This window comes from Paenibacillus sp. FA6 (genome assembly GCF_051550225.1).
Taxonomy (GTDB): Bacteria; Bacillota; Bacilli; order Paenibacillales; family Paenibacillaceae; genus Paenibacillus_AQ.
Genome location: NZ_CP188820.1, coordinates 2,249,184 through 2,479,869, shown reverse-complemented (window position 1 = coordinate 2,479,869; position 230,686 = coordinate 2,249,184). Strand labels below are relative to the sequence as shown.

General features: G+C 41.6%; 212 protein-coding genes, 9 pseudogenes and 2 riboswitches (2 of these 223 only partly in view). Of the genes and pseudogenes, 167 read left to right on the top strand and 54 right to left on the bottom strand.

Annotation, left to right across the window (positions count from 1 at the left end; genetic code table 11):
- The 9 genes from asnS to ACP8HI_RS11550 all read left to right on the top strand — a co-directional run.
- Positions 1 to 377: the 3' end of an asparagine--tRNA ligase gene (asnS, locus tag ACP8HI_RS11590; RefSeq protein ID WP_438351221.1), read on the top strand. Its footprint begins 919 nt before the window's first position; only the last 377 of its 1,296 coding nucleotides appear in the window; the start codon falls outside the window, past its left edge; it ends in the stop codon at positions 375 to 377.
- 20 nt (positions 378 to 397) lie between these two features.
- Positions 398 to 1,099 carry a DnaD domain-containing protein gene (locus ACP8HI_RS11585; RefSeq protein ID WP_438351220.1) on the top strand — a complete coding sequence of 234 codons (702 nt, stop codon included), beginning with the start codon at positions 398 to 400 and terminating at the stop codon, positions 1,097 to 1,099.
- A 275-nt stretch (positions 1,100 to 1,374) separates the two neighbouring features.
- Positions 1,375 to 2,463, top strand: coding sequence for a Gfo/Idh/MocA family protein (locus tag ACP8HI_RS11580; RefSeq protein ID WP_438351219.1), 1,089 nt, complete (start codon positions 1,375 to 1,377; stop codon positions 2,461 to 2,463).
- Positions 2,464 to 2,473: 10 nt separating this feature from the next.
- The gene (locus ACP8HI_RS11575) at positions 2,474 to 2,734 is read left to right on the top strand and encodes a hypothetical protein (RefSeq protein WP_438351218.1); all 261 of its coding nucleotides are present in this window, start codon (positions 2,474 to 2,476) and stop codon (positions 2,732 to 2,734) included.
- A 76-nt stretch (positions 2,735 to 2,810) separates the two neighbouring features.
- Positions 2,811 to 3,353, top strand: coding sequence for a hypothetical protein (locus ACP8HI_RS11570; protein WP_438351217.1), 543 nt, complete (start codon positions 2,811 to 2,813; stop codon positions 3,351 to 3,353).
- A gap of 105 nt (positions 3,354 to 3,458) precedes the next feature.
- On the top strand, positions 3,459 to 3,935 hold the full coding sequence (locus tag ACP8HI_RS11565; RefSeq protein ID WP_438351216.1) for a nucleotidyltransferase family protein: 477 nt from the start codon (positions 3,459 to 3,461) through the stop codon (positions 3,933 to 3,935).
- Positions 3,936 to 3,977: 42 nt separating this feature from the next.
- On the top strand, positions 3,978 to 4,367 hold the full coding sequence (locus ACP8HI_RS11560) for a tautomerase family protein (protein ID WP_438351215.1): 390 nt from the start codon (positions 3,978 to 3,980) through the stop codon (positions 4,365 to 4,367).
- A gap of 62 nt (positions 4,368 to 4,429) precedes the next feature.
- Positions 4,430 to 4,852 carry a DUF1801 domain-containing protein gene (locus ACP8HI_RS11555; RefSeq protein ID WP_438351214.1) on the top strand — a complete coding sequence of 141 codons (423 nt, stop codon included), beginning with the start codon at positions 4,430 to 4,432 and terminating at the stop codon, positions 4,850 to 4,852.
- A gap of 21 nt (positions 4,853 to 4,873) precedes the next feature.
- Positions 4,874 to 5,440: a DUF1697 domain-containing protein gene (locus tag ACP8HI_RS11550; RefSeq protein ID WP_438351213.1), complete on the top strand. Its 567-nt coding sequence runs from the start codon at positions 4,874 to 4,876 to the stop codon at positions 5,438 to 5,440.
- Positions 5,441 to 5,805: 365 nt separating this feature from the next.
- Here the strand turns inward: ACP8HI_RS11550 and ACP8HI_RS11545 are convergent, their stop codons facing one another.
- On the bottom strand, positions 5,806 to 6,150 hold the full coding sequence (locus tag ACP8HI_RS11545; RefSeq protein WP_438351212.1) for a hypothetical protein: 345 nt from the start codon (positions 6,148 to 6,150) through the stop codon (positions 5,806 to 5,808).
- A gap of 190 nt (positions 6,151 to 6,340) precedes the next feature.
- Here ACP8HI_RS11545 and ACP8HI_RS11540 point away from each other — a divergent pair, with 190 nt between their 5' ends.
- The 7 genes from ACP8HI_RS11540 to deoD all read left to right on the top strand — a co-directional run bounded on the left by ACP8HI_RS11540 (position 6,341) and on the right by deoD (position 12,271).
- Positions 6,341 to 7,039 (top strand): SAM-dependent methyltransferase, encoded by a 699-nt coding sequence (locus tag ACP8HI_RS11540; RefSeq protein WP_438351211.1) that lies wholly within the window; start codon positions 6,341 to 6,343, stop codon positions 7,037 to 7,039.
- A 33-nt stretch (positions 7,040 to 7,072) separates the two neighbouring features.
- On the top strand, positions 7,073 to 7,645 hold the full coding sequence (locus ACP8HI_RS11535; RefSeq protein WP_438351210.1) for a hypothetical protein: 573 nt from the start codon (positions 7,073 to 7,075) through the stop codon (positions 7,643 to 7,645).
- 162 nt (positions 7,646 to 7,807) lie between these two features.
- Entirely contained in the window at positions 7,808 to 8,287 is a 480-nt protein-coding gene (locus ACP8HI_RS11530; protein WP_438351209.1) for a GNAT family N-acetyltransferase, read from the top strand.
- Positions 8,288 to 8,357: 70 nt separating this feature from the next.
- Positions 8,358 to 8,876 (top strand): sigma-70 family RNA polymerase sigma factor, encoded by a 519-nt coding sequence (locus ACP8HI_RS11525; protein WP_438351208.1) that lies wholly within the window; start codon positions 8,358 to 8,360, stop codon positions 8,874 to 8,876.
- Positions 8,869 to 10,290, top strand: a complete 1,422-nt coding sequence (locus ACP8HI_RS11520) for a DUF4179 domain-containing protein (RefSeq protein WP_438351207.1) — start codon at positions 8,869 to 8,871, stop codon at positions 10,288 to 10,290. Before ACP8HI_RS11525 ends, ACP8HI_RS11520 begins: the two co-directional genes overlap by 8 nt.
- A gap of 199 nt (positions 10,291 to 10,489) precedes the next feature.
- A complete protein-coding gene (locus tag ACP8HI_RS11515) occupies positions 10,490 to 11,410 on the top strand; it encodes an EamA family transporter (protein ID WP_438351206.1) in 921 nt (306 codons plus the stop codon).
- Between the two features lie 153 nt (positions 11,411 to 11,563).
- Positions 11,564 to 12,271: a purine-nucleoside phosphorylase gene (deoD, locus tag ACP8HI_RS11510; RefSeq protein WP_438351205.1), complete on the top strand. Its 708-nt coding sequence runs from the start codon at positions 11,564 to 11,566 to the stop codon at positions 12,269 to 12,271.
- Positions 12,272 to 12,567: 296 nt separating this feature from the next.
- Here the strand turns inward: deoD and ACP8HI_RS11505 are convergent, their stop codons facing one another.
- Together ACP8HI_RS11505 and ACP8HI_RS11500 are read right to left on the bottom strand one after the other, a co-directional pair.
- Entirely contained in the window at positions 12,568 to 12,774 is a 207-nt protein-coding gene (locus ACP8HI_RS11505) for a hypothetical protein (protein WP_438351204.1), read from the bottom strand.
- 218 nt (positions 12,775 to 12,992) lie between these two features.
- The gene (locus ACP8HI_RS11500; RefSeq protein ID WP_438351203.1) at positions 12,993 to 13,334 is read right to left on the bottom strand and encodes a hypothetical protein; all 342 of its coding nucleotides are present in this window, start codon (positions 13,332 to 13,334) and stop codon (positions 12,993 to 12,995) included.
- 248 nt (positions 13,335 to 13,582) lie between these two features.
- On the opposite strand from ACP8HI_RS11500, the gene ACP8HI_RS11495 reads away from it, so the two are divergent.
- The 4 genes from ACP8HI_RS11495 to ACP8HI_RS11480 are packed head-to-tail and all read left to right on the top strand — an operon-like array spanning position 13,583 to position 16,669.
- Complete coding sequence (locus ACP8HI_RS11495) at positions 13,583 to 14,152, top strand: RNA polymerase sigma factor (protein WP_438351202.1); 570 nt, start codon at positions 13,583 to 13,585, stop codon at positions 14,150 to 14,152.
- The gene (locus tag ACP8HI_RS11490; RefSeq protein ID WP_438351201.1) at positions 14,149 to 14,598 is read left to right on the top strand and encodes a hypothetical protein; all 450 of its coding nucleotides are present in this window, start codon (positions 14,149 to 14,151) and stop codon (positions 14,596 to 14,598) included. Before ACP8HI_RS11495 ends, ACP8HI_RS11490 begins: the two co-directional genes overlap by 4 nt.
- Positions 14,574 to 15,755 (top strand): hypothetical protein, encoded by a 1,182-nt coding sequence (locus ACP8HI_RS11485; RefSeq protein ID WP_438351200.1) that lies wholly within the window; start codon positions 14,574 to 14,576, stop codon positions 15,753 to 15,755. Before ACP8HI_RS11490 ends, ACP8HI_RS11485 begins: the two co-directional genes overlap by 25 nt.
- 26 nt (positions 15,756 to 15,781) lie before the next feature.
- Positions 15,782 to 16,669, top strand: a complete 888-nt coding sequence (locus ACP8HI_RS11480) for an NAD-dependent epimerase/dehydratase family protein (RefSeq protein WP_438351199.1) — start codon at positions 15,782 to 15,784, stop codon at positions 16,667 to 16,669.
- A 374-nt stretch (positions 16,670 to 17,043) separates the two neighbouring features.
- Here the strand turns inward: ACP8HI_RS11480 and proC are convergent, their stop codons facing one another.
- From proC to proB, 3 genes are all read right to left on the bottom strand, one after another.
- On the bottom strand, positions 17,044 to 17,904 hold the full coding sequence (gene proC / locus ACP8HI_RS11475; RefSeq protein WP_438351198.1) for a pyrroline-5-carboxylate reductase: 861 nt from the start codon (positions 17,902 to 17,904) through the stop codon (positions 17,044 to 17,046).
- Positions 17,905 to 17,926: 22 nt separating this feature from the next.
- Positions 17,927 to 19,180 (bottom strand): glutamate-5-semialdehyde dehydrogenase, encoded by a 1,254-nt coding sequence (locus ACP8HI_RS11470; RefSeq protein ID WP_438351197.1) that lies wholly within the window; start codon positions 19,178 to 19,180, stop codon positions 17,927 to 17,929.
- Between the two features lie 198 nt (positions 19,181 to 19,378).
- Positions 19,379 to 20,482, bottom strand: coding sequence for a glutamate 5-kinase (gene proB, locus ACP8HI_RS11465; protein ID WP_438351790.1), 1,104 nt, complete (start codon positions 20,480 to 20,482; stop codon positions 19,379 to 19,381).
- A gap of 447 nt (positions 20,483 to 20,929) precedes the next feature.
- On the opposite strand from proB, the gene ACP8HI_RS11460 reads away from it, so the two are divergent.
- The gene (locus ACP8HI_RS11460) at positions 20,930 to 21,745 is read left to right on the top strand and encodes a carbon-nitrogen family hydrolase (RefSeq protein ID WP_438351196.1); all 816 of its coding nucleotides are present in this window, start codon (positions 20,930 to 20,932) and stop codon (positions 21,743 to 21,745) included.
- A gap of 29 nt (positions 21,746 to 21,774) precedes the next feature.
- Here ACP8HI_RS11460 and ACP8HI_RS11455 read toward each other — a convergent pair whose 3' ends face one another.
- Positions 21,775 to 22,689 carry a LysR family transcriptional regulator gene (locus tag ACP8HI_RS11455; RefSeq protein ID WP_438351195.1) on the bottom strand — a complete coding sequence of 305 codons (915 nt, stop codon included), beginning with the start codon at positions 22,687 to 22,689 and terminating at the stop codon, positions 21,775 to 21,777.
- Positions 22,690 to 23,460: 771 nt separating this feature from the next.
- Here ACP8HI_RS11455 and ACP8HI_RS11450 point away from each other — a divergent pair.
- Together ACP8HI_RS11450 and ACP8HI_RS11445 are read left to right on the top strand one after the other, a co-directional pair.
- A complete protein-coding gene (locus tag ACP8HI_RS11450; RefSeq protein WP_438351194.1) occupies positions 23,461 to 24,174 on the top strand; it encodes a hypothetical protein in 714 nt (237 codons plus the stop codon).
- Between the two features lie 238 nt (positions 24,175 to 24,412).
- Positions 24,413 to 24,514 (top strand): annotated as a pseudogene (locus ACP8HI_RS11445) (tRNA pseudouridine(38-40) synthase TruA); the annotation flags it as partial.
- A 58-nt stretch (positions 24,515 to 24,572) separates the two neighbouring features.
- Here ACP8HI_RS11445 and tnpB read toward each other — a convergent pair.
- Positions 24,573 to 24,812 (bottom strand): annotated as a pseudogene (tnpB, locus tag ACP8HI_RS11440) (IS66 family insertion sequence element accessory protein TnpB); the annotation flags it as partial.
- Between the two features lie 762 nt (positions 24,813 to 25,574).
- On the opposite strand from tnpB, the gene ACP8HI_RS11435 reads away from it, so the two are divergent.
- The 19 genes and pseudogenes from ACP8HI_RS11435 (at position 25,575) to ACP8HI_RS11345 (ending at position 47,134) form a co-directional block, all read left to right on the top strand.
- The gene (locus ACP8HI_RS11435) at positions 25,575 to 27,125 is read left to right on the top strand and encodes a response regulator transcription factor (protein WP_438351193.1); all 1,551 of its coding nucleotides are present in this window, start codon (positions 25,575 to 25,577) and stop codon (positions 27,123 to 27,125) included.
- A 203-nt stretch (positions 27,126 to 27,328) separates the two neighbouring features.
- Positions 27,329 to 28,291 carry an ABC transporter permease gene (locus tag ACP8HI_RS11430; protein WP_438351192.1) on the top strand — a complete coding sequence of 321 codons (963 nt, stop codon included), beginning with the start codon at positions 27,329 to 27,331 and terminating at the stop codon, positions 28,289 to 28,291.
- A 13-nt stretch (positions 28,292 to 28,304) separates the two neighbouring features.
- The gene (locus ACP8HI_RS11425) at positions 28,305 to 29,174 is read left to right on the top strand and encodes a carbohydrate ABC transporter permease (RefSeq protein ID WP_438351191.1); all 870 of its coding nucleotides are present in this window, start codon (positions 28,305 to 28,307) and stop codon (positions 29,172 to 29,174) included.
- Between the two features lie 32 nt (positions 29,175 to 29,206).
- Positions 29,207 to 30,886, top strand: a complete 1,680-nt coding sequence (locus tag ACP8HI_RS11420; protein WP_438351190.1) for an ABC transporter substrate-binding protein — start codon at positions 29,207 to 29,209, stop codon at positions 30,884 to 30,886.
- A gap of 164 nt (positions 30,887 to 31,050) precedes the next feature.
- The gene (locus ACP8HI_RS11415; protein WP_438351189.1) at positions 31,051 to 32,799 is read left to right on the top strand and encodes a sensor histidine kinase; all 1,749 of its coding nucleotides are present in this window, start codon (positions 31,051 to 31,053) and stop codon (positions 32,797 to 32,799) included.
- Entirely contained in the window at positions 32,796 to 34,100 is a 1,305-nt protein-coding gene (locus ACP8HI_RS11410; protein WP_438351188.1) for an ABC transporter substrate-binding protein, read from the top strand. Before ACP8HI_RS11415 ends, ACP8HI_RS11410 begins: the two co-directional genes overlap by 4 nt.
- A 177-nt stretch (positions 34,101 to 34,277) precedes the next feature.
- Positions 34,278 to 35,135, top strand: a complete 858-nt coding sequence (locus ACP8HI_RS11405) for a glycoside hydrolase family 88/105 protein (RefSeq protein ID WP_438351187.1) — start codon at positions 34,278 to 34,280, stop codon at positions 35,133 to 35,135.
- A gap of 257 nt (positions 35,136 to 35,392) precedes the next feature.
- Positions 35,393 to 36,101 (top strand): annotated as a pseudogene (locus ACP8HI_RS11400) (transposase); the annotation flags it as partial.
- Positions 36,102 to 37,191: 1,090 nt separating this feature from the next.
- Complete coding sequence (locus ACP8HI_RS11395; protein ID WP_438351186.1) at positions 37,192 to 38,238, top strand: LacI family DNA-binding transcriptional regulator; 1,047 nt, start codon at positions 37,192 to 37,194, stop codon at positions 38,236 to 38,238.
- Positions 38,239 to 38,240: 2 nt separating this feature from the next.
- Entirely contained in the window at positions 38,241 to 39,665 is a 1,425-nt protein-coding gene (locus ACP8HI_RS11390) for an extracellular solute-binding protein (RefSeq protein WP_438351789.1), read from the top strand.
- 94 nt (positions 39,666 to 39,759) lie between these two features.
- The gene (locus tag ACP8HI_RS11385) at positions 39,760 to 40,635 is read left to right on the top strand and encodes an ABC transporter permease subunit (protein ID WP_438351185.1); all 876 of its coding nucleotides are present in this window, start codon (positions 39,760 to 39,762) and stop codon (positions 40,633 to 40,635) included.
- Between the two features lie 3 nt (positions 40,636 to 40,638).
- The gene (locus tag ACP8HI_RS11380; RefSeq protein ID WP_438351184.1) at positions 40,639 to 41,511 is read left to right on the top strand and encodes a carbohydrate ABC transporter permease; all 873 of its coding nucleotides are present in this window, start codon (positions 40,639 to 40,641) and stop codon (positions 41,509 to 41,511) included.
- Between the two features lie 16 nt (positions 41,512 to 41,527).
- Complete coding sequence (locus tag ACP8HI_RS11375; protein ID WP_438351183.1) at positions 41,528 to 42,829, top strand: CehA/McbA family metallohydrolase; 1,302 nt, start codon at positions 41,528 to 41,530, stop codon at positions 42,827 to 42,829.
- Positions 42,775 to 44,052, top strand: coding sequence for an MFS transporter (locus tag ACP8HI_RS11370; RefSeq protein WP_438351182.1), 1,278 nt, complete (start codon positions 42,775 to 42,777; stop codon positions 44,050 to 44,052). The genes ACP8HI_RS11375 and ACP8HI_RS11370 overlap by 55 nt, the downstream gene beginning before the upstream one ends.
- A riboswitch (cyclic di-GMP riboswitch) is annotated at positions 44,047 to 44,127 on the top strand. Its footprint overlaps the gene before it by 6 nt.
- 69 nt (positions 44,128 to 44,196) lie before the next feature.
- Positions 44,197 to 44,460, top strand: coding sequence for a response regulator (locus ACP8HI_RS11365; RefSeq protein ID WP_438351181.1), 264 nt, complete (start codon positions 44,197 to 44,199; stop codon positions 44,458 to 44,460).
- A gap of 27 nt (positions 44,461 to 44,487) precedes the next feature.
- Positions 44,488 to 45,267 carry a flagellar assembly protein A gene (locus ACP8HI_RS11360; RefSeq protein WP_438351180.1) on the top strand — a complete coding sequence of 260 codons (780 nt, stop codon included), beginning with the start codon at positions 44,488 to 44,490 and terminating at the stop codon, positions 45,265 to 45,267.
- Between the two features lie 3 nt (positions 45,268 to 45,270).
- A complete protein-coding gene (locus ACP8HI_RS11355) occupies positions 45,271 to 46,350 on the top strand; it encodes a FapA family protein (RefSeq protein ID WP_438351179.1) in 1,080 nt (359 codons plus the stop codon).
- A 374-nt stretch (positions 46,351 to 46,724) separates the two neighbouring features.
- A pseudogene (locus ACP8HI_RS11350) lies at positions 46,725 to 47,042 on the top strand (PilZ domain-containing protein); the annotation flags it as partial.
- The gene (locus ACP8HI_RS11345) at positions 47,033 to 47,134 is read left to right on the top strand and encodes a winged helix-turn-helix transcriptional regulator (RefSeq protein ID WP_438351788.1); all 102 of its coding nucleotides are present in this window, start codon (positions 47,033 to 47,035) and stop codon (positions 47,132 to 47,134) included. The pseudogene ACP8HI_RS11350 and the gene ACP8HI_RS11345, both read left to right, overlap by 10 nt.
- A 46-nt stretch (positions 47,135 to 47,180) precedes the next feature.
- On the opposite strand, the pseudogene ACP8HI_RS11340 reads toward ACP8HI_RS11345, so the two are convergent.
- A pseudogene (locus tag ACP8HI_RS11340) lies at positions 47,181 to 47,317 on the bottom strand (winged helix-turn-helix transcriptional regulator); the annotation flags it as partial.
- A 243-nt stretch (positions 47,318 to 47,560) separates the two neighbouring features.
- On the opposite strand from ACP8HI_RS11340, the gene ACP8HI_RS11335 reads away from it, so the two are divergent.
- Positions 47,561 to 48,139, top strand: coding sequence for an NAD(P)H oxidoreductase (locus ACP8HI_RS11335; RefSeq protein WP_438351787.1), 579 nt, complete (start codon positions 47,561 to 47,563; stop codon positions 48,137 to 48,139).
- Positions 48,140 to 48,862: 723 nt separating this feature from the next.
- Entirely contained in the window at positions 48,863 to 49,861 is a 999-nt protein-coding gene (locus ACP8HI_RS11330; protein WP_438351178.1) for a VanZ family protein, read from the top strand.
- A gap of 143 nt (positions 49,862 to 50,004) precedes the next feature.
- Here ACP8HI_RS11330 and ACP8HI_RS11325 read toward each other — a convergent pair whose 3' ends face one another.
- Positions 50,005 to 50,844, bottom strand: coding sequence for a malate synthase (locus tag ACP8HI_RS11325; protein WP_438351177.1), 840 nt, complete (start codon positions 50,842 to 50,844; stop codon positions 50,005 to 50,007).
- Between the two features lie 339 nt (positions 50,845 to 51,183).
- Here ACP8HI_RS11325 and ACP8HI_RS11320 point away from each other — a divergent pair, with 339 nt between their 5' ends.
- The 6 genes from ACP8HI_RS11320 to ACP8HI_RS11295 all read left to right on the top strand — a co-directional run bounded on the left by ACP8HI_RS11320 (position 51,184) and on the right by ACP8HI_RS11295 (position 54,535).
- The gene (locus tag ACP8HI_RS11320; protein ID WP_438351176.1) at positions 51,184 to 51,354 is read left to right on the top strand and encodes a putative holin-like toxin; all 171 of its coding nucleotides are present in this window, start codon (positions 51,184 to 51,186) and stop codon (positions 51,352 to 51,354) included.
- Positions 51,323 to 51,673, top strand: a complete 351-nt coding sequence (locus ACP8HI_RS11315) for a DNA/RNA helicase domain-containing protein (protein WP_438351175.1) — start codon at positions 51,323 to 51,325, stop codon at positions 51,671 to 51,673. The genes ACP8HI_RS11320 and ACP8HI_RS11315 overlap by 32 nt, the downstream gene beginning before the upstream one ends.
- 368 nt (positions 51,674 to 52,041) lie before the next feature.
- Positions 52,042 to 52,809 (top strand): formylglycine-generating enzyme family protein, encoded by a 768-nt coding sequence (locus ACP8HI_RS11310; RefSeq protein ID WP_438351174.1) that lies wholly within the window; start codon positions 52,042 to 52,044, stop codon positions 52,807 to 52,809.
- Positions 52,810 to 53,002: 193 nt separating this feature from the next.
- Positions 53,003 to 53,260 (top strand): hypothetical protein, encoded by a 258-nt coding sequence (locus tag ACP8HI_RS11305; RefSeq protein ID WP_438351173.1) that lies wholly within the window; start codon positions 53,003 to 53,005, stop codon positions 53,258 to 53,260.
- Positions 53,261 to 53,681: 421 nt separating this feature from the next.
- Positions 53,682 to 54,248 (top strand): SF0329 family protein, encoded by a 567-nt coding sequence (locus ACP8HI_RS11300; protein WP_438351172.1) that lies wholly within the window; start codon positions 53,682 to 53,684, stop codon positions 54,246 to 54,248.
- Positions 54,249 to 54,415: 167 nt separating this feature from the next.
- Positions 54,416 to 54,535, top strand: a complete 120-nt coding sequence (locus ACP8HI_RS11295) for a winged helix-turn-helix transcriptional regulator (protein WP_438351171.1) — start codon at positions 54,416 to 54,418, stop codon at positions 54,533 to 54,535.
- Positions 54,536 to 54,916: 381 nt separating this feature from the next.
- On the opposite strand, the gene ACP8HI_RS11290 is transcribed toward ACP8HI_RS11295, so the two are convergent.
- On the bottom strand, positions 54,917 to 55,858 hold the full coding sequence (locus ACP8HI_RS11290) for an aldo/keto reductase (RefSeq protein ID WP_438351170.1): 942 nt from the start codon (positions 55,856 to 55,858) through the stop codon (positions 54,917 to 54,919).
- Positions 55,859 to 55,869: 11 nt separating this feature from the next.
- Positions 55,870 to 56,877: a Gfo/Idh/MocA family oxidoreductase gene (locus ACP8HI_RS11285; protein WP_438351169.1), complete on the bottom strand. Its 1,008-nt coding sequence runs from the start codon at positions 56,875 to 56,877 to the stop codon at positions 55,870 to 55,872.
- 113 nt (positions 56,878 to 56,990) lie between these two features.
- Here ACP8HI_RS11285 and ACP8HI_RS11280 point away from each other — a divergent pair, with 113 nt between their 5' ends.
- Together ACP8HI_RS11280 and ACP8HI_RS11275 are read left to right on the top strand one after the other, a co-directional pair.
- Positions 56,991 to 57,839: a helix-turn-helix domain-containing protein gene (locus tag ACP8HI_RS11280; RefSeq protein WP_438351168.1), complete on the top strand. Its 849-nt coding sequence runs from the start codon at positions 56,991 to 56,993 to the stop codon at positions 57,837 to 57,839.
- A 181-nt stretch (positions 57,840 to 58,020) separates the two neighbouring features.
- Positions 58,021 to 58,587 (top strand): DUF4256 domain-containing protein, encoded by a 567-nt coding sequence (locus ACP8HI_RS11275; RefSeq protein ID WP_438351167.1) that lies wholly within the window; start codon positions 58,021 to 58,023, stop codon positions 58,585 to 58,587.
- A gap of 224 nt (positions 58,588 to 58,811) precedes the next feature.
- On the opposite strand, the gene ACP8HI_RS11270 is transcribed toward ACP8HI_RS11275, so the two are convergent.
- Positions 58,812 to 59,273: a hypothetical protein gene (locus tag ACP8HI_RS11270; protein WP_438351166.1), complete on the bottom strand. Its 462-nt coding sequence runs from the start codon at positions 59,271 to 59,273 to the stop codon at positions 58,812 to 58,814.
- Between the two features lie 435 nt (positions 59,274 to 59,708).
- On the opposite strand from ACP8HI_RS11270, the gene ACP8HI_RS11265 reads away from it, so the two are divergent.
- The 37 genes and pseudogenes from ACP8HI_RS11265 to ACP8HI_RS11085 all read left to right on the top strand — a co-directional run.
- Positions 59,709 to 65,912: a fibronectin type III domain-containing protein gene (locus ACP8HI_RS11265; RefSeq protein WP_438351165.1), complete on the top strand. Its 6,204-nt coding sequence runs from the start codon at positions 59,709 to 59,711 to the stop codon at positions 65,910 to 65,912.
- A gap of 282 nt (positions 65,913 to 66,194) precedes the next feature.
- Positions 66,195 to 66,650: a helix-turn-helix transcriptional regulator gene (locus ACP8HI_RS11260; protein WP_438351164.1), complete on the top strand. Its 456-nt coding sequence runs from the start codon at positions 66,195 to 66,197 to the stop codon at positions 66,648 to 66,650.
- Between the two features lie 410 nt (positions 66,651 to 67,060).
- Positions 67,061 to 67,465 (top strand): hypothetical protein, encoded by a 405-nt coding sequence (locus ACP8HI_RS11255; RefSeq protein ID WP_438351163.1) that lies wholly within the window; start codon positions 67,061 to 67,063, stop codon positions 67,463 to 67,465.
- A gap of 218 nt (positions 67,466 to 67,683) precedes the next feature.
- Entirely contained in the window at positions 67,684 to 67,836 is a 153-nt protein-coding gene (locus ACP8HI_RS11250) for a hypothetical protein (RefSeq protein WP_438352013.1), read from the top strand.
- 113 nt (positions 67,837 to 67,949) lie between these two features.
- The gene (locus ACP8HI_RS11245) at positions 67,950 to 68,705 is read left to right on the top strand and encodes a YheC/YheD family protein (protein WP_438351162.1); all 756 of its coding nucleotides are present in this window, start codon (positions 67,950 to 67,952) and stop codon (positions 68,703 to 68,705) included.
- 134 nt (positions 68,706 to 68,839) lie between these two features.
- Complete coding sequence (locus tag ACP8HI_RS11240) at positions 68,840 to 69,826, top strand: cation diffusion facilitator family transporter (RefSeq protein WP_438351161.1); 987 nt, start codon at positions 68,840 to 68,842, stop codon at positions 69,824 to 69,826.
- Between the two features lie 323 nt (positions 69,827 to 70,149).
- The gene (leuC, locus tag ACP8HI_RS11235; protein ID WP_438351786.1) at positions 70,150 to 71,571 is read left to right on the top strand and encodes a 3-isopropylmalate dehydratase large subunit; all 1,422 of its coding nucleotides are present in this window, start codon (positions 70,150 to 70,152) and stop codon (positions 71,569 to 71,571) included.
- Positions 71,572 to 71,597: 26 nt separating this feature from the next.
- A complete protein-coding gene (leuD, locus tag ACP8HI_RS11230) occupies positions 71,598 to 72,200 on the top strand; it encodes a 3-isopropylmalate dehydratase small subunit (protein WP_438351785.1) in 603 nt (200 codons plus the stop codon).
- A 22-nt stretch (positions 72,201 to 72,222) separates the two neighbouring features.
- Positions 72,223 to 72,318, top strand: a riboswitch (guanidine-I (ykkC/yxkD leader).
- Between the two features lie 73 nt (positions 72,319 to 72,391).
- Entirely contained in the window at positions 72,392 to 72,733 is a 342-nt protein-coding gene (locus ACP8HI_RS11225) for a DMT family transporter (protein ID WP_438351160.1), read from the top strand.
- Complete coding sequence (locus ACP8HI_RS11220) at positions 72,733 to 73,047, top strand: DMT family transporter (RefSeq protein ID WP_438351159.1); 315 nt, start codon at positions 72,733 to 72,735, stop codon at positions 73,045 to 73,047. The genes ACP8HI_RS11225 and ACP8HI_RS11220 overlap by 1 nt, the downstream gene beginning before the upstream one ends.
- Before the next feature lie 215 nt (positions 73,048 to 73,262).
- Positions 73,263 to 74,780: an N-acetylmuramoyl-L-alanine amidase gene (locus ACP8HI_RS11215; RefSeq protein ID WP_438351158.1), complete on the top strand. Its 1,518-nt coding sequence runs from the start codon at positions 73,263 to 73,265 to the stop codon at positions 74,778 to 74,780.
- A 24-nt stretch (positions 74,781 to 74,804) separates the two neighbouring features.
- Entirely contained in the window at positions 74,805 to 75,470 is a 666-nt protein-coding gene (locus ACP8HI_RS11210) for a GerMN domain-containing protein (RefSeq protein ID WP_438351157.1), read from the top strand.
- Positions 75,471 to 75,668: 198 nt separating this feature from the next.
- The gene (locus ACP8HI_RS11205; protein WP_438351784.1) at positions 75,669 to 77,063 is read left to right on the top strand and encodes an N-acetylmuramoyl-L-alanine amidase; all 1,395 of its coding nucleotides are present in this window, start codon (positions 75,669 to 75,671) and stop codon (positions 77,061 to 77,063) included.
- 94 nt (positions 77,064 to 77,157) lie between these two features.
- On the top strand, positions 77,158 to 77,778 hold the full coding sequence (locus ACP8HI_RS11200; RefSeq protein ID WP_438351156.1) for a GerMN domain-containing protein: 621 nt from the start codon (positions 77,158 to 77,160) through the stop codon (positions 77,776 to 77,778).
- Positions 77,779 to 77,804: 26 nt separating this feature from the next.
- Positions 77,805 to 80,594, top strand: a complete 2,790-nt coding sequence (locus tag ACP8HI_RS11195) for an S-layer homology domain-containing protein (RefSeq protein WP_438351155.1) — start codon at positions 77,805 to 77,807, stop codon at positions 80,592 to 80,594.
- A 191-nt stretch (positions 80,595 to 80,785) separates the two neighbouring features.
- Positions 80,786 to 81,460: an endonuclease III gene (gene nth, locus ACP8HI_RS11190; protein ID WP_438351154.1), complete on the top strand. Its 675-nt coding sequence runs from the start codon at positions 80,786 to 80,788 to the stop codon at positions 81,458 to 81,460.
- Positions 81,461 to 81,494: 34 nt separating this feature from the next.
- On the top strand, positions 81,495 to 81,767 hold the full coding sequence (locus tag ACP8HI_RS11185) for an NAD/NADP transhydrogenase alpha subunit (protein ID WP_438351153.1): 273 nt from the start codon (positions 81,495 to 81,497) through the stop codon (positions 81,765 to 81,767).
- Between the two features lie 404 nt (positions 81,768 to 82,171).
- A complete protein-coding gene (locus ACP8HI_RS11180) occupies positions 82,172 to 85,855 on the top strand; it encodes a dynamin family protein (RefSeq protein ID WP_438351152.1) in 3,684 nt (1,227 codons plus the stop codon).
- A 264-nt stretch (positions 85,856 to 86,119) separates the two neighbouring features.
- Positions 86,120 to 87,892 (top strand): ABC transporter ATP-binding protein, encoded by a 1,773-nt coding sequence (locus ACP8HI_RS11175; RefSeq protein ID WP_438351151.1) that lies wholly within the window; start codon positions 86,120 to 86,122, stop codon positions 87,890 to 87,892.
- Positions 87,889 to 89,745, top strand: a complete 1,857-nt coding sequence (locus ACP8HI_RS11170; protein ID WP_438351150.1) for an ABC transporter ATP-binding protein — start codon at positions 87,889 to 87,891, stop codon at positions 89,743 to 89,745. The genes ACP8HI_RS11175 and ACP8HI_RS11170 overlap by 4 nt, the downstream gene beginning before the upstream one ends.
- A 168-nt stretch (positions 89,746 to 89,913) precedes the next feature.
- Positions 89,914 to 90,069: a hypothetical protein gene (locus tag ACP8HI_RS11165; protein WP_438351149.1), complete on the top strand. Its 156-nt coding sequence runs from the start codon at positions 89,914 to 89,916 to the stop codon at positions 90,067 to 90,069.
- A complete protein-coding gene (locus ACP8HI_RS11160) occupies positions 90,059 to 90,514 on the top strand; it encodes a GNAT family N-acetyltransferase (protein ID WP_438351148.1) in 456 nt (151 codons plus the stop codon). Before ACP8HI_RS11165 ends, ACP8HI_RS11160 begins: the two co-directional genes overlap by 11 nt.
- Positions 90,515 to 90,730: 216 nt before the next feature.
- Positions 90,731 to 92,416, top strand: coding sequence for a response regulator (locus tag ACP8HI_RS11155; RefSeq protein WP_438351147.1), 1,686 nt, complete (start codon positions 90,731 to 90,733; stop codon positions 92,414 to 92,416).
- 100 nt (positions 92,417 to 92,516) lie between these two features.
- Entirely contained in the window at positions 92,517 to 94,223 is a 1,707-nt protein-coding gene (locus tag ACP8HI_RS11150) for a sensor histidine kinase (protein ID WP_438351783.1), read from the top strand.
- Between the two features lie 8 nt (positions 94,224 to 94,231).
- Complete coding sequence (locus ACP8HI_RS11145) at positions 94,232 to 95,197, top strand: substrate-binding domain-containing protein (RefSeq protein WP_438351146.1); 966 nt, start codon at positions 94,232 to 94,234, stop codon at positions 95,195 to 95,197.
- A 144-nt stretch (positions 95,198 to 95,341) separates the two neighbouring features.
- A complete protein-coding gene (locus tag ACP8HI_RS11140; RefSeq protein WP_438351782.1) occupies positions 95,342 to 96,358 on the top strand; it encodes a galactose ABC transporter substrate-binding protein in 1,017 nt (338 codons plus the stop codon).
- Positions 96,359 to 96,493: 135 nt separating this feature from the next.
- The gene (locus tag ACP8HI_RS11135) at positions 96,494 to 98,005 is read left to right on the top strand and encodes a sugar ABC transporter ATP-binding protein (RefSeq protein ID WP_438351145.1); all 1,512 of its coding nucleotides are present in this window, start codon (positions 96,494 to 96,496) and stop codon (positions 98,003 to 98,005) included.
- 24 nt (positions 98,006 to 98,029) lie between these two features.
- The gene (mglC, locus tag ACP8HI_RS11130; RefSeq protein ID WP_438351144.1) at positions 98,030 to 99,037 is read left to right on the top strand and encodes a galactose/methyl galactoside ABC transporter permease MglC; all 1,008 of its coding nucleotides are present in this window, start codon (positions 98,030 to 98,032) and stop codon (positions 99,035 to 99,037) included.
- A gap of 264 nt (positions 99,038 to 99,301) precedes the next feature.
- Positions 99,302 to 100,078: a CAP domain-containing protein gene (locus ACP8HI_RS11125; RefSeq protein ID WP_438351143.1), complete on the top strand. Its 777-nt coding sequence runs from the start codon at positions 99,302 to 99,304 to the stop codon at positions 100,076 to 100,078.
- Between the two features lie 632 nt (positions 100,079 to 100,710).
- On the top strand, positions 100,711 to 101,565 hold the full coding sequence (locus tag ACP8HI_RS11120) for a GDSL-type esterase/lipase family protein (protein WP_438351142.1): 855 nt from the start codon (positions 100,711 to 100,713) through the stop codon (positions 101,563 to 101,565).
- A gap of 27 nt (positions 101,566 to 101,592) precedes the next feature.
- The gene (locus tag ACP8HI_RS11115; RefSeq protein WP_438351141.1) at positions 101,593 to 102,582 is read left to right on the top strand and encodes an ABC transporter ATP-binding protein; all 990 of its coding nucleotides are present in this window, start codon (positions 101,593 to 101,595) and stop codon (positions 102,580 to 102,582) included.
- On the top strand, positions 102,575 to 103,564 hold the full coding sequence (locus tag ACP8HI_RS11110) for an ABC transporter permease (RefSeq protein WP_438351140.1): 990 nt from the start codon (positions 102,575 to 102,577) through the stop codon (positions 103,562 to 103,564). The genes ACP8HI_RS11115 and ACP8HI_RS11110 overlap by 8 nt, the downstream gene beginning before the upstream one ends.
- A gap of 79 nt (positions 103,565 to 103,643) precedes the next feature.
- Positions 103,644 to 105,626: a DNA topoisomerase IV subunit B gene (gene parE, locus ACP8HI_RS11105; protein WP_438351139.1), complete on the top strand. Its 1,983-nt coding sequence runs from the start codon at positions 103,644 to 103,646 to the stop codon at positions 105,624 to 105,626.
- Positions 105,627 to 105,637: 11 nt separating this feature from the next.
- Entirely contained in the window at positions 105,638 to 108,070 is a 2,433-nt protein-coding gene (gene gyrA / locus ACP8HI_RS11100; protein ID WP_438351138.1) for a DNA gyrase subunit A, read from the top strand.
- A gap of 177 nt (positions 108,071 to 108,247) precedes the next feature.
- On the top strand, positions 108,248 to 108,661 hold the full coding sequence (locus ACP8HI_RS11095) for a MarR family winged helix-turn-helix transcriptional regulator (protein ID WP_438351137.1): 414 nt from the start codon (positions 108,248 to 108,250) through the stop codon (positions 108,659 to 108,661).
- A 42-nt stretch (positions 108,662 to 108,703) separates the two neighbouring features.
- Complete coding sequence (locus ACP8HI_RS11090) at positions 108,704 to 109,924, top strand: MFS transporter (RefSeq protein WP_438351136.1); 1,221 nt, start codon at positions 108,704 to 108,706, stop codon at positions 109,922 to 109,924.
- A gap of 69 nt (positions 109,925 to 109,993) precedes the next feature.
- A pseudogene (locus ACP8HI_RS11085) lies at positions 109,994 to 110,465 on the top strand (hypothetical protein); the annotation flags it as partial.
- Between the two features lie 33 nt (positions 110,466 to 110,498).
- Here ACP8HI_RS11085 and ACP8HI_RS11080 read toward each other — a convergent pair.
- Entirely contained in the window at positions 110,499 to 110,714 is a 216-nt protein-coding gene (locus ACP8HI_RS11080) for a hypothetical protein (RefSeq protein ID WP_438351135.1), read from the bottom strand.
- A gap of 186 nt (positions 110,715 to 110,900) precedes the next feature.
- Positions 110,901 to 111,107: a hypothetical protein gene (locus ACP8HI_RS11075; RefSeq protein WP_438351134.1), complete on the bottom strand. Its 207-nt coding sequence runs from the start codon at positions 111,105 to 111,107 to the stop codon at positions 110,901 to 110,903.
- A 233-nt stretch (positions 111,108 to 111,340) separates the two neighbouring features.
- Between ACP8HI_RS11075 and ACP8HI_RS11070 the strand changes: the two genes are divergently transcribed.
- The 3 genes from ACP8HI_RS11070 (at position 111,341) to ACP8HI_RS11060 (ending at position 113,260) form a co-directional block, all read left to right on the top strand.
- A complete protein-coding gene (locus ACP8HI_RS11070; protein WP_438351133.1) occupies positions 111,341 to 111,586 on the top strand; it encodes a hypothetical protein in 246 nt (81 codons plus the stop codon).
- A 100-nt stretch (positions 111,587 to 111,686) separates the two neighbouring features.
- Complete coding sequence (locus tag ACP8HI_RS11065; RefSeq protein ID WP_438351132.1) at positions 111,687 to 112,415, top strand: hypothetical protein; 729 nt, start codon at positions 111,687 to 111,689, stop codon at positions 112,413 to 112,415.
- Positions 112,416 to 112,438: 23 nt separating this feature from the next.
- Complete coding sequence (locus ACP8HI_RS11060) at positions 112,439 to 113,260, top strand: class I SAM-dependent methyltransferase (RefSeq protein ID WP_438351131.1); 822 nt, start codon at positions 112,439 to 112,441, stop codon at positions 113,258 to 113,260.
- A 104-nt stretch (positions 113,261 to 113,364) separates the two neighbouring features.
- Here ACP8HI_RS11060 and ACP8HI_RS11055 read toward each other — a convergent pair whose 3' ends face one another.
- The 3 genes from ACP8HI_RS11055 to ACP8HI_RS11045 form a co-directional block, all read right to left on the bottom strand.
- The gene (locus ACP8HI_RS11055; RefSeq protein ID WP_438351130.1) at positions 113,365 to 114,282 is read right to left on the bottom strand and encodes an aldo/keto reductase; all 918 of its coding nucleotides are present in this window, start codon (positions 114,280 to 114,282) and stop codon (positions 113,365 to 113,367) included.
- A gap of 182 nt (positions 114,283 to 114,464) precedes the next feature.
- Positions 114,465 to 115,178, bottom strand: coding sequence for an RluA family pseudouridine synthase (locus ACP8HI_RS11050; RefSeq protein ID WP_438351129.1), 714 nt, complete (start codon positions 115,176 to 115,178; stop codon positions 114,465 to 114,467).
- 4 nt (positions 115,179 to 115,182) lie between these two features.
- Positions 115,183 to 116,046 carry a class I SAM-dependent methyltransferase gene (locus tag ACP8HI_RS11045; RefSeq protein ID WP_438351781.1) on the bottom strand — a complete coding sequence of 288 codons (864 nt, stop codon included), beginning with the start codon at positions 116,044 to 116,046 and terminating at the stop codon, positions 115,183 to 115,185.
- A 288-nt stretch (positions 116,047 to 116,334) separates the two neighbouring features.
- On the opposite strand from ACP8HI_RS11045, the gene araA reads away from it, so the two are divergent.
- On the top strand, positions 116,335 to 117,828 hold the full coding sequence (gene araA / locus ACP8HI_RS11040; protein WP_438351128.1) for an L-arabinose isomerase: 1,494 nt from the start codon (positions 116,335 to 116,337) through the stop codon (positions 117,826 to 117,828).
- 254 nt (positions 117,829 to 118,082) lie between these two features.
- Here araA and ACP8HI_RS11035 read toward each other — a convergent pair whose 3' ends face one another.
- On the bottom strand, positions 118,083 to 119,102 hold the full coding sequence (locus tag ACP8HI_RS11035) for a LacI family DNA-binding transcriptional regulator (protein WP_438351127.1): 1,020 nt from the start codon (positions 119,100 to 119,102) through the stop codon (positions 118,083 to 118,085).
- A 260-nt stretch (positions 119,103 to 119,362) separates the two neighbouring features.
- On the opposite strand from ACP8HI_RS11035, the gene ACP8HI_RS11030 reads away from it, so the two are divergent.
- The 8 genes from ACP8HI_RS11030 (at position 119,363) to ACP8HI_RS10995 (ending at position 129,995) form a co-directional block, all read left to right on the top strand.
- On the top strand, positions 119,363 to 120,433 hold the full coding sequence (locus tag ACP8HI_RS11030) for a glycoside hydrolase family 130 protein (RefSeq protein WP_438351126.1): 1,071 nt from the start codon (positions 119,363 to 119,365) through the stop codon (positions 120,431 to 120,433).
- A 24-nt stretch (positions 120,434 to 120,457) separates the two neighbouring features.
- The gene (locus ACP8HI_RS11025; protein WP_438351125.1) at positions 120,458 to 121,393 is read left to right on the top strand and encodes an ABC transporter permease; all 936 of its coding nucleotides are present in this window, start codon (positions 120,458 to 120,460) and stop codon (positions 121,391 to 121,393) included.
- A 20-nt stretch (positions 121,394 to 121,413) separates the two neighbouring features.
- On the top strand, positions 121,414 to 122,298 hold the full coding sequence (locus ACP8HI_RS11020; RefSeq protein WP_438351124.1) for a carbohydrate ABC transporter permease: 885 nt from the start codon (positions 121,414 to 121,416) through the stop codon (positions 122,296 to 122,298).
- Positions 122,299 to 122,350: 52 nt separating this feature from the next.
- Positions 122,351 to 124,030, top strand: coding sequence for an extracellular solute-binding protein (locus ACP8HI_RS11015; protein ID WP_438351123.1), 1,680 nt, complete (start codon positions 122,351 to 122,353; stop codon positions 124,028 to 124,030).
- A 79-nt stretch (positions 124,031 to 124,109) separates the two neighbouring features.
- The gene (locus tag ACP8HI_RS11010) at positions 124,110 to 125,753 is read left to right on the top strand and encodes a hypothetical protein (RefSeq protein ID WP_438351122.1); all 1,644 of its coding nucleotides are present in this window, start codon (positions 124,110 to 124,112) and stop codon (positions 125,751 to 125,753) included.
- A gap of 22 nt (positions 125,754 to 125,775) precedes the next feature.
- On the top strand, positions 125,776 to 126,720 hold the full coding sequence (locus ACP8HI_RS11005; protein WP_438351121.1) for an MTP-1 family protein: 945 nt from the start codon (positions 125,776 to 125,778) through the stop codon (positions 126,718 to 126,720).
- 12 nt (positions 126,721 to 126,732) lie between these two features.
- Positions 126,733 to 129,003 carry a hypothetical protein gene (locus ACP8HI_RS11000; RefSeq protein WP_438351120.1) on the top strand — a complete coding sequence of 757 codons (2,271 nt, stop codon included), beginning with the start codon at positions 126,733 to 126,735 and terminating at the stop codon, positions 129,001 to 129,003.
- 29 nt (positions 129,004 to 129,032) lie between these two features.
- The gene (locus ACP8HI_RS10995; RefSeq protein WP_438351119.1) at positions 129,033 to 129,995 is read left to right on the top strand and encodes a GNAT family N-acetyltransferase; all 963 of its coding nucleotides are present in this window, start codon (positions 129,033 to 129,035) and stop codon (positions 129,993 to 129,995) included.
- 29 nt (positions 129,996 to 130,024) lie between these two features.
- Here ACP8HI_RS10995 and ACP8HI_RS10990 read toward each other — a convergent pair whose 3' ends face one another.
- Positions 130,025 to 130,879, bottom strand: coding sequence for a GNAT family N-acetyltransferase (locus ACP8HI_RS10990; protein WP_438351118.1), 855 nt, complete (start codon positions 130,877 to 130,879; stop codon positions 130,025 to 130,027).
- Positions 130,880 to 131,070: 191 nt separating this feature from the next.
- On the opposite strand from ACP8HI_RS10990, the gene hpaB reads away from it, so the two are divergent.
- On the top strand, positions 131,071 to 132,522 hold the full coding sequence (gene hpaB / locus ACP8HI_RS10985) for a 4-hydroxyphenylacetate 3-monooxygenase, oxygenase component (RefSeq protein WP_438351117.1): 1,452 nt from the start codon (positions 131,071 to 131,073) through the stop codon (positions 132,520 to 132,522).
- Positions 132,523 to 132,584: 62 nt separating this feature from the next.
- The gene (locus ACP8HI_RS10980; protein ID WP_438351116.1) at positions 132,585 to 132,722 is read left to right on the top strand and encodes a hypothetical protein; all 138 of its coding nucleotides are present in this window, start codon (positions 132,585 to 132,587) and stop codon (positions 132,720 to 132,722) included.
- A 79-nt stretch (positions 132,723 to 132,801) separates the two neighbouring features.
- Here ACP8HI_RS10980 and ACP8HI_RS10975 read toward each other — a convergent pair whose 3' ends face one another.
- Genes ACP8HI_RS10975 through ACP8HI_RS10965 form a run of 3 tightly spaced genes read right to left on the bottom strand, consistent with a single transcriptional unit; the run spans position 132,802 to position 135,655 of the window.
- Positions 132,802 to 133,608, bottom strand: a complete 807-nt coding sequence (locus ACP8HI_RS10975) for an ABC transporter ATP-binding protein (RefSeq protein WP_438351115.1) — start codon at positions 133,606 to 133,608, stop codon at positions 132,802 to 132,804.
- Between the two features lie 20 nt (positions 133,609 to 133,628).
- A complete protein-coding gene (locus tag ACP8HI_RS10970) occupies positions 133,629 to 134,672 on the bottom strand; it encodes a FecCD family ABC transporter permease (protein WP_438351114.1) in 1,044 nt (347 codons plus the stop codon).
- Entirely contained in the window at positions 134,669 to 135,655 is a 987-nt protein-coding gene (locus ACP8HI_RS10965; protein ID WP_438351113.1) for a FecCD family ABC transporter permease, read from the bottom strand. The genes ACP8HI_RS10970 and ACP8HI_RS10965 overlap by 4 nt, the downstream gene beginning before the upstream one ends.
- A gap of 163 nt (positions 135,656 to 135,818) precedes the next feature.
- On the opposite strand from ACP8HI_RS10965, the gene ACP8HI_RS10960 reads away from it, so the two are divergent.
- Complete coding sequence (locus tag ACP8HI_RS10960; protein ID WP_438351112.1) at positions 135,819 to 136,832, top strand: ABC transporter substrate-binding protein; 1,014 nt, start codon at positions 135,819 to 135,821, stop codon at positions 136,830 to 136,832.
- Positions 136,833 to 136,897: 65 nt separating this feature from the next.
- Here the strand turns inward: ACP8HI_RS10960 and ACP8HI_RS10955 are convergent, their stop codons facing one another.
- From ACP8HI_RS10955 to ACP8HI_RS10945, 3 genes are read right to left on the bottom strand one after another with little or no spacing between them, the layout of a single operon-like run.
- Complete coding sequence (locus tag ACP8HI_RS10955) at positions 136,898 to 137,530, bottom strand: hypothetical protein (protein ID WP_438351111.1); 633 nt, start codon at positions 137,528 to 137,530, stop codon at positions 136,898 to 136,900.
- 14 nt (positions 137,531 to 137,544) lie between these two features.
- Positions 137,545 to 137,943 (bottom strand): permease prefix domain 1-containing protein, encoded by a 399-nt coding sequence (locus ACP8HI_RS10950; RefSeq protein ID WP_438351110.1) that lies wholly within the window; start codon positions 137,941 to 137,943, stop codon positions 137,545 to 137,547.
- A complete protein-coding gene (locus tag ACP8HI_RS10945) occupies positions 137,944 to 138,270 on the bottom strand; it encodes a PadR family transcriptional regulator (protein WP_438351109.1) in 327 nt (108 codons plus the stop codon).
- A 192-nt stretch (positions 138,271 to 138,462) separates the two neighbouring features.
- On the opposite strand from ACP8HI_RS10945, the gene ACP8HI_RS10940 reads away from it, so the two are divergent.
- From ACP8HI_RS10940 to ACP8HI_RS10890, 11 genes are all read left to right on the top strand, one after another.
- A complete protein-coding gene (locus ACP8HI_RS10940; protein WP_438351108.1) occupies positions 138,463 to 139,470 on the top strand; it encodes a ketoacyl-ACP synthase III in 1,008 nt (335 codons plus the stop codon).
- A gap of 217 nt (positions 139,471 to 139,687) precedes the next feature.
- Positions 139,688 to 140,095 carry a DUF1761 domain-containing protein gene (locus tag ACP8HI_RS10935; RefSeq protein ID WP_438351107.1) on the top strand — a complete coding sequence of 136 codons (408 nt, stop codon included), beginning with the start codon at positions 139,688 to 139,690 and terminating at the stop codon, positions 140,093 to 140,095.
- Positions 140,096 to 140,282: 187 nt separating this feature from the next.
- Positions 140,283 to 140,903, top strand: coding sequence for a TrkA C-terminal domain-containing protein (locus tag ACP8HI_RS10930; protein ID WP_438351106.1), 621 nt, complete (start codon positions 140,283 to 140,285; stop codon positions 140,901 to 140,903).
- A gap of 227 nt (positions 140,904 to 141,130) precedes the next feature.
- On the top strand, positions 141,131 to 142,261 hold the full coding sequence (locus tag ACP8HI_RS10925) for a betaine/proline/choline family ABC transporter ATP-binding protein (protein WP_438351105.1): 1,131 nt from the start codon (positions 141,131 to 141,133) through the stop codon (positions 142,259 to 142,261).
- The gene (locus ACP8HI_RS10920; protein ID WP_438351104.1) at positions 142,258 to 142,911 is read left to right on the top strand and encodes an ABC transporter permease; all 654 of its coding nucleotides are present in this window, start codon (positions 142,258 to 142,260) and stop codon (positions 142,909 to 142,911) included. Before ACP8HI_RS10925 ends, ACP8HI_RS10920 begins: the two co-directional genes overlap by 4 nt.
- 42 nt (positions 142,912 to 142,953) lie before the next feature.
- Positions 142,954 to 143,844 (top strand): glycine betaine ABC transporter substrate-binding protein, encoded by an 891-nt coding sequence (locus ACP8HI_RS10915; protein ID WP_438351103.1) that lies wholly within the window; start codon positions 142,954 to 142,956, stop codon positions 143,842 to 143,844.
- A gap of 207 nt (positions 143,845 to 144,051) precedes the next feature.
- Entirely contained in the window at positions 144,052 to 144,846 is a 795-nt protein-coding gene (locus ACP8HI_RS10910) for a CPBP family intramembrane glutamic endopeptidase (protein ID WP_438351102.1), read from the top strand.
- Between the two features lie 305 nt (positions 144,847 to 145,151).
- The gene (locus ACP8HI_RS10905) at positions 145,152 to 147,119 is read left to right on the top strand and encodes an ATP-binding cassette domain-containing protein (protein WP_438351101.1); all 1,968 of its coding nucleotides are present in this window, start codon (positions 145,152 to 145,154) and stop codon (positions 147,117 to 147,119) included.
- Between the two features lie 15 nt (positions 147,120 to 147,134).
- Positions 147,135 to 147,800: a response regulator transcription factor gene (locus ACP8HI_RS10900; protein WP_438351100.1), complete on the top strand. Its 666-nt coding sequence runs from the start codon at positions 147,135 to 147,137 to the stop codon at positions 147,798 to 147,800.
- Between the two features lie 4 nt (positions 147,801 to 147,804).
- Positions 147,805 to 149,133 carry a sensor histidine kinase gene (locus ACP8HI_RS10895; protein ID WP_438351099.1) on the top strand — a complete coding sequence of 443 codons (1,329 nt, stop codon included), beginning with the start codon at positions 147,805 to 147,807 and terminating at the stop codon, positions 149,131 to 149,133.
- A 390-nt stretch (positions 149,134 to 149,523) separates the two neighbouring features.
- Positions 149,524 to 150,108 carry a cupin domain-containing protein gene (locus ACP8HI_RS10890; RefSeq protein ID WP_438351780.1) on the top strand — a complete coding sequence of 195 codons (585 nt, stop codon included), beginning with the start codon at positions 149,524 to 149,526 and terminating at the stop codon, positions 150,106 to 150,108.
- 31 nt (positions 150,109 to 150,139) lie between these two features.
- On the opposite strand, the gene ACP8HI_RS10885 is transcribed toward ACP8HI_RS10890, so the two are convergent.
- Positions 150,140 to 150,949: a lipase family protein gene (locus ACP8HI_RS10885; protein WP_438351098.1), complete on the bottom strand. Its 810-nt coding sequence runs from the start codon at positions 150,947 to 150,949 to the stop codon at positions 150,140 to 150,142.
- 302 nt (positions 150,950 to 151,251) lie between these two features.
- Between ACP8HI_RS10885 and ACP8HI_RS10880 the strand changes: the two genes are divergently transcribed.
- Positions 151,252 to 151,731, top strand: a complete 480-nt coding sequence (locus ACP8HI_RS10880; RefSeq protein ID WP_438351097.1) for a DinB family protein — start codon at positions 151,252 to 151,254, stop codon at positions 151,729 to 151,731.
- 102 nt (positions 151,732 to 151,833) lie between these two features.
- Here the strand turns inward: ACP8HI_RS10880 and ACP8HI_RS10875 are convergent, their stop codons facing one another.
- Positions 151,834 to 152,265, bottom strand: coding sequence for a VOC family protein (locus tag ACP8HI_RS10875; protein ID WP_438351096.1), 432 nt, complete (start codon positions 152,263 to 152,265; stop codon positions 151,834 to 151,836).
- A gap of 384 nt (positions 152,266 to 152,649) precedes the next feature.
- Between ACP8HI_RS10875 and ACP8HI_RS10870 the strand changes: the two genes are divergently transcribed.
- Positions 152,650 to 153,591: a hypothetical protein gene (locus ACP8HI_RS10870; protein WP_438351095.1), complete on the top strand. Its 942-nt coding sequence runs from the start codon at positions 152,650 to 152,652 to the stop codon at positions 153,589 to 153,591.
- Between the two features lie 469 nt (positions 153,592 to 154,060).
- A complete protein-coding gene (locus ACP8HI_RS10865) occupies positions 154,061 to 154,561 on the top strand; it encodes an S-Ena type endospore appendage (RefSeq protein WP_438351094.1) in 501 nt (166 codons plus the stop codon).
- A 55-nt stretch (positions 154,562 to 154,616) separates the two neighbouring features.
- Here ACP8HI_RS10865 and ACP8HI_RS10860 read toward each other — a convergent pair whose 3' ends face one another.
- Together ACP8HI_RS10860 and ACP8HI_RS10855 are read right to left on the bottom strand one after the other, a co-directional pair.
- A complete protein-coding gene (locus ACP8HI_RS10860; protein ID WP_438351093.1) occupies positions 154,617 to 154,952 on the bottom strand; it encodes a DUF3992 domain-containing protein in 336 nt (111 codons plus the stop codon).
- Between the two features lie 63 nt (positions 154,953 to 155,015).
- Positions 155,016 to 155,387, bottom strand: a complete 372-nt coding sequence (locus tag ACP8HI_RS10855) for a DUF3992 domain-containing protein (RefSeq protein WP_438351092.1) — start codon at positions 155,385 to 155,387, stop codon at positions 155,016 to 155,018.
- Positions 155,388 to 155,689: 302 nt separating this feature from the next.
- On the opposite strand from ACP8HI_RS10855, the gene ACP8HI_RS10850 reads away from it, so the two are divergent.
- Complete coding sequence (locus ACP8HI_RS10850; RefSeq protein ID WP_438351091.1) at positions 155,690 to 156,379, top strand: Crp/Fnr family transcriptional regulator; 690 nt, start codon at positions 155,690 to 155,692, stop codon at positions 156,377 to 156,379.
- Positions 156,380 to 156,546: 167 nt separating this feature from the next.
- Here the strand turns inward: ACP8HI_RS10850 and ACP8HI_RS10845 are convergent, their stop codons facing one another.
- Positions 156,547 to 157,254, bottom strand: coding sequence for a zf-HC2 domain-containing protein (locus tag ACP8HI_RS10845; RefSeq protein ID WP_438351090.1), 708 nt, complete (start codon positions 157,252 to 157,254; stop codon positions 156,547 to 156,549).
- 4 nt (positions 157,255 to 157,258) lie between these two features.
- Positions 157,259 to 157,660 (bottom strand): RNA polymerase sigma factor, encoded by a 402-nt coding sequence (locus ACP8HI_RS10840; protein WP_438351089.1) that lies wholly within the window; start codon positions 157,658 to 157,660, stop codon positions 157,259 to 157,261.
- Between the two features lie 234 nt (positions 157,661 to 157,894).
- On the opposite strand from ACP8HI_RS10840, the gene ACP8HI_RS10835 reads away from it, so the two are divergent.
- Entirely contained in the window at positions 157,895 to 158,872 is a 978-nt protein-coding gene (locus ACP8HI_RS10835) for a ring-cleaving dioxygenase (protein WP_438351779.1), read from the top strand.
- 96 nt (positions 158,873 to 158,968) lie between these two features.
- Here the strand turns inward: ACP8HI_RS10835 and ACP8HI_RS10830 are convergent, their stop codons facing one another.
- From ACP8HI_RS10830 to ACP8HI_RS10820, 3 genes are all read right to left on the bottom strand, one after another.
- Entirely contained in the window at positions 158,969 to 159,799 is an 831-nt protein-coding gene (locus tag ACP8HI_RS10830; RefSeq protein WP_438351088.1) for a carbohydrate ABC transporter permease, read from the bottom strand.
- Positions 159,799 to 160,671, bottom strand: coding sequence for a carbohydrate ABC transporter permease (locus tag ACP8HI_RS10825; protein WP_438351087.1), 873 nt, complete (start codon positions 160,669 to 160,671; stop codon positions 159,799 to 159,801). The genes ACP8HI_RS10830 and ACP8HI_RS10825 overlap by 1 nt, the downstream gene beginning before the upstream one ends.
- 75 nt (positions 160,672 to 160,746) lie before the next feature.
- Positions 160,747 to 162,063, bottom strand: a complete 1,317-nt coding sequence (locus ACP8HI_RS10820) for an ABC transporter substrate-binding protein (RefSeq protein WP_438351086.1) — start codon at positions 162,061 to 162,063, stop codon at positions 160,747 to 160,749.
- 192 nt (positions 162,064 to 162,255) lie between these two features.
- On the opposite strand from ACP8HI_RS10820, the gene ACP8HI_RS10815 reads away from it, so the two are divergent.
- Both ACP8HI_RS10815 and ACP8HI_RS10810 read left to right on the top strand, forming a co-directional pair.
- Positions 162,256 to 164,040, top strand: a complete 1,785-nt coding sequence (locus ACP8HI_RS10815) for a cache domain-containing sensor histidine kinase (protein WP_438351085.1) — start codon at positions 162,256 to 162,258, stop codon at positions 164,038 to 164,040.
- A 16-nt stretch (positions 164,041 to 164,056) separates the two neighbouring features.
- A complete protein-coding gene (locus ACP8HI_RS10810; RefSeq protein WP_438351084.1) occupies positions 164,057 to 165,598 on the top strand; it encodes a response regulator transcription factor in 1,542 nt (513 codons plus the stop codon).
- A gap of 263 nt (positions 165,599 to 165,861) precedes the next feature.
- Here ACP8HI_RS10810 and ACP8HI_RS10805 read toward each other — a convergent pair whose 3' ends face one another.
- Positions 165,862 to 167,211, bottom strand: coding sequence for a lytic polysaccharide monooxygenase (locus ACP8HI_RS10805; RefSeq protein ID WP_438351083.1), 1,350 nt, complete (start codon positions 167,209 to 167,211; stop codon positions 165,862 to 165,864).
- A 398-nt stretch (positions 167,212 to 167,609) separates the two neighbouring features.
- Entirely contained in the window at positions 167,610 to 168,005 is a 396-nt protein-coding gene (locus ACP8HI_RS10800) for a DUF2871 domain-containing protein (protein ID WP_438351082.1), read from the bottom strand.
- 162 nt (positions 168,006 to 168,167) lie between these two features.
- Here ACP8HI_RS10800 and ACP8HI_RS10795 point away from each other — a divergent pair, with 162 nt between their 5' ends.
- Positions 168,168 to 168,356: a PepSY domain-containing protein gene (locus ACP8HI_RS10795; RefSeq protein ID WP_438351081.1), complete on the top strand. Its 189-nt coding sequence runs from the start codon at positions 168,168 to 168,170 to the stop codon at positions 168,354 to 168,356.
- Between the two features lie 114 nt (positions 168,357 to 168,470).
- Here ACP8HI_RS10795 and ACP8HI_RS10790 read toward each other — a convergent pair whose 3' ends face one another.
- Positions 168,471 to 169,658, bottom strand: coding sequence for an MFS transporter (locus tag ACP8HI_RS10790; RefSeq protein WP_438351080.1), 1,188 nt, complete (start codon positions 169,656 to 169,658; stop codon positions 168,471 to 168,473).
- 421 nt (positions 169,659 to 170,079) lie between these two features.
- Here ACP8HI_RS10790 and ACP8HI_RS10785 point away from each other — a divergent pair, with 421 nt between their 5' ends.
- The 5 genes from ACP8HI_RS10785 (at position 170,080) to thpR (ending at position 173,340) form a co-directional block, all read left to right on the top strand.
- The gene (locus ACP8HI_RS10785) at positions 170,080 to 170,613 is read left to right on the top strand and encodes a dihydrofolate reductase family protein (protein ID WP_438351079.1); all 534 of its coding nucleotides are present in this window, start codon (positions 170,080 to 170,082) and stop codon (positions 170,611 to 170,613) included.
- Positions 170,614 to 170,694: 81 nt separating this feature from the next.
- Positions 170,695 to 170,994, top strand: a complete 300-nt coding sequence (locus tag ACP8HI_RS10780) for a stalk domain-containing protein (protein ID WP_438351078.1) — start codon at positions 170,695 to 170,697, stop codon at positions 170,992 to 170,994.
- Entirely contained in the window at positions 170,973 to 171,167 is a 195-nt protein-coding gene (locus ACP8HI_RS10775) for a hypothetical protein (protein ID WP_438352012.1), read from the top strand. The genes ACP8HI_RS10780 and ACP8HI_RS10775 overlap by 22 nt, the downstream gene beginning before the upstream one ends.
- A gap of 266 nt (positions 171,168 to 171,433) precedes the next feature.
- The gene (locus ACP8HI_RS10770) at positions 171,434 to 172,693 is read left to right on the top strand and encodes an erythromycin esterase family protein (protein WP_438351077.1); all 1,260 of its coding nucleotides are present in this window, start codon (positions 171,434 to 171,436) and stop codon (positions 172,691 to 172,693) included.
- An 86-nt stretch (positions 172,694 to 172,779) separates the two neighbouring features.
- Positions 172,780 to 173,340 carry an RNA 2',3'-cyclic phosphodiesterase gene (gene thpR / locus ACP8HI_RS10765; RefSeq protein ID WP_438351076.1) on the top strand — a complete coding sequence of 187 codons (561 nt, stop codon included), beginning with the start codon at positions 172,780 to 172,782 and terminating at the stop codon, positions 173,338 to 173,340.
- A 128-nt stretch (positions 173,341 to 173,468) separates the two neighbouring features.
- On the opposite strand, the gene ACP8HI_RS10760 is transcribed toward thpR, so the two are convergent.
- The 5 genes and pseudogenes from ACP8HI_RS10760 to ACP8HI_RS10740 all read right to left on the bottom strand — a co-directional run bounded on the left by ACP8HI_RS10760 (position 173,469) and on the right by ACP8HI_RS10740 (position 177,814).
- The gene (locus ACP8HI_RS10760; RefSeq protein WP_438351075.1) at positions 173,469 to 174,065 is read right to left on the bottom strand and encodes a YjgB family protein; all 597 of its coding nucleotides are present in this window, start codon (positions 174,063 to 174,065) and stop codon (positions 173,469 to 173,471) included.
- A 366-nt stretch (positions 174,066 to 174,431) separates the two neighbouring features.
- A pseudogene (locus tag ACP8HI_RS10755) lies at positions 174,432 to 174,572 on the bottom strand (transposase); the annotation flags it as partial.
- A gap of 92 nt (positions 174,573 to 174,664) precedes the next feature.
- Positions 174,665 to 175,450, bottom strand: coding sequence for an SDR family NAD(P)-dependent oxidoreductase (locus ACP8HI_RS10750; protein ID WP_438351074.1), 786 nt, complete (start codon positions 175,448 to 175,450; stop codon positions 174,665 to 174,667).
- Positions 175,451 to 175,467: 17 nt separating this feature from the next.
- A complete protein-coding gene (locus tag ACP8HI_RS10745) occupies positions 175,468 to 176,670 on the bottom strand; it encodes an enolase C-terminal domain-like protein (RefSeq protein ID WP_438351073.1) in 1,203 nt (400 codons plus the stop codon).
- A 25-nt stretch (positions 176,671 to 176,695) separates the two neighbouring features.
- On the bottom strand, positions 176,696 to 177,814 hold the full coding sequence (locus ACP8HI_RS10740) for a substrate-binding domain-containing protein (RefSeq protein ID WP_438351072.1): 1,119 nt from the start codon (positions 177,812 to 177,814) through the stop codon (positions 176,696 to 176,698).
- Between the two features lie 231 nt (positions 177,815 to 178,045).
- On the opposite strand from ACP8HI_RS10740, the gene ACP8HI_RS10735 reads away from it, so the two are divergent.
- From ACP8HI_RS10735 to ACP8HI_RS10710, 6 genes are all read left to right on the top strand, one after another.
- The gene (locus ACP8HI_RS10735) at positions 178,046 to 179,434 is read left to right on the top strand and encodes an ABC transporter substrate-binding protein (RefSeq protein ID WP_438351071.1); all 1,389 of its coding nucleotides are present in this window, start codon (positions 178,046 to 178,048) and stop codon (positions 179,432 to 179,434) included.
- 173 nt (positions 179,435 to 179,607) lie between these two features.
- The gene (locus ACP8HI_RS10730) at positions 179,608 to 180,465 is read left to right on the top strand and encodes a carbohydrate ABC transporter permease (protein ID WP_438351070.1); all 858 of its coding nucleotides are present in this window, start codon (positions 179,608 to 179,610) and stop codon (positions 180,463 to 180,465) included.
- A gap of 11 nt (positions 180,466 to 180,476) precedes the next feature.
- The gene (locus tag ACP8HI_RS10725) at positions 180,477 to 181,322 is read left to right on the top strand and encodes a carbohydrate ABC transporter permease (protein WP_438351069.1); all 846 of its coding nucleotides are present in this window, start codon (positions 180,477 to 180,479) and stop codon (positions 181,320 to 181,322) included.
- A 45-nt stretch (positions 181,323 to 181,367) separates the two neighbouring features.
- Entirely contained in the window at positions 181,368 to 184,478 is a 3,111-nt protein-coding gene (locus ACP8HI_RS10720; protein WP_438351068.1) for an alpha-mannosidase, read from the top strand.
- Positions 184,479 to 184,509: 31 nt separating this feature from the next.
- Complete coding sequence (locus ACP8HI_RS10715) at positions 184,510 to 185,316, top strand: SDR family NAD(P)-dependent oxidoreductase (protein WP_438351067.1); 807 nt, start codon at positions 184,510 to 184,512, stop codon at positions 185,314 to 185,316.
- 185 nt (positions 185,317 to 185,501) lie between these two features.
- Entirely contained in the window at positions 185,502 to 187,055 is a 1,554-nt protein-coding gene (locus ACP8HI_RS10710) for a sensor domain-containing diguanylate cyclase (RefSeq protein ID WP_438351066.1), read from the top strand.
- 123 nt (positions 187,056 to 187,178) lie between these two features.
- On the opposite strand, the gene ACP8HI_RS10705 is transcribed toward ACP8HI_RS10710, so the two are convergent.
- Both ACP8HI_RS10705 and ACP8HI_RS10700 read right to left on the bottom strand, forming a co-directional pair.
- A complete protein-coding gene (locus ACP8HI_RS10705) occupies positions 187,179 to 188,165 on the bottom strand; it encodes an anti sigma factor C-terminal domain-containing protein (RefSeq protein ID WP_438351065.1) in 987 nt (328 codons plus the stop codon).
- A 1-nt stretch (position 188,166) separates the two neighbouring features.
- The gene (locus ACP8HI_RS10700; protein ID WP_438351064.1) at positions 188,167 to 188,661 is read right to left on the bottom strand and encodes an RNA polymerase sigma factor; all 495 of its coding nucleotides are present in this window, start codon (positions 188,659 to 188,661) and stop codon (positions 188,167 to 188,169) included.
- Between the two features lie 316 nt (positions 188,662 to 188,977).
- Between ACP8HI_RS10700 and ACP8HI_RS10695 the strand changes: the two genes are divergently transcribed.
- Genes ACP8HI_RS10695 through ACP8HI_RS10685 form a run of 3 tightly spaced genes read left to right on the top strand, consistent with a single transcriptional unit; the run spans position 188,978 to position 190,801 of the window.
- The gene (locus ACP8HI_RS10695) at positions 188,978 to 190,246 is read left to right on the top strand and encodes an MFS transporter (protein ID WP_438351063.1); all 1,269 of its coding nucleotides are present in this window, start codon (positions 188,978 to 188,980) and stop codon (positions 190,244 to 190,246) included.
- 23 nt (positions 190,247 to 190,269) lie between these two features.
- Positions 190,270 to 190,599 carry a hypothetical protein gene (locus ACP8HI_RS10690; protein ID WP_438351062.1) on the top strand — a complete coding sequence of 110 codons (330 nt, stop codon included), beginning with the start codon at positions 190,270 to 190,272 and terminating at the stop codon, positions 190,597 to 190,599.
- Positions 190,586 to 190,801 (top strand): hypothetical protein, encoded by a 216-nt coding sequence (locus tag ACP8HI_RS10685; protein ID WP_438351061.1) that lies wholly within the window; start codon positions 190,586 to 190,588, stop codon positions 190,799 to 190,801. Before ACP8HI_RS10690 ends, ACP8HI_RS10685 begins: the two co-directional genes overlap by 14 nt.
- Positions 190,802 to 191,106: 305 nt before the next feature.
- Here ACP8HI_RS10685 and ACP8HI_RS10680 read toward each other — a convergent pair whose 3' ends face one another.
- Entirely contained in the window at positions 191,107 to 191,787 is a 681-nt protein-coding gene (locus tag ACP8HI_RS10680) for an Ltp family lipoprotein (protein WP_438351060.1), read from the bottom strand.
- A 503-nt stretch (positions 191,788 to 192,290) separates the two neighbouring features.
- Here ACP8HI_RS10680 and ACP8HI_RS10675 point away from each other — a divergent pair.
- Both ACP8HI_RS10675 and ACP8HI_RS10670 read left to right on the top strand, forming a co-directional pair.
- Entirely contained in the window at positions 192,291 to 192,773 is a 483-nt protein-coding gene (locus tag ACP8HI_RS10675; protein ID WP_438351059.1) for a hypothetical protein, read from the top strand.
- A gap of 406 nt (positions 192,774 to 193,179) precedes the next feature.
- Positions 193,180 to 193,311 carry a hypothetical protein gene (locus ACP8HI_RS10670; RefSeq protein WP_438351058.1) on the top strand — a complete coding sequence of 44 codons (132 nt, stop codon included), beginning with the start codon at positions 193,180 to 193,182 and terminating at the stop codon, positions 193,309 to 193,311.
- Between the two features lie 46 nt (positions 193,312 to 193,357).
- Here ACP8HI_RS10670 and ACP8HI_RS10665 read toward each other — a convergent pair whose 3' ends face one another.
- From ACP8HI_RS10665 to ACP8HI_RS10650, 4 genes are all read right to left on the bottom strand, one after another.
- Entirely contained in the window at positions 193,358 to 193,570 is a 213-nt protein-coding gene (locus ACP8HI_RS10665) for a DUF6199 family natural product biosynthesis protein (RefSeq protein ID WP_438351057.1), read from the bottom strand.
- 208 nt (positions 193,571 to 193,778) lie between these two features.
- Positions 193,779 to 194,453, bottom strand: coding sequence for a hypothetical protein (locus ACP8HI_RS10660; RefSeq protein ID WP_438351056.1), 675 nt, complete (start codon positions 194,451 to 194,453; stop codon positions 193,779 to 193,781).
- 29 nt (positions 194,454 to 194,482) lie between these two features.
- Entirely contained in the window at positions 194,483 to 195,346 is an 864-nt protein-coding gene (locus ACP8HI_RS10655; protein WP_438351055.1) for an ABC transporter ATP-binding protein, read from the bottom strand.
- Between the two features lie 12 nt (positions 195,347 to 195,358).
- Positions 195,359 to 195,766, bottom strand: a complete 408-nt coding sequence (locus ACP8HI_RS10650) for a hypothetical protein (RefSeq protein WP_438351054.1) — start codon at positions 195,764 to 195,766, stop codon at positions 195,359 to 195,361.
- A 210-nt stretch (positions 195,767 to 195,976) separates the two neighbouring features.
- Between ACP8HI_RS10650 and ACP8HI_RS10645 the strand changes: the two genes are divergently transcribed.
- The 9 genes and pseudogenes from ACP8HI_RS10645 to ACP8HI_RS10605 all read left to right on the top strand — a co-directional run.
- Positions 195,977 to 198,007 (top strand): sensor histidine kinase, encoded by a 2,031-nt coding sequence (locus tag ACP8HI_RS10645; protein WP_438351053.1) that lies wholly within the window; start codon positions 195,977 to 195,979, stop codon positions 198,005 to 198,007.
- Between the two features lie 56 nt (positions 198,008 to 198,063).
- A complete protein-coding gene (locus tag ACP8HI_RS10640) occupies positions 198,064 to 198,207 on the top strand; it encodes a hypothetical protein (protein WP_438351052.1) in 144 nt (47 codons plus the stop codon).
- Complete coding sequence (locus ACP8HI_RS10635; RefSeq protein ID WP_438351051.1) at positions 198,200 to 198,823, top strand: response regulator; 624 nt, start codon at positions 198,200 to 198,202, stop codon at positions 198,821 to 198,823. Before ACP8HI_RS10640 ends, ACP8HI_RS10635 begins: the two co-directional genes overlap by 8 nt.
- A gap of 100 nt (positions 198,824 to 198,923) precedes the next feature.
- Positions 198,924 to 199,928 (top strand): AraC family transcriptional regulator ligand-binding domain-containing protein, encoded by a 1,005-nt coding sequence (locus tag ACP8HI_RS10630; RefSeq protein ID WP_438351050.1) that lies wholly within the window; start codon positions 198,924 to 198,926, stop codon positions 199,926 to 199,928.
- 76 nt (positions 199,929 to 200,004) lie between these two features.
- The gene (locus ACP8HI_RS10625) at positions 200,005 to 200,799 is read left to right on the top strand and encodes an SDR family NAD(P)-dependent oxidoreductase (protein ID WP_438351049.1); all 795 of its coding nucleotides are present in this window, start codon (positions 200,005 to 200,007) and stop codon (positions 200,797 to 200,799) included.
- Between the two features lie 651 nt (positions 200,800 to 201,450).
- A complete protein-coding gene (locus tag ACP8HI_RS10620) occupies positions 201,451 to 203,421 on the top strand; it encodes a serine hydrolase domain-containing protein (protein ID WP_438351048.1) in 1,971 nt (656 codons plus the stop codon).
- 56 nt (positions 203,422 to 203,477) lie between these two features.
- The gene (locus ACP8HI_RS10615) at positions 203,478 to 204,152 is read left to right on the top strand and encodes a response regulator transcription factor (protein ID WP_438351047.1); all 675 of its coding nucleotides are present in this window, start codon (positions 203,478 to 203,480) and stop codon (positions 204,150 to 204,152) included.
- Positions 204,149 to 205,501 (top strand): HAMP domain-containing sensor histidine kinase, encoded by a 1,353-nt coding sequence (locus ACP8HI_RS10610; RefSeq protein WP_438351046.1) that lies wholly within the window; start codon positions 204,149 to 204,151, stop codon positions 205,499 to 205,501. Before ACP8HI_RS10615 ends, ACP8HI_RS10610 begins: the two co-directional genes overlap by 4 nt.
- Before the next feature lie 189 nt (positions 205,502 to 205,690).
- Positions 205,691 to 205,843, top strand: a pseudogene (locus ACP8HI_RS10605) (FAD-dependent oxidoreductase); the annotation flags it as partial.
- Between the two features lie 505 nt (positions 205,844 to 206,348).
- Here ACP8HI_RS10605 and ACP8HI_RS10600 read toward each other — a convergent pair.
- Positions 206,349 to 206,774, bottom strand: coding sequence for an exosporium protein C (locus ACP8HI_RS10600; RefSeq protein WP_438351045.1), 426 nt, complete (start codon positions 206,772 to 206,774; stop codon positions 206,349 to 206,351).
- Between the two features lie 466 nt (positions 206,775 to 207,240).
- On the opposite strand from ACP8HI_RS10600, the gene ACP8HI_RS10595 reads away from it, so the two are divergent.
- From ACP8HI_RS10595 to ACP8HI_RS10540, 12 genes and pseudogenes are all read left to right on the top strand, one after another.
- Positions 207,241 to 208,455 carry an S-layer homology domain-containing protein gene (locus ACP8HI_RS10595; protein ID WP_438351044.1) on the top strand — a complete coding sequence of 405 codons (1,215 nt, stop codon included), beginning with the start codon at positions 207,241 to 207,243 and terminating at the stop codon, positions 208,453 to 208,455.
- Between the two features lie 352 nt (positions 208,456 to 208,807).
- Positions 208,808 to 209,359, top strand: a complete 552-nt coding sequence (locus tag ACP8HI_RS10590; protein WP_438351043.1) for a hypothetical protein — start codon at positions 208,808 to 208,810, stop codon at positions 209,357 to 209,359.
- 483 nt (positions 209,360 to 209,842) lie between these two features.
- Positions 209,843 to 211,636: an alanine--tRNA ligase gene (locus ACP8HI_RS10585; protein WP_438351042.1), complete on the top strand. Its 1,794-nt coding sequence runs from the start codon at positions 209,843 to 209,845 to the stop codon at positions 211,634 to 211,636.
- Between the two features lie 208 nt (positions 211,637 to 211,844).
- A complete protein-coding gene (locus ACP8HI_RS10580; protein ID WP_438351041.1) occupies positions 211,845 to 212,327 on the top strand; it encodes a hypothetical protein in 483 nt (160 codons plus the stop codon).
- A 316-nt stretch (positions 212,328 to 212,643) separates the two neighbouring features.
- Complete coding sequence (locus tag ACP8HI_RS10575; RefSeq protein WP_438351040.1) at positions 212,644 to 213,003, top strand: MerR family transcriptional regulator; 360 nt, start codon at positions 212,644 to 212,646, stop codon at positions 213,001 to 213,003.
- A gap of 154 nt (positions 213,004 to 213,157) precedes the next feature.
- Positions 213,158 to 213,922, top strand: a complete 765-nt coding sequence (locus tag ACP8HI_RS10570; protein ID WP_438351039.1) for an SDR family oxidoreductase — start codon at positions 213,158 to 213,160, stop codon at positions 213,920 to 213,922.
- Between the two features lie 132 nt (positions 213,923 to 214,054).
- On the top strand, positions 214,055 to 214,711 hold the full coding sequence (locus tag ACP8HI_RS10565) for an alpha/beta hydrolase (RefSeq protein WP_438351038.1): 657 nt from the start codon (positions 214,055 to 214,057) through the stop codon (positions 214,709 to 214,711).
- A gap of 523 nt (positions 214,712 to 215,234) precedes the next feature.
- Positions 215,235 to 216,053 carry a methyltransferase domain-containing protein gene (locus tag ACP8HI_RS10560; RefSeq protein ID WP_438351037.1) on the top strand — a complete coding sequence of 273 codons (819 nt, stop codon included), beginning with the start codon at positions 215,235 to 215,237 and terminating at the stop codon, positions 216,051 to 216,053.
- Between the two features lie 291 nt (positions 216,054 to 216,344).
- Positions 216,345 to 216,434: pseudogene (locus ACP8HI_RS10555) on the top strand (transposase); the annotation flags it as partial.
- A 145-nt stretch (positions 216,435 to 216,579) separates the two neighbouring features.
- Positions 216,580 to 218,121, top strand: a complete 1,542-nt coding sequence (locus ACP8HI_RS10550; RefSeq protein ID WP_438351778.1) for a hypothetical protein — start codon at positions 216,580 to 216,582, stop codon at positions 218,119 to 218,121.
- Positions 218,118 to 220,052 (top strand): TOMM precursor leader peptide-binding protein, encoded by a 1,935-nt coding sequence (locus tag ACP8HI_RS10545; RefSeq protein WP_438351036.1) that lies wholly within the window; start codon positions 218,118 to 218,120, stop codon positions 220,050 to 220,052. Before ACP8HI_RS10550 ends, ACP8HI_RS10545 begins: the two co-directional genes overlap by 4 nt.
- Positions 220,053 to 220,164: 112 nt before the next feature.
- The gene (locus ACP8HI_RS10540) at positions 220,165 to 220,287 is read left to right on the top strand and encodes a YjcZ family sporulation protein (protein ID WP_438351035.1); all 123 of its coding nucleotides are present in this window, start codon (positions 220,165 to 220,167) and stop codon (positions 220,285 to 220,287) included.
- A gap of 595 nt (positions 220,288 to 220,882) precedes the next feature.
- Here ACP8HI_RS10540 and ACP8HI_RS10535 read toward each other — a convergent pair.
- Entirely contained in the window at positions 220,883 to 221,236 is a 354-nt protein-coding gene (locus ACP8HI_RS10535) for a winged helix-turn-helix transcriptional regulator (RefSeq protein ID WP_438351777.1), read from the bottom strand.
- Between the two features lie 163 nt (positions 221,237 to 221,399).
- Here ACP8HI_RS10535 and ACP8HI_RS10530 point away from each other — a divergent pair, with 163 nt between their 5' ends.
- The 5 genes from ACP8HI_RS10530 (at position 221,400) to ACP8HI_RS10510 (ending at position 225,568) form a co-directional block, all read left to right on the top strand.
- Positions 221,400 to 222,122, top strand: a complete 723-nt coding sequence (locus tag ACP8HI_RS10530; protein ID WP_438351034.1) for an NADPH-dependent F420 reductase — start codon at positions 221,400 to 221,402, stop codon at positions 222,120 to 222,122.
- A 284-nt stretch (positions 222,123 to 222,406) separates the two neighbouring features.
- Positions 222,407 to 223,024 (top strand): hypothetical protein, encoded by a 618-nt coding sequence (locus ACP8HI_RS10525; RefSeq protein WP_438351033.1) that lies wholly within the window; start codon positions 222,407 to 222,409, stop codon positions 223,022 to 223,024.
- A gap of 249 nt (positions 223,025 to 223,273) precedes the next feature.
- Positions 223,274 to 223,627: a hypothetical protein gene (locus tag ACP8HI_RS10520; RefSeq protein WP_438351032.1), complete on the top strand. Its 354-nt coding sequence runs from the start codon at positions 223,274 to 223,276 to the stop codon at positions 223,625 to 223,627.
- 148 nt (positions 223,628 to 223,775) lie between these two features.
- Positions 223,776 to 224,771: a phosphotransferase gene (locus tag ACP8HI_RS10515; protein ID WP_438351031.1), complete on the top strand. Its 996-nt coding sequence runs from the start codon at positions 223,776 to 223,778 to the stop codon at positions 224,769 to 224,771.
- Between the two features lie 206 nt (positions 224,772 to 224,977).
- Complete coding sequence (locus tag ACP8HI_RS10510) at positions 224,978 to 225,568, top strand: chloramphenicol phosphotransferase CPT family protein (protein ID WP_068597101.1); 591 nt, start codon at positions 224,978 to 224,980, stop codon at positions 225,566 to 225,568.
- Positions 225,569 to 225,785: 217 nt separating this feature from the next.
- On the opposite strand, the gene ACP8HI_RS10505 is transcribed toward ACP8HI_RS10510, so the two are convergent.
- Entirely contained in the window at positions 225,786 to 226,445 is a 660-nt protein-coding gene (locus ACP8HI_RS10505; RefSeq protein WP_438351030.1) for a cysteine hydrolase, read from the bottom strand.
- Positions 226,446 to 226,715: 270 nt separating this feature from the next.
- A complete protein-coding gene (locus tag ACP8HI_RS10500) occupies positions 226,716 to 227,918 on the bottom strand; it encodes an IS110 family transposase (RefSeq protein WP_438351776.1) in 1,203 nt (400 codons plus the stop codon).
- Between the two features lie 1,160 nt (positions 227,919 to 229,078).
- On the opposite strand from ACP8HI_RS10500, the gene rsgA reads away from it, so the two are divergent.
- Together rsgA and ACP8HI_RS10490 are read left to right on the top strand one after the other, a co-directional pair.
- A complete protein-coding gene (rsgA, locus tag ACP8HI_RS10495) occupies positions 229,079 to 230,146 on the top strand; it encodes a ribosome small subunit-dependent GTPase A (protein WP_438351029.1) in 1,068 nt (355 codons plus the stop codon).
- Positions 230,143 to 230,686: the 5' portion of an aminoglycoside phosphotransferase family protein gene (locus tag ACP8HI_RS10490; protein WP_438351028.1), read on the top strand. Its footprint extends 473 nt past the window's final position; 544 of the gene's 1,017 nt are visible here — the first part of the coding sequence; it begins with the start codon at positions 230,143 to 230,145; its stop codon lies off the right edge, out of view. The genes rsgA and ACP8HI_RS10490 overlap by 4 nt, the downstream gene beginning before the upstream one ends.

Genomic DNA, 230,686 nt, shown 5'->3' with positions numbered 1-230,686 from the left:
CTGCTATTGCCGAAAGTTATGATAAGCCTGTATTTATAACACATTATCCTGTAGGGATCAAATCTTTCTATATGAAGCCAGATCCAAACCGACCTGAAGTGGTGTTATGTGCCGATATGATTGCACCTGAAGGATACGGTGAGATTATCGGTGGGTCGCAGCGTATTGATGATCAGGCATTACTTGAAGAGCGTTTTAAAGAACATAATTTATCACTAGAGACATACCAGTGGTATATGGATTTGCGTAAATATGGATCCGTACCTCATTCTGGTTTCGGTCTTGGTCTGGAGCGTACGGTGGCATGGATTTGCGGGCTGGATCATGTCCGGGAGACGATTGCCTTCCCACGTACGTTGTATCGTCTGTATCCTTAAATGAAGAGGTGGTGAAGCTCGTGGATAGTTCAGGGTGGAGAACATGGGCTGAGGGAGCTTCATCGGGAATGGGAGCGGGCGTAGCTGTGCTCCCATATGCTATATTCCGTTACTACCGCAGATTAAAGTTAAATGACAATGAACTATTATTGTTAATGCATCTGATGACTTTTAAGCAGGTGGAGCATAAGGAATTCCCGACGTTAGAAGATATGCAGGAGTTAACAGGGGGAACAACGGCAGAGATCTCTCTTACTTTGCAGAAGCTGATGAAGGATGGATTTCTCAGTATTGATGAAGAAGTCGACGAAGATAGTGGCATACAATACGAACGTTATAACGTATCTGGATTGTATGACAAATTAAGCATATGTATGGCGAATGATGCGAAGAATAAGGCGAAACTAGCTGCTGCACAGCGTGAAGAAGCGTTAGCAGGCGCAAAGGATCCTGAAGGTGAGCGTAATATGTTCACGATCTTCGAGAAAGAGTTCGGTCGTCCGCTATCACCCATGGAATGTGAGACGATAGCAGGATGGCTCGATCAGGATAAATATCTAGATGAACTCATACTAATGGCCTTGAAAGAAGCAGTATTTGCCGGTAAAGTTCACTTCCGTTATATCGACCGAATCTTACTGGAGTGGAGCCGCAACCGCGTCAAGAATGTGAATGACGCCAAAGCGTATACACAGAAATTCCGTAGTGGTGGTAGAAGTTAAACATATGGATTTCAAGAAGGGATGTCCCGAGCTGGCTTTGGGGCGTCTCTTTTTTTGTTTTGTTATGGATATCCATTAGCCAATGATTGGACTGCATCTAGCGGTTATCTCTGTGTAGTAAAGCTAGTGTATCACTTGCCGATGTGCTGGTAGAATAGTAATATTAAACACAAGGTACAGATTGTTATCTTCAAACTATCATTTTTCATAACAGTAATGGTAATCTAAATCAATATTAAATTTTGTACATATAACAGAAAAAGGCGGTGTACTACATGGGGAAACCTATTACTTTCAGTATCATAGGCGGCGGGGGATTTCGCGCACAATATTATTTGAGAATTGCGCAAGCGCTTCCAGAGTGGTTTCGTGTGAGTGGAATGGTTGTCCGTGACGAAGCTAAGGGAAAAGCGCTAGAAGAATTATGGCATGTGGCTACTTATAGGTCACTGGAAGAGCTCTTGGTAAATGAACAGCTAGATTTCGTCGTTCTATCGGTCAACCCTGCTTCAGCTATCGATTATATGCAACAACTGGCGGAGCAGGATATTCCTGTCCTTGCGGAAACACCACCCGCACCTGATCTTGAGGGGCTTCTGAATCTACACGACAAGCTTACCCTTCAAGGCGCACGTATTCAAATCGCCGAACAATATCAGTTTCACCCTATACAAGAAGCCCGGGAAACTATCATTAAGTCAGGGCAACTAGGTAAAGTGAATCAAGTGACAGTATCCATATCTCAATTTTATCACGCTGTCAGCTTAATCCGTAAAATGCTGGGAGTACAATTTGAGGAAGTGAGCATTCGAGGAATGAGATTTGAATCCGAATGGGTTGCAGGGCCTAATCGAAGCGGTCCTCCTACAGAAGATAAATTAATTAAGTCGGAGAGGGATTTGGCTTGGTTGGATTTTGGCGGGAAGTTGGGCATTTACGATTTCACCAAGGATCAGCATCGTTCATGGACTCGTTCAAACCATTTAAGTATCAGGGGCGAACGTGGAGAAATATTCGATCATCGAATCAGCATACAAGATCCTTCTTGCACACAAATACAAATGGAATTAAAGCGTATCAATAAAGGTGAATATGAGAATGCAGAAGGTTACTTCCTTAAAGGTATTATGGCGGGTGAGCGCTGGGTATATGAAAATCCATTTATGCCTGCGAGGCTGTATGATGATGAAATTGCTATTGCAGCCTGTTTACAGAAGATGGCGGATTATGTTGCTGGTGGACCTGAATTCTATGGTCTTCCCGAAGCGTCCCAAGATCACTATATCGGAATGCTAATTGAGCAGGCTATTAAATCTGGTGAGACCGTAATGTCGGTTCGACAACCATGGGCCGTGAATAAATAAAGTGGAGGTTTTGGAAATCGAACGAAGATTAGTGAAAGGATCTATTTATGGTTTTATAGTTGGTTTGGCTCTGGCAATTATATTCATATCAGATTCTCAAGGTGGGATTACAGGTTATCCAATTCCAATGCGGGAATATATACTTAAATTACTTAGGTTTTCTGTGAAAATTAGTTTAGCTACTACAGTATTTCTTTGGCTAAAAGGAATGTATTGGGACCCACGAAAAATGGGAAAGTCATCTTTTATAACTGATTTTGTTCAACGTTAAGAAAGGGTAGCATGATGTCGGTAGTTTTTCAGTTAACTGAATAATGAATGTATTTTCATGTGGAGGATTATTTAGCATGCTCAAAGAAAAATGGTATTGGGTTTCGATCTTATTTTGTTTATTATTAGTTGGTTGTACAGGTAATAACTCTCCAACAACAAATTTGGAGCAATTAGATATATCAGCCCTTGATATGGAAGATCAACTTCGTAAAGAAAATGCTATTCTCGAGGATCAAGTGAAGCAGCTTCAACGTAGACCAACTGAAACATTTATGATGGATCTTAGAGAGAACATGAATATTTCCTTCAAGATCTTACATGCGATGGAGAACAATGACTATGCCTATTTGGAGTCTGTATCAGCATCTGGACTATCGATAGACAAAGTAGAAAATCAAGTGGTATATATGTATGGTAGTCAAGAAGTCAGATTGGACTTTCTTAAAGGGATTCAATTGGATAATCTAGAATATTGGGGTTCTGGATACCTTGAAGATGAGGCAGGCTTTCAATTGATATTTGCTCATTACTTCGAAGAAACCCATGGTACAATCTATATCGATTTTATTCGGGAAGATGGTCGCTGGGTGTGTAATGGTATTATTACAAATGCTTAGAGCAATAAAGTGAATACGAAGGAGTCGATACGGCTGTCGAAATATACCAATACATTAATAAAGTTAATTAGTAATAATGATGAGATTATGAAAGATCTAAAAATAATGAGAGCGTTAAACCTGCCTAATTGGGTTGTTGCGGCGGGTTATGTGCGTAACTATATTTGGGATACGCTACATGGATATTCGACTAGAACACCATTAAATGATATTGATATCATTTATTATAATACGGAGGAACTGGATGAAGATATAGAGAAGGAATATGAGCGGATATTAGAACAGCAAACGGGTAGTTCGATATGGTCAGTTAAGAATCAAGCGAGAATGCACATCCGTAATGGGGATGAACCGTATCAATCAATAGAAGATGCCATGAGTCATTGGCCGGAGACAGTCACCGCGGTAGGAATTAGATTAGAAGATGATAATAGTATTTCATTAGTAAGCCCATATGGGCTTGAGGATTTGTTTGAATTCAGAGTAAGAAGAAGTCCTTTGTTCAAGGATGATTCTTATTATAAGTGCAGAGTGACCAAGAAGGATTGGAAAGAAATATGGCCGAAATTAGAGATAGATTGAGATGAACCTAGGATCTCTTGAACTTAAAGGTGGAGATAATGAATGACGCAGATTAAAATTTATGGGTATAAAGAAACGATAAATCCAATCAAAATGAAATTATCTGATGTGATTCATTCATGTGTGGTAGATGCGCTAAATTACCCTGTTGACAAGCGTATTCATCGTTTTTTTCCTCTTGATGAAGATAATTTTATTTTCAAAATCGACCGTTCGGAGAAATATATCATTATTGAGATCAGCATGTTTGAAGGTAGGACAGTCGAAGCGAAGAAAAGTCTAATACGGTTGTTGTTCCAACGAATAGAAGAAAGTTGTGGGATCGTACCTAACGATGTCGAAATTACAATTTTTGAAACTCCTCGCTGTAACTGGGGAATTCGTGGCTCAGCAGGGGATGAACTTCAATATGATTATAAGGTTGACGTCTAGTGTAGTATGATAAGCTAAGATTATTTACTAAATTATACTCAAAAATAGGAGAGATCCCTTACATGTATATACCAAAAACAAAAGAAACCGATAACAGTGTCATTGAGTTTATTGAGAATGTCGAAAATGTTAAGAAACGTGAAGATGCCTATCGATTATTAGATATTTTCACTGAAACGACCGGCTTTCAAGCAAAGATGTGGGGACCAAGCATTATTGGATTTGGTACCTATCATTATAAATATGATTCGGGTCATGAAGGGGATGCGGCGTTAGTAGGTTTTTCACCTCGGAAGGCCAAAATCAGTTTGTACTTTGCGACAGGCGATGCTAAACGAGATGAGTTATTAACAGACTTCGGTAAACATACGGCAGGAAAAGCTTGTGTGTATATTAATAAGGTGGCTGATATCGACGTAAAGGTATTGGAAGAGTTAATAAACCAATCCATACGTTTTTTGAAAGAGTTGTATCCCGATGACTGAATCCATTGAATAAAGAGGCGGGTGAGTTGGTTGACGATCTATATTGCGCTGTTACGAGGAATTAACGTAGGTGGAAAGAATATGATCAAAATGGCTGAATTGAAGGAAATGTTTGTAGCGATTGGACTGTTTCGAGTTCAAATGTATATTCAGAGCGGCAATGTTCTTTTTGAATCGAATGAGGAAGAAGAACCGCTACGGAAACGGATCGAAGATCAGATTGAGTTGGTATTTGGGTTTTCGGTCATTGTTGTGTTAAGAACAACGGAGGCGTTGAACAGAATTGTTGCGAACTGCCCATTCTCTGAGCAGGCTATATCCGAAGCGGAAGCATCGGCTGTTGGGGAGAGTCTTTACGTCTCTTTGTTACTTGAAGAACCTTCGCAGGAAGGGATTGAACGACTACGTGGTTACAAAAGTGAAAATGAGGAGTATCGAATGGAAGGTCGAGAGGTCTACCTTTTATTCCATCATAGTATTAGAAACTCCAAGCTTGCGAACAATCTTCAGAAGTTGGATGTACCTTCGACCGTTCGTAACTGGAAAACAATGAATAAGCTCGTTGCATTAGCAAATGACATGGTATGAGGACAATACAATCTAAATTTATTGAATGGAGGTCGTTAGGTGGCTAAATTTATAGAAGTAATAATAAGTATCGTACTGGGTTTCTTCACTGGAATATTGTTGAGTGGAGATGGTATAGACATACAAGAAAGTTCAATTCAAATATTACTTGGTTGTATTCTGTGGATCATGATATTTTCTTATTTTAAAAAGAAATAAACTCACTATTCAGGGAGTAATACATAAATTCGCCACAACCTAAGTCCTGGAATGGATTTAGGTTGTGGCGAAATACGCAATGTTATTTACTTGGCCAAACAGAATTAGTGCAATATTTACTTCCACATCGAAAACTCCTATATTAAGAGCTATGGATACGTGATTGATCAATCCTCCGGTTCTTCATTATGATATCCATTTAATAGATCTGTGCCATGTACAACTATAATTGGAGGTGTGGCTGGATCAATAGGGCTGTCCCTTTGGATAACATCAGCATCTGGAACATCTTCGAGAGCCGTCTCATTGACATCCTCGCTTGAATAATATTCAACGTCACTCTTTAGAGGAAGTTCACTAATACTTTGTGTAGTGATGGTATTTACGTCACGCAAATCATCTGTAGGGATGACTGATTCTGGATTTATAGAACGTGATTTTTCATATTGTTCATAGGTCAAATCTGCTGTTGTTTTTGGCTTATTTACGATGAAAAACATCTCCTTTTGCATGTCATTGTTTTTATCCTTTACAATATACCCTACTTCCAAAGTTAATAGTCCTATCCTGCTGGATCAATTCACTTTCTAAATGTTGTTAATTATGATAATTACAAAAACTATATTGTGGTATAATTTTCCTTGTAGCACAATTGTATTGTGAAGAGCTGAGAATAGTTGAGAAGAGGAATGGTGAGCCGAGATGAGTAAAGCAGAGATGAAATTGGATTTAAGTCGTATTGTGCTTATTGGGAGAACTTTTGATGAATACATGGCGATGTTCAACCTTTCTAAGGAGGATTTATTAGGTTGTAGAGTACTTGATTGTCCTGCTGGAGGATGTTCCTTCACAGCGATAGCTAGTCAGCTTGGGGCTGATGTAACTGCAACTGATATTGCATATTACCACGACTTTTCACAACTTGAAGAAAAGGGATTTCAGGATATAGAACATGTTATTGAGCATATGGAGAATGCAAAGGGTAACTTCTTATGGGATTATTTCAAATCAAGTGATGAGCTTAAAAAACATAGAATTCAGGCATTAACGGATTGTGCAGCGGATATGAAAAGTTCTCCCAACCGTTATGTTCCGGCAGAACTACCAACGTTACCTTTTCACGATAATCAATTTGATTTGACGCTCTCTGCACACTTCCTATTCATGTATGCAGATCGGTTGGATTATAACTTTCATTTAGACACAATCCGGGAACTGCTGCGAGTGACAACGCAAGAAATCCGTATATTCCCTTTAATTGATCTATCTTGCAAGAGGTATGAACATTTGGACAGGTTAATTGAAGATCTTCATAGACAAGGTTGCAGCACTGAAGAAATAATAGTTCCTTATGAGTTTCAAAAGGGTGCTAACAGTATGTTGAGAATATGTAAAAATTAGTTGAGAGATAGAACATCGAGGTGAAGTGAAGAAATGGACCGGATCAGGGGATTGTTACGAACGATGACTGGGCTTATAACAATCCTGTTTGTTATAGGGCTGCAAATGGGTTGTAGTGCAGATGTGGACGGAAATGGAAATCAGGTCGTGGATGAAAAGACGGAAACGATAGTGCAAGTTGATGGAAAAGTGAAGAGTATTCCTTATAAACAACTTTTATACTCGAAGAGTTCTCTAAATTTTGCTTGGGAGCGGGATAACTCTGATGGTCTGTCACAAGAAATAGTAGATAGATATGGAGAGTTTAAAACTTCAGTACCTGGCGGATTTATTGTAAAAGAAACGGACACAGAGTATTTCATATGTGTAAGCATTGGAGAAAAGGAATCCGTCACAAAGGGATTTGAAATTATATCGCTAACGTTGCCGGAAGAGAATACAGAGAAAGATCCAATTCTGAAAATTGATGTAATACCTGTAATGAATGAGAATAATTCGGATAAAAAAATGAAAGGGAAAGTCTTTATAAGATCCCTAATTAGTGTATCTAAGGAAGATTTACCTGACGGTATCGTTATCAATTCAATCATCATGAGTGGCAGTTAGGATCAGAAGGTTGACGTAGTTTTTATGGTGAATAATTTGGTCGTATTATCGATATCCATCATTAGAAAAAGTCAATCCTTTATTGGGATGGCTTTTTTGTTGTGCTATTGTGTAGTAAAATATGGGCGGAAGTGCCACCATTAATGAGAAGGAGGATACCCAATGGAAATTAGAAAATTCCAGTTATCAGATTTGAGTCAGATAGTTTCATTATTTTACGAAACAGTACATTCGGTCAACAAACAAGATTATTCGCAAGAGCAACTTGATGCTTGGGCTCCAAAGGATGAAGAGACGCTCAAGAAGACCACTTGGAGGGACTCATTGAGTCATAATGTTACCTATGTTGCGGAAAACAACGGTACAATCGTTGGGTTTGCTGACATGACTCAAAAGGGTTACTTAGATCGGCTTTATATACATAAAGATTTTCAAAGACAAGGAATAGCTTCAGCTTTAGTGAACTGTCTTGAATCCGAAGCAATCAGACTAGGCCTTATTGAAATGTATACAGATGCAAGTATTACGGCTAAGCCTTTTTTTGAATATCAGGGGTATCGCATAACTGAATCACAGGTTGTTGAGCGCAGAGGAGTTAAGTTAGTAAATTTCAAGATGATTAAAAATTTGGTGAACCATTAACAATATTTTATTTTACTAAAACCGTTTCGCCAGCTCGGCAGTCTAATAGGGGAAGGGACGGGGTGAGGGAGTGTCAACAGAAGAACTGGTGAAGGCAGCACAACTCGGGGACCATGTGGCATTTCACCAATTGGTTAGTGCTAATAATAAGAAACTGTACTCCATAGCCGTTGCGTATCTGAAGGACGAGAATGATGCGCTGGAGGCTATTCAAGAAGCGACATGCAAAGCCTATATTAAGCTTGTAAAGCTTAAGGAACCGAGATATTTCCAAACTTGGTTTATTCGCATCCTTATCCGATGTTGTATCGACGAACAAAAAAGGAAAAAGAAAAGGATGCCGTTGTTTCAGGTAACCGAACCGCTTGCAGCAGATCTCAAGCTGGATGATAAAATCAGGATGGAAATGGCTATCGATCTACTTGCTCCAAAACTACGCCATATCATCATCCTCAAATATTATGAGGATATGACGCTGAGTGAGATCGCCAATCTGTTGGAGAAGCCGGAAGGTACAGTGAAGACTTGGTTGAATAAAGCGTTAAAGGAATTACGAATCGCTTTTCGGAAGGAGGAAGAATATGCATAATCCAACTGAACAAGAAATGGACGATAAATTAGTGGACCGGATTGAGGTTGCCATTACGGAGGGGATTCGTCAAGGACAAACGAAGATGGCGTACCGTAAAAAACAAAGACGAAGACGATTTGCAGGGGCCATCGCAGCATCCATTCTGCTCTTCTCTTGTCTGTTCACCATTAAGGTGTCTCCGGTTTTTGCGGCTATCGTCGGTGATATTCCTGGACTTCAAAAGTTCGTTGATATGATCAACAACACGTCAGATAAAGGAATTAAACTAGCCTTAGATCATGATTTCATTCAACCAGTCGGCGTATCCGATGAGCATGAGGGTATGAAGTTCACGGTTCAAGGGATCATCGCAGATGACTCTCGGATGATTGTGTTCTACGACATTCAGTTGCCCGAGAATGATTATCCCGTCCGATTAGATCGATTCTCCCTTACTGATATCTCAGGTGAGAAGCTACAAGCTTCCATCAGTTACAATGATTCGAGGGAAGCGGATCAGGATTTCCAAGAAGCTGGGATTCAGCGCGGAACAGCAGAATTTGAGCTCCCACAAGGTGTATCATTGCCTAGTGAAGTGGTACTGAAGGTACTACTCACAAATTTGGAATCAACAAATACGTCAAATGTAACAAAGGATATGATCGTAGGTAATGAGGAAATTCCTGTTACCGGACTTGGGGACGTGGGCGGAACGGAGTTCAACGTGAACATACCAATTGATCAAGAGAAGTTCGCCGCACTTCGTCATGAGTATATACTCGGAGAAACCATCCAGATCGAAGGGCAGAAGGTCACCTTTTCCAAAGCGGTTGTTTCTCCATTACGTGTTTCATTGTATATGGACTATGACGATCATAATTCCAAACAAATTTTCGGTCCCGGTGATATTCAATTAGTAGATGACGAAGGTACTGTCTGGCGGAATATATCAGGGAGTATGGGTGTGGGGAGGAATCATCCAGTGTATCATTTCGAGAGTCCTTATTTCAAGGAGCCTAAGTGGTTGACCATTGAAGGAAGTTGGTTCCGTGCGCTCGATAGAAATCAGATGTCTGTCATAGTGGATACAGAAAAAGGTGAAATTCTTCAGGCGCCAGATGAGAAACTGAATCTCTATAAGATGACGAATCTCGAGAAAGCTTTGAAACTGGATTTCAGCCTTAGCATTCTCGATCCAGAAGACAATATGATGTATAATCTGTTTGATAGTGAATTTACCGATGCGAATGGCAAGCGGTACCCAACGGCAGATCTCGAGGAGATTATCAGTGGATATTTTGAAGGAAGAAGTATGAGAGAGCAACATTCACTGTATTATATAGAGAAAGACTCCTATGCACAGCCACTCACGTTAACGGTATACGACTATCCTGCCTACATCCGTGAGGCATATAAAATTCGTATAAAGTAAAATAATGCTATCTAATTATTTGGTATCTCACATTGACAGTAGCTCCAATTTACATTATAATATTAAAGGTTGCATAAGAGTATTCACAAACTCAGTTATATCTGAGAGACGAAATTTTTAAAAGGGAAACCTTTTTTTTCAGTCGTCACCTGTCCTTTGGACGGGTGGCGATTTTATTTTTTTAAAGGAGTGGTTTAGCTTGAACTTATTAAAATATTCAATTTTTGTCATATTGGGAGCCATCTCATATGGTACATTGTCGACGATGATTAAGCTTGGATTTGAAGACGGTTTTACTTCAGGGGAATTAGTGGGTAGCCAATACTTCGTCGGCTGGGTAATCATTGCTGCTATTTATCTGTTCTCATTTAACTACAAGATTTCATGGAAAAATGCGGGCCAACTGTTGATTACGGGTACGCTGACCGCCTTGGTGGGCATCACCTACGCGGTTTCTGTATCTGAACTGCCAGCCTCGATAGCGGTTGTATTCCTGTTCCAATTCACTTGGATAGGCGTTGTTATTGAAAGTGTACTAACTAGAACATGGCCAAGTAAGAGTAAATTAGTAGCCATCCTGTTATTAGTAATAGGTACATTGTTGGCGGGTGCTATCTTTGGCCAATCCTTAGCTTCATTGAGTATGAAAGGCGTGTTGTTTGGACTTCTTGCGGCCTTATTTTTTGCGATGTACTTGGTACTTACTTCAAGAGTAGCAACGCATGAAGCGGCTCCAAAAAGGTTGTTCTTTATTAGTACTGGAGCGCTCCTCGTGATATCTCTTTCAATAAATCCAATACATCTGGTTAGCCAACTGACAGAGACAAGCCTATGGAGCTATGGTTTACTGCTTGGGGTGTTTGGTGTAGTCGTTCCGTTCTTGTTATTTGCTATTAGTATGCCTAAAATTGGAGCAGGTTTAGGAACGATTCTGTGTGCTGCTGAATTGCCATCAGCTATGGTAGTTTCCGTCATCATTTTAGGAGAATTAGTTACGCCTCTACAATGGATTGGAATGATCTTGATTGTACTAGGAATTATGGCTCCAGAAATAATGGGAAGAATATCATTTGGACGCAAATCCGACAAAAGGTTGACTCCCTCCGAAAGGCATAGTTGATGTTCATTTCGTGTCATGAAAAGAGAGCGTCAGACTGAAAAGCACATGCCAATTATGATATGATAGCTTTAGACTAACTATTGAATTTGTCATGATGGGATAAAGCTAATTGTAGATGTGAATCAACCAATCTAACTTTCAGGGGGAACACGAATGAGCACTCATATTGGGGCGAAACCTGGCGATGTTGCGGAAACGATACTGTTACCGGGAGACCCACTGCGCGCGAAGTTTATTGCGCAAACGTATTTGGAGAATGTGATCTGTTACAACGAAGTTAGAGGGATGCTCGGATTCACGGGTACTTATAAAGGGCAACGTATTTCCGTTCAAGGAACGGGAATGGGGATTCCATCAACTAGCATATATGTGAATGAACTAATTAGTGAGTATGGTGTCAAAAACCTAATCCGTGTAGGTACGTGCGGTAGTATGCAAGCAGATGTTCATGTTCGTGACGTTATTCTTGCGCAGGCTTCTTGTACGGATTCCAGTGTCAATCATCACAATTTTGGAGGGTATGATTTCTCGCCCATCGCGGATTTTAGCATGCTCAAAACAGCTTATGAACTAGGAATAGCTAAAGGTCTTCAGTTACATGTAGGAAATGTATTTAGCTCTGACATGTTCTATCGCGACGATCCTTCTGTTGTGCAGAAACTGATGAAGTATGGTGTTCTAGGTGTGGAAATGGAAACAACGGCGATCTATACGCTGGCAGCGAAGTTTGGCGTTCACGCCTTAACTATCTTGACAGTGAGCGATCATTTATTGACTGGTGAAGAGACAAGCTCAGAAGAGCGCCAGACGACGTTTAATGACATGATGGAAGTGGCACTCGATACTGCGATAACTTTGTAAAACATTCGTAGGTGGCTGCTAGCAGGCTATGAGCAAGCATTATATAGAAACTGGGAATGAGACTGAGCGGGGGAGAGCCTCGTTCAGTCTTTTTGACATATAAGGAACCTGGAAAAAGGACGGCGAAGCCGTTTTCACTTAACTTTGGGCAAATTCCTGCGAAAGTGCAGGCTTTTTTCTTCGAAATGTACTTTCTAGCAAAATACCGCCGATTGTGCAGGAATTTAAACCATTAGTCGCTAAATTGGCCGGTAGACAGGTTAAAAGATGTATATTGCAGGTATTTTACCAGTATATCAGCGAATCAGTGCTCCAGGCTGAAGTTCATATCGTACAACATGTTTACCCTCCGCCCCGGTTACAGCGGCAAACAAACCCTTGATGCAGAGCGATTGTAGTGTTCGAACAGCGGTGCGGTGATTGATGTTTAAATGAGTTTCCACATCGATTGGGCGCAGAGGGCGAGTAAGTAAACAGGCAAGACGAATGATCTCTCGTTCCATGACATTGATCATGCTGTTAGGAGTAGATTCTGATTGGTAGCGGCTAAGCACCATGCGTAGTAGCGTAATGCACAGCTCGGGTCGGTGTGCGACGTCATCATAAGCAAATGAAATAACCTGAAATCCCATACCAGACAAGCAGAAACGGCTATGCCGTCCTTTTTCAAGGACGGTATCCGTCTCTGCCGAAATATAAGAAATAGAGTATCAAGTGAAACTTATGCTTTCTTATATTTTAAAAAGGTTTCCCGATTTAACTCATTGCAATATTTTTTTCTATCCATGTCCCGTACATGTGGACCGAAACCTTTGATCTCGATAACAAGTTTTACACCTTGTGTAAGCCAGACGAAATCGCAGAAATAGGATAGACCCCGCCAATCGAGGATTTCGAATTCTGGATGTAAATGATCGAAATTTCCAAGTAATGGCCACCAAATGTTGTGGCAGAACAACTTCTCTGCTTCGCGGTGACCTCGCTTTAGACGGCCGCGACGTTCTCCCATTCTTTTGTCTAAATGGTACTGAATATATACAGCATGTGCTTTGTCAAAATTCATCTCGATATCCCCCCTGAATAAAAAGAAAACGTCCCGTTTCCATTCGCGGGGGAATGGAAGCGGGACGTTCTTCGTCTCTTGAAGACCATTATAATAGAGAAATTTGATTTTGTCACTTGCAGAATAGCTTGCTCATCTTTCATCAATAACAAGAGAATATCTTTGTTCACTCTATCGTTTTATGGTACTAGTTCAAAACTTTTTTCGAAAGAAGTGCAGGGGCAATGATAAAATGAACGTCTAAGATTATGGGGAAGGAGAGGAGAACTATTGACGAGGATAAAATCATAGAAGAAGTGCTTCAGGGTAACTCTGATGCTTTTCGACTCATTGTAGATGAGTACAGTAAACATATATTTTATACGACATACTCGGTATTGCGTGATGTGAAGGATGCGGAAGATGTTGCCCAAGAGACATTTATCCAGATCTATAAGTCTCTTTCTCAATACCGGTCCCAAGGATTTAAATCGTGGATTACTCGAATTGCTACGAACAAGGCTATTGATTTGAAGCGAAAGAAGACACGGCGAGGTGAGGATAATCTATATCCAGTGGTCGACATGGAATTGATCCCCTCGGATGAAGAAGATCCATTAACTCTGAGCATCCGTCAGGAGAAGAAGGAACTATTCAAGAAAAAGTTACAAATGATACCAGATAATCATCGCGTTGTGCTTACAGCATTTTATTTAGAGGAGAAAAATTACGACCAAATCGCTCAAGAGCTCGAAGTGAAGCCAAAGACGGTAGAATCTAAGTTATATCGGGCAAGAGATTGGATTCGGAAGAAATGGAAGGAGGAAGAATGGAAATGAATCATTTAAGTATGGACGATAAGCGAAAGCTCGCACAGCGTTATTTAGATGGAACTTGCACGATGGAACAAGAGCAGACTTGGGAGTCTCTACTACTTGAAGATAATGAAGCAATGCAACTACATATCCAACTCCTATCTTCCATGGAACTGAGGATGCCAGATATGGTGGATGCAATGCAATTTACGGATGATGTCATGAATAGACTCCCTAATCATTTTTATGAGAAAGATATGTGCTTCGTTGAACAACGACGACGGTGGTTTGAACATCCGGTCTTCCATTATACAGTGGCTGCTTGCTTGACCTTGTTGTTCTTGTCTACCGGGCTTTTTGATAAGTTGGTACCTGGTGACTTGAATGTGATAACTAAGGAACATACAACGTCTTACAGTGATCAGATCATGGATATAACAGTAACTTGGCTGGACCAATTGAAACGATAAATGAATTGAGAGGATGGATCTATGTGCATAATGAGCGAAGTGGATTTTTTGCTTTTATATTAAATGTGTTTCCTGGTTTAGGGCATTATTTCTTGGGAAGAAAAACGAGAGGTTTGCTATATCCGTTATTGTTTTTTGGAAGTATTGGTGTGAGCATATTATTATTGATAGCTAGCAATGAGGAATTTTTTATGGGTGTTGGAATTGTAAGTGGACTATTCATCTGGTGTGTCAGCATGCTTGATTTAATCATCTTCTTATTGAAAGCACCATCTCCATCTTCATCCCAGATGAGAAATGACCTAGGCCATGCTGTGAATGAATATGGGCAGTTGATCAGTGAGCCACGTACGCAAAGCGAGCATAGTGAACGTTTTTATACGATTCTACTATCTTTTATTCCTGGATTAGGCCATCTACAATTGGGGTTGATGCAGCGTGGATTATCTTTTCTAGTATCATTCTTCGGGTTAGTAACGATCATGGTGTTCGTTACGGGGATTACAAGTTCATCGGTATTCCTGTTGTTCCTAGGTGTACTTCCGATTATTTGGTTGTATTGTATGTTTGATGCCGTACAACAAATCAATCGGAAACAGGCTGGGGAGATGTTAGTGGATCGTACGTTGTTTGAGGAATTTGAAGAAGGACGTGCAGATGGTAAACGCAGTAAAATATTAGTGACGTTGTTGTCTGCTTTTCCTGGAGCGGGACATATGTATCTCGGCTTGCAAAAGAGAGGGTTACAACTGATGGTATTGTTCTTGGGTTCCATCTATGTGCTAGATATTCTCAGACTATCATTGTTCATGTTCCTCATCCCGGTTATTTGGTTCTATAGTTTCTTTGATGGACTACAACAAGCCTCTCGTTATGGCAAAGAACCGCTGATTGATCGGCCGCTAGTTGAGGGACTCGATAATCATCGTGGATTGATAGGAATAGGGTTACTTGTGCTTGGGTTGTATTACTTAGGTACTCAATTCATTATTCCTGTATTGGAAAGACAGTTCCCTGAGTATCGTATTGATTATAGGTTACGTACGTATATTCAAACTTTCATTGTTTCTGTACTACTCATTGGTGGCGGACTGAAGTTGGCGCTCGGAAATAAGAAAATGAAGAAAAATCCAGAACAAGTCCGAGGTCGTCGATAATCAACTGGATGAGTAGGGGGAATTTCATGAAAACAGCATTAGTATTAGGCGGAACGCGTTTCTTCGGCAAGAGGCTAGTAGAGTTGCTTTTGGAAGAAGGAATGGAGGTAACGATTGCTACAAGAGGGATCACTTCAGATTCATTTGGAGATCGAGTGGGGCGACTGGTTGTAGATCGTGAGAACTATAGCTCCTTATTAAAAGCTACAGCAGGTTATGAATGGGACGTCATTTATGATAACATCTGTTATTCACCTCAAGACGCATGGAATGCTTGTAAAGTATTTGCGGGCAAAGTGAAAAGATATATTAACACATCAAGTATGTCCGTTTATGAGCAAGCACCATATGAACATACAGAGGCAGAATTGGATCCACATACGTATCCAATCAAAATGGGTTGTCGCTCCGATTTCGATTATGGTACAGGTAAAGCTTTAGCTGAAGCTATATTTGCGCAACATGCTACATTTCCTGTCTGTAGTGTTCGCTTTTCATTCGTCGTGGGGAAAGATGATTATACACGACGGCTCGAATTTCACATCGATCGGATTATGAAAGGGACCGTTATAGGTATTCCTTCGGTTGATGCTAAGATTAACTTTATTTCTTCGGATGAGGCTGCGACATTGTTATGCTGGCTTAAGGATCAATCTATTACGGGACCTCTTAATGCTTGTGCAACGGGCGAGATATCATTAGCGGAGATGATTACTTTGATGGAACAGGAAGTAGGTAAGACAGCGATGATTGAACATCATTCGCCAGAATCGGATAAATCACCTTATGGTGTGGAACAATCATTCTTCATTAGTAATTCCAAGGGGAATGAAGCGGGATTCCCTTTCACACATTTGGATTCATGGTTCCCAGATCTAATCAGTGATTTGGCACGAACGAGAATAACATTATAAAAAGCAACCCATCCCTGTGGTATACAGGATGGGTTGCTTTTGGTTGGTATATGTCTCAATTAAGAAGCACATTACTACCGGTCTAAAGTGCCAACACTAACGTGGTTGGATATAAAGCCTGCAATGGTACATCTTTTTTCTGCGTTATCTATCGATTCACTCCATATTCCAGCGATAATACATCTTTTAGCCTACTTAAGGGACAAACCCTCCTACTTATGATTAAATACCTGCATGATTGCAGGTATCTTCACGATATCATTGGTTTCGAAAGAAAAGCCTGCGCTTTCGCAGGAATATGATACTCATCTAAACAACTAGATAAGACGAATGTCTCATTCTGATTTCCTAATAAGTGGGATTGAGCCATTAAATCAACTATTATCACTCTCTAGTTGAGCACCCATTTCCCGTGAGCGTTCGGCACAGCGATGGACAGCGGCAATAACATCTTCGAAGAAGTTCCCCTCATCAAGCGTTTGGATCGCTGCTTGTGTAGAGCCATTCGGAGAAGTGACCTTAGCTCTCAATGCACTAGGTTCTTCACCCGTCTGTTGCACCATTCTGGCAGCACCTAGAACGGTTTGGACGGTTAAATCTTTACTTTGCTGTTGCGTCAGACCTCCGCGAATACCTGCTTCCATCATAGCTTCCATCATATAGTAAATATAAGCAGGCCCACTACCAGAAATTCCAGTCAATACTTCCATTTGCATCTCATCGATGACGGTGACCGTGCCGACGGCTTCAAAAAGAGTCATGACTGTCCGACGTTGATCTTGAGTAATTTCTTCGGAGAATGAAATTCCAGTGGCACCAAGACCGATAGAACTGGATGTATTAGGCATCGTGCGAGCGACCGGTAGGTTCCGACCTAATAGACGTTGTATGGTATGGATAGATAAACCTGCGATAACTGAAACAATCAGTTGCCCCCCGGATAGTAAGGGACCCAATTGTTGTAGGGCGGCAGCGGCATCCTTAGGCTTCATGGCTAGCACGATGACTGAAGAAGTCCGAAGGATTCCTATCTTGGCAGCCTCATCATTGCTGGTCTGTACATTGTAACGTTGATTCAATTCCTCAAGCCGGGCAGAATTACTACGATTCAGCATGATTATGTTAGAAGGTGAAATGACTGAACGCGCAATAAGACCGCGAACAATAGCTTCTGACATCGAGCCTGCTCCATAGAAGGCAATATTGTTCTGAAATAAACGATGTTGTTCGCTCATAATATGATCCTCCTTACCGGAATTAGCGACGGATTTGTCCGTTGCCATAAATACGGTATTTAGTAGTAGTGAGTGCAGGGAGTCCCATTGGGCCCCGCGCGTGCAATTTCTGAGTACTAATTCCAATCTCTGCTCCGAACCCAAATTCGAAACCGTCTGTGAAGCGAGTAGATGCATTATGGTAGACGGCAGCAGCATCAACTTCTTGAATGAAAATTGTAGCATGATCTTGATCTTCAGTCACAATACATTCAGAGTGTTGTGTACCGTGTTTCGCAATATGGTCAAGCGCTTCTTGCATCGTATTGACTATTTTTACATTCAAAATATAGTCATTGTACTCAGTGGAATAGTCCTCTTCCGTAGCTTGAGTAGCCCACGGGATTAATGCAAGTGTATCCTCGCAGCCTCGTATTTCTACATTGGATTCCTTGAACTGCTCAGCGAGAAGTGGAAGATGGATTGCTGCGAAATCTTTATGAATGATTAGGGTTTCCATTGCATTACAAACAGAAGGACGCTGAACCTTGGCATTTAAGCTGATATCAGCAGCCATAGTAGGATCTGCTGAAGCGTCGATATATGTATGACATACGCCAGCACCGGTCTCTATCACAGGAACAGTGGAGTTCTCTACGACATTCTGGATGAGGGATCTTCCGCCACGAGGAATGATGACATCTAATATTCCTTTAAGTTTCAGCATTTCATCAACGGAACTACGATTTGGATCTTCAATGATTTGAAGAGCATCTACAGGAATAGCTGATGAGGCTAGTGCGCGATGCAACACTTCAATAATTTGACGGTTTGATGAGATGGCGGCTGAACCACCACGTAAGACAACAGCATTTCCCGTCTTTAGACATAGACCAGCGGCATCGACAGTCACATTAGGGCGAGCTTCATAGATGATTCCGATAACACCAATGGGTACGCGGATTTTATCGATCATTAAACCATTAGGACGATCGATGGCATCTAGTACATCACCAATGGGATCTGGAAGATCAATAATTTGCTCCAAGCCTTCGGCCATGGCATTGATTCGATCTGGATTCAATGCAAGTCGATCCAGAAGAGAAGGGGGTGTTCCTTGTTGACGTCCTCGCTCAAGATCTTCGAGATTGGCGGTAAGTATAATCTCCTGTTCTTCTCTAAGAGCTTGGGCCATAAGTCGCAATGCATTATTCTTCTGCTCTGTATCCAAGCGGTTAAGCACGGTAGATGCGGCTTTGGCGAGTATTGCTTTATTTCTTACTTCACTAGTGTTCATGGGATAACCTCCTAAAAGTGTTTGAGCATAATCATAGAATTATTGTAGTGATAATGCTTTTTTGTTTTGTTGTAGAGGGGACGGAATTGTCCTGAAGAAGCGAAGCGTTCGCCTTTGCCTCCGAATTTTGTCGCTAACAGCGATATATTCAAAAAAATTTGGGGGCAACAGCGATCGGAAGGATAATCCGTAACCTCTCTACTTTAACGTAATCCACTCATCACGGTGAATAACTTCCAATCGATGAATATTCTCTGTCTTCTGAAAGACATCCGAACTAGACATTCCGCGAACTTCTCGTAATTGATCGTCATCGTAATTAATGATGCCTCTTCCAATGACTTTAGCTTCCATATTAAGCACTTCGACAACATCTCCTGCATGGAAATGACCTTCAACGTGCTTAACACCGACTGCAAGTAGACTATGTCCCCCATGAGTTAGTGCTTTTTCTGCACCTTCATCTACTGTAATAGAACCAAGTGGTGTGGACATGAAGCCGAGCCATTGCTTCTTCATAGAGAGAGAGGAAAGTTCTGTGTCGAAGTATGTTCCGCGCCCAGCTCCATCAACTGCAGATTGCAGATCCCCAGAAGCAGTTACTTTTCCTACGAAAACAGGGACCCCTCCTCTTGTTGCGATTTTGGCGGCATCCACCTTGGAGCGCATTCCACCTGTACCGAGGGAAGAACCAGCACCACCGGCAATGGCATAAATCTCCTCTGTAATTTCACGGATACGATCGAATCGAACAGCATCTGGATGTTTGCGGGGATCTCCTGAATATAGACCATCCATATCTGTCAGAATCAATAGATGCTGTGCCTTTACTAAATTGGCGACAAGAGCGGATAATGTGTCATTATCACCGAATTTCAATTCATCTACAGAGACAGTATCATTCTCATTAAAGATAGGTATGACACCTTGTTTCAACAACTCTTCAACCGTCATGCCAGCGTTGTTCATTCGTTTGCGACTACAGAAGTCGGTCCGTGTAAGAAGTAACTGAGCTGTGACAATACCATGTGACCCGAAGGCCTGCTGGTAGGATTGCATTAATAGAGCTTGACCTACCGCTGCTGCGGCTTGTTTTTCATGCAATAGACGGGGGCGAGAGGGATAACCTATCTCGCGGAAGCCTGCTGCTACGGCTCCTGATGTGACTAATAGTATTTCATGACCTGCTGCTTTTAAGGAAGCCATTTCTCCTGCGAAAAAGTGGATGGCCTCCCGGTTTAGAGCTCCTTCGGCAAAAGTAAGGGAGCTACTACCGATTTTGATGACGATACGGGATGACACAAGTATCACGTCCTTATGATTATTCATTGTAACAATAAATTGACAACAAAAAAACCTTCATCCTTGAAGAGCAAAGGACGAAAGTTATAGCTTCCGCGGTACCACCTTTATTGATGAATAAATCATCCAACTTGATTACCTAGTAACAGAAGGTTCTGTCCTACCGATATGGCAGGCCGCTCAGGGGTAGGTTAAAATAAGATTCACGGTAAATTCTCTCAGCTAAGGAATTTACTCTCTAAAGGCGTGAAGTAGCCTTATTAATTGGTCCCGTCAACACGTTTATATTTATAATATATATGGTTAGGTTTAATTTCAAATAGAATACCATGGAACCCTTGGTTTTGCAAAGAGTATGAGGTAGATAGATTGAATTTTGCAGACTATTGTACGGGGTAGCTTTTACAAGATATGATGAGCACATCAATTAGAATTGGGGGAACCTTGATGATAAGAGGTGCAGAGAATGATAATTTACGTATAGCATTGATTCAAACTTCTATTATATTAGGTGAACCTGTCGCGAATGAGGAGCACATCCTTTCATTAATGGAGGAGGCCGTCGCAAAGAACCCGAAACCAGATCTCTTAGTATTACCTGAATTGTGGAACACAGGATATGCATTGGAGCAGATTCATCATATTGCAGATGAGGGTGGTGAGCATAGCAAGCGTTGGTTAAGTGCTTTTGCCAAGCGACATCAAGTCTTGATCGTTGCAGGTTCGATAGCTGAAACCAACGCAGGACAGGTGTTCAATTCGATGTATGTGTTTGATCGAGCAGGTTTGCAAATTGCTGATTATTCAAAAATTCACTTATTTCGTCTGATGAATGAAGAGAAATATATAGTCCCTGGTCAACAATTAGTTGCATTTCAGCTGAATGATGAATGTGTAGCAGGTGTATGCATTTGCTATGATATACGGTTTCCGGAAATGGCACGTTCCTTGGCTTTGAATGGAGCGAAGGTACTGTTTGTTTCGGCGGAATGGCCGCATCCCCGCTTACATCACTGGCGAACATTACTCATGGCACGAGCCATTGAGAATCAAATGTATGTTATCGCGTGTAACACAGTAGGGGAGAGCGGAGATGCTTCATTCTTCGGTCATTCGATGATCATCGATCCATGGGGTGAGATTGTTGTTGAAGGTGGAGAAGGCGAAGAAATAGTTATCGGTGAAGTCTCGATTTCCCTTGTTGATGAGGTACGAAGTCGTATTCCCGTCTTTCAAGATCGGCGACCAGAGATTTATTATTAAAAAGATGAAGCATAGATTTGTGTAGCTGTTTATTTCAATTCCTCCATGGATTTCTTGAATGTCGCAATAAAAGCCTCGGCGGCTTTGGAGAGATAACGACCTTTCCGATAAGCTACGACTAGCGTTCGAAAGGGAATAGGCTCAGCCAACGGTAAATAAACAGGTACGAACTCCGATCTAGGTGCACGCGCAATGTAACGTGGGACCAGTGTTACGCCCATTCCTGCTGCTACTAGTGCTTGAATCGTCTCCATGTTACTGCTTTCAAATACGACTTGTGGAACGAACCCAGCTTTTTGACAGAGATCGAAGGTCATGGTGCGAAAGCCTTGGCCTTTTTTGAGTACGATGAAAGATTCATCTTTGAGTTCTTCCAATTGAACAGGTACAGGTGAGTTGCTACTATTTGCTCTCAATGCTAGTGGATGCTGAGGGGGAACAGCCAGATCGATCAATTCTTCTCCAATGACCTCATATGCAAGAGAAGGTTCCACCAGTGGAAGGGAGAGTAAGCTTAGATCCGTCCGACCCAGTGCGGTCAGTTTCTCTAAATTCATTGAAGAATCTTCTAATAAATTGATTTCTATATCTGGAAAAGCTAGCTTGAAGCTCGGAAGCACATAAGGAAGTAGGTGAGAACCGGTAATCGGCATGCTTCCCACAACGACTTTTCCTCCGCGAAGTTGCGAAATATCTGACATCTCCTGTCGCAATAATTCAACTGCATCGATAATCTTCTGTGCTTGCTCTATAAACTTCTCTCCAGCATGAGTAAGCTCAACACTACTTGTATTGCGCTGGAAAAGAAGCACTCCAATCTCCTTCTCTAGCTTGGCTAGCTGCTGACTGAGTGAGGGCTGAGCAATATGTAGTTTCTCTGCTGCTCGCGAGAAGTTTCGTTCCGCTGCAATTTGTATGGCATATTGTAATTGTCTTAGTTCCATGCGCAACCATCCTTCAATGTGTGTTGATTTGTATTCTAATTCTATCATAGGAACATTAAATTTACTAAAAGAGCCTGTTCAAAAAGCTCATAAAATTGAATAGAAAAAGAAAATGCATCGAAGCGAAAAATGGAGGTATCCCAACAACCACTAAACTAAGAACTGTTTATAAGGGGAACTATTAGATTGCTTATGTAGGCATGTTTTTGTGGGGGTATTGTCTATTCTAAGAACGTATTTCGAGTATTTAGTTACAGAAGTAATGGTGGGAGTGGCAGCAGTCTATCGGTAACTTATTTGATGCGACTCATGCCGTTAAGGTAGCCCCAAGAGAGATGGAGTAATAGACTGGAGATCTTCTTGATGTCAAGGGATAACGTAACTCATTATATTAGAGATATGGCGGGTCGGTAATAATAATGTTGACGAACTTCGTCTATAAACAGATAAAGCTCATTAACTTTTTCCGAGATTCTTCATGTCAATTTACAGATTGTTACAATCATGTTAATGTGAAACTACACTGATCGCAAGCACTGGCGTGTAGTCCGAAAGCATCGGCAAAATCGCCCTCTTATAGGCGGGCAGGGCGATTTTTTTGTAATGGAATTATAAAGTTGGAACTGACATTAGCTTTAGAACCCCAGACTATTGGGAGCGAATTAACGCTTGGATATATCAACAAGAAAGTACAATTTAGGTAGAAAATAATAATGAATAATTTCATTACATCTGATTAAGGGGAAAGTAATGATGTTGGAGGTGAAAAGTATGAAAAGATTAATTTTTTCTACAATTATATTTGTGTTGATACAAAGCTTTGTTATTTTTATTTGGACTTTTTTAAACCCAAATTTTTTTTTGAAGGGTTTCCTTATTTCAAGTTGGGTAATTTATGTTCCAGTTATATCCCTAGTTTTTACAATTCTTTTTAATATAATAATGAGAAAGAGCTATTTAATTGTATTGCTTATTTTGATGCCTATTTGTTCATTATACTTGTTTACAATTGTAGAACCTTATTTTATCAACTTGGATCATCGAAAAACTGATTATGAATTCTTTTTAAATGATAAACAATCAGGAGAGCCTCGTTTCTACTATTTTGTCTCTACTGCTCATTCGAATGATCGGAATTTAGAGAATAAGTTAATTAAAGTAATAAATGATGAGATTCCGGAAGATTATGTATTGATGCGTTTACAACCGGATAACGATGAACCTATTGTCTGGGTTGAGGTTCTTAAACCTTCTCTTTTAATGGGGAGTCTATCTAAATTTGCATATTATGATATTAAAACAAATAAGTTATCAAATTTTGTTACGGAGCAGCAAGTTTCAAAGGTTCTTAAAAAACATGGTGAAAAAGTGTATCATTTCGAGAGAAAGGAAAAAATAATATCTAGTGTTTTTATAAATGATATTACGGGAAAGGTTAATATATTGAAAGTTATTAAGTCTGATGGGAAATTGATTTTAAAATAATTAACTTAACTATCGAACCTGTATTTACTCGAATTGAGAGTCTGTAAAATAGATTGTGTAAACTCCTAAAACTATTAAAATGGTAATATACGAAAGGTTGGAGAGAACGCATCAAAGGGAAAAGTATCTTTCCTACGGATGATTCCTTATTGAAAATGCTCTACTTGGCCACGATGGATGTAACTTGCAAGCTGCTCGCGAGAAGTTTCGTTCGAAGTAAAGGACAAAAGAACAACTCATGAATAAATATAAATTGACCATTCAATATGATGGTGTACGATACAAAGGCTGGCAACGACTAGGTAATAGTGTGAATACGAAACAAGAGAAAATCGAGAACGCCCGTCAAGCAGCTTACGAAATTCACGTGAAGAAACGTTCATGGTTTGCTCGTTTCCCGTCGGCCATTGGAAAATGCCCTGTTCAAGACGGTGATAGAACAACCAAAAGCCTTTATGCTCCCAGTACAGGATTTTAAGCTTGTTGCGTTGTCGATTGCAGAACGCAAACAAGCATGGAAAAAAGGGCTCGAGTCCATACCCCTCTTGAATAAGTGCCGCAAGCCCGTCGATAGACTTGCGCAGATCGGTTGATCCACAGGCGAGGTAGACCCGTGCTGTTACGGGTACCGTTAACATGATTTAATCTCCGATGCATGTACGACTTCACGAAGTAGTTGCGGGTAGAATCCCGAATTTAAACAGGCTACAGGTATAGAACTTATTTCTCGTAAATACACAGGGAAGTACGAATGATATATGGAACATCTAAAATAAAACAGGCTGGAATCAAGAGTGATTGACTCTTACATTCCAAACTGTTTTATTTCGCTGTATAGATGGCGTTTTGCTAGAGAAATTGATGTGATGGCAAGGAAAAAGGCTATTCTCAATTTGTTTCCTTTTGATAACTTGTGTATTCAAACATAAACAAACATGATAATATAATTAATGAAATTATTAAATAATAGTATATATATTCAGGGTGGCAACTCAATCTAAAGTCACTATTTAATATCTACGGGTTTAATTCCCCGCAGCTTGCATCGGGGAGTTTCATTGAGAGCAAACGACAAATTCCAATGGGATCAAATTTTTCGAGAACGGCCATAAACATATGGAAGGACAGTTTGGAGATTGGATCATTGAGGTAGGAAGGGTGTATTACGAGAGTTGGGTATTAAGGTTTGAAGGGTAATATAATTTCGGAGCATGAACTAATTATGAGTCGAGATACTTCGTAGATGGAAAACTTTTTTGTGATTCGGTTTTCTGAAGGAGACATGCTCCATATGCTTGTGAAATCTAGTTGGATTGGCAGTGGACCTTCTATAAAACTTGAAGAAAAAACTAGTATTTAGTATAAATGCTGTAAGATAAGCGAAGCGGGGGCGGGGAGCTTTGTACAAGGTACTCTTAGTAGATGACGAATTTATTATCTTAGATGGTATAGCCTCCGTCGTAGATTGGGAAGCGATCGGAACGCAATTGATCGGAACAGCGCAAAACGGCGTTGAGGCATTCGAGATCGTGAAGCGCGAACTGCCGGATATCATCATTAGTGACATCCGCATGCCAGGAATGGACGGGCTGCAACTGTTGGCCGCGGTTCGGGAGCTCTATCCGGACATATCTTTCATCATGCTTACGGGTTTCTCCGAATTTGACTATGCAAAGACCGCTATGCAGTACCGGGTCAATCACTATTTGCTGAAGCCGTGTAGCGAAGAGACAATTGTGGAAGCGCTTACGGAAGTCGTACGACGAAAGCGTGAAAATGACGACAATGACCATTTCGTACAATCAATTAAGTACGGTCTCGAACGCGCGCTACCGCATGCGAAGGAGCAATTTCTAAAGGAACTGGTCACGAACAAAACGTACGGAGTGAAAGAATGGCAATACTTCGGTCAATTGTTCGACCTTCAGTTTCATAGCCAGCGTGTTCGGCTATTGCTCGTCGAGATTGAGGGCGAACACGAATACGAGCATCTATTTGCGGTTAAAAATATTGCTAAGGATTTGTTCCATCATTCGATACTCAGTTCAACCTTAGGCAATCATGTCCTACTACTGATGGAGGAGAAGCTGAGCGAAGAGGAGCTGTTCGAGCGTATCGATGCGATCCGCTCCACATTCATGAAATATTACCGATTAGACCTGACGGCAGCACTTAGTGAGCCTGGGGAATTGTCACATGTGCGACGATTATACACGCAGACTATCGATTGCTTGAACCACAGGTTCTATCTGGGTGAAGGCAGCTTGATTACGGAGCGCGATATATCCGTTCAGGGCGATGCAGTAAAGCGCGAGTTCCAATTCGAACCGGAGCGGCTTGTCATGCTGATTAAAGCGGGGCACTGGGCAGACGCAGAGATTGAGCTACACCATATGTTTCAAGAGATGGCGAGACTTCGATTCGATATCGAGGATACGAAGTCGTATATTATTCAAATTTTCATGGAAATCATTCGATTGTGTGCCCCTGTGCAGATGAAAGATCATTTGGACAAGCTGCCCAGCTTTATTGCGAACAGTACGCTACAGTCGTTCCAGCAGTTCGTTATGATGATTGCCCAGGAGATTACGCTTGACCGCTATGACCGAAACCGCCGCAAGCAATCGCAAATGGTGCAAGCCGTCAAGCATATCGTGCAAACCCGATATAGCGATGAAATGCTAACGCTCCAGAAGATAGCAGATGAAATTTACATGAATCCTGATTACATCGGTAAAATGTTCAAGAAGGAAACCGGAGAGAAGTTTACGAATTACGTGATGAACGTTCGTATCCAAAAAGCGCTGGAGCAAATCGAGCGTGGCGACTATATCACGATAGCGACGCTTGCCGAGGTGGTTGGCTTTGGCGATAACTGTCCTTATTTCAGCAAAGTATTTAAGAAATTTACTGGTTTTTCCCCTTCGGAATATCGGAAGAGTTCCTCTTAAGCGGTAAAGCAATTGAGCCCTGCATCCCTAGTAATACGGAATGCGGGGCTTTATTGTCGTTTCATTCGCTTTATGTCCAAGGAGATAAATAACGGTTTTGGACATAAAGCAATCGGAAATGGACATGGGATTAGGTATTCCGGGCATGTATATTTAATAATATAAACATTAATTAATTAACAGAAATGTTGGAGGGGAATGTAATGGAACTGGAGCAACGGTTGTCCACCAAGAATGCAAAGACAAAAACAAGTAGACTATCCTTCATCAGAAAGGAACTGCATCGGAATAGATACGTATATCTCATGCTGATTCCCGTCGTCGCGTATTACTTGATTTTTAGCTACGTACCGATGTACGGCCTACTGATGGCGTTCCAGAAATCCTACAGTCCGATCAAAGGTATTATGGAAGGCAAGTGGATCGGGTTCGACAACTTTACGATGTTTTTCCAAAGCTATTACTTCTGGCGGATTATCAAAAATACGCTTATTTTAAGCCTATACAGCATTGTGTTCGGCTTCCCTGCACCGATTGTGCTCGCTTTGCTGCTTAATGAAGTCAGGCTCAAATGGTTCAAAAGCACGATACAGACGGTAAGCTACATGCCTCACTTCATATCGGTCGTCGTCGTTGTCGGTATGTTGAAAACGTTCTCATCACTGGACGGCGGGCTATTCAATGTGATTCGCGGTTTTTTCGATATGCAGCCGATCATGTTTCTTGCGGAGAAGGATATGTTCAGACCGATGTATATTCTTTCTAACATTTGGCAGGGCGCGGGTTGGGCATCGATCATCTTCCTAGCAGCGCTAAGCGGTATCGATCCACAGCTATACGAAGCCTCGAAGATCGACGGCGCCGGACGATGGAGGCAACTGCTTCACATTACGCTGCCGGGCATTATGCCGACAATGGTCATCATGCTGATCCTACGATTGGGAGCAATTATGAATGCCGACTTCCAGAAAATTTTGCTCATGCAAACTGCGCCGACATACGAAACATCTGATGTCATATCAACCTTCGTCTACCGCTCAGGAATCTTGGAAGGGAACTACACGTACTCAACAGCGATAGGTCTTATAAATGGTGTTATCAATTTCTCGCTGCTCATACTCGCCAACTCAATAAGCAAAAAGGTAAATTCCACTAGTCTTTGGTAAATAGGAGGGGCCTATGAAACGCTCAACAGGTGAACATATTTTCGATAGTCTTAACGTCTTGATGATGCTCTTCGTTATTGCAATATCTTTTTATCCGATGCTGTACGTGTTCAACTCATCGATAAGCGATCCGGATCAACTGCTTCGCTCGCGGTCGCTCATGCTGCTGCCAGAAGGGTTTCAGTTGGAAGCCTACAAGTCCGTGTTCAACAATCCTAAAATATACAAGGGATATATCAATACACTGATTTATGTTGTCGCAGGAACGTCCGTCAACCTGCTAATGACCTCCTTGGCCGCTTATGGATTGTCGCGGATGGACTTGATGGGTAGAAAGACATTAATGAAGTTGATTACGTTTACGATGTTTTTCGGCGGCGGTATGATCCCGACGTTTCTGATGATTCAAAATTTGGGGCTTGTAGATACCCGTCTTGCCATGATTATTCCCGGTGCGATCAGCACCTTCTACTTCCTAATCATGAAGACGAGCTTCGAGAGCATTCCGATGAGCCTGATCGAATCAGCCAAGCTAGACGGGGCTAACGATTTTCTTATTCTGTTCCGCATCGTACTTCCGCTCTCCAAACCGATACTCGCGGTCATGATGCTTTATTACGCGGTTGACCATTGGAACGATTATGTCGGACCGATGCTCTACTTGCGAAATCAGGAGCTATATCCAATCCAGATCATTATGCGCGATATTCTCATCAGCAGCAGTACGGAATCGATGGGAGCAGGAGCCGATACGGGCTTCGCCATCGGGGAAAACATCAAATACGCAACGATCATCATCTCGACGCTACCTATCATGGTCGTGTATCCGTTTATCCAACGATTTTTTGTTCAAGGCGCTTTAATCGGTGCTGTGAAACAATAAATAATTAAACAAGACTTAGGAGGCGATTATCGATGAAAAAGAAAATGGGGTTAATGCTTGTGAGCTTGATGATGCTATTAAGCGTCATGTCGGCTTGCTCGCAGAACAACAATGCAACAACTGAAGGTAATAACGGGGGCAACAAAGTAACAGAAGCACCGGTATCGCAAGCAGCTGCCGACGAGGAGGCCATATCCGTAATTCCGCTACCAATCACGAACGAGTCGTTTACGATCAATTACTGGCGAGCTAATGATGCCAAGCTGACGGCTTCCTTACAAAACTTCGGGGAAATGGCCAGCTATAGGAAGAAAGAAGAACTTACCGGCATCAAGGCCAACTTCACGCATCCACCGCTCGGCCAGCAAAGAGATCAATTCAACTTGCTGATCGCGACGAAAGATTTGCCAGACGTCATTTATTATAACTGGGCGGACGCTGTAGGTGGCCCGGAGAAAATGATCGAGGACGGGCGGATCATCCGCTTGAACGAGCTGATCGACCAATACGCTCCGAACCTGAAGAAGATTATTGAATCCGACCCGGACGTGAAGAAGCAGATCGCGCTGGACGACGGTACGATCTACATGTTCCCGTTGCTTAAGCTAGACGCTTTGAAGCTGAACGCAACCTCCGGCCTTATTATGCGCAAAGACTGGCTTGACAAGCTCAGCCTTAAATCTCCTACGACGATTGACGAATGGCATACGGTATTAAAAGCGTTCAAGGAGCAGGATCCGAACGGTAACGGCAAACCCGATGAGCTTCCATTCACGGGCAACTGGGGTCCGGGAAATCTGACGAAGCTACATGACTTCTCGCCTTCGTTCGGCGTTATCGGCGGCTTCCAAATGGTCGGCAACCAAGTCGCTTACGGTCCGATCCAATCTGGTTATAAGGACTTCCTAGCGACGATGGCAGAGTGGTACAAAGAAGGGTTAATTGATCCGGAGATTATGACCAACGACGGCAAAGCGTTCGACTACAAAGTCACGAATAATTTGGCCGGCTCCTACCAAGGAGGCGTATTCAGTGGTATGGGCAAATTCTTCAACCTGATGAGAGGCACCGATCCGAACTTTAGCCTGACGGGCGTAGCATCGCCGCTCGCGCCGGACGGCAAGTTATATGCAACCTTCAATTTGAACAACAAGGTGCTCACTTATGGAGAAGCCATCACGGCAAGCGCGGACAAAGACAAGCTGAAATATATCGTGCAATGGATGGATTACAACTACAGCCTTGAGGGTAGCGACTTGTTTAACTTCGGCATTGAAGGCGAGAGCTACACCAAGGAAGGCGATACGTACACATTTACCGATGCAATCGTCAAAAACCCGAATGGCTTGACGTATGATCAAGCACTATCGACTTACGCGCTGTCCATTATGGACGGGCCTATTAACCAAGACAGCAAATATCTGGATGCATTGTTGTTCGACCAAGGTCAGAAGGACGCGAACACGGAATGGATGAAGCAAAGTTCTGAGCTGACGCTGCCTCCGCTTCGTCTCACTATCGACGAAGCTAGCCAAGTAACGTCCATCATGAGCCAAGTCAATACGTATTTGAACGAGACGATGACAGGAATCATTAACGGTTCGAAGCCGATTACGGAGTTCGACAAAATGGTCGAAACGATTAAGAGTATGGGTATTGACGAAGCGGTTAAGCTTCATCAAGCGGCCTATGAGCGTTATATGAGCAAGTAATTCGTTATGGATAGAGACTGTTTTCCAGGCCCCGCTGCCCGGGAGTAGTCTCTATTGGGCTATCAAGATGTGACGCTAGCAAAAGAAGTCGGATTTGAGTGCTCGTAGTCTGCCTTAATATGTTACACCTAATGTATGAACGGTTGCAAAGGGGCGCTCTTTCCATGAAGGTATATCGAAATTTGAGTATTAAACTGAAAATGTTTCTAATGATCATGCTTATTATGGTCATTATTATTGTACTGGCGTTCAGCTCTCTCTATTACGCTTATTCCATCTATGATAAGCAGTTGTATGATAAATCCCACCGGCTCTTGAATCTATCGTCCACAACAGTCGATATGGAGCTGAAGAAGCTTGAATCGATGTCGCTTACGATTATTTCTGATAAAGAGATTCAGCAGGGTCTTCAGGATTTGGTTCACAACGACTCGGACTATTCGGGTTATATGATCCGAATGAAGCTTACTGACCGACTATGGGCGCATATAAGCACCGCCGAAAGGTATATCCAATCGGTTCATCTAGTTGATTCCATGGATAGGGTCAGCAAGCATGGCGAAACGGTAGCATACTCGGATGAGAAATATATTCGGATGATTAAGGAAGCGCAAGATGGCAAAGGCGCTGTCCGCTGGCTGTATCCGGATAATGCCGACCCGATGCTTATTATGCTAAGGGAAGTGCGCATGTACGACCCGATGACGCTAGAGACGCTTGGTTACCTCATCTTGAGAATCAACATCGAGCGATTAGTAGAGGACTATGCGGGAGTGGCGAACGAGAGCAGCGATATGATCTTGAAATCCGGTAATGATATCGTATATCCGTTCCGAGATCTCTCCCATGATATGGGGATGGCCTTGCAACTGGAGACATCGGCAGATGGTTATGAAATAATGCAGATGGATGGAGAGGCAGTTTTTCTCTCTCAGAAGAAGTCCGCATACACCGGATGGACTTATTATAATATCGTTCCGTATAACCATATTTTCAAACCGATCATATGGCTGAAGAACATGTTGATCATCGTGTTTCTTTTAACGATTGTAATCGGAATTATAATCGCTCTTACTTTTGCGCGAAGCTTGACCAGGCCGATCAGGCAGCTCATTAGTCAGATGAAGGAAGTGCAATACGGGGATTTGGAAAACATGGATTCGTATTTGTCTGCTGCGCCTTCAGAGCAGATGGATGAGGTTGGGCTGTTGCAGCGAAATTTCCGGTTAATGATTACGCGGATTAACACGCTTATTAAGGAGAATTACTCCAATCAATTGATAATTAAAGAAACGGAATTCAAGGCGCTTCAGGCCCAGATTAATCCGCACTTTTTGTATAATTCGCTTGATTCGATCAATTGGCTAGCGAAGAAGAGCTCTCAGTCCCAAATATCAAGCATGGTCGTTTCGCTCGGCTACTTGTTACGCTCGTCAATTAGCTTGAAGAAAAATGTCATTACCATCGCAGAGGAACTGGAAATCGTCAATCATTATATAACGATTCAGAAGTATCGATTTCAACATCGGTTAGATTTCCATCTAGAAGTGCCCGAACGTTATCATACTGTTATGATCCCGAAGTTAACGTTGCAGCCGTTGGTCGAGAACGCCATTCAATACGGGCTTGAACCGAAAATTGAGCCATGCAGGATCCGTATATACGTGGAGGAAGGCGAAGGGTGGGTAAGACTTGTCGTTGAGGACCAAGGACCCGGCATAGAGGAGGACTATTTGCGCAAGGTGCTCAGCGGCGAAGTGGAGACGAGAGGTTCGGGCATTGGACTACTGAATATTCGTGATCGTATGAAGCTTGCGTTCGGCGACCAATACAATCTTTCGATCGAAAGTAAACCCGGTATCGGAACGAAAGTCTACGTTCTGCTTCCGAATCCTCTGGAGGTGCAGGGATGAGAATGACGTTTCGAATAGTGGTGCTGTTCTTCCTAGCAATAGCTTTAATCGGCTGCGGTAATCGTTCCTCCAATCCATGGAACCTCATACCAGACGAGAGGATTACGCTTCGTATCGCTTGGTGGGGAGGCGATTTCAGAAACAATGCTACGATTAAGGTCATCGAAATGTATGAAATGCTAAATCCGCATGTCAATATCGAATTCGAATATAGCGCCTTTAACGAATATTGGAAGAAGATAGCCCCCTACGCAGCGGGTAACGCGCTGCCAGATATAATTCAAATGGATATTTCTTATTTGTCCCAGTATGGTTCGCTTGATTTGTTGGAAGATCTTACTCCTTATGTTAGCAGTGGGAATATCGATGCGAGTGACGTGAGCGAGCGAAATATATCCAGCGGGAAGCTTGACGACAAACTATTCGGATTTAATTTAGGCGTTAACGCCTTATACAGCGTGTACGATCCTGAGGTATTTAAGGCTAACGGCATAACGCCACCTACGGAAGGTTGGACCTGGGAAACTTTCGAATCGATGGGTGAGCAATTAAGAGGAAAATCTGTTTATTTGGGTACGTATTTTACACCTGAACAGTTTTTTGCCTACTATTTAAGGCAACAAGGCGATACACTGTTCGCACATGATGGCTCGAGATTGGGCTATGAAAACGATACGCTGTTTATCGAATACTTCGGGCTTATGCAGCGGTTGACCATGAGTCGACTTATTTATTCGCCGGATATATGGAACTCCAACATCCGGCTCGCTGATTCCGATCCATTCTACAGAGGAGAGACGCTGCTTGGGTGGGGCTATTCGAATCAATTTATTAGTACCGTAGAGCTTTATGGCAAGCCGCTGGAGATCGCGCCGATACCGGGACCGAATACCGATCAAGGTATGTTTCTGAAGCCGAGTATGTTTTTTTCAATAGCAAAAAACTCGAAGCATAAGGAAGAAGCGGCGAAATTCATAAGCTTCTTCCTTAACGATCTGGAGGCTAATAAAGTATTGAAGGGCGAGCGCGGCGTACCGGTCTCAGCTGAGGTGAAGGAACAGTTAAAGCCGTTTCTAGAGCCGGAGCAGCTTCAAGTATTCGATTATATCGAATGGGTCGAAAACAACAGCAGTCCGATGGATCCGCCCGATCCGGTCGGAACGGCGGAAGTGACGAATATTCTGCGCAATTTGAACGATTTGCTATTGTTCGGCATGATCACGCCTGAAGCGGCGGCAACCGAATTTCGTCTGAAAGCCAATCAAATATTAGCAAAACACAATAAATCATGGGAAGGATGATTGTAATATGGCAAAGCTTGAATTGGATCGAAATGAAGTGAAGTGCTGGAGGCGATCGATCGCGTCGTGCATCGAACGTTCCAAATGGATCTGCATTGGGATTGGCCAGCTGGTGTTGCGATGTTCGGCGTGGGAGAAGCCTATGAAGCGACAGGACGCAAGTAATATCTCGAACTGATGAAGGGGTGGGTCGATGACCGAATCGAGGATGGCTTGCCAAAGCTCTCGGTGAATGGTGTATCAGTCGGTCATGCACTGATTACGTTATATCAGGCTACCGGAGAAGAGCGTTACGCGGAAATCATCAAGCGAATGGCCGATTTCCTACTTAATGAAGCGGAGCGGTTCGACGACGGCGTACTTCAGCATACGGTCAATTCAGAGAAGGACGTTTTCCCTGAGCAGGCTTGGGTGGATACGATGATGATGGCCGGCTACTATCAGTTGCGGATGGGCATCTTGTTCGAACGTGAGGATTATATCAACGATGGGTTGAAGCAGTACCACGGCCACGAGCGCTTTTTGCAGAACGAGGATACGAATCTGTATTACCATGGCTGGGACAATGTGAACCACAATCATATGTCGAGCATCTTCTGGACGCGCGGAAACGCTTGGGCAGCATTGACGATGGTCAAAGCGCTCCCGCTCATACCGGTTCAGAACCCTTCGTACATGATCATTGAGGGCTCGCTGCGCGATCAATGCAGTGCGCTCGTGCGGCTGCAGGCCGACGACGGTCTGTGGCATACGGTGCTGACGAATCGAAACTCCTATACGGAAACGTCCGGATCGGCTGGTATCGCGTTCGCGTTGCTTGGCAACGGTCTATTCAGGAAGCAGGTGCAAAAAGCGTCCGAGGCAATATTGGCTCGAATTAAAGCGGACGGGACGATAACCGGCGTATCGGCTGGAACGGCCGTCATGAACGACGAGCAAGGGTATATGGATGTGCCGGACAAACGGATCCAAGGCTGGGGACAGGGGCTGACTTTGTCGTTTCTGGTGGGGCTTGCGAGAAGACTAGACAAATAGAGAGTGAATCGTAAACAAGAGCTGGGGATTGTCCTTCCGATCGCTGTTTCCCTCTGATTTCTTGATTGTATACCGCACAGCTGTTGAAATCAGAGGGCAAAGCATATGCTTCCGAAGTAGCTTTCCTACTGAAAGCCTGTAGGCGAACGCTATCGCTTCTTCAGGACAATTCCGTCACCTGCGCTACTTCGAACATATGGTCTGACTTTCTGCGAATATCAGTTTTGTTTAGGGCATCTTTTACTCAAAGTCCATGCATAGCTAATTGCGATATAGTCGTACCTAAAGATAATATGGTACGTCAAATGAATGATCTCGTTGGTTTTTCTTTTGTTCATGAAGAGTTGCAGAATAAATATTGTCTCGATAATGGTAGCAACGCAGTGCCTCCCATTCGTATGTTCAAATACTTCTTAGATATGGCAGCAGAAGATGGCGTCATTGATTCAAGCTCCTCAACAAAATTTCGTAAACTTCGTTTGATAGATGTAAACCTACTAGACTGCTTATTCATAAAACAGTATAAATCGCATTAGAAAAAGAAATCATAAAAAGTAGCCGATTCCTCTTTCTTTGGCTATAAAACACATCTTGTGATGAGTGAAGATCGTATCATTACAGCCGCAGTGATACGACAGGCGAAAAAAGTGATGGGAAACAACTTCAAACCTTAATTGAATGAAATCCGCCAAACCGGTATGAAAATCGATACCGTCATTAGAGATACATACAGCCTGTTCTTATGCTAATCAAAATGAATTACAATTAGTATCCAAGTTGAATCTAATGATCACGCAAGGAACACGAAAAAGGGAAGCCGAAATTGAGTTCAATAAAGATGCAGGAATGTATGTTTGTAAGGCTGGACATATGGCGATTCGCAAAGCACGTCAAGGAAGGAAAGATGTAGGGAAAAATCAAGTGGATACCTATTACTTTGATATTGAAAAGTGCAAGCAATGCCCTTTATCAGAGTCTGTAAAATAAATTGTATATTCTCCATCATCTTCCACAGCACTTACATATATGAGTATGTGAAGATATAGGAGATCGACCAAGGATGGATACCGATCTTATAATTCAAGGCATTAACTAAATACGAACAAAGTGGGTAATGTTCCTGCACACGACACATGTTGAGGCGGTTTGCTTGTTGGTGAGGGATTTTATAAAGAACAAATAAAGTCCTGCTAAAACCGGAATAAAGCCTTGCTAGAAAGGGTAGTGCATGGGAAGAGAAGCATAAATTCCCCAACGTTCTACCCGATCTAAAAGCCAAATATAGAATGAAAAATAGCCGAGTGAAATTCAGGGTAAAGCCCCGAGCTCACTCGGTCTTTCTTTTGCCAGGGTAAATACGAACCGATGTAGGTCAATGGTCATGTTGCTGCTTTTAAGGATAATCTCATTATGAATAGTGAGCAAATGAGGACCCTTGATACATAAGGGTTCTTTTTACAATGGAGGCGCATCTTCTAGCCGGTGAGAGACCGGTCACGGAAGGGACCAACCCCCTGTGTAGTCAGGGTGCCTGCGTACGGAGAAATCTGTGCGTAGAAGCACATAGGACGAAAGCAGAAACGGATCAGAACCGCGTATATTACACGACTCAGAAGTGGCTTTAATCAAAAGCGGAAAAGCACATCAGGGAAGTGGTAAAGGTTACGTGGACTAGATTAACTTGAGAATTCAAGCTGGAAGTACTGCAATGCTACACCTCGCCAAGCATTACGGAGTCCGCCCAATGTCACCTCCAAGTAATACCGTCACATTGTCTGTTCCTTGGTAGTCCTCTTCACGGCGATCTCCTATCCCCTATAAAAAACAAAAATAAAAAAAGATTACAGAGAAATTACATTTCGACAATATTCGGCTAACAAAACCGGTTTAATATGAGATCTATAGGAATAGTCCTTTTTAAAAAGAGATAGGGGGCGAGTGGAGAAGCAAAATAGGGGGAAACGCAAGATAATTAGTTAAACCGGTTTAATGAAATGAGAGATTAGGGTATGAATATATTTCTGCATGTGCAGGAGATAAGAGAGGATTTCTTCCTATGACTACCATTGATGACGTTGCAAGAGCGTCGGGCGTATCTAAAGGCACCGTCTCAAGCGTATTCAGCAAAAAAAGGCCGATCAGCAAAGAGGTGTCGGAACGTGTACTGGCTACGGCCAAAGAGCTAAACTATAAGCCCAATTATTTGGCCCGAAGCTTGGCAAACAAGTCGACGCGCATTATCGGGCTCAATATTCAGGGAGAGAAATTCAAGTTCAGCCAGTTCCATTTATCCCTATTAAATGGTGTTCTCAGCGTTTGTTATGAACATGGGTATAGGCTGCTCGTTAATACGTTATCGCAATCTTATCTTGACCAAGTGGAGAACATGGTTACTGACCCCATCGACGGAGAAATCTTGCTAGATCCGCAGAGCGATGACCAGCGAATCGTAGAACGATTAGCTGGTGGATTGCCGGTTGTCTTAATCGGCAGGCCATCCCCAGAATACGAGAATCGCATCTCGTACGTGGACAATGACAATGTGGGCATGACGGAGCAAATTACCCGGTACTTGCTAGGTCTCGGTCATCAGAATTTCTTGTTCCTTAATGCACCGAAGCACAGAACGGTTGCAGTTGACCGGGCGCGCGGGTTTCTAAATGCCGTACAGGAAGCAGAGCTGCCTCAGTCGTCGCATCTTATCGTATTCAAACCGGACATGGACAATTCCTCGCTGGATTTCGGGTATGAGACTACACTTCAAGCGATTCGAGATAATCGTGATATCACGGCAATTATCGCAGATACGGACACAATGGCGCTTGGCGCTTACAAAGCAGCGGAAACACTAGGAATTGATATCCCCAGTCAACTGTCAGTCTTTGCGTTCAGCGACGACTCGGTATTCTCACCAGAGTTCGCACCTCCGCTCACTGGCGTTCGCCTTCATGCTGAACGTTTGGGTCGGGAAGCTGCATCCATGCTAATTGAACAAATGACAAAGGACGTCAAGAGCGTCAAAAGAACAATCGTACCAACCGAAATGGTTATCCGTAGCTCATGTGCAAAACATAATACTATTCTTGGAGGGATTAATTCGTGAATATGAAGAAAAACGCAGTTATAGCTATGATTTTAGCCGGAACCACCCTATTATCCGCTTGTGGCACCAATAACAGTGGTGTTGCGAATTCCTCGCCAACCACGTCTGGAACCGAAACGCCAGCGGTAAGCGCTGATGGCGGGAAACTCGAGATTCTGACTGGTAATGTCGGTGGAAAGACACCAGAAGGCAATGCGGCATTCGAGAAAGAGCTCAGTGAGAAATTGGGTCTGGACGTAACGCTGGACAAGCCAGCAAGCGACTTTGACCAGAAGGTGTTAACCGCGCTTAGCTCAGGAGCGAAGTATGACTTGATTGAAGTTAGCGATTTGGCCAAGCTGGATGCATTCATCAAGCAAGGCGTTGTGACAGATCTATCGGATTTCGTTCAAAGCTCCACGGTGCTATCGGACCCTACAGTCATCCCAACGGGTGAATGGGATCAAGTTAAAGGACCGGATGGGAAAATTTATGGTGTTTTCTCCAAGTTCCAAGGAGCGACGATGCCTATTGTGCGCAAAGACTGGTTAGAAAAGCTGAATCTGCAGGAGCCGAAGACGCTTGATGAACTGTACACTGTCTTGAAGGCGTTCAAGGAAGGCGATCCGGATGGGGATGGAAAAGCGAATACTTACGGATTGAGCACTTCGGGACTATACGATATCCAAGGTATTATGAGCGCGGCTGGACTGAAGAATAGGTACGTCATGCAAGATGGCAAGCGGACGATTCCTTATGCTACCGATGCCGCAATTCCGATGTATGAATGGTTTGCCAAGCTCGTGAAGGAAGGCATTATGGACCCTAACTTCATTACGAACGACACGGCCAAGATGCGTAATCTGTTTCTCACCGATCGCGTTGGCATGGTCACATACTGGGATGCATGGGTAGGAATGTTTAACAATCTCAAGAAAACAGAAGATCCGAATACGACCTTTCAGGCGGAGGGAATGTTGAGCATTCCGGCTGCGGATGGCACAATCCTTATGCGCCGCGGAGATCCGGATTTCTGGATTATTCCAGCGAATGCACCTCATCCAGAAGCTGCTAAGAAGTTCCTTGAGTTCTGGAACACGCAAGAAGGGATTACGTTAGGGAGCTTGGGTGTCCAAGATTTTGACTACACCTTAGACAATGGCACGTATACGCTGACAGAAACCGGCCAAACCGCAAACATGGACCATGGTGTTCCTTATTGGTACAATTCGACGGTTAAATCGCCATTCCCTGCTCTGCCTGGCGTTGAAGATGCCATGGCGTTGTCCAAACAACATGCGACATTGGAGCTTTCCTTATCCACTTGGCCGGATGCTGAGAAAATCGTGAATAACTACGCACTTAAGGCTATGTCAGGTCAGATGGCGGCGAAAGATGCAGTCGCCCAAATGCAGAAAGAATTGAAAAACGCAAACTTAATCGACTAGTAATCCGGTAAGTGTCGAATCAGCAGGCGAGGAAGGTGTTCTAGCTTCCTCGTCGATTATCGGAGTTCATTTGTAAGGAGGAAGCGAAAAGGAAATGAGAACAATCAAGAAAAATGCCATGTTCTACATGATGATGGTTCCTATCGTCGTATATTTCGCTATGTTCGCTTATTATCCGCTCGTGAAAGGGATGCAGACTAGCTTTCAGGACTACAAACTCATGGGTGACCGGCCATATATCGGCTTCGACAATTATGATCTGGTTATCCATGATCCGAGCTTCTGGGATGCGTTATGGAATACGCTGTATATTGGCGGGGGAATTCTCATCGTCGGGTTTATCGCTCCGTTGCTTATTGCGCTCTCTTTGAACGAAGTTATGAAGAGTTGGTTCAAGAAAACCGCGCAGATGTTGCTGTACGTTCCGCATTTGTTATCTTGGGTTGTCATCGGAGGGATTTTCATTTTCCTCCTATCCCCGGATACTGGGCTAGTTAATATGCTGCTCGCGAAAATATTCGGCATGAAGCCGATCAATTTCATGGCGGATGAGTCCTGGGCAAGAAGCATAATGATTGGATCGGCCGTGTGGAAAGACATGGGTTACAACTGTATTTTGTTTCTGGCCGGCATTGCGGCGATCAGCCCATCGTTATACGAAGCCGCGCGAATGGACGGGGCGACCCGGTGGCAGCAAGTTCGCTTTGTAACGCTGCCGCAGTTGATGAACACGATGAAAGTTATTTTCCTGCTCAATACGCTCGGGATTTTCCGAATTTTTGACCAGATTTTCGTCATGCGCAATCTGGCGATCGCTTCAAAGGTCGACGTGCTTATGATGTATACGTTCCAGAAGGGAATTATGGAAATTCGTTTCGGACCTGCGGCCGCTGCTAGCTTCTTCGTTGTCTTATTTACTATGCTACTCACGGTTATGGTTAGAAAAATAACCCGTTTTGACGAGGTGTAACGAATGGGAATTGAACGATTTGAGAGAATGGGTTGGAAGAATAAGATATTTGACTTTTTGAACGCGGCGTTCCTGTTGCTGCTAATGCTGACGATGATTGTCCCTTTTATTAATGTGGTTGCGCTCGCCTTCTCGTCAGGGATGGCATCCATGCAGCCCGATATTATCCTTTTTCCGAAAGATTTCAGCGTGGAAGGCTTTACGACAGTATGGCAAAATTTAGACCTTTGGCGACCATTCATGAACAGCGTAATCGTCACCGTCGCTGGTACGTTCCTTCATGTTTTATTAACTAGCCTAGCGGGTTACGTGCTTATTCAGCCGCAATTGCCAGGCAAGAAGCTCATCATTTCTTTCATCTTGCTGACGATGATGATTCCGCAAGATGCGATCATGATTCCGCTTTACTTAGTGAATAAAGATTTGCATCTCATTAATACGCTGAGCTCCCTTGTTCTATCGGGTATGGTCTCTGGTTTCTCGATCTTGCTTATGCGCAATTATTTCATGGGTGTCCCTTACGAGATGTCCGAGTCCGCGCAGATTGACGGCGCAGGAATGTTTCGCATCTTCGCGACGATGTACATTCGGCTAGCGAAGTCGGGACTTGCTACGATTACTCTATTCGAATTTGTAAGCCGTTGGAACATGTTGACGGCTCCGGTGCTGTACATTAATGATAGTTCCAAAATCACGCTTCAGGTCGCGCTTAAGTCGATGATTACGGATGCGAGTGCCACTTCAAGCAATGTTCTAATTACTACAAACGTTCGAATGGCCGGAATTCTGATTTCGATTATCCCGTTGATAGCGGTCTATCCTTTCGTTCAGAAATATTTCATGAAGGGACTTATGCTTGGCGCTAACAAAGAATAGAGAGGGCGAAGACATCATGGAGATTATCTCAACGCTGTCCTTGAATAGATGGATTGCTAAGGAAGAAGAAAAGACTTACATCGAAGTTCCATTCGCAGTTGAAGGTCGGATCGAACGGATAGAGGTGCAGTATACTTACGAACATTCGGATGGCACAACCGTAATCGATATTGGACTCGGCTCGCCGGAACGAATCGTAGGCTGGAGCGGGGGGGCCAGGGATTCGTTCTTCGTCGGACTGGGCAAAGCGACACCGGGCTACTTGGCCGGTCTCATTCCAGCAGGGGAATGGTATGTCCTGTTAGGTGCATATCGTGTGCCGGAGGGTGGATGCAGGGTGCAAATCAACTTGAAGTTTGTCCACAATCATCCGCGATGGATGAAGGGCGATTTGCATATGCACGGTGTTCACAGCGACGGTTCCTACTCAATCGCGGATGCGATTCAATCTGGTAAGGACAGAGGGCTTGAATTTATGGCCTTTACAGATCACAATAACGCCTCACAGAACTTATCTACCTTGGCAGCCGACGATCAGCTTGTGCTCATCCCCGGGGTAGAACTGACGAGTTACAAGGGACATGCTAATTTGCTCGGACAACTGGATGCGCTGGACGACTTCCGGGTTTTGACACCGGAACAGGCGACGGCCACTTTGCAGCGGGCGGCGGATATGGGCGCATTCGTCTCGTTGAATCATCCGTTCGACCCAGATTGTCCTTGGGAGCTAGGCTTTGATGTTCCATACGATGCGATCGAAGTGTGGAATGGGCCGTGGCGTCCGCTTAATGAGACAGCTGTCCGTTGGTGGCAAGAGCAGTTGGTATCCGGACGCAAGCTCGTGGCGATCGGAGGGAGCGACACGCACAGACCTCATCCTTATGTTGCACACGGAATACCTACGACTTATGTTCGCGCTGAAGCGGAATCGAAGGAGGAGATACTTCGAGCGATCAGGCAAGGGCGCGTAGTGCTTTCGTTTAATACAGACGAGACATTCATCGATCTGTCCATCGATCTGTCCATCGGGAAGGCTGGCGTTGGAGATACGGTGATCGTGGACGAAGAAAAGGAATATGAACTAGCGGTGAGAATAACCGGTGCTGCGGGAGATAAAGTGCAGCTATGGTCCGATCAAGGTTTGGAGCAGGAATGGATCGTAGCAAACGAAGGTATATATTTTTTCCCTGTTGAGGCAGATCGCTTGTTCTACCGCGTGGAGTCGAACCGTCACCTGGCGGATCTGGACTTGACGATTACTTCTTGCCTGACCAATCCGATCTATATCCACAGATTGACGGTGGGGGCATCAGGTTGAACTTGCAAGAAATCACGGAAACCAGCGTAAGTGTCCGTACAAAATTGTCTAAGCCGGCAAAGACGCTATTATCTGTAAACGGGTTAAACGGATTAGGAATGAACCTGTCGAGCTTATTCATTAATGTGTATTGGTACAAGTTGACGCAAGACATGTCAATTACATTGCTTTTCACATTGGTCTCATACGTGGCATGGTTACCAGCCTTTGCACTTGCGGGATGGTTCAGCAAGCGGTTTTCCCGCAAGAGCGCAATCGTAATCGGGACGATAACGCAGCTTGCGTTCTATGGGGTGGTCCTCTTTTACGGTGAGCAGTCGGCTCATTGGATACCCCAGCTTGGCGTGCTCTACGGTGTCGGAGCGGGCTTTTATTGGCTCGGTATCAACGTATTGACGGTCAAACTGACCTCTCCGTCGAACCGAGATTGGTTTAACGGGGCGAATGGGATGATTGGTTCTATCACAGGCATGCTGGGCCCGTTGCTAGCGGGTTGGACAGTGTCTGCTACACCTGATCGAATCGGTTATCCGCTCGTATTTGGCGCGGCATTCCTGTGCTTTTTGTTGTCAATGTTAGCCTCATTTCAGCTCCCTGATGAGACTTCGCGGAAACCGTTCCAAGTGCGCAGCATGCTGGGGATACTAAGACAGGCTGAATGGCGACGTCTGACATTTGCGTTCGTAGCGTTGGCATTCCGTGAAGGCGTACTATCCGCTGCGATCGGCTTATGGGTATTTGTATCGACGCAAAGCGAAGGAACAACCGGACAATTCGCATTCCTGACTACCTTGTTGTCTGTAGTCAGCTTTTATGTGGTAGGTCGATTCGCTCAGGAGCACCACTATCGAGGATTGCTCACCGTGGGCACGACCTTGTTCAGCCTGTCCATGGTTGGCATTTCTATTCACATGAATCAGAGCACATTGCTGCTGTATGGGATTATGGATGCGATTAGCAGGCCGATCTTCGACACGCCTTTTAATACTCTAGCTTACAACTATGTTAGCCGATTTGACCTGGGCGGAAAAATCAGTACGGAGCTCGTCGTTTGGCGAGAATTTGCCCTCAGTGTAGGCCGTATTTCAAGTGTCGGGATGCTAGTCATGTTGTATAAATGGACGGACCCCGATTTGACGTTAGGTTTGTTCTTGGGCGTGATTTTCCTTGTCGGGTTGCTGCCTCTCCTACTCGTTTGGAAGGTCGTAACCGCTAGGAATTAACAAAATCCCATCTACAGTAGGGACGCAAAACTATGGACCTAACGAAGATGATTCTATGGTCGCCAAGTTACCGAAGGTGAGGTGAAAGTTTAAAAACATCACTCATTTGAGGATGTTTTTATTTTTGTATTTGGAGGGGTAAATATGGCAAGAATCATTATTGCTGATGACTCCTACTTTTCGATACTTGATTTATTAATTGTCGATTTTCAAATGCCTAATGTGGATGGCATTTCGCTTATTGAAGAGATAGCTAACGAGGATCCCGATGCAAAATTCATACAATGCACAATTTCGATTAAAAAGTTACAGAATAATCCGAGAATGAACAAGAGTGTTTCGGTAATCACAAAACGGTTTAATAAAACCAAGTTTATCGAATCTCTTACCACAGTCTTAGCAAACTAATCTTGAAAGACAAGGGAGGCGTTACCAATGTCAAATCATATCAGTGAACAAGAAATAATAAAGTTATTGAGTAAACTCGACCAGAATTCTCACTCACATGAACGAGAAGGAAAAGGATCATCTTCAACTATGCGTATGTTTAACCTAGATGATGAGATCATAGATGGATTCATTAAGGTCGAGCATGGAAAGATCATTGTTGGGAATTCTTCCAATGGGGGTAAAGTTCCTACTTTAAATGCAAAAGCTCCAGTCAAGCTCTGGATAGATGGAAAAGAGATAAGTAAAGAGAATAAAGTTACTTCTGAAAGCTTGCTAGAGTGGGAGATTGAAGAAAAGCCCTTATTCGAGATCTTAGTATCGGAAGACAAGTTAGACGCATATTTAACAATTAATCGCTCTCAGAGATATGCGTGGTCGTTAGAAGATAAAACTCTTGAATTAAGTGTAATACTTACTGCTGAGGAAGATACATCAATCATTTTGGAGACCTTCAATCTGCAAGATATTCTTACAGTAGTTGAAAATATGAACATTAAGATGAATCTTGATGTAGCAGTCGTACAAATGGAAATCTGTCAGCCTTCTCATCGGCCAGTAAAAATCGCAAGAGGTAAACCGCCTGTTCGAGGTCAGGATGCCCAACTGGATATGTTCTTCTCGGAAAATATTGAGAATATCTTTACCGAGGTTAGAGGTTTAGTTGATTATAAAAATTACATGAACATTCCATCCGTCAAGTCTGGAGATGTCATTGCTAAGAAAACACCACCTGTTGAAGGACAAACGGGGTATGATGTGTTTTGAAATGTGTTGCTTTCTGATCCGGTTAAGGATATTCGTATTGTTGGGAAGGATAACGTAGAGATTACACTAGATTCCATTGTTATTGCTAAAAAAGAGGGAAGACCTCGAGTTACGGGTAATCAAATTAAGTACTTTGACATCAATACGTCTTACCTTGTGCCAGGTAACGTTGATGTACAAATAGGCAATATTGTATTTTCAGGTGACGTGATAGTCTACGGTGATGTCATGGATAACATGATTATTGAATCACTGGGAAACATTTATGTCGCAGGCAGCGTTTTTAATTCGACTTTAACAGCCACTGGTAGTATCGCTGTGATGGGAAATGTCATCGGAAGTAATCTGTACTCAGGTTATTTTGGCATGCTCTATAACAGACTCTATAAATGTTCTAAACAGCTCATGGACATCCTTAAAGAAATGATTGAAAGCACAAATATACTATTGAATGAAATCGTTAAGAAGAAAATGCAGGCAACGTATGGCCAAGTGTTGCTACTAATAACGGAAAGCAAATATCAACAAGTATGGGATCTTGTGAAAGAATTGTTGGGGGTTATTACAATCATACAGCCTTACAATGAAGATGAACTGCAACAACTGAAAAACTATTTGGAGATATTCTTGCAGCAAACAAAAATAGTGGAAATCATGACAGCTGTGAGAATGGAGAATTTCTTGCGAGTATTGAAGGAAACATTTATGAGAGTCGCTTTAAGTCAGGAATCGCAAGTCCAAATCAACATAAACCAAAGTCAGAACTCAACATTAAAATCGAATGGAGACATCTTTATCCGAAAAGAAGGCGTTATCCAATGCGACCTTTATTCAGAAGGGAATATCATTTTCTATCTGTACAATTCCGTTTGTCGAGGATCCAAGCTTGAAGCAGGAGATACGATCTCTGTCATGAATGTTGGTGGGATTACAGGCGTAGGGACAACCCTTAAAGCAACAAAGAAAATTATTGTAAAGAAAATGTTTGAAGGTCGAGTTATCATTGATCGGCTGAGCATAGATATCTTTGAGCCGATTGAAGATAAGACATTTGATCGTAACAGTTTTAAACAGCTGGATTGAGAAAGTGGGCGATTATTATCGATAATACATAGTTTATCGGAAGAAAGTTAAGTATAAATATTTATTCCAAGCAAGGCAGCCTGCATCTACCTGAGCACAGTATACTAAATGATCATCATCTTGTTCTCTTACAACAACTCGGTATCGAATTATGGATTGAGGATACTAAACTTGTCACAGAATTAATTATGAAGAGATGGTTTCAGAAGTTCGAATGATTTATGAGAAGATACTCAACAATACGGAGCAGCTTTCAAATCGACAGATTCAGAAGCGGGTAATACCGAAGATTCAAGAATTGTGTATTAGTTTAAATATATCCAATGTTATATTGGAGTTAAGTAAAAAGTAGACGTGAAGAAGCATTTCGTTATGAATTTCCCGAACCATTAAAGGGCGAGTTTCAAATTACGAAAATGAATGGAAAGATGGTAGAAAGTCATTTTGGAGATATGGAAATTATTGATATTAGTTTGCATGGGGCCCAAATATGTACCGAATACGACTTTCGGATTAGTGGTAATGAAATTGAGCTGACATTGTATTTTCAAATTATGTCGATTGAATTTTCGATTCCTGGGGTTCTTACCCATCAAGAGCCTTATGGGAAGGAATTTAATTGCGGCATTCATTTTAAAACGGATGATGCGATTCGCCAACAGCTGACAGATGAACTTAAGGCATATGCTTAATCCCCGGTATTACGCAAAAAATGCTGACCACTCAACTAAGAGACCTGGAAAAGGTTCATGTCGACAATTCCAAGGTTTTGGAAGAGGTTTAACTGTACAAAGTAAATTTATACACTCAAAAGAATCGGTATTTGGGATTTCAGACGTCCGTTTCCGTCCTGACATCAAATGATAGATGATTAAAGGCTTCCATTTCCCCCCCCCATTACTTCTAATGCCGCCTCCACTCCAACTTTATACTTCTTTAGTACGCTATTTTTCCTCTTTTCAGTCATCTCTTATTCCTCCGTTAAAGGCTGTGTATTTTCTAGGAACATAGCATTCATTCACTTTGTCCGTTATTCAGGTAAGTTTCTAGGGCATCTATCTAGGGCACTTCTATGTTCCTATGGCACCTGTATCATCCTATAGAACTTGAAAGTGCGTACTTCCATGTTATTTTAGTACTGTTTATAATAGCATCAGCCATTGATTATGGCTACAAGTTAGCTATTGAGAAAGGTAGTGAAGATACAAGTATGAGAGTATTAATCGTTGTTTCGCACCCGAGAAAAGATTCCCTGACCTTTAAGGTTGCCGATCGTTTCGTACAAGGTCTTGCCGAGGCTGGCCACGACTATGAGATATTGGATTTACACGGGATTGGCTTTGACCCTGTTTTAAAAGGAGTAGATGAACCTGACGGGTCAGCTGCGGAACAGTCCTTTTCCCCTGAGGTGGAAATGGAAATAAGGCGAATGAAGGAGCATGATGCCTTGGCATTTATTTTTCCGATTTGGTGGTGGCATTTGCCAGCCATGCTAAAAGGCTATATTGACCGTGTATGGAACAATGGGTTTGCCTACGGTTCGAAGCAGCTTCATCATCAGCATGTCTTGTGGATTGGTTTGGCGGGCGCTTCCAAAGAACAGTTGAAAAAGCGTAACTACGATGAAATGATTACGCATCTGCTCAATGTGGGAATTGCAGATTATTGCGGTGTTTCCAATTCCAAGGTCGAATTTTTATACGAGACTTTGGATTCCAATCCCAAGCATTATGAGATGCTGCTTAACGAAGCTTATCACTTAGGGTTGAATTATGCCAAGGAACAGTAGCCTTAAGTTAAGTCTGAACTCTATGGAGTCTGTCAAAGGAAATGCGATAAACCAATAATGTGAATTTTCAAATTATTTTGAGCATACTTTGTCAGAACGCCGGATCGCCCGCAACGTTGTGGGCGTCCTTTTTCATTGGCATTTGTTCGAATGGAAATGTAGGCATTGCGCTAACGAAGAACGATAGTTTCGGCGTTCGTTACATTTTCGTTCAAAGAAAAGACCATCCTTAGTTTGAGGGTCTTACTTCAAAACTTGTCGTTACAGAAAACCTGGTGATACGTATCAGGCTACTGGTATAGCAAAGAGTTGAGTTGAGAGTAGAAGCAGCAATGCTAAAAGTAACAGTAGATATGTAGGTCATATGCACTCCACACATGTGGAATGCCCAATATTGATGGTGCTGAAAGAATAATTGAGATATGACAGTACATTTCAAAGTATAGAGGGTGAACCTTAAGCTGTTTCAATGGGGAAACTCTGCAAAAGATAGAGAACGAATGATCAGGAGCGCATTTTCAATAACAAGGACGATCACTATCACAATGAGAAGGGCAAGCAATCATTAGTGAAAGTTAAGAGATAATTAACAAATATTTAATCTTTGTTCTCTAAAATGGTATTATAAGTATTTGTACATGCATATAAAATGTCTAAAAAACAACAGCAATTCCAGAGTTGTTGTACATGAGGCAGCCGTTTTGTAGAAGAAAGGATGTAATTATGTATCAAGGAGAGTTACGTAAAATCACCATAATACTGTTAGCATTATATATCGTTTTGATCCTCTTTATGCTGTATATAGGTTTCAACAGAGCTTCTTTTCTTCAAGATTCTAACATACGGTATAATCTAATACCTAGAGGGATTCCTTTACACTTTCCAATTCATTTTTTTGAGTTAGGCAATTTTGTGGCATTTATACCTTTTGGGATTCTCATTCCACTTCTATTCCGTTGTAATTTCATTCGTTTTATTACCTTGTTTATTCTGTCTATTACGATTATTGAAATCTTACAAATGCTTTCTCGTTTAGGATCCTTTGATATTGACGATATCATCATTAATACATTAGGGGCGGCGGTAGGATTTTGGGCACAGCGGTTAGTGCACCGTGATCGAGATAAATTTAAAGGAATCTTTCGAATCATGCTGATAGCGTTTGTAATTTCAATTGGTACGTTTACTGTTGTTGGTGGCATCAATAATTATTTAGAGGAGGGGGGCGGAGAAATCGTTGCCCTGCATGAATTTGCTTTAGAAGAGGGGTCTGTATTGTGGGATGAAAGTCTTTCCGGTTTTACTACAGGACTTACAAAGGTTGAGCCGCAAATAAATGTTTACAGTAGAAAAAACACGAAGACCAATGAGTTTTCGTATATTTTAAACGGCGGGTATGACAATATGGCAGGCTATGTCGCGATACCAGACGATGTTGTCAGTACAGCAAACGGGAGAGTTGAAATCTCTTTTATCGCAGATGGAACAGAAATTTATTCAATTGGTTATCTGTTACTGAATTTACCAGGCGGGAACAGGGAAATCAAGCGTGATTCATTTCAAATCCCTCTACAGGGAGTAAATGAACTCGCCATAAAAATAACGAGCGATGATCCAAATCCGATTACAAATGTCGTGTTGTGGGACGTTACGCTTACAGAAATGAACACTGGACAAAAGATTATTAATAGTATTAAAGAAAAATTAAGATCGTTATTCTAATGGTAAAAAGTGAAACCCAGCCGGACATCTTTAGATGATTGAGACAGCCTTCATAGTTTGGGGAAAAAAATAAGAGACGGTTTGTATGCTTTGTCTCATGATGAGATGAAGCATACGGACCGTCTCTAAATGTCATCTGAGTATTATTGATTTAAAGCTCCTTGCGCCTTTGGGATGTTATCCATGTCAAGGAGATTTATGTGACAGAAGTATTCCAGGAAGTTTTTAGCTTCTTCGATTTCTTCTTCATCTGTTCTTAATGCTATGATATCTTTTAAGATTTGAGCAGTCCAAATGTTATCGAAGTAACGATATTTACCAGAATTCCAGGTCAAGCGTTGAGGAAAGTTTTTATTGACATAATAATTCCAGAAAAGCATATTTGCAGCTTCTTGATCTGTGAGCTTAATTCTAAATTCCATATGGGCGGGGACCATTTCATCATGGCTAAGATCGCTGAAAAACGTTTCGTTTACCATGTAGAGGCCGAGAATACGTCTTTCTGTTTCTGGTTGATTCGATTCTCTTGCAGTCAGAAGACATGCACTGTTCGGAAGCAAACGAGCTACTCTGTTTGGTTGGCCTTTATTTTTTCCGTTTTGAACCTTGCCAGTAGACGCTCGCCAGTCGGTAAATACTTTTTGTTGCTCCTCTTCATCCAGCGACAAAACAATTTGTGAGCTCTCATGAATTTTAAGGTTTTTGAGTTTTTCTCTACGCTGCTGTTCAAGCGCCTGCAACGCCTTTACTTCTTCAACTTTTCTTTCAAGTGCTTCTTTTTTTATTTCCTCATTTGCAATGATTTTCTGCAAAGATTTCGAGGTATTCCGGTCATTTAGTTTGATAAACTTTTCAAAGGCATCAGGGTAAACGAATTTTTTAATATGATCATTAAAATCAATAGTGATGACAGACTCATTTTGATCCACGATACTTCCAATACCAAAGACTTTATGAGTTATTTCTTCATTGAGTAAGTTCACTGACACATTCTCCTCGTATGTATATTTAGGTATTAATTAACACCTATTGTTTTCTGGCTAGCTTGTTTTCAATAGATGAAATGGAGTGAGAAAATGGTTTCTCACATCAAAAAAACCGCACTCAAATTCTGTCATAAAGAAGTTGCGCACGATTATCCTAGTATTATCTAAATATTCATATAATTATATAATACCATATATCCTAATATATTTCCAATATTCAATTGACAACAGTTATTTTTTTATCGTATAATAGAATATTTCGATGTGAAACCATCATCTTTATCTGCCATCGGCACTCAAGGATGTCGGCTCATTTCCCAGCAAGGAGGTGACGCCATGACAGGGTACGAAGCGCTTACTTTAATGATTGCATTTGGATTGGTAGTAATAGATCACGGGAAATTAAGACCTTCCAAGTCTCTTCTGGATGCATTATTAAGCATGATCAAGGGCAAAGAAGAATTATATATGATAGATGAGCAGAAGAGTGTTGCAGAAGGAGCATAAGAAGTCTTTTATAGATAACCTGTTTAAAGGTTCTGGTGTCTTCACAGAGAGTGAAGCCAATCAATTCGATTGCCTGATTGTCGATGAAGCGCATCGTCTGAATGCAAAGTCGATAGGTGCAAAGTTAGTCGAGATGAAGCTAGATTCGCAATTTAGATGTAATGGCTCGGATGGATATCTAGCTTGGATCGATGATGTACTGAATATTCGAAGTACGGCGAATGCGGATAGCTATGATTTTGAATATGATATTCAGATCTTCGATGATCCTAATCAGATGAGAGATGAAATTTATCATCCTTGTATTAAAGATAGGTAGCCGTGGAAGTGCATATCAAGACTGACTAAACAACCTCCCTTTAATCTAGTGGGAGGTTGCTTTATATGTAAATTGCTTGCTGAGATTCTTGTTCAATTAAATATAAAAGTTACACTTGATCGGCTGATCTGCTGAATGTGACATGTTTCCGCATACAACACATGTGGAGTGCCTAATATTGATGGTTCGAAAAGAATAGATGAGTTGTGATACTATGGTTCTAAGGTATTAGTTGTATATGAGAGATACCACAATATAAACAGGCTTGCTAGTATAAATTACGGGGATGCTTTACCACGGATTCGCACTGAACCGAATCATCGATAATGGTAAAGTAGATGAAATATTGAAATAGACAGGAGGTCAATATGACAATCAAGAAGTACGGAAGTGATAGAGAGCGTTTTCTAAAAGAGTTAATGAACATGATGGTACCAATAGAAGGTGGGACTGTTGAATTACGTGATTATATTAATATGAATAAATGGCTTAGTTCAGATTACACTTTATCAGACCCTGGAAGAGGAAGTGATAAAAAGGTTATTACATGGACTGAAACGATCGAACCTTTCTATGTAATGAAGTATCCGGTAACACAGCATTTGTATCAATTTGTCATGCATGAAGAAGTAGAACCGAATGTGAATAACTTGCCAATTACGGAAGTTTCGTGGTTGGATTCGCTTGTCTTTTGTAACGCATTGTCCAGAATACTTGGCAGGACTGAATGCTACACAATCTCAAATGAAAGTGAGAACACTATATATAACAATAAAGCGAATGGCTTTCGATTACTATCAGACGCTGAATGGCAGTATGTGTGCAAAGCGGGAACTAAGGGATATCGGTATGAAAGAATTGATAAGATAGCATGGTATCAAGAAAACTCTAATGGAACAGCTCATCAAGTCGGAAAACTGCTTCCTAACCCATGGGGTGTTTACGATATGATCGGTAATGTTTGGGAGTGGTGCTGGGATCTGTATGATGCCGAACGATATGGGAACTACAGAGTCTTCCGAGGAGGCAGTTGGGCTGAAGTTGAAAACAATTGTGGTTCTACGATTAGAAGGAAAAGCATGCCTGATTTCAGGATAGATGACCTTGGCTTTAGAATAGCGCTTACAAAACAATGAGAACACGACATCGAGCATGCGGTGAATTGAAATGGAGTATTTTAAACACTATGACACCAAGGAATTAGTGACTTCATTCGTCATCGTTATTGTATACTCGACACATGTGGAGTGCGTGGTAGTAATATATTGCGAGGGACATTGAAATGTAAATGATTCAACAAGGTCTGCTGAGAAAGCAGGCTTTTCTTTTATGAACTATCCTAAAGAGTTAATAGTTAAAATGGAAGAAGTTGAATTTATTTACGACACCAGCATAGGCAATGTGTTGAATGGTAATCATGAAGAAGAAAAGCAGTACGTTTTAAAGATTTTGGATTTCTGTACCATAACTTCGAAAGAATTCGTTACATTGATGATTTCGGAAAATTTTGCAATGATGGATAAGAGAATCCCGATACCTCAAGTTTCTTTCCATATCAAATCGACGGAAAAGACGAAATATTTATGAATGCTAAGCATACTGACCTTATGTTAATCGGCCTTTTTCAAAAAAAAGTGAAATAAGAACATGTGGAGCTACTGTCTTAACAATTCAAAGTCGTAAACATTTTTAGAAAAAGTACCCCATCCAAAAAAATGATAGAGATGACTCTAGAATTTGTTCTAATGGATAGCAAGCATTATGTTGACCTCTCCCCACAGCGGTGGAGGTTTTTTCATGCGAATATATACTCGAACATAGAGGAGCGAGGATTGGGTATTGTTAATTTAACTAATATGAACTACTACGTTTATAAGCCTATTCAGAAGAAAATTGAGAATCTCAACGTTACTTGGATTTAGTATGATCGCTGTGTTGGTTATTGTATGATGGATAATAGAATGACTGCCTCAATAGGTATTTATAATATAAAACATAGGAGGATTACATGTCCTGGAGCAAATTGAAGCAACAGTTAGAGAGTTTTCTCAGTCCTGCGTTAAATGGAAGGGTCGAATACACGGCAACCAGCTACCGTTATTTACCTGATAAAGCAGGGATTTGTTATATTGCCGTAGATAAAAAGAACGTACTCAATATGAGAGATACGACCTTAATCAGATGGTATCAGACGGATCTAGAAATTAAGAATGATTCAAATATTCAAATTCCGATCAACAATGAAGAAGTTGAAGCGGTCAGACAAGATACTAAGGGAATCGTTCCGGAGGATCGTCTAATAGTAATTGCTAGAAGTAGAAAAATATCAGAATATGCAAAAGAGCTTTTGTCAGCACAGTCATCATTATGTAAATCTAACTTTAACGTTGTGGCTACTAAATATTTATCCACTTCAATAGAGGATAGCTTAGAGAGCAATGATATTTTATTGAATATTCTAGCTTTGGTGGACAGACGAGTTGGAAAAAAGCGGATTTTAAACATGTCCGAGAAGATGAAGTTAAAGCATCCGATTGTGCAGTATTTTTATGAACTACGACTTAATACGTTATGAAAATAAATCAATCTTTCACCTCCAATTTGGAGGTTTTTCCATGAGACAAGAGGATGGTACTTTTAAGCAAGAAATGCTGTTGAATACTTAATGGTAGATCAATAAGAGGTGAATTCCAAATTGTTTCGAATGCTAGCCTCATAGATATATATATGAGGAGAGTTGAAATGATCGATAAAGTCATTCGTATCTTTAGTATCATCAACGCAATTCAGGCGAATCCAGGAAATTCTGCAGCTGAACTTGCATTGAAATGTGATGTTAATATCCGTACCATCATGAAATGAGACGACAGAGTGCAAAATAGATCCGCGTATGATGGATCAGATGGATCCTACAATATGGTTCTGCGGCAGAGACATTAGAACTGAAATCTGTGCGTGAATCCTTGAAGGGACAATTGAACGAATGGATACAAATGTATTAATAAATGAGGTTTTATTTTTAGATCGGAATGGGTATGTCTCAAGTGGGCATTTTTATTTTATAGGGGTATTATCTAAGAACATAGAGATTAGCAAAGAGGAAAGTTAGTTATGTGAAGGGAAGTTTAGTAATTCAGAATTCGAATTCATCGCCGCCTTGTTCAATATATAACAGTAAAAATCACCGTCAACTGTATCTTCGATTTCTTCAGATGCAGTTGACGGTGAGTATTATTATTTCAATTATTGTTTATGATCCGCTGTTAGATCAAGCCAGTCCATTTCTGCCTTCGTCAGTTTAGTTATTGCGCCTTCGTTGCAAGATGACAGCTCCGCTTCACTGCGTGCTCCAATCAATGCACAAGTTGGAAATGGCTGATTTATCACATAGGCAAGAGCAATTTGTATAGCAGTCAGACCTTTTTGTTCCCCAAGCTGCTTGGCTCTTCTTAGACGCTCCCAATTAGCATCACTATAAAATACACGGACCAAATCGGCATTTTCTCGATTTTCTGGTGTGAACAGACCTGTAAAAAAGCCTCTAGCTTGTGAAGACCATGAAAGTAAAGGCATTTGAACTTCTTCATGCCATTTACAGGTTTCTTCATCTGTGGAAACACAACCTTTCCAGAACGGCTCATTTGCTTTGGCAAGACTTAAGTTAGGGCTGTTGAAAGTAAAACCAGTTAAGCCCGCACGTTGGGCATAGTCATTGGCTTCTTGTATGCGCTGCCAAGTCCAATTCGAAGTGCCAATCGCTTGCACTGTGCCAGCCTCTATATATTCATTTAATGCATCAATAATATGTTCTACGGGTGTATTGGGATCATCACGGTGCAGAGCGTAGAGATCAATGTAGTTTGTTCGTAATCTTTCCAAGCTAAGTGAAAGATCATAGGCAATATCTTTTTTAGCTAATCGTGGCCCATGTTGATCATGATGCGCACCTTTGGTCAAGATTACTAATTCATCTCTATTTCCTCGGTCCTCTAAATATCTACCAATCACTTCTTCACTTTGACCACCGCAATATATATGTGCAGTATCCAAAGAATTGCCACCAATTGCAATAAAAGCATCCATATTATTTTGCACAAGCTCATAGCTGTCATGGACAAAATAATCAGTACCCTTCATCAATCGTGAGACTGGCTTACGGCATCCTGCAATTTGTATATATTCCATTGTAAACACCCCTATTCGCTAAGTTCTATTCTCGTTCTTTTCGTTGCCGATGCGATACAAGCATCAATAATCTTCATATTGTAAACCGCATCTACTGCAGCAAACGGTAGTGGCTTCCCTTGAAGAACTGCTTGCGCAAAGGCATCCGCTTGCAATGAATATGCATTTAGAAACGGTACAGATACTTTGTTTTTCTCGCCGGATTTAATGACATAGAAATGACCACTTTCTTCAGTTGGTGTTACAAATGCGGAAGGAACTTCAATGATTCCCTCGGAACCTAGCACCTCAAGCGGGTTACGGAAATCTGACCACATGCCGCAGTCAAATTGCAACGAGATACCGCCTTCAAATTCAATTAAGCCCGCAGCCATCATATCTACATCATCATGAGCACTGGAAAACTGAGCTTGGACTGTAACTGCCTCTGGTTCTTTTCCTAGCAGCAATCTCGCAGCAGTGATCGGATAGCAACCAACATCGTAAATAGCTCCGCCGCCCATTTCCTTTCGATAACGTACATTGTTCAAATCATTGGCATTATTGAAAGTAAATGCACTGCGAATTCCTCTAACTTCACCGATTTCTCCACTATCAATAATTTGCTTAAGTTGGGTGTATCTCGGATGATAACGATACATAAATGCTTCTGCTAATATAACTCCTGCTTCCTTTGCAGCCTGTACCATTCGCTCTGCTTCTTCTGCATTTAATGCTAACGGTTTTTCGCATAAGACATGCTTTCCTGCTTGGATTGCCTTAATCGTCCATTCATAGTGCAAATGATTGGGTAGTGGTATATAAACAGCATCGATATCGGGATCCTGTAGTAATTGTTCATATGAACCGTAAGTTTTCGGAATTTGAAACTTCACGGCAGTTTCTTGTGCTTTTTCTAAATCTCTGCTTGCAACAGCAACCACTTCATTGAAATGTGATTGAAGAATACCTGGAATAACTGAATTAACTGCAATTCGAGCACTCCCTAAAACTCCCCATTTGAGCTTGTAATCAGACAATTGATTCACTCCTTGATTAGTAGTATATTGTGATTATACTTGCAGTACATTGAAATTAAAATGATATTATTTTGTATAGAAATAAAACAAAATTGTCATCGAGGTGAATTGATTTGCGGCGTCAATTTCATATGGTTACACTATCTGAAAATATTTATTTCATCTATCCTGAGTCCGTTGGTCATTACATCTCAGAGCCTGATCACATTGTACAGCGTAAGCCCAATCAAATGGCTAGTTATAATATTCATGTTGTCGAATCAGGCTATGGTTTTGTTAAGCTAAATGGTGTAGAGCATATTCTCGGTCCGGGAGATGCTGTTATTTACTATCCTCAACAAGAGCAAATTTACTATTCAAGTAAGGATCAGCCTTGGAATATTCGTTGGATTCACTTTTATGGAGATAAGCTGAAAGAGTATTTACTAAGTAATAACATGAAACCCGGACAACTGTGGACATTAAAGCAAACCGAGCTTTGGATTAAACTACATGACGAATTGATGCTAGAGGCAGAAACCAATCTAATGCTTAACCCGACACAATTATCTGCTAGGACGTACGCATTAGTTGTTAATTTTATTGAGCAAGCCATTCCTTTAACGGAGCGGAAGCAAGGGGGAACGAATAAAAAGATATTGGATTTGCTTCCTGATATGCAATCTTCTGCTACTGAACCTTTTCTGCTCGAATATTGGTCAAGCAAAGCGGATGTCAGCCCTCACTATTTCTGCAAGTTATTCAAACAGACCATGTCGATTACACCAATGGAGTTTATTACAAGATGTAGACTGCAAATCGCCAAGCAATGGCTGCTGGAGCGCCGTGATTGCTCAATCGGTCAAATCGCGAATGAATCGGGCTACCCAAGTGTCAGCTATTTCAATAAAAGGTTTATGGAATATGAGAAGATAACCCCCACAACCTATAGAGAGTTTTACGCGATGACGATAGAAATCTAATCTTCGCCTATTCAAATTAAAATTGATACATTATGAAATTGATTCAAGTAGTAAAATTAAGGGTTACAGACGATAATTAACGATATACGCGAATACTGAGGAATAAGCGAAACATGAATACAATGAGTAAGCACGGATATTGTAATTGTTTAAAAAAATACCGAATATGAGGAGAATTAGGATGATAAATGAAAATAAAACGTTGTTACCAGAACAACAAGAAGAACTACTCAAAATATTGCAAGCCCGTTTCGAGAAAAATATGAATCGCCATGAAGGAATGGAATGGGCTCACGTACAAGCAAAACTAGAAGCGAATGCTGAAAAATTGTGGTCGCTTCATGCAATGGAACAAACCGGTGGTGAGCCAGATGTTGTCGGTCATGAGACTGAGAAGGACGAATACATTATGTATGATTGTTCAGCGGAAAGTCCTAAGGGTCGTAGAAGTATTTGTTACGACCGCGAAGCACTGGAATCTAGGAAGGAACACAAGCCAAAAAACAGCGCTATGGATATGGCTAATGAAATGGGAATTGTGATTTTAACAGAAGAACAATATCGAGATCTGCAGAAACTAGGCAGTTTCGATACTAAAACATCGAGTTGGGTGCAAACACCTGAACACATTAGAAAGCTAGGCGGGGCTATATTCTGTGATCGTCGATACGATACAGTGTTTATGTACCACAATGGAGCAGAATCTTATTATGCTGCCAGAAGTTTCCGTGGATGGTTAAGGTTCTGAGGGATTAGATCTAGATTCATATTTTTATAAGGCTAGAAGATTCAGAATCTACGTCAATCCAATCAATGATGATTGAGTTACCTTTGATATGACAATAGATATCACAGAGATTATGTACAGAGACGAGATCGATCCAAGTGCAATAATCAAATCGGTAACTTGAGACTGAAAGAAGTCAAAAAGTCGATCAGCAGGCAAAGAGGTTTTCTTGTCCGTGTGGCGGATCATCCAAGTGACGAGTTGCTGAACTCTGGCTGGTGTAGTGGTCGGAGCCTTCTCGCCTTTCTTTTCGTCCGTATGTCGGAAGCATCCTTGCTCGGCAGCGCGAAAGCCGTTGAGTAAGAATAAGTTTCTCTAAGAGTCGTATAGATCGCGTTGATTAAGGTGTTGTTTTTAACATTCCCCATCAAATTCAGAATAATAGATCCTCTTGCGCTGAGCTTCCCAATTCCGTACTCGATAATAAACGCCCTCTCGAACGACGTATAGTTACACTCCATCAAATGGATGATTGCCCGCGGATATTCTAGGACGATGCGTTTCGGGTCCTTCAAGTCAATGGCACCTTGAACAGCATCATCTGAAAACTGCAAAAACCGAAACTTTCCTATTTTTCCATATAGCTGGGCTGCCTCGTAAACCGTAATTTCCTGATATAAACTCAACGCTTTAGCTAATTGCTGCAAGTGACTTTACTCCTCTGTGATCTCTCTATTGGTTCTCTTCAAATGATAAATAAATCGGCTCGTCTAATACGTCTGCTATTCCTATTACCAAATTGAAACATATCTTCCGAAGCGCTGTCCACTTCAACACCAAAATCAGCTTTTGCCACTAAAGACCTGCGCAAGAGGTTTGCGTGTAGTTGTAACGACCTAGTTAGTTTGGGACAGTCGTAAAAATAGCTGATTTTTCATAATAAATGACGGTTTTTTGGATGTTACTATTTTCCATTCAGCTGTAGTATCGAGTGGGAGAGAACATTTGGGGAAATTTCAATCGAATATTTTCACGAGGAAGGGATGTGTCGATCTGCAAATAACAACAAATCACGTACATGTGTGAAGCGAAATGTAAACGCTTACTACACCTTGGTGAGACTAAACGATGTATTTCATTTCATGAAAGCGGGGGATTACCGTTATATGCGAAGAAATAAGAAACGTCTATCTATGTTGTTTTTGGCGGCAGCCATTATATGTTCCACTGTCCTGCCATCTTTGCCGTTTGGTACACAGAGTGTAAGTGCCAACGCAGAGCAGTTTGTGAAAAAATATGATTTTGGCACGGCGACAAGTCCGGTATTGCCTGGATATACAGCGGTTAAAGAAACGCAGCTCTATACAGCGGAAGCTGGTTATGGTCTAAGCATGGCGCTGGCATCACGGAATCGGACCGGCGGCAACGATATGACCAATGATTTTGTACTTGGCGGATCTTTCACATTCTCAGCGGATATTCCGAACGGAGAGTATGACGTAACGGTTTATTCTGGTGATCTGCTTACAGGCACCAGCACGACCAAGACGAATGTCGCTTTGGAAGGTGCAGCGGCAGGTACGATCTCGACTCGCCAAGCCGTTGCTCAAGCAACCTATCGCACAACGGTCAATGACGGTCAACTGACGGTTGACTTATCGGCAACGACGGGCTATGCCTATCTGAATGGCCTCGTCATTGAGCAGGTTATGCTGCTGCCAGATGCGCCAGCAGGCCTCGCGGTTACTCGCGTTACGCCTAATGACGTCTCGCTGGAGTGGAGCAGCGTGGCAAATACGGTGTCCTACAGCGTATATAGAGGAGAGGGAGGCGGCTCTCACGCACTGCTTGGGCAATCGACGGAAACAAAGTATGTTGATACGAACGTAACGAAGGGTAGCAGCTACAACTACTACGTGACAGCTAGAAGTGCAGCTGGCTTAGAGTCGGCGCCGAGTCAATCAGTAATAGCGGCTGATATTCCACAGCTTGAAGTACCTTCAGCGCCGACAGGTCTCAGCGTCAGCGATGTGCAGGCCGCTTCGATAAAGTTGGGCTGGACAGTTACAGAAGGAGCAACCGGCTATAATGTGCTGCGTTCCGCTACAGCAAACGGACCCTTCACTGTCATTGGGCAATCCAGCACACCAGCCTATACAGATACAAGCGCGGACACTTCGTCTGCACACTTTTATCAAGTGACAGCTTATAATCAGCGCGGTGAATCTGCTGTGTCGAATACGGTGGAGAGCAGCGTATTCGACACAGCACCAAGTCCATTGCCTGAGGGTGACGTTCAGCGGTTTGACTTTGGCTCGGGCGCTTTAGCGGATGGTTATACACGAGTAACCTCTGCTACTGCTTACTCGGGAACGCAGAAATACGGCTTCACGGATATTTCTAAAGTGAGTTTAGGCGACCGAGGAACCTCGGATGCTTTAAGATCGGACTTTGCAATGCCGAAGGATACGACCTTTAAAGTAGATTTGCCAAATGGTGATTACACCGTGTCGCTTATTGCAGGCGACAGTACGGAAGCATCGGAAATCGCGATTAAGGTAGAGACGATTCAGAAGGTGCAGCTAACGAGCAAAGCGGCAGGACAGTTTCTAGAAATGGACTTCCAAATTGCCTTGGTTGACGGTCAGTTGAATTTGGATTTTGCAGGATCAGCTCCGAAAATTAATGCGTTAATCATTACGAAGCAGCAGGGCCGTCAAGCAGGTGAGCTTCCTACGGTGTATTTGGCGGGTGACTCAACTGTACAAACCTATGATGCTTACTGGGAGCCACAGGCTGGCTGGGGTCAAATGCTGCCGAAGTTTTTCAGCAATGATGTAACGTTCAAGAATCACGCGATCGGCGGTCGCAGCTCCAAATCCTTTATTGTCGAAGGACGTCTGGATGAGGTTTTCCGTGCGATTAAGCCAGGCGATTATTTCCTTGTTCAATTCGGCCATAACGATGCGACCATCAGCGTACCAGATCGCTACGCATCGCCAGCCGACTACAAAAATTACTTAAAAACATACGTAAACGGCACGAGGCAGCGGGGCGCTGTGCCTATTCTGGTAACGCCAATGGGGCGCAGAGACTTTAATGGTGACACGGGTAAATTTAACGTGAGCTTCCCAGAATACGTGAAAGCGATGAAGGAAGTGGCGGCTGAGCTTGATGTAGATTTAGTCGATCTTAGCACGCTCAGCGTAGCTTATTATGATTCGATAGGCGCTCAAGCAACATTATCGGTATTTCTTCATTTAGAGTCTGGTATTTATGGAGCGTTCCCGAATGGCTCTGCAGACAACACTCATTTCCAAGAATATGGAGCGATTCAGCTTGCTCGTCTTCTTGCGGGCGGTATTGAGCAGCTGGATACGGGATTAGCTGATTTCGTTAAAGAAATTGAGCAGCCGAGTGCAGTACCTGCAAAGCCGACAGGCTTGGTAGCAGGCAGTGTCAGCAACGCGGGAGCGGTGCTGCAGTGGACGGCTTCAGAAGGCACTGATATTTATAAAATATACCGGAAGCTGGCCTCGGAGCCGGATTCGGCTTATGCCATGATCGGAACGGCAATCATTCCGACACTTACGATTGGCGGCATGACGGAAGGACAGTCTTACGCCGTGCGTGTTACAGCTGTTAATGGTCTGGGGGAATCGGAGCCATCGAATGTGGTGTCCATTTCGACCAAATCAGCGCAATACCGTTTTGACTTCGGTCCGGTAGGGGCTCCTGTCGCTGCTGGTTATACGGAAGTAACGCGCAGCGTTATTTATACGCGTGAGCTTGGTTATGGACTTACTTCAAGCGCGGACATGATTGACCGTGATCGAGGAACAGCTACAGACGCGCTTCGAAGAGATTTTGTCGCGTATTTCGCTGGTTCCTACGAGTTCAAAGTTGATCTACCGAACGGCTATTATTCGGTCAAATCCTATACGGGTGACTGGATCGGCTCGACAAAAACGAACGTCAGCATTGAAGGTAAGGATTATGGAACAATCTCATCTGGTAAAGGCAATATAGCAGAAAAGGTGTTTAACCAGATCGCGGTTAAGGACGGACAGATGAATTTCACTTTTAGTGGAACAACAGCGCATCTGAATGGCCTTGAGATTACACCGCTTATGCTTGCACCAACGAATTTATCGCTGACCAGTCTTCAATTGGATACAGATCCAATATCAGCAGCCTTTACATGGGGAGCCGTGGACGGTGCAGCCAGCTATCGCGTATATCGGAAAGCGACTGTCGCCAGCAGTGCAGAGCTACTTGCTGCAACGACGGATACGACATTTACCGATACGACAGCAGATGTTGGCTTGGAGTATGTTTATACCGTTACAGCAGTTGAAAACACCGGTTTCGAATCGGTTACATCTAACGAGCTGCTCGTTTCGATGATTGACCTCAATGTAGCTAAGGCCGCTGTGCCAACAGGATTGACGGTGCAATCAACGAACAAAAACGATATTACGTTCACGTGGAACGTAAGTGGAAATGCGAGAATGTACAATATTTATCGCGCTAATACGGCGGATGGCGTGTATACGCTCATCGGCAAATCGACCGAGGCATCTTTTACCGATACAACGGTGCTTACGACCATTTCCTACTATTACAAAGTAGCTGCGGTTAACGCGGGTGGTATTTCTGAGCAATCGACAAGCTTGGAGACACCAGCGGTAACGACGCTGTATCGTAATATGGAATATTTGGATCGCGCGCCTGTTGCCGTGAAGCAGGACACAGGTAACTACGTTAGCTGGAGATTGTTGGGCCTAGACCCTTCGGCGATCGGATTTAACCTATACCGTGACGGTGTGAAAATAAACACGGCGCTTATTACGAACAGTACGAATTACGTGGATGCGGAAGGAACCAACCTATCCACTTACACGCTAACTTCCGTCTTGAATGGTGTGGAGAAGTCAGCATCTGAAGCATTTGGTGTGTGGCAGCAGCAATATTTGTCCATTCCACTTCAGAAGCCAGCGGATGGCTATACGAAGGACGGCCAGCTGTATTCGTACAGCGCGGGTGATGCGAGCGTAGGAGATTTGGATGGTGACGGTCAATATGAGGTCGTACTGCTGTGGTCCCCTTCGAATAGTAAGGACAATTCACAAGCTGGCTATACAGGCACCGTTTATATGGATGCTTACGAGATGGATGGAACACGCTTGTGGCGTATTAATCTCGGTCCAAACATTCGTGCAGGAGCTCACTATACGCAATTTATGGTGTATGATCTGGACGGAGATGGACGCGCAGAAGTAACGTTCAAGACAGCGGACGGTACAATTGACGGCAAAGGCAAGGTTATCGGTGACGCAAGCGCCGATCATCGCAACAGCAGCGGTTATGTGCTGCTTGGCAATGAGTATTTGACTGTATTTGAAGGTCTGACTGGCGGAGAACTTGATACGGTTACCTTTAATCCGCCGCGCGGTGACGTTGGCGCTTGGGGCGATGCATACGGGAACCGAGTAGACCGTTTCTTAGCTGGTGTCGCTTATTTGGATGGCGAGAATCCTAGCGTTATTTTCAGCCGGGGCTATTATACGAGAACTGTTCTGACCGCTTATGATTATCGGGATGGCGAACTGACACCACGGTGGACGTTTGACTCGAATGATGAAGGCTATGGAGCATACGCTGGACAGGGTAATCATAACTTGTCCATTGCCGATGTAGATAATGATGGCAAGGATGAAATCTCATTCGGTGCAATGGCGATCGATGATGATGGCAAGCCGCTGTACAATACAGGGCTTGGTCACGGAGATGCGATGCATCTTGGGGATCTTGATCCAACAAGACCGGGCTTAGAGTTGTTTGATGTTCATGAGCATACAGACTCCAAATATGGGATGGAAATGCGCGATGCGGCTACGGGTGAAATCCTTTGGGGTGTGTATACAGGTATCGATACGGGCCGTGGTTTAACAGCTGATATCGATCCGAATCACGTAGGCGAAGAAGCGTGGTCAGCAACGATCACGAATGAGCAGCATATTCCGATTACTGGCCTATACAATGCGCGCGGTGAGCTAATTACGACGAATATTCCGTCATCGACGAATTTCGCTGTATGGTGGGATGGCGATCTGCTGCGTGAGCTTGCGAACTATAACCGAATTGATAAATGGGATTATACCAATGAAACGACGGTTAATTTATTGACCGCCACAGGTACTTCCTCCAATAATGGGACAAAAGCGAACCCAAGTCTGCAGGCCGATTTGTTCGGTGACTGGCGTGAGGAAATCATGTGGCGTTCGGACGACAGCTCTGAGCTACGGATCTATACAACAACGAATGTCACTGAACATCGCATTCGCACGTTAATGCATGATCCAATCTATCGGTTGGGCGTTGCTTGGCAGAACGTAGCTTACAATCAACCGCCTCATACGAGCTTCTATCTCGGAGCTGACATGGAGGAGCCTGCTGCACCAAAAATCAAATATATTGGCGAACCGCAGCAGGTTGAGGATACGACAGCACCGGTTATTACCGGACTGCCACCGCAGCAACTTAAAAATACCGATGTTTACACAGTGCAAGTAACGGCGGAGGATCTTGAGTCTGGCATTCGCAGTCTAGAGCTAACCTTCGACGGAGCACCTATTGTGAATGGAAGCCAGCTATCCCTGACCGGTCTTACTGGGATTCATACGTTTACCGCGAAAGCTGTAAATAATGAAGGTCTTGAGTCGGTGAAATCCGTTGCGATTTATGTAACGGGTGCAGAGAAAGCAACGGCTGCTCCAGGCAAGCCTGTATTGTCCAATAACAATGGTCACGATAATGGTCTGCTGGATGGCAGCTATAAAGTGACGATGAACATGTGGTACGGAAATAATGGATCTATTTACAAGCTGTATGCGGATGGAGTGTTGATTGACACACAGGTGCTAACTGATAAGTCACCTTCCGATCAAACAGCGTCAACAAATATTACGGGCAAGCCAAACGGCACCTACGTCTACACTAGTGAGTTGATTAATTCCTTTGGTACAACGACCAGCGGAACTCATACGGTGCAGGTGAAGGATGCTTCTCCCGCAAAGCCGGTATTATCTAACGATAACTGGGATGGAAATGGTGATTATAAAATAACGATGAACATGTGGTGGGGAACGAACGGCACCACCTACCGTCTCTATGAGAACAACGTGCTTATCGATACGCAGACTTTAACAGCCAAATCACCGACCGCGCAATCCGCGTTCACGAGCATTACAGGCCGCGCAGCCGGCATCTATGAATACAAGGTTGAGCTATTAAATGATAGCGGAGTGACCGAGAGCAGCATAATGAAAATTAATGTGAAATAGCAGCAGTCCCATAAAAGGTTGGTCCTAAGCGCAAGTAAAGCTGCTTAGGGCCAGCCTTTTATGCTTGTGTGGACATAGAACAACCCCATTCTTATATAGCCAGAATGAGGTCGCGCAATTATGCTCCATACTAGAGCAGGAACAGCGCACGCCGATGCTGTATGCGGATCTGAAAAATCCAGATTCCAATAACGTTTATCGTAAAATAGGCTTTGTGGAGAGCGGGAAAATTGTAGATATCACATTTAGTTCGATGAGCCCCACATAGAAAGTTGGATACTCTTGAAAATAGATCGTTTGCTGGCCATGACCGTACTGCTGCTTAACCGAGAGCGTGTGAGTGCGAAGGAATTGGCCGAACGTTTTGAAGTTTCGATAAAAACCATATGTCGGGATATGGATACGTTAAGCCAATCCGGCATACCCGTCTTTGCCCATCAAGGAACGTCGGGCGGCTTTGAGATCATGAAACAGTACACCATTTCTCGTCAGTATTTAACGTTTGGAGAGATTTCGTCCATCGTAGCTGCGGTTAAAGGAATGGGCACAGTATTAGATGATTCGACCTTTGCCAGTCTGAATGAGAAGGTAAAGGCACTGCTCAGTAAGTCGGATAAACAACAATCCGAACAGCAAGGTGAGGGAATTGTGTTTGACCTCAATCCATGGGGACAGGGGCCGGAGGCACGCAATAAGGTGAATCCACTGAGGCGGATCATCCAAGTGATGAGTCGCTGAACTCTGTTGGTGTAGTCGTCGGAGCCTTCTCGCCTTTCTTCTTTCCTTTTTTAGCTTTTCCTTTATGTTTTCGTTGTTTCTTCGGCTTAAGGTTCTTGTCTACAGTGGACCACGATACGAATAAGTATCGTAAAGAAACGTTGTAATGGATGAGAGATCCGTCTGCCAGAAGTTAACCGCAAGCGGCCAATCCTTAGGGATAAGAACAAGACCAGGGCCATAATGTGTACGAAGTTGTTGAAGAACAAAGGCTTAGTAATCGGTGTGTGGAACGAGAACAGGTTTCAAATAGATGCACTCCAATCGCAGATAGGTAAAAGACACCCTTCACACGCGATTTTGAAGAAATGGAGATAAAGTCAAGGGTATTTCAGATAAAACAACTAAAAATTCCTAGAATGTTTCCCATAATGAAATATGGAAATGCAGCAAACTTGCTCGGAGTTGGTAAGTATTCGGGAGTTTCATATCAGCAATGTGAAGGATCTCTGGCCGGACGGGAAGATTCTGATCTGTATAACGTATTTCATCAAGTGCAAACGGTGAACGAGAAATTGGATATTTTGAATCGAAAAAGGAATGCTTGGCAACATCTTATCGAACAAGATAACGTTTTCAAGCAAAAGGCGGTACAATTATCTCTCGCTGAGCAAGCTGTTCACCTCCATGACTATGAGCGGCATTATGCCGAATCGATTGAGGAACTGACACGTAAGAATAAGCTCTTCGAAGATGCTCTTGCTGAATGTAGGCAGGCAGAGGAATCTCTCAATAAGGCTGTTGTCATTTACGAGCAAGAAGAGGAAAGAGAGTGAAGCGTAACGTTTGAACAAGCGAATCAAGCGCATTCTATCGTTGAGGAACGCTGGATTGAGGGTCAAGCAGGATTACTTGCAAGTCATCTTCATGATGGTGATCTTTGTCCGGTTACGTAAGGAGAAATCGACGACTGAAAATAGACACCTTGAGGCCAAGGCAACCCTTACAGCTACCTAACAGCAGAATCAGGACAAACAGCTTCAATTGATTGAACATGGCCATTGATATTCTTATTGACTTGCAGCAGTCCGGTCGAATGATTGGTGTGATCTCACATGTGCAGGAGCTGAAACAAGCGATACCGGCGATCCTGGAAGTGAATAAGACAAGAGAGGGATACAGTTATACCGAATTTCATGTAAGTTAGTACGTCATGATGTCATATCCTAAACTAGATTTTATAAGGATTATAGGCAGAAGTGGTGACAAGCTATCTCTTCCATTCATATGCTAATAAGCAATGAAGAGGAGGTCTTCGTAATGAATTATAGGAGCACCACAATCAAAAGCAAATGGGTAAAAACAAACTGGCTGTTAAAGCATCCGGATTTAAGAAAATATGTTCCACAAACGATGCCTTTTAATAAAAAAAACTTAATTTCGATGCTTTCTTCTTATTCTACTGTTTATTTCAAACCTACGGGCGGTTCGGGAGGGTTTAATATTATTCGGATCAAAAGAAAGGAGAAAAGCTACCAAATCCAATTCAATACAGTCAAATCTACTTATTCTACTATGGATCGTTTGTACGATAAGTTGGAACGATTTTCCAACAAAAGGCCATTTTTACTACAGAAAGGAATTGATTTGGCGAAAACGAAAGGAAACCCCTTCGATATTCGTGTTATGGTCCAAAAGACGAACAAAGGAATATGGGTTAGCAGTGCCATTTTCACGAAAATAGGGAAGACTGGTAAGGTTGCGACGAACTATAATCAAGGTGGGAGAATCGGGTATTTACATCAGACGATGTCAGGCGCAGGGTACAATACAGACGCAATTAAACATATGGAAACAAGATTGAAGAAGTTGGGTGTCTCCGTAGGGAATAACTTCGATCAACATAAAAAGGGATTCAAGGAACTAGGTCTGGACGTGGCTTTGGATTCTATGAAAAAACCGTGGATTCTGGAAGTGAATACGAGACCCCAATTTTATCCCTTAAAGAACATGAAGGATAAAAAAAGTTATCAAGTAATCGTTTCTTATGCTAAACAATATGGGAGATCTAAATAAAACAAACGGGACTTCTAAAATACAGTATCAATTATTTTGGATAATTGATATTGTATTTTTAATACATAATGTATATATCATTCACAAGAAGACAAAAATTAAATTACATCACTTGCGAATATTTAGGAGGAACGATGAGACCAGTAGCCACAGACAAAGAGTCACTATGGCAGTTAATAAAAAAAGGAAACAAATCGTCAGCAATTGCTATGACAGGTAATGCAGTGCTAGCTGGAATTAAGACGGTTGCTGCAACATTGAGCGGCAGCGGAACGATGTTTGCGTCGGCTATGCATTCACTTGCTGATGCGATTAACCAAGGCTTTGTATTTGTCGGAAGTGTACTCTCGGAAAAAAAAGCTACACGACGTTTCCCAACCGGTTTCGGGCGTGTCATCAACATTTTCTGTATGATCGCTGTCCTTGTCGTTACCGTTATGGCATACGAAACGATACTCGAAGGGATACATTTAATCCAGCATCCAGAGCAAAGTGGAGGATACTTCTGGTTAAGTGTGGCTGTACTCGTAATTAATATTGGGGTTGACGGGGCTATTCTGTATAAAGCGATGAAAGAAATTCTCCATGAAGCTCGAGTAGAGGCGAAAGGTCTGGGGATTGTAACAGTAGCGTTTAAAAATGTTAGTCGTGCAGCACCCCCAACAAGGTTGGTATTCTATGAGGATCTTGTAGCTGTGACAGGAGCACTTCTTGCACTTATAACGATTGTTGTCACTACGTTTGTAGCTTCGTCCTATTTGGACGGGGTAACTACAATTCTAATTGGTGTGCTTATGGTCGGAGTTGCTTTTAAAGTGGGTTACGACAATATGGTTGGTCTGATTGGAGTAGCAGCTCCACAAGAAATAGAAACAAGAATTTCGAATATTATACTTCAAGCACCACATGTGAAAGATATTTATTCTTTACGGATTATGCAAGAAGGCCGTTACTACCATGTAGATGGTCTGATCGAGCTAGAAAAAGGTTTTACCCTTGCTGAGGCAGATGATATTAAATTCGATATTCGAAATCTTGTATTACAAGATCCGGACATCGTAGATGTTACGTTCGGGATTATAGAGGATGATGATCAGGAAAATTGGATTGTTAGCGAATAGAGCAGTTCAACTTTAATTAGATGAGTTATAAACAAATTTTAATAATATTAAAAAACGGTGGTGTAGGAATATATTCCTACACCACCGCTTTTTGATTTGTTTGAGCACATAATCGGCGATGAATTCAATAATCAGATCTGGGAATCACAATACATAGAGTTCATATAATATAACCTCCACATGTGTTATAGTTTAAACCTATAACGTTTATAGATATTATATCTTGGAACAATGAATGATTTGATGATATTATTGTAATCAATCAAGTGACGCTTAATAGAGGCAGATCTTCCAAAGTTCGAATTTAAGATGGGGTGAATATGATGAGTAAAAAGACAATGTTTGAGAAAATTTGGGACAATCACATCATTCATCAAGAAGAAGGCAAACCGAGTATTCTGTATATCGATTTGCATCTTGTTCATGAAGTGACATCTCCACAGGCGTTTGAAGGACTACGTCTAAGTGGACGCAAAGTACGCCGTCCTGAACGGACTTTCGCTACAATGGATCATAACGTTCCTACGAAAGACCGTTTTAACATCAAAGATCCAATCTCTAAGCAACAAATCGATACTCTTTCACAGAACTGTCGTGATTTCGGTGTGACATTATATGATCTAGATAGTCCAGACCAAGGGGTAGTCCACGTTATGGGTCCAGAGCTCGGACTTACGAATCCTGGGAAGACGATTGTGTGTGGCGATAGTCATACTTCGACTCATGGAGCTTTTGGAGCTTTGGCTTTTGGTATCGGTACAAGTGAAGTTGAACACGTATTAGCAACGCAATGCTTACAGCAATCCAAAGCCAAAACGATGGAAATTCGTTTCGTAGGCAAACGTAACCTAGGAGTTACAGCGAAAGATATGATTCTAGGCGTTATTGCTAAGTATGGTACGGATTTCGCTACAGGTTATGTTATTGAATACACGGGTGAATCGATCGTTTCATTGACGATGGAGGAGCGCATGACCATCTGTAATATGTCTATTGAGGGTGGCGCTAGAGCAGGTATGATCGCTCCAGACCAGACAACATTTGACTATTTGCGTGGACGTCAACATGTACCTCAAGGTGCAGATTTCGACAAGGCTATTGAAGATTGGAAGAAATTATGTACTGACGAAGGTGCTGAGTTTGATACGATATTGGAATTTGATGTCGATTCATTGATCCCTCAAGTAACCTGGGGCACGAGCCCGGGAATGGGAACGGATATTACTTCGAAAGTACCAGTTCCATCCGAATTGCCAACAGAGAATGAACGTAAAGCGGCTGAGGATGCACTTGAATATATGGATCTTAAACCAGGTACGCCAATGACGGAGATTGAGATTGACTACGTATTTATTGGTTCTTGTACGAATGGACGGATCGAAGATTTACGAGCTGCTGCAGCAGTGGCGAAAGGTCATAGTGTAGCGGGTAGAGTTACTGCTATCGTCGTACCAGGATCTGGAAGAGTGAAGATTCAAGCTGAAGAAGAAGGTCTTGATAAAATTTTCACTGAAGCGGGATTTGAATGGCGTGATGCAGGCTGTAGTATGTGTCTAGCGATGAATCCGGATGTACTTGAGCCAGGACAACGTTGTGCTTCTACATCGAACCGTAACTTCGAAGGTCGTCAAGGACGCGGAGGACGTACACATCTTGTATCCCCTGCTATGGCAGCAGCTGCTGCTGTCAAAGGAAGATTCGTGGACATTCGTGAGTGGAACTTCAAGACGGAAGTAGCCAACTAAAGAAAGAGAAGAGAGGAGTTAACAATATGGATGCATTTACTAAATTAACAGGGATTGTAGGTCCGGTAGATCGAGTTAACGTGGATACGGATGCCATTATACCTAAACAATTTTTGAAAAGAATTGAGCGGACGGGATTTGGTCAGTTTCTATTCTATGAATGGCGTTTTGATCTAGAAGGAAACGACATTGAGAGCTTTGAGTTGAATAAACCTCGTTACAAAGGTGCATCTGTTCTTGTTTCGAGAGCTAACTTTGGTTGTGGCTCATCACGTGAGCATGCTCCTTGGGCGATCTTGGATTATGGATTCAAATGTGTCATTGCACCTTCATTTGCAGATATCTTCTATAACAACTGCTTCAAGAACAGCATCTTACCTATTAAGTTGTCTGAAGAGCAAGTGGAAGATATATTCCAACGTACAGCTGCAAATGTAGGCTACAAGTTGAATGTTAACTTAGAGAATCAAACCTTGACTGATGATTTAGGTCTGCACATCGACTTCCAAATTGATGAGCACCGTCGTCAATTTCTTCTACAAGGTCTTGATGATATCGGATTAACACTTCAACATGAAGCGGAAATTACAGCATTTGAGCAAAAAAGAGACAGTGGTGTAATAGTCTAATTGAACTACCTCTAATTATATATTAAATGTTTTCTAGGGTTCCGCAACTAGCGTTGGTCTGGTCCGAGAGAAAACTCATAGCTTTGCTATGTCACGGAAGGATAAAAGCCTGGGAGAAACTGTGTAACAGTTATCACCCAGGTTCTTTTTGTGTTTTTTTTGGGAAATATAAACCTAAGGAGTGAAATGAAATGAATAAAGATTGGATAAAGGTCATGATTGCAGCTTTCTTTGAAGTCTTTTGGGTCATAGGTTTAAAACATGCTAATGATGTTTGGACATGGACAGGAACGATTATTTCTATTGTGATTAGTTTCTATTTATTGATTATGGCTGGAAGAAAGCTTCCAGTAGGGACAGTTTATGCCGTATTTGTAGGAATGGGAACAGCAGGTACTGTTTTATCCGAAGTCCTCTTTTTTGGTGAACCTATCAAAATTGCGAAAATACTTCTGATATTACTATTATTGGCTGGTGTTATTGGTTTGAAATTAGTGACAGAGGACAAAACACAGGAAGGGGCTAGCTCCTAATGGCTTGGGTTTCTTTAATCTTTGCAGGAATATTTGAAATGATTGGTGTTGCTATGATAAGTAAATTGCATAGAGACCGTAATTGGCAGTCCATAGTCTTGTTAATTGTTGGTTTTGGAGCAAGTTTTCTATTACTTGCATTTGCGATGAAAACACTTCCGATGGGTACAGCGTATGCTATTTGGACAGGAATTGGGGCGTCTGGTGGAGCAGTATTAGGAATGTTCTTGTATGGAGAATCCAAGGATTGGAAAAGAATTGTTTTCATTTCAATGGTTTTAGGTGCAGCGATAGGGTTGAAGCTCGTCTCGTAAAGAGAAGTCCCATATACCTTATTTGAAGTAAATTGAAAGATTATGAATTAATTATATAAAAGATAATTAGCCTAAAAGAGCTGATTATCTTTTTTTTTGAAGAAAAAAGAAAAAAAAGCAGGAATTCAGAACATTAGCTAGAATAGTGTCTATATTGAGAAAAATGCAGGTGAAAAAGCTTCTTTTAGAGGAAATATCTACAACCGAGGTGAATAATGAAGAAATTTAGTCTTTTGTTGTTGTTGTGTGCGTTCTTTCTTGTCGTTTGTCCAAGTGAAGGTAAGGCGGCAGCAGTTCAGTCAAAGATCATTCTGGATGGTAACGAAATAACGATGCCAGACAATGTTCAAGTTGCAGTAGTTAATGGTAACGTGATGATTCCGATTCGTGTCGTTGTGGAAAATCTTAAATTTAATGTAGATTGGAATCAAAAAGACAAAAGTGTGAGGATTCAGCAGAATTCAAAAGTCATTTCACTTACAGTCGATAAAGATGAAGTTACTGTCGATGGGAAGAAGGTCATTCTTAAAACTGCACCTCAAGTAAAGAATAATTCAGTTCTTGTTCCGATTCGTTTCGTGAGTGAACAAATGGGACTGACTGTGAGTTGGGATAATACAGATAAGACTGTTTATCTGACAAGTGCTGAACCTGGTTCTGCGGACAATGGACAAGCCAATACGGATACAGATGTAAAAGTAGATTTGCCTACGCTTACTGTACCGAATGAGACTATTCCATCTGTAACTACGCCATTAGTGGATCCTGCTGAGAAGACGAACAGTACGGTTAACAGAATAGAATTTGTTAATAATCAACTTGTTGTATCTTTGGATCATGAGGTAAAACCTAAAATAATGACATTGAGTAATCCAGATCGAATTGTGGTAGATTTACCTAACACGACATTTGCCGATACATTTGCTGCAATTCAACCTTTAGATACAACACTACAAGGTGCATTGGATACATTGGAGCCTAGCGTATATCCAAATGTAACTGGAGTGAAGTATTCTTTGTTCACGCGTGATCCGAATACGGTTCGTATCGTAATCGGTCTGAATGCTGCTCAAAAGTTTCGATTGAATCAGGACTTCGGTTCAAATTTCATTGCTGTCGATTTAAATGTTTCTGAAGATGAAGTTGGATATGAAGAGGAAGCAATCGTTGATTCAGGGCATTCTGGACGTAAGGTTGTCGTGATTGATCCGGGGCATGGTGGGTCAGATCCGGGTGCTTCGAGTGTCACGAAAAAGCGTGAGAAGGACTTTAATTTGTCCGTAGGGCTGAAAGTTCAGGCCATTCTTCTGAAGGAGCCGAATATCGATGTTGTCATGACTAGGGAAAGTGATGTATATCCAACTTTGTCGGAACGTGCATTACTTGCAAATCAAATAAAAGCAGACGTATTTGTTTCTATTCATGGGAATAGCAATACATCATCAAGCCCTAACGGAACGGAAACATATTATTATAAACGGTCTGAGAGTAAAGAGCTGGCAACTATTATTCATAAGTATGTCATTAAAGCTACGGGCTTAAAGGATCGTGGCGTTAAGAATGAGAACTTCCATGTTATCAGAGAAACGACAATGGCTGCTTCTCTTGTAGAGGTGGGATTCTTAAGTAATAGCATTGATGAAGCTGTATTATTTACCGATGACTTGCAGAATCGAGTTGCTCAGGCTATTGTGGATGGAATTAAAGAGTATTTAAGTAAAGGAACGAAGTGATTTCTCCCGGAGGATGTGCTTATATTGTATAAGAGAATAAGATGTGTATTTATATTGTCTTTATTGATTGTTATAGGAACGGGATGTGGGCAGAAGCCGATGACAGAAGGAGGTACTGTTCAAGGATCAAGTACTAATCATGACCAAGAAATCTCATCGACGCCAACGGAAGAGGTTGCTCCTCCTACAGTAAATGCTAGCACGGATGATCAGGAGACAGTTGTAGATGTTGCAGAGGGAGATAGACCTGTGGACAAGGATATCGTAACAAAGTCTACTGATTCCGTCTCAAGCGAGAAGATTGCAGTCTATTTCACGGATCCCCAAGCTGAGGAACTTATAGAAGCAGAGCAGGAGATTCGCTTTTCTGATGAAGTTGAGAAATATGGTTCAGCATTTAAAGCATTGCAGTCTAGTAACAATCCTGATCTAATTCCGCTATGGAGCAAGATTGAACTGAAGTCGATATCTTTCGATGCAGGGGATATTACGATGGATATTCACATGCCGGATGAAGCAAGGCTGGGATCAGGCGGAGAGAGTTTTGCACTAACTGCCTTGAAAAAGACATTATTTCAATTTGAAGAAGTGAAAAGCATCGAACTGCTTGTAGATAATGAGTCTGTTGAGAGCCTTATGGGACATGTTGAGTTGGAACATCCAATGGTTCGAGATGATGCATCAAACTAAGACTGATGAATAAAATTAGCATGATATAGAGTGAAGAACCTGATAGCAGCGAATCTGCTTTCGGGTTCTTTGTCGATAAAAAGGAAGATATTCGCAACCTTTATAGCGAAATCACGTCTAATAGATGTCCGAAGAAAGGAAGTGAGAGGAAATTAAATGGATTAGAAATACAAAATTTTAGGAATGGTAGGGTGAATGATGAAGAAATTTAGCTTTCTATTGTTTATTATCATCTTTGTTATGGCATTTCCAAACAAGGGACAAGCGGCTTCAGGACATTCAAATGTATATTTGAACGGTAAGGAACTTGTGTTTGCATCAAATGTAAAAATAGAGAACGTTAATAACAATATAATGATTCCAATTCGTGTGGTCGTCGAAAATCTAGGATTTGAAGTCATATGGGAGCAAAAAGAGCGCACGGTAACTATAAAGAATAAAGATACAACGATACAGTTGACAGTTAATAACAAGGTTGCATGGGTGGATGGTAGTAAATCTACATTGTTAACCGCTCCAATATTGAAAAATGATACCGTCTCGGTACCCCTTCGATTTGTTAGTGAACAGATGGGAATTCAAGTTGATTGGGATAATACTTCTAAAACAGTATATTTACTTTCATCAGATAAAGGGGCAGGAAACACAAATGGAGACAACACCAATACAACGGATCCATCACTAGCGGCCATTTCTGGTATGAGTTTTAGTGAGAATCGTTTAATGGTCGCTGTAACGGGTAATGTAAAACCAAAGGTGTCTGTGTTGAAATCGCCCGATCGTATTGTCATTGATATGCCTAATGCCCAGTTCTCAGATACATATGGGGCGACCCAAGAACTTGATGCTCATATGCAAGGGAGTTTCGCGGTAAGTGGTTATCCAGATCTTACGAAAATTAGATATTCATTATATAGTGATTCACCCTCAACAGTGAGAATTGTGATGGATTTGAATCATGCCCAAAAATACACATTGTATAATGAGGGTGACCTGTTTATTGTTGATCTGAATTCGTCAGAAACTGAACCATCCTTTCCGGTAGGAGGCAACGGGAAAAAAATAGTAGTTATTGATGCAGGCCATGGTAATCAGGATCCCGGGGCGATTGGTGTGACAGGCAAGAGAGAAAAGGATTTCAATTTGGCTGTTACTTTGAAGACGGGACAACTATTAAAGAACGAACCGAATATAGATTTCGTATTGACACGAAATAATGATACTTTCTTGGAGTTAAAAGATCGCGTGAAAATTGCTAATGATTTGAATGCAGATGTTTTTGTATCTGTACATGCAAACAGCGCGGGTTCGTCTGCAGCTACGGGGAGTGAAACATACTACAAGAATGATAGTAGTATAGCATTCGCAAAAGTCATGCATAAGTATTTAGTGAAAGCAACAGGACTTAAAGATCGTGGTGTTCGTTATGGAAACTTCCATGTCATCCGTGAAACGAAGATGGCTGCTATTTTATTAGAAGTAGGCTATCTTAGTAATAAAGCAGATGAATCAGCATTGTTTACTGAAAACTTACAAAATCGGGTCGCCCAAGGTATTGTGGACGGAATTAAAGAGTATCTTGGAGTGAAGTAATTGCTACAAAACTTTAAAGTAAATGCTTCCGATGTTAGTTTTGACGAAGTGGAAATCAAGAAGTAACGCTACAAAACTTTTAGGGGGAAAAAATATGAATAGAAAATGGTGGAGTGCGGGGATTCTCGCTTTAGTTGTAGTCCTTGGAGCAGGATGCGGGAATAAGCCGCAGGCGCAGCCAAACGATGGGCAATCAGAGACAGTAACTGTACCAACGGAGAATGTACCAACAGAGAATGTACCAGAAGAGAATGTGCCAACAACAAATGGATCCGGTGGGGGCAATAGCACAGAGGGAGATCAGCAGACTCCAGCAGACGCTTCCAAAAAGGAATCGATTAAGGTGTATTTTACGGACCCAGAAGCGATGGAATTAATAGAGTCTACAACAGAGATCACGTTTGTGAATGAATCTCAAAAATATGAAGAAGCTTTTAAAGCACTTCAAAAAAGTGACAACGCTGAACTCATTTCATTATGGGGGAAAATTGAATTGCTCTCACTTGATTTCAAAGGAGATGCCATAACGATGGACATTAACCTTCCAGATGAAGCCCGTCTTGGATCAGGTGGTGAAATGTTTGCACTTGAAGCACTTCAAAATACAATGTTTCAATTTGATGAAGTGAAATCTGTTGAACTTCTTGTCAATGGTGCTAAAATAGAAAGTCTGATGGGACATGTTGATTTAGAGCATCCAATGATGAAAAATTAGAAAGAAAAGCAGGAATTGGAGCTTCTATGTCGAATCTTAAATTGATTCTAGACAGTCTGATTTGTGGTCATTATGAGAGGGGAAGAAATATGCAATCCAAGCGCAGCAATTCTAAGAGTTCCAAAAAGGTCGTATCCGCCGTTCTTGCAAGTATGGTGGCATTAAGTTCAGGAGCCGCGGTTTTTGCGGAAGAAACGACACCAGTAGCTACCAATGCTGTAATATCCGCTTCCGGATCATTTAGCGATGTGAAAAGTGGGTTTTGGGCTGAAAAACACATCTATAAACTAGCATCTCAAGGTATATTATTGGGTGATAAAGGGTTATTCAGACCTAATGATAGTGTGACGCAACAGGAAGCAGTAACTATGGCCATTCGATTTATGAATATCCAGGACCAATTAAATACAAATACTGCCGTTGTGTTTCCTACTAATTTTACAGTGAACAATTACTTTAAACCATATGTAGCTTTAGCTTTCCAGCATAATTTGTTGGATAAGAAGGTTGAAACGGATGATACTACATCCAAAACAACTTGGGGCGAGAAGAAAGCTAGTCGTGAATGGATTACGGAACTGTTGGTGCGTGCCATTGGTAAGGAGAACGAGGCTAATGCTTTAGCGACAAAAGCAACTTCATTCGTAGATAACAGTAAAATTTCTGCTTCTAAACTCGGGTATGTAAATGCTGCAATCGAGATGGGATTAACGAATGGTATTGAAGGGAATCGTTTCGATCCGCTAGGTTCTGTTACTCGTGCTCAATTAGCAACCTTCTTTAGTCGCGGTGAAGATCAGACTGATATCAAATATGTAAATTCAAGTGAAGGTATCGTGACAGAATTAACTGACAACTCAATAAGTCTATTTGTTAATGGTAGTATTCGCAGTTTTCCATTAAATAATACAACGGCTTACTATACGAAAACTTCCGAAACCAAAGTTTCATTCTCTGATATCAAGTTGTATTCCAAAGTCATGATCATTGAGAATAGCGGCAAGGCTGTATATGTAGAAGTCATAGATCCGCAGGAACAACTTGAGAGTATTGAGACTACTTTTGAAAGATTGTTCCAAGGGAATTCACTTGGAGTCTCTAATAATACCGCATTTGAATCTTATAATTATGATGCCAGTACGGTATTCCTTGATGTAAGTGGAAATAAGATTGAACCTAAAGATTTAACAGCTGGAAGCCAAATCATTATTAAACGTGAGACATTCACATCAGCGAAGAATCTTGTGGTCGTTCAAGTGAAAACAGGTGTCATCAATAAGAATGGTTCGGGAACGGTGGAAAGTATAGACATTAATTCCAAGACGGTTGGAATTAAGAACACAGTAGGTACGATTGAAAGTTATAAATGGGATGACGTGCCTGTAATTAGTTATCAGGATCAATTACTAGTTCCAGCGGAGTTAAAAGTGGGTTCAGTCATCAACTATACTGTTCAAAATAATACCATTCGTTCGATTGAAATAACTCAGGCTGTTGAGCGGACGATTCGTGGTACTATCTATGAAATTGGTGCTAATGGGACGACCATTACGTATACTAAAACGGGTGGATCATTGGAAGTAAAGCTGCTATCTGCTAAACCTGAAATTGTTATTAGTGGTATTGATAAGCCAATTCTAGCAGATCTTCTAGCTGACGCTACTGCTGGAGATCAAGTTGAAATGACGCTAGACTCGAAGGAATTGGTAACTAAAATTGTCGTGCTTAACAGACAAATGGAACAAAAACCAAATGCCACAGTCGTATCTTATGATACAAAGACAAAGCTTTTGACGATACTAGATGAAAAGAATAAACCATTTGTAGTTACAATAGATGACAAGACAAAGCTGATTTACAATACGTCGATACCATCATTGACAGGCATTGAATCACTTCTAACTAGTGCTCGTAAAATTAATCTTAGCTATATTACAAATCGTGCTTTGACGCTCGAAGTTGTATATAAGTATGATGGAACTGTAACAGCAGTGGATACGCTTGCTAGAAAAATAACGATTCAAGGTGCCAACGGTCAGAGTATGACTCTTCCTTATCTAAATACTTCGGTTGAGATGTATGGTAAAAGTTATCTGAATATATCAGATGTAAAAGTTGGCAATGAAGTAACACTTGTACTCGGGGATAATCAAGATACGGTATCCAAAATTCAGATGAAATCTTCCGTTCAATATGAAGTGGCATCTGTTGATTCTGGGAATAAGTGGATCACTGCAAAATCAGGAAGTGGTACCAACTATGTGTATTTAGACAAGGCGACTGTTACTAGTGATAGTGGACAATCAATGAAAGCTTCTGATTTACAGATTGGTCAGATTGTAAATGTCACTTATAGTGGGGAGACTGCTATATCAGCGCAAGTGACCAAGTTAATTTCTGGTGAAGTACTGGCTGTAGATACAGCAGCCTCTAACATTACCGTAAAAAGTTTTGCGGGCGGTACGGATGTTGTGAAAGCCACAGGTGCTATTAAGATCCTTCGTGCTGGTAGTACGAGTACTGTATTAAATAGCCTGATTCCTGGCGAACGTGTTGAAATTCGTAAAGATGTAGACGGCACTACGATTATCAATGTGCTTAGTAAAATTGAGAAGACTTTCTGGAAGTATACAGATACTTCAAGAGAATTTTATGTGAAAAAACAACTTGCAAACGACAAGAATTTGTATAAATTGTCACCAAATGCATATATTCATCAAGGTGACACGACATTATCCGTGCAATCTCTCCGAGAAAATGATAAAATTGTACTGTATTTTCACAATGATGTAATAGTGGAAATACAGAAACAATAATCTGCTTTCGGTAAGGTCATGAAATACACCGTCTTGATACGGGATGTACTTCCTGGATCAAGACGGTTTTTTTGAAATATAAGTTAAGGATAAGTTTTATATTATTCTTTATACTTATATTTTTGGTAGAGACGGATCGCTTCCTTAACAAGAATGGGACAACCGTTTCTCCTTGTCAGGAGGTATTCATCATGGTAGCTGCAACAGTACGTCATATTTTGGACACAATGACTGATATGTTCCCTGAGGCACATTGTGAATTGATCCATAGCAACGCGTTTGAATTAACGATTGCTGTTCTCTTGTCTGCACAGTGTACAGATGAGACAGTAAATAAGGTTACTAAGGATCTCTTTCAGAAGTATACATCGCCCCAAGATTATATCGATGTTCCACTTGAAGAATTGGAACAGGATATCCGAAGAATCGGACTTTATCGTAATAAGGCCAAGCATATTCAGAATTTATGCAGAATGGTGATAGAGCAATTTGACGGTGATGTTCCTAGAACTTATGATCAATTGGTGCTGCTTCCAGGAGTTGGACGTAAGACTGCTAACGTGGTCGTGTCGAATGCGTTTGGAATTCCAGCCATTGCGGTGGATACGCATGTGGAACGGGTGTCTAAACGTCTGGGGTTGGCAGGATGGGATGACTCTGTACTTGAAGTAGAAAAGAAGCTGATGAAAAAGATTCCGCGAGATGAATGGACAGATACTCATCATCGACTTATTTTTTTTGGACGTTATCATTGCAAGGCTCAAAATCCACAGTGTCAGGTTTGTCCGCTGCTTGATGTATGTCGTGAAGGCAAAAAACGTATGAAATTGACCCAAAAAAGGAAAGATAAAGAGATCATTGGATAGTGAACATTAGAGCTGGAGAAGGATGGGATATTAGATGAAGTGTATTTCTGTGTATACAAACAATTTTGAACAATTTTCCGATATTTTTGAGAGTGTTGTGGACAGCGAGTTTGCAGAGAATGAAGAAAAAGAAGTGGATGGTATTACTGTGAGCCATTCCGGAGAAGTGCCAGAGTTTTATTTTGAGCGTATGTCACAGAAGCCAGAAGTCGTGGTTATGAGAGATAGATCACGCGGTGTGACTATTCTTCAACATGGTTCTGTGTTTGAAATACTGTTCCCTGAGCTTGAGGATGCCTTAGTTTAGGTGCATAACTAATCAAACAGGGTTAGTTCATATTAATTAAAAGAAATAAAGCCGGGGGATTCCTTCGGTTTTATTTCTTTTTTGTTAGTACATAAACAACACTTAAATTAGAATAGTGAACCTTTTTGCAACTAAAGTTGATAACTTGTAGGTGATGGAAGGTGATTGTGGTAGTAGTTCCTTTCCGCAAATCAAATGAATTCCCCGACCAAGGACTCCACAAGGCATTTTACTTAGGTTATAACGTCTAAATTATGATAAAGGATACCGTTAAACCTTATGTAATGTTAAAATGAACTTATTTCAATGAGAATAATCACAAGAGTTAGGCGTGACAATACGTCATATATAATTCGTCAAATATAAATGGTGATAAGTATGTTCATAAGGGAGAGAATTCACTCATGGTGGCAGTGGCACAGAGCGACATGAAGAACGTAGCAATAGATTTGGAAGCTTTTAATAGCAAGCTAACCGCTTGGGGAGATATGAAATCCTGTAATAATATCAACGATTTATTGCAGAAGAACAATTCTGGTGAATTAACGATTGCCGTATGTGGTCATTTCTCTGCAGGGAAGTCGAGTCTAATTAATACGTTGTGTGGGATGAAGGTATTACCTTCAGGTCCTGTACCAACGAGTGCGAATGTGGTGACGATTCGTAATGGTGTACCGCGTGCGCTCATATACCCTGTTGGTCCGAAGGATATGGAAGGCGATAATGAACAGCTTACACCGCTAGAGGTATCGCCAGCACAACTTGATGATTATTGCATGAATGGTGGAGAGTATTCGTCCATTGAGGTTTGGGAGACGATTCCTTTTCTCGGATCAGATGGTGTTCTGATGGATACTCCAGGAGTAGATTCTACGGATGATGGGCATAAGAAAGCTACTCATTCAGCGCTTCACTTGGCTGATGTTGTACTGTATGTGATGGATTACAACCATGTTCAATCTGAGAATAATTTGATGTTCGCGAAGAGTTTATCCGATTGGGGGAAACCACTATATTTGATTGTTAATCAGATTGATAAGCATAAAGAGCAGGAGTTATCTTTTGCGGCATATCATGAGGAAGTGGTTACAGCATTTCAGCGCTGGCAGGTTAGCTATGAAGGGATTATTTATAACTCCTTAAAGGAAATGGATCACCCATATAATCAGCATGATCGGTTGAAATCATTGATTACAGATTTAATTGTGCAGAAGGAAGCCTTGCTAGATTATAGTATTTCTTGTTCGGTTCATCATGTTGCCGAGGATCATTTAGAACAATTTAAAGAGTCTTTAGCGGATGAGAAGGAACGTCTTCTTGAAGAGTTAGGTGGGGAGGAAGTTCTCGATCGGATTGAAGCAGGTATGAAGTCATTGGAGCTTGAGCGAGGGCAGATTGAAGGCGGTCCACAGCAAGAGAGAGAAATTCTACGTATTGAGTTAAATAAGTTATTGGATAATTCGAACCTAATGCCGGCAGAAATAAGAGGGTTAGCAGAGCTGTTCTTGGAGAGCCGTAGGCCTGGATTCAAGAAGGGATTATGGTTAGCTGGTAATAAGACAAAGGCAGAGCAAGAGCAAAGACAAAGTCAGTTTCTTCACAAGTTGCAGGAGCAAGTGGCTTCACAGGTGGAATGGCATGTATGTCAGATGGTGATTGAATGGGGTGAGACGCATGATCTATGGAGTGAGGATTGGCAGAAGGAAATGGAGTTATTCATTCCGCGTATAGACGAAACGGTTATTCTACATGCACTACAGAGTGATGCTGTTCTATCTGGCGAATATGTTCTGAACTATTGTCGTAGCATTGCTGAACATATTAAGGGTTTGTATCGTCGTAGCATGATGGAATTCATTGAGCAGCTACTATTGCTGCTGGATGAGGCTGCTGCACGCGAGCTGCAGCAGCTAAGTCAACGTATGGCCGACCTGCAGCAGCAGTCGGTCGCCGCCTCCCGCTATGCAGCGCTGCTGCGGGAGGAAGCCGCGCGGGCGGCAGCTCTAGCGGAGCTGCTGCCGCCGCGCCAGGGCATCACCCCCGGCCTCCTGCCGGTGGTGGCGCCCTTACGGCCGCTCGCCCCTGCGGTGGCGGCCAAGGACGCGGGCACGCTTCGCGCTGCGCCCGTAAGAGCTCTTGCCCCGCCGCAGAGCGGAGGCGGGGCTGATCCGCGCGGCGGCGCGACCGGAGGTCGCCGCCAGCGCTTAGCAGATGCGGCGGCGCAGTTGCATGCCGCGTCCGCACTGCTAGGGCAGTACCCTGCGATGGCATCTGCCTCGCGGGCAATCCGTGAACGCGCCGCTGCGCTAGAAGGCGGCACGTTCACACTAGCGCTGTTCGGTGCTTTCAGCGCGGGCAAGTCCTCCTTCGCCAATGCCCTGCTTGGCGAAGATGTACTGCCTGTATCACCGCATCCAACTACCGCGGCGATCAATCGTATTCTTGCACCGCATGGTGACTTTATACACGGAACAGCACAGGTGACCATGAAGTCGCACGAGACATTTATGGAGGATTTGAGAATATCCTTCGCTACCCTCCATTTAGGTGTGCCTGATCCTAATGAATGGTCTAAGGCGGTGAATAACTTGAGTTCAGAAGGTATACATCCTGCTGGTTTACCTCATTACGGCTTCCTTAAGGCCGCTAGTGCTGGGTGGATGAAAGCCAAGGAACTTTTGGGTACGGAACAAACCGTCGATTTTCCACAGTATCGCTCCTTTGTAGCGGATGAGAGTAAATCTTGTTTTGTCGACCGTATCGATTTGTTTTACAGTTGTGATCTAACAGAACAGGGCATTATTCTTGTGGATACGCCAGGGGCAGATTCGTTGCACGCACGTCATACAGGAGTGACTTTTCAATATATGAAGTACGCTGATGCCATCGTGTTCGTAACCTATTATAATCATGCATTTTCCAAAGGGGATCGTCAATTTCTCTCTCAATTAGGGAGGGTGAAAGATAGCTTTGCACTGGATAAGATGTTTTTTATTATCAATGCCTCAGATTTAGCTGCATCAAGTGATGAGCTTGCGCAAGTGATAGACCATGTGCAATCCAACCTTCGGAGTAATGGCATTGGTTCCCCTCATATTTATGCTCTGTCGAGTATGAAGGCGTTGGAGGGTAAGCGTAAAGGCGATAAGTCATCGTTGTTAGCTTCAGGGTTTATGACATTCGAGACATCATTAGGTGATTTTGCCGGGAAAGAGCTGCCGGGATTATCTATACAAGCCGCAAGACAAGAGATTACATCGGCTCGAATGCGTGCGGAAGAATGGGATCGGATATCTCGACAAGATGAGGCGACTAGAGATGGACAGCGACTTGAACTTTCCAATATGGTTACGAAGGCTAACGCAATGTTGAGTCAGTTCACGAAGTTGGAAGGGCTCCATAGGGTTATCGAACAAGAGACGAAAGAGCTGTTATTCCACGTTTGCCAACGGATATATTATCGATTGGGATCATTCTTTCAGGAATCTTTTCATCCTACTGTACTCCGTGAAGGCATTGGTTCTCTGAGAGAGATATACACGGATTGCGGACGAGAGTTAGAACAGTCCCTATTAAGGGAAATCGATCAAGAAATATGGGCAACCACATTGCGACTTGAGCTAAAGGCCAAATCAATCCTCGAAGAAGCGGCGATTCGGTTTACAAATCAGATCCATGGCTTGAATGAGGGAATGTTATTAACACCCATGAGAGAGAATCAAGATTGGATAGTACCTGATTTGCAAGGTAGTCAATTCCAGCAATCTATGGATTGGGATAGTATGTGGTCTTCTTTTAAAACGCCAAAGCTATTCTTTGAAGGAAAAGGTCGTGAGAAGTTACGTCTTACCATTGAACCAAAGTTAAAAGAGGCTATAGCAGAAGCTGTCATCCTACAGCAACAGCAGTTATCTGATTTTTATGTAACTGAATTTCAAAAGGGGCTTCATCGTCAAGCAGGTATTCTAGAGGAGCAATTAGTAGAGGGTTACAGTGCCCTAGAACAAACACTACAATTAACAGATTCTCTCGAACAATGGCATGAATTAGCAAATGAATTAACTATATTTGAGCAAGTGTTAGAATAAAAGATAAGGAAATAGCTGGATTAGGGAAGCGCTTTTATAGGCTTTCTTTTCTTTTGGTCAATTAACCTAGGGATATGGAGGAAACGGGAACAATTAATAAGTAAAACTTGATTGTGTGATTCAATTGGCAGATGCTTACGTAACTAGCCTGATTATGATGACATATGCACTTTGCCGCCCTGCAAGGACGGTGGTAAACTTCATTAATGTTCATAAATATATAAAAAAATGTTATGGAGCTTATGCATCCAAAGGAGGAGAAACATGAATGTACTCAGGCAACTACAAAGCTTCTTTTGGGATAAACGGAAGTTTCTGTACTTATCGATCCTAAGTCTAGCAATTGCTACTGCTCTAGGGTTGGTTACCCCGATGTTGCTAAAAAGTCTGATTGATGATGCCATTGTGCCAGGGCAGTATGACAAAGTGCCTATGCTTGCCATTACCGTCATCCTGGTCGTCATTGTAAAAGCTATTATGCAATTTGTAAGCGGTACACTTGGTGGCAGACTAGGTAATCATTTGGCATACCGTTTGCGTAATGCATGTTACGAGAAGCTACAATTTTTATCTTTTCGCTATTATGACACCGCTAAGACAGGCGATTTAATGTCACGTCTTACAGGAGATCTAGAGGCCATTCGAAATTTTGTTGGTTTTGGATTAGCACAAATGATGAATACCGTGTTAATGGTCTTATTCGGGGCGATCATGATGTTCTCAATTAACTGGCAATTGACCTTGGTCACAATGATTAGTGTTCCATTCTTAATTATTGTAGCTCTGAGATTCGAAGGTAAGATTCATCCTGCATTTCGAGAAATGCGCTTAGCATTAAGCACACTAACGACTGCTGTACAGGAGAATGTTACGGGAGTTAGAACGGTTAAATCTTTTGCGCGTGAACCTCATGAAGTTGAGAAGTTCTCCATCCGTAATGAACGCTATAAGACGAACCAAATCTTTACATCAACATTATGGAGTAGGTTCTTTCCATTCATGGAGTTCTTGGCTTCAATCACTGTTGTTTTGCTCCTTACAGTAGGAGGAACCTTTGTCATCAATGGAACACTCACCTTAGGAGAACTGGTAGCCTTCTTCAGTCTGATCTGGTACATAATCGGTCCAATGTGGAATATTGGATTCCTAATTAATAACTATACTCAATCCGAAGCTTCAGGTGAGCGTGTCTTAGAACTACTTAATCACCCCATTGATGTTGAAGACCGTGCAGATGCCGTGGAACTTAAGACGGAGGAAGTTAAGGGACATATTACATTTGATCATGTAACATTTGCCTACGGTAATAAGATTGCTGCGATTAAGGATGTAACTTTTGATGCACCATCAGGTTCTGTTATTGGATTTCTAGGTGGAACGGGTTCAGGTAAGTCAACGATTATTCAGTTACTTATGCATGCTTATAATGTGAATGAGGGAACCGTCAAACTTGACGGAATGGATATACGTGATATTACAGTTCATAGTCTTCGTAACCAGATTGCATCGGTATTTCAGGAAACATTCTTGTTCTCATCTAGCATCCAGAATAATATTTCATACGGGTTGAAAGATGTATCTATGGAAGAAATCATTCGTGCTGCAGAGTTAGCGAAAGCGCATGAATTTATTATGGAGATGCCTGACGGATATAATACGGTCGTTGGAGAACGTGGAATGGGACTCTCTGGTGGACAGAAACAACGGATCGCCATTGCTCGTGCTTTACTGAAGAATCCCAAAATCCTTATTCTTGATGATGCAACCAGTGCAGTTGACATGGAAACAGAACATGAGATCCAGTCTGGATTCCAGGAAGTTATGAAGGGACGTACAACGTTTATTATTGCCCATCGAATATCTTCTCTACGTCATGCAGATGAAATACTGGTACTGGATGAAGGGAAGGTCGTACAAAGAGGTAAGCACGAACATCTAATTACGGTACCAGGTCCTTATCGAGATGTTTATCAAATTCAGTACGCTGATTATATCTCCCGGGTATCTGGGGAAGCAGAAGAGCAGGTGAAATCATGAACACGGGTATAAAGGCAGAAAGGCAGAATCAAAAGCCTAGCAAGGAACCTAGTAAGACTCAAAAAGGTGGCGCCAGATTTGTCTACCAAGATGATGACATTATTAACAAAGCATTTGACTGGGGACAATTCCGTCGATTGTTTGCTTATATGCGACCTTATGCTAAACAATTACTCCCTCTGATCGGATTGATGATGATTCTGGGAACGATCACTAAATTAACAGTTCCTTATCTAACGAGTATGGCGATTGACAAGGCCATTTTTCCTGATAATCCTAATCTAAAGCTACTTTATACGATTGCTGCTGCTATATTAGTGCTATATGCTGTGCAATGGGTAGCATCCTCTTACCGCATTAAATACATGAATATTATTGGGCAGAGAGTCATATTTGATCTTCGAGCTGATTTATTCAAGCATATTCAAAAGCTTTCATTCAATTTCTTTGATAAAAGACCAGCGGGTTCGATTCTAGTCAGGGTTACCAATGATGTGAACTCACTGCAGGAACTCTTCACTAACGGTGTCGTTAACTTAATGATTGACTTTGTTCAGTTGATAGGAATTGTTGTGATTCTATTAATAATCAATGTGAAGCTTGGACTTGCCGTTATTATTACTGTACCGATCATGTTCTTTATTTCTACGAAGTTACGGGTGAAGATTCGTGGAGCTTGGCAGGAAGTTCGAATGAAAGGTTCCCGAATCAACTCACATTTGAATGAATCCATCCAAGGGATTCGTGTTACTCAAGCTTATACGCAAGAGAAAGAAAACATGGAATTCTTTGATGTCATGAATAAAGACGCTAAGAAGTCATGGGATAGAGCTACAACCATGAACCAAGGTTTCGGTCCACTCATAGAAATTACAGGTGGTTTCGGTACGCTAATACTATTCTCGCTCGGTGCCTACTTGATCCAACAAGGCGAACTAACCATTGGTCTACTCGTAGCCTTCTCAAGCTATGTTGGTAACTTCTGGGACCCAATTAACCGTCTGGGTCAAATGTACAATCAATTGTTAGTCGCAATGGCTTCATCGGAACGGATATTCGAATTTATGGATGAGAAGCCTAGTATCGATGATCAATCTAATGCAATAACTCTACCTAAAATTAAAGGGGATATTACGTTTGAGAAGATTGTCTTTGAGTATGAGAAAGGTCGTCAAGCTCTGAAAGGGATAGACCTGAACGTTGAGGCGGGTCAGACTATTGCATTAGTTGGCCATACAGGCTCGGGGAAAAGTACGATTATCAATCTGCTGAGCCGCTTCTACGACATCACGGATGGCAAGATCACTATTGATGGATATGATATTCGGGATGTAAAAGTTGAAAGTTTACGCAGTCAGATCGGTATCGTCTTACAAGATACGTTCATTTTCTCTGGAACGATTCGAGACAATATTCGTTTTGGGCGTTTGGATGCGAAGGATGAAGAGATTGAAGCTGTAGCCAAATCGGTGAATGCTCATGATTTCATTTCCGCTTTACCGCAAGGGTATGACACAGAAGTAGAAGAACGCGGAAATGTGTTGTCTATGGGTCAGCGTCAGCTATTGTCCTTTGCGAGAGCGCTACTAGCTGATCCACGTATTCTAGTGTTGGATGAAGCTACGGCAAGTATTGATACGGAAACAGAACTCAAAATTCAGGAAGCTTTAAAGGTACTACTCCAAGGGCGGACATCATTTATCGTTGCCCATAGACTTTCGACAATACGACATGCGGATAAAATTGTTGTATTGGATCATGGGGAAATCAAGGAAGAGGGAAGTCACGCTGAGTTGATACGGCAGGGGGGGATCTATAATGGGCTCATCGAAGCACAGTTTAGATTCATCTAATATTACACAATGGTTCCATTTACTTGAAAAACCGACATGGATTTCATGAAAATGTAACAATATTATGTAGGAAAAAGTGTGAAATTGTTGAAAATTTATGGAGCGCTCTTGCATTCTGCGTGCCAAACCCTGAAAATAGAGATGATAGATCTATAAGGGGGATGGTAAGTGGTGTGGGGTGCTCCTTTTTCTGCATATTCCAGAAAAATATTGCTGTTGGCAAGTGGAGAATTAGGAAATGAATTTCATGTTGAGAATGCACGAGAGACAGCGAAGCATGCTGCGAGTCTATTGAAAGTGGAGGAATTTGACCATGAACAGTAGTTTGTCTACCCCTACATTGTGTATCCGTAAGTTCCAATGGGATGACTTGGAAAGTCTAAACGCGTTAATGCGAGAATTGAGCTATCCAACGACATTAAGTGTCATGAGAGAACGGATGCAGGAAATGGAGTCTAGCCCTGTATACTGTACACTCATCGCTGAAGTGGATAACAAAGTAGTAGGAGAGATCAGTTTACGGAATATTGTGACCTATTCTAATACTGAACCTACAACTCAGATTACCTCGGTTGTTGTCGCAAAAGATTATCAAGGTCAAGGTATTGGGAAGAGATTGATTCATAGTGCGGAAGAATGGGGCAAGGGACAAGGAAGTAATCTTCTATTTCTTAAAAGTGGCAATCGCGTGGAGCGTGCGCCTGCACGAGCGTTCTATAAACATATTGGATTCACTAATATTGGCTACCATTTCAGCAAAACATTATAGATTGAGCGTTTCGGTCGCGAAAAAGTCTTCTCAGAATATCTAACTTGGTAGAGGACAATAACATACTGGGTGTCCCAAGTCATTTACTAAGGCTCAGGGGCACTATTTTTTTTTGCGTTATTTTCTCAAAAGAAAGTATAATCTAATAGGTGGAAACAATGATGTTTTCACAACATTGTGCAACCGCTTACAAAATGAATGTGAGGAATGAATATCATGTATAAACTTATTTTAGTGGATGATGAAGAGGATGTAAGAGAAGGATTACTTGATGAAATAGCGTGGAAAGAGCATGGTTTCGATGTGGTAGATAAGGCGGAGAATGGTCGAGAAGCAACGGAACTGATTGAGAGATATCATCCTGATGTCGTCGTGACCGATATCCATATGCCCTTTATGAATGGACTGGAGCTTGCCGAATGGATTCGGAACCATTATCCGCATACGAAGATTATTATTTTAACTGGATTTGATGAATTTGAGTATGCTCAGAAAGCAATAAAGATGCAGATTGATGAATATGTTCTTAAGCCCTTCTCTTCTAAGGAGCTGGTTGATGTATTGTTGAAAGTGAAGGATAAACTGGACGAAGAAATAGCTGAACAAGATAACTTAGATCATTTGCTCCAGCATTACCGAGAAAGTCTTCCCATTATGCGAGGCAAGTTTCTCTCCTCACTTATATCAAGGCGTGTATCTATCGCAGAAATCAATGAAAAAGTTCTAAGCTATGAGCTTAACTTGAGTGCTTCGGTATATATGGTCTCCATTGTGAGAGTAGATTATTTCCATGCAGAGTTGCAACAGAAGGAATCATCGCATATGAATGGAGCCCCTTCGGAATCCTTAAAAGATACAAATGATCGACAATTACAATTATTCGCAGTGCTGAATATTACGAATGAAATATGTTTGAAGCACCAAATCGGCGAAGTGTTTCTTCATAATGATGATGTCGTATTATTATTGATGAATCAGGATCAGGATGCAGAGAAGATGATCCAAAGGATGTTAGAAATTTTAGAAGAAGTTAGGCAGAATGTAGAGAAATATTTAAAGCTAACCGTGACCATAGGTGCGGGAACCATGACAAGCTTTCTTGGAGGTGTAAACCTATCCTATAATGATGCATTGCAAGCTTTGGATTATCGTCTGCTTTTGGGTAATAATCGAGTGATTTGGATTGATGATGTGGAGTCAAGAGCAGACCGATTCAAGAATGAGCCTCTTCACTATGATGAATTGAAGCAACAAATGTTAATTCGCTGCATTAAGGTAGGGACAGCTCAGGAAGTGGGAGCTACGGTGAAGAGCCTATTTGCAGGCGAAGAAATGAACCAGCTTACTGTGAAGGATTGTCAGGTATATGTATTAGAAATAATAACTTCTATTATGAAGGTAGCTAAAGAGTTTCGGATGGAGCTCGATGAGATATTCGGTACGAATGAGTACTTTTCTGAGATCACGAAGTTTAATAACTTGAATGAAGTAAAGCTGTGGATTACTGGTATTTGTGTAAAACTCATGAACCACATTTCGAAGGGGCGTCAATCTAATTACAATCAATTGGTAGAGGACGCTAAATCTTACATAGCGATTCATTATCACGAAAATGATATTTCGATTAATAAAGTATGCAAACATTTGCATATAAGCACGGGGTATTTCAGTAGTGTGTTTAAGAAAGAAATGAAGATGACCTTTGTTAACTATTTGATGCAACTCCGGATGGAATCCGCTAAAGATCACTTACGATCAAGTGATTTGAAATCTTTTGAAATTGCGGAGAAGGTTGGGTTTATCGACCCTAATTATTTCAGCTTTTGTTTCCGAAAGCGATTCGGGATATCTCCAAAAGAATATCGAAATAATGTGGGAGGAGCAGTTATTAGTGAGCATTAATTCGAAATATTCATGGATACTTAAACCTTCAAAAACACCAAAAGTCCCGCTTTCTTTTAATGTAAGAAGTATTCAAGTTATTATTACAATTTCATTTACGATGATTACGGTTGTAGTAGTGTTATTAGTCAGCTTATTACTCTACAATAAGTTCGTCAAATCCGCGGAAGATAATGCTTATCTAAACATTCAACAGATTATAGAGCAGGTTAACTCCCATTTGGAGCTATATGTTAAAGGGATGCAGGATATCTATGAAGTGGTGGAACAGCAGATTGGTCAGACGGATAACATCTCTGATTCATTATTGAAAGAACAACTGACGACACTTCTCCACACCCGTGAGGATTTGGTTTCGGTGGCCTTGTTTACACCAGATGGCAACATGGTACTGGATGTTCCAGATGCAACGATGCGACGGAATACACAACTGAAGGAACAAAGTTGGTTTCTGACGGCACTTAAGGAACCGGAAGCAGTCTCCTTTTCTCAACCTCATATTCAGAATTTATACAAAGGTCAATATAAATGGGTTGTTTCATTAAGTAGAATGATCTCTTATAACACGGACGGAGTCATGAAAAAGGGCATTCTGTTGGTCGATGTTAACTTTCGGACGATTGATGAGCTTAGCAGTAAAGTAAGTCTTGGCAAAAAGGGATATGCCTATATTATTGATGATTTAGGAAATATCATTTACCATCCACAGCAGCAACTAATTTATGCAGGACTTAAATATGAGAATATTGAGCCTGTATTTGATTATGCTTTCGGGAGTTATATAGATATATCTACAGCGGAACAAAGGTATATTACGATTCGAACGGTGAAGCCTATTGGTTGGAAAATCGTAGGTGTAGCCTATGCTGATGAGATCGTAACTACGAAGAAGGATCTTCAGGTATTTATATCCTGGTTTCTAGCGGTAGTGATTATTGTAGTCCTATTGATCTCTATCTTCGTGTCTGCCAAAATATCGCAGCCCATTCGAAGGTTAGAGAAAGCAGTTAAACAGGTAGGTCAAGGTGACTTTAATACACCTATTGATGTGAAAGGTGCTTATGAGGTGGAACAGTTATCCAGGAGATTCAACCTCATGTTACACCAGATTCGTCAGCTCATGAGCCAGATTATTATTGAACAGGAAGCTAAACGGAAAAGTGAACTAGATGTATTGCAAGCTCAGATTAATCCACATTTCCTATATAATACGTTGAACTCCGTCATCCGACTTGTGGAGCGAGGGGAAACGGAAGAGGTCGTGACAGCGATCACTTCACTGTCCAAATTATTCCGTATTAGCCTTAGTAAAGGAATGAATATGATCCCGCTAGCGGAAGAATTAGAGCATGTTCGTCATTATTTGATTATCCAAAAGATACGATATAAGAGCAAATTTAACTACAACATGGACGTACAAGATGAAGCCTTAACTTGTATTACGTTGAAGCTCATTATCCAACCCATTGTAGAGAATGCCATCTATCATGGCATTGAGCTCATGCCAGATGAAGGTTGTATTTATATTTCAGTCATGGTCGAAGGGGAGAAAGTCATCATTTCGGTTACGGATAATGGTCTGGGGATGAGTCCTAAAGTGATGGGACAACTGTTAACAGGTGGTGTGAAAAGCGCAGGTGGATCAGGTGTGGGCGTGAAGAACGTTCATGAACGTATCCAATTGTACTACGGCAAGGCGTATGGTCTGACATTCAAGAGTGTAGTGGAGGAAGGAACTACCGTCACAATCACGCTACCTATGATGAGGAATGAATCGGAAAATGCGGAGAGGAAGGGGTTACTATGACCAGATCCATGAAAAGGTTGAAGGTATTAATGGCTTTTCTTTTACTAGTATTGGTTTCTTGTTCGGACACTCCTTCCAGTTTACGCATGACAGATACCATCCGGAAGGTAAGTATGATCGTCAAGATGAATAATGGGGCCTTTTGGAGCACGGTTAAAATGGGCGCTGAGGTCGCTGCGAAAGAATACAATGTGGAGTTAACTTTTCTTGGTCCGGATAGCGAGAATGACATAGAGAGGCAGATCAAGTTAGTTGATGATGCGATTACAAACAAAGCAGATGCGATTATTCTATCAGCAAGTGATTATATGAAGCTAGCACAGGTGACGGATCGCGCAGCCTATCACAAAATTCCGGTCATTTCTATGGATTCGGAGGTAGCTTCAGCCCGTGTGAAGACTTTCGTAGGTACCAATAATTATGAAGCAGGCCAGAAAGCAGCAGAGAGACTGATTACATTGATGGATGGGAAAGGTCAGATTGGCTTGGTCAGTTTTGTAGAGGGAGCTCGTAATGCGGATGAGAGAGCATCAGGTATGTTGGACTATTTTGCGCGTTTCCCCAACGTAGAAGTAGTGGATACCGTATATTGTGGATCTGACGTTCAGCTCGCAGCGGAGTTAACGAATGAGATGCTTCGTAAATACCCTCATATAAGAGGAATAATTGCTTTGAACGAAGTAGCAGGTATTGGTGTTTCCCAAGAAGTACTGAAACTAGGATTTGTAGGGAAAGTGAAAATTATTACATTTGATAGTCCTCCTGAGGTGATTGAAATGCTACAAGAGGGAATTGTTCAGGCAACGGTCATTCAGAACCCTTATAGCAACGGATATTTAGCCGTGAAGCATGCTGTTGAAGCTATTGAGGGGATACATGTCCCTGAAAGAGTGGATACAGGTTCCAAATTGATAGATTTAGATAATATGTTGTGGCCAGAAAATCAGAAGCAACTGTTCCCATTCGTTAGGTAATGTGTAAGTCATGAGAATTTTTATATAAAACAGGAGTATTTTATATTTGGTTTAAGAACCCTTTCAACGATAATAAAGTATATCCAATAGGATATCGAATTTCAAAGAAAAGTAAACGGGAGGTCTATTTTAATGAAAAAAAGTATGAAGAGAATTACACCCGCCCTGCTCGCAGGTGCATTGCTTGCTACTGTTATGGCAGGTTGTTCTAACTCGGCAGACGGAGGTAAAGAACCTCAAATTGGGGTAGCGATTTACAAATTCGATGATACCTTCATGACGGGTGTTCGTAACTCGATTAAAACAAATGCTGAAGGAAAAGCCAAGGTAGAGATTGTAGATAGCCAGAATTCTCAACCCACGCAGAATGACAAAGTAGATTTGTTTGTTACGAAGAAAATGAATGCTCTATTAATTAATCCCGTAGATCGGACAGCGGCAGGCGTTATTATTGATAAAGCGAAGACAGCTGATATTCCTGTCGTATTCCTTAATCGTGAACCACTTCCTGATGATATGAAGAAATGGGATAAAGTATATTATGTCGGTGCCAAAGCAGAAGAATCTGGCACGATGTCAGGTGAGCTAATTGCTGATTATTGGAAGGCACATCCTGAAGCTGATAAGAACAAGGATGGGGTCCTACAATATGTCATGTTAAAAGGTGAACCAGGACACCAAGATGCTGAGTTAAGAACAAAGTATTCCATTGAAGCGATTGAAGCAGCAGGGATCAAGGTGGAGAAGGTTGCAGAAGACACAGGCATGTGGGATCGCGTTAAAGGTCAAGAAAAAATGGCTGCATTTCTTGGGGCGAACGGAGAAAAAATTGAGGCTGTTCTCGCCAATAACGATGATATGGCTCTCGGTGCGATTGAGGCCCTAAAAGCTACTGGCTATTTCAAAGGTGATAAATATATGCCAGTTGTCGGTGTAGATGCAACTGCTCCAGCAATAGAAGCATTGAAAGATGGAACTATGCTAGGAACCGTCCTTAATGATGCGAATAACCAAGGTAAAGCATCAGTGGTTCTAGCTACACTTTTGGCTAATGGAGAGACACCTTCTAAGGAAAATTCAGGTTTTGATATTACCGACAATCAATATGTTTGGATTAAATATAAGAAAATTACGAAGGACAATATCGACGAAGCGAAATAAGTGGGTATCTATCGGGGGAGCAGGATGTTTCACGAGAATCCTGCTCCCTTTATAGATTGTAAGGTCGTGATAAGGATATAGAGCGATGTGCCTCTAAGGGCAACACATAGGTCACGTAGGAGGAGGCGAAGAACCATGGCTGATCATGAGTTTTTGCTAGAAATGAAGGAGATAACCAAGGAATTCCCAGGTGTAAAGGCATTGGATGGCGTTAGCTTGCAAGTACGTCCCGGAACGGTACACGCTCTTATGGGTGAGAATGGGGCGGGAAAATCAACGTTAATGAAATGTCTTTACGGTATTTATGAGCCAGATGCTGGTCAGATTATGCTGGATGGCATACAAGTTGAAATACACAACTCCAAGGATGCACTAAATTTGGGTGTTTCGATGATTCATCAAGAACTTCACCCCGTACCCTTTCGCAATGTGATGGAGAATATTTGGTTAGGTCGATTTCCAACAAAGGGGATTGGTCCAATCCAATTTATCGATCATAAGAAGATGTATAAGGACACGGAAGACCTATTTAAGGAGCTTGATATTGACTTGAAGCCAGACTTGATTGTTGGAAGTTTATCCGTATCCAAAATCCAATCCATTGAAATCGCGAAAGCTGTCTCCTTCCATTCAAGGGTTATTGTGATGGATGAACCAACCTCTTCGCTGACTAGCGTTGAAGTAGAGCACTTATTCCGCATTATCCGTGACCTGCAGAAGCGAGGAGTAGCCATTATTTATATATCGCACAAAATGGAGGAGATTCTACAAATCTCTGACGATGTGACCATTATGCGAGACGGAAAGAGAATTGGTACATGGCCTGCAAAGGAATTAACGACAGATAGTATCATTTCCAAGATGGTAGGACGTGACCTCACGAATCGTTTTCCAAAACGAGATAATGTGCCAAGTGACGTTATTCTGAAAGTACAAGACTTAACATCTACGCAGTCTAGATCTTTTAAAAATATATCGTTTGATCTTCGCAAAGGTGAGATTCTGGGAATTGGTGGCTTAGTTGGAGCACAACGCACAGAACTTATTGAAGCATTATTCGGGCTTAGGGAAATTGCTTCAGGAACCATTTCTTTAAATGGCAAGGAGGTCAAAATCAGATCAGCGGAAGATGCCAAACGGATGGGGATGGCACTACTAACGGAAGAAAGGCGTGCAACCGGTATTTTCTCAGTCTTATCTGTACATGAGAATGGGGCTATAGCTAATATGGATCGGTATCAGAAGCCGTATCTGTTGCTTGATAAGAAGCGGAAGAAAAAAGAAGTCGATTATATGATCGAGAAATTACGTACGAAGACACCAACTACCCGTACGCTAATGATGAATCTTTCGGGTGGCAATCAGCAAAAGGTATTATTGGCTAGGTGGTTACTAACAGAACCGGAAATTCTTCTGTTAGATGAACCAACACGAGGAATCGATGTTGGAGCAAAATACGAGATATATACCATTATTGCTGACTTGGCGAAACAAGGGAAAAGCATCATTATGATTTCTTCTGAGATGCCTGAACTGCTTGGGATGTCTGACCGGATTATGGTGATGTCCGAAGGTCGTTTAACGGGAATCGTTGAGGGTAACGTTGCTACTCAAGAACAAATTATGACTCTAGCTGCCCAGCACTAAGGCATCAACGAAGGGAGAATATATATGAATACGAAAAAATTACAAAGTTTTGCTTCACAATATGCCATCTATATTGTATTAGTTGTGTTGATTATTGGCATTACAGCATATAATCCCGCATTCCTCTCCATTAACTCATTACGGGATATATTGATCCAGTCGTCCACACGTACCATTATTGCACTAGGGGTCGCATTTGTTCTAATTACAGCCGGAACGGATCTATCTGCAGGTCGAATCGTCGGGTTAACGGCGGTTATTGCTGCTTCGATGTTACAGAAGGCGGAGTATGCAGCTCGGTTCTTCCCAGACCTTCCACAAATGCAATATATCATACCGATTGCGCTTGCGGTATTGGCTGGTCTCATCTGTGGAGTTGTAAATGGGGTTGTGGTAGCTAAGTTCCATGTACCACCGTTTATAGCTACACTAGGGACGATGGTTATCGTGTATGGGGTTAACTCTTTATATGTCGATATGGAACCGAACAATTCTCAACCTATAGCTGGCCTTCGAGATGACTTCAAGATTATTGGAACGGGTTCCATTGGTGAAGGAAAGTTTTCCTTACCTTATATCGTTCTTATCGCTATCTTTGTAGCATTCATTGTATGGGTCGTCTTTAATAAAACGAAGCTTGGCAAAAACATGTATGCGATCGGTGGTAACATTCAAGCTGCTAAAGTGTCTGGTATTAATGTGGCTAAATATTTGATTTATATTTATGCTATTGCCGGATCCCTTTATGGACTTGCGGGCGTGCTAGAGGCCGCTAGAACAGGTGGAGCTACGAATAACTACGGAAATATGTACGAGCTTGATGCTATTGCCGCTTGCGTCGTTGGTGGTGTATCAACGACGGGCGGAATAGGAACAGTGCCTGGAGTAGTTGTTGGGGTACTGATCTTTACAATCATTAACTATGGGCTGACGTTTATCGGTATTAGTCCTTACTGGCAACTGATTATCAAAGGAATCATTATTGTCGCTGCAGTTGCCTTCGATATGCGCAAATACGCAGCGAAGAAATAAGAGAAAAGAACGTTCATCGGATTAAGTTACTAGAGGATCGCTAGATGAATAATAGCTTACCTTATGTGAACACACAGTGTAATCTGTGTGTTTATATAAGGTTTTTTCTGTTGTTATGTCTCAATCAGAAGGAACTTTCCAATATTTGCGGGTTTTAATTGAAATCTAGCATGTTACAATGAATTTGTTGGTGATGACAATATTGTAACTATTTTGTTACATGTACATGCGAGACACAAATCGATTTAAAGGAGAGATGTATAAATGAAAACAACATTTATAAGAACATTGATGGCGGGGACAATTGCCACTGTATTGGCTGTGGGGATAACGCTACCAGGATCAGCATCGGCTGCTTCTGTTCAGAATAATAACGATAACAACAATAACTATGGTAACTATAATAGCTTAAAAGTATATCTTCAAGAGTGGATTAAGAATAATGGTGGAGAATGGACAGTAACGGTAGGTAAAGAATTGACAATTACTAAGCCTACTACACCGGTAACCAAACCAGTAACCAAACCAGTGGAAAAACCAGTGACGAAACCAGTGACGAAACCAGTAGAAAAACCAGTGACGAAACCAGTAGAACAACCAGTAACAAAACCAGTGGAAAAACCAGTAACAAAACCAACAGACACAACGACGAATGATACAACTATAGATAAGTCGGATGTTACTTCTCAGGTCGTGGATCTAGTGAATCAGGAACGTAGTAAAGCAGGACTTAAATCATTGGTAATAGACGCTAAATTAGCAAATATGGCTCTAGATAAAGCGAAAGATATGAATAATAATAATTACTTCGCTCATCAATCTCCAACGTTTGGATCTCCATTTGACATGATGAAACAATATGGCATCTCTTATAGTTATGCAGGCGAGAACATTGCGAAAGGTCAGAAGACCCCAGCAGATGTTATGCAAGCTTGGATGAATAGTGAAGGACATCGTGCTAACATCTTGAGTGCTAACTTCACAACCATCGGTGTAGGTTATTATAACGGTCACTGGGTGCAAGAATTTATTAGTAAATAAAATAAATATACTAAAACTTACGGCTGTACTGTCCCTTCAAAAGGGAGGTAGAGCCGTTTTTTCTGATTCCCAGATATATTCCTCAGGGATTACGGGTGAAGGAGCCTCATATGAATGGAGTAAATGCATAAAGAGCACTTAAATTAGAAGAAGAGGCTGAGTAGAGAGAAATAAGTGCTTAGATGGTAGTTAAAATAGGGAGAATAGTAAAAAGTGGGGTTTCTTGAGTAATTAAGTGTTGTTTGAGCAACTAAAACGAGGTAAACAGGAATTGTGGTGGATTTAGATGCCTTTTTGCAACTAACATCCATACTTGCAGAGAATAAGGAATACTATTCGAAGCAGCGAAGATGACGGAATTGTCCTGAAGAAGCGGCAGCGTTCGCCTTTGCCCTCTGATTTCAACCGCTATGCGGTATACAATCAAGAAATCGGAGGGCAACAGCGATCGTAAGGACAATCCGTCATCGTAGCGGCATCCTACACCAATATATGTGTGGACTTTTAATTGGATATTATGCAATCCCCATTTGCAAATTAATTATAGAAGTCTTAATGTGGATATAGTTAATCCATTTGTCGAGTGTTGTGGATGACGGAGTTATTCTACCAAGATTATGGAGGGATGATCATTGAATTCAACAAATTGGATCTGGCGTAGTGTGAGTATTGCCTCGATTGTGTCAACAATACTATTGTTAGTTGGGTTTATATATGCCATTAAAGATGTGAATGCACCGCAGATAGGGAAAGAACTACCTAGACCTTCTCAGCAATTAGGAGCGGGAGTATCCGATTCCATGGACCTGAAAAAGGAGTATAAAATTTCTGCCATAGGTGATTCCTTGGCGAAAGGAACGGGCGACGACACTGGAAAAGGTTACGTGAAGAGAAGTGTAGATCTTCTTTCAATGAATAGTAGCAAAAAGACGACATTGCTCAACAATTTAGGGATTAATGGTCTGACTACCGAGGGTCTAGTGACAAAGCTAGATGAGCCGGGTGTACAGTACGTACTAAAGCAGTCAGATATCATCATACTTTCGATTGGTGGTAATGACCTATTTCAGGGAGCCCAGCTATTATCATCAGGTGATGGACAAAAGGATGAAACAGCAGATTCAGATGGATTAACTAACGATATAACTGCTGAGAAACTTCGGAGTGTACTTCCTAAATCCTCAGAACGTTTACAACTGATATTGGAGAAATTAAGAGGGATTAATCCTGAAGCATACATTATTTACGTGGGATTATATAACCCTTTTGGGGATATACAACAATTATCAACAGTCGGGAATGAGGTTGTAACCACATGGAACAACATAGCGCAAACAACGATTAATAGAGATAAGTTCATGCTCTTAGTTCCAACATATGATTTATTCACACATCATTTTGGGCGGTATTTATCTACGGATCACTTTCATCCCAACGGTGATGGGTATCAGAAGATCGCTGATCGGATTGTTCAAGGGATACAGTAAATCAGACGCATAAAGGAGGAGATACATATGGTTAGGGCAATGGAAAACAAAAAGGATATCACTGATAATGTTGTACTTTCCGTGGAACATATCAGTAAACGAATTGGTAAAAAAATGATTATTAAAGACGTAACTTTTAATGTAGTAGAGGGTGAAATATTTGGCTTCCTTGGTCCTAATGGAGCGGGGAAAACGACGACTATTCGGATGCTGGTTGATCTGATTAAGCCAAGTAGTGGCACGATAAAAGTATACGGTTATGATGTGAATCGTGACCAAGAAAATGCGTTACAATATGTTGGTTCGATTGTTGAGAATCCAGAAGTGTATACGTATCTCACTGGATGGGAGAATTTAGAACATTTTGCCCGTATGCAATCTGGTGTAGATGCTGTGAGAATTCAAGAGGTTGTAGACATTGTACGTTTAGATCAACGGATTCATGATAAGGTACGTACATACTCACTTGGTATGCGTCAGAGGCTGGGAATTGCTCAAGCGTTGTTAGGTCGTCCCAAACTACTTATTCTGGATGAGCCAACGAATGGTCTTGATCCCAAGGGGATAAAGGAGCTTCGTGTATTCATAAGGCAGTTGGCAGCCGAAGGTATGGCGGTATTTGTTTCAAGTCATCTTTTGAGTGAAATTCAATTGTTGTGCGATCGTGTGGCCATCATTAGTCAAGGTAGTGTACTTGCTGTGGGTGGAGTGCATGAATTGGTGTCTGAGAATGCTGGTTATGTTATTTGGGATGTGGAGCCAATGCTTGAAGGACGGAATATACTTGTAGCAAGTGAGGGAGTTCGAGTGATTGAATCTGCAGAATCTTTACTTGATGACACCATCATAGCAGGAATGTCGGCAAACTCCATTGTTACTCAGAACGGGGAGGAACTAGTTCCTTCGATTATTTCTCAATTAGTCAACGCGGGTATCGCTGTGAAAAGCGTGAATAAGATTAACCCAACACTGGAACAATTATTCCTACAAATGACTGAGGGTGAGAACATTGAGTAATATCCTCCCATTAATAAAAAATGAGTGTATCAAACTCATTAAAAAGAAACGCTTTTACATCATTCTACTCATCCTACTCATACTCGTTCCCATGTTCACCTATGCGCAAATGCGTTCGTCCGAGCATAGCCGAGAAAAGTTTAACGGGGATTGGAGGCTGGAAACTCAGCAGCAGATTACAGACAATCAGAATTCTTTGGGAAGCGATCGAATACCGGAAGAGTGGAAAAAGTATCGACTTATATTCATTCAACAGCTGCAGTATTATTTAGACCATGATGTGAATCCTAAAGAACCGAATGGGGTTACCTTCACGAGACAGTTTATGGATAATTCCATCACTTTGTTCATTCCATTACTTATTATGGCTATCGCATCGGACATTGTTTCTGGAGAGAGAACGACAGGTACGATCAAAATGCTATTGACAAGACCGGTGAAAAGGTGGAAAGTACTGCTGAGTAAGCTTATTGCGCTAATCATGTTCGTCTCGCTAATTGTCCTGTCAACTTTTGCTATCAGTTATCTCATTTCTGGAGCCTTCTTCGGGTATGTTGGGTTTAATATGCCTGTGTTTACCGGGTTCCAAATGTCGGGAGCTGATGTCGATATGTCCTCTGTACATGCGGTACCGCAGTGGGAGTATTTATTGATGCAATGTGGATTGATATGGTTCGTTGCTGTAACCGTTGCTTTGCTTGCATTTATGGTATCTGTGTTAGTAAAAAGTACGGCAGCCAGTATTGTAGTTATGATGGCGGCACTTATAGCGGGCAATATTCTGACAAATATGGCATCCTCATGGACAAGCGCTAAATATTTGTTTATGGTAAACTTACAGCTTACGAATTATTTATCAGGAACACCCGCTCCCATCGAAGGAATGAATCTTAATTTTTCATTGATAGTACTGGGGGTTTGGGCTCTTGGCTCAGTTATTGTTTCATTTACTGTCTTTACGAAACGGGATATCTTGAATTAAAATGGACAAGGATACGAAAACATCTGTTTGCATCGGATGAATATTATCCTACATAAAGATTTACAAAGGAGGAGCATGAATGGTCGAGAGTATCGATTTGTTTGCAAAGTCATCCAAGACTGGTAGTAAGGACCAAACTGGATACGATGTTGACGACATTCAAGTGCTCGAAGGTCTGGTTGCGGTTCGCAAAAGACCAGGAATGTATATTGGTAGTACGAGTACCTCGGGACTTCATCACCTGTTATGGGAAATCGTAGATAATGCGGTGGATGAACATCTTGCCAAATACTGCACAAGAATTGAAATTACATTACACAAAGACGGATCCGTAACGGTTATAGATAATGGACGCGGAATTCCAACAGGAATGCATAAAACGGGAATACCAACACCACAAGTTGTTTATACGATCCTACATGCCGGGGGTAAATTTGGCGGTTCAGGATATAAGAAATCAGGCGGCCTTCATGGTGTTGGCGCTTCAGTAACGAATGCTTTATCTGAATGGCTTGAGGTCGAGATATATCGTGATGGTAAAATACATCGCCAGCGTTTCGAGTATTGGGTTGATAAGCAAGGGAAAGAACATGTAGGCGAACCGTCTACGGGATTAGAGCAGTTAGGTAACACCAATAAGACGGGAACAAAAGTGACATTCAAACCTGATGCCCGAGTCTTTACTGCAGGAATTCATCTCAATTATGATACATTAGCTGAACGAGTGATGGAACTTGCGTTTCTAAATTCAGGGCTTCGTATTGTTCTCAAGGATAGTAGAGCTGATAAGGAAGATGAGTTCTACTATGAGGGTGGTGCCAGTCAGTTCGTTGAATATTTAAACGAAGGCAAAGATGTACTTCATGATGTTATTCATTTCAACGCAGAGAAAGATGATGTTGAAGTTGAGGTAGCCCTTCAATATAATGCTGGGTATACGGAAACATTGGCCTCTTTCGTTAACTCCATTCCTACACGGGGTGGGGGGACTCACGAAACTGGATTTAAGACAGCTTACACTCGAGTATTGAATGATTATGCAAGGAAATCGAGCCTTCTCAAAGAAAAGGATAAGAACCTAGAAGGTTCAGATTTACGTGAAGGCATGATGGCTGTCATAAGTATCAAAATGTCTGATGTTGAATTCGTAGGGCAGACGAAAGATCAACTGGGTAGTGCCTCTGCGAGAGGTATGGTGGACGCCATTGTATCTGAGAAGATGCAGATCTTTCTAGAAGAGAATCCTCAGGTCGCCCAATCGTTGATCAAGAAATCAATTCAGGCATCAAGAGCACGTGAAGCGGCTCGGAAAGCTCGAGATGATATTCGAACAGGTAAGAAGCGTAGTGAAAGTTCTAACCTGAATGGTAAGCTAACACCTGCACAGTCTAAAGATGTTACGCGCACTGAACTATTCATTGTGGAAGGGGATTCTGCGGGTGGCTCGGCCAAACAGGGTCGGGATTCTAAAATTCAGGCCATTCTTCCCTTGAAAGGGAAGCCGTTGAACCCAGAGAAGGCTAAACTTGCCGATGTTCTCAAGAATGAGGAGTATCGTGCAATTGTATCTGCCATTGGTGCAGGAATAGGAACTGAATTTGATGTGGAAGATTGCAATTATTCTAAAGTTATTATTATGACCGATGCGGATACGGATGGAGCACATATTCAGGTATTGCTTCTGACATTCTTTTACCGTTACATGAAACCACTTATTGATGCTGGTCGTGTCTTTATCGCTCAGCCACCATTGTACAAGATCACCCGTAAATCAGGTAAGCTTGAGACGATGCGTTATGCATGGAGCGACGAAGAGCTTGCGAATTATTTGAAGGAATTCGGAGATAAGTATGAATTGCAGCGTTATAAAGGACTTGGAGAAATGAATCCTGAGCAATTGTGGGAAACGACGATGGATCCAGAGTTGAGAACATTGCTTAAAGTAGAGATCGTGGATGCTGCGAAGGCGGAGCGACGCGTATCTACACTTATGGGTGATAAAGTGGAACCACGTAAACGCTGGATTGTAGATAATGTCGACTTTACAGATGTTGTAGAATAGAAGGTGAAAATGTGAGTTTATCAGAAGAATTTCTACCGGTATATTTAGAAGAGGTCGTAGGAGACCGTTTCGGCCGATACTCTAAATACATTATTCAAGATCGTGCCATTCCTGACGTACGGGATGGATTGAAACCAGTACAACGGCGTATCCTATATTCGATGTACGACTCTGGTAATATGCCTGACAAACCATATCGCAAATCGGCAAAAGCTGTCGGTGATGTGATGGGGAATTACCATCCACATGGAGATTCATCGATTTATGACGGGATGGTACGTATGGCTCAGCCATGGAAGATGGGTCATACACTTGTAGATGGACATGGTAACTGGGGATCCATTGATGATGATCCAGCAGCAGCTATGCGTTACACAGAAGCAAGGTTATCACCCATTGCCTTAGAGTTGCTACGTGATATCGAAAAAGGGACGGTACTATTTAAAGACAATTTCGATAACACAACACAAGAACCAACGGTGTTGCCTTCGAGATATCCTAACTTGCTCGTCAATGGTGCGAGTGGAATTTCGGCAGGATTTGCTACAGAGATTCCTCCGCATAATTTACGGGAAGTGATTGATGCTTGTATTGCTGTTATGCAGAAGCCTGAGATTGAACTCGAAGAATTGATGACCTTTATCAAAGGTCCAGACTTCCCACTAGGTGGAACAATCATGGGTGGAGAAGGCATCATGGATGCTTATCGTACCGGTAAAGGTCGTATATATTTAAGATCTAAGACTGATATTGAATTTCTGCGCGGTGGCAAGCAACAGATTGTCATTACGGAAATTCCATTTCAGGTCGTTAAATCACGTCTTGTTACAGCGATGGAAAATATTCGATTAGAGAAAAAAATCGAAGGTATTGCTGAAGTCCGTGACGAAAGTGGTCGAGAAGGGCTCCGAATTGTCGTTGAGCTCAAGAAGGAAGCGGATGGACTGGGTATTTTGGCATATTTGTTGAAGAAAACAGACCTACAAATAACGTATAACTTCAATATGGTGGCAATTGTAAACAAAGCCCCACAACAATTAGGGCTTCAGCCAATTTTGAAAGCATACATTGATCATCAACGTGAGGTCGTTACGCGCAGAACTAAATATGATCTCAATAAAGCAGAAGATCGTTTACATGTGCTAGAAGGGCTAGTGAAGGCACTTAACATTCTGGATGAAGTCATTGCAGCCATCAAGGCTTCTAAGAACCGCCAGGATGCACAGAACAACTTAGAGTGGATGTTTGGCTTTACCGAGCGACAAGCGGATTCCATTCTGACTTTGCAACTTTATCGAATAACGAACTTAGAGATCACGACATTGACGAAAGAAATGGAAGAGATCAATAAGAAAGCAGCTAATTTACGTGCCATTCTAGAGAGTGACAAGAAACTGGTTGCTCTGATCCGTAAAGAGCTGATGGATATAAGAGAGAAGTATGGCATAGATCGCAGATCTGCTATCCAAGGTGAAGTGGAAGAGATTAAGGTTAATCTCGAAGTGCTGGTCAGTTCAGAGGATGTGATCGTGACATTATCCAAAGACGGCTACATTAAGCGAACTAGTATGCAATCTTTTACTCGCTCAGGTGGGGAACGGGATGGTTCAGGCGTGAAAGACGGCGATTATCTAAGGAAAGTAATGGAGCTTAATACACTCGATAACTTGCTTGTCTTTACACAAAGAGGACAATATTTCATGTTGCCGGTTCACCTCATCCCTGAATTCAAATGGAAAGATGCTGGAACTGCCATCGTTAATCTCATAAACTTATCTAAAGAGGATGCCATCGTTGGAGTGATACATGCGACAATATTGGATGACCCTGGAAAGAGCCTTGTATTTGTAACGAAGAGAGGTCAAGTAAAGCGGACTGATCTGAAAGAATATATGACTACTCGTTCAAGTGCAGTTGCTGCATGTAAGGTAGGAGATGGAGATGAAATTATTTCCGTTACGATGAGTGATAGCACCAAGGATATTCTCTTAGTGAGTAAAGATGGAATGTGTATTCGCTTCAAGGAGCAAGAAGTAAACCCCATGGGGCGTGTATCGACCGGAGTTAAGGGAATACAGTTGCGTGAGGGCGATGAGATTGTGTCTGCTCTATGGGTGGATGAAGATGAAGGTGAGATTCTTACGATTAGTGACATTGGTTATGCTAAACGTTCACTATTGGTCGATTATTTACCGCAAAGTCGCGGTGGTAAAGGTTTACCAACGTTTGAATTTAAGGAAGGTAAGCGTGTGAAACGCAATGGTAGCTATTTAGCAGGGGCCTTTTACAGTAAGGAGCCTGTGGAGATCGTAGCGGTTAGCCAAGCAGGGGTTTCGAATGTGATAACATCCTCCCAAGCTCCAATCGCAGATCGCAAATCGACAGGTAAGCAACTGGTCCATTTAGAGAAGAATGATCAGATTATTGATTTGTTTGAGAAATAATGAGATAAGAGAGAAGACATCCCGCTGTAGTTCTAGCGGGGCTATTTTCTTTTTATTTTAAAAAATAAGATGATCTAGGAAGGAATTGGAACATTTATCACGAAAATGAATGATAGGAAGATGGATAGTCAATCCATCAGGTAAACAAAGTTCTATAATAGAAAGGCAGGTATACCATTGCAGACTTCCGAATTCGCGAAATTATGGTCCCAGCTTAGCAAAGATTATAAACTGCATATGGAGAGCGAACTTACGCCTATACTGACAGAACCTCAGTTAACTGTTCTTGAAGTCATGATGGAACGCGGCACGATGAAACCCTCTGATTTCATCCCTTATTTAGCCACGAGCCCTGCTGCAGTCACTATGCTTCTAGATCGGATGGAGAAGAACGGTCTGTTGGCAAGGGAAAGAGATCATAACGATCGACGAATTGTTTGGGTATCGATCTCCGAGAAGGGTAAGCAGGAAGCAGAACGAGGAATGCAAATTCGTGATGTTTTTCTATCCAATGTGTTAAATCGTATTTCGTCGCATAACCAACAGCTACTTATTTATCTTCTGGGTAAGATCACAGCAAAAGTGGTGTGATCATATGAATATTCGTAGAGACATCAAAAGGGAGCCATACATATGAACAAGATGGAAGTATTAAGAAATCCTAAACAACGCAAACTACTTTTCGCAGTGGGTCTTAGCTGGCTATTCGATGCCATGGATGTTGGGATCATATCATTTATCGTTGCTGCACTTAAGGAGGAGTGGACCCTCTCACCAGGTCAGATTGGGTTTCTTACAAGTATAAGCTCCTTAGGGATGGTGCTTGGAGCTGCATTAGCAGGGGTTATGGCAGATCGTTATGGACGGAAAGCGATTTTATTGTGGACATTACTAATATTCTCCGTTGCGAGTGGCTTATCTGCGCTAGCTACTGGGTTTGGCGTACTGTGCTTACTTCGCTTCATCTCTGGTATTGGACTTGGAGGAGAACTCCCCGTTGCGTCCACATTAGTATCTGAATCTGTGCCTGCCAAAGAGCGAGGCCGAGCAGTTGTGTTGTTGGAAAGTTTTTGGGCAGTTGGTTGGATATGTGCAGCACTCATTGCGTACTTTATTATTCCGAAATATGGTTGGCAGGCGGCTTTCGTGATTGGAGCGCTTCCAGCATTGTACGCACTTTATCTACGACGTGCGATTGAGGATCCACCACGTTTCATCAAACAAAGTGGTGCGCGCAAAATTTCGTTTCGTGAGAAAGTAGTGCAAGTATGGTCGATTGAGTATCGCCGATCTACGATCATGTTGTGGATCTTATGGTTTACCGTCGTATTCTCGTATTATGGCATGTTTCTATGGCTACCGACGGTGATGACTCTGAAAGGGTTTAGTCTGGTTAAGAGCTTTGAGTATGTTCTAATTATGACTTTAGCTCAATTGCCCGGATATTTCACTGCTGCGTATTTCATTGAGAAATTCGGACGTAAATTTGTCCTTGTGACATATTTAGTGATGACGGCTGTGAGTGCAGTGTGGTTCGGTTATTCAACATCCGTAGGGATGTTGATTACGGCCGGTATATTCTTATCCTTCTTTAACTTGGGGGCTTGGGGAGGGCTATACGCCTATAGCCCAGAACTCTATCCTACAAAGGTTCGTACGACAGGAGTAGGACTTGCAACGGCTATGGGGCGTGTTGGTGGTGTTATTGCTCCACTGCTGGTTGGGTTGCTAGTGTCTCGAGAAGTTGCAATTGATGCTATCTTTAGTATGTTCTTCGTAGTCATACTAATTGGAGCTTCTGCAGTGCTCTTCCTAGGGAAAGAAACGAAAGGAATCGAGCTTAAGGATGAATAGTGACTTGTACATCATCCTTAGACAGCTGTTCTAAGCTCACTTAACTTGCTTCCCACTGACTCAGAGCAAATGGCGTTGTTTAATGCAATGAAACAAGACTTATTTCCAGACGAGCCAGATAAAATTACTAAACTGCTCAAAAGTATTCGTGAAGCTCGATTTGCTTCTGGGTTGGGGTGTGTTCATTGTGGAAAGTCCTTCAATGATATGATCAATACACCATTTTCAGGCTCGCGTTACCCTGAAAGTGGAGAAAAGGACAAAAAAAAGAGGTATTTCCAATCTTGAAATTGCCGTTGTAGTTGCACAAGACCGAAACGGAAGTGTAATTGCACGAAAAGCAGGAAAAGGGCGTGTAAGAACCGAAGAAATTGACACTGTGATAGGTGAGAATATTCACCCGTCTGCTTTGTTATGCACTGATACAGCAACGAACTACAAGAAGTTTGCCAAAATCAAAGGCTTACAGCACGAAATTGTTAATGAACGACAAAAACAAGGTGTAGAAAATCGAACAAAGCGACTGTTGAAATGGTTAGAAGTGCATAAAAAGAGGCTCCGATATAGAGAGTCGTTAATTAGTATTTTTTAGTTTCCGAATAATATAACGTAGTAAAATAATCGTGATGATACATATACCAATTCCTGCAATACTAATACTAAATTCATCTTTTCGAATGGTCATAATTTTTAAGATATCAATATTAAATAAGTGACCGATTAAAGAATACATTAGGATAATTGCCGTTGCTATTATATACTCGTTCTTTCTTGTATTTGTTGTCATCATTCGTTCCCCCCAATCCTTATCTATAAGTATTGTACTATATATTTAAGTTTTCTTGTAAAATCAGTTACCAAAAACACAAACTTTACGAAAACAGCCTAACAAAATGAAAACCTGTTCATAAATGAACAGGTTGGTTTTTGTATCGTATGTTGTTCAAGGAGAAGGGAGTTCATAACCTTTTGACTTCTAGATGAGATCCTCGTCATCTTCCAAGGAATCCTCAGCATCTTCGTCTTCAACATCTTCAACTTCAACTTCCTCAACTTCTTCCTCAGCTGAATCTTCACTAAGGATTTCTTCCGTCAAGTCTTCGGTAGGATCAGATAATTCAGATAATTCCGCTTCATCTACAATGATTTCTTCTAACACGACATCCATTTCTAAATCTCCCATATTGATCCCTCCATTTATACACTTAGTTCACTAAGCGTAGATCTAATATATCATTAATTAATAGAAAAGATTGTCACTTCATGCAGGTAGAAACCATAAATTTTCTGCTATTTTCCGCTAATTTATGGTTCATATCTATAAAATTCTATCTTGGAATAGTCAGTTTTTGTAGATTGATAGAATGAAGCGTAGACGGTTATGATAATATATATTTAAGGATAAGATTAGAGCCCATGAAGGGTATTGCTTGGGGCTTAATACATAATGTACAGAAGGGTGATATCGTGCAAACTTTAAATGACGTTATTTTTGACATGGATGTGTATGATGAATTTGGTTGGGAGTTAGAGAATATTAGGACGATGAAGCTTAATGGAACAGAGATTTCACGTAAATATCTGAACTTTGTTCTGCAAAAAGGAGATACGGTCGAGATCGAAACGTTGGTGGGGAAAGTGTATACAGAGGAGATACGGTGACAAATAGTTAGGCTAAGTTCCTCCTTTGATGTAAATAGTTGTAACTTTATGAACGACTTAACGTTATATACTATATCGATCAAGCGAGGTGAGGTTTCTTATGTTCCTAAGAAAGAATAAAGTAAATCGTTTATATGACCGTAGGGAGGAAGAAAGTCTCCCGTTCATCCGTGATCGGCGTTCTCTGCTGATCTCCATTATGCTATTATCATTGATCATCATACTGAGTATCCGCTATCCGGGACCGCTAACGACCGTCGAATGGCTTTTTCAATCGGTGGGTCTGCCTACACATTCTGGCGATAATGGGATGGGATGGCACTTTGCGAACTTATTTGTTATTGCTCTATTGGTGGTTGTATTAATCTTCATGGACAGAGCCCTTAATCACAACAAGTTTATAGCGTTCATCGTTATTGTGATGTTGGTGGGTAATGCACCAGGTTGGCTAACGACGAATTATCAACGGTTATTTGCATCAGGTGTGTATGCAGTGGAAGTGGACCCTTCACAAGTTAGATGTAACTATGTTCTTAAGGAGCATCAATTTACGGGTACATGCCAATTGAAACTTAAGAACAATAGTAGAGATCTCGTTGAAGTTGTACCTGCGATAAATTTTTCTGAATTCTGGAGATTATCAGATTCGAACATACCTGTTTTGCCTGTGATCACTTTGTCACCTGTTAGAATTCCACCTCGTTCTGAAGGGGTTCATACTACTGAATTTAACATGAAAGTGGATAGTGATGTGGATACTTCAGGAAGTACGGGTGGTGATATGAGTATTACTTTGAACGATGGGGTTCATGAACGAAGTTGGGAATAGAGATCATACGAGGGGGGCTGTATATGACAGATCCAGTCATTGATTATTACAATAGCTTTGGAGAGAGAGAGTGGAGCCGTTTAGATCGAGAGCCTCTCGAATTTACAGTGAACTGGCATTACATCCGTCAGTATCTTCCGGTAAAGGGTCGTATATTGGACAATGGGGCTGGTCCGGGTAAGTATGCCATTGCACTCGCACAACAAGGGTATCAGATGACGTTAACAGATCTCACCCCCAAACTTGTTGAAATAGCAAAAGAGAAGGCGTATCAGTATAGTGTGGACTCATTGTTTGATGGGTTTCATGTAGCGGATGCTCGGGATTTATCGCAGTTCGTTGACGAATCATTTGATGCTTCGTTGATGTTAGGACCCATGTATCATCTACAGGATGAAATTGATCGTCGTACTGCTGTTCAAGAACTTCATCGAGTGACGAAGAGCGGTAGTTATGTATTTGTTGCTTTTCGGTCTCGCACGAATCATGCACTTGCGTCATTGTTATCTCCGAATCATTGGAAGCCGAATGATAACATGAATGCTATTCAAGAGTTTATGAACAATGGTAGCTTTAATCATACGGATGAAGGAAGATATACAGGCGCCTATTTTTACAACGTAGAAGATATTAATCCTTTCATGGAGAGTAACGGGTTTCAATCCATTCATCTCATTGGTTCAACCAATATCGGTGCAATACTAAATGAAGAGCAGCTATCTTATTGGAAACAGAAGGGTACTGAGGAATATGCTCAACTGGTAGATCTCCTTATACAGACAGCGCAAGATCCAGCTCTATTAGGCATTTCCTCACATCTTCTATATATTGGACGAAAAAAATAAGGATCATGAAAAATATCCCCCCTCCAAGTTCACTCGTTTCCCATGATAACATGAGTTTTGGAGTGCTTACTTAAAGGGGGGACTTTGTTATTGCCCTATAGTATTTAAGGAAGTTTATTTCCTGCTGCTCTGTATATCTCGTACCATTCCTGCCTTGTAAGACTGATATTCGAGGCCTCACAAATATCTTTCAAACGATCTGGATTGGTTGTCCCAACGACAGGTTGAATTCTAGCTGGGTGTCTTAGAATCCATGCAATGGCCATGGCGGTATTGGACACACCTTTTACTTCGGCTATTTCATTGATTTTATTGTTGAGTTCTGGGAATTGATCATTATTTAAGAATACGCCCTCAAAGAAACCGAACTGGAAAGGAGACCAAGCTTGGATCGTAATATCCTTCAGACGGCAATAGTCCAATATACTTCCGTCTCTATCGATGGAACGGTCGATGTGCATGTTCACATTGATACCCGCATCGATCATACCGGTATTAGTAATGCTTAGCTGCAGTTGATTGATGATAAGTTTATGATTCAAGTACTTGTTCAGTAATTCAATCTGCATAGGGTTTTGATTACTCACTCCGAAATGTCTGACCTTACCGCTGTCGCGCAATATGGTGAAAGCTTCGTCGACCTCTTCAGGTTCTACAAGAGTATCTGGACGATGCAGAAGTAAAACGTCTAGATATTCCGTCTGTAAACGCTTTAGAATACCATCAACAGAATTCAAAATATGTTCCTTGGAAAAATCGAAGTAACCTTCGCGAATTCCGCATTTGGATTGGATAATCATGTTGTCTCGAATGCTAGGATTCATGTCAATAGCTTGCGCAAAACACTCCTCGGATTTGCCACTACCATAAATATCAGCATGATCAAAGAAGTTTATACCCTCATCCATGGCTGTATTGATAAGTTTAGCAGCTTCCTGTTTGGATAGGTCTGCAATTCTCATACATCCAAGTGAAATCTCTGAGGCGCTAAGATCGCTTTTACCAATGTTAATAAATTTCATAACAACACCACTTTCATAGAATTTGTGATCAAACCTAATATGGAGGATACTCCTTCCATCATTATAACTCTAAATGACGTTTGATTGCATAAAAATACACCTCTTAGATTGTCAATGGATTAACCTAGAAGGTTCTCCTATAACTATTCTAAGAGGTGCATTAGATGTTGCGGATTTGATGATTACAGTTCCACTTGCTCCTGCGGCCATAAATCCCAAGGGTACTGAGAAGGAGGGGAGGATACCAAGGTAACCTCTTCCTTCGTTACCGGATGGGGGAAGCCCACAAATACTGACCAAAGGGCGATTTGTTGTCCGATTTTATTTAATCGGCTACCATACTTTTGATCACCATAGAGTGGATGTCCCATTTGGCTGAATTGTACTCGTATCTGATGTGATCTACCCGTTAGAAGTTCGACTTGTACTAGACTTAACTTGTCAGAAGTCCCGATGACTTTATAATCGAGGATTGCTTCTTTAGCACCGTCCGTTCCCCGCGGAACAACGGTTACCGTATTGGTCTTCGCATCTTTTAATAGCATATCGGTTAATCTTCCATGAGAAGAAGTAAGAGTGCCATGGATGACAGCTAAGTACACTTTACGGAAATTTCGACTGCGAACAGATTCGGATAAGCGGGAAGCTGCTTTAGATGTCTTGGCGAAGATCATAGCCCCTCCAACAGGGCGATCTAGTCTATGAACAAGACCAACATAGACGTTGCCGGGTTTATTATATCGATCCTTTATATCCTGCTTGAGAATATTAACCAGGTCCGGATCCCCCGATGAGTCTTCTTGTGTTGGTACATTCACAGGCTTGATGATCCCAAGAAGATGGTTATCTTCATAAAGGATAGGTATATTTGATCCTGATGTATTTGCATCATTCATAAACTTAAGCCTCCCAGCGACCTAGAATTCCACAAGGCAGTGTCAGTCCAGAAGACGTGATAGGTAAACCAATTTCACCTGAAGATATATTCCCACTATATTTACGTGCCATAGTCATAGTCAGCATATTGCTCAGAACCGTTGGTGAAATTCCAGTCGTATAGGAGTTGATCAGCATAAAGAGAGGCTTGTCCGACATAATTTCCATACAGCTCTCTAGAAACGGATACAAGCTGGACTCCAGCTTCCACATCTCGCCACCTGGTCCACGACCATAGGAAGGGGGGTCCATAATAATGGCATCGTATTTATTCCCACGACGTTGTTCACGTTGTACAAATTTAAATACGTCATCTGTGATATAGCGTACTGGACGGTTAGCAAGACCAGAAAGCTGAAGATTTTCTTTAGCCCACTGTACCATTCCCTTCGCCGCATCAACATGCACAACATCTGCACCTGCATAAGCTGCTGCAACTGTAGCACCGCCTGTGTAAGCGAATAGATTCAATACTTTAATAGGACGACCAGCATCAGCAATTTTATCCATCATCCAGCGCCAGTTCACAGCTTGTTCTGGGAATAGACCAGTATGTTTGAAACTAGTAGGTTTAATATGGAATTTCAATTTATCATATGAAATACTCCAGCGCTCAGGGATAGGTTTCTTCATATCCCATTGACCACCACCTGCAGAACTACGCGTGTAATGACCATGAACTTTACGCCATGTGTCTGTTTCGTTCTTTAATGGCCAAATAATCTGTGGGTCTGGTCTGCGTAAGAAGATATCGCCCCATCTTTCCAACTTATCTCCATCACCCGTGTCTAATAATTCGTAATCTTTCCAATCGTGTGCTACATACATCATTAATCCATCCTTCATTTCAGTCTAAAATTCATATAGATTATATTGTACATCATTTATCCTCATTAATGCATCCTAATCATAGGAAGCTTTGTAATCTCTACTTGAAATACAACTATTTTACGAGTAGAATGAGGATATTGAAAGTTGTACGTACAAGGTAAATATTTATATGGATAAATTACTACTTTAGCAATTCATTTTGAGAAGTATCGTTTTAAAGGGCTATGTCTCCACCTTATATTGTACGTACAATATATTATTAATAATATGTAGGAGGTTTTATTCATGCTAAAAGTGAAACCGTTTCAATTCTGGTTTGTAACCGGAAGTCAACATTTATATGGTCCAGAAACACTTGAATTGGTAGAAGAACACTCCCGTAAAATCGTAGAGGGACTTAATCGTAATGAACATGTGACATTTGAAATTGTGAATAAACCTGTTCTTACGAACCCAGATTCAATCCGCAGATTATGTATCGATGCTAATAGTGATGATCAATGTGCAGGTATTATTACATGGATGCATACATTCTCTCCGGCAAAAATGTGGATTGCAGGTCTTTTGCAATTGAAGAAGCCACTTCTGCACTTACATACTCAATTTAATCGAGACATTCCATGGGATGCCATCGATATGGACTTCATGAACTTGAATCAATCGGCTCATGGTGACCGTGAATATGGTTTTATCGGCGCTCGTATGGGGATTCCTCGTAAAGTAATCGTTGGCTATTGGGATGACTCCACCGTCGTTGAACGTATTGGTAGCTGGATGGCTACAGCTTCTGCATTTAATGAAAGTCAACATCTTAAATTGGCTCGCTTCGGCGACAATATGCGTAATGTTGCTGTTACAGATGGAGATAAAGTTGAAGCGCAGATTAAGCTTGGCTGGGATGTTAGAGCCTATGGCATTGGTGATTTGGTCGATGTGATTAGTGGTATATCAGAAGGTGATGTTAACGCACTGTTCGATGAATACACTCAGAAATATATATTATCAGAGCAAGCGAAATCTGCGGGTCCTATAAAAGAAGCTATTCTTGAACAAGCACGAATTGAGCTTGGTATGAAAGCATTCTTAGAGCAGGGTGAATTCTCAGCATTTACAACGAACTTCGAAGACCTCCACGGTATGAAACAATTACCTGGACTCGCTGTTCAACGCTTAATGGAACAAGGATATGGATTTGGAGGGGAAGGGGATTGGAAGACTTCCGCTTTACTTCGTCTAATGAAGATCATTGCTCGTAATGAAGGAACCTCCTTTATGGAAGATTACACATACCACTTCGAACCTGGTAACGAGTTGATTCTTGGTTCTCACATGTTGGAAGTATGCCCAACGATTGCAGCGGATAAACCGCGCATTGAGGTTCATCCACTGTCCATCGGGGGTCGTCAAGATCCAGCTCGTATGATCTTTGATGGTCGTAGCGGTCCGGCATTAGCAGCCTCTCTCGTAGATATGGGCAACCGATTCCGTCTCATCATTAACGTAGTCGATGCAGTTAAAGCGCAACATGACATGCCGAATCTACCCGTTGCTCGTGTGATGTGGAAGCCTGAACCTTCACTTTCAGTATCTGCTGAATCATGGATCCTTGCAGGGGGAGCGCATCATACCGTATTCTCTTACAAAGTAACGACAGAACAGCTAGTTGACTGGGCTGAGATGGTTGGAATCGAGTGTGTCATTATTGACAAGAATACGACTCCACAAATCTTTAAGAATGAGCTACGATGGAATGATATGTACTATCGATTGAATTCATAAGTTCATCTTAATGACAGTAGCTTTAATAAATAAAGTCGCTTTCTCATGAACTGTGACCCATAAGAAGGACCCCTTGAAAAAAGGGGCTCTCTTGTGGGTCACTTTTATTTTAAAATATAAGAAAGTATAAGTTTCACTTAATACTCTATTCCTTATATTTCCGCTGAAACGGATACCTTAAAGTGATACGAAGTATCGCTAGCATCGGAAGCATAGGCTTTTTGAAAAAAGACGGCACAGCCGTTTCTACTTGATCATACTACTGTTATTTCCCTAATGGATTCACGTTCCACGAGTTGAACATTGACGGTCTCCTTCTGCGGATCGAGTGTGGGATGCTCCATCCGGCGGAGCATACACTTCAAAGCTTTTATCGACATATCTTGTTTGTTAATATTCATAGACGTAAGATTTGGGCTTACGTTTTGGCTTAGATCTGTATTGTCAAAACTGATGATAGATATTTGTTCAGGAACGGAAATACCTTGCGATTGAAGTTTTAATAGTAATTTATAAGCTGCCATATCACAGTGGCATACGAATGCGGTTGGGAGTGACTGAGGAATGGCGTAATCAATATTGTATGCACCTGTTAAATCGTTATTGATTAGGTGCCATTCCTTGGAATATATCAAATCATTTTTGAGAAGCGCTTTATAATAACCGCAAAATCGGTCCATGACACTCATCGTATAATGCGGATCCCCTACAAACCCTATTTCTTTATGGCCCATATCTATTAAATGCTGGGTTATCGAATATCCGGATAAGTAATTATCGCTAATAATTGAATCGATTTCTAAATGAGTATCATAGAAGTCGATCGCGACGATAGGGATTTTTGTTTTCAATACGGCTTCTTTAATATAGCTTGTGGATAGTTCTCCAGCGATGAAAAGTCCATTTAAGGATTGTTGATTTTGAGTAAAAGTAAATGGCAAAACTTCATTTTCTTCCTCCTCCTGATTGAGAATATATAGAGATAAATCAATATTGTTTAAAGCACATTCTCTGCTTAAATGATAATAAATCTGCGTATAAAAATTATCCGTGTCGAGAAAAAAACGTTTAGCTACGAGAAATCCGAGTTTTGTTACTGTCAAGTTTTCATTTTCATTTTTGCTCGCATAGCCCATATCATGGGCTACCTGTACTATTCGTTCTCTTAATTCTTTGCTAACTCCAGGTTGATTTTTAAGAGCCTTGAATACGGAAACTTTTGTCGTGCCGATTTCGTTCGCTATGATCTCAAGCGTTACTTTTTGTTTTTTCATTATGTAGCTCCTGACAAATATTTATTTTACTTTGTATATCATTCAACAGGAAAGTCTATTTTCCTTGCAAGACTTATTTATAATAACGGATCGTTAATAAGTATAATAACACTTCAAGTAACAAGTTAATATGTTTTGATAAAAATTAACTAACGTAAGATAAAATCATGATAAAAAATAAAATAAGTTAGTTGACTTTGACAAAATAATAAACTAATATAATTTTGAAAGCGCTAACATATATATTGAAAAGGGAGAAGGTGGCGGTAATTCGTTATTATCAAAATCCTATTATTGTGCCTACGGACATAAAAGCTTCAACGCTCGAGATGGAGGTTATAGGAGTATTCAACGCAGGAGTTATCCGGTATCAGGAAGAAATTATTTTATTGCTCCGCGTGGCAGAAAAGCCAATAAATGATAATCCAGATGAGTATCTTACGCCTGTTTACAGTGTTGAGACAGACAGTATTAAATTTATTAGTATTTCAAAAAAAGATCCGGATCATGACTTTTCCGATTCCAGAGTCATTAAGACGCCAAGCGGCAACTACTTGACTTCAATATCGCATTTTAGAGTAGCACGAAGTAAAGATGGCATTGATTTCTCGATTGAGGAGCAGCCATCTGTATTTCCGGCAACGATGTATGAAACGTTCGGTATCGAGGATGCAAGGATTACAAAGATCGGAGAATATTATTATATAACTTACTCTGGTATCTCTGATAAAGGTATTGTCACGGCGTTAATATCAACGAATAATTTCCTTGATTTTAAACGGGAAGGAGTGATATTTCATCCGGATAATAAAGATGTCGTTATTTTTCCGGAATTAATAAATGGTAAGTATTATGCTATTCATAGGCCTTCAAGTTCACACTATGGTGAGCCCGAAATGTGGATTGCAGAATCATCGGATCTGCTATGTTGGGGCAACCACCGCTTTTTGTTGGGATTGCGTCCTGGAACTTGGGATAGCGTACGTATTGGAGCTAGCGCTGTACCCATAAGATTGAAAGAGGGTTGGCTGGAAATATATCATGGTGCCGATGAAAGTAATCGTTACTGTATAGGTGCTGTCTTACTAGATATCGACGAACCTTGGAAAGTAATTGCCAGAAGTGAAGAACCTATTATGGAGCCGCAAGCGGATTATGAATGTGAAGGATTTTTTGGAAATGTCATTTTTCCATGTGGTGCATTATATGAAGACAACAAAATTAAAATCTATTATGGAGCGAGTGATCAATCTATTGCATATGCGGAAATTTCACTAGAGAATATTAGGTCTGGCTTGAAGCATTCTCTTATCGAACAGGTTTCATTGTGAAGCTTGTGAAAGGGGGTATATCCGATGAAAATTGGAACTGCGATTAAACATAATGGCTTAAGAGATTTGATCATGAATCGATACCTTTATATGCTGGCTGTCCCTGCTGTATTATTCAGCATTATTTTCGCGTATTTACCCATGATTGGAATTATCATAGCATTTCAAGATTTCAACCCTTTGAAAGGGATGTTCCAAAGTAAATTTGTAGGATTGGATAATTTTAAATTCTTCTTTCGGGGTCAAGATTGGTGGATTATTACGGTGAATACCGTTTACTTTAATTTATTATTTATAATAACGGGCACAATTGTTGCATTGCTTCTGGCAATTATCGTTACCGAGCTTGGGAAAAACTTAGCTGTTCGTACCATGCAATCTATCATGATTTTACCGAACTTCATTTCCTGGCCGATTGTAGGTTTGTTCTCAGTTGCTTTCTTTACAGCAGATACTGGGACGATTAACCAGCTACTTTCCAGCTTGTCGTTACAGAATATCGAATTTTACACAAATCCATATGTGTGGCCGGTGATTTTTGTCTTGGCAAACATTTGGAAAGGTGCAGGATTTAGCGCGATTATCTATATGGCTGCCATTATTGGTATCGACAAAGGATTGTATGAGGCTGCTAAGATTGATGGAGCTTCCAAAATTCAATGTATTTATCTAATTACGCTACCCCTGCTGAAAAGCACAATTATCATGTTGTTCTTGCTCAGTCTCGGAGGGATATTTGGTGGGAATTTGGATATGATCTATTCGTTAATTGGTGACAATCCATTACTATCCAAAACAACGGATACGATTGACATCTATGTATTCCGTGGGTTACGAACGTCAGGCTCACTGGGTATGTCACAAGCTATTTCGCTATATCAATCGATTGTAGGATTTATACTCGTTATTTATGCAAATAAAATTGCGAAAAGATTTGACGGAGACTCGGCTATTTTTTAATCGGAAAGCAGGTGAGAAATTTGAAAAGATCAAGATCAGAAATCGTCTTGGATGTTATCTTCTATGCGATTGCCGCATTGTTCTCGATTGCATGCCTGTATCCGTTTCTATTAGTTCTAATGAGTTCTTTTACGGAAGAAATGAGCTTGCAGACATTCGGTTATTCTATTTTTCCGAAGATGTTTTCATTGGATGCCTATATGGCAATATTTCGAACGAAAACGATTCCTACTGCTTATTTGGTCACTATGTTTGTTACTGTGGTTGGAACTTTCTTGAGTTTATTGATAACGAGTACTGCAGCCTATGCGCTTTCGGGACGACGTTTATATTATGGGGGGCAAATTGCATTATTCTTCTACTTCACGATGTTATTTAGTGGTGGGATCGTCTCGCAATATATTTTACTGACGAAATACTTACATCTGCAAAATTCAATATGGGTTTACATTCTACCCGCGCTTTTGGGACCGTGGAATATGTTTTTAATGCGGAACTTCTTTAATGACATCCCAGGTGAATTATTCGAATCTGCCAAAATGGAGGGAGCGGGTGAGATGACAATGCTTTACAAAATTGCTCTCCCGCTTTCCCTCCCGGCTATGGCAACTATAGGGATGTTCTACGCCTTAGGTTATTGGTCTATGTGGCAACCTGGGTTGCTTTATATAGACAATCCTGATTTATACACATTGCAATACATTGTCATGCAGATTATCCGAAACGTTGACATCGCGCAGAATATCGCTGTTCAGGGTACATTTCAAGGGGCTAGTCAAGTCGCTCCTGCCTATACAGTTCGATTGGCGACGGCAATGGTAACGATAGGTCCAATTATTTTGTTATACCCATTTTTACAGCGTTACTTTGTCGCAGGACTCAAGGTTGGTGCTATCAAAGGATAGAATCTTTGGAAGTTAGTTGGCAATCAAAAAAAATTGCAATGGAGGGTTCGATATGGGGAAAAGTATTCGGAAATATTGTTGCATTATATTAGCTTCTTGTATGATGATGACACTTTTGGTAGCCTGCACGGGCACTAACAAGGATGTAGCAACAAACCAACCCAAAGAAGTAGATTCAAACCAAACTGCGGAATCTAAGCTAGAGCCTGTAACATTGAAGATTATGCTGTGGGGAGACAAACCGAATCAATTTGATGAGGTTGTCGCAGAGTTTGAGAAACGTACGAAAGATACATTGAATACTAAACTGAATGTTACATTCACGCCTCAATCCGATTATGTGAACAAACTGAAGTTGAAACTTTCAGCGGGGGAGCAGGTTGATTTAGCTTTTGATGCACCGTGGATGAATATGAACCAATTTATTCAACAAGATAATTACCACATCTTGGACGATTACTTCTTTAATGATAAGTATCCAGGATTGAAGAAAGCATTCTCAGAGTCATTCATTAATAATAATAAGTTTATGGGAACAGATAATAAGCTCCATGTCTATGGGGTGCCAATGGGGCAATACCTTGGAGATCTTGGCATTCTCTACTATCGGAAAGATCTGGCTGAGAAATATGGAATGTCCGAATTTGATTCATATCAAGATGTATTGACCTATTATGATAACGTTCTGATAAACGAGAAGAATATGACTCCATTTATTGAAAGGAATGACGGGAATTATTCTTCTGTCGCAGTCATTAATGGTGATAAGGAAACGGGTGTCGATGCTGCTAAAGCTGGTCTTTACTCTTTACCCCTTGCGCCGAACGTAGATGTGACTGCTTATATCAAAGATAATAAAATTGTAGATGCATCAATCACTGGGGAGAACGAGGATTCCCTCAAAAATTTCCCGGCCCCGTATAATGTAGCCGATACGAGCACCATGCAAACCGTACGTGAATGGAATGAAAAGGGTTACACTGAAAAAGAACCGATTACTAGAACAGATGCGCAAGGTACTTTTACAGCAGGGAAAGCGGCTTCTATGACGGAGACGATTGCCAATTTCACCTCGATAGAATCTGCCTTAAAGGCAGTAGTTCCAAGTGCTGAACTAGGCATGTTCCTCGTCAATAAAGGCGAGAGAGAGTTGGAACAGCCATTTGCACTAACAGATTTTCGGGTATGGAACTTCTTAACGGTTCCGAAATCTTCGAAGAATCTAGAGAGATCGATGATGTTTGTGAACTGGCTGAATGAAAACCAAGACAATCATGATCTTTTCGAACTGGGTATTGAAGGTAAGCATTGGGTAGCAGAAGGGGCAGATAAATTTAAATACCCTGATGGAATTGACGTATCTAGAAATTATAATCTCCCAGGATATATTTTAACTTGGAATCCGAACTACATTCGTTTGGCAGCTACGATACCAGATGAGTTCGTACAATACTACAGATATATTGCGGATGAAAACACGTACATGAAGTCGGTTGTAGCCGGATTTTCATTCAACGGTGATGCTGTGAAAAATGCTCTGGCTAACCCCGATTTTGGTAAAATTGCCTCTGAGAAGCTGGTTTACGATCTTGGAATGATTGCGGATCCTGTACAATCGATGAATAAATTGCAAGAAAAATGGAATAAAAATAAAAATTTACAAGAGGATATTAAAACGATTAAAGAAGAATTAATGAACCAGCTTCAAGCATACCTAGATACACAAAATTAAAAGAGTTTATGAATGAATTGGATTAGGGATCCCTATCCCTAATCCAATTTAATTGCTAATCCGTGAGGAGGGTCTTCTATTGAATAGGATTCATAGAGTCGAGCAAATGCCGAACATTCCAAATCCATTTTTAATGAGAGATTGGAATCAGGTCAGTCATAACTATGATAAATTGGTATTTGATTTTGAGGCCAAAGGTGACTTCCTGCCGTTAATCTGGTGGGACCACTCACATAGTAACGTGAAAAGGGATACATTCGGATTGCCTTCCTATGTGGGGATGAACAAGGGGGAGTCTGGACACGAAGCAATTAATTGTGTTGCGGCTATTCTAGGTGCAACTTTGGTCGGTATTGATAAAAGTAATCAAAATGGGATGAATTGGGTCTCCATGTGTGAAAATTACTTTAATATTGATAATGGGGAAAATTTATTTTTAAATTCGACAAACGGTCATTCTGGTGGGAGCTTTTGGTATGAGATTTACCCGCATGTACTGCTGTATTCTCTCGCTTATTATTATCCCAAATTAGAAGTGTTGGATGAGATCATGCATGCTACTGCCGATAAATGGTACGAGGCTTGTTATGAGCTTGGTGGCAAGAATGGCATACCTGATTTCAATCATGTTTCCTACGACTTTCGTTCGAAGAAACCTGTTGATAACGGGAAGTGGAAAGAGCCAGAAGCCGCTGCCGGCATTGCTTGGCTGGAATACTTAGCCTATTCGAAATGGAAGGATCCGAAGTATTTGACTGCGGCTGATTGGTGTATGAATTTTCTAGAACAAAGCATTGAAAATCCGTTCTATGAAATCTTATTGCCTTATGGTGCTTACATTGCAGCAAGAATGAACGCTGAGCATGGAAGAAATTATGATCTGAAGAAGCTTCTGAATTGGTGTTTCGACGGTGATAGTGCTTGCAGAAAAGGTTGGGGAGTCATTGTGGAAAGATGGGGCGACTATGACTGTCATGGTTTATGCGGGAGTCTGATGGATTGGGGACAACGATGGGACAAGATGGAAAGTAATTCGTCGGATGAAATCAAGGGTGATTCAAGCGGTTATGCATTTGCTGCTAACACCTTCGCACTTGCAGCTGCCCTTATCCCAATTGTACGGTACGATGTCCGTTTTGCCAAAGATCTTGGGAAATGGATGCTGAACGCAGCCAATAACGCTAGGTTGTTTTATCCTAATGGGTTGCCAGCAGTTCAACAGTCATGTGCCTTTTTCCAAAGCGACCCCGATTCCGTCATTGCATATGAAGGATTACGGAAACAATGGGATCATCAAAGCCCATATGCGACAGGGGACGGAATCCGTTACAGTTGGGGTGCGATAGACTTGGGATTGTATGGTTCCTCCCACGTAGGTATCTTTGGAGGCATTATTTCACAAACGAATGAACCGTATATTTTGCAATTGGATTGTTTAAAGACGGATTACTTTCGGGAAAATGCTTATCCTACCTATTTATATTACAATCCATGCGAGAGCGACAAAACAATAATAATGGATACCGAACAGGAATCTTCAAATATTTATGATGCAGTTTCGCACACCTATTTGCATAAGGGTACGAGAGGGAAAGTAACCATTACGATACCTCCGGATTCTGCGAGGGTCGTTGTTATCATACCCGCTAACGGCGACGTCCGACTAGAAGGCAATAAAATGATGGTGAACGGCGTGGTGATTGGTTATAACACAGCAAGTTAATTTTTTAGGGGAGGGATTTTTTATGCATACAAATCAAGGCAAGACTCAATCCTGCAAGGAGTTGCTGGATCAATATAAACAACAATCATCGGGGCCGACCAACCCGCAGCGAATCATATTCATCGGTGTGGGAGATAACGACGTATATAATATCACGGCCCCCTTCGAAGATAAAGGCGAGAAAGTCATTGCCGGTCGAGTGGAATCCAGAGATAGCGAGAGTTCAATGGTGGTCTTTTTCGTCGAGTCCGGCACTGGGACTTGGTCACCGAGGGAAGGGGCGCCATCCTTCCAAATGCAAGATCCTTTCTTTACTCGAATTGGGGGCGATTTAGTTTTAGGGGGTGTAGAGACTTTCCCGCACCCAACGATCGAGAATGCTTTGATGTGGAGAACGTTATTTTATAAAGGATCAAGCATTGAAACGCTGCAGTTCTTCTTTAAAGGGCCAGATGAAATGAAGGACTTGCGAATCGTTGAGCTAAATGACGGAAGTGTTGGTGTATTCACCCGACCGCAGGGAGAAAAGGGTGGTCGAGGTAAAATTGGTTATGTCCGCATCCCATCTATTGCTGATCTTACGATTGATGTTATTGAAAAGGCACCTCTATTAACGGGGCAATTTCACGATGATGAATGGGGAGGTGCCAATGAGTTGCATGTGCTTCAAGATGGACGAATCGGGGTTCTAGGTCATATCGCATGCTTTGATGACAATCGCGACAGACATTATTACCCGATGGCTTTTATCTTCGATCCAAACACAGAAAACTACTCGCCAATGAAGCTAATCGCTGTACGGAGTGACTTTTTGTCTGGTTCGGCCAAACACGAATTTCTAATGGATGTTGTGTTTAGCGGAGGTTTGGTTAGGCAGCTTGATGGTACGGCCGTATTCTATGCAGGCATTAGTGATGCTGAAGGGCATCGGATTGTAATTCCCGATCCATTCGGAGAAACTTGTTAAAGGGAGGCTGCGATGAATAAATCGATTTCATTCCGTTTAAATGGTGATGAGGACAGTGGATTCTCAAGTGAGATTTTGTATGGGGAAATGCCTCTTGCCCGACATAATCAAGGTGGCGAGTTGAATATTCTCCTTGAGAACGGGGATAGGGCAGACCGCATGGAAATTGTATCGTGGAGAGCAGTGGAAGCGCTTGAAGCGGATGGTAAATTGATCCTGCGAGGGAAATCTAGACTACCATTGTACACAACGGATCTCGATGTAGAAGTGATCTATGAACGGGTTACAGATCATGTAATCAAAAAAACAATTCGCCTTTATCAAAATGACATTCCACGGCTTTACATCTCACTGAAAAACTCTCTAGAACCTACTTCAGTACCTCGTTCCTATTGGTCATTCGATCATGTGGAACATACTGGTGGACCCGCTTATGGCGTGCTGACAGATGATGTATTCCCGGCAGCAGGATTTGTTCATGAAAGCGGTCTAATGGTCGGTCTCCTTACCGATTCAGGTTGGAATAATAAATGGAGCCGTCATGCCTGGCGTCGAACGAGCAAAGGAAACACTGCAACCATTCAGATTGCAGATCCAGCGCTTCTTAGCACGGCGACGAGTGAAGAACGTAGCGAAGGAAAGCATCATGTGACGCTCACTTTGGGACAATTATACGGTAATGTAAGGATTCCGATAGACAATAGGAACGAGGTCGGTGGTCAATATTCTTTTCTAGGCCGTCGTGGGTATCGATATACGATAGCTATGGAATGCCGGGGGGAATATAGAGGCCCGATATCCCTTCGTGATGGTAATGGAAATATGGTAGAATGGATTGCTAATGATCAGGATTTTACCGAGAACATCGAGGATTGGCAATCATTTGTCGGCCGCACGAATGAACTTCCGGATAATGGGTTCTATACGTTTTACATTGGAGAATCCGATGAGATGAAGTCTCAATTGGAAGCAAAGGACATTCAGTTTTTTGAATCCTCCCCTGAGCCTATTCCTTGGCATGAGTTGCATCAAGGCAAGGAACTTGTACGTACGGTTTTGATTTTTGCGGAAGATAGTGAGGCTACGGCAAGGAATATAAGGCTGAGAAGCCAAGTGAATCTTGCGGAAGGTCTTGGTTTCAAAGGAACTGAAATGGAGAAAGTTCTGTACGCTGATTTCAAGATGCTCACTTGGGTAACGGAGCCAGGTATTAATGAACCGATGGTAGTACCGAGCACTTTTTATTTTGAAATGTATTTCCGTGATGTATTCTGGATTCTGAATGGTACCCATGATTCTTTCCTCAATGAAAACATCCTGCGAAGAATTGGGGAGACAATGAATGAACATGGATCTATAGACAACATTATTACGGCATACCATGGAAGTATCGAACATACGGATAATGAACTCCCATACCTGTATCTGATTTGGAGTTACCTCAACCAAAAACGATTCGGTAGCACTCCGGATATGGATAAAGTGCACGAAATCGTGGATTACATTAGAAATAAGTTTGATTCTGATGGTGATGGAATGATTAAGACGAATAATCCACAGTCGGCCATGGATGTGATGTGGCAGGCTACCCCCTGTCGATTTGCATCGAGTCAAGGGTATTATGCTGTCGCATTGAAGGCTGCAAAAGGGCTTGGAGTGGACATTTCTGAGGAGTATATACAAGCTGCTGAAGAAGTTTACCGTGGTTATTACGCGGAGTATGGAAAGGAAGGGAAATTCCTACATTCCTATCCTGACAATCGATTGGGAGAGAATGGTACCGCAATAGGAATGGTTGCAAATATCGATTTGGAGCCGGAGTTCTTAAGTATTTATATGTTTGATCGACCGATGCTTGACCACGAAATGGTCATCGATACACTGGAGAAATACCCGGTTTCTCCAGAAGGACTGATGCCTAATCTGTGCAAGGTAGACGGGACATATTTTGACAAGGACGTGAATCCTTTCAATGGAAGCCTTTACTGGAAACCCGGCACTTATGCAAACGGGGGAAGCTGGTTGCGCTTACAGTACATTGTACTTACCGTAGGGAAGTATCATGGATGGAGTAAGGCAGACGAACTTATGGAAAAACGGCTCGATGCTGAGCTCCATTTTGATGCTGAGAATCCGTTAAGCAGAGAGTATCTATCACTCTCAGGTGACCCTAAGGATTCTGCCATGCACCGGATCTTCGGCTGGAATGCCATCGTATTAGGCATAAATGAGTGGCTTGGGTTAAGGAAGCCAGATTGGGATCCAGACTTTAAGGGGAAATAACATGGAATTTAAATGAACGGGGGGATGAGATGATTGAATTTCGTTCACTACGACAGGATGAACTGGATGCATGGTTTGAACACTGTGCTTACGTTTTTGGTAATGGAATTAGTGATCCTGTTCTAAAAGGGTTATTTATTAACCACTATTATATGGATCCGGATCGGGATGTGGAAGGTATTCTTGTTGCGGTTCTGGAGGGTCAAATTTTAAGTGCGGTTCGAATCTTTTATAGGACAGCCTACTTTTTTGGTAAGGAAATAAGAGTTGGGGGGATCGGTGAGGTTAGTACGAGACCGGAATACCAAGGCAAGGGATTGGCTTATCATCTACTTGAGGATGCAATAAAGCAGATGAAAGACCGAGAGATTGATATATCCATGTTGCGTGGCACTAGTAGGATCTACAGTAAATTGGGTTGGAGGAAAACGACAACCTATACACAAGTTTCAAAGCTAGTAGGAAGCAATGAACTGCCGTACAGGATGAGACCTGTTGACTTTGATCGTGAAGTTCCTTTGCTGAAAATCATTCACAAGGAGTATTCTGAAAGGTTCAACGGCGCATTTACAAGAGATAATTATTACTGGAGATATTGGGTCAAAATGGAGGGACGGAATGTATGGGTTATTGAGGATAACAACGATAAAGTAATTGGGTATATATGCTTCCAATACATTGATAGTTGTATTTATATTGACGAATTTTGTGTTTTGTTTCCATATGAGTCCATTTTTGATCAAGTCGTTGGTAAGCTCTGCTCGATGATGGGTCGAGCAGAGTCAGAAATAAAGTTTAGTAGTTTAATACTATCGGGAATGAAAGCAGATCGTGTGGAGAAAGGCGAATACAATATGTATAAACTGATAAAGCCTTTTTCCATTGGAGACGAAGTCATAGAAACAACAGAAGAATGGGTGGACAGACTTATAGGCGCGGAAGCTGAGAGTCCAGTATCGGACATATTATTCTGGGGAATTGATAGTTTTTAATAATATATTCGAGAACTCTCAGAAGTTATCTAACCCGTATATTGATAATAATCTTGTTTCTCTTGTGTAACGAACCCACAGGATTCATACAATTTCAAGGCTGTTGGGTTATGTACAGCTACTTCCAGCCATAAATCTTTATTGAAGGGTTGTTCCTGCTCGATAATAAGTTGTAGCGTTCTCCGTCCAATTCCTTGACCACGAACAGCCCGATCCACAGTGAAGGCATATATCCAAGTCTCTGTTTCCGATGGTATAACATTAATTTTACCAGCCGTTATGCTATCGGACTCAATAATGTACATATGTTGAAGACCATCGCTAGCTAATATCTGAGACATATCCAGTACATCCTCATCGCTCATCTCAAATCCATCTTTATCGAGACGAATTAAATCATCGATATCATCACCGATAGCCTTCCGGAGTACCACTTTTCGCTGTGGAATTATTTGTTCATTGGGAAATGATGAATCCTCTTCATGCGTAGAATCCCATCGCATTTGATACTCTGAACACTCATATTGGCAAGGGATTTCAAGGAGAAACTGTTCTCCAGATAAGGACTTAGCTGGTGCATTTAACAATAGCGAAGAATAGCCTGCAACTGCTGAATCTTGAAGGGCTTCTTTTAACAATGAAGTGAAAATCCCTTTACGACGATAGTCGGGATGTACCATACCACAGATCTCCAACTTACTGCCGAACTTATAGATACCAAGGAAACCGGCTAGTGTATCCCCTGCATAATGGAAATAATCATACTTATCCTCTGTCTTTCGGGTACGTAATATCTCCCAGTTAAGCTTGAGGGCGAGCTGGTCGGTATTCTCACAAAGTTGTTGTAGTGCCTGAATATCTTGAAGCTGTCGATTGTTAAGCATGGGCATACTCCTCCTAGTTTTCCTCTCCCAAGAAAAGGTTACTTCAATTCATTATTGAAATTGTACACTTAAGGCTCAATGATAGCTATAAATTTAAAAGTATTCAGCAAAAACTGGGCACGTACCCGTTTCTCACTCAAGGGCAAGAGAATATGCTGTAGTTATACAAAGCCTAGAAGGTGGTTTGAGACATGGGTATGAAGAACGGCTCACAATATATGAAGCAAATCGATCATTCAAAGCCCGAGGTCTGGTTTCACGGTGAGAAACTTTCGGGTAGGTTATCGAATCACAAGGCTTTCCGTGGGCTAATGCGCACACAAGCTTCTTTATACGATATGCAGAATGAGCAGGAATATATGGACAGAATGAGCTATACCTCACCCATAACAGGCAATCGGGTAGGGATGTCCTATCTGCAACCAAAGAGCAAACATGATGTGGCTAAACGCCGAGTTATGATGTCATTGTGGGGTGAACGGCATCATGGGCTGATGGGACGTTCTCCAGATTACATGAATACAGCTCTAATGGCGTTTCATGCAAGCGCGAAGTTGCTATCAGAGGATTCACCAGAATATGAACATAATTTAAGGAACTATTATGAGTATTGTCGCGAGAATGATGTGACGCTTTCTCATGCTTTCGTGCAGCCACAAGCAAGTAGAGTGATTCGATTGATGGATGACGGATCGTTTGATACATCAGCAGCTAAGATTGTGGAGCGAAATAAGGATGGAATTGTTGTGAGTGGCGCATTTCTTTTAGCTACACAAGGGGTAACGGCTGACGAGATATGGGTTCATCCACCTGTTTCAGCCCATCTTCAAGAAAAGAATAATCCGAATACCTTTGTCTTTGCTGTTCCGAATAATTTGCCAGGAATGAAGTGGATTTGCCGAGAGAGTATGGTTGGAGGCGATTCACCCTTTGATTATCCGTTAAGCTCACGTTTCGAAGAAATGGATACACTGGTCGTATTTGATCATGTACTTGTTCCTTGGCATCGTGTGTTTGTGGCTGGCAACGATTCGTTATCACAACGATTATTCAGTGAGAGTGGATTTCATACTCATGCAGCTCATCAAGTTCTATGTAGGTATATTGCTAAAGCAGAGTTTATATTAGGTGTCGTCCTGCATATGGTAGAGTCACTTGATATCGGATCACACCCACACATTATTGAGAAGGTATCCGAAATTATCGTTCATGTTGAGACGTTAAAATCGTTGCTTATCGCTTCTGAAGTCAATGCAGTCGTCGACCGATGGGGAAGTATGCTTCCAGATCGAAATGCTTTATGGACCGCAAACGTACTATTTCCCAAAATATATCCTCGTATGATGGACATTATTCAGCTTATAGGGGCTAGCGGATTAATTATGATTCCGTCAGAATCGGACTTCAATACAGAGTTGAGGCCGTACTTAGACACTTATCTCAAAGGGAATGACCGAGCTGCGAAAGATAAGGTACAGTTATTTAGATTAGCATGGGAGCTTAGTACAAGTGGCTTCGGGGGACGGCAGGAAATATATGAGAGATTCTTCTTCGGTGATTCCAATACAGTGAATAGGAGGCTTTATCAAGGCTATTCTCATAAAAAGAAATATATTAACCAAGTGAAGAATTTCTTGAAATAAGGAATCGGTGACATAATCACTTATCAAAGTGAATATATATGTTAGGGGGAACGTCCGGGAATTTGGGAGAGGGAAACCGTCCGAAAGAGCCATCCTGTACAAGATGGAGGCGGACGGATATGACCGTAGAACAGCTCATTCAACTGCTCGTGCTGATGATTATGATTATTGAGCTCGTGGTACGAAAAGGTAAGTCGTAAAATAAACGAGAGATCACTGGATGATAGTGATCTCTCGTTTATTTGGATTCAAGTGATGTTTTTCGCTTCATTCCGGAAATTACAGTGGGTTCGTTATCCTTCTTTTTGATTTACCTTGGGGAATAATCATCGGAGAACCATAGATGGGATCGGAGATGACTTGGCACTTCAATCGGAACACCGATTCAATGGTTTCGGGATTGATGATGTGGGAAGGTTGCCCTTGCGCAAATACAGCACCATCCTGAATGGCCACGATATGGTCGGCATAACGACAAGCTAGATTAATATCATGAAGTACCATGACAATGGTACGACCGTCACGTTCGTTCAGTTCCAATAATAAATCGAGTACCTCAATCTGATGGGTCAAATCGAGGTATGTCGTTGGTTCATCAAGCAGTATAATATCGGTCTGCTGAGCTAGCGTCATAGCGATCCATGCGCGTTGTCGTTGACCACCAGATAGGGAATCGACAGAACGCTCCTTTAGAGCTTCCATACCCGTGGCTTGAATGGCAGCTTTTACAGATTGTTCATCTTCTACCGACCATTGCTGGAGCCAAGATTGATAGGGATATCGCCCTTGCTTGACCAATTGCAGTACGGTAAGTCCTTCTGGAGCGATGGGACCTTGTGGCAAGAGGGAAAGCTGCTTGGCTAATGTCTTGGAGGGCATTTTTGATATATTCAATCCATCCAAATGAATTTCCCCTTGAATAGGTTTAAGTAAACGTGCCAATGAGCGTAACAGTGTCGATTTACCACAGCCGTTGCTGCCAATAAACACAGTAACTTTTCCTTCTGGTATTTCTATATTTAAATGATCAAAGATGAAGACTCCGCCGTAGGACACAGCCAAGTCGTTGGCTTCAAGTAGGCTCATGACAGTCATTCCTTTCGCTGTTATGTATTTCGGTTATGGTACAGCATATATAAGAAGAACGGTGCACCAATAGCCGCAGTAAATACGCCTGCTGGAATATCGAGCGGTGTGAAGAGAGTTCGGGCGGCGAGGTCTGACACTAGTAAGATGAGAGCTCCTAACAACGCGCTCACTGGGAGCAATCCTCCAAAGGAGGGACCGACAAGCTTGCGTGCCATATGGGGCGCCATTAAACCAATGAAAGCAATCGCGCCTCCTATGGCGACGGCTGCTCCAGCTAATGCGACGCTAAGAAGTAGCAATATAAGTCGATGAAACTGTACGTTTGCGCCAGCACTGACGGCCACATCATCTCCAAGGGCCTGTACGTTCACATGTCGAGCTTGCAGCCAAGTTAATGGCAGTAAAATAAGTACCCAAGGAAGTAAGGTGTAGACATCCTTTTCCCAAGAGGATCCATATATACTTCCGGTCATGAAAGTCATTGATTTATTAGCTAACACAAAGGATCCTGAAATGATAAACATATATGAGATCGATTTGAAGGCAGCGGACAAGCCCGTTCCAATTAATATCATTCTTAGCGGAGAAGATCCGTTCTTCCATGACAGGACATAGAGAAGAATGGTTACTACAAATGCCCCAATAATAGCCGCGAAGGGTGCCCATTGGATCGATAGTCGATCAGATAGGAAGAAGATAAACAGTACCGTTCCAAGCGATGCTCCTTCCGTAATTCCGGTTACATCGGGTGAAGCGAGCGGGTTGCGAATAATCCCTTGAAGTACTGCACCTGCAACCGCTAAAGACGATCCAACAAGCACGGCAATAATAATTCGCGGTAGGCGCAGCTTCATGATAATCACATCATTCATGCCACTTCCCTTTCCAGTCATCGATTGGATGACTTCGAGAGGGGAGACGAACTTACTTCCAATGCCGGTACTTATGACAACTACAGCAGCGCAAAGAACAAGCAAAGCGAAACCAATCCAATAGGCTCTTTTTTCAATCAGAAAAGATAGTTTCAACTTGTTCCATCGCAGAAGTGTATATTTACTCATTGCATTCGTTTTCCTTTCCTAGCGATATAGACGAAGAATGGCACACCAAGGATCGCAGTCATGACGCCAACAGGAACTTCTTTTGGCATGGCTATGTAACGTGAACCTATATCTGCAGTTACAAGCAATATAGCCCCTAGTACTGCAGAATATGGAATGACCCAGCGGTAATCGGTACCCACAAGATATCGGACAATATGTGGGATAATAATGCCTACAAATGCGATCGGACCGGCTACAGCAACAGATGCTCCAGCAAGTAGAATAACTGCAATGGAAGCGAGGCTTTTAATAGCTACGGTCCGTTGACCCAGGGTTTGCGCTACGTCGTCACCCATTAATAGCACATTGAGATGACGAGAGAGTAATAAGGCAATCAAGAATCCAATGGCCATATAAGGCAATACATTGATGAGCATATTCATATCTCGTCCGGCTACAGAACCAACGAGCCACACAAGTATTTGATCGAACATTCTACCGTTTGAGAGCATATAGCCTTGCGTCATAGAGTGGAAAAAAGCAGCGATCGCGGCTCCCGCCAACGTAATTTTAATAGGTGTCATACCGTCACGACCGACACTTCCGAGATAAAACACGATAGATCCACTAATAGCTGCGCCTAGTAGAGCAAATAGGGTTAGTGATTGCATACCACTGATTCCAAGCCAACCTGAAGCAATAACAACCATGAAAGCAGCGCCTGAGTTGACACCGAATAAGCTTGGCGAAGCGATTGGATTACGTGTTATGACTTGCATGATCGCACCAGCAATAGCTAGACTTGCCCCAGCAACAGAGGCAATGAGTGCCCGCGGGACTCGCACTGTTCGAATAATTAAATGTTCCTGCGATGAATAATCATAATGAATGAAAGATTCCCATATGGAGGACAACGGAATATCTGTTATGCCGTAAATAATGCTACATATAATGGCTACCCCAAGTAAGAGTAGTGAACAAGCAAGTCCTGTTAATCTCATAACTACCTTCCTTCTGCTTCAATGCAAAGAGTGTACATTAGAATTCTAGTGGATTGATTAACATGTGTCAATGCAATTGATAATCATTGTCATTGACTTTGTGTTTGATAGTTATTAATATTATACCAGTGAGAATAACTATCAATTACAGGGGGAACTTAGGATGGCAACAAAGGGACATAGAGGAAAGACAAGAACGTGGTGGGCATTATCTGCTCTAATCCTCGTTATGATCGTAACGGGTTGTGGTTCAAATGGAAATAATAATTCAGCAGATGCTTCGAATAAATCTACTGACGGTGCTGCGGTTACGGAACCAGCTACAGATGAAGTCCGTACGATTAAGCATGCGATGGGTGAGACTGAAATAATAGGAACGCCGCAACGCGTTGTAGTACTTACTAATGAGGGAACTGAAGCATTGCTTGCGCTTGGAGTTAAACCTGTTGGAGCAGTTAAATCATGGACGGGAAGTCCATGGTATGAGCACATTAAAGCCGATATGGAAGGCATTCAAGAACTGGGCCAAGAAGGACAACCTAATCTGGAGTTAATCGCTGGATTGGAACCAGATCTCATTATCGGTAACAAGATGCGTCATGAAGACATCTATGAGCAATTGAAGGCGATGGCTCCAACAGTTGAATCAGAAACATTACGGGGTGATTGGAAGATCAACTTCAAGCTTTATGCTGAAGCAGTGGGTAAATCAGCGGAGGCAGATAAGCTGCTCGCTGATTTCGATAAGCGTGTAGAAGATTTCAAAGCGAAGGCTGGAGATAAACTGAAGGAAACAGTGTCTGTTGTTCGCTTCATGGGAGGCAAGACGCGTGTATATCACACTGATACATTCTCAGGTATTATTTTCGATCAAATTGGGATTGCCCGTAATGACATGACGTTAAATAGTAAAGAAACGTTTGTAGATGAAATAACGAAAGAACGGTTGCCTGAAGTCGATGCTGATCGTTTATTCTACTTCACTTATGATACAGGTGATGGTAAAGGTACCGAAACAGAAGGTGAATGGACAAAAGACCCGTTATGGCAAGGTCTAAGTGCAGTTAAAGAAGGGCGAGTATATCGTGTTGATGACGCGATCTGGAATACGGCAGGCGGCATCATAGCTGCCAATCTAGTCTTGGATGAACTCTATACGATTTATGATGTGAAATAAATAGTTGAATGATGTAAACAGCCGACCTATACATGGGTCGGCTGTTTCTATATGCAATGAATAGCTCAGCGATATGTCCTTTTACCGTAATAATACATGCTAAGGGGCCACCAAAGAATAGCGAAGATAGGATAAATTGCCCAGATTGTATTCTCAGAAGAGATCATATTTGTTGTGATGAAAAATATGATCGTGAGCAAGCTGGCTACAATGGAGAACTTGAAGTATTGTTTATTTCTGCTGAAGTATATTACTAAGGGCCACCATAATACGAGAAATGACGGATAAATTACCCATAGATACTGAGGGGCATAGAATGAGTTAAGCACTGCGTAATAAAGAATCGTACACAGGCTACCTATGATTGCGGTTGTTACTGTAGAAGCATATTTCCCTAGATACATAAGGATGGGCCACCAGAGAATGGGATAGATAGCAAATACAAACCATATAAGATCCGGACTATGTAACATATTCTCAATAATTAGATATGAAATTAGAATTAATGAGGTTACGGCTGAGTAGTGTTTAAACGTTCCTTTTGTCAAAAAGTAGATCGAGATCGGCCACTGTAGAATAGCAAGAGAAGGATAAATAAACCATATGTAATGAGGAGTGGTACTGTAATTAATGATGGCAAAAAGAAGAATGCTCATGATACTTCCAACTGCTGCAAAGCTGGTTCGATGCTTATTCATAATTAAAATCCTCCTTATTTCATTGCTAACCATTTATAGAACATGGATAGTGGCCACCATGCTACAGCGAAGACCGGATAAACGAACCAGATCGTATCTGGCGTATAATAAAAATTAATAAATATAAACAATGCTATAAAAAGTCCACTTCCCCAAAGTGAGAATCCTAAATGCAAAGAAAATCGGTTTTTGAGGGGCACGGGGTTCGTACCAAGCTCATTCTTAATATCCTCAATGTCGCCAAATTCAACGATGGTCTTATTAATGGCATCCTCCTCATTTTTACCACTGAACATCAAATCACTAACTTTCTCTTCTAGGTTCTGAATAATGTCTTGCATCATCAATTCCTTTTGTTCACTTGCAGGGATATCATTAAACAATTCCTTAACATGATTTTTGATTTTACGCATTCATATACCCTCCATAAAAATATTTATTATTTCCTTGATTTCTTGCCATTCTTCCAGCGTTTCTTTGAAATAGGCCTTTCCTAACTTCGTAATTTTGTAATACCTACGTTTGCCCCCATGCGAAATATCTCCGAAATAGGATTCGATTAATTCTCTTCGCTCTAACCTCTGAAATACCGCATATAACGTGGCCTCTTTAATCTGAAAGCGGTCATTTGTCCGCAAACTGATTTCTTTGGATATTTCGTAGCCATATTGATCTTTCTCATATATGAGCCGCAAAATAATAGCATCTAAATGCCCACGAATGATGTCACTTCGAACCATTTGCGTCCTCCTTACTAAAAAGTATTCTATCTGATAGAGTAAAATTATCACATATTACTCTATCTGTCAAAGTAAATTTCATCGTGGATAATTACTTAAAAATTTTATTATAATGGACGAATATATGTTTGGTGTGCTAATGTATTTGGTATCAGGTACTAACAGTAGGTATTATATGAGGAGCGTGAATATATGGAACATACGAAAGCACGTATCACTGCCATCGGTACCTATGTACCAACCAGAAGAATGACGAATATCGATTTGGAAAAATTGGTGGATACAAATGATGAATGGATTGTACAACGGACGGGAATTCGGGAGCGCCGCATAAGTGCACCTGATCAATATACGAGTGATCTGTGCGTATCTGCTGCTCAGGATCTCATGCGAAGATATGACAAATCTTTATACGATGTGGATTTAATTCTTGTAGCGACCAGTACGCCAGATTTCAGTTTTCCTAGCGTAGCAGCACTACTTCAAGATAAGCTTGGTATTTCCAGTTCAGTGGGATCCATCGATCTAAGTGCTGCTTGTACCGGATTTGTATATGCACTCCATGTAGCGGAAGGCATGGTAACTTCCGGATTACATCGGAAGGTTCTCGTGTTCGGTGCGGATACAATGTCAAAAGTCACGGATTATAGTGATCGCACAACTTGCATATTGTTCGGAGATGGTGCTGGGGTTGTTCTGGTGGAAGCCGATGAGGAGCACTCGAGTTTCGTGGCATATCATCAAGGAACGCAGGGCAATGGAGGAGCACATGTATACTTGAAAGGAACGGCTGACAAGATGAATGGTGTAGATCTGAATAACGCGGGAACGCTTGTGCAGAATGGAAGAGAAGTATTTCGTTGGGCCGTTAGAAATGTACCGGTAGGGGTAAGCGAGCTTCTACAGAAGAGTCCCTTCACGATAAATGATGTAGATTGGTTTATTCCACACAGTGCTAATTTGCGAATTATTGAGCCGATCTGTGAACGTACGGGGATTCCGCTTGAGCGAACGCTACACAGTTTAGTGAATTACGGTAATACTTCAGCCGCGTCAATTCCACTTGCTATTGACCTTGGCATCCGAGAAGGCAAGCTCAATGATGGTGATCGTATCCTGCTTTATGGGTTCGGTGCAGGACTCACACATGCGGGTCAGTTGCTTAACTGGAATCTTCATCGAGAAGTTAAATCAACATAAAAGCTTATAAACTGATGGTGGGTGCAACCCAATATGCTACGGGGCATCTATTGCTGTGAAAAAAATGGTGGAACTGCTATAGTGGGGTTGTGATATTTATTACTATCGAATTGAAAGATTTGAATAAATAACAAATGTCAGATAGACATGTGGTTATCGATATAGGTTTCGAAGAAGAGAAAATCAAATATTAAGTTATCATATAGGAGATAAGCAAATGATCGATTTCACACAAGTAAATTATTTAGCAGTATTTGTAGCAACAGTGGTGACGATGGTACTTGGTTTTCTATGGTATTCACCAGTTCTGTTTGGAAACCAATGGATCAAGCAAATCGGTTTGAAAAAGGAAGAGATGTCTGGTGGTAACCCCATGACATATATTCTTACTGCGTTGACCGCTTTATGTGGTGCGTTTGTATTGGCCTTGATGTTAACAATGATTGGAGAGGCGACAATTGAGTCCGGAATGAACGTTGGTTTACTCATCGGTATTAGTATTTCGGTTAAAATTGGGATGAACTTTTTATTTGAAAAAAGAGGAATAAGACTTTACTTAATCACAATTGGATATCATTTGGTTTCTTATCTCATAGCGGGCATCATTATTGGGGCGATCCAGTAGCGTTGTGATCACCTTTTTTGCTAAAATGTATTGACAAAAGGTATTGGATTTGATTCCAATACTTTTTGTGTTTTTCTGAAAAATTCAGCAAACATATATTATGTAGAAAGATTATGTATTGAAACATCTATGAAGATTGGTATAATACAGATGATTGCAAAAGTAAAGATAAAAGGCAGGAGAATGTATGCAAGAGATTGCTGGATATAGAGCTATTGCTTTAGATATTGCTCATAGAATTGTAAGTGGTGAATTTTCAATTCATGCCAAAATTTCAGGACGATCTTTACTGGCGAGCCATTATCATGTCTCCCCCGAAACGATTAGAAAAGCAGTATCTCTTCTAAAAGACGAGAATATTGTGTCTGTATCGCAGGGCAAGGGGATTTTCGTTACATCGGATCAACAAGCGCATGATTATATTACTAAAAATAATTATATGAAATCAGTGTATTCACTGAAACAAGACTTAGAATTGTTACTTCTTGAGAAGAAGGCCAATGATCATAAATTCGAAGCTATTCTTAAGGATATCATTGGTTTCTCTGATAGATTACAGAATTTAAAGGCATACCATCCAGTAGAAATACAGGTGAATCCAAGTTCGCATGCTGTGGGATGGAGTATCTCCAATCTTCAATTTTGGCAGAAGACAGGAGGAACGATTGTTGCATTAAGGCGAGGGACACAAGTCACGATTTCGCCAGGTCCTCACGTTATCCTTCAAGAAAATGATGTGATTATAGTTGTTGGTGACGGGCAAGTATTTCAGCGAACCGAGGAATTCATCAATAATACGACATTATGATAGCCAAACCGTCCATTTGAAGGGCGGTTTTTTGTTATGATTTCTATACAATTTATTATGATGAATGAACCAAAAAAGCCACCAAGTGACAACTCTATATCTATATATAGGTTGTCACTTGGTGACTTTTTTGGTATAGTTAGGTGTAACGTAAGAAGAAGTTGAGTCCGAATCATGAGTATCACCAATCGGAAATCGGCAAAACTCTATAAAATTGGGGGAGTAGTATGCTTAAATTCGAAAATGTTAGTAAAACGTATGCGAACGGTTTCCAAGCTGTGAAATCCGTTAGTTTTGAGATTAAAGAAGGAGAATTCATCGTACTTATTGGTCCAAGTGGTTGTGGTAAGACTACAACGATGAAGATGATTAACCGCTTAATGCCGCATACGGGAGGTAAGATTACCATTCGCGGTAAGGATATTACGAAAGAAAACCAAGTTGAATTAAGACGCAATATTGGTTATGTCATCCAGCAGGTGGGATTGTTCCCACATTATACGATTGAACAGAATATTGCTCTCATTCCTCATCTTAAGGGTTGGGATGCAGCGAAGACCAAAGCTCGTGTATATGAATTATTAGATATGGTCGGTCTTGAACCGTCCGAGTATGCATCACGGTATCCACGTCAACTTTCAGGTGGACAACAGCAACGAGTAGGTGTTGCTCGTGCATTAGCAGCAGACCCTGAGATTGTGCTTATGGATGAACCTTTTGGTGCATTAGATCCAATCACAAGAGAACAATTACAAGATGAATTAATTAGACTTCAGAAAACTGTGAAGAAAACGATTGTATTCGTAACGCATGATATGGATGAAGCCTTGAAATTAGGAGATCGTATTGCAGTTATGAAAGAGGGCTCGTTACTACAGTTTGATACACCAGAGAAGTTACTAAAGGAGCCTTCACATGGATTCGTAGAAGAATTTATAGGGAAGAATCGAATTTATCAGAACCCTGCTTTTATATCGGTTAAGGATATTATGCGTGACAATCCTGCTACCGCCCTTCATAGCCTTTCCCCGGTTCTTGCATTAGCTACGATGAGAAAACGACGGACAGATACGTTGATTATATATGATGACAATGGTCAAATGACCGGAATCGTCTCCATATATGATTTGCAATCGAAGTTGGAGCAAATACAAACAATTCAAGAAATTAGTGTTCCTGCTGTTCCTTATTTAGATGAGGATGCAACGGCTCAAGATGCACTCATTGCTATTGGAGATGCAAAATTCGGTATTATTCCTATTATTGGAAAAGGCAAAAAAATAGTAGGCGTCGTCACAAGATCAACCTTACTTACCACTTTCGCAGATCACTGGGCAGGTAGGAGGGAGAACGAATGAACGACAACATTTGGGTACAGTTTGTTAAACAACTATCATTGCGTGGGACAGATTTACTGGCAGCAACAGGCCAGCATATGCAACTTGTTCTGATATCGATGGCGATAGCCATTGTTGTTGGTATTCCATTAGGTATTATTGTTTCACGATACCCTATCTTTAAGACTCTAATTCTAGGCGGAGCAGGGATCTTGCAAACGATACCTAGTCTGGCCTTGTTAGGATTTATGATTCCGTTGTTTGGGATAGGCCTTAATACTGCTATAGCTGCACTGTTCTTATATTCTTTATTACCGATCATTAGAAACACATTTGCAGGTATTCAAGATGTAGATCGAGCCACGATAGAAGCGGCTAGAGGCATGGGAATGACCAATGCGCAGATCTTATTTAAAATAGAAATTCCTTTGTCTTTGTCTGTCATTATGGCGGGTATTCGGACGGCTACAGTCATTAATGTAGGTACCGCCACTTTAGCTGCTTTTATTGGTGCTGGTGGCTTAGGTGATTTTATTTTCTTAGGAATACAACGAAATATCGATGCATTGATTCTGATGGGTGCTATACCAGCAGCGGTTCTTGCATTGGTTCTTGACTTTTTGCTGGGACGTATGGAGAAGTTGACGACACCGAAAGGTTTAAAACTATAAGAGGTACAAATCTGCACAATAATATCTTACTGGAGGCATAATATGAATTATAAAAAATGGCTAGTTATTGGTTTTGTTGTGTGTATGTCCATGGCATTAGTCGCTTGTGGTTCAGGGAATAAGAAGGATACGATTACAGTCGGCTCCAAGAACTTTACGGAGAACATTCTCTTAGCGCATATGATGGCTGATATAATTGAGAATCATACCGATCTGAAAGTAGTACGTAAAGTCAATTTGGGTGGATCGAATGTAGCTTGGAAAGCATTGCTGAACAATGACATTCAGTTATATCCAGATTACACAGGAACAATTGTTTCCAACTATTATCAGGAAGAAACAGGGAACTCAGAAGATACATTAGCTAGAACGAATGAGTTACTTAAACAAGACAAGCTCGTTTTTACGAATTCAATGGGCTTCAATAATACGTACACTTTAGCTGTCACCCAAGAAACAGCGGAGAAATATCAGCTAAAAACGTTTAGTGATCTTGCGAAGGTATCGCCTGACTTGTTGTTAGGAAGTGAGTTTGAGTTTATAGATCGTCCTGATGGCTATCCAGGATTAAGTAAGGAATATGGAATGATCTTCAAGGATGTGAAAGGTATGGATCATGGCATAATGTACCGATCCATTGTAGATAAAAATGTGGATGTGATCGATTCTTTTGCGACGGATGGTCAGATTAAAGTTAACAATCTAGTTATCTTAGAGGATGACAAATCATTCTTCCCACCTTATGATGCTGGTCCACTTGTACGTGAGGATGTGTTAACGAAATATCCAGAAGTAGCAGAAGCTCTAAATAAACTTCAGGACGTGCTGGATGAGACGATAATGCAAGAATTGAACTCAAAGGTAGATTCAGAAGGATTGAAAGAAGAGACCGTATCGCTTGATTTCCTGAAAGAAAAAGGATTACTTAAATAAACAAAGATACTTTAGTTCATCGATAGCAGCTAAAAAAGGGGAGGTTAGACTTAATGTCTAACCTCCCTTTTATTATTTCTATGGTTTAACTTTCATATTAATATAATTTGGTATAAAAAGGTTGATAAAATTCCACTTTTTGGGTAAGATACCTTTATGATTAAATAGAAAACCCACCTAGCAAAGATGGAATGTTTACATGAATCAATGGATGGTGATACAAGAGGAGCGAAATTGATGAAAGAAAAAGTAGCTAAAGGACATCCAATTTTATTTTCAATCATGCTGGGGATTGTGCTAACCTTATTGATTGCAGTAGCATCCGCCGTCGCGACGATATTGGGCTTTGAGGACACAGGCATCATGGTTGCGCAAGCGTGTGCTTTTTTAGTAATGGCAGTGATCGTTACTTTGTACATGAGAAAAAAGGACCGCTCTTTTGCAATATTTGGTTTCAACAAGCTAGATATCCGCAAAGAAAAGGTAACCCTCTATTATATTCCATTGCTTATTATAGTGCTTGTTCAGCCGATTATGGGCGTTTTCAACTTAGAGCTTACTGTAACTGAAATGATACTTATTCTTATTTTTTCTTTACTTGTCGGCTATACGGAGGAATCAATTTTTAGAGGAATCATCAGAGAAAAGTTACAGTTCAAAGGGCCTGTTTTTTACATTGTATTTTCTTCTATATTCTTCGGTATTCTACATATGGCAAATGCGCTAAACGGAAGTGACTTCATACATATCTTACTGCAAATCATCAACGCTTTTCTTATCGGACTTATTCTTGCTTTGCTTATAGAAACGACAAACAATATTATTCCCTTGATCTTATTTCATTTTATGTTTGATGCGCTTGCTCAAATGACGAGCAGTGTTATCGTAGACAAAGAAGTGCTGGTTGTTTCTATATTAAATATTATATATTTGGTATACGGAAGCTATTTGGTTTACATCTTATTGCATAAGAAAAAGATGAGTATCCAAGTAAATACTTGATTAAATAGGTTGTTTATGTGAAAAAATGAGCAGGTCGACCAAGAGATATCCTTGGTCGACCTGCTTTGTTTTGTTTTGAATGGTTTCTCTGGAAAGCTATCTCTTCATGGATTTGTTAATAACAAAAATAAATAGGTATTAACTTTTGTAAGTTCATAAGCTCTATCGTCACTCTTTTTCAGAAACATTCATTCAGTTCACTTTCAGTTCACATAGATGGGGTAGTATTCAGTTATAGTGATTAGCGAAACAAGATTCATGGAAGAAATGGTTAGAGAGATAAAATAGGAGCTGGGGGAATAGAGATGACGTTATTAGAGATTAAGCATCTGAATAAATCATATATGCTTGCTGGAAAAGAAAAGGTGCCTGTTCTAAGTAATGTGAATGTAAAATTTGAAAGTGGTGAATTTGTTTCCATCCTTGGGGAATCTGGTTCGGGAAAATCGACCTTGATGAATATTATCGGGGGTATGGACTCGGATTATGAGGGTGACGTCATTGTTCAGGGGAATACGCTGAGAGAAATGAAAGAAACTGAAATTGATGCGTACAGAAAAGATAAAATAGGCTTTATTTTTCAAAGCTTTAACTTAATTCCTCATTTATCTGTACTTGAAAATGTTATGATTGCGATGCAAATGACGGATCATACTGAAAAAGAACGAACGCAGCGCGCGAAGGAAATTTTGACTGAAATCGGTTTGAAAGATCATATGAAGAAACGCCCCAATCAGCTGTCGGGTGGTCAAAAACAGCGTGTGGCTATTGCGAGAGCGTTATCTAATGACCCTGAAATTATTCTAGCAGATGAACCTACGGGTGCTCTAGATCAGGAAACAAGTGGACAAATCCTTGAATTACTAGATTCTATTGCGAAAAAAGGTGTTCTTATTATTACCGTGACACATTCGCAAAGGGTAGCGGATTTCGGGAGCCGAATTGTATTGGTGGAAGATGGCTGTATTAAAGAAGACAAATTTTTGAAAGAGCGTTACAAGTCTGTTAGAGAGAATAAAGAGAAAATAGGGAAGAATTTGAGTTTTGCTGCTTCTTTTAGACTGGCAATCAATAACATGACCTTAAATGCGAAGAGAAATATGCTCGTTGCTACCGGCGGGGCCATCGGGATTTTAAGTGTAATCTTAATGCTCTCATTAGGCAGTGGTGTGACAGGTTATATGAATGATCAAATTAATTCAAGTCTGAATCCGCTTCTTGTCGATGTAATAAAGACGGCTGATAAGGGTGAAGTGAAACGGCAAGAGGGACCACCTATGCCGGAACTAGCGAGTGAACCTTTTACAGAACAAGATATCAACATGATTAGTGGCATTAAAAATGTGGATAGAATCGAAAAGGTTACAACGATCACAGGAAAAAGTAATATTGTATTTAATAAAAAGAACAAAGAACTCTCAGCACTCGGAACGTTAACAGATTCAATTAAAGCAGAGAATGTTGAAGCAGGCACACTGCCTATTGAGAACCAAGTGCTACTGACGACATCTTTTGCAAAAAAATTGAGTAGTGAAGAAACGTATTCATCGCTTGTAGGTGAAACCGTCAACCTGTATATTAATGAAATGGATGAACAGAATCAGCCGGTCATTGTTGAAACGGAGTGGGTTGTATCGGGTATATATGAGCAGGAAGATATGGGGCCAATGAGTGGAGCGAGTGCTTACGTTTCGTATGTAACTCTTGAAAACGCATATAGTAAACAAAACTTATCCTTGCAGCCTAAACAGATTAATGCTTACGCGGCAAATCAGGGTGATGTAGAAGGTATTAAAGAAGCAGTGGAAGTGGCTGGGTTTAAGAGTTCACCAATAGCAAGTATCATGAAACAGATTACAACGTATGTAAAAATGGCATCATGGCTGTTATCTGGTATAGCGGGTATTTCATTACTCGTATCGGGCATCATGATTTTAGTAGTTCTTAATATTAGCGTTGTGGAACGGACCAGAGAAATTGGCATTTTGCGGGCGATCGGTGCGAGAAAGAAAGATATCCGTCGTATTTTCTTTTCAGAGTCTGCGCTGTTGGGCTTGTTGAGCGGTGTGATTGCTGTTGCAGTTGCTTGGGTAGTTAGCTTGGTGCTGAACAACATTCTATTCAATAACTTTGGTGCTGAACTGATTCAACTGACTCCAGTTTACATGATTTTTGGTATTGGTATCAGTACATTGATCAGTGTGGTCGCAGGCATGTTACCCTCATCCAAAGCAGCAAAACTCGACCCGATGGAATCTCTTCGTTACGAATAATGATGAGGTGATAAGGTGAATACCATTTTAGTAGTAGATGATGATCCGCATATTCGTAAATTAATCAAGCTGTATCTTGAAAATAGTCAATTCTCCGTTGTGGAGGCCGAGGATGGACAGAAAGCGCTCGATTATATTGAGCATTCGAAAGTGGATTTAATGATTGTTGATGTGATGATGCCGCGTATGGACGGTATTGAATTAACGGAAGATATTCGTGGGTATTTGGATATTCCTATTCTCATGGTGACTGCAAAAGGAGAATCGATAGATAAAGTAAAAGGCTTTCAGGCGGGAACGGATGATTATTTGGTAAAACCATTTGATCCCGTGGAGCTTGTTCTACGTGTGAAATCCCTATTGAAGCGATATAATGTTTCTTTAACAAAAGTTATTCAAATGGGCGATGTTACTATTGATCTTGCCACATTAACGGTTTCTTCTGATGAAGAAATCGTGCTTTTAAAAAAGAAAGAATGTGAACTGTTGTTTATGCTTGCCCATTCACCCGGTCGTATTTTTACCCGAACACAGTTGATAGAAAGTTTATGGGGAATTGACTATGAAGGAGATGAGCGGACGGTGGATGTTCATATAAAACGTCTGCGTCAGCGAATTGAGCCATTCTCTACGTTAATAATCACAACCATACGTGGGCTTGGATACCGGTTGGAGGAATAATAACGTGATCAAAAAAAGCCTGCGAGTTCGGATTGTTGTTGCTTTTATAGTTATTGTGCTGATAAGCCTCTTGTTTTCTTTTGGGATTGCACATTTATTTTCAGAAAAGAAAGTGTCCTTTGAAGAGCAATTTTTGACGATTACAGGTGATGTTGCTACAATTCTGTCGTTAATAGAACCTGATAGGCGTGATCTAGTGTTGGACATACTCACTGACTATAATATTCATGGAGTGGTTATCCAGCAAGGAAGTCCGTTACCTTTTTCATTAACAGAAGAGAAGGTTGCACCGTTATTTCAATCCACAGCAACAGAACCGATGTTTTTAGATAAGGATGAGGGTCCTAATCCTTTACGTCTTATAGGCGTACCCAATATCGATGATCGTGGAAGTTCATTGATTCTAAAGATGGATTTTACCGGATTTTTGGAAATTATGCAGCGTGTTTTGTTCATAGGTCTGTTTACCGTACTGCTTATTGGAAGTTTTCTTATTTTGCTAGCATCTCACTATATTGTCGTACCTGTGAAAAAATTGACAAGTGCAGCAAAAGAAATGGCGACAGGAAATTTAACCGTTCGTATTCAGCATAAAAAGAAAGATGAATTCGGTGAATTAATGGACAGCTTTAATCATATGGCAAGTGAACTTCAGAAAATTGATAATATGCGAGAAGATTTCGTAAGTAATGTTTCGCATGAAATTCAAAGTCCGATAACTTCGATTCGCGGTTTTACAGTGGCAATCAGAGATGGGATTATCCCTCCAGAACGTCACAAAGAACATCTTGAAATTATTTATCAGGAAACGTTGAGACTTTCAAAGCTTAGTGATCATTTGCTGCGGCTTGCATCGCTTGATTCGGACAACCATCCTTTTCATCCTGTGGAGTATCGGCTAGATGAACAGTTGCGTAGAGTCATTCTCGTGGCTGAACCTTTGTGGACTGTCAAACATATTGATTTTGAACTGTCTCTTAAAGCTTGCCTAGTTAAGGGAGATCGTGATTTATTTGAACAGGTATGGCAAAACTTAATTAACAATGCGATTAAATACTCAGATAAAGAGAGTCAGGTCAAAGTGATTATGGAAGTATCCAATCAAGCTGTACGTGTCCACATAAAAGATACAGGGAAAGGGGTCCCAGAAGCAGATATTTCTCATATTTTTGATCGATTTTATATGGTGGATAAAGCGAGAAGCCGATCAGACGGAGGTAATGGGCTAGGGTTGTCAATTACGAAGAAAATCGTCGAACTTCATGGATGCAAAATAGACGTGAAAAGCACAGTAGGGGAAGGGACCTGTTTTACAGTATCTATCCCTCTTTAGGTGGTATGCGATTTAAATGCGTGGCAACTAATGTATGAGTAAAGGAACAAATAAAGGATATGGAGCATTTCCCTAAGAGGAAAGTTCCGTATCTTTTTTATTTATTGAAAGGGATATATTCTAATACCTGTTTGATTCTCCATCATCATAGTTAAACTGCCACTCTATACCAAACTTATCTTTGACCTAGCCGCAATTAACCTTTGAATAGGTCGAAATAACAGGGACATATAGGTTAGTAAGTATGTTGTCCCTGGATGAAGTGCAACTGGTGGAATTAGTTAAGTAAATCATGGGGCTCGGCATAATTATGGCACTGATAAGTAGCATCTATCTCTTCATAGGCATATGTTACATTAGATGTTTACCCATGAAGGAGGACACAATATGATGACGGATGCAGTTCTGCAATCGCCCGACTTACGTTTGGCGGCGGATTCCAATCAAGTACTCAACTATAGGCGCGATCCACATAATTATATTACCCAGCTATTCGGGGAGCAACTTCCCGCGATCAAGACCGGTTTATTTAATGTTCACTTGAGCAAAGGAATTATCGTCCAACCGCATTGGCATACCAATGTAAATGAGACGGTTTTTGTGATTAGCGGGGAAGTAGTTACGTCAGTTTTTGATCCGTTTACACAAAGGTTGATGACCTATCACTTAAAGCCAGGGCAAGTATCGCTGCTTCCTAAAGGTTGGTTCCACTGGATTATTGCGGAGTCCGATCATGCCCATATCTTGACGATCTTCGATCAACCTACACCTGATATCGTGTATGGCTCGGATTTCTTACGGTGCATACCGAAGGAAGTGATGCAGCAGGCTTACTGTATCAACGAGCAGGATTATGCCAAAGCTGTAGCCCCTATCCGAGAGTCGGTCATTCTAGGACCTCCCGTTGGATGTTGCCAGAATAAGATGAGCACCCAATACCCGAATTACACAGGCTATTTCCCTCACAACAATTAGCAGTTAATTATACACACTATGCGATAATTAGTTACTCTTGTAATTTCGTTACAGTGACTGGACAGAATCCAGAGTTCAATAAACATAACTGTTGGGTAAATTCCGGTTGGAGCTTGGAGAGTTCTGCGAAATAGCTTCCGATCATGTGATTATCACTCACTGATCCATTCTGGAAAGACAGTGATGAAAGGGTCTGGATATGACTGTAGTAGTATTTTTTTTCACGTTTAGGTAGCTTGTAGATGAATGGTGGAGCATGTGTTACGACGTCAAAAAGATTGGCAACACGGTAACTGTTTCTAACATATTGTGTGAAGGCTCTCGTAAAGTCCGGATCGCCTACACGTGGGGCTCCGTATGTAAACAAGTTGGGTGAGCTGTAAGTGGTATTGGCTGCAATATCAACAGCACATAATGTCGCGAGTGCTCCACCGAGACTGTGACCTGTAATGTATAATGCCTTGTCGGGAGATAACCTAGTGAGTGCGGAGATAATCCCAATGCGAGTTGAAGAATAGATGTCTGTGAAGCCGCGATGTGTAAGACAGTCTTCCTTAATATATTTGAAGTTCTTTTGTGAGGCGATGACGTTCGATATCCAATTGGTTGTCGAACTGGTTCCACGAAAGGCAATAATAATCTCTTTCGGAGATTCCAGAATAAATCCGAATCGTTCCCAGACATTCCTGAAGGATTTTGCTTCAAAAGTAGCACTAACTGAGTAGTCTGATGGAACGACAAACGAACCGTCCGTATTTGTGAATTGTGCATAGGTCTGTACGCAAATCGCAGCTAGAAAGATAGCCCATTGCTCATGATCATTAATATTACCCACGCGCATCCCGCCCCTCTATCCTAAACTATATTAATGGGATGAAGGAGAGATTCCTATATAGTGCCAATCTAGTGTTATATATGTTGAGTTTGTAACAGACTCCAACATATTGATGATCTGTATTCTTCGATGATGGTTTTGTAAGCACCGCTAAAGGACAAATAAACAAAGAAAGGATATGGACACATTTCTCAAGGAGAACTGTGCCATATCCTTTTTATTTGGGCAGAAATGACATAGTGTGGATTTGATTCATTTGATAAACATAGGTAGAATGAAATGTTACTACACTTCAAGGAGCTGTCACTATGTCTCAAATGATTATTAATACATCAAAACTAGTTCGTCAAACGGTTATTAAACAAGTAGAAGCAATTCCAGAAAACTTATTTGATATTCAACCAACAGCATTCAACAATACGATTCGTTGGAATATTGGGCATATCATTGGTGCACTAAATGGATTGCTTTCTCGTGGTGGATTTACATTAGATAGCAGTCTTCCAGAGAGCTATAGCCCTTTGTTCCTCGGGGGAAGTAAGCCTTCTGATTGGACTATCACTCCACCTTCCAAAGAAGAACTGTTAAAATATCTGAATGAACAACTTCAAGCATTATCTGAGATTTCTCCAAATGTTCTAGATAATATACTTGCACCCCCACTGCAACTTGGGCCTATGAAGTTTGAACGATTCGGTGAATTATTTAACTTTACATCCATTCATGAAACAATGCATTCAAATACTATTTCCTGTTTATTGAAAGTAATACTGCACGAGCAAGGTTAAAAAAGATTTGGTATTAGCCTAGCATCAATCAAAGAAAGGATATGGAGCATTTCCCTACGAGGAAAGTTCCATATCCTTTTTATTTGTTGAAAAAGATATATTCTAATACTTGTTTGATTCTCCATCATCATAGTTAAACTGCCACTCTATTCCAAACTTATCTGTTACTTGACCATAACATTTGCTCCAGAATGTTTCTTGAAGCTCCATAACAACGGTTCCGCCTTCTTTCATATTAGCAAATAAAGATTTAACTTCATCGATGCTCTTACTGACGATGGCAAGGGTAATGTTATTTCCTGGGACAAATGGCATTCCTGGAAATACATCAGAGAACATAACATTGCTTCCTTGAATGTTAAGCCGTGTATGCATGACTAGATTTTTCGCTTCCTCTGGAAGGGGGTATTCTGGGTTAGGTGGGGATTCTCCAAAGGACATAATCCGCGGTTGTTCTGTCCCAAATACTTGTGCGTAAAACTCCACGGCTTCACGACAGTTTCCGTTGAAATTTAGGTATACATCAATAGACATACGTTTCACTCCTTCGTTTGTAATGTTAATTATGTACTAATGTGTTTGCTTCATAATTATATCATTCAATTTTAAACAATCAAATATACTCCCCATTAAAAGAACAAATGTAAACTAATGCTATTTCACCTTACCGATGAGATGAACGTAAGTGATCAGCTACCATTCTGGAAGACAACTGCTCTATTTTTTGTATGCTAATAAACTAATCTATTGGAGGAAAGGCTTGAGTACAATCACTATCAGTAAGAAATCCATTTAATAGTAATAGAGATATTGTATAGAGGTATTAAGTGGAAGTCATATTGTTAACCAACTTATTGTATTTTATTTGAAAGGCATAGAGCGGTAGAGGTTGGGTATCAAGGGGAGGGGCTAATGTATATGTATTACAACAGCTCGAATTGTAACAGTCCAAACTTGGCATGTTCATCAAGAGATTGTACTTGTTCCGGTACTTTAAGCTGTAATGGACTTCCGCCCAAGAAAGGTGCAACAGGAGCAACAGGAGCAACAGGTGCAACAGGAGCAACAGGAGTAACGGGAGTGACGGGTGCGACAGGGGCAACGGGAGTGACAGGGGCAACAGGAGCAACAGGAGCAACAGGAGTAACGGGAGTGACAGGTGCGACAGGGGCAACGGGAGTGACAGGGGCAACAGGAGCAACAGGAGCAACGGGTGCGACAGGAGTATCGGGAGTAACAGGAGCAACGGGTGCGACAGGAGTATCGGGAGCAACAGGAGCAACAGGAGCAACGGGTGCGACAGGAGCAACAGGGTTAACGGGAGTAACAGGAGTAACAGGAGCAACGGGATTGACAGGTGCAACGGGCCCCAATTTTGCGGTAGAAGGATTCTCAGCTTTCCTACCTACTATTTCCGTATCCACTAACGCGCAACTTACAAATTGGTCCATAGCTAATCCTTATTATGGAGGCGCAAATTTTAATCAAGCGACTGGAAATTATAGTGTGCCGGTTACAGGAAGGTACTCTATTTTAGCAACAATAAATTATTCCACGACTGCAGCTATTTCAGCAGTTCTTGGGGCTGGAATCAATCCTTCCTTTGTTGTCCAAAGAACATCGCCTACAGTGACTAGTTTGGTGAGTGGGCTTTTGCCAATTTTGAATGTGAATATTCTTTTACTTTTAACATTAAGAGCTGTTCTCGGAAGTGGAGTGGTCACATTGGCAGGCGAGGTTACACTCTCTGCAGGTGATGTTGTTGGACTTTTCTATAATGCGAATGGACTGACAATCACACTTAACGTGGGGAGTGGTGCTACGAACGGGGTTGTGTGGTCCATGCACGAAATAACTTAAAGAGGTTGTTCAAAAAGTCATCTTTTGATCACGAAGTATATCACGAAGCTTACTCGACATCGAATATTGAATTCAGCCGGTCTTAGCATATGCTTACGGGGTATGTTTCCTACGGAAACATTTCAGGTGCTCACGCAGGTACTGCAAGTGTAGGCTTCCGAAGTCGTTTTCTACGAAAACGTGTAGCTCCGCTCCTCACTCCCTTACTTCATCCAATCCTCTCGGTGCTGAAAAGTCGACTTTTTGAACACGCATTTAAACATCAATCTTTGAAAAAATTCTGATAATGTATAACCAAGTGTCGGATAGATACATTTAATATAGTAAGTTTCTGAATAAACCTTTTGAAAAAGGGGGGATAACGCTGAAAAGGAGTAGTTGTTTAAAGAAAGAAGCCTTATTATCATTGATGATCGTTCTAAAGGTGAATTCCTCTTATATTCAGAAAAATAAACGGAAGAGCAAATTCATGAATAAGAAAAAACGTTGTGAAAATCGCAGGCGAAGCAGGAGATGCTTTCCTATATTTCCGTGTCCTCCAAAACGTTGTCAGAGACAAAGACCAAAGCCAAGACCGCGCCCAATTCCACAGTGTATAGTTCCGCTTGAACCAGAGAAATATCCTTCCAACCTTATTGTCGAAAAAGAATGTTGCGGAAATATATTAATTCAAGGAATTCAGCCCGTATTTCAAATATGGGAGACGGATATTGACTCGAATATTTCAGTAGTACAGATCAGTATTTATTCCAATCCGTCTAGCACAGATACTTTAGAAATTGAAATTAATAGTGAGGAAAGGAAACTGCTGTATATTCCACCGGGCAATACTACCAATTTTGTAGGTCAGGGTATCAAATCAATCATGATTTCTTCACAAGGAAGTAATTCTACTTATATTGAAGGTAAATATAACATTTTAACTACATTTCAATTACATCGTAATCACGTTCCAGTTAAAGAACAATAAGAAAGGTGGTTCTTCAGTGAAATAGAAGAGCCACCTGTTTATTAATCTAAATGTACTATAGGTTATAACGGACTGTAATACAGAATTCGCCTTGTGCTGCTGCTGTGGAGGTTAATGATATGGTATCAAATCTTGCTACAGTGAATGATGAGCTTCCTCCTACTGGAATAACAATGGTCTGAATAGCTGCAACAATCCCCGTTTTGAAAAAGTTTACCGTCAGAGATCCAGTGCCAATTGCAAACTTAACATACCCTGTACCGGTGATGTCTTGTGATATGTTGTCAGAATAAATGATTTGGGTACCTGCATCAGCTAATTGCCAATTCGTACAGACTTTATCTTGCACAATGATTCTATCCGAGCAACAACTAAGTGCTGAATTACACATACGAATATCCCTCCTGAATTTTATTGGAGCGAGTTCAAAAGATGACTTTTTGAACCACCTTTATTAGACTGGGTAACGGGTAGTTATACAGAATTCACCTTGATAAGTGCCAGCTGTTGCTGCTGGTAGCGTAATTTGAATTTCGCTGAAGCGTCGGAATGTAAAAGCAAGACTTGTTCCAGGTGCAAGTGTAAATGGAGCAGGATTAATAGGAGCACCCGTACTATCAAGAAAATCAAACGTTATATCAGATGGACCGACATCATATTGCAAATAACCTGTACCAACAATATTTTGATTGATGTTATTTGTGTAGGTGACAACTAGGACTTCCGCCGCTACAACAGTACCACTCCATGGCGTACATACTTTATCTTGAACAAAGTTTTTATCAGGACAACAACTTAAGGCAGTCCCAGTATTATTGCATGACATAGATCATTACCTCCTGTTTGTAAATTCTAGATATCTAATGCAGGCTAGAACCTGATCGCTTGGACATCTGCCTGATCTTCATATATTTATTAAATATTAGAAAGTGAAGATTTAAAGTGCGTGCTTTATGGAGTTGATCAGTTTCAGAAATAATGGGGTATAAATCTTGTCGAAGAGTTATACTTAACGAGTTAGTTAAGTGCAACGAAGTGAAAATTCTTCTATTTAATTAATAGTTAAATTATTCTTTGGGATTTACTCCTCTGGTCATAATAAAAATGAATAATAAGGCGGTTTATGATATGGAAGAAATGCTAGTTTTTTTACGAGAATTCCCCTTTTTCAAACAATTAGAGGTGGAGGAATTGCAGAAGGTCTCCTCATACGTCATAACACGAACATATGACAAGGGGGTCAATGTATTTTTAGAGGATGGCGATGGTGATGAGCTTTATATTATTCAATCTGGAGTCGTTAAAATATATCGAGAGAATGAAGCTAGAGAAATCATCTTAGCTATATTTACAGAGGGAGATTTCTTTGGAGAAATGGCTGTTCTAGAAAATGAACTAATGCGCTCTGCCTCGGCAAAAACAATGGAGGAAACGACGCTCTATGTTTTGAAACGACATGACTTTCATTGGCTTATGAATAATAACCCACAAATTTCATTGAAAATAATGCAAACAGCGTTGCAACGTCTGAGGAAAGCTAATGAATTAATTACGGATTTAACGATACTTGATGCTCGTACACGTGTTACTAGAGGACTACTTCGTTTAATAGAAGATCATGGGGTCCGCCATGAGGATGGGATATGGATTGATCTAAAGCTGACGCATCAACAAATTGCTGATATGACAGGTACGGTTCGGGAAACAGTAACGAAGATTATGCTGGAATTGCAAAATCAGAATACGATTAAAATCGATAAAAAGAAGATTTTTATTTACGATATTGCGAAATTCGAACAGTTGACTGGGGGTATATGAATCAAAAGTAGATCGATCCTATCGAAAGATGTCAAAGCGCTTGATCTATATGGTGCTAGACGCCATAAATTAAGAACGGCAAATATACCAATAGTGAATACTGTTAGTACGTTTGCCGTTCAGAGGGAAATTTCCGATTGTACCTTAGGAACACGCCATGAATTCAATCACTCATTATGTTCATCGAAGTTAGCTTCAATTTTATCATTTGCTGCTGGAAAGTTCATTCCTTGCTCCCAGATTAGAACATTGTCATCTGACGTACCTATATATAACGCTTTAATCTCTGTGTCATCACCATATTTTTCTCGATAAATATTGTTTTCAAATTCACCAAACGTATAATGCATATTTTGAAGACCTTTATCGAATTTTGTTTTTGTTTTGATGAGTGGACGTAAAGGTGTTACATAAAAATTCCCGTTTTCATCCATAACAAATTTCGTGCGATCTAAGCCATAATTATCTGTTAATTTTAAATGATAAGCGATTCTACCATCTGCCAATCTACTCACATCGGTAATTTTAACAATGTCAGAGGGTACTTTCTTAATATCCCACTCGAAGAGACCGACATAACCTCCAAATACGACAACGGACAGTAGTGATGCACCGATTAAGCCTTTGACAAACGCCTTTAATTTAGTACGATTCCATGAGATTGCAATACCTTTTATAAGGTTACCTTCACTATAATTCTGTTCAACAACTTCTTCAGGCAAGTTGATATTTGCTTTGATTGAGTCTAACTCCAGTTGGCAACTAGGGCATTCTGCAAGATGTTCTTCAACCATTGCGGCACTTTCATTACTGCACACTTCGTCATAATACAATGGCAACAAATCGTTAATAATTTCACACGATATATTCCTCATAACACTATTCCTCCTTTAGTCGGTCTTGCACTCTTCGTTTAGCTCGATGGAATGTAACCCTTGACCAACTTTCTGTTTTTCCAAATATCTGGCTTATTTGAGCGAAGGACAGTTCTCCAAACACTCTTAAAGTAAACACTTCTTTATAAGGTTCCTCTAAGCCATGTAATGCCTGATGTATACGGAAAGCTTCTTCTTTAATCAGTAGGGATTCTTCGATACAGTTCTCACTTGCTGTTTCAGTTGTATCATGGGTTGTAAACCGCTTTTGTTTATCAAGATAGGAGAAGTATGTATTTTTGGCAATTTGGCAAAGCCATACATTGATTTTACAGTTACCTTTAAATTGATGAATACTTTTCAAAGCTTTAAAATATTGATCGTATATATGTTCGAAATCCGTCACTTTCTCACCTCCCTTTTATATAAGACTTGCTCAAAGAACATTCGTTACAACTTTTACGCTCAAAATATTAAGAATTATTGTTACATAGTGACATGAGATGTTTTTCATGATATAATATCTTTAAGTAGAGAGTTATAAATTAGAGGCAAATAGTAAATTGATTGAAATCGCCACACAATATAACAAGCATAAATTGAGAATCCATTGGAGGAATTAATAATGAATGAATTAAAAGTGACTGCATTAAAAGGAATACACCACGTAACCGCGATTACAAGTAGTGCAGAGAAGAACTATGAATTTTTCACATACGTTCTAGGAATGCGTCTAGTTAAGAAAACCGTGAACCAAGATGATATTCAAACGTATCACTTATTTTTTGCAGATGACGAAGGTAGTGCAGGTACAGATATGACTTTCTTCGATTTCCCGGGCATTGCCAAAGGCGTACATGGTACGAATGAGATTTCAAAAACATCTTTCCGTGTACCAAGTGATGCAGCATTAGATTATTGGGTGCAACGTTTTGATCGACTAGAAGTGAAACATACTGGAATGAAAGAACAATTCGGCAAAAAGACGCTTTCCTTTGTAGATTTCGATGATCAACAATATCAACTGATTTCAGATGAAAATAATACAGGTGTTGCTGCAGGTACACCATGGAAAAAGGGACCTGTCCCGTTAGAATATGCTATTACAGGATTAGGACCAATCCATATTCGGATCGCTAATTTTGATAACCTTAAAGAAATATTGGAGAAAGTTCTATTATTCAAAGAAATCGATACATCAGGATCATATCATTTATTTGAAGTAGGCGAAGGTGGGAATGGTGCGCAAGTCGTTGTGGAGCATAATGCCGTTCTTCCTCAAGCTCGACAAGGGTTCGGAACAGTTCATCATACGGCATTCCGTGTGGAAGATCGTTCGGTGTTAGAAGAATGGATTTCACGGTTGGAGAATTTCGGATTTCAAACTTCGGGTTATGTTGACCGTCACTTTTTCGAGTCATTGTACGCGCGAGTTGCTCCACAAATTCTATTCGAGTTCGCAACGGATGGTCCAGGATTTATGGGAGATGAGCCTTATGAAACGCTCGGAGAGAAATTATCTTTACCTCCATTCTTAGAGCCAAAACGTGAGCAAATCGAGCAACTAGTTCGTCCGATTCATACAGTTAGAAGCACGATAGAATTTGATAAAGAATAACGGAGAATACGTAATAGAAAGAGTGCCTCGCTAATGGAAACATTGGCGAGGCACTCTTTTGCACTTTAGGCAGAACATATGAAACAGAAGTTAAACTTAACCCTTGACCGCACCAGCTGTAAGTCCGCTGATGATGTATTTTTGGCAGAATAGATAGAGTACGAGTACAGGCAGCGAGGTCAGTACCAGATCCGCAAAGATCAAGTTCCAGTCCCGACTGTACTTGCCGTAGAAATTGTACACTGAGAGTGGCATGGTCCAGTTGGAGCTGTCGGTTAGGAAGTAGAGCGGAATGGTAATGTCGTTCCAGACAGACATGAATACCATGATAGCTACGGTCGCGTTGACCGGAACGATCAGCGGAGTCACGATTTTGAAAAAGACATCAAACGTATTGGCACCTTCCAGGAAGGCCACCTCATCCAACGCTTTGGGGATGGAGCGGATGAAACCGCTGTAAAGAAATACGCTGAACGCGGTGTTGAGAGATGCATAGATTAAGATAACGCTGGTGATGCTGCCGTAAAAGCCCATCGTCTGCACGACACGGATCGTTGTGATGATGGACATCGGAGCAATAAGACCCATGAAAAAGAACATATACAGAAATCCGGACCATTTGGTCTCTCTGCGGACTAGAATAAAGGAAGCCGACGAAGAGGTGAAGATATTCAAAATGGAGGACACGCCGGTAATCAGTAGTCCATTCAGAAAAGCACGTCCTAGACCGCCTTCGCGGAAGACCACTACATAGTTGGAGAATATCCATTTGTCCGGGAGCCGCAGGGTGAACTTCAGCACCTCTGTGCTGGTCATAAAGCTTCCGAAAATCATGATAAGAAGCGGCAAGATAATCAGTAGAGAAGCCAGAATCAGGAACCCTTCGACTAGATAGTTGCGCCAAGCCATTTTTCGTGAATAATTCATTAATCCGATACCTCCTTACGTCGCATAAAGATCAGCAGTGGAATGGCAATGATGGTAACCGCGGCGAAAAGAAGGGTGTTGACTGCTGTACCTAGTCCCCAGCTACCTTCCCCGAATGAGCGCAGGATGATGGTACCGACTACCTGAGAGGCATTTCCTGGACCTCCGCCAGTCAGGACAAATACTTCCGAGAACACTTTAAGCCCGCCGATCAGGGTGAGCATTAGGTTGATATTGATCGCAGGGAGCAGTAGCGGCAGGGTAATGCTACGGAAGCTTCTCCACGAACCAGCCCCATCGATAGTGGCAGCTTCATAATATTCCTGAGAAATAGACTGGAGTCCAGCCAAGTATATAGCCATTTGGAAACCGGTATGCTGCCAGATGGATAGGGCGGCAACCGTCCAAATCACGATCGAAGGATTAGTCAACCAAGCCTGGTTTAGGGAATGCAGGCCTATGGTATCCAATATGTTGTTAATGGTACCTTCGGAGCGCAACATGGGTGTAAACACAATGCTAATAACCAAAACGCTTAAGATCGACGGGGAATAAAAGATAGCCCGAAGAATATTTTTGGATCTTAGCTTCATGTTTAGGCCGACGGCAAGCGCGATACCGAGCAGATTTTTACCTAATACGGTGACTATAGCGAAGATAAACGTATTCTTCATAGCGAGGATCAGGGTTTTGTCGGTAAAGATGCGTTCAAAGTTGCCCCAGCCGATAAATTTGACGGATTCCCGGTCCAGCCGCCAATCCGTGAATGAATAGAACAAGCCAGTGAGTGCCGGAAGCACGAAAAATATGGAATAAATGAGTAGTGCAGGCCAGATCAGATAATACGAGTATAGTTTTCTTGATTTATTCATCTCTTCACACTCCATTATAGCTTTGGGCAGAATAAAGCCCGGAATCGGACTCTATTCTGCCTATTGTTTGGTTAATTAGAATCCTTCAACATCTTTGTCCTTCATCAGTTGGCTGAATTTTTCATCCCAAGCTTTGAGGACACCTTGAGCGTCCTGGCCACCGGCGAACTGGTCTTGAAGCAGACGGTACAGTTCACTGCGGTCTACGATCATGTAAGCATCGCTCGTTAGCACAGTCTTTTTAGGTGTGATATATTGATCGACAATCTCCTGCTTGTATTCCAGTAGCTCGGGCGTAGTAACGTCGCTGAAGTTGGACACATACCCTTGAGTGTCTACAATTTTCTGTGCAGCTTCTTTAGTGGCGATGAAATTCAAGAATTTTTTGGCTTCATCGATATGCTTGGCCTTCTTCGGAATGAATAATTGGCCGCCCAGCGGACTTGCGCCAAGACTTGCGCCTTCGGAAGAAGGAATAGCGAATAGACCAAGGTGCATGCTCGGATCTTTTTCGCTCACATTCTCAATCAGCCAGTCGCCCATAAACATCATAGCCACTTCTTTGTCTAGAAATTTGCCGACAGCCATATCATAGCTGTCGCTGAGGATGTCGATGTTGGTATAGCCTTTCTCGTAGACGTCATATTGCTGCTGAAGGAAGGTCGCGAACTCCGGAATATCGGACCATTTTTTTCGGTTGGCATTGATATCGTCAAAAAGAGTTGGTTCGTTCTTCGCGGCATAGTCCGCAAATGCGGCAGCCGGCCAAATGTTCGCGGCCCACATATCTTTGAACGGCATAAAGACCGGGGTGATACCGCTAACTTTAATCTTCTCGCATATAGCCAGGAATTCCTCGAAATTGTTCGGTATGGAAAGACCCAGATCTTTAAAGATATCCTTGTTGTAGACAACTCCCTGCATGCCTGTATCTTGGCTTACATGAAAACTATAGACATGTCCGTAAGCGGAAAGCACATCCTTATTCAACAATCTGCCAACCCAAGGCTCGTTATCGAGAATTTCGAAGTTACGCTCCAAGTTAAGATCCGTTGTTGCACTTGCGAGGTTGTATTGAATAATGTCCGGTGTTTCGTCAACGGCAAGTTTGGTCTGTAGAACTGTTGCCGTCTGCTCAGCTGGGAGAAGTTGAAGATTGACCTTGATATTGGTTTTCTGTTCGAACTCATCCAATAGATCCTGTGCGATAAACGGCGAATCCTGCGAACTCTTGGAAATGGCCAGCTCAATAGTAACTTTACTGCCATTTTTCCCGCTGTCAGTTGCTGAAGCGTTCTTGGAATCGGAATTACCAGATCCGCATGCAGCCAGCGATACTGTCATTACACCGACCAGTATGCCTGTTGCGATTTTTTTCATTTTCTCATTCATGTTATCGACCCCCAAAAATATATTTGATCTGTTTTCTTGAACGCGTTTACATTTTGATTATAGAGGTATGCCCCTGTAAGGTACATGTTTGTGCTTGACTCTTTCTGTGTAATATTCTGAACTGAGAGAACTTGTTCAATCGCTGGTTTGGTTGTAAGGTAGGAACATATAAAGATTTAAGGAGGCTTCAACTTGGGTATTTTCAAGAGAAAATTTGGCGGCGGCAAGTATCAGTCCGGTCTGCAATCGAAGTTCTTCCTGACATTCGTGTTTCTCCTACTGATTGTGCTGGGCTGCTTTCTGGTCTATGTCAACTTTCTGGTCATCCAGCCGCTGAAGGAGAAAACGGAGAATGAAATGCAGATGGTGGCCGCCAAAGTCAGCGATCAGCTGAACATCTATATCAATAACCAGAATCAGCTGTCCCAGCGAATTCTGTCGAATAAGGACGTGTTCACACTGCTGCCTGGCGGCAGTTACTCGCAGCTTACGATTGAGGGGCTGACGCGTAGCCGCAAGCTCAAGGATATCATGTTCCAGGCAATTGGTCCCAGTCTGAACATTGAAGACATGATCATTTATGACCTTAATGGGGCGGAGATCGCTTCTTATATCGGCTACGCCGGCAACCCGACTTCGCTTGTGCCGTTCCTGGAGGAAAGTGGAAAGCTCGCCACATGGCATACAAGCGGTTACGCTTTGTATCGCCAGCCTTCGAGTAGAATTTCCTTTGTGCGGGCGATTAAGAACCAGAACGGGCAGGTATTCGGCTATCTGGCGATCCAACTGGATCAGGAATATGTGAAAAGATCTACAGCTGGCATAGCCGACAGCAAGATCTATATTTTGGACCCGGAGAAACAGCTGATCTCTAGTACGCCTGCACTTCAAGATGAGCAGAAGGTTCCCGAATTTATAGCAACCAAAGCAGTCAGCGGAATCTATCTCGATAGCTACCGCAATTATGTTGCCTATGACAAATCGGCTGAAACTGGCTGGACCACTTACATCGTAACCTCGAAGAGTTTTGTGCTCGGACCGGTCAATTCGGTGAAATATATCTCCGTTCTGCTCATTGCATCGTTGCTGCTGTTTTCATTCGTCTATATCTACTTCTCCACCAAAAATCTACTTCTGCCCATCCGCAAGTTGCGCAGCCAGATTCTACGAATTAATTACAGCAATATGAATATGAAGGCGGATACGCGTTCCAACAACAATGAGCTGATTCAACTAAACGAAGCTTTTCAGGAGTTGCTGGAACGGCTGCAGATGTCTATTGACCGGGAAAAGCTTGCGCTGCATGAAGAGGTGAAGGCCCGGAATTCGGCGCTTCAGGCGCAAATCGCCCCCCATTTCATTCACAATGTTCTGTATCTGATCAGCATCGCCGCGCAGGAGGGCAAAGGTACCGTGGTATCGGATATGTGTAAACATTTATCGGACAGTCTGCGGTATATTGTGTCTTCCCCTTATCAGCATGTCAGTTTGACGGAGGAATTGAAGCATACCCAGCATTATTTGTCTCTGGTTCAGCAGAATTTCGAGGATGATCTGGAGTGGGAAATTGATGAGGATGAAGCATTCGACCAAATCCAATTGCCTCGACTTGCGATTCAGCCGTTCGTGGAGAACTGTATTGAACACGCCTTCAAAAACACCGATGCGCCATGGAAGATCAGGGTAAGAGTGAAGGTATACAACGGGATGTGGGCCATTGAAATCAGGGATAACGGGGATGGTTTCGAACCGGGCAAGATCAAGGAGATTCTGGACAATATCCATGGCTCAGACTCTGGGGTACACGAGCTTCAGCATAATACATCGGGGATCGACAATATGGGCATCGTGAATACTGTGAACAGATTGAAGCTGATGTACAAGAATCGGCTGTTCTTTAACATCTACCATCATTCGGAGGAGGGCAAGGGAGCAACAGTCCAGTTGATCGCATCGTTGAGTAAAGATTTCTACTAAACTGGGAGGGACAGCTATGTATACCGCAATCATTGCCGAAGACAGCAAGCCGATCCTGCGAAATATCCAAGCACTTATTCAGTCTACGGAGCTGCCTATCCGCATTGCCGCTACTGTGTCGAATGGGATCGAGGCGCTTGAATTTATAAAGGAACATCCCGTAGATATCCTGTTGACGGATATCCGAATGCCTAAGTTGGATGGGCTCGCACTGATTGAGCAGTGCAAGCTTGTGAATCCGAGACTGAAGGCTGTGCTAATCAGCGGATACAGCGATTTTGAATATACGCGAAAAGCACTGAATCTGCAGGTATTCGACTATCTGCTGAAACCTGTGGAGCGCCACCAGCTTGTTGACGTTATGGAACGGCTGGTTAAGCAGCTGGATGAGCAGCAAAGGAATGAGAAAGACCTCTTTGAGGGAATTGTGGAGCCGGAATTTCTCTCCTCCATGGAACTCGGAATGGACTTTTATACCGACGACAAATTCATGCTGATCCTGCGCAGACAGCCCTTTACGCCAGAACTGGGACTGGACCTCTGGACGGAGAATGTGATTCAGCGTTGCCTTGCCGAAGTCAGTGCGCCGGATGGCTGCTGGGTCTTTCCTACCTTACTGCCTGAAAAGTTTCTTGCTCTGGTGAACGGTTCGGTTCTGAATACCTATCTGTCCGTCCATGCCTATATGGAGGCCGTGTCCAGTGGGCTACAGGTTCATGGCATTCAGGTCTCCATAGCGGCAGAGCCACAGCTGGCAGGGATACTGGCGCTAGTTACGGGGTATGAGCAGCTGGATAAGATGATGAATGAGCAGCTGTCTATATCAGTCCGCCTTATGGACACAGTGTATTCCATGCCAAAGGGCATGCTACCTAGCGGAGAAATGGAGAAGCTGACGGGGCTTTTCGCAGACATGATCGGACAGCGGAAAAAGGAACGCTTCACTCTGCTACTTAAGCAGCAACTGCTGAATTTTCAAAGCACCAATATACGGATAACCGAGTTGGAAAGGTTCATCTGGTTCCTGGCGGAGGTCTTCAACAACATGGTTTCCCACCAGCATTCATGGGACAGGCTGAGCTTGGCAGGAGAAGTAGAGCTACTACTGGCGAGAGAGAGCTATGATGCCTTCGGGGAAGCAGTGCTCTCGTGGACCGAGCAGAGCTTTGAATTACTGCATCTCCAGAACAAGAAGAGCGGCCAAGAGTTGTTTCAGCAGCTGGATCAATATTTGCAGCAGAATATCTACTCCAAGCTGTCTATTTCGGATGTGGCGCTTAAATTTCATGTGAGTCCATCTTATATCAGCAGAATTGTCAAAAAACATTCACAGAGCACTTTCGTGCATTACTTTATGCAGCTTAAGATCGATGAGGCTTGCCGGCTGATTGCGACTAAGCCCGAGTTGAAGGTGAAGGATGTGTCGGAGGTACTGTCCTTCGGGGATCAACACTATTTCTCCAAGGTGTTCAAGGAATACACGGGATGTAGCCCGACAGAGTATAAGGAAGGTCGAATAGAAAGTGGATCAGGTCTGCCGTTCACGACAGATAGGTAGCAATCCTAGTATCGGGGAAAATTCATATTATCTATAAACATTAAGAATCTCGGAATCAAATTAGGAAATCAGAGGGACAATCCATTATCGTAGCGGCCACCTATACCAACGTGTGTGGACTTTTTCAGTGGTCTCGATAAATCCCCTTCTATTTCTGCAGAGACGGGTGCCGTCCTTGAGAAAGGACGGTACAGCCGTTTCTACTTGTCTGTTTAACTACAGTATCTTGAAAAAGATTGCGTGAAATTATAGAAACCTCAAGTTTACTTCAGTAGCCATAGTGCGGGCACATTAGAAGGTTCCCAACCGTTTAAAGATGTATGGGATTGACGGCACTCATACACTGAACCGTTATAGATTACAAGTGTGCCGACCGTGTAAGCAATATTTGCTGCCCAATCCGGGGTTGAAGATGCTATGGCTGTTGTGCCATTCACTGTACTGGTCGTTGACTGATTGCCTGCAGCGTCGATGGCAGATACATTGAACGTATATGCTGTGCTAGCGCTGAGTCCTGTTACGGTATAATTCGTAGTGGAACCCGATACAGTCGTGACTAACGTCGTGCCGATATAGATAGGGTAGCCTGTAACGCCAACATCGTCAGTTGACGCGTTCCACATCAACTGAATACTAGAGGATGTAGGGGTTCCCATAACGTGTAAGCCACTAGGTGCTGTAGGTGCTTCTGTGTCAAAAGCGACAGGTGCATTTGTGGTAACGCTTACAATATTACTCCCATTGGAGACGTTACTGGCTGCATCTATCGCCTTGATACTAAAGGTGTAGGCAGTATTTGCAGTTAGTCCGGATACGGTGTAATTCAATGTTGTGCTAGATATGGTAGTGACTAGGGAAGATCCGTTAAATACCTGATATCCTGTTACACCAACGTTATCCGTAGATGCGTTCCAAGCTAGGGATACGTTAGAGGATGTTTTTCCAGTTGACGTGAGAGAAGTTGGTGCTGAAGGTGCCTGGGTATCGACAGGGTTGCTACCGTTAAAGTTGACATCAATGACGTTATAAAAGGCGTTTGGAGTATCTGCAATTTCCCATACAGCCAAGATAACTTGGTATCCGCTGCGTACGGGTACGCTGCACGTATCTGAGTAAGAGGACGGTGGCTGTTTACTACCATAACTCACTGAGCAGAAAGGAGTTAAGTCGAATGAATCCCGAGTCAGAGCAGCGTTAGGGTTCCAATTGGGCTTAGTGATATAGTACTTCCAGCTTGTTGTTGCATGATTCGCAGTAATTTTCCAAGTGAATGTATTCTGTCCAGGAGAGATGTTGACTTTAGCCCAACGAGTAGCTGATTGTTCATCAAGCTTAGGAAAAGCCCCGTTTGCACTCGCAATCTTACTATCTGCTGGTCCCGTTGCAGGGAACCCCTTGGGTGCTTCAAGACTCTGCGGTTCATAAATGATCGCTCCACAGTCTGTGTTTTGTCCAGATTTACATAAAGCTGCTCGGCTAGCGGGTCCTTCAACATAACCGTGGGCAAAAGTAATTTCTGCAAATAATAGCATACAGATTGAAGCAAACAACATGACACTACCATACACTAGAAATTTGGGCACCTTTGAATGGGAAATACGAATAGATGACATTTCATTACTCCTCCTTTAATTTGAAAAATGGTTTACGAACGGAATAATTCATTTAAACCTGTAAGGCATGTCTCAAATTAGAACTCCTTTCTGTTATTGAAACGAATTTATATAATCTCATATAGAGTTCATATACAGAAATGTAGAAAGGAAATAATAACAACTGAAGTAAAATTGTTACAATTCGGATATATTCATTGTAAGATAATAATTTCTACAATATAAGGGGGATTATTCTATAATGTGGGGATAAAAACATGGTATTTCCCCCTAACTTAAATAAGTTAGAGGGAGGGGAAAATAATAAATGTATGGTGCACATGCTCAAGAAGCGAGTTTTTCAGCACTAAAGTGTATATTTACGATGAGGTGGGAAATAAGATTGGTGGTCTGTTGTTTTACTTAATCCGCTTACCAAGTATGATAAGTAACCAAATGATACCTGCACCTAGAATGGTATGACCCAGCCCAGCGATATGTGGCAAGAAGCTGATATCTTCACCGTTAATTTGCAGTATGCCTCGAGTAGCCATGGCACCAATCGTCATCAGTAAACCAATATTATAGACAATGTACCACGCACCAAAAGATTTAGCTTCATGCACATGAAATAACTTGGCTAGGATCAGTGTAATGATAAAGAAGAAGAATCCTAACACTAGAATGTGGGTATGAAGTGCAACAAATACAGTTTCTCCAGTGAAATCATTGTGTTTTGTAATTTCGCGATAAGCAATGCCAGCTAATAAACCAAGTACTACGTAGAAAAAGGAAGTATAATATAGCTTTTTCAAAAATAATCACTCCTTTATAGTTATCTTGAATGGATAACAAAAGTATAGCAAGCAAGTATGAACGCAATATGAATGGATTGTTACAAAAGTGAATAATTTCACGAACATTAGTATGTCAAAAGGATAATGGACTAGGTTTTTTGAATAAGGAGGATATCTTAAATGTATGGAAATGTTTACAATAACTCAACTCCCATATATAGACAAAGAATTACTAAGCAACAAGCACAAGAAATCGCCCTGAAACATGTGCCTGGACATATTCTTCATGTCGATATGGATTTAGAACATGGAGTATTAGTGTATGAGGTCTTTATTCTGACTTTCACAGCACCTATTTGTTTGGCTTGATCTGATACTTGAGAAGTAACGATAATACCAAAAAGATTGTGATATAGAATAAATAAGAAGAATAGGGTGCTGATGAATAGATCAACGATGGTTCATCCTCGAATATCGTTAAAGTTAACGGCCTGAATGATTTGCTCTTGAAGCCCGATTGTTAGTACTCCATAAGAACAGCACGAATGCAACCATACTAACCAATGCGACGATTGAATTATACATAAATACATTACGAATGCCAAAGCTGGTTGTTGCGATTCCGCCGGCAAAGCTCCCAATAATACGTGCGACACCTAGATTCATAAGACCGTTCAGTGTCTGACCACTTGCTTTTAGCTCCTTGGGTACTTCTTTATTAATGTAGGTAGCCATAGTCACAGTAAGTACGATAAAAATGAGGCCATGCAAAGCCTGAACGGGTAGCACCCAAATAGGCGTATCGATGATCGAAAAGAGGAACCAACGTAACGCTGTAAATACAGCTGCGGCTAATAATATATAGGGAATCTTCACGCGCTTGAAAATTTTATCTGCAAATAATAAGAATGGCACTTCACTTAATGATGAAATAACCATGGACCAGCCTAGCAATACGTTATCTCCGCCAAGCTCTCTGAAATACATAGGGAAGAAGGCATAATAGTACCCTAGAGTAATTTGTAGTATGAAGTTGAATCCGAAATAGATCATCAACATTCGATTCTTAAAGAGAATCGTAATAGATACTTTGTGTCCATGTGCTTGATGCCCTTCAACAGCTGGGAACTTCAGAACGAGTAGGAACGCGACAACGATAATGCTGAAATAAACGATAAAAATGGAGCTGATATGGTCCTTGGAAATAATCCCGAAGACAAGTGACATCATAGCAAACCCAAACGTGCCGCCCATACGAATATGCCCGAAATTTCCGATCTTATGTTTGTCTATTGCCTCAAGCGTAATCGTATCACCTATAGCAAATATTGAAGTCTGGAAAAACGTGAAGATGCTAATCATAAGCAATAGATATGTAAACTGGGTTGACAATGGATACAACAGGATCGTAATTCCACAGCCAGCCAATAAGAAAAGTAAAATGGAATTTTTCGTCTTGGCACGATCTCCGAGTGCGCCCCAGAGTGGCTGAGCCAGTATAGCGACGAATGGACCTAGACTGAGTAGAGTACCAATTTGCAAGGCAGAATAGCCAATATCCTGGAAATAAAGAGGTAGAAACGTCCCATAGACGGCGTTCCCAGCGTAAATAAATACATAGAAGAATAAAAAGTAACGTAAACTAGTTTTCACAGACTGACTGTTATTCATTAGGGCACACACCTTAGAAGGAATAGTTATAATCTTGAATTATACGAAATATTGTCGCGAAATAACAGCCTTATGTCGAAATTAATAGTGGATATATAACATAATTTAAGTAGGCACTCAAATACACTGTTCTGTTTATAGGGGATCTGGTGAATATTCCACTACATGCATGAATAGCTGCGTAAATCGCGGCTTTTTTTGTTTTAGCGATGTAAGTTATTGTCCCAAATTGAGGAATCTCAAATATACTGTGATTTGAGTTTAGAACTTGCACAACGATTTCACAATAACCGCAAGGGATATACTAATGCTAAAAGCAGATTTGTGAATAAGATACTGAAACGGACAGGATAGTGGAAATAATATGAAGGTTTTGTTAAACTGAATACGAACATACATTCTTTTATAATAGGGGGAAACTATGAGTAATCAACGGAAATTGGTTTTGTATATTGCTACGAGTTTAGATGGGTACATAGCCACACAAGATGAGTCTTTAGATTGGTTATTTAACGTTGAGGGGGAGGGGGATAATGGTTATTCAGAGTTTTATGAAACCGTGGACACAATTTTAATTGGTAAAAAGACTTATGATTGGATAATGAAACACGAACCAGGGGAATTCCCATATAAAAATAAAGAATGTTACGTTTTTACGAGATCTCCAGCAGAGGACACTAAAGATGTAAAATTTGTTAATGAGGATATAGTTAGGTTCACCAATAAATTAAAAAAAGAAGAGGGGAAAAACATTTGGATTGTTGGTGGAGGGGAGTTGTTACATTCCTTTTTAAACGAAAAACTAATTGATGAACTTATACTAACAGTTGCCCCGTCTTTAATTGGGCAAGGAATTCCGTTATTTAAAGAGGGGAATTATCAATTAGAACTTTCTTTAAGAGGTACAAGGCATTTCAATCAATTTGTTGAACTACATTATGAAGTTAAAAAGTAAATATATTGGAATATTTCCCTTACTTATGCAGCTGTAACTAACATTCAAATCAAGGTTGACGGTGTTGTTATTCCATCCGAGGTGGAACCCGAGATTAGGAATAGCCGCACCATGGTTCCACTTCGCTTCCTTTCAGAAACATTTGGCTGTAAGCTCAATTACAGCAATTCCACAGTTACTGTTGATTGCGAGGCATTGGTCATAGATGGTGTGAAAGTAAAAGTATTGCAACAGGAATATCATATGACTATGGGCGGCGTAGTACAGCAATTTAGCGGAAACGCATATAATGAAACAATTTATAATGTTTTTGTAGGCAACAAAGGCAGTAAAGTCGAAGCTCTGCAAATTATTCGTGGATGTATTTTATTTATACTTTAATTAAAGCTTTTTCAGATGAAGACTTAGAGGGATACCCAGAAGTTTTAATTTATGATGCTACTGAAAACCAATGGTATTTATTTAGCGATACGGCAAGACAATCCATTAATCAGTTAATTGAAAACGCCTTTAAGAGCGGTTTCTCCAAAATTATCAGTAATACGGTTGCATAGTGTAGAAATATCAATAAAGCAACGGCAGACTTGGACTATATTTTCTCGTCCAAGTCTGCCGTTGTATATATTGTAGTCTCAATATATATATCGTTGTTCAAAGTCTGACGATTGAAGTCGTGAAGGACGTTAATCTCTATGTGAAAAAAGGGTAAATGGAAGGTCTGTTCTAGTGAATTGTCTGATGCCAAATTTTGAATAGCAGTTCATTGTCGGGGAAAGGATAGATACATATTGATTCGACATAAAAGGGAGTATGAATGCGAATGCACGATAAAAGTATTCTATCTGAAATCCGAAGCAATTCTCTGAATCTAGAGACGATGGACGATCTCGATGTGATTGTGCAGGCCGTTGGTGAGGCTGAAATTGTCATGCTAGGAGAAGCCTCTCACGGGACTTCGGAGTTCTATACTCAAAGGTCAGAAATTACTAAACGTCTAATAACGGAGAAGGGATTCTCCTTCATTGCGGTGGAGGGCGATTGGCCATCTTGCTATACTTTGAACAGATATATAAAGCACGATCCTGATGGACCCGGAAATGTTCGTGATGCTTTTAGGGACTTTAACCGCTGGCCTACGTGGATGTGGGCAAATGATGAAGTGATGGATCTAGTGAAATGGTTGCATGAGCATAACAGAAATGAGGATAACGAAGATCGCATTGGATTTTATGGGATTGACGTATATAGTTTATGGGAATCTATTGAGGATATCCTTATACACCTGAAAGAAATTGGTTCTCCTGAACTCGCAACAGCAAAGAAGGCATTTGAATGTTTCGATCCTCATGCGCGCGACCCCCAAGCTTACGGAGTTTCGGCCAATTTCTTATCAGATAGCTGTGAGGCGGAAGTTATTAAATTGTTGGTTGCTCTTCAGGACAAGAGGAAATTAAGCGCGCGGCAAGAAGAGTCAGCCCTAAGCGATGAGCTGAATGCCTTGGTTGCGGTGAATGCCGAGCGTTATTACCGATCAATGGTTCGCGGGGGGCCGGATTCTTGGAATATCCGCGATGGGCATATGGTCGAAGCGTTGATTCGAATTAAGCAATTTCATGGTCCTCATGCTAAAGCAATTATATGGGAGCACAATTCACATATTGGGGACGCGAGAGCAACGGATATGCAAGCTGACGGAATGGTAAACGTGGGTCAACTTGTAAGGGAGAAATATGGTGAGGAAAATGTATATGCGGTAGGATTTGGTTCACATCGAGGTACAGTCATCGCAGCCGATGAATGGGGCGGAGAAGTCAAAATCATGACGGTACCTGAAGGAATGCCCGGAAGCTGGGAAGATCTGTTACACCAAGCTGGCGCGTACGACAAAATCATTCTTTTCAACAAAGGGAACAAGGCGCTACTCGAACCGATTGGACACCGAGCTATCGGCGTGGTCTATCATCCAAACTATGAGCGTGGGAACTATGTCCCTTCCATACTGCCTAGGCGTTACGATGCATTTATCTATATAGACCAGTCCCATGCGCTTACGCCTTTAGTTCAAGGGGTGTTGTATTAAAGGTACCCCGCTTAGCTTTGCTTTGGGGAGGTACCCTTTTATCATGTACGCTCAGATAACATTGAGGAAAGTGTGAGGGATAAAGGATGAAACGTAATAGTCAATCGATGCGGTTATTCGTAGCTATACCTATACCAGTGCGAGTAACTATGGAGTTGGAGCGTTGGGTACAAGCGAATAGAGAGAGGTTAGCCTTTCGGAAATGGACGCATCCGCAAGATTACCATATCACCATACAATTTCTAGGTGAGACTACAATAGAGAATATGGATGTATTACAAACGACTCTAAGAAGTATCAAAGTAGAGCCTATCTCGCTAATGTTAAAAGGAGCTGGTTTCTTTGGTGTGCCTAAAGCGCCTCGTGTTCTCTGGGCGGGTATGTCTGGAGACCTACTGGGCTTAAATAGATTTCATGAATCAGTCATTCAAGCGACGCGAGCTCTGGGATATGTACCTGAAACTCGCCCTTATGCCGCACATATTACACTTGCCCAAAGATATGTAGGAGAAAATGAATTTTGTTCCGAAATCCTTCAGTCTGCTCCGGCAGGAATAGAGTGGGAAGCTGACCGTTTTACACTCATGAGAACCCATATGAATGCTTCACCGATGTATGAGGCTATCGGAAGCTTTCCTATGTTCTAGAAGTGAGCTTATCGCGAATGATCTGATTTATTCTGTACATATGAATTGGGTATTAAATGCGCGATCTCGCAGCGTGCATAGAAATACAGCTCCTGCGACGAATCACGGGAGCTATATTTCTGCTATGATTATTTCTTCATAAGATTTATGTGGTCCAGTTCCGTATTGCTGTTAAAAATGAACTCCATCTTGTAATCTCCTCGAATATATGTGAGCTTGGTTTGTGTTGTTCTACCGTTCTTAAACGTCTCACGAGAATTTGGTGCATACCAGTTCTGATTTACCATCTTTATCGTGATCCCACCGATATTGGTTTGGCGTTCGACATTTGTACCAAAGTAACGAATCTCGTGGATCTTATTTAGTTTATAAGAGATGGCATAGCCGGGGTTCCCCATATTGGCGCTGTATAGGTCAAAGGCCTCGGAGTCTTTGCCAGGTGATTCAGGATTTCCGATTTTGTTGTATACGTTCTGTTTAGTGCTTTGTCCAATGGTGAGGCCGCTCAACGCTCCAGGAAATTGGCCCTTCAAAGCGGGCTTATAAAAGCTGTTCAATGTTTTGAGAGCCTGTTCAGAAGCATAATTACTAGTGCTAGCTGTTGCTGCAGCGTCAGCCTGATGGATCGGGAAAACGATTTGATTGACTCCCAATGTGCTCAGGCCGACAACGCCTGCCATTGCGAAAGTGATCACTGCTTTTTTTGTCGGTTGTTTTATATTCATGATGTATCCTCTCCCTAATAACATGTATTAACCACATGACTTCTTTAATAAACACGTGCCTCAGAATCATCCTAAATGATAGAAGAATCAGAAAGTGATTGGGTTACGATTCCGTAAAGATGAAATAACAGTTTTGATACTTTGAATTCCATCATCACGAATATACGGTAGAATCGGATGAAGCCCTAGAGGGATACCCAGAAGTTTTAATTTTTGATGCTATCGAAAACCAATGGTATTTATTTAGCGATACGGAAAAATAATCCATTCAACTTGTAATTGATCTTATTCGATTTGTTCCTTAAATCGAATAAGAGGTATTGATTTACAAGCGATTACGTATGGTTTTGAATGATCATATAACTACTTTAAAAGCACATATGTCTTGAGTGCTGCGAACAACTGATTAAATATGGCATTCTTTGTCGTACCAAAAAGAACAAGGACATTTAAGTTTTGCTTCATCCATCTAAAGAACACTTCGATGCCCCAACGTGCCTTGTACAAAATCGAGGAACTAATGGAATTCATGTAAATGCCCTCCCTTTATCCATCTTGGATCAAGGGAGGGCATACTTATTTTGGGCTTTATTTAAGGTTTATTCGATACCAGGGGCGGCATGGGGAGTGGACCAACCGTTCCCTATGCCATACTCGGGCATGCCCGGTAGCGTTAGGCCTCCGTCCACCCGTAGGGTTGTCCCGGTGATGTAGCTCGCCTTGTCCGAGGCCAGATAAACCACCGTATTCGCAATATCCTCAGGAGTTCCCATTCCTAGAGGGATACGGCTACCCAATTCCGGATGATTATGGGGAGAGGAGGCAACAATTCCGGGCGCAATGCAATTGAACCGAATGCCGTGTGGTGCGAGTTGCATTGCGAGCGATTCTGCCGAACGGTGCAAGGCCGCTGCAAACGAACCATACAATCCATTGGTCTCATAGGCTCGTAGTCCGTGAATTGAAGTGAGAAACAGGATGCTCCCAGGTATTCCGGTTTCGATCATCTGGTTTGCAGCCGCTTTAGCAAAGAGGACACCGCTCCGGTAATTTAGACGGTAAACCAGATCCATTTGCGCCGCTTCGGTATCGACTAAGCGGTTGGCGCATGCTATTCCGGCATTCCAGACGAGCAAATCTAGGCGTCCTGTATCCGCAAATGCCCGTGCGGTTGCCCTCTCCGCAGCAGAGGAGTCCTCCAACGATTCAGGGTAGGTATAGCAACGAACGCCAGTATGCTCTACATCTAGCAGAAGTGAAGTAGCCTGCTCTTTATCAGTCCTGTAAGCGATTGCAATGTTGTAGTCAAGAGTGGCGAGAGCGAGGGCAATCGCCCTGTTAAGAGGGGTTGTATCGCCAACGATTAGTGCAGTTTTACGAGTCATTAGATCTACCTCCAAAATCAGGGATTATTATAAGTGCCGTCGGGAAGCCTAGTCTGAGTCCAAAGTGTAACGGAATCATCGCAAGGGTAGAGTGCGGCTAGCTTTTCATCGAGATCAATGCCGAAACCGGGTTTCTCGTTAGCATAAACGTAGCCATCACGAAGTTCGGGGCATCCTGGGAATACTTCCTGCAGTCGCTCATCTAGCCCGCACCATTCTTGAATTCCGAAATTGTGAGCGTTCAGATCGAGGTGGATATTGGCTGCGTGACCGATCGGCGAAACATCTCCGGGGCCGTGCCAAGCTGTATTCACCCCAAATTGCTCGCAGAAAATAGCTAGCTTTCGCGCAGGAGTCAACCCCCCGATCTGGCTGATGTGTACACGAATAAAATCGATGAGTCGATTCGCGATTAAATGAGTCCATTCTTGCGGATTGTTGAACAGTTCGCCGATAGCTATCGGTGTGGAACATTGCTGACGTAGTGTCTCATACCAGTGGTCCTGCTCCGGTGAAAGCAAATCCTCGAGGAAGAAGGGGCGGAAGGGCTCTAGTGACTTAGCCAGTCGTACCGCTTCGATAGGAGTAAGACGCTCATGGGAGTCATGCAAAAGCTCTACATCGTAGCCGATCTTCGCTCGTACATGCTCGAATAGCTTCAAAGTATTCTGTACGTATTGGTCGGGGCAATAGTAGATGCCATCCGCCGATTGGGGAGGGGTATTGAGTCCCGACGCTTTGCCTCCATACCCGCCCATTTGGATGCGGATATGGCGGACTCCTTGTTCCCTGAAACGATGTACGTTTTCCAGTACCTGATCAAGGTTGGCTCCGTCTGCATGGCGGTACACCGCCACGCCTTGACGTGATTTGCCGCCAAGCAGGTCGTACACTGGCATATTGGCCATTTTGCCTTTAATGTCCCAGAGCGCCATATCGATACCAGAGATAGCATTGTTGCTGATGGGCCCGTTGCGCCAGTAAGCGTTACCGTTCATCAGGTGCCAAAGATCTTCGATGTCAGCTACCGCACGGCCGACCAAGAGAGGCTTGAGGTATTCTTCTACCACTAGTGTGACTGCTTTATAGCGATAAGTGAAAGTTGCACAGCCTAGGCCGAACAAGCCCGCCTCGGTGGTTTCCACCTTGACGACGGTGAGGTTGGATCCACTCGGGTTGGTATTAATGACCCGAATGTCTCGAATTTTAATTTGTGACATTTAGAAACAACTCCTCCTATTTAGTTCATGACGCTGGACTGGTTGAAGTCCTGGGAATGAGATCAACGGTGATGGTTTGAGATGAGGGTTTATCCTCTTCAGTCAAAAATATCTCCGCAATCGTCTCGCCGATGGTGGCAAAATTCTGGTCCACGGTCGTAATTTGTGCGCTGCCGGTGACGGCCCACTCTATGTTGTCAAATCCTGTGATGTTCATCTGCTGGGGAACCAAGATGGAAAGGCTACGGCAGCACATGTACACATTGAAGGCCACTTCGTCGTTTTCGCATTCGATGGCTGTGACGCCATCTTTGTGAAGGTTATTGATGATGTGCTTGAGCATAGGATAATCCGAACTGAGATCCATCTTCACATGGTTGGGATTAACCTCATACCCATTATCCTCCATGCACTTTATGAATCCCTTATAGCGTTCTCGGATGCTTGTCAAGTCGTTGGAAGAAAACCTGGAAAGATAAGCGATGTTGCGGTGCCCGTAGTCCACAAGGTGGCGGGTGAGCATGTAGCCTCCGTTAAAATTGTCGCAGACCACGTTGCTTAAGTAGTTGATGTCATGCGGTTTATCCAGGATGATGACACGTTTGCCGTTCTCTGTAAACATCTTGAGGATGTCCAAATGCAATTCTTTCCCAGATGGATACAGAATTAGGCCATCCACATTTTGCGAGAAGAGGCGGAGTAGCAATTTGCGCTCCTGCTCAGAGTCATAGTGTGGTTCACATATGTGAATAGTTAGATGATAGCCTTGCTCGGATAGACGTTTAGTCACGGTTTCAATCGTACGCATGATGCCCCCTTGAGTAGTGGAAAAGGGAAGAACCAGTGGGATGATTCTTCCCGCCGATGCCGATAATGCAGGCACCTGCAAACTAGTGGTTGGATGATCCTTAGCATCGAGATTGTTACGCACGAAACTACCTACACCGCGCTTACGATAAAGAATGCCCGCTTTTTCCAACTCCTCGATTGCCCGTTTGGAGGTGATACGGCTAACTCCGTATTGTTCTGAAAGACTTCTTTCCGTACAAATCGGCTTTTCGTAATCGAACTGATCTAGTTTAATAAGAGAAAGGATATCGTCGATAATTGTTTGATATAACAATTTAGGCTGAGTATTCTGCATATTTGCTCCTTGACTTCTTTTTTATCTTAACATTAGTATATCAAACTCGTTAATAAAGTCAATTCAGATAAATTAATTCAATAAAAGTGAGTTTTTATACTTGAAAAAATGGTATTGACAAATTAAATTATGCGATGTAATAATATGATATATCAAACGCATACATTTAATATACCAAACTCATCTGTGTACTACGGCGTTTGAATATTAAAGTAATAAAGTGGGAGGTTTATGATGAAGAAAAGGGTAATTTCGGTTCTTATGGTATGTCTAATGGTGACAATGGTCTTTGCAGGTTGTTCCAAGCAAAACGAGTCCTCGGGTGAGGGAAGTAGCAAAGGGAGCAAGGAATTGACAATGTGGACCTGGAAAATCGCTATGGTTCCCGGTTTTGAGGCGGCAGCAAAAAAATATGAAGAAAAGACAGGTATAAAAGTGAAGATTGAAGCGTTCACACCTGATGATACGTACCGTCAAAAGGTGATAGCTGCTGCAAACTCTGGAGATTTACCGGATATTATTCATTGGTGGGCATCACGCGGACTCGGTTTCGAAAATGCACTAGAGAATATGAATGACAAAGCAACAGATGAATTTAAAGGTAAATTTCTTGCAAGCGCCTTCAATGAATCCCTTGTTCGCCAAAGCGATGTTAATAATTGGGATAAGGATTCTCAGCAAAGTGATGTAGTCAAGTCATTGAAGGTGGGCGACCTTTATCAGATTCCACTGGATGTAGGCGGATTCTTCACGATCTACGCGAACAACGATATTCTTGAGAAAGTTGGTTTGGACAATAAAGCTCCTCAGAGTTTTGAAGAATTCATCGAATACTCCAAGAAAGTTAAAGAGGGCACTGATAGAGCGGGATTCGTATTTGCCGCAGGACTTCAGGATGTCTACTATAACTGGATGGGCAGAGGGATGGAAGCCACTTACCTAGGTGTGGATAAATCCGCAGGATTGGTCAACCGTACAGAAAAGATGAGCGATCCGAACAATATCAAGCCTTTGAAGGCGTTTGAAGATCTAGTTAACACAGGTTCGATCTTGGATGGTGCTATTACGAAAAATATCGACGAAGCGGATCAGTCCTTTGCAGCTGGAGAAGCAGCTTACTTGCTTGGGGGTACCTTTACTTACGGTAATCTGAGCGCTATGGGTATGGATGTTTCCACAGTCAGTTCCTTTGTTGTTCCTTCGATGGAAGGCTCTAAGGTATCACAGCCTCTAGAACTAAATCCCTTTACTTTGACTGCTCTTGCTATGTCAAAGACATCGAAGAATAAGGATGCTGCCTGGGAATTTCTACAGTATTTAACAGCTGATCCTGAAGGCGCAGCGTTGTTGGCTAACGGAGGTTACATCCTTCCAGCCGTCAACCTTGGCGACGAGGAAAGTAATCTTTCCCCTACGCTACAGACGATGTACAAAGCGCTTAGTGATGAGCCATCTGTAGTGACACAAGTAGATAATTGGCCGGACAGTATTGGTAGAAAGGCTGAATGGACTGAACTTTACAAGGATATGCAAAAGATTATAACTGGAGAGTTGACAGCAGAGAAGGTAGCTGCCAATTTTGATAAGAATGCAGCGAGCGAAGCAGCTTCGGGCAACTAAGGAAATAGTGTAACAAGAAGTGCAAAGTAGATCGCACTCAACCTACTTTGCACTTCTCCTTTATCTTGCTCTTGCATGACAGATACACAAAATCTCAAAGGTTTGTGAGGTGCAAAATTGCTATGTCAAAAAAGCGTATGTGGCGAGAAACGGTGACCGGATATCTCTTTTGTATGCCAGCGCTTATTCTTTTCCTGACCGTTGGGTTATATAGTGTTGGCTTTTCTATATTCTTGAGTTTCTTCAACTGGTCTGGAGTTAATTTCGCTGAAACCGCAAGATTCGTGTGGTTTGACAATTTCAAGTACTTTCTCTTCAATGGTAGCCCTGTAAACACAGGGATTTTCTACTCGGGTCTCTTTAACAACTTCAAGATCGGCTTATTCTCTATAATGATAATTATTCCGGTATCGATGTTGATTGCCTATGTCGTCACCAACATTAAGCGGTCTGCCGCGTTCCGCACGATCTATTTCATTCCCATGGTAGCATCCGGAGTTGGGGTATATTATGTCTGGCGCGGCTTGTTCGGGGCGGCTGGCACGATCAACTCAGTATTATCTAGTATGGGACTCGACATACTGGTGATTAAGAACGGTATGCTGGGCGATCCGCGAACGGCGATCATTGGGGTTATCATAACGGTTATTTGGGGTGGTATTCCCGGGACCATGATCCTCTATTACGCAGGACTTGCCAATATTGATAATTCCTTCTACGAATCCGCCGAAATTGACGGTGCTAGCAAGTTTCAAATGTTGATGAAGATCACCTGGCCGCTCTTGAAGCCAATGACCATCATCGTGCTCATTCAGCAGCTGAACGGAGCCTTTCAGATGTTCGAGAACATTTGGGTACTCACCGGCGGTGGTCCAGGTGGGGCGACCGATGTGGTTGGTACCTTGATCTACAAGACCGCTTTCAAAGACGGACGGTACGGGATGGCAAGTGCTATGGGTTGGTCAGTTTTCGTGATTACACTTATCCTGTCCATCATCAGTATGAGAGCTTTTAAATCGGATACGGAATAGGAGGGGAGAACATGACAACTCATAATTATAAAGCTTCTGCTGCCTCTATTATTAAATATATATTGCTATTGCTTTACGCAGTAGCGTGCTTATACCCTTTCCTGTGGATGATCGGAACTTCGCTTAAGTCGCCTGCTGAGGCTTTACGTAATCCGTCATCACCTTTTCCTAAAGAAGGTTGGCATTTTGAAACTTACGCGGAAGTTTGGAACAAGCTGAATTTCGCCAAGTATTTTGTTAACAGTATGACGATCAGCGTGACTGTCGTGATATTTGTTGTCATTATCTATTCTATGATGGGTTTCGCACTGGCACGGATCGATTTCAAAGGTAAAAAGATAGTTTTTGCAGGTTTCATCGCCTTAATTCTGGTGCCAGGGATGACAGTACAAATTCCTTTGTATATTAACATGGTCAATTTGGGCTTAAGCAACACGTTTATTGGACTCATACTACCCATGATAAATGGGGCCGGACCGTTTGCTGTCTTTTTATTCCGGAATTACTTTCTGTCGCTATCTAAGGAGATGTTTGAGGCAGCCAAGCTTGACGGTTGCAGCACATTCCGCACATATTCTAAAATCTATATGCCTTTGGCGCTTCCTATTATTGGTACGATCGCTGTCATGAACTTTATTGGCACATGGAATGGAATCCAATGGCCTATGATCATCTTGCGTGACCGTAATCTGTATACATTGCCAATGGCGGTAATGTATTTGGACCAATCTGCTTTCAAGCAATGGAATGTTCTGATGACCGGTTCAATCTATTCAGTAGTTCCCGTTATCGTTGTCTTCATGTTCCTACAGAAATCTTATATTCAGGGATTGACATCGGGTGCGGTGAAGGGGTAACCCCTAGCCGTGACTTGATTCTTTTCCTCAAGGAGGTACAATACTATGCTAAACAATAAGCAGATTGACCGCATGCTCTCCAAGTTAAAACGGTTTGAAACAACGCTAGAACCTTTGATATTCACCAATATTGGTGATGTCCCAATGGGTATGTTGCATACAAGTGATGATTTGCATGCGATTCCGGAGGATGCGTATTTTCAAGAGTGTCATCCCGGAGATCATTATCAAGGAGAAGGAACCTATTGTTGGTTCAAAGGAACCTATGTCGTCCCTGATCAATACGAAGGGCAAACCTTATATATTCAACCCAAGATCGAAGGTTATGAAGCGATGTTATGGGTAGATGGTAAGCCTTTTGGAACCTTTTGTACGAAAATTGTCGTGACTGGACATGGCAACCATTATTGCGACATGCTCAAACAAAACGTACGTGCAGGACAATCGATTGAGATTGCACTCGAGTATTATGCAGGTCATTATGTGAAAGGATGTATGCCTTTTGAAGAAAACGGTGCGAAGAGCTTCGATTTTGAATATAAGGGTGTAGATATCTGTCTTATGAACGAGTCGGTTGCTGATTTTCTCTTTGACTTAAGAACACTGAATCAATTGGTATCTTCACTTAATAATGATAGCTTTCGTCGTGCAGATGTTATTAACACACTGACAGAGGTACATAAACTTCTTTACTATTCGTATGACGCAGTCGATACCGAAGATTTCTATGCTGCAATGCAGCAGGCTAGCTTGTTACTTAAGGAAAAACTTAAGGCTACGAATTCATCATCTGCTCCTTTTGCCGGACTAATTGGACATTCCCATATGGACACTGCTTGGCTGTGGACCCGGGATGAAACGATCAAGAAATGCGCACGGACCTATTCTAATCAGATGAATTTAATGGAACGTTATCCGGAGTATACATTTATTCAAAGCTCGGCCTATCACACTGAGATGGTCCGCAGAAATTATCCCATGCTGTTTGAAGACATTAAGCAGAAGGTAAAGGAAGGGAGATATGAACCGAACGGAGCCGTATGGGTCGAATGTGATTGTAATCTCACTTCGGGAGAATCGATGATCCGCCAATTCCTATGGGGACAACGATACACTCGAGAGCATTTTGACTATACATCCAATGTATTCTGGCTACCAGACACCTTCGGATACAGTGCTGCCATCCCGCAAATTATGAAAGGATGCGGTGTGGACTATTTTCTCACGACTAAGCTGGGTTGGAACGACACCACTCCATTCCCTTATGAAACCTTCTACTGGAAAGGTCTGGACGGTACGCAGGTGTTGACCCATTTTAACAGGACGCATATATGGCCGGATGCGGAAAATCTGATGGAATTCGTGGTGGACGGGAAGCGCAATCAGGACGCCATCCGTGAGAAGACGGTGACCAATATGCGATTGTTGTCCTACGGATTCGGTGACGGCGGTGGTGGTCCGCAGTTTGAGATGATTGAGATGGCACGACGGGTACAGGATTTGGAAGGATTGCCCCGATCCGCTCATGTTACTGTTGGGGATTTCATGCGGATGTTGGAGCAAAGCGTCGTCAATCCATCCACCCACACAGGCGAGCTGTATTTACAGCTTCATCGAGGTACCCTTACGAATCAGCACACGATTAAACGCAATAATCGCAAGGCGGAATACCTGCTTCGTGATCTTGAATACATAACGGTGAAGGAAGCGGTTCGTGCAGGTCGAGTTGTCTCTGATGAAGGCATACGTCCTTTGATGGAAACACTATTAGTCAACCAGTTCCACGATACTCTACCAGGAACGAGCATTCCCAACGCTCACGATCAATGTATTACCGAAATGACGGAACTCTTGGTGACTGCGGATGAGCTTCTTCGTGAACGGACCGTTACCCGTCCGGACGAGAATCTCTTGTCAGTCGTTAATACGCTATCCTTTGAACGGAAGGATACAGTGTATTTGACGATTGCTGGCGATCAGATGGTGGAGGGGGCGTACGCTCAGCAAGTGTTCGAGGATTTACACGGAAATCGTAAATTGGCGATTGCCGGGCTGACCATACCAGCTTTTTCTTCCATCGCTGTGAAGCTACAGGAAGGTGTTCCGGCTGGGAACTCTCCATTTGTCTTCACTGGGGACACACTGGAAACATCACTGGCTCGGGTGGCTTTTGATACTCAAGGCTTTCTGTCCTCCTTCGTAGATAAGAGGAACGACCGAGAACTGCGCGGAGCGGGTCATGCCCTCAATACTTTCTTAATGGCGGAGGATGTACCATCAGCTTGGGATAGCTGGGATATCGATGCCGATATCGAATTAAAGCTGGTTCCGAGCGCACAATTGCTCTCCCGTGAAGTGGTTGCTGATGGTCCAGTGGAGTTCCGTCTCCGTAGTGAGTACCGTATTTCTCCACGGTCGAGCATCCGCCAGGACATGATATTTTTTGCCTACAGTGCCGAGGTGAGGTTCGAGACTGTGATGAATTGGCAGGACGATCACCGTTTGCTGAAGACTACCTTTGATACGTCGATTCATACTGATTTCGCCCGTCAAGAGGTGCAATTTGGTTATCTTCGCCGGCCGACAACGCGGAATACGAATGAAGAGAAAGCGATGTTTGAGGTAATGAATCACAAATACAGCGATCTTTCGGAAACACGGTACGGCGTCGCGTTATTCAATGATTGTAAGTACGGCATTTCCGTTAAAGGTGGAGATATGAGTTTGACGCTGCACAAAGGAGGTCTTCGTCCCGACTTTAGAGGAGACAAGGGGATGCATGAATGTACTTATTCCTTCTATCCCCACAATGAAGGCTATGGTGCAACATCCGTTATTCAACCTGCCTACGAGTTAAATTGTCAGCCTTTAATCGTGGCGGGTGAATACGACTCCACTCCGCTTGCCCAGATAGATGCAGACAATATCATTATCGAAACGGTCAAACCTTGCGAAGATGCGGAACGGGCGTTCATCCTGCGCTTGTATGAGGCGGAGGGAACATATACACGGACGCAGCTGAGTCTGGGATATGGCGCGAGGGCACAGTGTCTGACCAACATGCTAGAGGAAGAAGTGGAGGAGCTTAGCGGAACAGATGAGGCCGAGCTTGTCTTCCGTCCATTTGAGATCAAAACGGTGAAAGTGACGTATTAAGGAAGTTATTGGTGAAAGGTGGTTGAATGTAATGGAGAAAACGGCATTTGTCACAGGCGGGAGTCGAGGGATAGGTCGAGGAATCGCTCAGCGATTAGGGAGAGACGGTTACGATGTCGCGATCACTTACAATACCAAGTTAGATGAAGCACAAACCCTTCAGAAGGAACTTATGGAGATGGGGCGTCGATGTTTTATTTATCAGGCATCCATGGAGAATGATGAAGTACCGGAATCAGTTACCTTACAAGCGATCGCTGATCTAGGTAGACTGGATGTCATGATTTGTTGTGCTGGTCTTACCTTTCACAACAATCTGCGTAAATTGACGGCAGAAGATATCGACCTCGTGTATAAACTTGATTACCGAAGCTATATGTTATGTGCCAAAATTTCCGCAAAACATATGACTGAGCAGAAGATTCGCGGTAGCATAGTATTCATTACTTCGACAAGGGGGTTGCGGTCTTATCCCGAAGATCCGCTTTACGGAGGTATGAAGGCAGCGTTAAATCGGGCATGTGAATCATTGGCACTAGAGTTATCTTCCTATGGAATTCGTGTGAACGCTGTGGCTCCAGGAGCTACAGCCATTCGTGGTAATTTTTCATCGGAGGAGCTAAGTTCTTCAGGGTTCTCTAAGCAAATTCCGTTGGGCCGTTTGGGTACCCCATCGGAAGTAGCGGGATTGATCTCCTATCTGGTCTCCGATGAAGCGAGCTATATGACGGGTACAGTGTTGAGATTGGATGGCGGGTTGATTCTGCCAAGTATGCCAGCTGATGCGGGCGGAGAAATGGAGCCTTCTTGGACTCGTCTTCCGACACGAATGATATAGATAATAACATTGAGAATACAGATCTAAGTGAAGTCACTCCTACTCTGAGTGACTTCTTTAGTATGTTTAATCATGCCAGAATGGTCTTGTCGAAATATATCAAAATTTATTATTAATAATTGATACAAAAAGCTGGAAATAAGATAAGATAGGTATACTATGCGTCCCGAAAGAGAAGTGGTCACATGACTTTATTATCAGAGATTATTCCATTGTTTACACATTTCATTCCGATCCTATTCTTTATGTTTATGATGACAGAAGTCCTTCTGCGCAATCATAAGAGAACGGAACATCGATTGGTATTCGCTATTATGTTCTGTTGTATGATGTTATTCCTTGAGGAATATGTAAGACATCAACTTCCAATTGAGTATAGCCCAATGATCTCCGCTATATGGTTCAGTACTGCTGGAATTATGTTCCCTGGGCTAGGCCTTCATTTGTTTATGAAGCTTACCCGTTTGGAACATAAGATACCGCAATATATATTCCCATACATCTGCTATTTACCTGTAGTCTTCGTGCTGATCAACATACTATTTTTCAATGAGCAAATGATTTCTGTGAACGAATTCCATCAAGTGGGGATCTGGAAACAGCCAGTATACAATAAGGCTTATTATGCGGCTATGATCGGAAGTAATTTCTTTAATGTCTTATACTTGATGATCCTTGCCAAAGGGAAAATGAATGCAAGTACAGATGGACTTAAAGGGATATATAATCGACTGATGTTAGGAATATGTATAACAGGATTCATTAACCTTACGGTTGGGATGATAGACTTCAAAGGTTATTTACCCCCATATCCTTACATATACGGTAGCATCGCTTGGTGTATTATTCTGAGGCACACGATGATGAGATACGACTTTTTAAACCATATCGATAAACGTTACGAGAAGTTATTTAATCTCAACCCGTCGGCAATCATGCTTATTGACCTGAACGGGAACATGAAAGAAGCGAACCCGAGCGCTAAGCAACTATTCGATTACATTCACATGGATCATACGAATTGTTATACGATATTAAATGAAGAGATTAAGAGGCGAATCCATGCCCGCGAGGAGATCAGTAATTATGAGATGATGATCAGTATCGACGATCGAAGAATGGATGTTCTGATTGATGGGGACTATGTTCTGTTTGAATATGAACCTCATCTTATTCTGATTATGCGTGACGTTACGAAACAGAAGGTGGATCAGAGAGAGATCACGTTCTTGGCGTATCACGACCCACTTACTCGCTTACCGAATCGAAGATACTTCTATGAGACGCTGGATGCAGCCATCCTTGATGCGGGCAACAATCATCATAAATTAGCAATTGTGATGTTTGATCTTGATTACTTTAAAAATATCAACGATAAATACGGGCATCACGTCGGCGATCAAGCATTGATGCATGTTGCCGATTTGATAAGAAAGGTGATCCATCTTGATGGCATGGCTGCTAGACTAGGCGGTGATGAGTTTGCATTCTTCTTAACTACTGTATTCTCGGCTGAGATGGACAAGGTTCAAGAGAAGATTGATCAGTTTCGACGTCTACTCGAAGAGAACAAGATGTTCGTTCTAGACGAGCATGTTCCGATCCAATTAAGTATCGGGGTGAGTTTTTATCCTGACAATGGACTTGATGGAGATACCCTTCTCAAAAGTGCGGATAAAGTCTTGTATGATGTCAAACATCAACGTCCGGGTCATAAGTGGTTGTTGTCGGAAGTGTAAGATAAGCCCTCGACGAGTTGGATGCTGCGTAGCTCCTTTTGTAGCGAGGGGTATAATGAAGGGATCCTTTCTAATGAAAGAATCCCTTTCTTCTTATCGGTATGTCTTCTTTACGCAAAGGTTTTAGTTCGGTACGGATTTTTTGTCAGATATCACTCCGAATGTGGAGGCTTTTATGAAGGATTGCCCCTGTAACACTTCTAATTGTTTGGATGTCCCTGTTACGACAGCACCAATAATTTTCACATCACTTTGTTCTATGCTTTGATTATCCCCCACTAAAGATTTGTGAATTTCGTCTGCTGCCCATTTGAAGCTCTTACTGCTCTCACGCAACTGCTCTACATTTGTAATAAAAGTATCGATACCGCCGGTTATTTCAAATTGTTCTGAATGAAATCCATAAATGAGCATGCTATCCGCAGGAATCACCTGCTTTCCTTGCTTCATATATACTAAATAGTCATCCGTATAGGCGTCGACCCACCACCAGACGAATTGTACATCAGAAGGAACTAGGCTCTTGATCTCATCGAAATGATACGCTTTATCAAAAGATAATCCGAGCTCCACTAACGTAGTGTCGTCAACTTGATTCAGATCGCTAATAATATCCTTATAGGCATCATAGGAAATCTCAGGGTGGTAAAAGATCATTTCTCTATCACCTGTATCAGCATTATATCGGTTAAATTGATTCGATTCTGCCGGTAGATCTAACGGGATGGCTCCGAACGAACCATATATTCGTGAAGAGCGACCAAATAATGTGTACTTCCTTTCAACGGATTCCCAAACATAAGGGACGTTCCCTATCCACTTAAAGGTTTTAGTTTTAATTGTCCCTCCGAACCAATTATTATCGTATGTCTGATGACTAATATGAACATTAGGTGCACTAATTTCGTTAAACATCACGATTTCTTTCATTGTTTGTTGAGCTTGATTGAGGGACCACGACCTGAATCCATACCATAACAATACGAAGACAATAGGTGTCACGATTACTGTAATTCCAATCATTTTTAGTGTAGACCACAGTTTTGCTTTCCTCATTAATTTTGTAGCTTGCTTTTCATCAAATGAAAAATGATTCAGATCCTTTTCCATATTAAAGGTCCTCCTTGAAGTTTTTTATAAATCTTTCCTTTGCGCGCGCTACATGAGTTTTCAGTGTATTCTCATTCTTATTTAGTAAAGATGATATATTTTTGTATGATAACTTCAACTCAAACTTCAGAATTAACAATTCTTGATGAAATTCAGAAAGTGTTTCAAGGGTATCTCTGATACTTATTGATCTTTCCTTTTGAAGGATGCTGATTTCAGGAATATCAGTCAAGGAAAGGAGAGGGACATCATCAACATTCATTGTGGGGTGTCGCGTATCTTTTCTCTTCAGATCGTAAAATTGATTCGTAGCCACACGGAATAACCAGCTCATAACTTTATCTGATTGAATTCCATCTTTATGCAATAAAAATTTATAGCAGGTATCTTGCATTATATCTTCGGCATCCTCATGGGGAAGTCCACGTTTTCTCAAGTATCTATACAGTACGGTTCCTACCTGTTGAAGAAATTCATTCATTGTTTCTTGTGCCATGTCTGCCCCCCTCCACCTATACAACGCACAACTCTATAATAAGTTTACAGCATATTAAAACATGTCCAGCATGAATGCCTTTGTTAAGGAGTATACGGAACATGTGGAGCGGTTGAGAGAGACGGAGTAAATAGAATGTTGAAGTCATCATTCATATGGATATAGTCTAGAATAATAAAAGGAGTCCTATCGAGATGTTCTAGGCTATTTCCGTATCAAGATGGAAATGTTAGTATTGTATTTTAAAAGGGATTTTTAGAAAAAATAGGTGTAATATAATGTTAGCAGAACCAGGGAGGAGAAGATCGTAAACAAGATGTCGTCAACAAATGAAAATTCAGTACATCATTGGAAAAGGAATATTATTCTCTTTTTAGGAAGTCAAACGATATCACTTTTTGGGTCGTCCTTAGTTCAGTATGCGATTATGTGGTATATCACGCTTACTACGCAGTCAGGTGTAATGATGACGTTGTATATTATTTGTGGGTTTATACCTACCTTCATTCTATCTCCAATCGGAGGGGTATGGGCGGATCGCTACAATAGGAAATTACTTATTATTGCGGCAGATGCACTGATTGCTATTTCCACGTTGATACTCGCTGTTATTTTTTTGATGGGTTATAATGCGACTTGGTTGCTCTTTGTAATGGCTGCAGTTCGTGCAGTTGGAGCAGGTATTCAGACACCAGCTGTCGGTGCTATTTTGCCGCAAATCGTGCCAAGTGACAAACTTACGAAAGTGAACGGAACCAATGGAAGCTTACAAGCTATCATTATGTTTGTGTCTCCGATGGTTAGTGCGGCACTCTTGACAATGACTTCCATTGAAATAATATTCTTCATCGATGTTATTACCGCAGCGATTGCGATTGTAACATTACTCACGTTATTAAAAATACCGCTACATAAGAAGGCTTCCGAGAAACAACAATTAAGCTATCTCAATGATTTTAAACAAGGTCTAACTTATATTAAAAATCATGAATTTTTGAAGAAATTGTTTGTGTTTTTCGCCTTTTTCTTTGTCTTAATGGCGCCTGCTGCGTTCTTAACCCCATTGCAAGTTACACGTAGTTTCGGTGGAGATGTTTGGCGGTTAACCGTAATTGAAATTGCTTTTTCTATTGGTATGATGGTAGGTGGAGGAATTATCGCTACATGGGGAGGCTTTAAAAATAGAGTAAAAACGATGACACTCGCCAGTCTTGTAATGGGAGTCTGCACGTTATTACTCGGTATTGTTCCGGTCTTCTGGATCTATTTAATATTCATGGCGATCTTCGGAGTGGCTATGCCCATTTTCAATACGCCAACGACTGTTCTTGTTCAGGAGAAAGTGGATGAAAATTATTTAGGGAGAATATTTGGTGTATTTGGTATGATTTCAACATCAATGATGCCCATAGGAATGCTCATCTTTGGACCACTTGCAGATTTCATCGAAATTGAATGGTTGCTTATCGGAACGGGGTTACTCATAATCATAGCAGCTATTTTCTTAGGTCGGAATAAAGTGTTACTCGAAGCGGGGAAGCCAGAATTGAAGGAAACTGCAAACCTGGAGTTGGGTTCGAATTAACAAAACGACTACTATCAGAGGGAATGCAAGTAATAGCTTTGATCCGATCTGGTTTCCCCAATAACGATTCACTTATTCGAGAATCCCTAAAGAATAACAATATCCGAGTCTATAAAGCCAATTTGAGCGATTATAAAAGTTTGAATGCAGCACTGAAGGATATTAAATTGAACGAAGAACGTATCGATGTGATTTTTAACAATGCAGGTGTTATGCCTGAGGAAATAAACTACTCCAGACAGGGACGGGAGATGCAATTTGAGGTTCATGCGGTAGTTCCTTGTATCAAATACAACTTTTCTGCAAGAAGTCTTATTGATAGAGCTTCATCCAAAAATAATGAGTATTCTTAAGGAAAAGTATCATACTGATTTTATTGTCGATGATGCCAAAATACTTCCTCTTACGGATTCGGATACCACCCATGAATTCATGATACAAGGAAATATGATGAAGAGTGCTAAGACTGATACCGTTCAGATTACATTTCGGAACGATAGAACAAGTGGCTATAAAGTGATAAGCTTTACTGTTATTTTCTCGAAAAAAAGGTAACTGGAACTCAATTCGTTTGTTGAAGTAACGGGACACGATACTGAAAAAGAGAGACCACCGAGGATTAACTCCTAAGTGGTCTTTTTTTTAACCATACTTATTACTCTCGACTCATGTTTAATATCCTTGTACGGTACCCATACTGGACCTTCGACTGTCCTTACCTTGGCGCGTTTGGGATCATTCGATACTTCCTCTACTCCCGTTATCTTTTCGCCATCACGCAACAGCAGGGTGACACTTTGATTGCTGTCTACTATGATGGGAGCATATCACAATTACGTGGGTAGGTCGCTTTTTTTATCTTATTCTAAATTGTCTATCGCGTATTGTGCTTCTTCCTTAGTGAATTTTTCCCCGTATTCCGAAATCAATTGATCGTAAACAGCCGAATCTGACATACTCATAGTTTCTGCATATGTCCGTGCCTGTTTTAATGCATTTTCTTTCCAATCGAATACAATGTTATCGATAGCATATTGAGCGGCTTCTGGAGGGAACTTTTCTCCATATTCAGAAGTCAACTGATCGTAAATGCCTGCCTTTGACATGTGCATAGTTTCTGCATATGATTCCGCACTCTTTAACGCCGATTTATGTTCCCTAGGGACACTTTCCTCTTTTGCCTCAGCTTCCTTTTTAGCCAATTCTTCAGCCGCAACCTTGGCTTCAGCCTCAGCTTTATCTTTAGCTTCTTGATCCGCCTTATCCTTGGCCGCTTGATCTGCTTCTTGTTTAGCGGCGTCATCAGCTTTGACCGTGGAAGTATCATCAACCTTGGCCGATACCACTTCATCTTTGGCATCCGCTGTTTCAGTCTCAGCTGCTGGACTAGCGACCATGGCTACTATAAACAAAACAAAGCATACCAACGAATACAAAAACATCTTTTTGGAAGTTCCCTTTTTCTTAATCAAAGACACTAATCCTAGTGTAATCAACACACCACAAGCCAAAAAGCTTAATAAACCTAGAGCCATCCACATGCTTAAATTCCCCCTAAATATGATAATAAACGACATTGCAATTCTATCAGAAATAGGTAGATATATCCATGCTAATTTATAACTTCCAAGCTTAAGAATAATCAAAAAAATATTTTAATCCGTATATATAATGAAGAAAAAGTGGAACTGCCCCAAATGGGGCAGTCCATATGATTAAATTTAGACTCACAGTATCATGTTGTTTATCGTAAAAAAATAAAATCTCTTATACTACGCTGTTTTGCATATCACAGTCACGCGTTGCTAATCGTAAATATCAGCCTTCCAAGCTGATAGCGTGGGTAAAGAATACCCCGCTAACCTTAATTGTGGTCAGCAGGGTATTCTTTTATTATTTTGATTATACATGCCCACAACTTGCCCACAAAGCATAACAACTTGATAACACTTCACAACTCATCTGAAACCGTGAAAACCGCATAGACAAAGGATTTCACGGTTTTAAGTCGAACTAAATATACGTAATACCTTAAATCATCTATATGGAACTAAGAGAACTAGTATTAAAGGGAGAGATGAGAACAATAGTCAATACTTCCTCCAATGCATTGCTATCGGTGAAGCGGTTCGAGCTTGAAACGTTGGAGAAACCGACCGAATTCAAAAAACTACTTGGAGGGTATGCTTCTACAAAGCTGGCTCTGTCTCTATGGACGCAAGTAGCAGCACAGACAACTTCTGCAGAAGGCATCGAAATCAGGAGTGTTTGTCCAGGACCTAATAAAACCCCCATGAGTGGAAGTTCGGGCATGCCGATATGGTTGATTCCCCTTCGTCATCTTTTCTTTTCCCACCCAAGTAAGGGGGCTGCGCACCTATATGAGGCTGCGTTCGGAGAGAATAGGGGGGAAATGGGCGTCTTCATCAACAAGGGCAAAATTACACCTATAAAATTCATGCAAGAAAGTCGGACAGTTCTGGAAAAGGTAGATTCTATTTACAAGCTGGAGTTTCTCAACACTTGACGAAGATATGACTACCGTTCTTATCTTAATTCTATGTAAAAAAGTCTTCGAACTTTTGTATTTCATTGTAGGAAAGCTTCAATGCAGATCCGTCAGCAGCGACTAAAATCGAAAATAAAGTGGTCGGGGAATACATTCTTAAGAAGAGACCTGGATGAAGTTTGCTACTTTCATCGGTCTGACTAGTGGGCAGGCTCGGTCTTGTGACCAAATGTACGATCTTATTTAGATTAACAATTTGATTACCAATCTTGGGATGTACAACAGAATATCTAGAAATAACTCAAGGTAGTTCCAATTTCGTTCAGACCGAGCTCTACCGTATTTCATCGAAGTCACCTCGCAGTTGGAAAGTATTTACTTTAGTTTACCATGATTTGAATTTCAAAAGAAAGGACTGATGAAAATGAAAGAGCAGATACAAGCGGAGCTCTCGAAGCTACTTCCACAAATTAAGAAAGTAACTCTTATGATCAATGTTGCAGAGGAGGTTTGGTCCGCACATTATGGCCGGACTGATCCGGGAGAGAAATCATAGTCAATAACTTGGCTACCGTGAGGAGCAATATTAGGCAGAATAACCATTAAACCATTAAGTTTAGAATTCCAGCTACAATTAATAATAAACCCATAATTGTAGCAACTATTCCTCCTAATTTTACAACGGTTATGTAGTCATCGCTTGGTTCAGAATCCCCCTTTACCTTCCAACCTTCATTTGAATACCATGCGAATGTAGGCTTAAAGATACTAAGTAAACCAAGTCCAGCTATTAATATTCCGATAAAAATGAACATTAGATCATCTCCCTTGTAAATAAATACGCATTACATAGGAGGTAGTTCCACTAGTGCACAAAAGCAAAGGCTGACAAACAGATATGCGCGTATGGTAGGTAGCGCGGCTATACATATCCCTCTATTATTTTCTATGTGATTAATGGTCCTCTTTGTGTTTGTATTGGGTATGTCCATTGCCTACACCTTCGCCCAGATGAAAATGAGCTTACACTTCAATTTTCTGCATGCGTCGAATTCCTAGATATTGAAATAGTAAGCTACATGCGATGAGTAAGATGCTTATATAAACAAGTTTTGATGATTCGAGTGCAAGGAAATTGTCCGGCTCTAAATAAAGAAACGGTAGAAGGTGGTACCATTCCTTTGAATAAAAAAAGGAATTAAAAATCGGTACAATAATATACAAAATGAGTAGACCACTCATTAATGCTTGTACGGTTTGTCTTAATAGAATGCTGAGTAATTGAGAAAATGATAGATAAAAAAAGGTTAATACAAAATAAATAAAGCATTGTTTCAAGAGTAAGTTTAATGTCAATGATTGCAACGCTACAAAATGAATGATGACCATACTAAGCGTTGTTGAGAATATGAAAAAAACAATGTATTTGCAAGTATGACTAACATAAAAGGTTGTTCTAGCCACATTACTTAACAGAATGGTTCTGAGGATGCCAGACTCTGCTAGACGGGCAAGTTCGGTAGAAGCAAGTACGGTGATCGTTAACGTTATGACAGCAAAGAGTATGGTTTCATTCGCACCAGCCTTGATCCAGCGAAATAGAAAAGGAATTCCGATTAAGCTGGCGATGTATAAGTAGAATACTAGACTCCGTTTGTAACGAAGCCATTCGCTGCTAAAAATATTAGTTGGCGTCATACCATTTCATCTCCGCTTTCGAAGTATCTTTATAATTGCTTTGTCGCATTCGTCACCTCAAAGAAATCAATGCCATGCTGAATGAAGAGTGTGTAAATAGCTGGCAATACAGCCCGCTCAGCTTTAACGAAGATTTTGTCACCATTTAATGTGAGGTCGTATGTTATATGATATTGATTCACGAATTGTTGGATGTTTGTCGCTTGCATACGATTAATGGAGATTTCAAACATCGTATCCGCATCATGATGCCATACAATATCCTGTTTTAATTGACCGTTTTCTAAAAAGAGAATTCTATTGGATAATTCCTCTAGTTCCTCGAGTAAATGACTTGAAACGAGTAGTGTTTTGCCACTTTCATAGAGCTTTTTTAAAATTTGTTTCATTTCGCTTTTAGCAATTGGATCTAACCCGTTAAACGGCTCATCTAAAATAATAAATGAACAGTTTGTCGCAAAGACGCGTGCGATGCCCAGCTTTTGCTTCATCCCTAATGAGTAATGGCGAAACTGTTTGTCCTTTGCATCTAGTAGATTAACAAATTGTAGTGCGTTCTTAACACGTTGTTCAGAATATGTACCGTCTAACTTTGTAAAGTAGATTAAATTTTCTTTGCCTGTCAGCGTAGGGAAAAATTGAGGCGTTTCAATCAAAGCCTTTGTGTCTTGTAACAGTGTGAGTTGATTTTTACTTGATATTTTTTGCCCTTTCCAAATGATTTCTCCACCATAGTGTGGAACTAATCCTAAAATGACCTTCATTAAAGTACTTTTTCCAGCGCCATTCGCCCCAATTAATCCGATAAAGTCAGATCTATTAATTTCTAAATTTATATTTGATAAGGCATACTGTTCTCCGTATAATTTGCTAACATTGTTAAGTTGTAACAAATACGATCTCTCCTATCTTTTAATGAGCTTTACTGTAAATGCATCATCACCGGTAATCAGCATGGAAGCAACATCATCGAAATTAATTTTCTGACCTTCTTCAAATAAAATTTGATTCTCCATTTGAGGTGCTCGGCTTATGACATCACGATAAAGGTCATCGATTAGATTCACTGTTAAAACTTCTTCTTCCATAGAATTAAGAAAACGGATTTCTCCTTTACCGGCAGTCGCAACTATCGCATATTTGCCTGCAAGCTGTAGTGACTGTGTGAAGTAAGTGCCGGAAGATAACACCATCTCCTGCTTTGTACCAAATCCCATGCGAACCGTATCTTGTTTAAGAATTACGAGCGTACCAGCTACTACTGCAACCAACAGGAGAGCTACAACAAGTAATCGTCCATATTGTTTCATCATCCCACATCTTTCTTAGTGAAAATTTATCAGCTTAGCTAAAGGATAGCATTCGAAATACTAATAATACGATAGTGGACTTCCGTAAAATAGATAGTGATGTTCCGAAATGAATGTGGTGGAGTTCCGAAATTTTCGACAAAACTCTTTCCATCTACTTGAATTTATATGATGATAGGAAAGATAGAAAGATGATTAAGTGAGGCGAGGACGTTGAGGTTTCTGCAAAAATATTGGTTTTGGTTTACGATTAGCCTATATGTTCTCCTGGGTATTGTTGTTTTATTGGTCGTATTAGACAAACCGTTTGTCAGTATAAAGCTAATAGAAAATAATCATCAATGGTCTGTGAAGGAAATGTATTATCCTGATTGGGGCGAAAGAAAAGAGATTTCAGTGGGCGATATTATTATAGCTGTGGATGAGGTAGAGATTAATGAAATACCGCTTGTAGTGGCGGATCAAGGTATTCGAGCTGCCAATACATTAACTGTTATAAAGCAAGATGGTCGTACGCTTCAGATTGAAGTCACGCATAACGATTTGCCGAAGCATTTTTATTTGCAATTTATTTTACCACTATTTTATTTTGTGCTTGTTTTCTTGTTAGCGTTATATGTATACAAACGAAAGGAGCGGGAACAAGCGACCGTCTATCTGATAGCTTTTTTATTAACGTTATCTTTAGAATATGTTAGTTCAGGTGCTGCAACGAGAGCAAATCCGATTGGACTGGTCATAAATGGGGCATGTATGCTAGGTTGTCTCATTTTTTTAATACATTTTTTAAAAAGTTACTTTAAACATTTGGAACTAGAATGGCTCTTCATAAAACAGGTGAATATATTATACAGTTTACCATTATTTATCGTGGTCTGTGATGTTGTGCGTATGATCTACCCGTCCTTTCATTTAGTGAGATCAATCATAATGTTATTGTTCGTGTTATCAGTAGGAGCATACATTCTCTATATAATAATTCATAGTTACGTGAAATATAAAACGCCACAAATATTGTCTTTGCTCGTCATTTTAATATCCCCACTGATCGGTTTTAGCTTTTTATATTTATTGCCTAAGCTTTTATTAGGTAGACATTTACTGTCTGCTGACGCGACGATCTTATTCTTATTTATTTTACCTTTTGGATTTATATTAATGTACTTCACGAATCGTTTATTTGATATGGCTTATTATATTAATCGTCTACGATATTACATGGTATTCGCACTTGTTATGGCACTACTAATGACGATAGGCACTTATATTATAGGGGGCAGTGCGTTAACGGATATTCAACTTGTAGGGATATTCTGCTTCGCATTATGTATCCAGCTGTTTGGACTGTACATAAAGGAACGACTGGACTATAACCAACGTAGAATTCTTTTCTCATCTAAAGGAGATGCCATTCACCAATTGTATTCTTCTATTAATCGTATAGGGAAATCGACCAACCGCAATGATTTATTTGCAAATATAAAAGATGAAATGAAGATTAAGCTAGATGTCCAGCAAGTGGATATCTTTACTTTAAAGGATATACATAATCAAATGATAAAAAAAGGTGAAGTTCAGAAAAAGGGCCTTACCTATAAGGTTTTATTACATCAAAATGCGATTGAAAGCATACTAATGACGCTTACCATTCAACAAACCACAAAGAAATTCAGGAATGGCCAATTACAATGGCTCGAGTTATTCGTATTATATGTTGATAATTTTATCGAAAATATACAATTAGTTGAAAAACTGATTTTGGAAATAAAGCAAATAAAGACGTTTAATGAGAATCAAATTCCATGGCTAGATAAAGTGCTTTGGCGTATGTTTGAAGAGGAAAAGCAACTGCTAGCTCAGGAGCTACATGATACGATTTTACAAGAACAATTACTGTTAATTAGGGAAATGGGTGTTCTTACAGGAGAAACAGATGATGTGAATATTACAATGAAATTACATCGTATTCGGGAGCAATTGGATGAAGCGTCTCAAGATTTAAGAGACTACTGTGAACATTTAAGCCCGCCGTTATTAAATACAATGGGTCTGTATGCCGCACTCAATAAATTGATCCAAAAAGTAAAAATGCGTGCTTACTTTAGATTAGATATAGAAATAACACATCTTGAAATAAAAGACGCTCAAGTAAATCTCGTCATTTACCGTATTTTCCAGGAACTATTCAATAATGCACTGAAGCATTCTAATGCGAAATACGTATCGATGAAGCTGTACATGTAGAAGACGGATTTGAACTACTTTATGAGGATGACGGAGTTGGGTGTTCTATCGAAGAAATGCTAGAAAACTCACATACGATGGGAATAAGAGGGATTCAAGAACGGATCAAAGCATTTAACGGAGAGATGATGATTCATTCTTCACCACACAATGGCATGCACATCAGAGTCGGTATGAAGGGAGTGTTGGTGAATGATTAGTATATTAATTGTAGATGATCATCCGGTTGTTTTGGATGGAACGAAACTGTTGTTTCAAGGTGTTGTAGATATGCGAATTGAAACAGAAAATGACGCGACGCAAGTGATGGTAAAAGTGAGAGAATTTGCTTTTGACCTTTACATCATTGATATTAATATGAAACCATTAAACGGGATTGAATTGGCTCAACAGATTAAAGAATATCAAGCAGATGCTCGTGTGATTTTATATACAGGTTATGAACTGAGTGATTACTATGAGTTATTGTTGGAACGAAAGGTAGATGGGCTATTACCGAAAACAGCAGATAAGGAACGCGTACTTCAAACGATTCGATTTATCACGAAGGGTGAAGTGGTTGTATCGGAAGACTTTCTTAATTATATGAACCTAAAATTACATCCTTCATCATCAGAAATTGTAACGAACTTTAATGAAAAAGAACTGAAAATAATAAAGCTATTAGGACAATCTTATACGAATAAAGCGATAGCAATCGAGATCTCATTGACACAGCGGACAGTAGAAAACATATTGACGAAAATATTTGTAAAGTTAAATGTAGATTCACGCATTGAAGCGGTTATGAAAGCACAGAAACTTAAGTTACTTTAAAGTAATGGGCAGTTAGGCTAAACGGACGATCAACAAGTCAGGACACCTAATCACAACAAAAACTAATGAATATGTAAGTAGCTAAAGGAGGCCCATATGTATGAAGTCTCAACCCTCTGAGCGTATTAAATTCCCGCCAGGATTTTGGGAAGGATTACGTCAATTAGGGATTGCTGCCCACGACGTAGCTCGCAAAGCAGGACTGCCGCTCACCATTATTACTGAACCAGTAGTCACCACTGCCCAATATTTCGCGATCTGGCAGGCTTATTCCGATCTCATTGGTGACACTGCCAAAGGAATCATCAAGCTTGCGACCGTCTTTGAAACAGCGAAGTACCCACCGACCGTCTTAGCGACTTACCACGCTCGTGACTACCGCGACGCTCTAAACCGAATGGCTCGGTACAAACAACTGTGCCCCCCCGAAAGCTTACGTATCACCGAGGAGGGCGAGCACTGTACAATCGAACTGGACTGGCTGTATACCGAGCAACCCGGTCCGCCGATGCTGGTTGGTATCACGCTGGCATTTCTTCTGGAGCTTGGGCGTCGGGGCACAGCTCAACCATTGAGGGCACAGTTCGTCGAATTTTCGCACTCAATGGGCGATGTACAGGCTCTTGAAGCTTACTTCGGATGCCGTGTCCGGATTGGTGCGAAATGTAACCGCTTGACGTTACATCGAAGAGATCTGGACCGCCCCTTTGTCTCGTACAACGAAGAGTTGCTTGAGATCCTGACTCCCGTTCTGGACCGATCGTTGGATGAACAGCAGCGGAGCCGCTCAATTACCGAGATGGTCAAATGGATCATGAAACGTAGCCTCACAGGAGGGCGCCCCGACATTAAGGCTGTCGCGAAGGAGTTAGGTATGAGCGATCGTACCTTGCAGCGTCGGCTTACTGACGAAAACACGAGCTTTAAGCATCTGTTGACACAAGTTAGACATGAGCAGGCACGAGAGTACTTGGCAGACCCCTCGCTCGATATTAAAGAAGTGGCTTTCTTGATTGGATATGAAGACCAGAACTCGTTCTATCGAGCCTTCCGTCTTTGGGAAGGTGATACTCCATCAAATTGGCGTGTTAAACAAGAACTTTGACGCAATATGCTAGTTACTGGACAATCCAGACAAGGTAATATAATCACTACTAGATGTTAAAAAGGAGAAATGTATTATGGATATGGGATTAAACAATAAAACAGCTTTAGTAACAGGGTCAACGAAAGGTATAGGTAAAGCAATTGCCATTGAACTTGCCAAAGAAGGTGTTAATGTATTAATTAATGGACGAAATTATGAAGAGGTAGAACGTACTATAAATGAAATTAAGTCAGATTTCCCGGCTACCGCTCCTCAAAATGCTACAGCCGATATTGTGGATATTCAACAAAGAGAAGCTTTATTTGAAAAATACCCCGATATTGATATTTTAGTTAACAATATGGGTATTTATGAAATCATGCAATATGAGGACGTTGACGATGAAGTATGGGAAAAATACTTCCGTACTAATGTTCTTGCTGCAAATGGATTATCTAAATTTTATTTACCTAAAATGTTGAAAAATGATTATGGCCGCATTATCTTTATAGCAAGTGAAGAAGCCATTATGCCTTCAGGACAAATGCCTCAGTATGCAATGACAAAATCAATGCTATTATCATTGTCAAAAAGCTTATCTAAATTAACAACAGGAACAGAAGTTACAGTTAATACGATTTTGCCAGGACCAACACTCTCTGAAAATGTGCATCAAATCATTGAGGGTATATACCCTAATGAAGAGATGACTTTTTCAGAAAAAGAAAAAGAATTTATGACTACAAACCTGCCTCAATCTGAAATACAGCGATTTATAAAGCCTATTGAAATAGGTAGACTAGCTACATTTGTATGTAGTCCTTATGCATCCGCCTTTAAAGGTTCTCCTATCCGTATGGATGGGGGAATGGTACCGACTATTTATTAAATATATCTATATTATTCATGTATCAATGAGCCCGGTTCACCTACAACCATAATGTTCAAGCTAGAATTTAGATATTCCATTAAAGGCTTCTGTTAATTTTATACTACATTAAAGTTACTCTAAGTAAGAAAGACAATAAACAGAGAATCCCTCATAGGATTTTAAATAAATATCATTATCTACAGACCAACTTCTCAAAGAACCTTGAATTTAATCTCAAGGTTCTTATATTTGTATCTATGCTAAGAACCAAAAAACTGCACTCGTCATCTTCTCTATATAGAAGAGATAGAATTACTGCAGCAACATTAAGCTCCCATGGAAATTAAATCTAACGGGCAGCTTAGTTGAAGAGTATTCAGCAATCCGAAAAATAAAATAGCCATGCTTCTGTCCATAGCAAAACTTTATTGTAAGCTTGGCCTTGAGCATGGCAAAGCGAGTATGACATTGGAGCGACGACGGGAGATCGTCAATGAAATTCCTGGAAGTTTCAGTTGTTAATTTATTACAATAAGTTTGTGATACTTTTCCTTAATCATTCTGACGACCCTCCACTTTTGTGAATACCAGCGAGGTTCACTCTCCGTTCACATGTCTATGTTATGCTCTCTTAGCTATCAAAAATATGCTAAATGTTGGGGGCTTATCATGTTATCGTTTATGAGAAAAATATCTTGCAAAATAATTTTACTGATGCTACTGGTCGCTACGATGGGATCGAGTATGTTAGGGGCTCAGACGTCTGCATCAGCAGCGACTCCCTCTCCGACATGGATCTCCGCTAAACCGGAGAGAGTGGCTGAAGATTTGAATGACGCCGCTCAGCTATCAGCATTTACGGATGGTATCATGAATGTGCATATCGACAATTTCCAAATTCCAGGTGCGGTCATCTCGATCGTCAAGGATGGGAAGATCCTGTTCGCTAAGGGTTATGGTCAATCTAACATCGAAGAAGGTACGTTAGTTGATCCTGAGACTAGCCTGTTTCGGATTGCTTCGACAACGAAGTTGTTTACTTGGACGGCAGTGATGCAATTGGTCGAGCAGGGCAAGATCGATCTCGATACCGACGTCAATACCTATTTAAAAACGGTGAAAATACCAAAAACTTATCTGCAGCCGATTACTATGCGTCATCTCATGACACATACCGCCGGGTTCGAGGAGGGGGGCGTTGGCTATCAAATTACCACGGATCCAAAGAAGCTGCCCGTTTCGATATCTGAAACTCTTGCCAAGCATATGCCGGCACGGGTTAGGCCTTCAGGTGAGATGATGTCTTATTCCAACTATGGCGCCTCGTTGGCGGGACTTATCGTCGAGGAAGTTAGCGGAATTGCTTATAATGACTATATAGATAAAAATATTTTCGTTCCGCTTGAGATGGAATATGCCACGGTTCAGGAGCCTGTTCCGGCGTCTTTGGAGCCTTATGCCGTACTCGGCTATGCTCGTGAGAACGGCCAATTCGCAACTAGGCCGCTTACGTTCGAGGGAGGTTTCCGTCCGGCGGGATCAGGATCCGTCTCAGCGAACGATATGGCCCATTTCATGATCGCCCATCTTCAGGACGGACGTTATGGTGACAAGCAAATTCTTAAGCCGGAAACTGCCCAATTGATGCATTCGCCGTCTTTCGTGTTTAATAAGCGTTTACCGGCAATGGACCTTGGCTTTTATGAGATGAATATGAACGGTTTGCGTGTTATTTCCCATGCCGGCTCGGATGAACTATTCAATACCGCGGCTTATCTTGTACCTGATAAGCAAATCGGCATTTTCGTTTCCTATAGCGGCGGTGACGGTGGAGCAGCAGCGGGAGGATTAGCGCAAGCCTTTTTCGATCGTTACTTTCCTCTGCAGGAAGTCAAATTATCTCCTGAGTCCACCGTTCTTGAGAATTCCTTGCAAAAATACGCCGGTTCCTATCAATTCACGCGCCGTAATCACAGCGATATAGATAAGTTTTTTAATTTTCTGGTCAAGATTAGCATTACGGTTTCCGATAACCGACTATCCATTGGAAGCGGAGCCGATCAACAAGTATATGCTCCGATCGGACCTGATTTATTTCAGGAAGTAGGAGGCACGAATCAGATGGGATTCCGCACCGATGCGGCGGGCAAGGTCACTTATCTGTTTCTTGATTTGCTTAATCCTATGCCGCTGGAGCCGACACCCCTGATAGATCAAACTAAGTTCTGGCTTCCCTTGCTTGGAATCTCGGTAGCTCTGTTCATCACCGTATTGACAGGGTTCGCTTACCGTAGACGCGAAATCAAAGCGATGCCTAAGGTGCAGAAGTGGGCCGTTAGATTATCGGCGGCTACCGCTGCTTGGGCACTAGTGACCTTCGCTGCAACGTTCCTTGTGGTGTTGAACATGAATCTGATCGATCGGCTTAGCCGCATTACACCATCGTTGAACCTCTATCTGTTCATGCCCATCTTATTTGTCGGATTGACCTTGGCTATGATAGCTTTAAGCGTATTGGCATGGAAAAATAAATATTGGACGTTGCTGAAGCGTGTACATTACTCACTCGTAGCGCTATCGGCAGTGGTATCAAGTTTATTCTTCTATCATTGGAATCTATTAGGATGGCATTTTGGTTGAAGCAACAATCCGCCCATTTGGGAGGAATACGAGAGAGAGTGGAGGAGTGCATGCTCATGGCCAAAATCCTTATCGCGGATGACGATGCGCACATTCGCGAGTTGATCACCTTATTTTTGCGGAATGAAGGATTCGAGATATTGGAGGCAAGAGACGGTGCGGAAGCGTTAGCGATTGTGGAAAGTTCTCAAATAGATTTGGTTATCCTCGATATTATGATGCCTGAATTAGACGGTTGGGAATTGTGTAGGGAGATTAGGCGCATAGATTCGAATATCCCTCTTTTGATGGTCACGGTCAAGGGAGAATCGGGACAAAAAGTGAAGGGATTTCAGCTTGGAACGGATGATTACTTAACGAAGCCGTTCGATCCGATGGAGCTTGTGATGAGAGTGAAAGCGTTGCTGAAACGTTATATGATTGTCTCTTCACAGACCATACAGCTGGGTGGCATTGAACTTAATCGCCGTAGCTTTCAAGTTATTCGGGGAGACGAAACGCTTAATCTACCGTTAAAGGAGTTCGAGCTACTGTTCAAATTGGCTAACCATCCGGGGCAAATTTTCACCAGGGAACAGTTGATCACACATATTTGGGGGAAAAATTACGAAGGCGATGACCGAACTGTCGATGTTCACATTAAGCGGCTAAGGGAAAGGTTTGCCGGAGATTCGCAACATTTTCAAATTGAAACGGCCCGTAGTCTGGGGTATCGGTTAGTGATTACATGATCAAAACATTATACGTCCGTATCATTTGCACGTTTCTGGCAGTTATTATCTTTAGCTTGTTGTCCTCTATCTCTATAGGGCTCTTTCTATTCCAGAAAGAAATAAACCACTCAGGACAGAACGACATGATTGCAGTAGGGGAGGAGATTATAAGTCTCTATGAACAAACAAAACCCGATGATAGGGATGCGTTCATAGGGAGTATGGTGAAGGTATCCGCCTACCTGATTCAAATGTATGACGCTTCCGGCAACGTAACGTTCTATGACCTAAACCATACGAATAACGTCGAAATTACGCCGGAAGCGGTTGGGCTAGTGTTGCGGGGACAAGTTTATCGTTCTACCGGAGAGGTAGAACAAACGTTCATCGGCCTTCCCTTTCCATTCGAAGGGGAGCCGCATGCTATGTTTATGCAGTTTTCCTCGCAGAACGAAAATGTCTTTAATCGGATGATGCTACTCGTATTGCTGCTCGGCCTGTTGATTGGAAGTCTATGCATTCTGATTGCGGCCAGATATTTGGTGAAACCCCTCCAAGCGTTGACGCAAGCGACCAAACGACTTGCAAAGGGCGATTTCGATGTGGAAATAAAAATGAAACGCGCGGATGAAATGGGTGCTTTGACTCAAAGCTTTAATGAGATGGCTAGCGAGCTTAAACAGTTGGAGCAGATGAGGCAGGATTTCGTTTCGAATGTCTCTCACGAAATTCAAACCCCGCTAACGTCTATTTCTGGGTTTGCTCTGGCCATGAAGAACAGCAATTTGGTGGCGGAAAGCGATCGGAATTATTACCTAGATATCATTATCGGGGAAAGCGGGCGACTATCCAGACTTAGCGATAATTTATTGAAGCTCGCTTCCCTAGATTCGGAACATCATCCATTCGAGGCGATTACGTATAACCTTGACGAGCAGATCAGGCAAATCGTCGTTACTTGCGAGCCTCAATGGTCTGCCAAGGGTATTCACATCGATTTAGAAATGGGTGATGTAGTCAAAATAACGGCAGATAGGGACCAGCTCAACCAAGTATGGATGAATTTACTCGGCAACAGCATCAAGTTTACCCCCGTGGGCGGGCATATAGAAATACTCATTACTCATTCGATGAATGAAATATTGTTCGCGATAACCGATTCGGGGATCGGAATAGCGCCGGAGCAGCTCGATTATGTTTTCGAGCGCTTTTACAAAACAGACCCATCCCGAAACCGCAGCATTGGCGGTAATGGCCTAGGGCTTGCCATTGCTAAGAAGATCGTGATTCTTCATCATGGGAGCATCGAAATGAAAAGTCAGGTAGGCCAAGGTACGACAGTGGTTGTTCATTTGCCTATTCGATAAAGGTAAGGCATATGGCAACAAAGGTACAAAGCGTTCCTTCGACGAATAAGCTTCATGTTGATGAGGTACTGAATAAAAAACTAGCCACATTTTGTAGAGTTGGAAAAGTATTTGTATTTTGCTCTTCATATAACACTTCAAAAGCCGCGTCATACGCGGCTTTTTCTATTTGATAGGGATCTCGTTATAATGAGAAGAGCGACTACAGAAAGGAGTGGAATCATCTTGAAGGTAATTGTCATTGGAGCGGGAATTGCTGGAGTTTCAACCGCATACCAATCGGCTAAGCAGGGAGTAGATACCCTCATCATCGATCGGAAAGATGAAGGACAGGCTACGGAGCAATACGTATGGCAACGATCGGGTCGGTCTTGACCTTCCGTACCGCCTTTTGCTTCAGCTGATGAGTAAGTAATGGATTGAGAACAACAACAGATTAAGCAGGTAACAATGTTCTTAATACAGAATAAATTAATATTTCATCCCAGTATATCTCCAAATGGAATACCGGGCTTCACCGATTGTTATGGAAGAGATTATACCTAATTGTTGATAGAAACATAATTACAAAATTAATAAGTGGTCAGCTGCATACTATGCTTGTTCACGTTCTGAAACGAGAACCAAACGTCCAACTGTTCGAGTGATATCATGTATTTCTTTTATCACTAATTGAACTAACGGCAGTTATACTTAGTTGAAATGAGCAAAAGCAGCCCATCCTCTGACGAGGAACGAGCTGCTTTTTACTTTTCTATCTCTTTTTCCATCTTGGAATACCGATTCCCTCAAAATCGAGGCTTTTGCAGGGCTCTCTATTCAGGTGCTGAAAATTGCAAATATGGTATTAGGTTCTCGTTTTAACGGCTAACCCACTAAACGATACAGGCCCAACAACATCGGCTCTTGTATTTGCAGTACGGTTTTCTGCTGTGACTGTGTAAACATGGGTACCAGCTCTTACATTTCTATCTTCCGCCTGGAACGTAACTGCATAATTTTGTTCAGAACCAGCAGATTCGATACCTTGTAGTGTGTTGAAAATCTCACTTCCATCGCGAAAGATTCTAAAGAGTATTTGCGCAATACCAGTGACACCTCGAACACCCACGGTTGCTACCAAATCTACCAGATTAGGTTGAGAATTGACCGGAATCCGTATAATGATTGTTGCGAGGCGAGATCTTGCTGGTGAACGTCGGATATTAAATGAGTTTGCTAAATTGAATCTACGTCGCGGCTGGACGGCAGCTTTATCGAGAATACGTACCAAAATATCAACTCCTCTTGTTTTATATCTTCAATATATGTTGGTCAAAAAGAGAATGATTGGACAATCATGTAAGATGCTTTGATTTGAATCAAATACATTATGAACAATGGTAAAGAGCAAATTACAGGTGGTAGTGAATAAATGAAATGGGACGTACAAGAAATCCTAACCTACTACGTATTTCACGACTGTAAACGTTACTAAATAATTATTATCCACCAGGAGCGCCTCAGCAGACATAGAATGAGTTACGTTAAACTCAATAACGACACAAAGGCAGCTGGTCAGTAGATATCGGCTGCCTTTGTTCGACAAACGGCAGTTTTATTGAATAATTCAACCATTTCGTCGCGTTCCATTTTACTTGGTATCACCAATATGGGAAGGCCTATCAGCTAGTTGACCTGATTATCCGATAAAATGGTAATAGAAGAATTAATTAGGTTGAGTGAAAGGATGATCGAGGTTGGCAAGATTCAAGCGTACGACAATTTACTTGGTAATAGCAGCATTATTAATTGGCACTTCAACTGCGGCGGTAGCAGAATCACTGTCGCAGGAGCAGGACAATACAGAAATAGAGTCCATCATGAGGTGGCAAGGGACCCCAGCGGAAGGCATGAACGAGCACTGGGCCAAACGTCTTTTCCAATGGGGGATTGCTCAAAATGTGATTAATGGTTATCCGAATCAAAGCCTTAAGCCGGACCAAGTAGTCACGGAGGCTGAATTTCTCAAAATGTTATACAGAGCGATGGGGATGGCTCTGCTGAATGCAAGTACCGCATACGATCCAAGTGAGAGTTGGACAGACGGGCCTTATCGAATGGCAGGGTATTACAACCATCCGACAGTTGGTGATAACAACTATTCGATGCGATTACAGCCTATTACAAAGTTGAGAGCTGCCGAACTCATTAGTGCTTCCCAAGGCGTTCACTATACTGGTGACGATGCTATAACCTACCTGATTGGACATGGCTTAGCTAATAGTGAAGCAAGCTCTTCGGAGCAGTTTGACGGGGATAGCACGTTCTCACGGGCAGAGGCGCTCCAGTGGATACGGCAGTTTGCCCTTCACGGAAAATTGAAGATGCATAAGAGACCAGCGACCCCTACAGACCGTAGCCTTCTTCCCGCTCTGTCAAATACTCCTATCGCATTAATTTCCGATTTTAGTACAGAGCCTGTCACACATGAGGATTTCAACTTGTTCGGGAGCGATGATTTCCCCGGCGTTAGATTCGGTGATATGAAACGAACCGTTGATGAACGTTTTGGAGATTCTGAGGAAAAGGATATTTTTAATTTTGATACTTATCCGTTAATCAGTGCACATTTTAACACCAATGGACGGTTGGATGCTTGGAGTATCAATTCGTTTACAAGTGATAAGTCCTCTAAAACACCTTCACTGCGTACAAAAAAAGGCATAGTATTGGGTGAAAGCACCTTATTAGATATCATAAATCAATATGGATCAGCTGGAGTTACCAGCAGAGGAATCATAGAATTTTACTATGAAAAAGTAGACGATAGCACTTATCATGATATTTCGATCTATGACCCGATCCAAAATATTGAAAAGGTGTATACGATCGTTTTTATTGTCGATGACGAAACCAAGGTAGTTTTTGATGTGATGGCGTCCTCATTTAAGACTGTCTTAGAGGATTTCTAACAATGAGTTCAGGAATGTAATCAACAAACTTTTTTGTTCTTTTTTTGAATTTAAGGAATCAAGTTCTTATCTGAGCTAAGGACAAGAACTTGATTCCTTTGGCGATTTGATAGATATCTAATTATGATTCGGCTGCATTTCACTAAGCTAACGGGATACGTTAGTTGAATATATACATTTATGAGCAGGTGCTACGGTAGCCTGTTCTTTTTATTAAGCTAACGGGCAGGATAGCGTAATAAGGACAGTGAAATAATTTATTAAAAAATGTAACTTGTATCGTGTGATAACGTTAAAATATATAGCAACATTCAGGAGTTGTTGTTTAAACGAAATTATTAGAAAAGTGGTGTTGAATTTGGTGAGAAGGTTTTCTTTCATTATTATTTTAATAATTTTTATTACAGGATGCTCAGTTTCGAACGAGGATAAAATTAACAAGTTAATAGAGAAAACACAGTCCGAAACGTTTGAGTTACTTTATCAAGAAGAAGTAGAAAAGGGAATGGTTGTCCTGTATAAAGATGAATTGGGGTTTCGCCATGCATTCTACTCTAATAAAACAGAATACTGGAATACTAGTGGGAATGCCGAAATTAACCCGAATGATGGTTTTACGTGGGGAATGACTAATGATCCTAACATTCCAATACTGACGTTTGCAGGGTTAATTACCGATGACGAAATACAAAATGTGATGGTAAGACAAAATACATTAAATCAACAAGCAAAAATTATTTCAACCGAGCAAGGACGATATTGGTTTACCTATTTTGATTATTTGGAAGAAACCCCTGGACAACCAGATTCCCTCAAAATTGAGGCTTTATCAGGTGATGGTGAGATAGTATGGAAAGATGGTGTATATGATGGGAAATTATATAGAGGGAAAGTAAAAAAATAAAGTGGTAAGTTACGCTAACGGGACACTATAGCGTAACAATCAACAAGACGAGGCTGCCGCTAATGAACGGTAGCCTCGTTGAGCTAACGGGCAGTTTACGTTAATTACGAGTGGGTTTTCGAGTATTATGCAGGTTGCTAATATACACGATTGACATCTGAATTCTAACTGGCTACAATAACAATAATTAGGAAATGATATAAATGATATAAATGATATAAATGATATAAATGAAATCAATGAATGAACAAAATATGCTACATTTCGTTCAGAGAGGGATGTTTTGGTGTGAAATCCTACGAAACTTAGTATGTTGCCGGTTCAGGAGTGCGGTTAATGCCCGCCGGTTTGACTCGTTATAGTCAATTGAGCTGATTGTATCGCTAAATGCGAAGACAATAACTTGGGTGGTACCGCGATTAATTCGTCCCAATCTTGGGGCGTTTTTTTGTTGTCTAAAATAGAGTAAAAGGAGAAATATCAATGAAACTGTATACATCTGAAGAGATTAGAGCGAAGTATATTCAGTTTTTTCAAGAAAAAGGTCATGCCGTCATTTCTAGCGCTTCCGTTATACCCGATAACGATCCCACCGTATTGTTTACGACAGCGGGCATGCACCCGCTGGTGCCCTATTTACTTGGAGAGAAGCATCCATCTGGAACGAGGTTAACCAATGTTCAGAAGTGTATACGTACTGTGGATATAGATGAAGTCGGTGATGATACCCATTGCACTTTTTTTGAGATGATGGGCAACTGGTCACTTGGCGATTATTTCAAACATGAATCCATATCGTGGAGTTGGGAGTTCGTCACTTCGCCGAACTGGCTCGATATTCCCAAGCATAAAATTGCGGTTACTGTATTCGAAGGAGATGATGATGCTCCCCGTGATCAGGAGTCGTACGAGATATGGTGTGCATTAGGTCAAAGTGAGGAAGAGATCTTCTTCTTGCCTAAAGCCGATAATTGGTGGGGGCCAGCAGGTCAAACAGGTCCTTGCGGTCCCGATACGGAAATCTTCATTATCTCGGATAAAGAACGTTGCGGTCCTACATGTTCGCCAGCATGTGGATGTGGGCGCTATGTTGAATTCTGGAATAATGTATTTATGAAATATAACAAAACGGCGGAGGGAAAGTTTGAACCGCTTGATCAAAAAAACGTCGATACGGGAATGGGCTTAGAGAGAGTGCTAGTCGCTTTGAATGGAGGAACAGTCTATGATAGCGACCTGTTTACTACGATATTCTCACGAATTGCAGAACTGTCGGAGACGGCATACGAAAATCAACCCAAAGCGTATCGAGTTGTTGCGGATCATACCCGCACGGCAGTATTTATCCTTGGTGATAATTACGGCATTACTCCGTCTAATGTCGACCAAGGCTATGTGCTGCGAAGATTGATTCGCCGAGCTGTTAGATTCGCAATGCAATTGAGTATTCAAGAAGGCGGTCTAGCGGATATCGCTAGCGCTGTGATTGACAAGTACGAGCTAATATACCCAGAGCTGCAAAGCAATCGCGATAAAATTATTAGGGAACTCCAGGCGGAAGAAGCTCGTTTTCAAAAAACGCTCGCGCAGGGACTTCGTGAATTCGATAAGCTTTCGATTTCATTAGTAAATGGTCAAATAGACGGTGCAGCTGCATTCAAACTTTATGATACGTATGGGTTTCCCATCGAATTGACCATGGAACTGGCAACAGAGCGTTCCATCGCCATCGATCTGGAAGGATATCTAGAGAAATTTCAGAAGCATAGAGAGTTATCTCAAGCCGGAGCAGCCCAAAAGTTTAAAGGCGGTTTAGCAGATAATTCTGCACAGACGGCAAATCTGCATACGGCAACTCATCTTCTGCATGCTGCACTACGAAAGGTTCTCGGAGATGAGGTGGCGCAAAAGGGCAGCAATATAACGGCTGAGAGACTGCGCTTTGATTTTTCGTTCCATCGTAAAATGACTGAAGAAGAGATCGTGGGAACCGAGCGGCTGGTCAATGAAGCGATTGCCGAGGGCGTCGGGATTACGTTCGAAGAGATGACGCTTGAAGATGCACGTAGAACAGGGGCTATTGGTCTATTCGAGAGCAAGTATGGCCAGATGGTAAAAGTATATACGATGGGCAAATTCTCCAAAGAGATATGCGGCGGTCCTCACGCGGTGAATACGGCTGACCTTGGTACTTTTAAAATTGTTAAGGAAGAGAGCTCGTCTTCTAGCGTAAGGAGGATAAAGGCAGTACTTGAAAGCACTGATGCTTTACGCTAACGGGACACGATAGCACAGCGGTGGAACCGATCCATCGCTTGTTTTGTATTGCTGGAAATCAGCTCAGCTAACGGGCAGAAAAGTTACAATATATGGTATCATAATGTGTGTGGTTTGGTTGCAGTCATTGCGCTAAAAGCAACAGTATGAACTGAATGCCAAAGTAAAGTTAATTTAATAAGAAGGTAAGGATTGGGGGAAGTAAAGTATGAGGAAAGAAGACTGGATTAAAGTAATCTTAGTAGTATCACTAATCGGCAATGTGACTTTATTTATGAATCATAACCGTGTCAATAAAAATCAAGAATTGAAATATGAGTTATTAAATGCGTACATTTACCGAGATCTAACCCAACTAGAAGCAACAATACAGTATCAAATAGATAATAATTGGGATAACGAACCTCTTGTTACTCAAAAATTAGATGATGCTATTGATTCAGTTATCTTACACACTGGAATGGAAAGAGATGATGATAAGCAAGATATTCTTTGGAAACTACATGATTACTTGAAAGAGTTCAAGGCTGATGACGAAACCTTAGCGGTTAGCCTAACCGCTAAGCAACGAACCGATTACATTAATTTAGGCGAGAAGCTCCGTTCAAGCGGGTGGAACTATAATGTAGGTTATGATACTAGATGGGATATTTTTGTATCAAAAGTAAAAGGGCTCATAGCGGAATCATAAAACTCGAAAGATTAAATGCATATGGATGAGTATTCAACTGATGCGGAAAGACCAATAAATCTTTATCAAGACAATGTAACAGTAGAAACCACACCACAGTTGGTTAAGCTAACGGGACACGTTAGCTCAATGAATCTATGTTTTTGTCCTAGTCTGCCGTTCAGCCGAATGGAAAGGGATACGGGCTTTCAGTAGGTTTTCTTTTCTTCACTCCACTTGAACACGGCCTCTTTCTCGTTATATGCTAATCGAATCAGTTAGAGTTAGATCAAAGTAAAGAAGACTGTTTTACGACGTAGCTAGGGGAGGAATATCTATGTACACCATCAACGAAGTCGCGGAAAAATGCGATCTGTCGGTTCACACGATCCGTTATTACGATAAAGAAGGCCTGCTCCCGTTCATTACACGTAACAAATCGGGTAACCGGGAATTCTCGGAGCAGAGCCTGGAGTTGATCCGGCTGATCTGCTGCTTGAAGAATACGGGCATGCTAATTAAAGAAATCAAGGATTACATCGATCTATGCATGGCGGGAGACCATACATACGAGGTTCGCAGGCGAGTGATGGTCGACCATCGGAAGGAAGTTGTCAGGCAGATTAACGATCTGAAAAAGAATGTGAATCTAATTGATCTGAAGATCAGCCTCTACGACAGTAAGCAGAAGCATTGAGGGTAAGCCAGGCGAGGTAGCGCGGAGGACGCTCACCAGCCTGGTATTTTTTATGACTAAATTCCGGTTTGACTTCGAGCAATCTCGAAGTGATATATTACTAAAAGCACCTGCAAGAGCACCGGGTGACACCATAAATTAAAGGAGATTTATCATGGAACAACAACCAAAACTAGCACTAATTACTGGAGGTAGCCGAGGTCTGGGAAGGAATGCAGCCCTTGCTCTGGCCCATAAAGGTAACGACGTAATCATCACTTACCATAGCCAGCAAGCGCAGGCCGAATCCCTCGTTCAAGAGGTGCGGGCCTTGGGACGGAAAGCGGTAGCGATTCAGCTGGATGTTGGTCATACGGCTTCCTTCAATGGTTTCAAGGATGAGTTATTGAAGGTACTCCATGAAAACTGGCAGCGGGAACACTTCGATTTTCTCATTAACAATGCGGGGTTCGGGCTCTATGCTTCCATCGCAGAGACAACGGAAGCACAGTTCGATGACCTGATGAATGTACATGTTAAGGGCGTTTTCTTCTTGACGCAGAGGCTGTTGCCTCATCTGGCGGATCATGGCGCGATCGTTAATGTCTCCACTGGCTTGACGCGTTTCACGATCACCGGTAGTGCGGCCTATGCCGCGATGAAAGGCGCAGTTGAAGTGCTGACGAAATATATGGCTAAGGAACTGGGAACTAGAGGCATTCGAGTCAACACGATTGCCCCGGGAGCGATTGCGACCGATTTCGGCAGTGGCAGACTTAAGAAGAGCCAAGAGATGCAAGCGTTCATTACCGGTCAAACTGCGTTGGGCAGAACCGGGGAAGCCGAAGATATTGGCGGCATCATCGCGGCGCTCTGCATGCCTGAGATGGGATGGGTCAATGCGCAGCGAATCGAGGCTTCGGGTGGCATGTTTCTGTAAATAGCGGTAGTGCAAAAGACTTCTGAGACCCTAGAGGGAATACGATTAATGCCGTAGAATCTGGTCCGGTCAATAAATAGGAGATTTCAGAAGTCGTTCTTTCTTTTATTTAAGTCCAATTATTAGGAGGTAGTGAATTATGCCACTCGATCCTCAAGTTCAGGTTGTACTGGAGCAATTGAAGCAAATGGGTGCTTCGCCTCCGAAGATGTTTATGCAGCAGTTGTATGGGTAGCTGAAAATGCTTCTTCTAATCATGCAGATACGAATAGAATCGCAGTTGGCGGGGATAGTGCAGGGGGAAACCTCGCCGCAGTCGGGGCATTAATGGCCCGGGACAGGGGCTTCCCCTCCCTCAGATATCAGATGTTGGTCTATCCGGTAACGCATCATTCATTTGAGACGAATTCATATAGAGAAAATGCGGAAGGGTACGGATTGACGACGAACACTATGCGGTGGTTCTGGGACCTTTATCTGGCGAATGATCAGGATGGAGAAAATCCTTATGCCTCTCCGTTATTGGCTTCCAATCTAAGCGGGCTACCTCCGGCACTCGTAATCACCGCAGAATTCGATCCATTGCGGGATGAAGGGGAGGATTACGCGGAACGGCTTAAAGCAGCGGGAATCCCGTTGGAAGCGAAGCGTTACGATGGCATGGTTCACGCCCTCTTCCTCGCAACAGGAACATATGAACAAGGGAGAAAAGCAGTAGAACAGGCCGTAAGTGCCCTGAAAGGGCTTTTTATGGAACATTACGCTAACGGGAAACTAGAGCCTAATTAAAAGAAGGACTACTGCTGGCTATAATGAGGATCAGAAATGGCTGCCTTTCCAGCTCCTTTTCATATATATGATAGAGTAAGAGAACCGAGGGGAAAAGAAAAAGTGGCACAACCAAAAAGAGAGTATCAGGTATATGAGTGTTCGGGAGAGAAGTCTCGCCCACAAATGGCACAAGGAGCTCTTTGAGCACTACAATTGCAGTTGAAGAAATTATTTCAGGTCTGATCGACAACACCCTTTCATATTGAAATACGAAAACAAAACCGTATTTCGAGTGGCATCGTCAATTTCATAAATAAATGCACACGATAGACTTGCTCGTTCAACTAACGAGAAACAAGAGTTAACAAAAAAAGAATAGCTGAGATATCTGCTCCTTTTTTTATTAAACTATAGGGCAGTATACGGAAGTTAAAGCTATACTTCAACTGTTGGTTGAATAATTAAGAACATCAAATATCAGGTTATTGTTTGTTTCGGTTAACATCAATAGAATTTGTGTTAATAAGGAGCGTGATAAGCTATGAAGAACACACTGGCAAGAAACATAAATAGGTATCGTAAGGAAAAAGGACTAACACAAGAAGAACTTGCACAAACACTTGGAGTTACCTTTCAAGCAGTTTCAAAATGGGAAAATGCTCAGACAATGCCAGAAATCTCTTTGTTACCAAGTCTGTCTAAAGAATTGGAAGTAGGTATTGACAAGCTACTTGGGTATGTATCACAAGATAAACAAATTACCATTTATGAGGAAGAATACAAATCGCCAGATTATTACTGGGGTGTTGAACCAAATACGGCATGTTATGAAGTCATTAGACTAATGCCTCCTACCAAACATCTAAGATTATTAGATATTGGTTGCGGTGAGGGAAAAGACTCTATATTTTTTGCAAGAAATGGATATGATGTCACATCAATTGATGTATCAGATGCAGGTATTGAAAAAACTAAGAGGCTTGCTGATAAAATTGGTGTACGAGTTAAGGCTTTCAAAGCAGATATTTTAGATTTTCGCTTGGATTCCAAGTTCGACATCCTTTTCTCTAGCGGTGTATTACATTATATAAAGCCTGATTATCGAAACGACATACTTAATAATTATAAGCAATTCACAAACACCAATGGTATTCATATTTTTAATGTGTTTGTAAACAAACCCTTCATAGCTCCACCACCTGAAAAGGAACCCAATGCGTATAAGTGGCATTCAGGAGAATTGCTTACATATTATCAGGACTGGCTCATTAAGGAAAGTTCAGAAGTTATATTTGACTGTAATTCTTCAGGTATCCCCCATAAACATGCAATGACTAAAATGATTGCACAAAAAAACTAGCTTATTGAGCTAACGGATAACGATAGTTGAATCAAACAAGGAGCAGTTTGCCATGGCAGCTGCTCCTTGTTTTCGTTAAGATAAAGGGCAGGATAACGGAATGTGGAATGGAATAATTTGTATTGAATATTATGCTCTTGTGTTCCGATAGATAAGCTCGTGCGGTTAGCTTTCGAGGAATTGCTTTGGGATCACCGCTAGAATTCGGTAACTATGACGAGGGCTTTAGCGCTACAAAAAAGAGCAAGCGTCCAGATCTGATGAGCTAATTGAATTAAACGGAAATTATATAAGTGGAAAGAAGAAATTGTCAATTACCACCGTTGCCGCTGGACAAATGCAACAGTAGAGGGACGCCACAATCATATTAAAGCTTATAAGCATTCGATTGTCTGACGAGAAAGTCATAGAAAAACAGCAGGCCACATATCTTTAATATGAATTTTGTCGTTTGTGAGAAACAGGGCTTTTACCAGCTTGAATCGTTAATTTATGCTTCACAAAGATGGGGAAGGAGTTGTGCAGGATGACTCTTCAGGAGGAAGGTGCGCTTGCGGTCGGTTCCGGCCGAATCTTGCTCTCGCTTGCTGAATCATGGTATGAATCCGGTTTGTCCAAACTCACGGTTTATGTAACAAACAAGGAACCAACAGACACGGGAAAACTGACGGAACTTTGCGAACATACTCTAAGCAGCGAGACCGAGACCACGTTAAATATGATTGCTGCAGAAGGAGATGATGAGCTGAATTGGAGGGCGATCGTTCGGCCTTTTCAATTTATTTTGTATGTTTCGGAGCATGGCGAATTGGAGGAGCTTCGGAGTGTTCAGCGTGCTTGTATAGCAGAAAGGAAACAGATGCTACCTGCCATCGCGATAAGAGGAATGGGAATGGCAGGCCCGCTGCTGCATCCTGACGGGGACGGACACTGGGAGTCGGCATGGCTGAGAATTCATTCGTCCGTCTTTCCCAAGAAACAAACGCCGGAGATCTTCTCCACTGCGGCCGCAGGAATCTTATCGAATCTTGTTGTTCATGAATGTCATAAAGCGATTACGGGTGAGCATGAATTGGACTATAGAAATCAATGCTTTTTACTTGACCCTGTCACGTTAACTGGAAGCTGGCATTCTGTTCTATCTCATCCTTTAGTATCCGGGTATGACGCGGCCCGTCCGGTGAAAAATATGGCGCTTAACCTAAGAATAAATCATGAGCAGGTAAGCCCGGAGGTGTGGTTTACTGCGTTCAACCAACTGACTTCGGGGGTAACAGGCATTTTTCATGCATGGGAAGAGGCAGACTTAATCCAGCTTCCGCTATCCCAGTGTTTTGTTCAGCCTGCAGACCCCTTGTCAAAAGAACCTGTACATCTTTTGCCGACCATTGTCCGAAGTGGACTAACACATGTAGAGGCTCGGCGAGAGTCGGGATTGGCAGGGCTAGAAGCCTACGTGGCGCGCATAATCCCACTGCTGTTTGCTGGCTTACCTCCATATCAGCAGGAAGGAATCAGTATCGGAGCAGGGTGCGATATAACTGAAGCCGTTGGGAGGGGGGTTAGGGCTTGTTTAACTAAAGAGTTAGGCAAGCGGATTTTGTCTGATGAGCCGATTGTTGTTCAGCGTATAGCATGCCCGCAAATCGAAGATGTCCGTTGCCTGTATTATTTACAAGCGTTAACCACCCTAGAGGGGGAATCTCTTATTGCAGTAGGTGAGCCGTTGCTCGGTTTTCAGACAGTGTGGGTCTATTCGGATTCTTCGTGGTATGGCAGCGTAGATCTTTGTTTCACGCTTGCTCTTCGCCAATCCCTGCAGAAGGCGTTGAGTAAGACCGAGCGCACTGCGGTTTCTCTTGTCGTTTGGAAGGATCATGAAGTGCAAGACATTACAATTTCCGATGGCGATCCTCTAAGCTACAGCTCTTTGATGTTATCAGCCATTGAGACTCTAAGTCAGTGCCATAAGCGTCTTGAGGTGTTTGAACTGCACAGCGAATCTTTGTGGGGCAATGGGCCGTTTGTAGCATATGGAGTAGTTCTCGGAGAGGAGGAATCCCCTTGAATACTATCGCTATTATTGGAGAGGGAATGCTTGCCGACGCCGTGTGCAAGCGTCTGTCCAGGCTCTTGCTTGTCCGAAGAAAGGACTTCAGTAAAGATATACCCGCTGTAGACTTGGTATTGGTGCTGAAGGATGAGGATAACTCCTCCTATTATTATGAAGCTGAACAGTTGCTGCGACCGCGTGGTATTCCTTGGTTATGTGCCTATGTATCCTTGGGAGAAGGAATCATAGGGCCGCTGATTGTTCCAGGAACGACCGGATGCTTCCAATGTGCAGAAGCACGGTTATCTTTGGCGGGGAGCAATCGCAAAGAAGTCGAGGATTTGCTTATAAAACTCGTGTCTGATGATTATGTTCCCCATAATACTGCTGAAATATCTCCAGCGGGAGCTAGTTATATGGCGCATATTATCTCAGCGGAAACGGATACGGTGCTGCGGGGCTACAGAGCGAATACGGAAGAACATCTCTATTTGATCAACTTGAGTAATTTGAGCAGCACAATCCATTATGTCATGCCACTTGGGACTTGCTCGGTTTGCGGGCAATTGCCGGATGATTCCGCGGAATTAGCGGAGATATCACTAAAGAAATGCCTAAAACGGGGCAACAGCTACCGCTGCCGCTCGATGAGTGATTTGAAGAAGGTTCTGATCAGAGATTATTGGGACAGTCGTACCGGAATCTTTAATGATAAGAAGTGGGGTCTCGACTCTGTCTTTGCCAGTGCTGGTATAAACCTTCCTTTAGGTTTTTACGATGAGATCACGGGGGGGCGTTCACACTCATATGTGGATAGCGAGCTCGCGGGGATATTAGAAGGGCTGGAGCGTTATTGCGGCGTGACTCCACGCGGCAAACGAACGATCGTGCGGGGCAGCTATTCCCATCTTAAGGCTACTGCGCTGGATCCGTCTACGGTAGGGCTTCATGCAGAGGAGCAATACGAACAACCTGATTTTTCCTTCATCCCGTATGATCCTGATTCTCCAATGGAATGGGTCTGGGGATATTCGTTTCTACAGGCACGTCCGATTCTGGTTCCCAATCTGTTGGCTTATTACAGTCTGGGCGAAGGAGAGGGCTTTGTATATGAAAACTCCAACGGGTGCGCGATAGGAGGAAGCTTAGAGGAGGCCATCTTGTACGGGATTTTCGAGGTGGTTGAGAGAGATTCCTTTCTGTTGACCTGGTATGCAAGACTACAGGTTCCGCGGCTTGACTATAGTTCATCGGGAGATTCGGAGCTGATCCTGATGATCCAACGTTTAAGAGCAGTTACTGGTTATGAAGTGAGCTTATACAATACCACGATGGAAAACGGAATTCCCAGCATATGGGCACTGGCAAAAGGAGGGGCGGAACATAGCGTGAACCTCATCTGTTCTGCTGGAGCTCATCTCGATCCGATTCGGGCGGCCAAGAGCGCCATACATGAGCTGGCGGGCATGATCCCGACGGCTGAAAGGAGATTGAAGGAACGAAGGCTAGAAGCCGAAGCTATGATTGATGACTCGTTCCTTGTGCAGCATATGGAAGATCACTCCTTGCTCTATAGCTTGCCACAGGCAGAGGAACGGCTTCATTTCTTAATGGACGAACGGAACCCCGTCCGTACTTTTGCAGAAGAGTTTCATTCACTGCCGTGGCAAAAAGATTTAACAGAGGATTTAAAACAAATACTTCGAGTTTTTCGCAGTCTTCATATGGATGTCATTGTAGTTGACCAGTCATCAAGTGAGACACTCCGCAACGGCCTTCGTTGTGTGAAAGTGCTCATACCGGGAATGTTACCCATGACATTCGGATATCATCTTACCCGGCTCACTGGCCTGAATAGGGTACTGGATGTACCGATGAAGCTAGGTTACGCAAATCACAGGCTGACTCGGCAGGAGCTTAATCCTTATCCGCATCCATTTCCGTAAATAAGGACAATATTCTTAAGGTATTCGCCGATTTTTTTTATAAAAGAGTCCAATCCACAAGTCGTTTTCATTCATACAATTTAGTATGAACGGCGAAAGGAGGGATATCGCGATGGGAGAACTGGGTGGAATAGGAAGCTGTAGTTGTAGCTGTGCTGGCGTGTTTACAAATACAGGTGCAATCCTCGTATTATTTATTCTGTTGGTTATTATAACTCGTGCATTTATTCTTTAATTTGCAATATACAGACTATCGAGCCCTGTGTTGATGCATGAAAAGACAACATCAGCAATCATTGTGACGTCCTTGATAGTCGTTCTCGGATTTTTTATCTAGTCTGTTGAAGCTTAAGCGGAGATACCCGCTTGAGCTTTTTCATTTCTTTAAATATGAACAAGCCTCCTGTTTTTATTGTTTTTTATTATTTGTTTCGTTCATAACCATTGGCAGCCTCGTCGTTCTTTCATATTTTTTTAGTTGGTTCGTTAAATCTACTCCCCGAACAAAATTGTGGCTTTTGACGTTTCCAAGTGAATCGCTTTTTTGTTCTTAACAACAATATCGTTGTTACAAGTCATTGGGGAAGGCAGCAAGAAAATGCTAAACTAAAAAGAGTAGTTTGCTACGGCAGCTACTCTTTTTAGTTTATTAAGCTAACGGGCAGGATAGTTGAACAAGGTATTTGAAAAATTAGAATGGAATGCCAACATTTTGGGGGAACATATAAACGTAAAGAGTCGAATTCTTGTGATGCAACGAATTCGACTCTTTTATTCGAGTTGGAAATCCTTAGATATAAGCCCTGCAGTTATATGCGTCGTTTATTATTCTATTTTTCTCCATGTTTTTTCCCGAAATCCTCCATCAAATCGAGGATAGGAATAAATTCTTTCCCTTTTGGTGTTAACGAATATTCAACGCGTGGTGGTACCTCTGGAAAAACATTACGTTCAATTAAACCATCGGATTCTAGTTCTCGAAGTTGTTTTGTAAGTGAGCCTTGTGAAATATCCCATAAAAAAGTTTTAATTTCATTGTAACGATATTCTTTTGATTTTAGAAACCAAAGTATGAGACATTTCCAACGACCCGATAGCATGTTTTGAGTATAAGCAATCCCATAGACGTCTCTATTTTCCTTAATAAACTCCTTTTCAAATCCATCCTTACACATTCTAGCCATCATATCACCTTTATTTTCTGTATAGTACAAAAAAGTGTACTATGTCAATTTTTATTGCCTACTTCAAAAAATAGAGTATTGAGCTTATTATATTATCTATACTTTCAAAACTCAATCTGGAGTCACAAAGGAAGTACCACTATAATATTTAGGAGGAACAATAATGAGATTTGGAATTATAGGTGCAGGACCAATAGGGACAATTATTTCTAAAAAATTAGTTAAGAATGGACATGATGTCAAAATTGCAGATGCTCGAGGAATTGAATGTTTAGAAAGAAAAGAGATTGCTGGAACACCTGTGAGTGTAGAAGATGTAATAACAAATATTGATGTTCTTATAATATCTATCCCTTTTCATGTAATGCCAAGCATTCGCAACATTGTAGATAAAGCTAGAGAGGAAGTAATCGCTGTAGACACTTCAAATTATTATCCTTTTAGAGACAATAAAATTGAAGAAATTGAGAACGGGATCGTTGAAAGTGTTTGGGTTTCAAATCAATTAGGCAGACCTATCATTAAAGCTTTCAATAATCAATTAGCTTATACTTTAGAAAATAAAGGAACCCCCGAAGGTACTAGTAGTCGCATTGCCATGGCGATTGCTGGTAATGACCTATCACAAAAACAAATAATCATGGACGTAGTAAACGAGTTAGGCTTCGACGCAGTAGATAGTGGTTCTTTAAGTGATTCGTGGAGACAACAGCCAGGAACTCCTGCATACTGCACAGAACTAACAAAAGAGGAACTAACGGAAACATTGAAAAAGGCAAATAAAGAAAAAGCCCCATTCCTACGGGATAAGGTGATGGAGAAGTTTTCAGCTGGATTTTCACACAAAGATATTGTGAATTTAAACAGAGAAATATATAATTTATAATTTTGGAAACACCGAACTCGTCACAGAGCAATATATAGACATTGTTTTGTTCAACTAACGGAGAACGATAGTAAAATGGCGGTTGCTTCGTCAGCCGTTATTATTTATTCCGCTAATGGGCAGTTTAGCGTAGTAACATCTTGAAAAGGGAACGTATAAAAGGGATATTTACACATCTAGCGAATACAAGATGTGTTGCGTTGGCTGGATGAAGGAAGCATTCAAAGTCTCCGTTCAACAAACATGCTTTATTGAGGTTGTTAAAACATTTGAGGTGTGAATTGATGTTAAGAAATCAAGTTATATATTGGATAGGTGGCTCCGCTTGTGCGGGTAAAAGTACACTAGCCAGGATGTATGCAGAAAAGCATGGGTTGGAACTTTATTCTTGTGATGAACATTTTGATAGACATTTGAAGGATGTTTCCATTAATGAGTATCCAGCGATGCATAAAGTTTCTACAATGAACCCTAATGAAGCCTTTTATACAAGGGAAGTCCAAGAACAGCTATGTGTTTATATACAATCTTTTGTAGAGGACTTTTCGTTTGTCATAAAGGACCTTGCAAAGAGAACAGACACACCCGTTGTTGTTGAAGGCAATCAATTAATCCCTTCTCTTCTAGCACCCGATTTAAAAGAACATCATAAGGCTGTATGGATCATTCCAACTGAGCAATTCCAAAGAGAGCAATATTCCAAAAGGGTTTGGATACAAGGTATATTACAAAACACTGAGAACCCCACTGTGGCTTTTAACAAATGGATGTCTCGGGATGCATTGTTTTCTGAATTTATCCAAAAAGAAGCATCTGAATTACACTTAAATGTATTAAAAGTAGACGGTAGTAAAACCTTACAGGAAAATTTTGAATATATTGAGAATTACTTCGGTACATGATTAAACTAACGGGAAACGATAGTTGAACAATACACATCGATGAGCAGGCGCTACGGTAGCCTGCTCATTTTATTAAGCTAACGGGCAGGATAATGTAATATTCCATCATGCAACCGGCGAAATATTCGGTTGCATGTTCAGTTCTTGGGTAAATTAGCTCAATAAATTCTATAAATAAGATTATTTATGGTGTAATATGTAAATATATTTTAAAAATACTAAAGCTTTATGAAATGGTGGACTAAACGAATGGAACGTACAATTCAATTAATGGAAACCCATTTAAATATCGATCTTGGAAATCCGCCCTTTTTAAAATTAGATAACGGGTTTCAAATTCCATACTCTTCGATTAAGGGGATAACAACAGGTAGACCCATACCAAATGCTTTCAAGCTTTATGGTGCTTCTTTTGGAGGAACAAGAAATGGATTATTTAGATTCAATGGAGGTTATCATCTCTACTTTTTTTATAATGAGGTTGATACCCTTCATTTTGACTTGAATAATTTTCTTGTTGGTAAATTTAAAATATCAAAGTTAATCATTGATGTTAAAAACCCTGAAGAAATAAGTAAAACTATCTCCGAAAGATTGACGTGATAGTTCAATACCGAAAGGTCTACCGCACTGGCTTTTTTCAACTAACGGGCAGGTTAGTGTAGTGAATATTCCCTAAATTTCCTCATTGTGATACTCTGTTGGGAGTATCTGGTATAAAAAAGAATGGATGCAGGATTGGGGGATAATAATGCAAGAAAAAATTGATGTGATCGTTCGTAATTACTTTGAGGATTCTGCATACAATATCGATCCGGTACCATTCGGTCTGACAAACCTAACGAAAATTTTAACAATGAATGACCAAAAATATGTCATTCGAATCTACAATCGTCATACTAAAAATGTAGAAAGCATTAAATTTGAAGATCAAATAACATTGTATTTGAGTAAACAGAATCTTTCATTTGTCGTGCCCGTATTTTTAAATACGAATGAGGGCGAACAGTACGTACACTTGTCAGATGGAACATTAGGTGCGATCGTTTCGTTTGTTGAAGGGGCAGTTCCGGAGATGTCCAGTGTTCAGCAAGCCACAGAGTTTGGTTCTGTTGTAGGTGAAATCAGTTCAGCACTTAGTCAATGCGCAGCAGATTTTAAATTTGAAGGGGTTCCCTTTACAGAAATTTATAGTCTGCATCCATTAGCCGATTATGATGCTGTTGCATCTTTTATCAAGGCTCCACCATTTGAAATTCCTCAAACAGCACTTAACTTTTATGAAGAAACGATCTGCTTTATGGAACAAAATAAAAATGAATTGATAGAATTGCCGAAGCAACTAGTTCATCATGATGTATTAATCTACAACTTACTCTCAAAAGAGAACAAAATTCACGGTGTTTTGGATTTTGATTTTACCTCACTTGATATTAGCTTTATGGAATTTACCATTTCCCTTAATCACATCATACAATTGACAAACGGATCATGGGATATGACGGAGGCATTTATAAGAGGCTACTCTCAATTTCGAAAATGTACATATCGAGAAATGAATCAACTGCAGTTTTTGACTCAAATTTACCATATTGCTGTACTTCATATTTACATCGGTCAGCATTATTCTGGAAAAAATATCGAGCAGAACTTTAACTACATCCTAAGTCAATTTCAAACAAGGAATGACTGGCTGAACAAACATCTCTCTTCAATCAATCAACTGATTGAAGATTACTTACTTTGATCCATTTGTTCAACTAACGAGACACGATAGTTGAATAACACACAATAATGAGCAGGTGCTACGGTAGCCTGCTGTTTTCATTGAAGTAACGGGCAGGATATTTTAATAGTTTCTCGAATATTTTATTCAGTTGGATAATTTAATAAACTTTATGAATATAATGTTGTCTGAATGATACGCAAATCTTATATGTGAGGGTGATTCGTGTGAAGCAAGGACTTATTGTGTTCTTGAACGGAACTTCAAGTTCCGGAAAGACTAGTATTTCTATGGAACTGAAAAATCAGAAAGAGATTCCTTTTCATCATTTATCCGTAGATGCTTTTTTTGGTAATTACAATGATTTTATTGATAATAATTTTCCGGATATTGAACCTACAAGAGAAGTAGATGATGTTGGAAAAATACTTTTTGATCCCATAGGCTCAGTTTATTATGCAACAATTAAGTTGTTTTCAGAAATGGGTTTAAATGTAATCGTCGATACCGTAATCGACAATGACAAGCGGTTAAATGATTACCTTGATCTATTGTTCGATCATCCAACATTGTTTGTAGGCGTATTATGCTCGAAAGAAGAACTCACAAGAAGAGAGCAAATCAGAGGAGATCGACAGATTGGACTAGCGAATTCCCAATACGACCAAATATATTCCTTTAATGAATATGACCTTAAAGTAAATACTGAAGAGTTGAGTCCAACAGAATGTGCCGAAAAAATACTAGGCTTTATTAAATCCGGTCAGGATTACTCTGCATTTAAGAAATTAATGAAAAGAGAGATTAGTGTTTCATAGGAGGGAATCCATCGGATAACTACATATTCAAGCATTGGAGCTATTGCCCCTCGGTCTACCCGACGGATTTTGGAATTAAGCTAACGGAACACGATAGCACAGCGGTGGAACCGATCCATCGCTTGTTTTGCATTGCTGGAAATCCGTTCAACTAACGGGCAGTTATGCGTAGTAAAATTGAACGCTAAAACAGTGGCATTCGAAAACAAGTTAATTACTAATGGCAAAATGCTATCAGATTTATTTTCGTTAGAGTTGCCCGGGTTCGGGTTCCAGGACTGTTAAGCATATGCCACGCCGTGTATTGTTCGGCATATGGATTGACAGCGGACATGCCGTCAACGGGAATAATAACATTGTATCCCCGGAATGCAGCACTAGTAGCTGTGTGCAGGACTGCGCCATTGGCGGCATAACCAGTAATAAGAACTGTATTAATACAATGTTCTTGTAATATTTCATCTAAATTGGTTTTGTAGAACTTATCAACGTTTGATTTCACAATAGGATCGCCTAGTGAGGGGGCTATCTTCCAGGCAATATCTGAGACACTTCCCGTATGTGTAAGGCTATAGACAACTAGCATTCCCTTTTCGCGGGCCTGAGTCAATAGATTATTAATTTTAGAGATGGAGGCTATACAGCGGTGATTTTTGCATATTGAGGTTTCCATATCTAAAACTAACAGTGCGCTGGTATTCGGGTCAATAGAGATTGGTTGTAGCCCAGGTGCAGGAGGAGTGGGGACGCTATTCCATTCATCGATGATTGTCTGATCCTTTATTCCGATCTGGGTATCCGTCTGAAGCCAGTAACCACTATGATCATAACTGTAGTATCCACACCAATTACCACATAGGGGACAACGATATATCATAATAAATCTCCTTTAGGCCTTTATACTGTAATTTATATTATGAAGCAGATGAGAAAAGGTGAACTATCGGCATTCCCGGTTGATCATTGTCCGATCAGGTCGAACTCCAACTCCTTTTTGAGTACGTGTTAATTACGCTAAAACCAGCTAATATCTTGTCAATATATTTCTCTTAAATTTTTTTAGCTCTAGCGTTATACTAAAAGGGCATGCGTAATAACCTTCCTATTTTTGCTGGAAGGCTTTTCTTCTAGATGATTGTTTTGGATTCTAGACAATATCTAAAAAAGGTTCTTTACGTGTCAAAACGGCAAAAATCCAATGGAGTAGCTTGTTCATGCAAGCAATGATTGCTACTCGGTAGGGTTTTCCCTCACTACGTTTCTTATCATAGAATGCTCTTAACTTCTTGCTTCCAGAACGTCTAATCCCGCACAAAACAGCAAGATACAAGGTATGCCGTAGTCGTTTGGAGCCACGTTTCGTGATTCGATTTGTCGTTGCCGTAAATTTTCCGGATGAATATACACTCGGATCAATACCTGCAAAGGCGACTAGCTTCTTCGGATGATTAAACCGATGGATTTCCCCGATTTCAGATAAAACCGTTGCCGCGATTTTATTGCCAATACCGGGAATCGATTGGATAATTGAATATTCTTCTACTACAGTAGCAAGGGCATCAATCTGCTCTTCCAAATAGGCTAGATGCACTTGATACTGAAGCAGTAAATCCACGTATAAATTAAGGCTAATGAGGTGGCTCTGATACGTTATTTTCTGAAAGGGATTGCTAATCGCTGCAACCATAATGAGCGATGCCTTTTCTTCTGCCCAACGGTCAGAACGGCTTGGGCAAAGACATGCAATTCGATCCGTGAGCTTGGCTTCTCCAGATTTTATAATGATCTCGGACGTGGGAAATTCCTTTAACAGAAGCAGTGAAATTCTAGAATAGAGATCACCGAAGATACCTCGATATTCCGGAAAGACTTGATCTAAGACGGCTTGGAATTGCAATTTAGCTTGAACATACATATCCGTGATGGACTCAAACTGCCTCGTTAAATGACGAAGATCTAAGAGCTGAATGTCCCTCTGTTTGTGAACCTCGAACTCCTCTTTGTAATACAGTTCACAGAGCTGGTAGGCATCTACCGCGTCTGTTTTCACCTTGCGTAGACTAGATTTCTTCGCTTGATGAGAAATGAGTGGATTCACAACAATGAATTGGATTTCTTGTTCTTTAAGGAACTGAATGACTGCTTCGTGATAATGTCCTGTTGATTCTAAAATGACAGCAGGAGAAACCCCAGTATCCGTTTGAAGGGTCTTGACCATGTTGAATAACTCCTCTAGCCCTTCCTGCGTATGAAGAAAGGAGAAGCTTTTACCGTAAGGTTGCCCTTTATTTAAGAATGCTTGACCTTCGCTTTGACCTTTTGAAATATCCAGACCAATGACTGGATGCATCATATTCTTCATCCTCTCTGATTGTATGGTTGCCGGTAACCCCTATGACATCTGCTTGCAGTTCCACAGCATCGCACGTGATGCGAGATCTAGGTCTCAACCAGCCAAAACATGGTTTCTACAAGTAGGGGGTGAACAGTTTTAGCGACGGGATGTGTTCCCAGGGACACGAACGTTCAACCCCGGCTACTATTTTATTACACCACTTAACAAAAAGAGGTCAACCAGTAAAAACTGGCTAACCTCATAATACGATGGGACATGATAGTGCCGAGTCTACAGACATCAGGTTGCCAGCATTATCGGCAGTATTCTCATTATCTTGACCTAAGAGGTTAGATTATATTAAAGAATGATACGTTAAGCCAGAACAGCTTATTGTCTTTCCTGCACCAGTTGTTTATTGGATTGCAGAATCTAAATATGTTGATGAGTTTGAATTGCGTGCTATTTACTCGGAAGAGGTTTTAGTCGGATTTATCGTATTTTGTACGAAACCAGACAATCAAATTGCGGGAAAGTTATATGAATCTTTAGGATTTATAAAAGTTAGTGAAGAAGTAATAGACGGTGAAATAATACGTCTTCTTAAAATCGATTAGCAATATACATTGACTGTCGGCACCCGTCGGCAGTCTTTATTGTGAAGGAATATCCCTCTATATCGGGGATGATATTACTCTAAAATACACATTTTATTTATGTTATATGCGACAGTTGGGGGATTGAGTTGGAGGGGTAGCTGACCGATAAAGTTTGCTTATAATCAAATTTTCTTTAGATTTCTCACAAAGGGTTATGTCACACTATAGAAGTGAAATTGTATTTCAACTTTTCCCCGCGAAAGGAGATGTTTTTAATGATTGCTTATATAGTATTGGTGGTTTTAACTTAACCGAATATCGGGCATAGTAAATTCCAATCTTTGATTATAGCTTGGAATGAGAGCAACCGGGAATATCACCCGTTTTTTTGCTATGCCGTAAACAGTAACCTTTCGTGAATACTGCTGTTAGCGGATCGATGAAGGTCGTATCCCTTTTTGGTTATAAGCCGACTTTTGGCTTTTCGCCGCGAAACAGCAGCTTCTTAGGAGGCTGCTTGTTCACGGTATTTTTATGCCCAAAAATAACTTTTATTTTTAGGAGAGGATCGGTTCAATGATTGATTTGAAACAATACGGCTATATCGAAGCCGAGACGCCGCCGATAGGTTTAATACCCGGAAGGGTTACGGAACTTCAGCGAGAGCAATATACCGTCATCACCGAACAAGGAGAAGTGACGGCTGTATTGAAGGGCGCGTTCTACCACTCTGCGGGGACTCGGGAGGATTTTCCGTGCGTTGGCGATTTTGTATTTCTACAATACAACGAAAACGGCGCTTCGCGCATTGCCAAATTGCTGCCTCGCCGCTCGAAATTTTCCCGCGCTGACTATTCGGGACACGCAGCAGGGTATGTCAAAACCATACTGGAGCAAGTCGTAGCAACAAATTTTGATTACGTATTTATCGTGTCGTCCCTAAACTGGGATTTCAAGGTCAGCCGCATCATGCGCTACCTGACACAGACACGGCAGAGCGGCGGCCAGCCCGTCATAATCTTAACAAAAGCTGACTTGGCCCCGGATTTCAGCGCACCGTTAGCTGAGGTTCAGAAAAGCGCTCCTGATGTGCCGGTACACGCAGTTTCCAGTCACACCGGGAGTGGTTTAGACGGGTTGAGTGAATATCTGCAACCAGGAAAAACCGTGGTAATCCTCGGCATGTCCGGCGTGGGAAAATCCTCGCTGTTAAACGCATTGATGAATCAGGAAGTGATGACTGTCAAGGCTATCCGCGAGACCGACAGCCGGGGCCGGCACACAACAACGCATCGCCAGCTTTTCATGCTCCCTTCCGGCGCGATGGTTATTGATACGCCGGGTATGCGTGAACTTGGGCTGTTCGGTGCGGACGACGGGATCAGCGCGGGATTTAACGATGTGGAGGAATTATTCACACAGTGTCGCTTCAATGACTGCCGCCATCAGACGGAGACGGGCTGCGCAGTTCTTGCCGCCCTTGCCGATGGATCATTGGCGCGAGAGCATTGGGAGCGTTACCAGGTACAGAAGCGGGAAAACAAGTTTATGGATGATAAATCGGGATATCTCATGGATAAACGGGCGTGGAAAAAGTCGATTGCCATGCGACATAAGGGTGAAAACGGAGGATACAAGAAATGAACAACCATGATGAAAGGTTTGTAAATCCCGAAATACTGGCGCTTGTTTTGAGTAAAATGCTCGACAAGACGATAATCCGCGCAGATTATCAACTCAAAGAGTTGCAAGGCGGGACAGTAGGAGATGTTCGGCTTGTAACAGGAATGGTTGAAACTTCCGATGGTGAAAATCTGCCGTATAAGATGGTTTGGAAAACACAGAAAAAATTTGAGCGTTATGGTGATCCGGATTCATGGCGAAGGGAATACGACCTCTATGCATCAGATTTCAAAAAGGTTTTCTTCGATTCGTTCCGTTGTCCGGAGTGTTATCACGCCGAAATAAATGGCGATGAGATTCAACTGTGGATGGAATATATTGATGGTGTGTCAGGCTTAAATCTGACCTCGGAAATGTATGAACGTATAGCCGAGGAATTGGGAAGATTTCAAGGCAAGTTGTACACTGAACGACCAAACGTATTACAGAATCTGTCTAATTTAAGCAAGGTTGAGTTTACGAAAAACTACTATCTGCGGTATCGGTCATGGAATGTTTTGT

What these genes read in the sequence shown, in the direction of transcription:
- ACP8HI_RS11580 (WP_438351219.1), top strand. Translation starts at nt 1,375, where the DNA reads ATGGGGAAACCTATTACTTTCAGTATCATAGGCGGCGGGGGATTTCGC.
- ACP8HI_RS11570 (WP_438351217.1), top strand. Translation starts at nt 2,811, where the DNA reads ATGCTCAAAGAAAAATGGTATTGGGTTTCGATCTTATTTTGTTTATTA.
- ACP8HI_RS11565 (WP_438351216.1), top strand. Translation starts at nt 3,459, where the DNA reads ATGAGAGCGTTAAACCTGCCTAATTGGGTTGTTGCGGCGGGTTATGTG.
- ACP8HI_RS11560 (WP_438351215.1), top strand. Translation starts at nt 3,978, where the DNA reads ATGACGCAGATTAAAATTTATGGGTATAAAGAAACGATAAATCCAATC.
- ACP8HI_RS11555 (WP_438351214.1), top strand. Translation starts at nt 4,430, where the DNA reads ATGTATATACCAAAAACAAAAGAAACCGATAACAGTGTCATTGAGTTT.
- ACP8HI_RS11545 (WP_438351212.1), bottom strand. Translation starts at nt 6,150, where the DNA reads ATGCAAAAGGAGATGTTTTTCATCGTAAATAAGCCAAAAACAACAGCA.
- ACP8HI_RS11540 (WP_438351211.1), top strand. Translation starts at nt 6,341, where the DNA reads ATGAGTAAAGCAGAGATGAAATTGGATTTAAGTCGTATTGTGCTTATT.
- ACP8HI_RS11535 (WP_438351210.1), top strand. Translation starts at nt 7,073, where the DNA reads ATGGACCGGATCAGGGGATTGTTACGAACGATGACTGGGCTTATAACA.
- ACP8HI_RS11530 (WP_438351209.1), top strand. Translation starts at nt 7,808, where the DNA reads ATGGAAATTAGAAAATTCCAGTTATCAGATTTGAGTCAGATAGTTTCA.
- ACP8HI_RS11520 (WP_438351207.1), top strand. Translation starts at nt 8,869, where the DNA reads ATGCATAATCCAACTGAACAAGAAATGGACGATAAATTAGTGGACCGG.
- deoD (WP_438351205.1), top strand. Translation starts at nt 11,564, where the DNA reads ATGAGCACTCATATTGGGGCGAAACCTGGCGATGTTGCGGAAACGATA.
- ACP8HI_RS11505 (WP_438351204.1), bottom strand. Translation starts at nt 12,774, where the DNA reads ATGGAACGAGAGATCATTCGTCTTGCCTGTTTACTTACTCGCCCTCTG.
- ACP8HI_RS11500 (WP_438351203.1), bottom strand. Translation starts at nt 13,334, where the DNA reads ATGAATTTTGACAAAGCACATGCTGTATATATTCAGTACCATTTAGAC.
- ACP8HI_RS11495 (WP_438351202.1), top strand. Translation starts at nt 13,583, where the DNA reads ATGGGGAAGGAGAGGAGAACTATTGACGAGGATAAAATCATAGAAGAA.
- ACP8HI_RS11490 (WP_438351201.1), top strand. Translation starts at nt 14,149, where the DNA reads ATGAATCATTTAAGTATGGACGATAAGCGAAAGCTCGCACAGCGTTAT.
- ACP8HI_RS11480 (WP_438351199.1), top strand. Translation starts at nt 15,782, where the DNA reads ATGAAAACAGCATTAGTATTAGGCGGAACGCGTTTCTTCGGCAAGAGG.
- proC (WP_438351198.1), bottom strand. Translation starts at nt 17,904, where the DNA reads ATGAGCGAACAACATCGTTTATTTCAGAACAATATTGCCTTCTATGGA.
- ACP8HI_RS11470 (WP_438351197.1), bottom strand. Translation starts at nt 19,180, where the DNA reads ATGAACACTAGTGAAGTAAGAAATAAAGCAATACTCGCCAAAGCCGCA.
- ACP8HI_RS11460 (WP_438351196.1), top strand. Translation starts at nt 20,930, where the DNA reads ATGATAAGAGGTGCAGAGAATGATAATTTACGTATAGCATTGATTCAA.
- ACP8HI_RS11455 (WP_438351195.1), bottom strand. Translation starts at nt 22,689, where the DNA reads ATGGAACTAAGACAATTACAATATGCCATACAAATTGCAGCGGAACGA.
- ACP8HI_RS11450 (WP_438351194.1), top strand. Translation starts at nt 23,461, where the DNA reads ATGAAAAGATTAATTTTTTCTACAATTATATTTGTGTTGATACAAAGC.
- ACP8HI_RS11430 (WP_438351192.1), top strand. Translation starts at nt 27,329, where the DNA reads ATGGAACTGGAGCAACGGTTGTCCACCAAGAATGCAAAGACAAAAACA.
- ACP8HI_RS11425 (WP_438351191.1), top strand. Translation starts at nt 28,305, where the DNA reads ATGAAACGCTCAACAGGTGAACATATTTTCGATAGTCTTAACGTCTTG.
- ACP8HI_RS11420 (WP_438351190.1), top strand. Translation starts at nt 29,207, where the DNA reads ATGAAAAAGAAAATGGGGTTAATGCTTGTGAGCTTGATGATGCTATTA.
- ACP8HI_RS11415 (WP_438351189.1), top strand. Translation starts at nt 31,051, where the DNA reads ATGAAGGTATATCGAAATTTGAGTATTAAACTGAAAATGTTTCTAATG.
- ACP8HI_RS11410 (WP_438351188.1), top strand. Translation starts at nt 32,796, where the DNA reads ATGAGAATGACGTTTCGAATAGTGGTGCTGTTCTTCCTAGCAATAGCT.
- ACP8HI_RS11405 (WP_438351187.1), top strand. Translation starts at nt 34,278, where the DNA reads ATGAAGGGGTGGGTCGATGACCGAATCGAGGATGGCTTGCCAAAGCTC.
- ACP8HI_RS11395 (WP_438351186.1), top strand. Translation starts at nt 37,192, where the DNA reads ATGACTACCATTGATGACGTTGCAAGAGCGTCGGGCGTATCTAAAGGC.
- ACP8HI_RS11390 (WP_438351789.1), top strand. Translation starts at nt 38,241, where the DNA reads ATGAAGAAAAACGCAGTTATAGCTATGATTTTAGCCGGAACCACCCTA.
- ACP8HI_RS11385 (WP_438351185.1), top strand. Translation starts at nt 39,760, where the DNA reads ATGAGAACAATCAAGAAAAATGCCATGTTCTACATGATGATGGTTCCT.
- ACP8HI_RS11380 (WP_438351184.1), top strand. Translation starts at nt 40,639, where the DNA reads ATGGGAATTGAACGATTTGAGAGAATGGGTTGGAAGAATAAGATATTT.
- ACP8HI_RS11375 (WP_438351183.1), top strand. Translation starts at nt 41,528, where the DNA reads ATGGAGATTATCTCAACGCTGTCCTTGAATAGATGGATTGCTAAGGAA.
- ACP8HI_RS11365 (WP_438351181.1), top strand. Translation starts at nt 44,197, where the DNA reads ATGGCAAGAATCATTATTGCTGATGACTCCTACTTTTCGATACTTGAT.
- ACP8HI_RS11360 (WP_438351180.1), top strand. Translation starts at nt 44,488, where the DNA reads ATGTCAAATCATATCAGTGAACAAGAAATAATAAAGTTATTGAGTAAA.
- ACP8HI_RS11335 (WP_438351787.1), top strand. Translation starts at nt 47,561, where the DNA reads ATGAGAGTATTAATCGTTGTTTCGCACCCGAGAAAAGATTCCCTGACC.
- ACP8HI_RS11330 (WP_438351178.1), top strand. Translation starts at nt 48,863, where the DNA reads ATGTATCAAGGAGAGTTACGTAAAATCACCATAATACTGTTAGCATTA.
- ACP8HI_RS11320 (WP_438351176.1), top strand. Translation starts at nt 51,184, where the DNA reads ATGACAGGGTACGAAGCGCTTACTTTAATGATTGCATTTGGATTGGTA.
- ACP8HI_RS11315 (WP_438351175.1), top strand. Translation starts at nt 51,323, where the DNA reads ATGAGCAGAAGAGTGTTGCAGAAGGAGCATAAGAAGTCTTTTATAGAT.
- ACP8HI_RS11310 (WP_438351174.1), top strand. Translation starts at nt 52,042, where the DNA reads ATGACAATCAAGAAGTACGGAAGTGATAGAGAGCGTTTTCTAAAAGAG.
- ACP8HI_RS11305 (WP_438351173.1), top strand. Translation starts at nt 53,003, where the DNA reads ATGAACTATCCTAAAGAGTTAATAGTTAAAATGGAAGAAGTTGAATTT.
- ACP8HI_RS11300 (WP_438351172.1), top strand. Translation starts at nt 53,682, where the DNA reads ATGTCCTGGAGCAAATTGAAGCAACAGTTAGAGAGTTTTCTCAGTCCT.
- ACP8HI_RS11295 (WP_438351171.1), top strand. Translation starts at nt 54,416, where the DNA reads ATGATCGATAAAGTCATTCGTATCTTTAGTATCATCAACGCAATTCAG.
- ACP8HI_RS11290 (WP_438351170.1), bottom strand. Translation starts at nt 55,858, where the DNA reads ATGGAATATATACAAATTGCAGGATGCCGTAAGCCAGTCTCACGATTG.
- ACP8HI_RS11275 (WP_438351167.1), top strand. Translation starts at nt 58,021, where the DNA reads ATGATAAATGAAAATAAAACGTTGTTACCAGAACAACAAGAAGAACTA.
- ACP8HI_RS11265 (WP_438351165.1), top strand. Translation starts at nt 59,709, where the DNA reads ATGAAAGCGGGGGATTACCGTTATATGCGAAGAAATAAGAAACGTCTA.
- ACP8HI_RS11255 (WP_438351163.1), top strand. Translation starts at nt 67,061, where the DNA reads ATGAAATATGGAAATGCAGCAAACTTGCTCGGAGTTGGTAAGTATTCG.
- ACP8HI_RS11250 (WP_438352013.1), top strand. Translation starts at nt 67,684, where the DNA reads ATGGCCATTGATATTCTTATTGACTTGCAGCAGTCCGGTCGAATGATT.
- ACP8HI_RS11245 (WP_438351162.1), top strand. Translation starts at nt 67,950, where the DNA reads ATGAATTATAGGAGCACCACAATCAAAAGCAAATGGGTAAAAACAAAC.
- ACP8HI_RS11240 (WP_438351161.1), top strand. Translation starts at nt 68,840, where the DNA reads ATGAGACCAGTAGCCACAGACAAAGAGTCACTATGGCAGTTAATAAAA.
- leuC (WP_438351786.1), top strand. Translation starts at nt 70,150, where the DNA reads ATGAGTAAAAAGACAATGTTTGAGAAAATTTGGGACAATCACATCATT.
- leuD (WP_438351785.1), top strand. Translation starts at nt 71,598, where the DNA reads ATGGATGCATTTACTAAATTAACAGGGATTGTAGGTCCGGTAGATCGA.
- ACP8HI_RS11225 (WP_438351160.1), top strand. Translation starts at nt 72,392, where the DNA reads ATGAATAAAGATTGGATAAAGGTCATGATTGCAGCTTTCTTTGAAGTC.
- ACP8HI_RS11220 (WP_438351159.1), top strand. Translation starts at nt 72,733, where the DNA reads ATGGCTTGGGTTTCTTTAATCTTTGCAGGAATATTTGAAATGATTGGT.
- ACP8HI_RS11215 (WP_438351158.1), top strand. Translation starts at nt 73,263, where the DNA reads ATGAAGAAATTTAGTCTTTTGTTGTTGTTGTGTGCGTTCTTTCTTGTC.
- ACP8HI_RS11205 (WP_438351784.1), top strand. Translation starts at nt 75,669, where the DNA reads ATGAAGAAATTTAGCTTTCTATTGTTTATTATCATCTTTGTTATGGCA.
- ACP8HI_RS11200 (WP_438351156.1), top strand. Translation starts at nt 77,158, where the DNA reads ATGAATAGAAAATGGTGGAGTGCGGGGATTCTCGCTTTAGTTGTAGTC.
- ACP8HI_RS11195 (WP_438351155.1), top strand. Translation starts at nt 77,805, where the DNA reads ATGTCGAATCTTAAATTGATTCTAGACAGTCTGATTTGTGGTCATTAT.
- nth (WP_438351154.1), top strand. Translation starts at nt 80,786, where the DNA reads ATGGTAGCTGCAACAGTACGTCATATTTTGGACACAATGACTGATATG.
- ACP8HI_RS11185 (WP_438351153.1), top strand. Translation starts at nt 81,495, where the DNA reads ATGAAGTGTATTTCTGTGTATACAAACAATTTTGAACAATTTTCCGAT.
- ACP8HI_RS11180 (WP_438351152.1), top strand. Translation starts at nt 82,172, where the DNA reads ATGGTGGCAGTGGCACAGAGCGACATGAAGAACGTAGCAATAGATTTG.
- ACP8HI_RS11175 (WP_438351151.1), top strand. Translation starts at nt 86,120, where the DNA reads ATGAATGTACTCAGGCAACTACAAAGCTTCTTTTGGGATAAACGGAAG.
- ACP8HI_RS11170 (WP_438351150.1), top strand. Translation starts at nt 87,889, where the DNA reads ATGAACACGGGTATAAAGGCAGAAAGGCAGAATCAAAAGCCTAGCAAG.
- ACP8HI_RS11160 (WP_438351148.1), top strand. Translation starts at nt 90,059, where the DNA reads ATGAACAGTAGTTTGTCTACCCCTACATTGTGTATCCGTAAGTTCCAA.
- ACP8HI_RS11155 (WP_438351147.1), top strand. Translation starts at nt 90,731, where the DNA reads ATGTATAAACTTATTTTAGTGGATGATGAAGAGGATGTAAGAGAAGGA.
- ACP8HI_RS11150 (WP_438351783.1), top strand. Translation starts at nt 92,517, where the DNA reads ATGATTACGGTTGTAGTAGTGTTATTAGTCAGCTTATTACTCTACAAT.
- ACP8HI_RS11145 (WP_438351146.1), top strand. Translation starts at nt 94,232, where the DNA reads ATGAAAAGGTTGAAGGTATTAATGGCTTTTCTTTTACTAGTATTGGTT.
- ACP8HI_RS11140 (WP_438351782.1), top strand. Translation starts at nt 95,342, where the DNA reads ATGAAGAGAATTACACCCGCCCTGCTCGCAGGTGCATTGCTTGCTACT.
- ACP8HI_RS11135 (WP_438351145.1), top strand. Translation starts at nt 96,494, where the DNA reads ATGGCTGATCATGAGTTTTTGCTAGAAATGAAGGAGATAACCAAGGAA.
- mglC (WP_438351144.1), top strand. Translation starts at nt 98,030, where the DNA reads ATGAATACGAAAAAATTACAAAGTTTTGCTTCACAATATGCCATCTAT.
- ACP8HI_RS11125 (WP_438351143.1), top strand. Translation starts at nt 99,302, where the DNA reads ATGAAAACAACATTTATAAGAACATTGATGGCGGGGACAATTGCCACT.
- ACP8HI_RS11115 (WP_438351141.1), top strand. Translation starts at nt 101,593, where the DNA reads ATGGTTAGGGCAATGGAAAACAAAAAGGATATCACTGATAATGTTGTA.
- parE (WP_438351139.1), top strand. Translation starts at nt 103,644, where the DNA reads ATGGTCGAGAGTATCGATTTGTTTGCAAAGTCATCCAAGACTGGTAGT.
- ACP8HI_RS11090 (WP_438351136.1), top strand. Translation starts at nt 108,704, where the DNA reads ATGAACAAGATGGAAGTATTAAGAAATCCTAAACAACGCAAACTACTT.
- ACP8HI_RS11080 (WP_438351135.1), bottom strand. Translation starts at nt 110,714, where the DNA reads ATGATGACAACAAATACAAGAAAGAACGAGTATATAATAGCAACGGCA.
- ACP8HI_RS11075 (WP_438351134.1), bottom strand. Translation starts at nt 111,107, where the DNA reads ATGGGAGATTTAGAAATGGATGTCGTGTTAGAAGAAATCATTGTAGAT.
- ACP8HI_RS11070 (WP_438351133.1), top strand. Translation starts at nt 111,341, where the DNA reads ATGAAGGGTATTGCTTGGGGCTTAATACATAATGTACAGAAGGGTGAT.
- ACP8HI_RS11065 (WP_438351132.1), top strand. Translation starts at nt 111,687, where the DNA reads ATGTTCCTAAGAAAGAATAAAGTAAATCGTTTATATGACCGTAGGGAG.
- ACP8HI_RS11060 (WP_438351131.1), top strand. Translation starts at nt 112,439, where the DNA reads ATGACAGATCCAGTCATTGATTATTACAATAGCTTTGGAGAGAGAGAG.
- ACP8HI_RS11055 (WP_438351130.1), bottom strand. Translation starts at nt 114,282, where the DNA reads ATGAAATTTATTAACATTGGTAAAAGCGATCTTAGCGCCTCAGAGATT.
- ACP8HI_RS11050 (WP_438351129.1), bottom strand. Translation starts at nt 115,178, where the DNA reads ATGAATGATGCAAATACATCAGGATCAAATATACCTATCCTTTATGAA.
- ACP8HI_RS11045 (WP_438351781.1), bottom strand. Translation starts at nt 116,046, where the DNA reads ATGTATGTAGCACACGATTGGAAAGATTACGAATTATTAGACACGGGT.
- araA (WP_438351128.1), top strand. Translation starts at nt 116,335, where the DNA reads ATGCTAAAAGTGAAACCGTTTCAATTCTGGTTTGTAACCGGAAGTCAA.
- ACP8HI_RS11035 (WP_438351127.1), bottom strand. Translation starts at nt 119,102, where the DNA reads ATGAAAAAACAAAAAGTAACGCTTGAGATCATAGCGAACGAAATCGGC.
- ACP8HI_RS11025 (WP_438351125.1), top strand. Translation starts at nt 120,458, where the DNA reads ATGAAAATTGGAACTGCGATTAAACATAATGGCTTAAGAGATTTGATC.
- ACP8HI_RS11015 (WP_438351123.1), top strand. Translation starts at nt 122,351, where the DNA reads ATGGGGAAAAGTATTCGGAAATATTGTTGCATTATATTAGCTTCTTGT.
- ACP8HI_RS11005 (WP_438351121.1), top strand. Translation starts at nt 125,776, where the DNA reads ATGCATACAAATCAAGGCAAGACTCAATCCTGCAAGGAGTTGCTGGAT.
- ACP8HI_RS11000 (WP_438351120.1), top strand. Translation starts at nt 126,733, where the DNA reads ATGAATAAATCGATTTCATTCCGTTTAAATGGTGATGAGGACAGTGGA.
- ACP8HI_RS10995 (WP_438351119.1), top strand. Translation starts at nt 129,033, where the DNA reads ATGATTGAATTTCGTTCACTACGACAGGATGAACTGGATGCATGGTTT.
- ACP8HI_RS10990 (WP_438351118.1), bottom strand. Translation starts at nt 130,879, where the DNA reads ATGCTTAACAATCGACAGCTTCAAGATATTCAGGCACTACAACAACTT.
- hpaB (WP_438351117.1), top strand. Translation starts at nt 131,071, where the DNA reads ATGGGTATGAAGAACGGCTCACAATATATGAAGCAAATCGATCATTCA.
- ACP8HI_RS10975 (WP_438351115.1), bottom strand. Translation starts at nt 133,608, where the DNA reads ATGAGCCTACTTGAAGCCAACGACTTGGCTGTGTCCTACGGCGGAGTC.
- ACP8HI_RS10970 (WP_438351114.1), bottom strand. Translation starts at nt 134,672, where the DNA reads ATGAGTAAATATACACTTCTGCGATGGAACAAGTTGAAACTATCTTTT.
- ACP8HI_RS10965 (WP_438351113.1), bottom strand. Translation starts at nt 135,655, where the DNA reads ATGAGATTAACAGGACTTGCTTGTTCACTACTCTTACTTGGGGTAGCC.
- ACP8HI_RS10960 (WP_438351112.1), top strand. Translation starts at nt 135,819, where the DNA reads ATGGCAACAAAGGGACATAGAGGAAAGACAAGAACGTGGTGGGCATTA.
- ACP8HI_RS10955 (WP_438351111.1), bottom strand. Translation starts at nt 137,530, where the DNA reads ATGAATAAGCATCGAACCAGCTTTGCAGCAGTTGGAAGTATCATGAGC.
- ACP8HI_RS10950 (WP_438351110.1), bottom strand. Translation starts at nt 137,943, where the DNA reads ATGCGTAAAATCAAAAATCATGTTAAGGAATTGTTTAATGATATCCCT.
- ACP8HI_RS10945 (WP_438351109.1), bottom strand. Translation starts at nt 138,270, where the DNA reads ATGGTTCGAAGTGACATCATTCGTGGGCATTTAGATGCTATTATTTTG.
- ACP8HI_RS10940 (WP_438351108.1), top strand. Translation starts at nt 138,463, where the DNA reads ATGGAACATACGAAAGCACGTATCACTGCCATCGGTACCTATGTACCA.
- ACP8HI_RS10935 (WP_438351107.1), top strand. Translation starts at nt 139,688, where the DNA reads ATGATCGATTTCACACAAGTAAATTATTTAGCAGTATTTGTAGCAACA.
- ACP8HI_RS10930 (WP_438351106.1), top strand. Translation starts at nt 140,283, where the DNA reads ATGCAAGAGATTGCTGGATATAGAGCTATTGCTTTAGATATTGCTCAT.
- ACP8HI_RS10925 (WP_438351105.1), top strand. Translation starts at nt 141,131, where the DNA reads ATGCTTAAATTCGAAAATGTTAGTAAAACGTATGCGAACGGTTTCCAA.
- ACP8HI_RS10920 (WP_438351104.1), top strand. Translation starts at nt 142,258, where the DNA reads ATGAACGACAACATTTGGGTACAGTTTGTTAAACAACTATCATTGCGT.
- ACP8HI_RS10915 (WP_438351103.1), top strand. Translation starts at nt 142,954, where the DNA reads ATGAATTATAAAAAATGGCTAGTTATTGGTTTTGTTGTGTGTATGTCC.
- ACP8HI_RS10910 (WP_438351102.1), top strand. Translation starts at nt 144,052, where the DNA reads ATGGATGGTGATACAAGAGGAGCGAAATTGATGAAAGAAAAAGTAGCT.
- ACP8HI_RS10905 (WP_438351101.1), top strand. Translation starts at nt 145,152, where the DNA reads ATGACGTTATTAGAGATTAAGCATCTGAATAAATCATATATGCTTGCT.
- ACP8HI_RS10890 (WP_438351780.1), top strand. Translation starts at nt 149,524, where the DNA reads ATGACGGATGCAGTTCTGCAATCGCCCGACTTACGTTTGGCGGCGGAT.
- ACP8HI_RS10885 (WP_438351098.1), bottom strand. Translation starts at nt 150,949, where the DNA reads ATGCGCGTGGGTAATATTAATGATCATGAGCAATGGGCTATCTTTCTA.
- ACP8HI_RS10880 (WP_438351097.1), top strand. Translation starts at nt 151,252, where the DNA reads ATGTCTCAAATGATTATTAATACATCAAAACTAGTTCGTCAAACGGTT.
- ACP8HI_RS10875 (WP_438351096.1), bottom strand. Translation starts at nt 152,265, where the DNA reads ATGTCTATTGATGTATACCTAAATTTCAACGGAAACTGTCGTGAAGCC.
- ACP8HI_RS10870 (WP_438351095.1), top strand. Translation starts at nt 152,650, where the DNA reads ATGTATTACAACAGCTCGAATTGTAACAGTCCAAACTTGGCATGTTCA.
- ACP8HI_RS10865 (WP_438351094.1), top strand. Translation starts at nt 154,061, where the DNA reads ATGAATAAGAAAAAACGTTGTGAAAATCGCAGGCGAAGCAGGAGATGC.
- ACP8HI_RS10860 (WP_438351093.1), bottom strand. Translation starts at nt 154,952, where the DNA reads ATGTGTAATTCAGCACTTAGTTGTTGCTCGGATAGAATCATTGTGCAA.
- ACP8HI_RS10855 (WP_438351092.1), bottom strand. Translation starts at nt 155,387, where the DNA reads ATGTCATGCAATAATACTGGGACTGCCTTAAGTTGTTGTCCTGATAAA.
- ACP8HI_RS10850 (WP_438351091.1), top strand. Translation starts at nt 155,690, where the DNA reads ATGGAAGAAATGCTAGTTTTTTTACGAGAATTCCCCTTTTTCAAACAA.
- ACP8HI_RS10845 (WP_438351090.1), bottom strand. Translation starts at nt 157,254, where the DNA reads ATGAGGAATATATCGTGTGAAATTATTAACGATTTGTTGCCATTGTAT.
- ACP8HI_RS10830 (WP_438351088.1), bottom strand. Translation starts at nt 159,799, where the DNA reads ATGAATTATTCACGAAAAATGGCTTGGCGCAACTATCTAGTCGAAGGG.
- ACP8HI_RS10825 (WP_438351087.1), bottom strand. Translation starts at nt 160,671, where the DNA reads ATGAATAAATCAAGAAAACTATACTCGTATTATCTGATCTGGCCTGCA.
- ACP8HI_RS10820 (WP_438351086.1), bottom strand. Translation starts at nt 162,063, where the DNA reads ATGAATGAGAAAATGAAAAAAATCGCAACAGGCATACTGGTCGGTGTA.
- ACP8HI_RS10810 (WP_438351084.1), top strand. Translation starts at nt 164,057, where the DNA reads ATGTATACCGCAATCATTGCCGAAGACAGCAAGCCGATCCTGCGAAAT.
- ACP8HI_RS10805 (WP_438351083.1), bottom strand. Translation starts at nt 167,211, where the DNA reads ATGTCATCTATTCGTATTTCCCATTCAAAGGTGCCCAAATTTCTAGTG.
- ACP8HI_RS10795 (WP_438351081.1), top strand. Translation starts at nt 168,168, where the DNA reads ATGTATGGAAATGTTTACAATAACTCAACTCCCATATATAGACAAAGA.
- ACP8HI_RS10790 (WP_438351080.1), bottom strand. Translation starts at nt 169,658, where the DNA reads ATGAATAACAGTCAGTCTGTGAAAACTAGTTTACGTTACTTTTTATTC.
- ACP8HI_RS10785 (WP_438351079.1), top strand. Translation starts at nt 170,080, where the DNA reads ATGAGTAATCAACGGAAATTGGTTTTGTATATTGCTACGAGTTTAGAT.
- ACP8HI_RS10775 (WP_438352012.1), top strand. Translation starts at nt 170,973, where the DNA reads ATGTATTTTATTTATACTTTAATTAAAGCTTTTTCAGATGAAGACTTA.
- ACP8HI_RS10770 (WP_438351077.1), top strand. Translation starts at nt 171,434, where the DNA reads ATGCACGATAAAAGTATTCTATCTGAAATCCGAAGCAATTCTCTGAAT.
- thpR (WP_438351076.1), top strand. Translation starts at nt 172,780, where the DNA reads ATGAAACGTAATAGTCAATCGATGCGGTTATTCGTAGCTATACCTATA.
- ACP8HI_RS10760 (WP_438351075.1), bottom strand. Translation starts at nt 174,065, where the DNA reads ATGAATATAAAACAACCGACAAAAAAAGCAGTGATCACTTTCGCAATG.
- ACP8HI_RS10750 (WP_438351074.1), bottom strand. Translation starts at nt 175,450, where the DNA reads ATGACTCGTAAAACTGCACTAATCGTTGGCGATACAACCCCTCTTAAC.
- ACP8HI_RS10745 (WP_438351073.1), bottom strand. Translation starts at nt 176,670, where the DNA reads ATGTCACAAATTAAAATTCGAGACATTCGGGTCATTAATACCAACCCG.
- ACP8HI_RS10740 (WP_438351072.1), bottom strand. Translation starts at nt 177,814, where the DNA reads ATGCAGAATACTCAGCCTAAATTGTTATATCAAACAATTATCGACGAT.
- ACP8HI_RS10735 (WP_438351071.1), top strand. Translation starts at nt 178,046, where the DNA reads ATGATGAAGAAAAGGGTAATTTCGGTTCTTATGGTATGTCTAATGGTG.
- ACP8HI_RS10730 (WP_438351070.1), top strand. Translation starts at nt 179,608, where the DNA reads ATGCCAGCGCTTATTCTTTTCCTGACCGTTGGGTTATATAGTGTTGGC.
- ACP8HI_RS10725 (WP_438351069.1), top strand. Translation starts at nt 180,477, where the DNA reads ATGACAACTCATAATTATAAAGCTTCTGCTGCCTCTATTATTAAATAT.
- ACP8HI_RS10720 (WP_438351068.1), top strand. Translation starts at nt 181,368, where the DNA reads ATGCTAAACAATAAGCAGATTGACCGCATGCTCTCCAAGTTAAAACGG.
- ACP8HI_RS10715 (WP_438351067.1), top strand. Translation starts at nt 184,510, where the DNA reads ATGGAGAAAACGGCATTTGTCACAGGCGGGAGTCGAGGGATAGGTCGA.
- ACP8HI_RS10710 (WP_438351066.1), top strand. Translation starts at nt 185,502, where the DNA reads ATGACTTTATTATCAGAGATTATTCCATTGTTTACACATTTCATTCCG.
- ACP8HI_RS10705 (WP_438351065.1), bottom strand. Translation starts at nt 188,165, where the DNA reads ATGGAAAAGGATCTGAATCATTTTTCATTTGATGAAAAGCAAGCTACA.
- ACP8HI_RS10700 (WP_438351064.1), bottom strand. Translation starts at nt 188,661, where the DNA reads ATGGCACAAGAAACAATGAATGAATTTCTTCAACAGGTAGGAACCGTA.
- ACP8HI_RS10695 (WP_438351063.1), top strand. Translation starts at nt 188,978, where the DNA reads ATGTCGTCAACAAATGAAAATTCAGTACATCATTGGAAAAGGAATATT.
- ACP8HI_RS10690 (WP_438351062.1), top strand. Translation starts at nt 190,270, where the DNA reads ATGCAAGTAATAGCTTTGATCCGATCTGGTTTCCCCAATAACGATTCA.
- ACP8HI_RS10685 (WP_438351061.1), top strand. Translation starts at nt 190,586, where the DNA reads ATGAGTATTCTTAAGGAAAAGTATCATACTGATTTTATTGTCGATGAT.
- ACP8HI_RS10680 (WP_438351060.1), bottom strand. Translation starts at nt 191,787, where the DNA reads ATGTGGATGGCTCTAGGTTTATTAAGCTTTTTGGCTTGTGGTGTGTTG.
- ACP8HI_RS10675 (WP_438351059.1), top strand. Translation starts at nt 192,291, where the DNA reads ATGGAACTAAGAGAACTAGTATTAAAGGGAGAGATGAGAACAATAGTC.
- ACP8HI_RS10670 (WP_438351058.1), top strand. Translation starts at nt 193,180, where the DNA reads ATGAAAGAGCAGATACAAGCGGAGCTCTCGAAGCTACTTCCACAAATT.
- ACP8HI_RS10665 (WP_438351057.1), bottom strand. Translation starts at nt 193,570, where the DNA reads ATGTTCATTTTTATCGGAATATTAATAGCTGGACTTGGTTTACTTAGT.
- ACP8HI_RS10660 (WP_438351056.1), bottom strand. Translation starts at nt 194,453, where the DNA reads ATGACGCCAACTAATATTTTTAGCAGCGAATGGCTTCGTTACAAACGG.
- ACP8HI_RS10650 (WP_438351054.1), bottom strand. Translation starts at nt 195,766, where the DNA reads ATGATGAAACAATATGGACGATTACTTGTTGTAGCTCTCCTGTTGGTT.
- ACP8HI_RS10640 (WP_438351052.1), top strand. Translation starts at nt 198,064, where the DNA reads ATGCTAGAAAACTCACATACGATGGGAATAAGAGGGATTCAAGAACGG.
- ACP8HI_RS10635 (WP_438351051.1), top strand. Translation starts at nt 198,200, where the DNA reads ATGATTAGTATATTAATTGTAGATGATCATCCGGTTGTTTTGGATGGA.
- ACP8HI_RS10630 (WP_438351050.1), top strand. Translation starts at nt 198,924, where the DNA reads ATGAAGTCTCAACCCTCTGAGCGTATTAAATTCCCGCCAGGATTTTGG.
- ACP8HI_RS10625 (WP_438351049.1), top strand. Translation starts at nt 200,005, where the DNA reads ATGGATATGGGATTAAACAATAAAACAGCTTTAGTAACAGGGTCAACG.
- ACP8HI_RS10620 (WP_438351048.1), top strand. Translation starts at nt 201,451, where the DNA reads ATGTTATCGTTTATGAGAAAAATATCTTGCAAAATAATTTTACTGATG.
- ACP8HI_RS10615 (WP_438351047.1), top strand. Translation starts at nt 203,478, where the DNA reads ATGGCCAAAATCCTTATCGCGGATGACGATGCGCACATTCGCGAGTTG.
- ACP8HI_RS10610 (WP_438351046.1), top strand. Translation starts at nt 204,149, where the DNA reads ATGATCAAAACATTATACGTCCGTATCATTTGCACGTTTCTGGCAGTT.
- ACP8HI_RS10585 (WP_438351042.1), top strand. Translation starts at nt 209,843, where the DNA reads ATGAAACTGTATACATCTGAAGAGATTAGAGCGAAGTATATTCAGTTT.
- ACP8HI_RS10580 (WP_438351041.1), top strand. Translation starts at nt 211,845, where the DNA reads ATGAGGAAAGAAGACTGGATTAAAGTAATCTTAGTAGTATCACTAATC.
- ACP8HI_RS10575 (WP_438351040.1), top strand. Translation starts at nt 212,644, where the DNA reads ATGTACACCATCAACGAAGTCGCGGAAAAATGCGATCTGTCGGTTCAC.
- ACP8HI_RS10570 (WP_438351039.1), top strand. Translation starts at nt 213,158, where the DNA reads ATGGAACAACAACCAAAACTAGCACTAATTACTGGAGGTAGCCGAGGT.
- ACP8HI_RS10560 (WP_438351037.1), top strand. Translation starts at nt 215,235, where the DNA reads ATGAAGAACACACTGGCAAGAAACATAAATAGGTATCGTAAGGAAAAA.
- ACP8HI_RS10550 (WP_438351778.1), top strand. Translation starts at nt 216,580, where the DNA reads ATGACTCTTCAGGAGGAAGGTGCGCTTGCGGTCGGTTCCGGCCGAATC.
- ACP8HI_RS10540 (WP_438351035.1), top strand. Translation starts at nt 220,165, where the DNA reads ATGGGAGAACTGGGTGGAATAGGAAGCTGTAGTTGTAGCTGTGCTGGC.
- ACP8HI_RS10535 (WP_438351777.1), bottom strand. Translation starts at nt 221,236, where the DNA reads ATGGCTAGAATGTGTAAGGATGGATTTGAAAAGGAGTTTATTAAGGAA.
- ACP8HI_RS10530 (WP_438351034.1), top strand. Translation starts at nt 221,400, where the DNA reads ATGAGATTTGGAATTATAGGTGCAGGACCAATAGGGACAATTATTTCT.
- ACP8HI_RS10525 (WP_438351033.1), top strand. Translation starts at nt 222,407, where the DNA reads ATGTTAAGAAATCAAGTTATATATTGGATAGGTGGCTCCGCTTGTGCG.
- ACP8HI_RS10520 (WP_438351032.1), top strand. Translation starts at nt 223,274, where the DNA reads ATGGAACGTACAATTCAATTAATGGAAACCCATTTAAATATCGATCTT.
- ACP8HI_RS10515 (WP_438351031.1), top strand. Translation starts at nt 223,776, where the DNA reads ATGCAAGAAAAAATTGATGTGATCGTTCGTAATTACTTTGAGGATTCT.
- ACP8HI_RS10505 (WP_438351030.1), bottom strand. Translation starts at nt 226,445, where the DNA reads ATGATATATCGTTGTCCCCTATGTGGTAATTGGTGTGGATACTACAGT.
- ACP8HI_RS10500 (WP_438351776.1), bottom strand. Translation starts at nt 227,918, where the DNA reads ATGCATCCAGTCATTGGTCTGGATATTTCAAAAGGTCAAAGCGAAGGT.
- rsgA (WP_438351029.1), top strand. Translation starts at nt 229,079, where the DNA reads ATGATTGATTTGAAACAATACGGCTATATCGAAGCCGAGACGCCGCCG.